This window comes from Candidatus Nanohalococcus occultus (genome assembly GCF_029207735.1).
Taxonomy (GTDB): Archaea; Nanohalarchaeota; Nanosalinia; order Nanosalinales; family Nanosalinaceae; genus Nanohalococcus; species Nanohalococcus occultus.
This window is the reverse complement of sequence record NZ_CP104395.1, coordinates 1-224,187: the sequence shown is the minus strand read 5'-3', so window position 1 is coordinate 224,187 and position 224,187 is coordinate 1. Positions and strand designations below refer to the sequence as shown.

The 224,187-nt window shown below is 47.8% G+C and carries 249 protein-coding genes and 5 tRNA genes (1 of these 254 only partly in view); 148 read left to right on the top strand and 106 right to left on the bottom strand.

Features of this window, described 5'->3' with window-relative positions; translation table 11 throughout:
- Positions 1-300, bottom strand: the beginning of a protein-coding gene (locus tag SVXnc_RS01260; RefSeq protein WP_347722151.1) for a COG1470 family protein. 2,547 nt of this gene lie to the left of the window's left edge; only the first 300 of its 2,847 coding nucleotides appear in the window; it begins with the start codon at positions 298-300; its stop codon lies off the left edge, out of view.
- A 147-nt stretch (positions 301-447) separates the two neighbouring features.
- On the opposite strand from SVXnc_RS01260, the gene SVXnc_RS01255 reads away from it, so the two are divergent.
- Together SVXnc_RS01255 and SVXnc_RS01250 are read left to right on the top strand one after the other, a co-directional pair.
- A complete protein-coding gene (locus tag SVXnc_RS01255; protein WP_347722150.1) occupies positions 448-1,500 on the top strand; it encodes a coiled-coil domain-containing protein in 1,053 nt (350 codons plus the stop codon).
- Positions 1,501-1,597: 97 nt separating this feature from the next.
- The gene (locus tag SVXnc_RS01250; RefSeq protein ID WP_347722149.1) at positions 1,598-2,380 is read left to right on the top strand and encodes a MinD/ParA family ATP-binding protein; all 783 of its coding nucleotides are present in this window, start codon (positions 1,598-1,600) and stop codon (positions 2,378-2,380) included.
- Here SVXnc_RS01250 and SVXnc_RS01245 read toward each other — a convergent pair.
- Genes SVXnc_RS01245 through SVXnc_RS01235 form a run of 3 tightly spaced genes read right to left on the bottom strand, consistent with a single transcriptional unit; the run spans position 2,377 to position 4,754 of the window.
- A complete protein-coding gene (locus SVXnc_RS01245) occupies positions 2,377-3,192 on the bottom strand; it encodes a hypothetical protein (RefSeq protein WP_347722148.1) in 816 nt (271 codons plus the stop codon). The genes SVXnc_RS01250 and SVXnc_RS01245 overlap by 4 nt on opposite strands.
- Entirely contained in the window at positions 3,165-3,659 is a 495-nt protein-coding gene (locus SVXnc_RS01240; RefSeq protein ID WP_347722147.1) for a hypothetical protein, read from the bottom strand. The genes SVXnc_RS01245 and SVXnc_RS01240 overlap by 28 nt, the downstream gene beginning before the upstream one ends.
- On the bottom strand, positions 3,660-4,754 hold the full coding sequence (locus tag SVXnc_RS01235; RefSeq protein ID WP_347722146.1) for a COG1361 family protein: 1,095 nt from the start codon (positions 4,752-4,754) through the stop codon (positions 3,660-3,662).
- A 295-nt stretch (positions 4,755-5,049) separates the two neighbouring features.
- Between SVXnc_RS01235 and SVXnc_RS01230 the strand changes: the two genes are divergently transcribed.
- The 6 genes from SVXnc_RS01230 (at position 5,050) to SVXnc_RS01205 (ending at position 11,322) form a co-directional block, all read left to right on the top strand.
- Complete coding sequence (locus SVXnc_RS01230) at positions 5,050-6,072, top strand: hypothetical protein (protein WP_347722145.1); 1,023 nt, start codon at positions 5,050-5,052, stop codon at positions 6,070-6,072.
- Positions 6,073-6,176: 104 nt separating this feature from the next.
- Complete coding sequence (locus tag SVXnc_RS01225) at positions 6,177-7,187, top strand: AAA family ATPase (protein WP_347722144.1); 1,011 nt, start codon at positions 6,177-6,179, stop codon at positions 7,185-7,187.
- A gap of 1 nt (position 7,188) precedes the next feature.
- Entirely contained in the window at positions 7,189-8,076 is an 888-nt protein-coding gene (locus SVXnc_RS01220; RefSeq protein ID WP_347722143.1) for a DUF58 domain-containing protein, read from the top strand.
- 42 nt (positions 8,077-8,118) lie between these two features.
- On the top strand, positions 8,119-9,066 hold the full coding sequence (locus SVXnc_RS01215; protein WP_347722142.1) for a vWA domain-containing protein: 948 nt from the start codon (positions 8,119-8,121) through the stop codon (positions 9,064-9,066).
- Between the two features lie 33 nt (positions 9,067-9,099).
- Complete coding sequence (locus tag SVXnc_RS01210; protein WP_347722141.1) at positions 9,100-10,785, top strand: hypothetical protein; 1,686 nt, start codon at positions 9,100-9,102, stop codon at positions 10,783-10,785.
- A complete protein-coding gene (locus SVXnc_RS01205; protein WP_347722140.1) occupies positions 10,786-11,322 on the top strand; it encodes a hypothetical protein in 537 nt (178 codons plus the stop codon).
- Here SVXnc_RS01205 and SVXnc_RS01200 read toward each other — a convergent pair.
- The 4 genes from SVXnc_RS01200 to SVXnc_RS01185 are packed head-to-tail and all read right to left on the bottom strand — an operon-like array spanning position 11,298 to position 15,963.
- Entirely contained in the window at positions 11,298-13,493 is a 2,196-nt protein-coding gene (locus SVXnc_RS01200) for a COG1470 family protein (protein ID WP_347722139.1), read from the bottom strand. The two genes, SVXnc_RS01205 and SVXnc_RS01200, sit on opposite strands and share 25 nt — an antisense overlap.
- Entirely contained in the window at positions 13,490-14,125 is a 636-nt protein-coding gene (locus tag SVXnc_RS01195) for a hypothetical protein (RefSeq protein WP_347722138.1), read from the bottom strand. The genes SVXnc_RS01200 and SVXnc_RS01195 overlap by 4 nt, the downstream gene beginning before the upstream one ends.
- An 11-nt stretch (positions 14,126-14,136) precedes the next feature.
- Positions 14,137-15,462 (bottom strand): hypothetical protein, encoded by a 1,326-nt coding sequence (locus SVXnc_RS01190; RefSeq protein ID WP_347722137.1) that lies wholly within the window; start codon positions 15,460-15,462, stop codon positions 14,137-14,139.
- Between the two features lie 33 nt (positions 15,463-15,495).
- Positions 15,496-15,963 carry a hypothetical protein gene (locus SVXnc_RS01185; RefSeq protein WP_347722136.1) on the bottom strand — a complete coding sequence of 156 codons (468 nt, stop codon included), beginning with the start codon at positions 15,961-15,963 and terminating at the stop codon, positions 15,496-15,498.
- 80 nt (positions 15,964-16,043) lie between these two features.
- Here SVXnc_RS01185 and SVXnc_RS01180 point away from each other — a divergent pair, with 80 nt between their 5' ends.
- Together SVXnc_RS01180 and SVXnc_RS01175 are read left to right on the top strand one after the other, a co-directional pair.
- Positions 16,044-16,445 (top strand): hypothetical protein, encoded by a 402-nt coding sequence (locus SVXnc_RS01180; protein ID WP_347722135.1) that lies wholly within the window; start codon positions 16,044-16,046, stop codon positions 16,443-16,445.
- 32 nt (positions 16,446-16,477) lie between these two features.
- Complete coding sequence (locus tag SVXnc_RS01175) at positions 16,478-17,359, top strand: helix-turn-helix transcriptional regulator (protein WP_347722134.1); 882 nt, start codon at positions 16,478-16,480, stop codon at positions 17,357-17,359.
- On the opposite strand, the gene SVXnc_RS01170 is transcribed toward SVXnc_RS01175, so the two are convergent.
- From SVXnc_RS01170 to SVXnc_RS01145, 6 genes are all read right to left on the bottom strand, one after another.
- Positions 17,356-17,997: a hypothetical protein gene (locus tag SVXnc_RS01170; RefSeq protein ID WP_347722133.1), complete on the bottom strand. Its 642-nt coding sequence runs from the start codon at positions 17,995-17,997 to the stop codon at positions 17,356-17,358. The two genes, SVXnc_RS01175 and SVXnc_RS01170, sit on opposite strands and share 4 nt — an antisense overlap.
- On the bottom strand, positions 17,988-19,223 hold the full coding sequence (locus SVXnc_RS01165) for a glycosyltransferase family 2 protein (RefSeq protein ID WP_347722132.1): 1,236 nt from the start codon (positions 19,221-19,223) through the stop codon (positions 17,988-17,990). The genes SVXnc_RS01170 and SVXnc_RS01165 overlap by 10 nt, the downstream gene beginning before the upstream one ends.
- Positions 19,224-19,240: 17 nt before the next feature.
- Positions 19,241-20,395 carry a tRNA pseudouridine(13) synthase TruD gene (gene truD / locus SVXnc_RS01160; protein ID WP_347722131.1) on the bottom strand — a complete coding sequence of 385 codons (1,155 nt, stop codon included), beginning with the start codon at positions 20,393-20,395 and terminating at the stop codon, positions 19,241-19,243.
- Positions 20,396-20,737 carry a peptidyl-tRNA hydrolase Pth2 gene (gene pth2, locus SVXnc_RS01155; protein WP_347722130.1) on the bottom strand — a complete coding sequence of 114 codons (342 nt, stop codon included), beginning with the start codon at positions 20,735-20,737 and terminating at the stop codon, positions 20,396-20,398.
- A 128-nt stretch (positions 20,738-20,865) separates the two neighbouring features.
- A tRNA-Val gene (locus SVXnc_RS01150) sits at positions 20,866-21,010 on the bottom strand.
- Between the two features lie 47 nt (positions 21,011-21,057).
- A complete protein-coding gene (locus SVXnc_RS01145; protein WP_347722129.1) occupies positions 21,058-22,965 on the bottom strand; it encodes an ATP-binding protein in 1,908 nt (635 codons plus the stop codon).
- Positions 22,966-23,007: 42 nt separating this feature from the next.
- Here SVXnc_RS01145 and SVXnc_RS01140 point away from each other — a divergent pair, with 42 nt between their 5' ends.
- From SVXnc_RS01140 to SVXnc_RS01125, 4 genes are all read left to right on the top strand, one after another.
- Positions 23,008-23,442, top strand: coding sequence for a hypothetical protein (locus SVXnc_RS01140; protein WP_347722128.1), 435 nt, complete (start codon positions 23,008-23,010; stop codon positions 23,440-23,442).
- A 61-nt stretch (positions 23,443-23,503) separates the two neighbouring features.
- Complete coding sequence (ndk, locus tag SVXnc_RS01135; RefSeq protein ID WP_347722127.1) at positions 23,504-23,989, top strand: nucleoside-diphosphate kinase; 486 nt, start codon at positions 23,504-23,506, stop codon at positions 23,987-23,989.
- Positions 23,990-24,078: 89 nt separating this feature from the next.
- A complete protein-coding gene (locus SVXnc_RS01130; RefSeq protein WP_347722126.1) occupies positions 24,079-24,384 on the top strand; it encodes a nucleoside triphosphate pyrophosphohydrolase family protein in 306 nt (101 codons plus the stop codon).
- Positions 24,384-24,575 carry a PspC domain-containing protein gene (locus tag SVXnc_RS01125; protein WP_347722125.1) on the top strand — a complete coding sequence of 64 codons (192 nt, stop codon included), beginning with the start codon at positions 24,384-24,386 and terminating at the stop codon, positions 24,573-24,575. The genes SVXnc_RS01130 and SVXnc_RS01125 overlap by 1 nt, the downstream gene beginning before the upstream one ends.
- 112 nt (positions 24,576-24,687) lie before the next feature.
- On the opposite strand, the gene pheT is transcribed toward SVXnc_RS01125, so the two are convergent.
- The 8 genes from pheT to SVXnc_RS01085 all read right to left on the bottom strand — a co-directional run bounded on the left by pheT (position 24,688) and on the right by SVXnc_RS01085 (position 34,067).
- Positions 24,688-26,331 (bottom strand): phenylalanine--tRNA ligase subunit beta, encoded by a 1,644-nt coding sequence (pheT, locus tag SVXnc_RS01120; protein WP_347722124.1) that lies wholly within the window; start codon positions 26,329-26,331, stop codon positions 24,688-24,690.
- 43 nt (positions 26,332-26,374) lie between these two features.
- A complete protein-coding gene (gene pheS, locus SVXnc_RS01115) occupies positions 26,375-27,751 on the bottom strand; it encodes a phenylalanine--tRNA ligase subunit alpha (RefSeq protein WP_347722123.1) in 1,377 nt (458 codons plus the stop codon).
- A gap of 33 nt (positions 27,752-27,784) precedes the next feature.
- A complete protein-coding gene (locus tag SVXnc_RS01110) occupies positions 27,785-28,594 on the bottom strand; it encodes a stage II sporulation protein M (protein WP_347722122.1) in 810 nt (269 codons plus the stop codon).
- A gap of 40 nt (positions 28,595-28,634) precedes the next feature.
- The gene (locus SVXnc_RS01105; RefSeq protein WP_347722121.1) at positions 28,635-29,795 is read right to left on the bottom strand and encodes a tryptophan--tRNA ligase; all 1,161 of its coding nucleotides are present in this window, start codon (positions 29,793-29,795) and stop codon (positions 28,635-28,637) included.
- A gap of 38 nt (positions 29,796-29,833) precedes the next feature.
- Positions 29,834-30,613, bottom strand: coding sequence for a M14 family metallopeptidase (locus SVXnc_RS01100; RefSeq protein WP_347722120.1), 780 nt, complete (start codon positions 30,611-30,613; stop codon positions 29,834-29,836).
- 30 nt (positions 30,614-30,643) lie between these two features.
- A complete protein-coding gene (locus SVXnc_RS01095; protein WP_347722119.1) occupies positions 30,644-31,564 on the bottom strand; it encodes a tetratricopeptide repeat protein in 921 nt (306 codons plus the stop codon).
- Positions 31,561-32,715 (bottom strand): hypothetical protein, encoded by a 1,155-nt coding sequence (locus tag SVXnc_RS01090; protein ID WP_347722118.1) that lies wholly within the window; start codon positions 32,713-32,715, stop codon positions 31,561-31,563. Before SVXnc_RS01090 ends, SVXnc_RS01095 begins: the two co-directional genes overlap by 4 nt.
- 188 nt (positions 32,716-32,903) lie before the next feature.
- The gene (locus SVXnc_RS01085) at positions 32,904-34,067 is read right to left on the bottom strand and encodes a phosphoglycerate kinase (RefSeq protein ID WP_347722117.1); all 1,164 of its coding nucleotides are present in this window, start codon (positions 34,065-34,067) and stop codon (positions 32,904-32,906) included.
- Between the two features lie 75 nt (positions 34,068-34,142).
- Between SVXnc_RS01085 and glyS the strand changes: the two genes are divergently transcribed.
- A complete protein-coding gene (glyS, locus tag SVXnc_RS01080; protein ID WP_347722116.1) occupies positions 34,143-35,843 on the top strand; it encodes a glycine--tRNA ligase in 1,701 nt (566 codons plus the stop codon).
- 33 nt (positions 35,844-35,876) lie between these two features.
- On the opposite strand, the gene SVXnc_RS01075 is transcribed toward glyS, so the two are convergent.
- On the bottom strand, positions 35,877-36,290 hold the full coding sequence (locus tag SVXnc_RS01075; protein ID WP_347722115.1) for a DoxX family protein: 414 nt from the start codon (positions 36,288-36,290) through the stop codon (positions 35,877-35,879).
- Between the two features lie 124 nt (positions 36,291-36,414).
- Here SVXnc_RS01075 and SVXnc_RS01070 point away from each other — a divergent pair, with 124 nt between their 5' ends.
- The 3 genes from SVXnc_RS01070 to SVXnc_RS01060 are packed head-to-tail and all read left to right on the top strand — an operon-like array spanning position 36,415 to position 38,292.
- Positions 36,415-37,362: a rhomboid family intramembrane serine protease gene (locus SVXnc_RS01070; protein WP_347722114.1), complete on the top strand. Its 948-nt coding sequence runs from the start codon at positions 36,415-36,417 to the stop codon at positions 37,360-37,362.
- Between the two features lie 35 nt (positions 37,363-37,397).
- Entirely contained in the window at positions 37,398-37,865 is a 468-nt protein-coding gene (locus tag SVXnc_RS01065) for a hypothetical protein (RefSeq protein ID WP_347722113.1), read from the top strand.
- 31 nt (positions 37,866-37,896) lie between these two features.
- On the top strand, positions 37,897-38,292 hold the full coding sequence (locus SVXnc_RS01060; protein ID WP_347722112.1) for a hypothetical protein: 396 nt from the start codon (positions 37,897-37,899) through the stop codon (positions 38,290-38,292).
- Here SVXnc_RS01060 and endA read toward each other — a convergent pair.
- The gene (gene endA, locus SVXnc_RS01055; RefSeq protein ID WP_347722111.1) at positions 38,289-38,828 is read right to left on the bottom strand and encodes a tRNA-intron lyase; all 540 of its coding nucleotides are present in this window, start codon (positions 38,826-38,828) and stop codon (positions 38,289-38,291) included. The two genes, SVXnc_RS01060 and endA, sit on opposite strands and share 4 nt — an antisense overlap.
- 72 nt (positions 38,829-38,900) lie before the next feature.
- Entirely contained in the window at positions 38,901-39,563 is a 663-nt protein-coding gene (gene rnhB / locus SVXnc_RS01050; RefSeq protein WP_347722110.1) for a ribonuclease HII, read from the bottom strand.
- Positions 39,564-39,628: 65 nt separating this feature from the next.
- Here rnhB and SVXnc_RS01045 point away from each other — a divergent pair.
- A tRNA-Met gene (locus SVXnc_RS01045) sits at positions 39,629-39,703 on the top strand.
- A 1-nt stretch (position 39,704) separates the two neighbouring features.
- Here the strand turns inward: SVXnc_RS01045 and SVXnc_RS01040 are convergent.
- Positions 39,705-40,256 carry a hypothetical protein gene (locus SVXnc_RS01040; RefSeq protein WP_347722109.1) on the bottom strand — a complete coding sequence of 184 codons (552 nt, stop codon included), beginning with the start codon at positions 40,254-40,256 and terminating at the stop codon, positions 39,705-39,707.
- Positions 40,257-40,409: 153 nt separating this feature from the next.
- Here SVXnc_RS01040 and SVXnc_RS05460 point away from each other — a divergent pair, with 153 nt between their 5' ends.
- From SVXnc_RS05460 to SVXnc_RS01020, 5 genes are all read left to right on the top strand, one after another.
- On the top strand, positions 40,410-40,841 hold the full coding sequence (locus SVXnc_RS05460; protein ID WP_430827678.1) for a metal-dependent hydrolase: 432 nt from the start codon (positions 40,410-40,412) through the stop codon (positions 40,839-40,841).
- A 99-nt stretch (positions 40,842-40,940) separates the two neighbouring features.
- Entirely contained in the window at positions 40,941-41,300 is a 360-nt protein-coding gene (locus SVXnc_RS01035; RefSeq protein ID WP_347722108.1) for a hydrogenase/urease maturation nickel metallochaperone HypA, read from the top strand.
- Between the two features lie 48 nt (positions 41,301-41,348).
- A tRNA-Lys gene (locus SVXnc_RS01030) sits at positions 41,349-41,495 on the top strand.
- Positions 41,496-41,499: 4 nt separating this feature from the next.
- The gene (locus SVXnc_RS01025; protein WP_347722107.1) at positions 41,500-41,976 is read left to right on the top strand and encodes a DUF456 domain-containing protein; all 477 of its coding nucleotides are present in this window, start codon (positions 41,500-41,502) and stop codon (positions 41,974-41,976) included.
- A gap of 105 nt (positions 41,977-42,081) precedes the next feature.
- The gene (locus SVXnc_RS01020) at positions 42,082-42,453 is read left to right on the top strand and encodes a hypothetical protein (protein WP_347722106.1); all 372 of its coding nucleotides are present in this window, start codon (positions 42,082-42,084) and stop codon (positions 42,451-42,453) included.
- On the opposite strand, the gene SVXnc_RS01015 is transcribed toward SVXnc_RS01020, so the two are convergent.
- Complete coding sequence (locus SVXnc_RS01015) at positions 42,437-44,446, bottom strand: diphthine--ammonia ligase (protein ID WP_347722105.1); 2,010 nt, start codon at positions 44,444-44,446, stop codon at positions 42,437-42,439. The two genes, SVXnc_RS01020 and SVXnc_RS01015, sit on opposite strands and share 17 nt — an antisense overlap.
- 55 nt (positions 44,447-44,501) lie before the next feature.
- Between SVXnc_RS01015 and SVXnc_RS01010 the strand changes: the two genes are divergently transcribed.
- A complete protein-coding gene (locus SVXnc_RS01010) occupies positions 44,502-44,708 on the top strand; it encodes a hypothetical protein (RefSeq protein ID WP_347722104.1) in 207 nt (68 codons plus the stop codon).
- A 28-nt stretch (positions 44,709-44,736) separates the two neighbouring features.
- Here SVXnc_RS01010 and nucS read toward each other — a convergent pair whose 3' ends face one another.
- Positions 44,737-45,522 (bottom strand): endonuclease NucS, encoded by a 786-nt coding sequence (gene nucS, locus SVXnc_RS01005; RefSeq protein WP_347722103.1) that lies wholly within the window; start codon positions 45,520-45,522, stop codon positions 44,737-44,739.
- 102 nt (positions 45,523-45,624) lie between these two features.
- On the opposite strand from nucS, the gene radC reads away from it, so the two are divergent.
- The 41 genes from radC (at position 45,625) to SVXnc_RS00800 (ending at position 81,829) form a co-directional block, all read left to right on the top strand.
- The gene (gene radC / locus SVXnc_RS01000) at positions 45,625-46,293 is read left to right on the top strand and encodes a RadC family protein (RefSeq protein WP_347722102.1); all 669 of its coding nucleotides are present in this window, start codon (positions 45,625-45,627) and stop codon (positions 46,291-46,293) included.
- A 77-nt stretch (positions 46,294-46,370) separates the two neighbouring features.
- A complete protein-coding gene (locus SVXnc_RS00995) occupies positions 46,371-46,607 on the top strand; it encodes a DNA-directed RNA polymerase subunit H (RefSeq protein WP_347722101.1) in 237 nt (78 codons plus the stop codon).
- A 15-nt stretch (positions 46,608-46,622) separates the two neighbouring features.
- Positions 46,623-48,080: a DNA-directed RNA polymerase subunit B'' gene (locus SVXnc_RS00990; protein WP_347722100.1), complete on the top strand. Its 1,458-nt coding sequence runs from the start codon at positions 46,623-46,625 to the stop codon at positions 48,078-48,080.
- 109 nt (positions 48,081-48,189) lie between these two features.
- Entirely contained in the window at positions 48,190-49,992 is a 1,803-nt protein-coding gene (locus tag SVXnc_RS00985; protein WP_347722099.1) for a DNA-directed RNA polymerase subunit beta, read from the top strand.
- The gene (locus SVXnc_RS00980; protein WP_347722098.1) at positions 49,993-52,464 is read left to right on the top strand and encodes a DNA-directed RNA polymerase subunit A'; all 2,472 of its coding nucleotides are present in this window, start codon (positions 49,993-49,995) and stop codon (positions 52,462-52,464) included.
- A 73-nt stretch (positions 52,465-52,537) separates the two neighbouring features.
- Entirely contained in the window at positions 52,538-53,635 is a 1,098-nt protein-coding gene (locus SVXnc_RS00975; protein ID WP_430827677.1) for a DNA-directed RNA polymerase subunit A'', read from the top strand.
- Between the two features lie 80 nt (positions 53,636-53,715).
- Positions 53,716-54,141 carry a NusA-like transcription termination signal-binding factor gene (locus SVXnc_RS00970; RefSeq protein WP_347722097.1) on the top strand — a complete coding sequence of 142 codons (426 nt, stop codon included), beginning with the start codon at positions 53,716-53,718 and terminating at the stop codon, positions 54,139-54,141.
- Between the two features lie 217 nt (positions 54,142-54,358).
- On the top strand, positions 54,359-55,918 hold the full coding sequence (locus SVXnc_RS00965; RefSeq protein WP_347722096.1) for an ABC1 kinase family protein: 1,560 nt from the start codon (positions 54,359-54,361) through the stop codon (positions 55,916-55,918).
- Between the two features lie 38 nt (positions 55,919-55,956).
- A complete protein-coding gene (locus tag SVXnc_RS00960; protein WP_347722095.1) occupies positions 55,957-57,054 on the top strand; it encodes a hypothetical protein in 1,098 nt (365 codons plus the stop codon).
- A 45-nt stretch (positions 57,055-57,099) separates the two neighbouring features.
- Positions 57,100-57,522: a 30S ribosomal protein S12 gene (locus SVXnc_RS00955; protein ID WP_347722094.1), complete on the top strand. Its 423-nt coding sequence runs from the start codon at positions 57,100-57,102 to the stop codon at positions 57,520-57,522.
- 4 nt (positions 57,523-57,526) lie between these two features.
- Complete coding sequence (locus SVXnc_RS00950) at positions 57,527-58,153, top strand: uS7 family ribosomal protein (RefSeq protein ID WP_347722093.1); 627 nt, start codon at positions 57,527-57,529, stop codon at positions 58,151-58,153.
- A gap of 312 nt (positions 58,154-58,465) precedes the next feature.
- A complete protein-coding gene (locus SVXnc_RS00945; RefSeq protein ID WP_347722092.1) occupies positions 58,466-60,652 on the top strand; it encodes an elongation factor EF-2 in 2,187 nt (728 codons plus the stop codon).
- A 70-nt stretch (positions 60,653-60,722) separates the two neighbouring features.
- On the top strand, positions 60,723-61,652 hold the full coding sequence (locus SVXnc_RS00940; protein ID WP_347722091.1) for a hypothetical protein: 930 nt from the start codon (positions 60,723-60,725) through the stop codon (positions 61,650-61,652).
- 76 nt (positions 61,653-61,728) lie between these two features.
- A complete protein-coding gene (tuf, locus tag SVXnc_RS00935) occupies positions 61,729-62,997 on the top strand; it encodes a translation elongation factor EF-1 subunit alpha (RefSeq protein WP_347722090.1) in 1,269 nt (422 codons plus the stop codon).
- A gap of 118 nt (positions 62,998-63,115) precedes the next feature.
- A complete protein-coding gene (locus SVXnc_RS00930; protein ID WP_347722089.1) occupies positions 63,116-63,301 on the top strand; it encodes a hypothetical protein in 186 nt (61 codons plus the stop codon).
- A 52-nt stretch (positions 63,302-63,353) separates the two neighbouring features.
- Entirely contained in the window at positions 63,354-63,662 is a 309-nt protein-coding gene (gene rpsJ / locus SVXnc_RS00925; RefSeq protein ID WP_347722088.1) for a 30S ribosomal protein S10, read from the top strand.
- Positions 63,662-63,796 (top strand): hypothetical protein, encoded by a 135-nt coding sequence (locus SVXnc_RS00920; RefSeq protein ID WP_347722087.1) that lies wholly within the window; start codon positions 63,662-63,664, stop codon positions 63,794-63,796. The genes rpsJ and SVXnc_RS00920 overlap by 1 nt, the downstream gene beginning before the upstream one ends.
- A gap of 46 nt (positions 63,797-63,842) precedes the next feature.
- Positions 63,843-64,466: a class I SAM-dependent methyltransferase gene (locus SVXnc_RS00915; RefSeq protein ID WP_347722086.1), complete on the top strand. Its 624-nt coding sequence runs from the start codon at positions 63,843-63,845 to the stop codon at positions 64,464-64,466.
- A 45-nt stretch (positions 64,467-64,511) separates the two neighbouring features.
- Positions 64,512-64,599, top strand: a tRNA-Ser gene (locus SVXnc_RS00910).
- A 96-nt stretch (positions 64,600-64,695) separates the two neighbouring features.
- Positions 64,696-65,307 carry a (d)CMP kinase gene (gene cmk / locus SVXnc_RS00905; RefSeq protein ID WP_347722085.1) on the top strand — a complete coding sequence of 204 codons (612 nt, stop codon included), beginning with the start codon at positions 64,696-64,698 and terminating at the stop codon, positions 65,305-65,307.
- Complete coding sequence (locus SVXnc_RS00900) at positions 65,304-65,717, top strand: archease (protein ID WP_347722084.1); 414 nt, start codon at positions 65,304-65,306, stop codon at positions 65,715-65,717. The genes cmk and SVXnc_RS00900 overlap by 4 nt, the downstream gene beginning before the upstream one ends.
- A 58-nt stretch (positions 65,718-65,775) precedes the next feature.
- Positions 65,776-67,200 carry an RtcB family protein gene (locus SVXnc_RS00895; RefSeq protein ID WP_347722083.1) on the top strand — a complete coding sequence of 475 codons (1,425 nt, stop codon included), beginning with the start codon at positions 65,776-65,778 and terminating at the stop codon, positions 67,198-67,200.
- 220 nt (positions 67,201-67,420) lie between these two features.
- Complete coding sequence (locus tag SVXnc_RS00890) at positions 67,421-68,392, top strand: 50S ribosomal protein L3 (RefSeq protein WP_347722082.1); 972 nt, start codon at positions 67,421-67,423, stop codon at positions 68,390-68,392.
- Positions 68,393-68,395: 3 nt separating this feature from the next.
- Complete coding sequence (gene rplD, locus SVXnc_RS00885) at positions 68,396-69,154, top strand: 50S ribosomal protein L4 (protein ID WP_347722081.1); 759 nt, start codon at positions 68,396-68,398, stop codon at positions 69,152-69,154.
- Positions 69,155-69,160: 6 nt separating this feature from the next.
- Positions 69,161-69,430 carry a 50S ribosomal protein L23 gene (locus SVXnc_RS00880; RefSeq protein ID WP_347722080.1) on the top strand — a complete coding sequence of 90 codons (270 nt, stop codon included), beginning with the start codon at positions 69,161-69,163 and terminating at the stop codon, positions 69,428-69,430.
- A gap of 1 nt (position 69,431) precedes the next feature.
- Positions 69,432-70,133, top strand: coding sequence for a 50S ribosomal protein L2 (locus tag SVXnc_RS00875; RefSeq protein ID WP_347722079.1), 702 nt, complete (start codon positions 69,432-69,434; stop codon positions 70,131-70,133).
- A gap of 2 nt (positions 70,134-70,135) precedes the next feature.
- A complete protein-coding gene (locus SVXnc_RS00870) occupies positions 70,136-70,513 on the top strand; it encodes a 30S ribosomal protein S19 (RefSeq protein WP_347722078.1) in 378 nt (125 codons plus the stop codon).
- A gap of 9 nt (positions 70,514-70,522) precedes the next feature.
- On the top strand, positions 70,523-70,939 hold the full coding sequence (gene rplV / locus SVXnc_RS00865) for a 50S ribosomal protein L22 (RefSeq protein ID WP_347722077.1): 417 nt from the start codon (positions 70,523-70,525) through the stop codon (positions 70,937-70,939).
- Between the two features lie 56 nt (positions 70,940-70,995).
- Positions 70,996-72,045, top strand: a complete 1,050-nt coding sequence (locus SVXnc_RS00860) for a 30S ribosomal protein S3 (protein WP_347722076.1) — start codon at positions 70,996-70,998, stop codon at positions 72,043-72,045.
- A gap of 14 nt (positions 72,046-72,059) precedes the next feature.
- Positions 72,060-72,206 carry a 30S ribosomal protein S27ae gene (locus SVXnc_RS00855; RefSeq protein WP_347722075.1) on the top strand — a complete coding sequence of 49 codons (147 nt, stop codon included), beginning with the start codon at positions 72,060-72,062 and terminating at the stop codon, positions 72,204-72,206.
- Positions 72,207-72,265: 59 nt separating this feature from the next.
- Positions 72,266-72,799, top strand: coding sequence for a hypothetical protein (locus SVXnc_RS00850; protein WP_347722074.1), 534 nt, complete (start codon positions 72,266-72,268; stop codon positions 72,797-72,799).
- Positions 72,796-73,344, top strand: a complete 549-nt coding sequence (locus SVXnc_RS00845; protein WP_347722073.1) for a non-canonical purine NTP pyrophosphatase — start codon at positions 72,796-72,798, stop codon at positions 73,342-73,344. The genes SVXnc_RS00850 and SVXnc_RS00845 overlap by 4 nt, the downstream gene beginning before the upstream one ends.
- 23 nt (positions 73,345-73,367) lie before the next feature.
- Entirely contained in the window at positions 73,368-74,342 is a 975-nt protein-coding gene (gene kae1, locus SVXnc_RS00840) for a KEOPS complex N(6)-L-threonylcarbamoyladenine synthase Kae1 (protein ID WP_347722072.1), read from the top strand.
- On the top strand, positions 74,333-74,905 hold the full coding sequence (locus SVXnc_RS00835; RefSeq protein ID WP_347722071.1) for an L-threonylcarbamoyladenylate synthase: 573 nt from the start codon (positions 74,333-74,335) through the stop codon (positions 74,903-74,905). The genes kae1 and SVXnc_RS00835 overlap by 10 nt, the downstream gene beginning before the upstream one ends.
- Positions 74,902-76,584, top strand: coding sequence for a cation:proton antiporter (locus SVXnc_RS00830; RefSeq protein WP_347722070.1), 1,683 nt, complete (start codon positions 74,902-74,904; stop codon positions 76,582-76,584). Before SVXnc_RS00835 ends, SVXnc_RS00830 begins: the two co-directional genes overlap by 4 nt.
- Positions 76,584-78,236: a cation:proton antiporter domain-containing protein gene (locus SVXnc_RS00825; RefSeq protein WP_347722069.1), complete on the top strand. Its 1,653-nt coding sequence runs from the start codon at positions 76,584-76,586 to the stop codon at positions 78,234-78,236. Before SVXnc_RS00830 ends, SVXnc_RS00825 begins: the two co-directional genes overlap by 1 nt.
- A 30-nt stretch (positions 78,237-78,266) precedes the next feature.
- Complete coding sequence (locus tag SVXnc_RS00820; protein ID WP_347722068.1) at positions 78,267-78,833, top strand: KEOPS complex kinase/ATPase Bud32; 567 nt, start codon at positions 78,267-78,269, stop codon at positions 78,831-78,833.
- 147 nt (positions 78,834-78,980) lie between these two features.
- Positions 78,981-79,421, top strand: a complete 441-nt coding sequence (locus tag SVXnc_RS00815; RefSeq protein WP_347722067.1) for a 30S ribosomal protein S15 — start codon at positions 78,981-78,983, stop codon at positions 79,419-79,421.
- Between the two features lie 72 nt (positions 79,422-79,493).
- Positions 79,494-80,852: a RecJ family nuclease gene (gene recJ, locus SVXnc_RS00810; RefSeq protein WP_347722066.1), complete on the top strand. Its 1,359-nt coding sequence runs from the start codon at positions 79,494-79,496 to the stop codon at positions 80,850-80,852.
- A gap of 51 nt (positions 80,853-80,903) precedes the next feature.
- Positions 80,904-81,458 (top strand): eS1 family ribosomal protein, encoded by a 555-nt coding sequence (locus SVXnc_RS00805; protein WP_347722065.1) that lies wholly within the window; start codon positions 80,904-80,906, stop codon positions 81,456-81,458.
- A 35-nt stretch (positions 81,459-81,493) separates the two neighbouring features.
- Positions 81,494-81,829, top strand: a complete 336-nt coding sequence (locus SVXnc_RS00800) for a hypothetical protein (protein WP_347722064.1) — start codon at positions 81,494-81,496, stop codon at positions 81,827-81,829.
- Here the strand turns inward: SVXnc_RS00800 and SVXnc_RS00795 are convergent.
- From SVXnc_RS00795 to tmk, 4 genes are read right to left on the bottom strand one after another with little or no spacing between them, the layout of a single operon-like run.
- Positions 81,826-82,299, bottom strand: coding sequence for a peroxiredoxin (locus tag SVXnc_RS00795; protein WP_347722063.1), 474 nt, complete (start codon positions 82,297-82,299; stop codon positions 81,826-81,828). The genes SVXnc_RS00800 and SVXnc_RS00795 overlap by 4 nt on opposite strands.
- Before the next feature lie 40 nt (positions 82,300-82,339).
- Positions 82,340-83,272, bottom strand: coding sequence for an inorganic phosphate transporter (locus tag SVXnc_RS00790; RefSeq protein ID WP_347722062.1), 933 nt, complete (start codon positions 83,270-83,272; stop codon positions 82,340-82,342).
- Positions 83,262-83,813, bottom strand: a complete 552-nt coding sequence (locus SVXnc_RS00785) for a DUF5828 family protein (protein ID WP_347722061.1) — start codon at positions 83,811-83,813, stop codon at positions 83,262-83,264. The genes SVXnc_RS00790 and SVXnc_RS00785 overlap by 11 nt, the downstream gene beginning before the upstream one ends.
- A gap of 30 nt (positions 83,814-83,843) precedes the next feature.
- Positions 83,844-84,437, bottom strand: coding sequence for a dTMP kinase (tmk, locus tag SVXnc_RS00780; RefSeq protein ID WP_347722060.1), 594 nt, complete (start codon positions 84,435-84,437; stop codon positions 83,844-83,846).
- Positions 84,438-84,507: 70 nt separating this feature from the next.
- Here tmk and SVXnc_RS00775 point away from each other — a divergent pair, with 70 nt between their 5' ends.
- Complete coding sequence (locus tag SVXnc_RS00775; protein ID WP_347722059.1) at positions 84,508-85,155, top strand: Bax inhibitor-1 family protein; 648 nt, start codon at positions 84,508-84,510, stop codon at positions 85,153-85,155.
- A 57-nt stretch (positions 85,156-85,212) separates the two neighbouring features.
- Positions 85,213-86,475 carry a serine hydroxymethyltransferase gene (locus SVXnc_RS00770; protein ID WP_347722058.1) on the top strand — a complete coding sequence of 421 codons (1,263 nt, stop codon included), beginning with the start codon at positions 85,213-85,215 and terminating at the stop codon, positions 86,473-86,475.
- 298 nt (positions 86,476-86,773) lie between these two features.
- Here the strand turns inward: SVXnc_RS00770 and SVXnc_RS00765 are convergent, their stop codons facing one another.
- Positions 86,774-87,526, bottom strand: a complete 753-nt coding sequence (locus tag SVXnc_RS00765) for a hypothetical protein (protein WP_347722057.1) — start codon at positions 87,524-87,526, stop codon at positions 86,774-86,776.
- An 82-nt stretch (positions 87,527-87,608) separates the two neighbouring features.
- Between SVXnc_RS00765 and thyA the strand changes: the two genes are divergently transcribed.
- The 3 genes from thyA (at position 87,609) to SVXnc_RS00750 (ending at position 92,922) form a co-directional block, all read left to right on the top strand.
- Positions 87,609-88,637 (top strand): thymidylate synthase, encoded by a 1,029-nt coding sequence (gene thyA, locus SVXnc_RS00760; protein ID WP_347722056.1) that lies wholly within the window; start codon positions 87,609-87,611, stop codon positions 88,635-88,637.
- A 112-nt stretch (positions 88,638-88,749) separates the two neighbouring features.
- Positions 88,750-89,232 carry a dihydrofolate reductase gene (locus tag SVXnc_RS00755; protein ID WP_347722055.1) on the top strand — a complete coding sequence of 161 codons (483 nt, stop codon included), beginning with the start codon at positions 88,750-88,752 and terminating at the stop codon, positions 89,230-89,232.
- Between the two features lie 24 nt (positions 89,233-89,256).
- Entirely contained in the window at positions 89,257-92,922 is a 3,666-nt protein-coding gene (locus SVXnc_RS00750; RefSeq protein ID WP_347722054.1) for a DEAD/DEAH box helicase, read from the top strand.
- On the opposite strand, the gene SVXnc_RS00745 is transcribed toward SVXnc_RS00750, so the two are convergent.
- Genes SVXnc_RS00745 through SVXnc_RS00735 form a run of 3 tightly spaced genes read right to left on the bottom strand, consistent with a single transcriptional unit; the run spans position 92,913 to position 94,971 of the window.
- A complete protein-coding gene (locus SVXnc_RS00745) occupies positions 92,913-93,272 on the bottom strand; it encodes a hypothetical protein (RefSeq protein WP_347722053.1) in 360 nt (119 codons plus the stop codon). The genes SVXnc_RS00750 and SVXnc_RS00745 overlap by 10 nt on opposite strands.
- A gap of 50 nt (positions 93,273-93,322) precedes the next feature.
- Positions 93,323-94,174, bottom strand: a complete 852-nt coding sequence (locus SVXnc_RS00740) for a class 1 fructose-bisphosphatase (RefSeq protein ID WP_347722052.1) — start codon at positions 94,172-94,174, stop codon at positions 93,323-93,325.
- Positions 94,171-94,971: a class I fructose-bisphosphate aldolase gene (locus SVXnc_RS00735; protein ID WP_347722051.1), complete on the bottom strand. Its 801-nt coding sequence runs from the start codon at positions 94,969-94,971 to the stop codon at positions 94,171-94,173. Before SVXnc_RS00735 ends, SVXnc_RS00740 begins: the two co-directional genes overlap by 4 nt.
- Before the next feature lie 117 nt (positions 94,972-95,088).
- Here SVXnc_RS00735 and SVXnc_RS00730 point away from each other — a divergent pair, with 117 nt between their 5' ends.
- From SVXnc_RS00730 to SVXnc_RS00715, 4 genes are read left to right on the top strand one after another with little or no spacing between them, the layout of a single operon-like run.
- Positions 95,089-95,643 (top strand): thioredoxin family protein, encoded by a 555-nt coding sequence (locus SVXnc_RS00730; RefSeq protein ID WP_347722050.1) that lies wholly within the window; start codon positions 95,089-95,091, stop codon positions 95,641-95,643.
- Positions 95,640-96,287 carry a DUF2268 domain-containing putative Zn-dependent protease gene (locus SVXnc_RS00725; RefSeq protein WP_347722049.1) on the top strand — a complete coding sequence of 216 codons (648 nt, stop codon included), beginning with the start codon at positions 95,640-95,642 and terminating at the stop codon, positions 96,285-96,287. The genes SVXnc_RS00730 and SVXnc_RS00725 overlap by 4 nt, the downstream gene beginning before the upstream one ends.
- Positions 96,284-96,829 (top strand): hypothetical protein, encoded by a 546-nt coding sequence (locus tag SVXnc_RS00720; protein ID WP_347722048.1) that lies wholly within the window; start codon positions 96,284-96,286, stop codon positions 96,827-96,829. The genes SVXnc_RS00725 and SVXnc_RS00720 overlap by 4 nt, the downstream gene beginning before the upstream one ends.
- On the top strand, positions 96,826-97,359 hold the full coding sequence (locus tag SVXnc_RS00715) for an adenylyltransferase/cytidyltransferase family protein (RefSeq protein ID WP_347722047.1): 534 nt from the start codon (positions 96,826-96,828) through the stop codon (positions 97,357-97,359). Before SVXnc_RS00720 ends, SVXnc_RS00715 begins: the two co-directional genes overlap by 4 nt.
- Here SVXnc_RS00715 and SVXnc_RS00710 read toward each other — a convergent pair.
- Positions 97,356-98,126, bottom strand: a complete 771-nt coding sequence (locus SVXnc_RS00710; RefSeq protein WP_347722046.1) for an NAD(P)H-hydrate dehydratase — start codon at positions 98,124-98,126, stop codon at positions 97,356-97,358. The two genes, SVXnc_RS00715 and SVXnc_RS00710, sit on opposite strands and share 4 nt — an antisense overlap.
- Positions 98,127-98,162: 36 nt before the next feature.
- Between SVXnc_RS00710 and SVXnc_RS00705 the strand changes: the two genes are divergently transcribed.
- Genes SVXnc_RS00705 through SVXnc_RS00695 form a run of 3 tightly spaced genes read left to right on the top strand, consistent with a single transcriptional unit; the run spans position 98,163 to position 100,762 of the window.
- Positions 98,163-98,624, top strand: a complete 462-nt coding sequence (locus SVXnc_RS00705) for a hypothetical protein (protein ID WP_347722045.1) — start codon at positions 98,163-98,165, stop codon at positions 98,622-98,624.
- Positions 98,625-98,672: 48 nt separating this feature from the next.
- Positions 98,673-99,704 (top strand): type II glyceraldehyde-3-phosphate dehydrogenase, encoded by a 1,032-nt coding sequence (locus tag SVXnc_RS00700; protein ID WP_347722044.1) that lies wholly within the window; start codon positions 98,673-98,675, stop codon positions 99,702-99,704.
- Complete coding sequence (locus SVXnc_RS00695) at positions 99,701-100,762, top strand: glycosyltransferase family 4 protein (RefSeq protein WP_347722043.1); 1,062 nt, start codon at positions 99,701-99,703, stop codon at positions 100,760-100,762. Before SVXnc_RS00700 ends, SVXnc_RS00695 begins: the two co-directional genes overlap by 4 nt.
- Here the strand turns inward: SVXnc_RS00695 and SVXnc_RS00690 are convergent.
- On the bottom strand, positions 100,711-100,938 hold the full coding sequence (locus SVXnc_RS00690; protein ID WP_347722042.1) for a hypothetical protein: 228 nt from the start codon (positions 100,936-100,938) through the stop codon (positions 100,711-100,713). The genes SVXnc_RS00695 and SVXnc_RS00690 overlap by 52 nt on opposite strands.
- Positions 100,939-101,008: 70 nt before the next feature.
- On the opposite strand from SVXnc_RS00690, the gene SVXnc_RS00685 reads away from it, so the two are divergent.
- Together SVXnc_RS00685 and SVXnc_RS00680 are read left to right on the top strand one after the other, a co-directional pair.
- Positions 101,009-102,226 (top strand): glycoside hydrolase family 57 protein, encoded by a 1,218-nt coding sequence (locus tag SVXnc_RS00685; protein ID WP_347722041.1) that lies wholly within the window; start codon positions 101,009-101,011, stop codon positions 102,224-102,226.
- A gap of 6 nt (positions 102,227-102,232) precedes the next feature.
- The gene (locus SVXnc_RS00680; RefSeq protein WP_347722040.1) at positions 102,233-102,949 is read left to right on the top strand and encodes an alpha/beta hydrolase family protein; all 717 of its coding nucleotides are present in this window, start codon (positions 102,233-102,235) and stop codon (positions 102,947-102,949) included.
- Here SVXnc_RS00680 and SVXnc_RS00675 read toward each other — a convergent pair.
- On the bottom strand, positions 102,946-103,131 hold the full coding sequence (locus tag SVXnc_RS00675) for a hypothetical protein (protein ID WP_347722039.1): 186 nt from the start codon (positions 103,129-103,131) through the stop codon (positions 102,946-102,948). The two genes, SVXnc_RS00680 and SVXnc_RS00675, sit on opposite strands and share 4 nt — an antisense overlap.
- A gap of 70 nt (positions 103,132-103,201) precedes the next feature.
- Here SVXnc_RS00675 and SVXnc_RS00670 point away from each other — a divergent pair, with 70 nt between their 5' ends.
- On the top strand, positions 103,202-103,456 hold the full coding sequence (locus SVXnc_RS00670) for a hypothetical protein (RefSeq protein WP_347722038.1): 255 nt from the start codon (positions 103,202-103,204) through the stop codon (positions 103,454-103,456).
- On the opposite strand, the gene SVXnc_RS00665 is transcribed toward SVXnc_RS00670, so the two are convergent.
- Genes SVXnc_RS00665 through SVXnc_RS00650 form a run of 4 tightly spaced genes read right to left on the bottom strand, consistent with a single transcriptional unit; the run spans position 103,453 to position 108,109 of the window.
- A complete protein-coding gene (locus tag SVXnc_RS00665) occupies positions 103,453-104,595 on the bottom strand; it encodes a glycosyltransferase family 4 protein (protein ID WP_347722037.1) in 1,143 nt (380 codons plus the stop codon). The genes SVXnc_RS00670 and SVXnc_RS00665 overlap by 4 nt on opposite strands.
- Positions 104,592-105,185, bottom strand: coding sequence for a glycosyltransferase family 4 protein (locus SVXnc_RS00660; RefSeq protein WP_347722036.1), 594 nt, complete (start codon positions 105,183-105,185; stop codon positions 104,592-104,594). The genes SVXnc_RS00665 and SVXnc_RS00660 overlap by 4 nt, the downstream gene beginning before the upstream one ends.
- A 6-nt stretch (positions 105,186-105,191) precedes the next feature.
- Positions 105,192-106,364: a hypothetical protein gene (locus SVXnc_RS00655; protein ID WP_347722035.1), complete on the bottom strand. Its 1,173-nt coding sequence runs from the start codon at positions 106,362-106,364 to the stop codon at positions 105,192-105,194.
- Positions 106,361-108,109: a glycogen/starch synthase gene (locus SVXnc_RS00650; protein ID WP_347722034.1), complete on the bottom strand. Its 1,749-nt coding sequence runs from the start codon at positions 108,107-108,109 to the stop codon at positions 106,361-106,363. Before SVXnc_RS00650 ends, SVXnc_RS00655 begins: the two co-directional genes overlap by 4 nt.
- 105 nt (positions 108,110-108,214) lie before the next feature.
- Here SVXnc_RS00650 and SVXnc_RS00645 point away from each other — a divergent pair, with 105 nt between their 5' ends.
- The 3 genes from SVXnc_RS00645 to SVXnc_RS00635 are packed head-to-tail and all read left to right on the top strand — an operon-like array spanning position 108,215 to position 111,739.
- Positions 108,215-109,840, top strand: a complete 1,626-nt coding sequence (locus SVXnc_RS00645; protein WP_347722033.1) for an amylo-alpha-1,6-glucosidase — start codon at positions 108,215-108,217, stop codon at positions 109,838-109,840.
- A 22-nt stretch (positions 109,841-109,862) separates the two neighbouring features.
- Positions 109,863-110,501 carry a triose-phosphate isomerase gene (tpiA, locus tag SVXnc_RS00640; RefSeq protein WP_347722032.1) on the top strand — a complete coding sequence of 213 codons (639 nt, stop codon included), beginning with the start codon at positions 109,863-109,865 and terminating at the stop codon, positions 110,499-110,501.
- The gene (locus tag SVXnc_RS00635; protein ID WP_347722031.1) at positions 110,498-111,739 is read left to right on the top strand and encodes an ADP-dependent glucokinase/phosphofructokinase; all 1,242 of its coding nucleotides are present in this window, start codon (positions 110,498-110,500) and stop codon (positions 111,737-111,739) included. Before tpiA ends, SVXnc_RS00635 begins: the two co-directional genes overlap by 4 nt.
- Here SVXnc_RS00635 and SVXnc_RS00630 read toward each other — a convergent pair.
- The 5 genes from SVXnc_RS00630 to minD (SVXnc_RS00610) are packed head-to-tail and all read right to left on the bottom strand — an operon-like array spanning position 111,732 to position 115,554.
- The gene (locus SVXnc_RS00630; protein WP_347722030.1) at positions 111,732-113,057 is read right to left on the bottom strand and encodes a phosphomannomutase/phosphoglucomutase; all 1,326 of its coding nucleotides are present in this window, start codon (positions 113,055-113,057) and stop codon (positions 111,732-111,734) included. The two genes, SVXnc_RS00635 and SVXnc_RS00630, sit on opposite strands and share 8 nt — an antisense overlap.
- Positions 113,054-113,575, bottom strand: a complete 522-nt coding sequence (locus SVXnc_RS00625; protein WP_347722029.1) for an HIT family protein — start codon at positions 113,573-113,575, stop codon at positions 113,054-113,056. The genes SVXnc_RS00630 and SVXnc_RS00625 overlap by 4 nt, the downstream gene beginning before the upstream one ends.
- A gap of 42 nt (positions 113,576-113,617) precedes the next feature.
- Positions 113,618-114,379 (bottom strand): cell division ATPase MinD, encoded by a 762-nt coding sequence (minD, locus tag SVXnc_RS00620; RefSeq protein WP_347722028.1) that lies wholly within the window; start codon positions 114,377-114,379, stop codon positions 113,618-113,620.
- 39 nt (positions 114,380-114,418) lie between these two features.
- Complete coding sequence (locus tag SVXnc_RS00615) at positions 114,419-114,787, bottom strand: hypothetical protein (protein ID WP_347722027.1); 369 nt, start codon at positions 114,785-114,787, stop codon at positions 114,419-114,421.
- The gene (gene minD / locus SVXnc_RS00610; protein WP_347722026.1) at positions 114,787-115,554 is read right to left on the bottom strand and encodes a cell division ATPase MinD; all 768 of its coding nucleotides are present in this window, start codon (positions 115,552-115,554) and stop codon (positions 114,787-114,789) included. Before minD (SVXnc_RS00610) ends, SVXnc_RS00615 begins: the two co-directional genes overlap by 1 nt.
- A gap of 149 nt (positions 115,555-115,703) precedes the next feature.
- On the opposite strand from minD (SVXnc_RS00610), the gene leuS reads away from it, so the two are divergent.
- Complete coding sequence (gene leuS, locus SVXnc_RS00605) at positions 115,704-118,475, top strand: leucine--tRNA ligase (RefSeq protein WP_347722025.1); 2,772 nt, start codon at positions 115,704-115,706, stop codon at positions 118,473-118,475.
- Between the two features lies 1 nt (position 118,476).
- On the opposite strand, the gene SVXnc_RS00600 is transcribed toward leuS, so the two are convergent.
- Positions 118,477-118,746: a hypothetical protein gene (locus tag SVXnc_RS00600; RefSeq protein ID WP_347722024.1), complete on the bottom strand. Its 270-nt coding sequence runs from the start codon at positions 118,744-118,746 to the stop codon at positions 118,477-118,479.
- Between the two features lie 51 nt (positions 118,747-118,797).
- On the opposite strand from SVXnc_RS00600, the gene SVXnc_RS00595 reads away from it, so the two are divergent.
- The 10 genes from SVXnc_RS00595 to rplJ all read left to right on the top strand — a co-directional run bounded on the left by SVXnc_RS00595 (position 118,798) and on the right by rplJ (position 125,447).
- Positions 118,798-119,181, top strand: a complete 384-nt coding sequence (locus SVXnc_RS00595) for a VanZ family protein (protein ID WP_347722023.1) — start codon at positions 118,798-118,800, stop codon at positions 119,179-119,181.
- Between the two features lie 31 nt (positions 119,182-119,212).
- Positions 119,213-119,854, top strand: coding sequence for an FKBP-type peptidyl-prolyl cis-trans isomerase (locus SVXnc_RS00590; protein WP_347722022.1), 642 nt, complete (start codon positions 119,213-119,215; stop codon positions 119,852-119,854).
- Positions 119,855-119,979: 125 nt separating this feature from the next.
- On the top strand, positions 119,980-121,089 hold the full coding sequence (gene ftsZ, locus SVXnc_RS00585; protein WP_347722021.1) for a cell division protein FtsZ: 1,110 nt from the start codon (positions 119,980-119,982) through the stop codon (positions 121,087-121,089).
- A gap of 55 nt (positions 121,090-121,144) precedes the next feature.
- A complete protein-coding gene (locus tag SVXnc_RS00580) occupies positions 121,145-122,110 on the top strand; it encodes a hypothetical protein (protein ID WP_347722020.1) in 966 nt (321 codons plus the stop codon).
- Positions 122,111-122,141: 31 nt separating this feature from the next.
- On the top strand, positions 122,142-122,387 hold the full coding sequence (locus SVXnc_RS00575; RefSeq protein WP_347722019.1) for a hypothetical protein: 246 nt from the start codon (positions 122,142-122,144) through the stop codon (positions 122,385-122,387).
- Between the two features lie 136 nt (positions 122,388-122,523).
- On the top strand, positions 122,524-122,730 hold the full coding sequence (locus tag SVXnc_RS00570; RefSeq protein WP_347722018.1) for a protein translocase SEC61 complex subunit gamma: 207 nt from the start codon (positions 122,524-122,526) through the stop codon (positions 122,728-122,730).
- A gap of 8 nt (positions 122,731-122,738) precedes the next feature.
- The gene (locus SVXnc_RS00565) at positions 122,739-123,170 is read left to right on the top strand and encodes a transcription elongation factor Spt5 (protein WP_347722017.1); all 432 of its coding nucleotides are present in this window, start codon (positions 122,739-122,741) and stop codon (positions 123,168-123,170) included.
- Positions 123,171-123,185: 15 nt separating this feature from the next.
- The gene (locus tag SVXnc_RS00560) at positions 123,186-123,683 is read left to right on the top strand and encodes a 50S ribosomal protein L11 (RefSeq protein WP_347722016.1); all 498 of its coding nucleotides are present in this window, start codon (positions 123,186-123,188) and stop codon (positions 123,681-123,683) included.
- A gap of 50 nt (positions 123,684-123,733) precedes the next feature.
- Positions 123,734-124,363, top strand: coding sequence for a 50S ribosomal protein L1 (locus SVXnc_RS00555; protein ID WP_347722015.1), 630 nt, complete (start codon positions 123,734-123,736; stop codon positions 124,361-124,363).
- 103 nt (positions 124,364-124,466) lie between these two features.
- Positions 124,467-125,447, top strand: coding sequence for a 50S ribosomal protein L10 (gene rplJ / locus SVXnc_RS00550; protein WP_347722014.1), 981 nt, complete (start codon positions 124,467-124,469; stop codon positions 125,445-125,447).
- A 1-nt stretch (position 125,448) separates the two neighbouring features.
- Here rplJ and SVXnc_RS00545 read toward each other — a convergent pair whose 3' ends face one another.
- The gene (locus tag SVXnc_RS00545) at positions 125,449-126,138 is read right to left on the bottom strand and encodes a hypothetical protein (RefSeq protein WP_347722013.1); all 690 of its coding nucleotides are present in this window, start codon (positions 126,136-126,138) and stop codon (positions 125,449-125,451) included.
- A gap of 74 nt (positions 126,139-126,212) precedes the next feature.
- On the opposite strand from SVXnc_RS00545, the gene rpl12p reads away from it, so the two are divergent.
- The 3 genes from rpl12p to alaS all read left to right on the top strand — a co-directional run bounded on the left by rpl12p (position 126,213) and on the right by alaS (position 130,169).
- Positions 126,213-126,521 carry a 50S ribosomal protein P1 gene (gene rpl12p / locus SVXnc_RS00540; RefSeq protein ID WP_347722012.1) on the top strand — a complete coding sequence of 103 codons (309 nt, stop codon included), beginning with the start codon at positions 126,213-126,215 and terminating at the stop codon, positions 126,519-126,521.
- Positions 126,522-126,590: 69 nt separating this feature from the next.
- Positions 126,591-127,292 carry a DUF7847 domain-containing protein gene (locus SVXnc_RS00535; RefSeq protein ID WP_347722011.1) on the top strand — a complete coding sequence of 234 codons (702 nt, stop codon included), beginning with the start codon at positions 126,591-126,593 and terminating at the stop codon, positions 127,290-127,292.
- A 75-nt stretch (positions 127,293-127,367) separates the two neighbouring features.
- On the top strand, positions 127,368-130,169 hold the full coding sequence (alaS, locus tag SVXnc_RS00530) for an alanine--tRNA ligase (RefSeq protein WP_347722010.1): 2,802 nt from the start codon (positions 127,368-127,370) through the stop codon (positions 130,167-130,169).
- Here alaS and SVXnc_RS00525 read toward each other — a convergent pair.
- From SVXnc_RS00525 to SVXnc_RS00515, 3 genes are read right to left on the bottom strand one after another with little or no spacing between them, the layout of a single operon-like run.
- Complete coding sequence (locus SVXnc_RS00525) at positions 130,166-130,921, bottom strand: hypothetical protein (RefSeq protein ID WP_347722009.1); 756 nt, start codon at positions 130,919-130,921, stop codon at positions 130,166-130,168. The genes alaS and SVXnc_RS00525 overlap by 4 nt on opposite strands.
- A 32-nt stretch (positions 130,922-130,953) precedes the next feature.
- Positions 130,954-131,475: a hypothetical protein gene (locus tag SVXnc_RS00520; protein WP_347722008.1), complete on the bottom strand. Its 522-nt coding sequence runs from the start codon at positions 131,473-131,475 to the stop codon at positions 130,954-130,956.
- Between the two features lie 50 nt (positions 131,476-131,525).
- Positions 131,526-132,716 (bottom strand): Fic family protein, encoded by a 1,191-nt coding sequence (locus tag SVXnc_RS00515; protein ID WP_347722007.1) that lies wholly within the window; start codon positions 132,714-132,716, stop codon positions 131,526-131,528.
- Between the two features lie 188 nt (positions 132,717-132,904).
- On the opposite strand from SVXnc_RS00515, the gene SVXnc_RS00510 reads away from it, so the two are divergent.
- Together SVXnc_RS00510 and SVXnc_RS00505 are read left to right on the top strand one after the other, a co-directional pair.
- Entirely contained in the window at positions 132,905-133,300 is a 396-nt protein-coding gene (locus SVXnc_RS00510; RefSeq protein WP_347722006.1) for a hypothetical protein, read from the top strand.
- Positions 133,301-133,740: 440 nt separating this feature from the next.
- Entirely contained in the window at positions 133,741-136,617 is a 2,877-nt protein-coding gene (locus SVXnc_RS00505) for an S-layer protein (RefSeq protein WP_347722005.1), read from the top strand.
- A 149-nt stretch (positions 136,618-136,766) separates the two neighbouring features.
- Here the strand turns inward: SVXnc_RS00505 and SVXnc_RS00500 are convergent, their stop codons facing one another.
- Positions 136,767-137,078 (bottom strand): type II toxin-antitoxin system RelE family toxin, encoded by a 312-nt coding sequence (locus SVXnc_RS00500; RefSeq protein ID WP_347722004.1) that lies wholly within the window; start codon positions 137,076-137,078, stop codon positions 136,767-136,769.
- A 1-nt stretch (position 137,079) separates the two neighbouring features.
- Entirely contained in the window at positions 137,080-137,325 is a 246-nt protein-coding gene (locus SVXnc_RS00495) for a ribbon-helix-helix domain-containing protein (protein WP_347722003.1), read from the bottom strand.
- A gap of 184 nt (positions 137,326-137,509) precedes the next feature.
- On the opposite strand from SVXnc_RS00495, the gene SVXnc_RS00490 reads away from it, so the two are divergent.
- From SVXnc_RS00490 to SVXnc_RS00475, 4 genes are all read left to right on the top strand, one after another.
- Positions 137,510-137,737, top strand: coding sequence for a ribbon-helix-helix domain-containing protein (locus SVXnc_RS00490; RefSeq protein ID WP_347722002.1), 228 nt, complete (start codon positions 137,510-137,512; stop codon positions 137,735-137,737).
- A 7-nt stretch (positions 137,738-137,744) separates the two neighbouring features.
- Positions 137,745-138,026, top strand: coding sequence for a type II toxin-antitoxin system RelE/ParE family toxin (locus SVXnc_RS00485; protein ID WP_347722001.1), 282 nt, complete (start codon positions 137,745-137,747; stop codon positions 138,024-138,026).
- 123 nt (positions 138,027-138,149) lie between these two features.
- Positions 138,150-142,229: an S-layer protein gene (locus SVXnc_RS00480; RefSeq protein WP_347722000.1), complete on the top strand. Its 4,080-nt coding sequence runs from the start codon at positions 138,150-138,152 to the stop codon at positions 142,227-142,229.
- 132 nt (positions 142,230-142,361) lie between these two features.
- Complete coding sequence (locus tag SVXnc_RS00475) at positions 142,362-142,748, top strand: hypothetical protein (protein WP_347721999.1); 387 nt, start codon at positions 142,362-142,364, stop codon at positions 142,746-142,748.
- Positions 142,749-142,752: 4 nt separating this feature from the next.
- Here SVXnc_RS00475 and SVXnc_RS00470 read toward each other — a convergent pair whose 3' ends face one another.
- Together SVXnc_RS00470 and SVXnc_RS00465 are read right to left on the bottom strand one after the other, a co-directional pair.
- The gene (locus tag SVXnc_RS00470; protein ID WP_347721998.1) at positions 142,753-144,180 is read right to left on the bottom strand and encodes a cryptochrome/photolyase family protein; all 1,428 of its coding nucleotides are present in this window, start codon (positions 144,178-144,180) and stop codon (positions 142,753-142,755) included.
- Positions 144,177-144,386 carry a hypothetical protein gene (locus SVXnc_RS00465; RefSeq protein ID WP_347721997.1) on the bottom strand — a complete coding sequence of 70 codons (210 nt, stop codon included), beginning with the start codon at positions 144,384-144,386 and terminating at the stop codon, positions 144,177-144,179. Before SVXnc_RS00465 ends, SVXnc_RS00470 begins: the two co-directional genes overlap by 4 nt.
- Before the next feature lie 38 nt (positions 144,387-144,424).
- Between SVXnc_RS00465 and SVXnc_RS00460 the strand changes: the two genes are divergently transcribed.
- Both SVXnc_RS00460 and SVXnc_RS00455 read left to right on the top strand, forming a co-directional pair.
- Complete coding sequence (locus tag SVXnc_RS00460) at positions 144,425-144,562, top strand: hypothetical protein (protein ID WP_347721996.1); 138 nt, start codon at positions 144,425-144,427, stop codon at positions 144,560-144,562.
- A gap of 39 nt (positions 144,563-144,601) precedes the next feature.
- Positions 144,602-145,015: an Hsp20/alpha crystallin family protein gene (locus SVXnc_RS00455; RefSeq protein ID WP_347721995.1), complete on the top strand. Its 414-nt coding sequence runs from the start codon at positions 144,602-144,604 to the stop codon at positions 145,013-145,015.
- A gap of 11 nt (positions 145,016-145,026) precedes the next feature.
- On the opposite strand, the gene SVXnc_RS00450 is transcribed toward SVXnc_RS00455, so the two are convergent.
- The 3 genes from SVXnc_RS00450 to rtcA form a co-directional block, all read right to left on the bottom strand.
- Positions 145,027-145,635 carry a hypothetical protein gene (locus SVXnc_RS00450; protein ID WP_347721994.1) on the bottom strand — a complete coding sequence of 203 codons (609 nt, stop codon included), beginning with the start codon at positions 145,633-145,635 and terminating at the stop codon, positions 145,027-145,029.
- A 77-nt stretch (positions 145,636-145,712) separates the two neighbouring features.
- Positions 145,713-146,150 (bottom strand): hypothetical protein, encoded by a 438-nt coding sequence (locus SVXnc_RS00445; protein WP_347721993.1) that lies wholly within the window; start codon positions 146,148-146,150, stop codon positions 145,713-145,715.
- Between the two features lie 23 nt (positions 146,151-146,173).
- Positions 146,174-147,187, bottom strand: a complete 1,014-nt coding sequence (gene rtcA, locus SVXnc_RS00440) for an RNA 3'-terminal phosphate cyclase (RefSeq protein ID WP_347721992.1) — start codon at positions 147,185-147,187, stop codon at positions 146,174-146,176.
- Between the two features lie 51 nt (positions 147,188-147,238).
- Between rtcA and SVXnc_RS00435 the strand changes: the two genes are divergently transcribed.
- The 5 genes from SVXnc_RS00435 to serS are packed head-to-tail and all read left to right on the top strand — an operon-like array spanning position 147,239 to position 150,926.
- Positions 147,239-147,748 carry a YbaK/EbsC family protein gene (locus SVXnc_RS00435; protein ID WP_347721991.1) on the top strand — a complete coding sequence of 170 codons (510 nt, stop codon included), beginning with the start codon at positions 147,239-147,241 and terminating at the stop codon, positions 147,746-147,748.
- 18 nt (positions 147,749-147,766) lie between these two features.
- On the top strand, positions 147,767-148,219 hold the full coding sequence (locus SVXnc_RS00430; protein ID WP_347721990.1) for a hypothetical protein: 453 nt from the start codon (positions 147,767-147,769) through the stop codon (positions 148,217-148,219).
- Positions 148,220-148,237: 18 nt separating this feature from the next.
- Entirely contained in the window at positions 148,238-149,257 is a 1,020-nt protein-coding gene (locus SVXnc_RS00425) for a tyrosine--tRNA ligase (RefSeq protein WP_347721989.1), read from the top strand.
- A complete protein-coding gene (locus SVXnc_RS00420; RefSeq protein WP_347721988.1) occupies positions 149,257-149,634 on the top strand; it encodes a methylated-DNA--[protein]-cysteine S-methyltransferase in 378 nt (125 codons plus the stop codon). Before SVXnc_RS00425 ends, SVXnc_RS00420 begins: the two co-directional genes overlap by 1 nt.
- Before the next feature lie 26 nt (positions 149,635-149,660).
- On the top strand, positions 149,661-150,926 hold the full coding sequence (serS, locus tag SVXnc_RS00415; protein ID WP_347721987.1) for a serine--tRNA ligase: 1,266 nt from the start codon (positions 149,661-149,663) through the stop codon (positions 150,924-150,926).
- Here serS and SVXnc_RS00410 read toward each other — a convergent pair.
- The 3 genes from SVXnc_RS00410 to SVXnc_RS00400 all read right to left on the bottom strand — a co-directional run bounded on the left by SVXnc_RS00410 (position 150,923) and on the right by SVXnc_RS00400 (position 151,626).
- The gene (locus SVXnc_RS00410; RefSeq protein ID WP_347721986.1) at positions 150,923-151,090 is read right to left on the bottom strand and encodes a hypothetical protein; all 168 of its coding nucleotides are present in this window, start codon (positions 151,088-151,090) and stop codon (positions 150,923-150,925) included. The genes serS and SVXnc_RS00410 overlap by 4 nt on opposite strands.
- A gap of 62 nt (positions 151,091-151,152) precedes the next feature.
- Positions 151,153-151,389: a hypothetical protein gene (locus SVXnc_RS00405; protein WP_347721985.1), complete on the bottom strand. Its 237-nt coding sequence runs from the start codon at positions 151,387-151,389 to the stop codon at positions 151,153-151,155.
- Positions 151,390-151,467: 78 nt separating this feature from the next.
- The gene (locus SVXnc_RS00400) at positions 151,468-151,626 is read right to left on the bottom strand and encodes a UBA domain-containing protein (protein WP_347721984.1); all 159 of its coding nucleotides are present in this window, start codon (positions 151,624-151,626) and stop codon (positions 151,468-151,470) included.
- A 318-nt stretch (positions 151,627-151,944) separates the two neighbouring features.
- On the opposite strand from SVXnc_RS00400, the gene topA reads away from it, so the two are divergent.
- Entirely contained in the window at positions 151,945-154,011 is a 2,067-nt protein-coding gene (gene topA / locus SVXnc_RS00395) for a DNA topoisomerase I (protein WP_347721983.1), read from the top strand.
- Position 154,012: 1 nt separating this feature from the next.
- On the opposite strand, the gene SVXnc_RS00390 is transcribed toward topA, so the two are convergent.
- The 4 genes from SVXnc_RS00390 to radB all read right to left on the bottom strand — a co-directional run bounded on the left by SVXnc_RS00390 (position 154,013) and on the right by radB (position 155,969).
- Positions 154,013-154,231 carry a hypothetical protein gene (locus tag SVXnc_RS00390; RefSeq protein ID WP_347721982.1) on the bottom strand — a complete coding sequence of 73 codons (219 nt, stop codon included), beginning with the start codon at positions 154,229-154,231 and terminating at the stop codon, positions 154,013-154,015.
- Positions 154,228-154,524, bottom strand: a complete 297-nt coding sequence (locus SVXnc_RS00385; protein WP_347721981.1) for a DUF7989 family protein — start codon at positions 154,522-154,524, stop codon at positions 154,228-154,230. The genes SVXnc_RS00390 and SVXnc_RS00385 overlap by 4 nt, the downstream gene beginning before the upstream one ends.
- Before the next feature lie 381 nt (positions 154,525-154,905).
- Positions 154,906-155,052, bottom strand: a complete 147-nt coding sequence (locus SVXnc_RS00380) for a hypothetical protein (RefSeq protein WP_347721980.1) — start codon at positions 155,050-155,052, stop codon at positions 154,906-154,908.
- A gap of 230 nt (positions 155,053-155,282) precedes the next feature.
- Complete coding sequence (radB, locus tag SVXnc_RS00375; RefSeq protein ID WP_347721979.1) at positions 155,283-155,969, bottom strand: DNA repair and recombination protein RadB; 687 nt, start codon at positions 155,967-155,969, stop codon at positions 155,283-155,285.
- Between the two features lie 110 nt (positions 155,970-156,079).
- On the opposite strand from radB, the gene SVXnc_RS00370 reads away from it, so the two are divergent.
- From SVXnc_RS00370 to SVXnc_RS00355, 4 genes are all read left to right on the top strand, one after another.
- The gene (locus tag SVXnc_RS00370) at positions 156,080-156,403 is read left to right on the top strand and encodes a hypothetical protein (RefSeq protein ID WP_347721978.1); all 324 of its coding nucleotides are present in this window, start codon (positions 156,080-156,082) and stop codon (positions 156,401-156,403) included.
- A gap of 4 nt (positions 156,404-156,407) precedes the next feature.
- The gene (locus SVXnc_RS00365) at positions 156,408-158,678 is read left to right on the top strand and encodes a CDC48 family AAA ATPase (protein ID WP_347721977.1); all 2,271 of its coding nucleotides are present in this window, start codon (positions 156,408-156,410) and stop codon (positions 158,676-158,678) included.
- Positions 158,679-158,794: 116 nt separating this feature from the next.
- On the top strand, positions 158,795-159,583 hold the full coding sequence (locus SVXnc_RS00360) for a DsbA family protein (RefSeq protein WP_347721976.1): 789 nt from the start codon (positions 158,795-158,797) through the stop codon (positions 159,581-159,583).
- The gene (locus SVXnc_RS00355; RefSeq protein WP_347721975.1) at positions 159,580-160,092 is read left to right on the top strand and encodes a hypothetical protein; all 513 of its coding nucleotides are present in this window, start codon (positions 159,580-159,582) and stop codon (positions 160,090-160,092) included. Before SVXnc_RS00360 ends, SVXnc_RS00355 begins: the two co-directional genes overlap by 4 nt.
- On the opposite strand, the gene map is transcribed toward SVXnc_RS00355, so the two are convergent.
- From map to SVXnc_RS00340, 3 genes are read right to left on the bottom strand one after another with little or no spacing between them, the layout of a single operon-like run.
- Positions 160,079-160,966 (bottom strand): type II methionyl aminopeptidase, encoded by an 888-nt coding sequence (map, locus tag SVXnc_RS00350; RefSeq protein ID WP_347721974.1) that lies wholly within the window; start codon positions 160,964-160,966, stop codon positions 160,079-160,081. The genes SVXnc_RS00355 and map overlap by 14 nt on opposite strands.
- Positions 160,967-160,969: 3 nt before the next feature.
- Complete coding sequence (locus SVXnc_RS00345; RefSeq protein ID WP_347721973.1) at positions 160,970-162,112, bottom strand: NAD(P)-dependent malic enzyme; 1,143 nt, start codon at positions 162,110-162,112, stop codon at positions 160,970-160,972.
- A 42-nt stretch (positions 162,113-162,154) separates the two neighbouring features.
- On the bottom strand, positions 162,155-164,197 hold the full coding sequence (locus SVXnc_RS00340) for an acetate--CoA ligase family protein (protein WP_347721972.1): 2,043 nt from the start codon (positions 164,195-164,197) through the stop codon (positions 162,155-162,157).
- A 105-nt stretch (positions 164,198-164,302) separates the two neighbouring features.
- Between SVXnc_RS00340 and pdhA the strand changes: the two genes are divergently transcribed.
- The 8 genes from pdhA (at position 164,303) to SVXnc_RS00300 (ending at position 173,965) form a co-directional block, all read left to right on the top strand.
- Positions 164,303-165,346: a pyruvate dehydrogenase (acetyl-transferring) E1 component subunit alpha gene (pdhA, locus tag SVXnc_RS00335; protein WP_347721971.1), complete on the top strand. Its 1,044-nt coding sequence runs from the start codon at positions 164,303-164,305 to the stop codon at positions 165,344-165,346.
- Positions 165,346-166,317, top strand: a complete 972-nt coding sequence (locus tag SVXnc_RS00330; protein WP_347721970.1) for an alpha-ketoacid dehydrogenase subunit beta — start codon at positions 165,346-165,348, stop codon at positions 166,315-166,317. The genes pdhA and SVXnc_RS00330 overlap by 1 nt, the downstream gene beginning before the upstream one ends.
- A gap of 4 nt (positions 166,318-166,321) precedes the next feature.
- Positions 166,322-167,674: a dihydrolipoamide acetyltransferase family protein gene (locus tag SVXnc_RS00325; RefSeq protein ID WP_347721969.1), complete on the top strand. Its 1,353-nt coding sequence runs from the start codon at positions 166,322-166,324 to the stop codon at positions 167,672-167,674.
- Positions 167,675-169,087, top strand: a complete 1,413-nt coding sequence (gene lpdA, locus SVXnc_RS00320; protein ID WP_347721968.1) for a dihydrolipoyl dehydrogenase — start codon at positions 167,675-167,677, stop codon at positions 169,085-169,087.
- A gap of 51 nt (positions 169,088-169,138) precedes the next feature.
- Positions 169,139-171,808, top strand: a complete 2,670-nt coding sequence (locus SVXnc_RS00315; RefSeq protein ID WP_347721967.1) for a cation-translocating P-type ATPase — start codon at positions 169,139-169,141, stop codon at positions 171,806-171,808.
- A 138-nt stretch (positions 171,809-171,946) separates the two neighbouring features.
- Entirely contained in the window at positions 171,947-172,849 is a 903-nt protein-coding gene (locus SVXnc_RS00310) for a hypothetical protein (RefSeq protein WP_347721966.1), read from the top strand.
- A gap of 83 nt (positions 172,850-172,932) precedes the next feature.
- Entirely contained in the window at positions 172,933-173,643 is a 711-nt protein-coding gene (locus SVXnc_RS00305; RefSeq protein WP_347721965.1) for a cytochrome c biogenesis CcdA family protein, read from the top strand.
- Positions 173,644-173,692: 49 nt separating this feature from the next.
- On the top strand, positions 173,693-173,965 hold the full coding sequence (locus tag SVXnc_RS00300; protein ID WP_347721964.1) for an ATP cone domain-containing protein: 273 nt from the start codon (positions 173,693-173,695) through the stop codon (positions 173,963-173,965).
- Here SVXnc_RS00300 and SVXnc_RS00295 read toward each other — a convergent pair.
- Both SVXnc_RS00295 and SVXnc_RS00290 read right to left on the bottom strand, forming a co-directional pair.
- A complete protein-coding gene (locus SVXnc_RS00295; RefSeq protein WP_347721963.1) occupies positions 173,947-174,186 on the bottom strand; it encodes a hypothetical protein in 240 nt (79 codons plus the stop codon). The genes SVXnc_RS00300 and SVXnc_RS00295 overlap by 19 nt on opposite strands.
- Positions 174,187-174,221: 35 nt before the next feature.
- Positions 174,222-174,827, bottom strand: coding sequence for a disulfide bond formation protein B (locus SVXnc_RS00290; RefSeq protein ID WP_347721962.1), 606 nt, complete (start codon positions 174,825-174,827; stop codon positions 174,222-174,224).
- A gap of 51 nt (positions 174,828-174,878) precedes the next feature.
- Between SVXnc_RS00290 and SVXnc_RS00285 the strand changes: the two genes are divergently transcribed.
- Positions 174,879-175,709 (top strand): thioredoxin domain-containing protein, encoded by an 831-nt coding sequence (locus SVXnc_RS00285; RefSeq protein WP_347721961.1) that lies wholly within the window; start codon positions 174,879-174,881, stop codon positions 175,707-175,709.
- The gene (locus SVXnc_RS00280; protein WP_347721960.1) at positions 175,706-176,365 is read left to right on the top strand and encodes an 8-oxoguanine DNA glycosylase; all 660 of its coding nucleotides are present in this window, start codon (positions 175,706-175,708) and stop codon (positions 176,363-176,365) included. Before SVXnc_RS00285 ends, SVXnc_RS00280 begins: the two co-directional genes overlap by 4 nt.
- Before the next feature lie 3 nt (positions 176,366-176,368).
- Here the strand turns inward: SVXnc_RS00280 and SVXnc_RS00275 are convergent, their stop codons facing one another.
- The 4 genes from SVXnc_RS00275 to SVXnc_RS00260 are packed head-to-tail and all read right to left on the bottom strand — an operon-like array spanning position 176,369 to position 180,446.
- The gene (locus tag SVXnc_RS00275; RefSeq protein ID WP_347721959.1) at positions 176,369-176,524 is read right to left on the bottom strand and encodes a hypothetical protein; all 156 of its coding nucleotides are present in this window, start codon (positions 176,522-176,524) and stop codon (positions 176,369-176,371) included.
- Between the two features lie 36 nt (positions 176,525-176,560).
- Positions 176,561-176,752, bottom strand: coding sequence for a hypothetical protein (locus SVXnc_RS00270; protein WP_347721958.1), 192 nt, complete (start codon positions 176,750-176,752; stop codon positions 176,561-176,563).
- A 6-nt stretch (positions 176,753-176,758) separates the two neighbouring features.
- Positions 176,759-178,033: a sodium:calcium antiporter gene (locus SVXnc_RS00265; protein ID WP_347721957.1), complete on the bottom strand. Its 1,275-nt coding sequence runs from the start codon at positions 178,031-178,033 to the stop codon at positions 176,759-176,761.
- Between the two features lie 31 nt (positions 178,034-178,064).
- Positions 178,065-180,446 carry a DNA-directed DNA polymerase gene (locus tag SVXnc_RS00260; protein WP_347721956.1) on the bottom strand — a complete coding sequence of 794 codons (2,382 nt, stop codon included), beginning with the start codon at positions 180,444-180,446 and terminating at the stop codon, positions 178,065-178,067.
- A gap of 321 nt (positions 180,447-180,767) precedes the next feature.
- On the opposite strand from SVXnc_RS00260, the gene SVXnc_RS00255 reads away from it, so the two are divergent.
- Complete coding sequence (locus SVXnc_RS00255; protein WP_347721955.1) at positions 180,768-180,965, top strand: histone family protein; 198 nt, start codon at positions 180,768-180,770, stop codon at positions 180,963-180,965.
- 43 nt (positions 180,966-181,008) lie between these two features.
- Positions 181,009-181,761: a ribonuclease H-like domain-containing protein gene (locus tag SVXnc_RS00250; protein ID WP_347721954.1), complete on the top strand. Its 753-nt coding sequence runs from the start codon at positions 181,009-181,011 to the stop codon at positions 181,759-181,761.
- 551 nt (positions 181,762-182,312) lie between these two features.
- Here SVXnc_RS00250 and SVXnc_RS00245 read toward each other — a convergent pair.
- Positions 182,313-182,774, bottom strand: coding sequence for a hypothetical protein (locus SVXnc_RS00245; RefSeq protein ID WP_347721953.1), 462 nt, complete (start codon positions 182,772-182,774; stop codon positions 182,313-182,315).
- Positions 182,775-182,872: 98 nt separating this feature from the next.
- Between SVXnc_RS00245 and SVXnc_RS00240 the strand changes: the two genes are divergently transcribed.
- The 4 genes from SVXnc_RS00240 to SVXnc_RS00225 all read left to right on the top strand — a co-directional run bounded on the left by SVXnc_RS00240 (position 182,873) and on the right by SVXnc_RS00225 (position 186,913).
- Complete coding sequence (locus SVXnc_RS00240) at positions 182,873-183,373, top strand: nucleotide exchange factor GrpE (protein ID WP_347721952.1); 501 nt, start codon at positions 182,873-182,875, stop codon at positions 183,371-183,373.
- Between the two features lie 78 nt (positions 183,374-183,451).
- The gene (gene dnaK, locus SVXnc_RS00235) at positions 183,452-185,365 is read left to right on the top strand and encodes a molecular chaperone DnaK (protein ID WP_347721951.1); all 1,914 of its coding nucleotides are present in this window, start codon (positions 183,452-183,454) and stop codon (positions 185,363-185,365) included.
- 93 nt (positions 185,366-185,458) lie between these two features.
- Complete coding sequence (gene dnaJ, locus SVXnc_RS00230) at positions 185,459-186,526, top strand: molecular chaperone DnaJ (protein WP_347721950.1); 1,068 nt, start codon at positions 185,459-185,461, stop codon at positions 186,524-186,526.
- A gap of 12 nt (positions 186,527-186,538) precedes the next feature.
- The gene (locus SVXnc_RS00225; RefSeq protein ID WP_347721949.1) at positions 186,539-186,913 is read left to right on the top strand and encodes a VOC family protein; all 375 of its coding nucleotides are present in this window, start codon (positions 186,539-186,541) and stop codon (positions 186,911-186,913) included.
- On the opposite strand, the gene SVXnc_RS00220 is transcribed toward SVXnc_RS00225, so the two are convergent.
- From SVXnc_RS00220 to SVXnc_RS00210, 3 genes are all read right to left on the bottom strand, one after another.
- A complete protein-coding gene (locus SVXnc_RS00220) occupies positions 186,914-187,618 on the bottom strand; it encodes a hypothetical protein (RefSeq protein WP_347721948.1) in 705 nt (234 codons plus the stop codon). It abuts the gene before it with no gap.
- 181 nt (positions 187,619-187,799) lie between these two features.
- A complete protein-coding gene (locus SVXnc_RS00215) occupies positions 187,800-188,159 on the bottom strand; it encodes a winged helix-turn-helix domain-containing protein (protein WP_347721947.1) in 360 nt (119 codons plus the stop codon).
- 197 nt (positions 188,160-188,356) lie between these two features.
- Positions 188,357-188,683: a winged helix DNA-binding protein gene (locus SVXnc_RS00210; protein WP_347721946.1), complete on the bottom strand. Its 327-nt coding sequence runs from the start codon at positions 188,681-188,683 to the stop codon at positions 188,357-188,359.
- A gap of 243 nt (positions 188,684-188,926) precedes the next feature.
- On the opposite strand from SVXnc_RS00210, the gene SVXnc_RS00205 reads away from it, so the two are divergent.
- The 6 genes from SVXnc_RS00205 (at position 188,927) to SVXnc_RS00180 (ending at position 194,069) form a co-directional block, all read left to right on the top strand.
- Complete coding sequence (locus tag SVXnc_RS00205; RefSeq protein ID WP_347721945.1) at positions 188,927-190,084, top strand: helix-turn-helix domain-containing protein; 1,158 nt, start codon at positions 188,927-188,929, stop codon at positions 190,082-190,084.
- Between the two features lie 122 nt (positions 190,085-190,206).
- A complete protein-coding gene (locus SVXnc_RS00200) occupies positions 190,207-190,833 on the top strand; it encodes a DUF502 domain-containing protein (RefSeq protein WP_347721944.1) in 627 nt (208 codons plus the stop codon).
- A 161-nt stretch (positions 190,834-190,994) separates the two neighbouring features.
- Complete coding sequence (locus SVXnc_RS00195) at positions 190,995-191,669, top strand: hypothetical protein (protein WP_347721943.1); 675 nt, start codon at positions 190,995-190,997, stop codon at positions 191,667-191,669.
- Between the two features lie 39 nt (positions 191,670-191,708).
- Positions 191,709-192,734, top strand: a complete 1,026-nt coding sequence (locus SVXnc_RS00190; protein WP_347721942.1) for a hypothetical protein — start codon at positions 191,709-191,711, stop codon at positions 192,732-192,734.
- A gap of 83 nt (positions 192,735-192,817) precedes the next feature.
- Entirely contained in the window at positions 192,818-193,588 is a 771-nt protein-coding gene (locus SVXnc_RS00185) for a hypothetical protein (protein WP_347721941.1), read from the top strand.
- Positions 193,589-193,688: 100 nt separating this feature from the next.
- Positions 193,689-194,069 carry a hypothetical protein gene (locus SVXnc_RS00180; RefSeq protein WP_347721940.1) on the top strand — a complete coding sequence of 127 codons (381 nt, stop codon included), beginning with the start codon at positions 193,689-193,691 and terminating at the stop codon, positions 194,067-194,069.
- Between the two features lie 12 nt (positions 194,070-194,081).
- On the opposite strand, the gene SVXnc_RS00175 is transcribed toward SVXnc_RS00180, so the two are convergent.
- From SVXnc_RS00175 to SVXnc_RS00150, 6 genes are all read right to left on the bottom strand, one after another.
- The gene (locus tag SVXnc_RS00175) at positions 194,082-195,836 is read right to left on the bottom strand and encodes a PKD domain-containing protein (protein ID WP_347721939.1); all 1,755 of its coding nucleotides are present in this window, start codon (positions 195,834-195,836) and stop codon (positions 194,082-194,084) included.
- An 11-nt stretch (positions 195,837-195,847) separates the two neighbouring features.
- Positions 195,848-196,930 (bottom strand): hypothetical protein, encoded by a 1,083-nt coding sequence (locus SVXnc_RS00170; RefSeq protein WP_347721938.1) that lies wholly within the window; start codon positions 196,928-196,930, stop codon positions 195,848-195,850.
- A gap of 67 nt (positions 196,931-196,997) precedes the next feature.
- Complete coding sequence (locus tag SVXnc_RS00165) at positions 196,998-198,311, bottom strand: ATP-grasp domain-containing protein (protein ID WP_347721937.1); 1,314 nt, start codon at positions 198,309-198,311, stop codon at positions 196,998-197,000.
- A gap of 54 nt (positions 198,312-198,365) precedes the next feature.
- Entirely contained in the window at positions 198,366-199,019 is a 654-nt protein-coding gene (locus SVXnc_RS00160; RefSeq protein WP_347721936.1) for a M24 family metallopeptidase, read from the bottom strand.
- 734 nt (positions 199,020-199,753) lie between these two features.
- A complete protein-coding gene (locus tag SVXnc_RS00155; protein WP_347721935.1) occupies positions 199,754-199,978 on the bottom strand; it encodes a hypothetical protein in 225 nt (74 codons plus the stop codon).
- Positions 199,979-200,221: 243 nt separating this feature from the next.
- Positions 200,222-200,545 (bottom strand): winged helix DNA-binding protein, encoded by a 324-nt coding sequence (locus tag SVXnc_RS00150; RefSeq protein ID WP_347721934.1) that lies wholly within the window; start codon positions 200,543-200,545, stop codon positions 200,222-200,224.
- A gap of 208 nt (positions 200,546-200,753) precedes the next feature.
- On the opposite strand from SVXnc_RS00150, the gene SVXnc_RS00145 reads away from it, so the two are divergent.
- From SVXnc_RS00145 to radA, 3 genes are all read left to right on the top strand, one after another.
- The gene (locus SVXnc_RS00145; protein ID WP_347721933.1) at positions 200,754-200,951 is read left to right on the top strand and encodes a histone; all 198 of its coding nucleotides are present in this window, start codon (positions 200,754-200,756) and stop codon (positions 200,949-200,951) included.
- Between the two features lie 102 nt (positions 200,952-201,053).
- Positions 201,054-202,052: an OB-fold nucleic acid binding domain-containing protein gene (locus SVXnc_RS00140; RefSeq protein WP_347721932.1), complete on the top strand. Its 999-nt coding sequence runs from the start codon at positions 201,054-201,056 to the stop codon at positions 202,050-202,052.
- Positions 202,053-202,078: 26 nt separating this feature from the next.
- Positions 202,079-203,029, top strand: coding sequence for a DNA repair and recombination protein RadA (gene radA, locus SVXnc_RS00135; protein ID WP_347721931.1), 951 nt, complete (start codon positions 202,079-202,081; stop codon positions 203,027-203,029).
- A 3-nt stretch (positions 203,030-203,032) separates the two neighbouring features.
- On the opposite strand, the gene SVXnc_RS00130 is transcribed toward radA, so the two are convergent.
- Positions 203,033-203,506: a hypothetical protein gene (locus SVXnc_RS00130; protein WP_347721930.1), complete on the bottom strand. Its 474-nt coding sequence runs from the start codon at positions 203,504-203,506 to the stop codon at positions 203,033-203,035.
- A 3-nt stretch (positions 203,507-203,509) separates the two neighbouring features.
- Positions 203,510-203,767, bottom strand: coding sequence for a PRC-barrel domain-containing protein (locus tag SVXnc_RS00125; protein ID WP_347721929.1), 258 nt, complete (start codon positions 203,765-203,767; stop codon positions 203,510-203,512).
- A gap of 123 nt (positions 203,768-203,890) precedes the next feature.
- Between SVXnc_RS00125 and SVXnc_RS00120 the strand changes: the two genes are divergently transcribed.
- Positions 203,891-204,223: an OB-fold nucleic acid binding domain-containing protein gene (locus SVXnc_RS00120; protein ID WP_347721928.1), complete on the top strand. Its 333-nt coding sequence runs from the start codon at positions 203,891-203,893 to the stop codon at positions 204,221-204,223.
- Positions 204,224-204,255: 32 nt separating this feature from the next.
- On the top strand, positions 204,256-205,746 hold the full coding sequence (locus tag SVXnc_RS00115; protein WP_347721927.1) for a carboxypeptidase M32: 1,491 nt from the start codon (positions 204,256-204,258) through the stop codon (positions 205,744-205,746).
- Here the strand turns inward: SVXnc_RS00115 and SVXnc_RS00110 are convergent.
- Entirely contained in the window at positions 205,743-206,774 is a 1,032-nt protein-coding gene (locus SVXnc_RS00110) for a M42 family metallopeptidase (RefSeq protein WP_347721926.1), read from the bottom strand. The two genes, SVXnc_RS00115 and SVXnc_RS00110, sit on opposite strands and share 4 nt — an antisense overlap.
- 75 nt (positions 206,775-206,849) lie before the next feature.
- Between SVXnc_RS00110 and SVXnc_RS00105 the strand changes: the two genes are divergently transcribed.
- On the top strand, positions 206,850-207,230 hold the full coding sequence (locus tag SVXnc_RS00105; RefSeq protein ID WP_347721925.1) for an FxsA family protein: 381 nt from the start codon (positions 206,850-206,852) through the stop codon (positions 207,228-207,230).
- Here SVXnc_RS00105 and SVXnc_RS00100 read toward each other — a convergent pair.
- The 5 genes from SVXnc_RS00100 to SVXnc_RS00080 form a co-directional block, all read right to left on the bottom strand.
- Entirely contained in the window at positions 207,227-207,925 is a 699-nt protein-coding gene (locus SVXnc_RS00100) for a DUF5794 domain-containing protein (protein WP_347721924.1), read from the bottom strand. The genes SVXnc_RS00105 and SVXnc_RS00100 overlap by 4 nt on opposite strands.
- Before the next feature lie 171 nt (positions 207,926-208,096).
- Positions 208,097-208,624 carry a 2,5-dihydroxypyridine 5,6-dioxygenase NicX family protein gene (locus tag SVXnc_RS00095; RefSeq protein WP_347722428.1) on the bottom strand — a complete coding sequence of 176 codons (528 nt, stop codon included), beginning with the start codon at positions 208,622-208,624 and terminating at the stop codon, positions 208,097-208,099.
- 19 nt (positions 208,625-208,643) lie between these two features.
- A complete protein-coding gene (locus SVXnc_RS00090) occupies positions 208,644-209,048 on the bottom strand; it encodes a M29 family metallopeptidase (protein ID WP_347721923.1) in 405 nt (134 codons plus the stop codon).
- A gap of 298 nt (positions 209,049-209,346) precedes the next feature.
- Positions 209,347-210,360, bottom strand: coding sequence for a Cdc6/Cdc18 family protein (locus SVXnc_RS00085; protein WP_347721922.1), 1,014 nt, complete (start codon positions 210,358-210,360; stop codon positions 209,347-209,349).
- Between the two features lie 61 nt (positions 210,361-210,421).
- Positions 210,422-211,225 (bottom strand): hypothetical protein, encoded by an 804-nt coding sequence (locus SVXnc_RS00080; protein WP_347721921.1) that lies wholly within the window; start codon positions 211,223-211,225, stop codon positions 210,422-210,424.
- A 190-nt stretch (positions 211,226-211,415) separates the two neighbouring features.
- On the opposite strand from SVXnc_RS00080, the gene SVXnc_RS00075 reads away from it, so the two are divergent.
- Complete coding sequence (locus tag SVXnc_RS00075) at positions 211,416-212,099, top strand: hypothetical protein (RefSeq protein ID WP_347721920.1); 684 nt, start codon at positions 211,416-211,418, stop codon at positions 212,097-212,099.
- A gap of 74 nt (positions 212,100-212,173) precedes the next feature.
- On the opposite strand, the gene SVXnc_RS05470 is transcribed toward SVXnc_RS00075, so the two are convergent.
- Positions 212,174-212,449, bottom strand: coding sequence for a DUF8011 family protein (locus SVXnc_RS05470; protein WP_488592074.1), 276 nt, complete (start codon positions 212,447-212,449; stop codon positions 212,174-212,176).
- Positions 212,450-212,580: 131 nt separating this feature from the next.
- Here SVXnc_RS05470 and SVXnc_RS00065 point away from each other — a divergent pair, with 131 nt between their 5' ends.
- Together SVXnc_RS00065 and SVXnc_RS00060 are read left to right on the top strand one after the other, a co-directional pair.
- The gene (locus SVXnc_RS00065) at positions 212,581-212,748 is read left to right on the top strand and encodes a DUF7557 family protein (RefSeq protein WP_347721918.1); all 168 of its coding nucleotides are present in this window, start codon (positions 212,581-212,583) and stop codon (positions 212,746-212,748) included.
- A 62-nt stretch (positions 212,749-212,810) separates the two neighbouring features.
- A complete protein-coding gene (locus SVXnc_RS00060) occupies positions 212,811-213,143 on the top strand; it encodes a type II toxin-antitoxin system RelE family toxin (protein WP_347721917.1) in 333 nt (110 codons plus the stop codon).
- On the opposite strand, the gene SVXnc_RS05465 is transcribed toward SVXnc_RS00060, so the two are convergent.
- From SVXnc_RS05465 to SVXnc_RS00050, 3 genes are all read right to left on the bottom strand, one after another.
- Entirely contained in the window at positions 213,092-213,379 is a 288-nt protein-coding gene (locus tag SVXnc_RS05465) for a DUF8011 family protein (protein WP_488592073.1), read from the bottom strand. The genes SVXnc_RS00060 and SVXnc_RS05465 overlap by 52 nt on opposite strands.
- An 81-nt stretch (positions 213,380-213,460) precedes the next feature.
- Positions 213,461-213,611: transfer RNA gene (locus SVXnc_RS00055), tRNA-Thr, on the bottom strand.
- A gap of 34 nt (positions 213,612-213,645) precedes the next feature.
- Positions 213,646-214,434: a mechanosensitive ion channel family protein gene (locus SVXnc_RS00050; protein ID WP_347721916.1), complete on the bottom strand. Its 789-nt coding sequence runs from the start codon at positions 214,432-214,434 to the stop codon at positions 213,646-213,648.
- A gap of 39 nt (positions 214,435-214,473) precedes the next feature.
- Here SVXnc_RS00050 and SVXnc_RS00045 point away from each other — a divergent pair, with 39 nt between their 5' ends.
- Positions 214,474-215,016 carry an LURP-one-related/scramblase family protein gene (locus SVXnc_RS00045; protein ID WP_347721915.1) on the top strand — a complete coding sequence of 181 codons (543 nt, stop codon included), beginning with the start codon at positions 214,474-214,476 and terminating at the stop codon, positions 215,014-215,016.
- Here the strand turns inward: SVXnc_RS00045 and SVXnc_RS00040 are convergent.
- The 8 genes from SVXnc_RS00040 to SVXnc_RS00005 form a co-directional block, all read right to left on the bottom strand.
- Entirely contained in the window at positions 215,000-215,248 is a 249-nt protein-coding gene (locus tag SVXnc_RS00040) for a DUF167 domain-containing protein (protein ID WP_347721914.1), read from the bottom strand. The genes SVXnc_RS00045 and SVXnc_RS00040 overlap by 17 nt on opposite strands.
- Before the next feature lie 112 nt (positions 215,249-215,360).
- The gene (locus tag SVXnc_RS00035) at positions 215,361-216,041 is read right to left on the bottom strand and encodes a hypothetical protein (RefSeq protein WP_347721913.1); all 681 of its coding nucleotides are present in this window, start codon (positions 216,039-216,041) and stop codon (positions 215,361-215,363) included.
- Complete coding sequence (locus SVXnc_RS00030; RefSeq protein ID WP_347721912.1) at positions 216,038-216,652, bottom strand: hypothetical protein; 615 nt, start codon at positions 216,650-216,652, stop codon at positions 216,038-216,040. Before SVXnc_RS00030 ends, SVXnc_RS00035 begins: the two co-directional genes overlap by 4 nt.
- A 7-nt stretch (positions 216,653-216,659) precedes the next feature.
- Positions 216,660-217,106, bottom strand: coding sequence for a hypothetical protein (locus tag SVXnc_RS00025; RefSeq protein ID WP_347721911.1), 447 nt, complete (start codon positions 217,104-217,106; stop codon positions 216,660-216,662).
- 39 nt (positions 217,107-217,145) lie between these two features.
- A complete protein-coding gene (locus tag SVXnc_RS00020; RefSeq protein WP_347721910.1) occupies positions 217,146-217,691 on the bottom strand; it encodes a CBS domain-containing protein in 546 nt (181 codons plus the stop codon).
- 42 nt (positions 217,692-217,733) lie between these two features.
- The gene (locus tag SVXnc_RS00015; protein ID WP_347721909.1) at positions 217,734-221,228 is read right to left on the bottom strand and encodes a DNA polymerase II large subunit; all 3,495 of its coding nucleotides are present in this window, start codon (positions 221,226-221,228) and stop codon (positions 217,734-217,736) included.
- Positions 221,225-222,835: a metallophosphoesterase gene (locus SVXnc_RS00010; RefSeq protein ID WP_347721908.1), complete on the bottom strand. Its 1,611-nt coding sequence runs from the start codon at positions 222,833-222,835 to the stop codon at positions 221,225-221,227. Before SVXnc_RS00010 ends, SVXnc_RS00015 begins: the two co-directional genes overlap by 4 nt.
- 32 nt (positions 222,836-222,867) lie before the next feature.
- On the bottom strand, positions 222,868-224,103 hold the full coding sequence (locus SVXnc_RS00005) for an ORC1-type DNA replication protein (protein ID WP_347721907.1): 1,236 nt from the start codon (positions 224,101-224,103) through the stop codon (positions 222,868-222,870).
- Between the last annotated feature and the right edge of the window lie 84 nt (positions 224,104-224,187).

Below are 224,187 nucleotides of genomic sequence, written 5' to 3'. Positions count from 1 at the left end.
CGCGACCCAACTTTCAGTTTCATCCGGCCCGTAGACAAGATCTGTAGTATTAGTACTCAAATCTGGCTCATCCGTAGGATAAATCCTATTGCTTGAGGAGTCGAGGATTGCGTAATCCTCTATATCCACGTCTTCGCCAGTACATCGGAGCTCAGCGTTTAACTTCTTATCAACAACGTTATCATTCAACCAGACCACTTGATCTTCAGGACTTATATCTACTTCAGCTGCCGCAGAACCGTAGCCAATCAATACCAAAACAGAAATCAGAACCAGGCTGAGTTTTCTTCCTTTCTTCATACTATTATCAGTAAAGGATTGCGGTCCTGTTCAATTTAAAGTCTTTTACCAGTATTTTTCGGGCATCCGGCCGTATGAAACTCAAAAACTCTGTCCGGAGGGTTCGAGATATATTTTATTAACAAGCCGGAGAAGTGTTTACAGTGTATGAGAGGTCAGGAGTTCCGGAAGGAAGAGAAGCTCAGGGATTTGATCGATGTCGATGATGCGTTTGAAAGCTCGAGATCGGATAGGAAAGATACTTTGAAGACACTTGAGGATCGGAGAAGAGGTTTTGAACAGGAAGCGATGGAGAAAACGCAGAGAGCTGTCCTAAAGGAGCTTGTACCTCAGATAATTGAAGCCGTAGAGGCGAGGAACAGAGAGCTTGTCGAAAACCTGCAGGCCTCGATTGAAGATGCGAAATCGGAGATTGAAACCGAGATCAGACATCGTGATGAGCGTATCGATGGAATAGAAAGCGAGGTAGATTCAATGAAAGACGAGCGCAAACGAGAGTTAGAAGACATACACGACCGTATTTCTTCGGTACAGAAGAGAATTGAACGTGATACAGACAAGATAGATGATAAGGTTGAAAGCGAAGTCCAGGAACGTATGGAGAGCTTACACAGCAAGATGGAGAAAAATGCTAACCGTATTGAAGAAGTCTCGAGGAAGTCGGATGTTGAAAGCCTTGAGGAGCTTGAAGAGCAGCTTGATGAGTTTGAAAAACGGTTTGAGGATAAGACAGGAGAGATTGAGCAGGTCAAAGAGCGGCTTGAAAACGATGAACTTGTGGCTTCGGATGCCGACATAATGGATCTTGAGGAGAAGGTTAAGGAACATCAGCGGCAGGTACAGAAGCTTGAAGACCGTATAGATGAGCTTTCGGAAATTGAAGTCGATCAGAAGCTTAAAGAAGAGATTGTAAACGAGATTAAAGACGAATCATCCGTTAAAACTTCGAGAAAACCTTCGAAAGACAGTGGAGATGTACGTAAACCAGGCGATATAACGGAAGAGACTGTCGGAGACGAGGTCAAGGTTAAAGGACGTCTACAGTTCAAGAAGGAAGCGGGCGGAAGGCGTTTCTACAAGATTTCCGGGAAGAAAGGGAGTGTTGTGGTCGCAGCTGAGAGAAAGATACCGGAAGGTCCGAGGACCTTGGAAGGAAAGGTCAAGAACGTGAAAGGAAATGTCTGCCTGGTAGTCGATTGATCTAGTTTTATTAAGAACTGGCTGGAAGTATTCATTGGAAGATGTATCAAAACCAGAGAGTTTTCTCGAGAGCCATTGAAACAGAGATGTCTTTCCAGTGAATGACGCACGGATTATAGGCGTTGTCTCAGGCAAAGGCGGAGTCGGCAAGACGTCCGTAACAGTCAACGTCGGACTCGCGTTAAAGGAGCTGGGAAAGGAAGTCACACTCGTAGACACTGACTTCGATGCCTCGAACCTCGGAGTGCATCTCGGACAGTACGACCATCCTGTAAAGATACACGATGTATTGGGCGCGGAAGCCGAACCGGAGGATGCAATCTTCCGGCACTCAACCGGAGTGAAAGCAGTTGTAGCCTCCAACGAAATCAACCGGGTCGAACCAGACACGGAGCTACTACGTTACCTGCTTGAGACCGCAGGACAGGAAAGTGACTACGTACTGGTTGACTGCCCTCCAGGTATAGATACTACTGTAGAAGAGATAATTGATGCGTGCGACGAATTACTGATCGTTACCACGCCGACGAAGACCGCAGCAACTAACGCAGCCCAGATAATAGAGAAAGCCAAGCGCATGCATGTACCTGTGCTTGGAACAGTTGTAAACATGAGCGAAAACGATCCTGGACGCGAACTAGTGGAAAACGAGGTACAGGTCATGACGGAAAGCGATGTAGTAGCCGAAATACCTCACGATGACAAAATGAAAGAAGCACTTTTCCACGGCACACCTCTAGTCCACCATGAACCTCTTTCAGAAGCATCTTTGAAGATGAAAGAGCTTGCTCACAGCCTTGAAGGATTACAGTACAGCAAACCAAGCTTCGCGAAGTTCAAACGGAAGCTAGGTAATCTGAAAGAAGCCGTCTCACGTTAATTCCTGATACTTCTATTAGTTTCAATTTCCGAGAGTTTCTCCAGAACTTTATCCGGCAAGATCTTTTTCCTAGCCATAAACAAGTTGGCTAATAAAGAGAACGCCAGCAAACCCGCAATTATTTCCAACTGTTTGTCCAACAGTTTTTCTTTAAGTGTAGGCGGCGGAGACTCAAGTAGAACCGTTGTAGTTCCCTCTATGCTGTTGTTTTGTATTACAGCAAACTGTATCTGTTTTTCCTCCTGGAAAAGCGTTGGCGTGTAATCTATCTGTGCTGTACGGTTTACAATACTGGTCGAACCGACTTTCCAGTAAGAAGGTGCCTGAACAGGCACAAGCGTTGCGTTTTCAAGACTGAAACTTGCGGTAGCAGAGTTTTCGGTCACCTCCAAGGTCTCAGAAGCGTAAGTATTGTTGAAAGCCGGATTCGAGACATTGAAAGCATAGTCAGATATATTCCGGGTCGTATCACAGTACATAAGGTCTATATCCGCCCGAACCTGTCCCGTATAGTTTACAGGCACGTAGCTTAGTTCTATATCTGAAGTTTCTCCAGGCCACATGCGGTAAGCATTTGAATAACGTCTTTCCGTCAGATTTCCTCTCGTAAACTCTCCTCTAAGATGGTATTGGCAGCCAACGGAAGAAGGATTCTCCAGTGTTGCGTTAAACCGGTGTAGATCACCGCTCGTGGAACTGTTGGCGTTGAAAACGGCGTCTCCGGACTGACCGGCCACGTTGACCTTGAAGTCAACCGAGGTAGCTGCCGGAACCAAAGCCAGGATTAGAAGTAAGAGCGCAGTTCGATCCATTTTTTGCCTATCCGATTTCTCGGAGTCATGATTTTCATCTTAAGCTCTCCTTCGTAGTAACCTCTTTCAAGCGTGGTGAAACCTATCTCCAGCTGTTCAGCGCCTTCAAAATACACGGTGTCGTTGTAAACCAGAAACTCCGAGACATTTCCTGACGAGGAAATCTTGATCAACGCCTTCTGATCAGAGTTAAGCTCTACAGTCTTCCTTGCTTGCTTAGTTGATCGTATCGGAAGCTCCCCGAAGTTAAGGCCATTCCCTCCTGGCGCTACTCCAAGCGAAACATTTTCCGAGGAGTTTACAGGGTCAGATGTAACGTTAGCACGCGGATTGAACTCGACAGTCTGGGTTTCAACCGATGTCTCCGCTATAACGAACGGCACCAGTCCAACCAGCGCTGTAAGACCTACCAAACCTGCTATTATTTTTTTATTCCTGTCTAAATCAAGTTCTTTTTCTACATCCATTCAAAGCCACCCATAGTAGAACATTCCCGCTGCCGCCAATAAAACTATCGCTATACCGTATACCGGAAGCGAGCTAAAGTAGATAAACATAGAGACTCCGAAGACCCCCATTGCCATAATAATTAGAAGAGGATCGATCTCGAAGGCATACATTATCGCCCCTGTAGTAACCAGGAACATTACTATGAGGAAAACCGGTATCGAACTATCACCCTGACCTTCAGGCAAAACCCCTCCAGTCGATATCTGCTGGTCAGACGGCTGGATCTGTATAAAATCAGTTATAGAAACCGTCTCCTGTAAAAACGCCTGACCCGTAACATAGCTAAGCGACCCCTGAATCCTGTAATTCCCTGCCTCTATGTTATTCTGGAATAGACTCCAGGTAGTCTCAACCTGCTCAGTACTTCCAGGTTCAATGTACATACCTCCCATGTTGAAGCTATCTTCAAGACCGGTGCCTTGTACCTCGACATCACCGCTTTCCAGGTAAGTAGTGACCGAACCAGTATTAGTTACATCTGCTCTGATTAATGCGGCATCTTCACCGGATCTTAACGCCTCAACATCCGTCACTTCCAGCCGCCTGTCGACTTCTCCAGGAACCCTGAAGAACACAGAGTATGAGCTAAGACCTACCGTTCTGACGCTTGTTCCTTCACCGGTTTCAAACTGCGGGTTGAGCTGAATCTGTGCGGCATGATAACCTGACTCTGCGTTCCGAGGTACATCCAGCTCGTAACTAATATTGGCGTTAACCTCTCTACCAGCCACTCTTTGTTCGAAACCTTCTGGCCGTAAAACATACTCCTCCTGAGAGAAATCTATCCAGGACTCTACCGGCTCGGCCGAGTACTCATCCATACTGAAGTAATCAACATTATCCAGACCTTCCAAAATATTACGTGGGAGCCGAGAAGCACCTGGCTGAACAGTTATAGGCTCGGAAGTATCCGAGGTGACATACAGATTCAGCTCGTAGGTTTCTCCTCTTTCAACAGTCCCCAAGTTTTGCTGTGACGGCATTATACCTATATAAGCCGAAGCCTGTGAGACCAGAAAAATAGCGGCAAGAACTCCAAGTAACTTCTTCATCTATCAATCACCTTACTATTGTAGACCATGGTTTATAGGCGTTGACAGGGCGGCTGAACGAAGAACGTCGAACGCCATCTACTTTTATATACAGACTTTGGAAAAATATCGATGGGGAAGCGGAGGAACTCAAAGACGGGAACAACACATGAACAATACAACACATTACTGTCGAAGTATTCGGCATAGAGTTCACTCCGGCCCAGCTATGACTTTCTTGGGAAATTTACCCAAAGAGACGTCTTTTGTTTCAAAATCTTCAAAAACTCACAACTATACGGAGGTGAACTAATTAATGAGAACAAAGATTGTAGCAGCACTAGCTGTTGTAGCAGCCGTAGGACTAGTAAGTTCGGCTACAGCACAGGAAGACACGCTTGAAGAAGCAGGAACAGTGACTGTCGATGTCAACAACGTTACAGCTGTAGATCTGTCTCCTAACAACTTAGCTTACAGTGGAGACCCAGGATCTGTAGCTACTACAGAGACAACCAACGGATATCAGGGTGTCGAGATTGAGAACGTAGGTTCCGAAAACATTACGGAGCTTTACTTCACGACTTCTACCCCTGACAGCAGACCTTTCGGATCTGGTACAGCAGGAGCTTACGACGCAGGTAACTTCATCCAGATCAAGCCGTCTACAGAGATTACAGGAATCAACGGCGAAGATGATTTCCAGTACGTTTCAAGGAAATCCTTCAACGAGTCGAACACCCTTTCCTACGTTAAGCCGATTACAGGCCAGGGAAGTGTTCGATACGGACGGTTCCGAGCAGCCAACGAGTCATTCTTCTGGATGATTACAGAAGCTGAAGCTGGAGGTTCATCAGGCAACTACTGTTCAGGAGGCACAGGTTCAAACCTACTGATAGGTAACACGCCTCACACGCCAACACAGACAGGTTCTGTGGACTTCACAGACGATACGACCTACACCAACTACAGCATCGGTACTTCATCCGACAACTACGGAAGAGTCGACAACGTCGGTCTTAACACGTACGAAGGAACGAAGAACCTTACAATGCTGACATGGTGTGGTGATTCAACACAGCAGTCTGCTGACAACACTACTCACGTTATCGGAACACGTTGGAACCCTGAGAACAGAGAAGACAGTGCGTCGAACCAGTACTCGACACAGACTAACTCTCTTGAGAAACTTATCGATGACCCTCAGGACCCAGACGAGCTTCAGCCAGGAGAACACTTCACGGTATTTACCCGTGCGGCAATTCCAAACGCTGTAGCTAACGGACAAGTCGGTTCAGGAACACTGACTGTCAAGGTAGGAGTCACACACGACTCAGGATAGAGGGCTTAGTCCTCTTTTCCACCACATTTTCTTTCTTTATTTTTTCTCCAGGGTTTTACTGCTAACGTTTTTTATCCGAGCTTGTAGAAGTTGTTTTTGAGAACATGGCAAGTAAGTACGCAGATCTGGATGATGAGGAGATGGCTGCGAAAGCTGATGAGATGCAGGCGATTATCCAGAGGTTTGAAGCAGAGATTCAGAAAGGTTATATCGGTCAGGAAGATGTTATCCATAAAATTATACTTACGATTGTCGCAGGAGGTAACGTTCTGCTGGAAGGTGTTCCGGGGCTTGGAAAGTCTTTCCTTGTTGAGACGTTATCCCGGGTTGTAAAGGACACGCAGATGCATCGTATCCAGTTCACACCGGATCTTCTGCCGTCCGACATTGTAGGAACGGAGGCTTACAACGAGGATAAAGGTTTCTACGTTGAGAAAGGGCCGATCTTCGGTAACTTCATTCTGGCAGATGAGATCAACCGTGCGCCGCCGAAGGTTCAGTCTGCGATGCTTGAGGCGATGCAAGAACATAAGGTTTCGATCGGAGATGAGACCTTCCACCTGCCGGAGCCGTTCTTTACGATGGCTACGCAGAACCCTGTTGAGCAGGGAGGTACGTATCCTTTGCCGGAGGCTCAGATCGACCGTTTCCTTTTCAAGATCTACCTGGATTATCCGAAGAAACACAACGAGCAGAAGATTATTGACATGAACGCAAACGTCATGGATGAAGAGGATTTCTCGGTAGAGGAAGTTGTCTCCAAGGAAGATATTCTTAATTTACAGGAGTTTTCAAAGGCGGTCACGGTAGAACAGGAGATCAAAGAGTACATTGTAGACCTGGTTGATGCCTCGAGAAACCCTGAAGTTTACGACATGGAGTACTCGGATTACATTGACTGGGGATGTACTCCACGGGCATCGATTAACCTGGCATTGGCAGGGCGTGCGAACGCGATGTACAACGGCCGGCATTATGTAACCCCGGAGGATATCCGTGCGGTCGTACACGATGTTTTCATCCACAGAATCATTCTGAACTACGAGGGAGAGGCTAAAGGACTGGAGGTCGCGGACGTTATCGAAAACATTGTAGACAGAGTGCCGGTGAGATAAGTTGGATCAGGACGATGTCATCTCCCAGAGAGAACTCCAGCAGTCAATGGATGCGGAGGTCAAAAGAGTCTCGGATCTGTTCAGATTTCTTCTGAAATACAAGAGACATTACCAGCCGTCCGGAGTCGAGTTCTCAGGTCTCAGACAGTACTTACCGAGCGATGATGCATCAAGGATTGACTGGAAGATTTCAGCCGGTAAACCCGATCTGTTCGTAAAACAGTACGAAGAAGAGATCAACATGGATGCGTTCATCATCGTTGACTGTAGCTCGACTATGACGTTCGGAACCGCCGATAAACTGAAAAGTGAGTACGCAGCGATCGTGGCGGCAGCACTGGCTTACGCATCACTTGATGCGGCGATCGACGTCGGATTCGGAATCTTCGGCGAAGAACAGTTGTTTTTAACCCCTCAAGGCGGAATGGATCGCTACCACTTGTTTTTAAAGGAGCTGACAACTCTTGAGTACTACGGAGACAGTTTCGATCTAGAACACGCGTTAAACGAGACTATCGGACAGATTAAAGAGGATACCGCTCTTTTCATCGTATCGGATTTCATAGACGTTGAGGGCGACTGGCAGACAAAGATGAAACTGGCCTCGATGAAGTTCAGACACGTCATGTCGATTATGGTCCGGGATCGAACGGATTACAAGATGCCGGAAGCCGGAAACATCCGTTTCGAGGCACCAGGTTCCGGCGAAAACATGGTTGTTGATACCGGGAAGATCAAGGAAGAATACGAGAAAGAAGCCGCAAAACAGGAAGAAGAGATAGCTGAACGTGTCGAGGCCGGAGGCTCATCCTTCCTGAAAATCGATACCAGAGACAGTTTCTCCGCGTCTTTCGCGGAGTTCTTCGATGAGAACGAGGGAGGCTGGTAGGATGAAAAACATGAAATCGAGAAAACCGACGGAGATCTTCACATGAGACTTGTGTTCACAGACCAGTTCGCCAACATCATACTGCTTTTGAACGGGCTGGCGATCCTGTTTTACATTGGAGCAAAGAAAAAGAACCGGCAGCGAGCTATGAAGTTCGGGAACTACGAGACATTACAGAAAGTGGCAGGAAAGGATTTCCTGAAATCCAGTCACGTGATGTTGGTCACCCGGCTAGGTGCTTTAACCTTACTGATGATCGGGCTTTCAAACCCCGTACTCGTACAGGAAGTGTCGGATACAGACTCTGATTACGTACTTGCCATTGACTCTTCAAGCTCTATGCTTGAATCAGATATCCGTCCGACCCGTTTCCAGGCCTCGAAGGATATATCGAAGAAGTTTGTAAGGCGGCTGGGAAACCAGTCCAGCATCGGGATCGTATCCTTCGCTGGTACTGCTGATAAGGTTCAATCTCCTACGAGGACTCGTCCGGAGATATTTGACGCCATTGACTCCGTTGAGATAGGTTCAAGTGCGGGAACGGCGATCGGTAGCGCGGTCTCAGTCTCTTCTTCAATGCTTGACGATGAGAGAAACAAGACCGTGGTGCTGATAACTGACGGCCGGAACAACGCAGGAATCTCTATAAACGAATCTATCAAACTGGCAAACGAGCAGAATGTAACCGTTCATACAATCGGATTAGGTGAGCGGAACCGGTCAGTTGACCGCTATGAAATCATAGATGGGGAAAACGCATCGCAGGCCGCATTCCCTAACCTGGATGTCGAGCAGCTAAGCAGTATTTCAAACAGCACAGGCGGAGAGTTTACAACAGCGTCAAACAGCTCGGCGCTGGAAGATGCGTTGATCAATCTTGAAAAATCAGAGGCTAGAACCGATATCTCAACGTTTTTCATCATTGGAGCAGCTATTTTGCTGTTGCTCGAATGGGTTCTAGGAAACACGAAGTACAGCGTACTTCCGTAAAGTAATATTTAATCAGCCGAAAGGTTTTCATGGATGGCAGAGATCAGCGTAACTGAAATCGTTCAAGCGGTCGAATCCGACGACGAAGAGATCAAAGAGTTCGTAGAGGAGAGAGATTTATCGACCGAAGACCTTGAGAAGCTGATGGAAGGAGAGAAAGCCGGGAAAAACCGGGAAAACGTCAAGAAATTCCTGGAATCCAAGATCAACCAGCGAAGTATTGAGAGCCAGCTCGATGAGTTGGAAGCAGATCTCGGCGACGTAGAAGAACTCCTCGAAAAATACAGGATCGACGATGAGAAAACCGAACTCTCACAGGAAGAAGTGCTGAAACTCGTAGGCTGTACGGTAGACGAGCTAATCGACCGCCTAGAAGAGAAGACCTACACCAAGGAAAAACTCAAGGAACTTAAAGAAGCTGAAAAGCTTGTTAAAGACCGGAAGACAGCGAAAAAAGCCATAGAAGAAGAGATTAAAAAATCAAAGCTCGGAGAGGACGCCAAGAAAGTCTCGGATGATGCGGAAAAACTTGAAGATGATCTCGGAGAGCTAGAATCAGATCTGGAAAAAGGAGGTTTCGAGACGGGAACAGATGAAGAGTTCAAACAGAAGCTGAAAGAAGAGCTTGAGAAAATTGACAGCCAGATGGACGAAGAAATGGATGATCTGGCCGATGCCATCGAACAGAAAGAATCAAAACAACCAGAGAAAACAACAGAAGAGGAAGATCCAAAAGAAACCTTTAAAGAAGACGGAACGGAAAACAAAGACCGCGAAAATGATTCTGAGACAACAGAACAAAATATAGAGGAAGGAATTGAAGAGAACAAAGATATAGATCAAGAAGACAACTCTGGAACCGTAGAAGAAAGCTCGAAAAACAGAGAGAAAACTGAGCAGTCGGAAGAAAAGACAGATACAGAGGAAAATGTCTCTGAGGAGTTGGAGAGGAAAAAGGAGATCGCAGAAGAGATGGATCTCGATCTTTCAACCGAAGAGCTTTCAGAGATTAGTCTGGAAGAACTTGAACAGATACAAGCCGAGAAAGGGAAGAGAGACGAGCTAATAGAAGAATTAAGCAAGGAGTTCGATGAAGAGCTGTTAAAGCAGTCAAGTACATCCGATCTTGAAAAACTGGCTTCAGCATTGAGAGACCAGAAAAACGGAGAAGCGGAAATTTCAGAGCCTCAAGACGATGAAGAGGAAGAAGAAGAAGAAGAGGAGATTGATGCTGAGAGGATCGAAGAAGAAGCTCAGGAAGAACTCGAGATGCTTATGGGAGCTAAAGCCGTTGAAGACAGCGGAGATGACAGTGAAAAAAAGTTTGACTTCCGGCGAAACATTGATTCGATGCGCCAGAAGTTTAAAGGCTATATGCCTGGTTCAAAGACTGAGGACGATGGAAACGACTCGAAACTGAACCCGGAAAACCTCAGAGATCTCTTGGAACAGTATAAAGATCTTGGAGACCAGGAGGCATCTATTAAGACCGCTCATGTCATGAAGGCGTACCTGGAGCGTAAACTGGAGATCGACCGGGAGATGACGTACAAGGAACTGGCCGAGGAGATGAACGAGGAAAGTAACTCGGAGGAAATGCTGGAGCTAGCACGGATATTCAAGAAACTACACAAAGACCAGTACATGGGCCGTATTTCGATCGATGACATAGACGGCTTTATTGAAACATCGGAGAAAGTAGCAAAAGAGCTGGGTTAGATGTATCCGGACAAGTACGTAAAAGACCTGGAGAGTTCACAGCGAAGATCGAGGTATGGAACCCGTGTGATCGAGGCCGCTCTCTTTATTTCAGGCATCCTCCTTCTAGGTCCTTTCATCCATGAACTAGGACATATTTCCTGGATGGAGTTCCAGAGCTGTATGTACCGTTTTTCCCCGGGTTTCAGTGCGTTGATAGGTTTTTACGGTAAAGTCGAGCCATTATGTTACCTTTCAAGACAGAACTTAGCGTTTTTCTATGCTTCGGGATACTTATCGACTTTTCTAGCCGGCTTCGGGTTGAGAGAGTTTGGGCTGAGAGTTGGTGAAAACACTAGTTTCCTTGAGTATCTTGCCGGAGGAATGTTGGTCTCGATACTGGTGAGCGTGACGTACAAGGGCGATGTCGCTAACATGTTAGGAGCCTTGAACCTTTCAGCTCTGGAGCTGCCGTTCCTCGGACTCCTGGTTCTAGGGACCCTTGGAACAAGTTACAAGTTCCTGGAGGAAGCTCAGAACGGCAGGAAGGAAAGTTGAGCTAACTGGTAGTAGTCAGCGGTCAGGTAAAGGAAGATCAACGCCTCGCCCGCGACAATCAGTACAAAGGGTGCTTTAAACACGACTGAGTCCGGATGGTACCGGCTTCTCATCACTGCGAATGCTGCTAGAAGTAAGGTCCATGCTGTCGCGATAAATGGAACCCGATACTGTTCTGGAAGCAGTCCCTGTTCCGGGCGAACAGTGAAGTTGACTCTTGAGAAACTGAAGCTTCCCTCCTCCGAGGATAAGATCAGAGTAGTGTTACAGCTCTGTGTGGTCTCTGCGGCATCGAAGCGTACATCGAGTGACGCCGATCCGTTTGTCGGAATCCGGTCTATACTCCCCACTCTCGCGGCACCACACTGATCGAGGTTCTGGAAACTCCCTGTTACATTCGTAAGCGGCGTGTCCCCTGTATTCCTGATAAGAATTGGAAGGCTTGTAGAAGTGTTCTGCCGGACGTTCAAGCTGCTCGGTGCTTCAACAATCTCCATATTCGAGCGGTTCTCAACCTCCTCTGTGATTTCGACTGTAAAGTAATCCAGGTCAAGCTCTCTTTCAGGGTTCGAGCCGATAATCGGTACAACATACAGACCTGGATCTGTTGATACCGGGGGCTGTACAATTATCTCCCGGTAGACCGTCTGGTTGACCTCGAGGCCGGCAACCCCGGCATCACTTGCCTGCCAGTCCTCTCTAAACTTCTGTATCTGAGGTGAGACGGTTAGATCGGACAACGGCTCGTTCCCCTCATTCGTCAGCGATATATTTGCCCGTATAGTTCCTCCACGGGCGGTTCTGTAGCTGGATTTGACCGACTCCATATCAAGGCTGAGCATCGGCGTAGGCTCGGGTTCAGGCTCCGGCTCTGGCTCAGGAGTTACCCCGGGCTGTGCGTTGTCACCTTCCACGTTCTGACCTGTCTCACCGGTCTGATTGGCCTCTCTTTCCAAGGTCTGGTTGGTATCCTCGGTTGATACATCGGAAACGTTGCTCGGGTAAGTTAGATTTGTTGACTTATCAGAAACCGTTGATGCGTTGCTTGCGATCGTCTGGTTGGTTGACTCGTTTCCTGATTTGGAGACCCCTCCAGAAGCATTGACAACGCTGAATACTACCTCTTTTTCCGCCGAAATGTTATGCTTCTCTCCATTGAAGTAGCAGTCAGCACTGTAGCTTGTACGGCCGGTGTACCAGCCCGAGGTAGTCGAGTTGGTGAACTGACGGTTGTAAATTGCCTGCTCGCCTTCCATCACACCCGTGTAGTTTTGGGAGCCAAAGCTCTGTATCTGAGGGCCGATCGGATCTCCTTCCTCCCAGCGATTATCGCCCTCATAAGTTACATTAATCCCGTTTACCGTGACGTTAGCCGATACACTTCCCTTGTTGGCAAGTTCCGCTGTGAAGTATCCTACCTCTCCTATGAACAACGTGCCGTTTTTCGGAGCATAGAAGTTTTCCATAACCACCAGACATGAATCATTCACAGATACATCGACGGACGTCGATTTCTCATCGTTCCGGTACCCGTAGACCGAAAACTGTCTTTGAACATTTCTACCACCTGAATCAGCCGCATTCAAGCTAAAGACGTTTTCATCCACCTCATCGACATCGACTTGAGTCCGATAAGTGTCGAAATCAGAGCCATCTTCAACCTTGCTCATACCGTAAGTTTGATCCGGACCCTGGATTTCAATACTGTCAAGATCGTCTCCAGTATCTGTAATCTTTGCGGTAACCGTTCCCTGCTCTCCTTCTCTCACAAACTCCTGTCTTTCCAACTCATAGATCCCAGGAGTATCGGAAGCAACATGGAAACCTCTCGAGGCCAGTTTCTGTTCTTCACTTATAGTCATATTAACATAGAAGCTCCAGTCACCAGGTTCAGGATCATTCAGAACCTGGTTGAACTCATAAATCTTGTAGTACCCCGAACTTACTTGCTCCATCGGCTGATCAATCGCTAAAGAATCTCCGGAAGGATCCAAGACAGTTATATTGTAATCCTGGTTGTCTGAGACGTTTAATCTGAAAGTTATGTTCTCGGAGTCTTCAAATACATTTGTTTGAACCCCGTCGTTGTACGTATCAAAGCTATAGGTCTGTACCGCTGTACCTGCTGTAGTGAGTGCTATCAGAGCTGTGAGCAGAAGGTATCTTCTCATAGACTCCTCCACAGATAGATAATTGAGACTGCGGCGATGGCTAAAAGCACCGGTGTGGCGACACCGCTACCGTTTTCGCCCTCGTTTTTACTCTCAGTTCTCTGAGTTCCGATGATCACATTCTGTTTATCTCTTTCTGATTTATTTTGTTCATCCTGCTGGCTTTCTAACTGGAAAAGCTCCGGAGCGTTCTGAGAGTCCTGCTCGCCTTTCGAAAATCTTTCTTCCGTATAATCCAGAGTGTATGCGAACTCACGTACCTGTACTATCCTTGGGGCGATCTGAGCCGATGATATACCAGGTTTCCTGGCTTCAGCCAGGACGCTGAACTCATCGTCCGAGGAATCAGTGGTCTCTACATAGAAGTTTATCCACCGCGGTTTGACGTACCGATCCGGTCCGACACTGATCCAGCCAGTTCTTGACTCAGAGGATACCTCAGATGGCTCCAACCTAATCCGGTTGGGAAAATGGATTTCTCCGTTTTCAAGACCCCGGTGACCCATATCGATTTCAAGCGTGTCATTTCCAGCGTTTAACAATCCAATCCGGAAGCTGACGTTCCCATCCGTAGTCTTCGAAGTATCTGTTGCCAAAGCTCCGAACGAGTAAGCAGTGGTCATTGGAACCATAAACACAAGTATCAGGAGGATGCGTTGGCCTTGAAATAGATTGATCCCTGATAACCTCCATTGTATATTCCTCTCGGGACATCAAGCCAGTAGTAAGTTGAGAAAACCGCGCCCGGAGATATACTTGATTTTAAAACCCGGTAACTATTCGAAAGAAACTTTTCTGTCGTTATATCGTTTTTAAGCGAGTAACTAATGTTTTCAGCCGCAATACTGTAGTCTTGTTGCGTGGACTGGAGATCTGTGGCTCTTACCCACATGTTATCTATGCTTATGCTGTCCGTATCGACAGTTATATTGTACGTTCTATCGTTGTTTCCCTGCGCAGAGATGTTTTCCGCTCCTGGAGACACAGATCCGAAACTTACCGTACTCCAGTTAAGATCGAACAGTATAACAGTTTCAATGCTGACCTCAGAGTCTTTCGAGTCGTTTCCTGGAAGTGAAAGATCTGAGGATGCGTTTACATCGAGTTTGTGGTAGCTTGGATCAGGACCGGATGCGTTGACATAGAAGTTTACGTTACACGATTGACCGGATTTAAGCGAGTTACTACATGTTTTCAACCGATTAGTGCTGTTGAAAGGTGTTCCGCTCGTAGGAACGACGGTTTCCGTAGTGGATCCTGACTGATTATAACGAGGCGTGGCTTTTACAGTCCCGCAGTCGCCCTGAGTACAACTTACCGTGGCATTAACAAGGAAGGTCCTGTCTTTTCTGATTATTGTTCCGTTCGCCGGCTCTGTCATGTTGACTTCGAGTTTCCCGAGGTCACTGACCTGTATGCGGTGGTTATCGAAGCTCCCGGCGTTCTCAGAGGTATCGTTAACCCGGAAATACTGTGAGCGGTTGTACCGGTTTTCATCTATAGTTACGAGATACTTCGCATACATTGTCTCGGTAGCTCCTAGCGTTCCCGGAGAACCGTCCTGATCAGTGTCCCAGCTTAGCTGCTGGCTGGAAAACGTTCCGCCATCGTAGTCCTGTGATATGTTGTACCATGCCTTGTCTATGGTCCAGGCGCTGCTCAGGTTATCATGGAACAGTTCATCGGCAGGCTGTAGATCCCAAGCAGAAGAACCGGTGTTCTCGATCTCGAAGCTGAAACGGTACTGTTCTGAGCTGTTTTGATCGATCCTGAAGGTTTTGTTCAGGCCTGAATCAACTAATCGGCCGCCGGTTTCCTTTTCCGCCGAGTTTAAGTCCGTCACACGGTATATACTGAGATCTGTGACGTTTGGCTGGGCGGATGTGCCGTCGCCGAAGCTTTCGGCAGATCCTGCTGTAGCCAGTGTTAAAATGAAAGCTGTTAGAAAAATGGTTTTCACTCGGTTCATACTTACATTCTTCCGGAAGCTCGAATAAATGCTTTAGATATAGATAGTGGCTATACCCGAAATCACTCCGATTATAGATACCAAGCTCAGCCATCTGTAGATTTCTGCGTTTTCCTCAAGTTTCGACTGTGTTGACTCAAGCTGCTGGACGCTCTGGTTCGTTGTCTCAACACCATCTGTAACCCGATCAAGGGTTCTACCCAGATCGCCGCCGATACGAGTCTGGAGGGTTTCCATACTTGATTGAAACCTGTCCGATCCTATGACGCCTTGGACCTCATCTAAGTCCTGGTTAACGGCGTTAATATCATCTTGAGCAGATTGAAGAGTCATAGCAGAAGGAATGGAAGCGACCATTAAAGAGAGCGATGCTATCAGTAGTATCTTACCTAGTTCGGTCTGATCAATCACATAGCTTCTTTCGACGTCCTTTACTGTCTCTTCAAGGCCGTCAGTCCTGAGTTCAGTGATTGTTTTCTCTGCGGTTTCTCTCCAGCTCATAAGTTAACCGCGGAGCGATCCATTTTAAATTCGATCAACTAACAGTCACCGGTTTAAAAACTCGGCTCGAAACTTCTGTTATGACAATCAAGCTCTGGATGGTTTTTGAAGCCGTTGCTCCCAACAAACAGGGAGTTGAGAACTCGCTTCAGGACCACATAGAAATGCTTTCCGGCGACGACGGAGTTCAAATCAAGGAAAAGACATTCGATGAGATCTCGGAGATGGAAAACCCTCATCCCGGACTGGAAAAAGGTTTCTCCCAGGTATGTGAGATCCGGACGGAGATAGATGATTTCTCAAAGGTGATTCAAACCGTTATCAACTATGGTCCTACCTATGTCCAGATTGAAGGACCTGACGAGATCAACATGGATCTTAAGGACGCTCAGGAGTCCCTCCAGCAAGTTGTAGATACTATGCACCAGTATGCGAACTCTGGAGCCGGAGGAATGCTAATCTCCCGGGCATCGGACGAATAAGGTATATAACCCTGAAAGAGGCCAATTTTTGTATGAGAAAGCTGTTCGTAGCAGTAGTTTTAACCCTGCTTGTTAGCTCGGCTACAGCTACGACTATCGGGACGGAAGCAGTTTCAGTCGATCTGGAGAGTTCTGAGGTAAACATCGAGCTACATGTAGAGGAACTGACCTCTTCACGGCTGACTTATTTTACATACAAAGAGATCGAGGATCTTTCGGTGACTGTGGACGGCAAGGAGCTTGACTGCCAGGTATATTCCTCGGAGTCAAACAACCAGATAAGCTGTGAGACCTCGGCTAAAAACAACTTTACCGCCCATATTTCGTACAGCTCCCCGGATCTCGTACGTTACAACGGAAATACCAGAGAGTTCAGTTTGGAAGAGAACTTCATCAGACCGACCAGAAACTATACTTTAACAGTGCTTTTACCTCGTGGAGACATCCTGGCTCCATCAGACGGAAACGCTTCCGTACAGCCCTCGAACGCAGAGATAAGTACGGACGGCCAGAGAATTAGCGTGAAATGGAGTGAAAACCCTGAGCTAGGGACAAGTAGCGATCATAAGATCACCTACCAAGGCACACAGGGCGGTAACCGCATTCTAGAACTTCTTGGTGCGCTAGTAGTTATATCTCTAATTTTACTTGCCGGATACTTCGGTATTAGGAAGCTGAGGGAGGAAGATCTTGATTCAGTATACGAGAAACTTGAGGACGATGAAAGAGAGGTAATCGAACTCTTGAGAGATAATGAAGGCTCTATGCTTCAGAAGGATCTGGTTAGTCAGATGGATTACTCAAAGGCCAAGATATCCGGTACTGTCTCCAGTCTAGTGGAAAAAGAGGTTGTCCGGAAGGAAAAGGAAGGGCGAAGCAACCGGGTTTCAATCAGGAAGAACTACCGTTTCTAATCGATTACCTGTTTAAGACGTTTCAAAGGCACGTACTCTCTGTAGACATCGTTTCCATCAATAACTATCACCGGACCGTCCCGTACTTCATAGTCTGTTTTCAGCATTTCGAGGATCTCTGAATGATCCGCATCTATATTGTAGCTGAACACGTAGGTCTGGTTGTCGACGTTTTCCCGGTACTCGGTCAGTACCGCACCCTGTCTCTTTGAATCCATGCTGCCGTCGAAGAAAAACATTATCGCGTTCGCATCGGCGTCACAACGAGCGTTATAGTTCTGTAACATTACATACAGCCTTAACTCGTTTATGTAGTACTTGTTCGTGAGGTACTGGTATTCATCTTTCTGACCGATGCTTTTACTGCTGAACTCTTCTAGATCACGGCCGATCTGTGCGTTTTTATCCGCAATCTCCGGAATCCTATCGGACATAACCCCACAGTAGTTGTTACTGGAGTTACGGAGATACTGCTGGGTTACAAGAAAAGTCTCTGTCTGTAGCTCGGTATCTCTTATCTCATCTCTCAAAAAATCAGTCCTTGCCTCATCCATAGCTAGTCCAGCTAGGATCCCTACTGCTAAAACAACGACCATCGCAGCCGTCGCTTTCAACAGAGAAGACTCAACTAGGTCCATGTTCTTTTAGTCCGTAGCAGCTCTTTTAAAATAGCCGAAATCCAAAAGACCGGTTTAATCATGAAGTAACCGAAAAAGTAAACAGCCAATGCAACCGGGTGTTTGACATCTTCACCGAATCCTTGGTATGCCTTAGTCATTATATACGCTGTCAGACCTAGACTGGAGGCTAGAGGCACGTAAACTTTCATGTCCAGCGCCAGAAGCCATCTAACCAAACTGAACTCAAGGCTCGGCATTTTGAAACCTACAGACGAGAACGTGATAAATAAGTTGTAGGCCTGTTCGCCGAGACCCCATAAAACCATGACGAATCCGAGGATGGAAAATCCTGCGAACATCGTGGTAGCTGGCATATGGAAAAGTCCGAACCAGCCATACCGACTGTTGAAAAACATATCCTTGTGCTTGAAGAGATTCTGTATGTGGCCTCTGGCCCATCTAACCCTCTGATTATGTAGCCCTTTCAAAGTTCCAGGAAGCTCTGTGTAAGAACGTTTTTTTCTAACCATTTCAATATCTCTGCCGTGTTTACGTAGACTCCATGCCATTTCAAGGTCTTCTGTCAGGTTTCCGACGTCGAAACCTCCTATATCGTTTAGATCACGGGTTCTATACATTGAGAAAGCACCAGGAGTCACATCAAGGATCTGCACATCAGCCATCAGATTCCTGTAGAAATCCCTTAAACGGTACTCTACGACCTGGAGCCGTCGAACCAAGGTATTGCTGTTAAGAGGCATTATCGCAGATATCACTGCGCCAATGTTAGAATCAACCTCGATTGTCTCTACTGCTTCCTTCAGTAATGGGCCATCTACCTTTGAATCAGCATCCACCACCACCATGTATTCCGAATCAGTCGAATCAAGACCTTTGTTGAGCGCAGCTGCTTTACCTTCGTTCTCAGAGCTTTCGATAATCTCTGTTATTGATTCATCGATCATTTCTTTGGCTATCTCAAGTGTGCCATCTGTTGAACCATCGTCAACGAACTTAACCTCGTAGTTAGGATAATCAAGGTTCTGTACAGCGGAAAGACTTGTCCTGACAACTCCTTCCTCGTTGAAAGCCGGCATGACGATAGTCAGCTTGGGATAACTGTCTAGAGAAACTGTTTCCGAGTACTTGGATTCATCATTCAGGAAAACGCTGATGTAGAAGGCGGCGAAAAACACTGAAGAACCTATCAGTGCGAACGCCAGCGTCAAAGTAAGAAGTCCCATTCTCTCCGTAACTCCGTTCAGTTGTTCTTCATTATCTCACGGAGCATTACCGTGGCGTATGATCCTTTCGGAAGATCGAACTTGACGCGTTCCTTGTTCTTCGACATGTTCAGATCGTCTTCATCGGTTTCCAAGACACTGAACTTCCTGAAGTCTCCGAAAGCTCTTCGGTAACTACCTTCGCTTCTAAGCTCCGGCATCTCTTGAAGCCGGAAGTCCTCCTGAGATACTCCTTCCTGTTCGAGAACTTCTTTGATTATGTTTTCCGGCTTGTTGTCCTTCAGATCGGTTTTGTACCCTACCAGCGGGATTTCGTACTTTTCATCGTACCAGTCGTCTTCCAGAAGTTTGGAAAGCGCGCGGTTGAAAACCCATGACTGGTAGGCATGAATGAAAAGCTGCTGAAGTCCTTCAGGCAGTCTCTTGATCGCACCCTTGTAATCCTCCGGGTTCTTCGTCAGGTGGTAAAGAAGTGCTTTCTCGTACCGGTACTGTTTTGGGAACTTTTCGGCGGCGTCTTCTACCTGCCTTGTGTCCCAAAGCTCCTCTCTGACCTTCCGGATTGAAGAGTATTCTTGGTCGTAAGGTTTTGCGATATAAGTCCAGACAGCTTCTTCAAACTCTCCTTTCAGAATTAGCCGGCCGACCTGATGTGTTATAGGACGGGAGCTTCCGAAACGCTGCCGTCCAAAGTAATTCGGGAACTTACCGTCGAGATCCTCTACAATGCTCTCCGTTCTCCGCTTGATATCATCTTGCGGAAGGTTAAGATCTCTTATAGTTATTTCGAACCTGTTTGCCTCCAGGTTCCCTAGTCCTATGTATCCGTTTTTACCGACAACCTCGAGTTCGAACTCGTCGGTGAAGATCTGCCGAACGTCTTCCTCCGATACACCCTGAATTGAGATGTACTGTTCGGTTATAGCTCTCTTGTCCTTGTTGCCTGCGTAACCGATCCTGTCCTTCGAGATATGTAGCATGTTAGAAAGGGTATTGACCGCATCCATCGTAGTCATGTTCTGTTTGCGGAGCTGGACTATCAGGTGATCGCCGTCTTCGTCCAGCTCGTGGTTCGAAAGCTCTTGGACGACGAAGTCATCGACCTGTTCTTTAAGCTCTCCGCCAATACCCGGTTTTCCAGTGTAATACTCCCAGTCCATTTGTTCCATCATTCAGTTAATCAACTCCAGTTCTCCTGTAACAGTATCTATTTTTGCCTCCTCGGCAGGCCCAATTCCTACGGCCGTCAAAGTGTTCGGAGGCACTTCGGTCATTCCAGCGTCTCTCACGGCCGCGGCCGAAATATTGTTCTGTTTGGCCTTCCTTTCAAGGCTTTCAAGATCATCAGACTTCAAAGCAATCTTTTTCGCGCCTGCTGACTCCCATGCTTCGCTGATCGAGCTGTCAGTTCTCTTATAAGCCTTTAATGACGCATGACATGCCTGTGCTATCATTTTCCCAGTCGACATTTCAATATCCTCTCTCAGTACGATGGCTTGTTTGTAAGCAGTCATATATTGGAAGGTTTTGTAACTACGGCGTTTAAGTCTTGTATATAGACAACCCTGATCAAGTCTTAAGTACCTGTTGGTGACAACAAGATTCGCGGATTGATTGACTCCGGCAATCGCTGTCAAATACATGGGTTCACCCAGATTCGAACTGGGGATCTTCGCCTAGCCTGCCAACGATCAGGCTGCGATCCTCCGGATAGGTCGAAAACCTATCTCTCACATACCTGAAAATGGCTGTAAGGGCGACGTCATAACCAACTAGACCATGAACCCTACGATCATCAAAAATATTCCACGCAACACTTTAAAACCGACCCGGTTCAGAGCTGTTTGTTCAGTATAGGGTCATAAACTGAATCACCGCTCGAATAGTAAGGATAACGAAGCTTTCTAACCTTAGCGCCTTCAAGATGGTTTCTCGCTGTTTTCTCATCGATCTTGTAGTCTATAAGCTCCGGTTCTGTCGCATCACGTTCGACCAGATCGACGTCTAGAACCGATTCCTTCGGCTCAAATCGGTCTTCATGAACCAAGCCCTTCTCAACCAGACTTTCCTGGATGGAAGACATCTTGGTTAAGGTCATATCGATCTCGTTTACGATCTCGGATTTTTCCAAGCCGTTCCGTAGCTTTTCCAACACCTGTTTTTCCAGACCCGAAGGCTTCTTTCTCTCAGCTTTAACATCGCCTTCAACCCCGTCAACCAGGATTTCAACATCATCCGTTTCAAGATGGTAGAGAGGATAGTAGGCAATCGTGTAATCTCCGTCACGTTTCTGTCTGACCGTATCGATATCTTCCTGAGGCAGGTAACAGTCCACAGTGATTTTCTGCTCGTAGTCTTCAGCTGTCTGAGTTGTACCGCCGTGCTTCGAGTACCTCTGACGTACCTGTGTCATGACCGGATACTCGTTTCCTAGAACGAAACAGACTCCGGGCGGCAGAGATGTAATCATTGACTCGACCTCCGAAGTCACTCCTTCGAAAGACTTCGAGATTGCTTTAATGTCGTTAGGGTTCGATACACGTAGTATGAACTGCGTGTTACACTGTGATAAGACGTTTTTATCGATCCGGGCCGGTCGCTGAGACACAACTCCGATTCCAAGCCCGAACTTACGTCCCTCCGAGGCAATCTTACGTAAAATCTCGCTTGAAAGCGCCTTACCGAATCCCTGTTCAGGAGCGAAGTTATGAGCCTCCTCCATCAGCATGACAAACGGCGGAACCCTATCCCGCTTACGGAGATCGAAAAGTCTTTTCGCAAGCAAGTAAGCCGTCATCTCAGTTGCCTCAGGCTCAACAGCTTTCAAGTTGATTATAGTGGCTCTTCCCGGTTCAAGCAAGTCTTTGAGGTTCGTAGGAGTCTCGGAGAAAAGCCCGCTTTCCTCAATCTGTTCCATGGAGTTCAAGAGATTCCATTTAGCGGTCGAATCCTCCTGTGAGACCGCATCCATGATATCGTTTAATGTGTAGTCATCTCCTTTCTCTCTCAGCCGTTTCAAGGCGTTGTAGAGTACGCCCATCTGTGAGTTGGTTAGAGAATCCGGTATGACTTCGAGCAGCTCTTTTTTCTCCATGTTAACCGATGAGAAACGTAGAGGCATTGCCTCGCTGTTTACATCCGTGTTTGGGGAAAACTCTCTGACGTCGTATCCTTTTGCTCCTTCGCTTCGTTCAGGGTTCGGGATTTCAAGCGAAGAGTACTCGCCGTGAGGATCAAGTATAAGTATCGGAAACTCCTGTTCAAGCAGTTCCTCGGTTAGTACACCTGTTAAGTATGATTTACCTGCTCCTGTCTGTGCTAGGACCGCAAAGTGCTTGTAGAAATCGCTTTCATCCACGAAGATATCGATGTCAGGGTTGGTCTCTAGGTTTCCGATTCCCAGTCCTGCGTCCTCTAAACCAAGTGTTTCTGCGATCAGTTCCTGGTCGGCCTCGTATACTATAGAGTCTGGTTCGATGACCTGGCGCGGTGCTTTGGTCAGTCCTTTGTCTCTGTAGCCGATGATGTTGGCTTCTGCGAGGGTTTCCCCATCAGGTTTTTTGGTTACTTCTTCTACCTGTGCAAGTATCCAGCGTTCGTTGGATTTGACGGATACGAAGTCGAACTTTCCAACGTCTTCAACCGCTCTAAACTTGAATGCCGAGGTATCTACTTCTCCTTCTATGGTGCCTAACTGCATTCTATCTAGTAATTCATCAGGAAGCGTTCTTCTTAAGTCCACTGACACCGGGTTTAAAGAAACTCCACTACAACTCTGTTTTGTATGGAAGCATCGGAAAGTCTAAAGACCAGTTTAATTCTAGTGGCTCTATCAGTTCTAACCGCCGGATCATTCGCAGCAGCGCACAACGTGGTTACACCAGATGAACCTGTAAACGTTGGAATGGTAGAAGTCGAGACACGATGTGCCGGAGTCGACATTGGAGCCTGTATTGGGATCCAGCGCCAGACACATACTACATACAACTACGATAACTACACGGAGATCGAGGAAGGAACTCCTAACTACTACCGGAAGGTTGAATCCGAGTTAATGCTGAGAGCCACAAACACCTGTACGGAAGAGATGGACGGCATGGAATGGACTTCAGAGGTAAGCTACGAGAACAGAACCGCGGACGAATGGCTTGAAAACGAAAACATCCAGCTGCTTCCATGTGAGAAGACCTACTACCGAACTCTGAACGCAACCAGGTAAAGGCGGCTCGGGGTTAAAAATCTTCGTTGAGTAAACCGTTCATATAAGGTGTATTAATACTATGTCAGAACACGTTGAACGGACATTTGTCGCTCTGAAACCAGACGCAGTGAAAAGAGGGCTTGTAGGAAAGATCACAGCCCGTTTCGAGGAAGCAGGATTCAAGATCTGCGGAATGAAGATGGTTCAGGCAACAGACCAGCTACTTGAAAAACACTACAAAGAACACGTTGACAAGCCTTTCTACGATGGACTTGCCGAGTACATGAAGCAGGGACCGATTGTCGCAATCGTACTTGAAGGAGTTCACGCAGCAAAGAACCTTCGTAAGATCGTAGGAGAGACAGACGCAACAGAAGCACATCCTGCCACAGTCCGAGGACAGTTCGGACACATGAGCATGGAGCATGCGGATTCAGCCGGACGCCACTACAAGAACCTTGTACACGCATCCGAGCCGGAAGAAGCAGAACGCGAGATCGAGATCTGGTTCGACGAAGACGAGCTATACGATTACCAGACAGCTCAGGAAAACGAAGTACGTTAAAACTCACAGGGGCTTTAACCCCCCCCTTACCTCGTTTTCATTTATCTCCAACCATTTTCTAGTTAAAGTCTGAGATCAAAACGGTTTACATGGATTTCAACGATTACCAGAGTAAGACGGAAGAAACCGCAGTATACCCTGAAGACGAAGCCATCCATTATCTTGCGCTTGGATTAAACGGTGAGGCCGGGGAGGTAGCGGAAAGAGTCAAAAAATCGATAAGAGACGGCAACGACCTTGATCTGGAAAAGGAGCTTGGAGACGTTCTATGGTACCTGGCAAGACTGGCCGACGAGCTAGGTTTCGACCTAGACGATGTGGCAGAGACCAACCTCGATAAGTTATTCGATCGGAAGGAAAGAGGTAAAATACACGGAGACGGAGATAATAGATAATGAAACGGCTTTATCGATCGGAACACGATAAGATTCTCGGCGGAGTATGCGGAGGTATCGCAGAGTACTACGATCTCGATCCATCGCTTGTCAGAATCGTAACGGTTCTGATAGTTCTGGGAACCGGTGTGGGAATACTGCCTTACCTTATCGCCTGGCTGATAATTCCGAAGGAAAGCGAGGTCAGATAAAGAGCGAAGAATATCTGGGCGACGTCAGCACTCAAAGTAGAAAAACTCCCAGGGCATCATTCCCAAGGCGTTTTTTTGTCCCGCAGGGTTCATCACCCATCGCCCAGATGCTTCAAATATTTTCCATCATTCTTTCCAGATCCAGTTCGAAGCCTGCGACTTCATTTTCCAGACCCCAGTTTTCCACGACCTGATCATGTAACTCGCCGATGATACCTATCCTCTCACCTTTGACCAGTATGTCTCCTGCCCTACCCTGTCTGAAACAGCCCTTCTCAGCTGACTTTACCTCAAGCTCTAGACCTAGCTCTCTTTCCAGGACCTGTAAGACTGCTTTAACGTCTGTATAATCCGCCACCTCTCCAGCGTGGACGTACGCTAGTTTACGTCTGTTCGATACACCTGTATCTGAGTCATCGAGGACCGCTGTATCCGATGCTTCGAATATTTTCTGAGGATAGCTACGATGCCTGTTGCTCTCAAGAACCTGCATCATCGATGGCAGCATCCAGTTGCGGACAACAGAATAATCTTTCGTCAATGCGTTGTTCATCCGAGCGACTTTTTCCTTCTCGATGTTCATGTTCTCGAAGAGTTTCTCATCGCTTGAAAGCGCGAAACTGTGGGCTTCAAGAGCGCCAGTACCCTGAATGATCTCTCTTACAGTGTCAGTCAGTTTTTCGATGGCTTCTTGGCCTCCTATCTGATCGATTTCCGGCATCTCCGGTTCGATCTCCCTGTAACCGTGCGCGATTACAACGTCTTCTATCAGGTCATACTGATGCATCACATCGTTCCTGTAACATGGAACCTCTACTTCGATCACACCTTCACTCAGTTCGGCACCGTACTTCATCATCTCAAGTCGGTGTACGATCTCCTCGCCCGTAAGATCCAGACCCGAGATCTTCTTGAAGTACTCGACATCCAGCTCCCGGGACTCAGAACCCAGGTCTGGCATAATCTCGCCGTCGACTTCAACAGATTCAATGTCTCCGCCTCTCTCACTTAAAGCAGTAACTAGGATATTAAGCACTTTCCTGACAGCTTTCCTGTCTTTCCCGGTTACATCAACGAAGACGTCGGTTGTACTTGGCTGAACCTCTGTAAGCTGGTTGTTGATTATAGGCGGGAAGGAAAGAACTTTCTCATTCGCATCCACGATTATCGGATACTTTTCAGCGTCTTCAAGGATCCAAGAGTACTCTTTGCCTTTCTCGTGTACTTCAAGGATATCTTCCAGATGTAGCGGCTTATCGTGTTCCAGTGGAGTGAAATCGACGGATTCAGGCTCTACTGTTTTGTAAGTGAAAGGCGCTTGAAGCTCCGATAGATCGTGGAGACCGATCGCGATCTTATCACGTCTTCTGCCCATTGTTTCGTGTAGTTTTTCCTGTAGCTGGATCAGTCCGTTGATCTTTTTCTCTGTTAACTCGAGATCTCTGATGACCGCTCCACCAATGTACGGTCGGACATCTTCAACCGAGCTATCGACTTCTAGACTGATCTCGTGTTCTTTCGCTTCGTACTCCTCTTTCCCTGTGTATACTTCGAAAAAGCCTCTGTAAGCTCTTGCGAGACCTTCCACGCTCAAGAGATCGGGCCGGTTTGGATATACTTCCACGTCCCATTTAGGGCCTTCTAAATGGTTCCAGTGTGCGCCCAGGTTCGATGCTTTTTCCTTTAATTCGTTCTCGGACACTGATCGTCCGATTAACTGTTCAAACTCTCTTTTATCTATCTCTATGTGACTCATCTTCCTCTTGCCTCCAAGTGGTTGTCAAGAAAACCTGTTTTCATCATTTATTTTCCGGCCTCCATTTCGGTGTTTGCTCCAGTAGCTTGATGTCGTTCCTGTAAAGCTCTCTGATATCTTCCAGCTCCGCTGAACGCATCGCGATTCTTCCGATTCCAAGCCCCCAGGCCAGAACCGTTGCCTCGAAGCCTAACATTGGCTTGACTACCTCCGGTCGGAACATTCCTGCGCCCCCAAGACCTATCCATTCTTCCTCGGCCTCGTCGAATACCTGTACCTCTACCCCCATTTCAGTGTACGGATAGTAGGAAGGAATCAACCGGAACTCCTCGAAGCCCATACGTTCAAAGAACTCGGAGATGTAGGCTTTCAGATTCCGGAAGTTCAGATCCTCGCCTACCACGATACCATCGGTCTGGTAGAACTCGGCTAAATGGTGCCTGTCAACTGTTTCGTTCCTGAAGACTCTTGAAAGATCGAAGTACTTTGCCGGTAGGTCCTCTTTTTCCAGCTCGTTCAGTTTTCTCGCCGAAACCGCGGTTGTATGCGTTCTTAGTACGTTTTTTTCTGCTTCTTCCATCGACCAGTCGTATCCCCAGCCGGTGCTTCCTGTTGTCCAGCCGTTTTCGTGCGTATTTTTCACGTTCTCGACGCTGGCTCCGTAACCGGATAGATCCGAACTCTCCGGTGTTTCCATGAAGAAAGTATCCTGCATCTCACGGGCCGGGTGATCCTGCGGAGTGTAGAGAGCATCGAAACACAGGAAGCTAGGTACTACGAACTCTCCTGTCATCTCCTTGAAACCCATCTCGAGCCAGGTCTGACGTGCCTGGTCCATTATGTGTTTGTAAAAATGTCTTTTACCTGTCCGCGGAGTTTTTACATCTGCCTCGACGTCGAATTCCTGTTCTATATCATCAAGATCGAGTTCCTCGAGTTTTTCGGTTGGAATCAGCTTTTTCTCAACCAGAATATTGGTTTCGATCAATCCTCTGTCCTCCAGTTCTTCATCGAAGTTCTCGGAGTTAAGCTTTCTGCTCGCACCGTCCTCTGCGTTTTCTCCGTCTTCAGTCAGGTATACTTCGCCTTCCCGTATGTCGATCCAGTTTTTCTGTTTTCCTTTGCCTATTGCGAGGTCCGGGTTCTCGATATCGGCTATAGCTACCGGCTGGTTTTCCCTGAGTTTTTCAACCAGTCTGTACTCAGGTGAGCCGTTTTCCGCTACGTTTTTCCCTGACTCGGTTATTTTCTGTACTATCTCCTCTTCTTCCTCGAGTTCGATCAATTCTTTTTCTTCAAGTTCGAGGATGGCTCTGTTAACCATTGACTGATCGAAGCCCAGCTCCTCCAGCTCTGATACTGTTATTGGACCCGACTTCAGCTCTTCAATTACCTGTTTTGCTTGAGCGGATAGTTTCACATCCATTGGTTCATCAGCACAGATTTATTACTTTCAACGCATCCAGAACGATAGACCTATAACCGAGACAAAGCCTGCGAAGAAAACCGTTACGTCCCCCATTTCGAGTGCTGCCCCGGTTACAACCATGGCAATCCCTGTGAAAAACAGTTTTGTCAGATCCTCCCATGTATCACGGTCAAAATGTCTTCTGTAGACTGCTGCGGACATCATAGTCCCAAGTATACCTGCTACGATGAAACCGCCCATCTCGAAGGCAGCATGCGGAACGTAAGCCAGCGGAGTCGGCACCATTCCATCACCGGTTAAAACCTCTAAATCCGAAAGCTCGCTGGTTAAAACACCCAGGAAAACCCCGAGTACTGACGCATTCCAGGAAAGTATGAATGCTCCTGCCGATCCTATAAGCGCTGAAACCGCAAATATGAAGCTGAAAACAGTCATATTATTTACAAGTATAGATACAAAGCTCGGGCCGCCCGTAGCATACCCTGTGACTCCAAACTCAACCAGTCTAAGCTCGAAGACCGATACCTGCATCCCGAACAGCGATGGATCGATCAAGGACGCAGCATAGAAACCTATTACCTGTCCTGCGAACAAAGCGCTGTAAATCATTATCTCCGGGCTGTGAGCCTCTTTTTCCCGTTCGTCTTTGAGGAAGACATCTACAAGAGGGAAGACCATCGGGATTGCGGCAAACATTACCGCTGCGAACGCCGATTTACCGGGGAAAAGAACCTGGGCTAGTTTTATACCTACCAGAGCTGACACTAATCCAAGAGAAAACAGTAGAGGATAATTCTTTTGTTTTTCCTCTCTCAGGATCAACTCCGGTAGCATAAAGATATTTCAGCCGTCGGTGGTTTAAACCGTTTTTGAGCTATTTTCCAGGCTCTAGATCGATCTTTTTATCCCACATTTCTTGGGCTAGATCCCCATCGTACATCATCTGCTGAACCAGCTCATCGGCATTTTCCTTCCGTTCCTGGTGTGCGCCGATGAACTCCTGTAGCTCTTCGATCAGAATCTCCTTTATCTCGCCTGTCAGCATCTCCCCGGAAGAGTACTCTCTTGCGATCTTCTCCAACTGTTCATCATCTTCTAACAGCAGGTTGTGAAGCCACTGATAGGATACATCTACCGATAAGTCCGCACCCTTTTCTCTGTGTTCTTCAAGCGTGGTTCCGCCGCCTGAGAAAGCATTCTGCTTTACCTTTTTCTCGATCTCTTCCGGCGAGTCATCGAGCATGATAGCTGTTTTAGGCTTCGATGAACTCATCTTCCCGTCAGGACCTGTAAGGGCCGGTATGAACTTTGAGTGGATCGCAGCGGTCTTGTAGTAACCTAGTTTCTCTGCGATATCTCTCTGTATTCTCCAGTACGGATCCTGATCGATAGCTGCCGGTATCAAACATCTCTTGTTCTCGAAAAAGGTCGGCATACACTGGATGGCCGGCCAGAAGTTCATTCCTATGTTTGTAGATCCTTCAAAGCCGAATACGGCGCTTGCCGTCGAGTTGTTGATCTTGCCTGCGACCTTGACAACTCCATCGTACATGTTACCCATGTATTCGCGGTTCCGGAAGATGAAGGTCTTGTCCGGATCGAAGCCGACCGCTGCGATCTCTCTGATGTTTTGTTTTGCGTTTTTATCGATCTCTTCGAAGCTCATGTCCCTGTCCCAGTGTTTCTCATCGTCGGTTACCTGGATGTAGACGTTGACATCGAAGGCTTTCTGCAGCCACTTGGTGAAGTAAAAGGATATTACGTGGCCGATATGCATCTTTCCGCTGGGTCCGATACCGGTGTATAGGAAAAAGTCCTCTCCTTCCTCATAATCTTCCAGTATCTTATCCATGTCTCTGTGGGAGTATATGAAGTCTCTGCGGAGGTAGAGGTGATCTTCTCCCGCTGCCTCAATTATTTTTTCTCTGATCTCATCGTCGATTCTTTCCGTTCCGAATTTCTCGATCAGCTCGTTGTAGTTAACGTTTCCCTCTACATCCCACGGAGTTACTTCATACTCTTCTTTGTCAGTCATGGAAACCAGTTCCTCACTTATTCTTGAATAAGCTCCGGTCAATCCTGTAGCTCCGAGGCTTTACCGAGTTTCCGGGCCTTGTGACCAAGTATCAGCTCGTAGCCGTTGGTTGACATCAAGACAGGGTAGAAACCTTCCGTCGAGGTCAGCTGGGTCGTACCGTGTTCTGCGAAAACCTCTCCAGGCTCAACTTTCTCGAAGTTCGTTGCCTTAAACTCCCAGTCGCCGCCGCTTACGGTCTCGTACTTTTCAACGATCAGAGGATCCGTCTTCTCGTAGTCAGCATCGATTATGCCTTCAGCCGCCAGAAAGTTGATCAAGACTTCGTAAGCCTGTTTTTCAGCAGTTTCCGTTCCCTGCGGTCCGACTTCCACGACCGATCCAGATATAACACTGTTGAGAGATCCTGATCCTTCCGGAAAATAACATGCTTTCTTCATTCCTGCCGAGGAGACTACATCAAGCGTCCGGTCATCCATCCCTCCGAAAGCCGCATACGGAGTTGGCTGGGAGCGAGTGGAGTGAATATCTAAGATCTTCAAGCCTTCCAGCTCATCTACTATCTTTGCTGCAAGTCTTTCCTCATGTTTTTCACTTTCCGGATCCCCTGGGAAGCTGCGGTTTAGGTCCGCTTCAAGAAATCTCTTGTTCTGTTCAAGCGCTTTTTCGTTTGCGATGAGGAACTTGATCGGTTTCTGGACCTCGTACTCGCTGTCCAGGAATTTTTCTATCGCTTTCTTTCCACAGGGTTCATCCCCGTGTATGGAGCCTACTACAGCCAGCTCCGGGTCTCCTACTCCTACTTTTCTTGTCTTCATTAATACCAATGAATTTGAGGTAAGGAGTTTTTAATCCTTCAAGAGTTGTTCTCTGAGAAGTTCAAGAGCTTCCTCGTAATGGGTTAAAGCCTCTTTCTTATCGAGTTTTGAGTGATAGATATCCAGTACATCACCGTAGCTGCTGGCCAGAAGATCGGTTTTCTCAATAAACCTGTTCTGTGAGAATACAATGGCTTTCTCTACGATCTCTGGATCTTCTATAACCTGCTGTGAGCCTCTGCCGAGCGAATCAACGACCTTGATCGATTCTGCGGACTCGAGCAGGTCTGAGTACTCTGCCTCGAACCTGCGGTAGCCATAGCAGTGGTAAGGCGATTCCTGGCTGACCTCCTCCGAACCTGCGAAAACAACCAGCGTCGATTCCAGATCAATCTCCTCGAGCAGGTGAACTAACAGGCTTACCGAGAACCCGTTGTCGATGAAACCGCCCCAGAGACTGTCGTAATGAGTCATAACGACCTGACTTGGATCATCGGTGTTTCCAACCAGGATATTCCGGCTCTTTCCCGAGCGCCACTGAACTTCCAGCTCTCCGGAGACCTCTTCGGCCTCAAGTACCTCGCTGACATCACTTGGTGCGATGGCAACAACCGGCGCCTCATAGAAGGTTGTGACAGATATGCCGTCTGCGTGAGGGTTGAAGCTGATCGCCGGCGAGCTTACCTCTCCTTGTCCGTTGTGAACCGAGTTAACCAGGTTTTTCGAGTTGATCTCTCCGGATTTGAACCCTCCGGGAAGACACTCGATTTTCTCACCGTCCACATGTAGCTCCGAGTTTTTGAACTCCGGATAGACCACATCGTACTCTTGGACCACCAGTTCCTCGGAGATATTCTCTTTGATCAATTCTGCGGCTTTTCTCTCGGTTCCTCCTCTCCTGGGCGCCAGATCCGCCAGCTTGGAAGCTGTCTCAACCACTTTATCTTTCATTTTCCGTATACCTCATGGACCACGTTTCTCATCGTTCCCTCAAATGAGTTTTCGCCAAGTTCATAAGGATCGAGTTTGTGTTTTACAACCACAGAGGGCTGGGCGTTCAAAACCATCGCTTCCGTGCCTATGCTTGAAGACGAGCCGTAACGAGTTTGATTGAGTTCCTCGATCGCCGTTGCCGGAACCTCTTCACTGTACTTGCCGTCTGCTGAGGCATCGATGAACGGGAACTTCAGTCCCTGATCTTCGAACCTAGCGACAAACTCATCGGTAGCCGAGGTCTTGAACTTCTCGTTTTCCAGACCTTTCAGCATGTATCCGACGTCCGGATGAGCCGCGATAGGGAAGACAAGTTTCTCATAGCTCTCCTGTGGCGGCAAGATTGCCTGATCAGATAATTCTTCCGGATCAAGCTCTAGAGGACGACTGTCATCGAAGGAGCTGTAAGTATCGGTTTCCGGTTCGTGTCCCAGACCGATTAGCTTACCGTCATCGTACTCAAAGCCCACGAACTCCGGTCTTTGACCCTCATCTATCATCTCGGAAAGCATTCTCTGCTGTAAAGTTGTGAAGTCTCCTCTAGAGTTTACGATGCCGTTTGATCTCGAGTCATGTAAGTCTCTAAGGTTCTCAATTTCCGGATCCATCCCGAACAGTTCCTCGACGGTTTGAGATTCCTTAACGCGGGTTTGATGAGAGCCGATGCCGTATCCATCGTTTATATCCGCAAGCGTTGTTCCATGTGTTCCTGTCGGCGTGATAGCTGCTGGGAGAGCGTAGCCTCTTTTCTCCGCGTTCCGGCCGTACATCTTATCTGTCAGAGGCACGCCTAAAACTTCGAATGAGTCGATTTCCCCGGCTTCAGTTAACGCAGATCCAACGCTGTTGCCTACAGCCGTTAGTCCGATCTGCTCTACCGTGTCCGTCGGCAGCTGTCTCGGTATTAGGAACGTCATGTCCTCGTCCTGTGTTATACCGGATTCTTCCATGCCGCAACTAAGCCAGTCGGCATCGACGTCGCTCAGACCCAGACTGTCGAAGTATTCGTCTATCATCTGCTCCTTTTGCTGTCTCGAGGATTCTTTTCGCTGCTCGAGTAGCTCGTCGACTCCCTCCATCATCTTCTGTTCACCGGTTTTCCATGGCATAGCGTTGTCGTGGTAGTTATGTTAGTCTTGATAGCAATCACCTGTTCGAAGAAGTTCGCGTAAAATTACGAACCCTTAGAACCAGTAAAAGTAGCTCCAGCTAAGGCTAAAGTCAAATGCGGCCTTTGAAACAAGGTTCTGGAGCATAGAATAATAATGCGGCGAGGGCGTTAAAAACTTATCGCCGCCTACCTCAGGGCTTCTACAGCCGCTAGCTTCTCCCCGCTCATGAAACGGACGAATGCTCCGCCGGCAATCGAGACGTGGGAAAATTCTTCAAGGTCGTGATCGAACCTCTGGACGAGAGAAGATGTGTGTCCGCCGCCAAGAACCGTAAACCCTTTGTTTTCCGCTATCGCTTCGACCACGGTTTTTGTACCGGAAGGATGGTCTTCGAATGCGCCCATTGGCCCTTTCATCAGCACAGAGTTCGATTCACGTATTTTTTCCGCAAATTTTTCCTCTGTTTTCTCACCGATATCCCAGATCATCGCGTCCTCAGGTACCTCTCCTACTTCCTGATTTCCGTCAGCCGTCCTAACATCTTCCGGGAGAACGAATTTCTCTCCGTGTTCGTCTAGAAGCGTCTCTAGCTCGTCTTTTGAGCCATCTAAGCCCTGTTGTTCAAGCCACTGTTTTTTCTCACCCAACGAGTTTCCTTCTATCACCAGGGCTAGTTCGCCGGGAACGCCCCCCAGGAGAACTTTTTGAACGTCTTCTATCATTTTCTCAAGCATGCCGATAATATCAGAGGGTTTTTCTCCTCCAAGTACGAGCGTCGGAGAATCTAGCTCGTCACGTATTTTCCGGCAGCTTTCCAGTTCGCGTTCCATAACCAGGCCGGCATAGTCATCGAGATGAGAGTTGAACCCGACAAGCGAGGCGTGGGAACGGTGTGCGGCGGAAAACGCATCGTTTACGTAGATATCGAAGTATTTTTCCGCGTTTTTCACGAAGTAATCGTTGGCGTGTCGTTCGGCCGGAAGGTTCTGTAGCTCTTCGGAAAGCAACCGGATGTTTTCAAGCAGTTTGACGTCCCCTTCCTGCATTGATGCGACTGCTTCGCCCAGTTCGGAGCCGAAAAAGCTTTTTACAAGCTCCACGTCTCTACCGAGTTCGTCTGAAAGTATTTTTGCGTGATCTTCGAGCGAAAGAAAGTCCGAACGCGATGGCCGGCCTTGGTGTGCGATGATAAGTGTTTTCCCTCCTTTCTGGCTTATTTCTTCGATGGTTTCGAGGTATCTTTCGAACCTGACTGTTTTCTGAGGTTCTCCATCTTCTATGGGAAGGTTTAGATCTGTTCTGAGAAGTATGTTTTTCGATTCCAGTTCGGTGTCGGAAAGACCGCGCATAATGTTACGATGTATTACGGTAGAATTTGAAGGCACGGGTTGAGCTTTTAAGATTCGAGCCGAGGCACTTATTGTATGAATTCAGAACTGAGGCAGCTTATCAAGAGAAGAGGTTTTTACTTCCTTTCACAGGAAAGTTACGGAGGATCGGCCGGTTTCTACACTTACGGGCCGGAAGGAGCCTCGCTCAAGGCGAACATCGAAGACGCCTGGAGAAGACAGTTCAAACAGAAGGAAAGCAACATGGAGATCGATTCCCCGACGATCATGAAGGAAGCAGTCTTCGATGCCTCAGGACACACAGAAACCTTCGACGACATGATAATAGAGTGTGGAAAGTGCGGCGAACAGCACCGAGCCGATCACCTAGTCGAGGACAACACAGAGATCGATGAGGCAGAAGCATTTGCTGCCGAAAAGATCGAAGAGATAATTGAAGACGAAAACATCCAGTGTCCGAGCTGTGGAGCCTCGCTTTCAGGTATTAAGGTCAATGACTTTAACCTGATGTTCGAGACCAGTATCGGCCCTGGAGACGCGGAAAGAGGTTTTCTGCGCCCGGAGACCGCTCAGGGAATCTTCGTGGAGTTCCCAAGATTGAAGGAGTACGCGCGCAACGACTTCCCGTTCGGCGTGGTTCAGATCGGCCGTTCATACAGAAACGAGATCTCACCACGTGGCGGTTTAAGCAGGGTAAGAGAGTTTACACAGGCAGAGTTAGAGAACTTCATTCTACCAGGACAGGATCCCGACATATCGGACGTTGAAGACGTAGAGCTAAGGCTTTACTCACGGAAGCTACAGGACGAAGGAGCAGAACCCGCCGAGATGACGGTAAAAGAGTCGCTGGAAAAAGACGTGGTCGCCAGCGAGTGGGTTGCCTATTATCTAGGTGTCGCACAGAGATGGTACGAGCGTATCGGCGTTGATCCCGAGCGTTTAAGGTTCAGACAACATCAGGAAGATGAGCTATCCCATTATGCGAGCGATTGTTGGGACGCCGAGACCGATGTAGGTCATGAGGAAAAAGACTGGCTCGAAATAACAGGCTTCGCTTTCAGAGGCTGTCATGACGTAAAACAACACCATAACCACAGTAATGAAGACTACAGAGTTTTCAGAGAGTACGATGAGCCTAAAGAGATCGAAGTCAAAGACATCAGCCCTGATATGAGCTACTTCGGTCCGGAGTTCGGAGATCAGGCCGGAAAAGTGATAGAGAAACTCGAAGAGCTGGTTGAAGACAGTCCAGAAGTCTTCGAGCAAGAAACTATAGAGATCGAGGTCAGCGGGGAAGAAATCGAGGTTCCAAGCGAGAAGGCGGGTTTCAGCCAGAGAACTGAGGAAAAGGACGGCGAGAAAGTCTTCCCTCAGGTGGTAGAACCTTCCTTCGGTGTCGATAGAATCTTTTACTCGATCCTCGTCCATAGTTTCGAGCAGGACGAAGTTGATGGAGAGGAAAGAAACGTCTTGAGGCTCGAAAGAGAGGTTGCTCCCGTAGAGGTCGCAGTGATGCCTTTGATGGATAAAGACGGACTAGGTGAGAAAGCTGAGGAGATAAGAGATGAGCTACAGGAGGCCGGTTTCAGAGTTGATTACGATGATTCAGGTTCGATCGGCCGACGTTACCGTCGTCAAGACGAGGTTGGAACTCCTTACTGTGTCACAGTTGATTATGAGACCCTTGAGGACGAGGATGTAACCTTACGGGATCGGGATTCAACGGAACAACAGCGTGTGGAGATCGGTTCGCTGGCAGAAAAACTTGGAGAATAAAAAATATAAAGAAAAAAAAGGGAGAAGAGGTTTTTAGAGCAAGCTAAGCTCTAGTAGAACCGTTCCGAACTCTCCTGAAGCTACCAGTCCGCCGAACAGTAGTAGTCCGCCGAGAAGACCGATGTTTTTCAGGAAGTGAACCATCTGGTTCTGTTTTTCCTCGCCTTCCATACTCCAGAAGTCATGGAATAGAACCGTGGTCGCTGCTACGAATACGGTTAGCGCACCCCAGCTAACTGCCGGAGCTGCTCCTGTGACCATTCCAAGTCCTGCGAAGAGCAATAGTCCCCCCGCAAGATAGTTGAGTGCTTCTGGTGCCGGCAGGCCTTTGGATTCAATCCATCCTGCCATCTGCTGTGAACTCATGAAGTGGTTGATGCCTGTGAATGCGAAATATCCTCCCATCAAGGCTCTTCCTGCCATGAGCAGTAGTTGTTCGTAAGCCATGTTATCTAGTATATACTTCTTATTCGGCTGTTTTGAATCTACCGCGAGCTAGAAAACCGTTTCTTTGAGAAGAGTACAGTCGAGAACACTCAGTTTGATAAAGAACGTGAGCCAGTGGCTGTTTATGGCCAACTGTTCGAAATGCGGCAAACAGGAGATGACGTTTAAGTGCCGCTACTGCGAACAGAAGTTCTGTACAGAACACAGGCTACCGGAGAACCATGACTGCGAGGGTCTTAACGAAGCTAAGACTAAGAGCGGGTCGGAGGACAAATGGTTCGTGGAAAAAGACACAACCACGCGTTCATCGAGACCTAGAAAGCCTTCAATAGCTAAAGACCTCAAGAGAACTATCACAAACAACGCCACGATGGCTATAATCGCATTTACAGTAGTATCATTTTTCCTACAGCTGATACCTGGCTACACACAGTTTTTGAATCTTTCACCGGCTTTAACCCAGTCCGCTGTGGAAGCGACAAACCAGGCGGCGATACAGGCAGGTTACAGCCCGGTTCTGGACAGCACAGTTCTTGGAAAACCTTGGAGCATGTTCACCGTCATGATAACACACAACGGGATGTTCCATATTTTCGCGAACATGGTAACATTTTACTTTTTCGGCACCGTCCTAGAGAGAAAGATCGGAAGTACGGACCTAACAAAGTTTTACATCGTTTCCGGATTCATAGCGAGCATAGGATACATTGTTTTCAGAAACCTAATGTTTTACGCTCACGGCCCTCTCATGAATAGTTTTCCAACTCTGAGTCCGGCCGTTGGAGCTTCAGGCGCAGTTGTAGCGGTTTTCGCAGCGGTCGCGGTTCTCTATCCTGATGCCGAAGTTTTACTGTACTTTTTCATACCGATGAAGATCAAGAACGCGCTGTATATCTTTACCGGATTCGAGGCATTGAATCTTACAACCAATCTGATGGGTATGCCGCTGCCTGTAATCGGGAATTTTGCTTCCTCGGCGCACCTGACAGGGCTACTCTGTGGAGTATACTTCGGCAGAAAGCTCCGAGACAAGTATAGGTCGAAACCCGGCGTTTTAGAACTGTTTGGCTGATAGATATATCAACGCTGAAACACCTATAACAGTTTATGGGGTTCGAGGGAGAGACTGTCGTAATTTCAAATGGACAAGAAGTCTACATCTGGCGTCCTGAGAGATCACAGTCCAACTACAGGGCGACTGAGAGAGCCAAATCATTCATAGAACCGGTTTCCCAGGAAAACTCTTTCAGACTAACAGTAGATGAGTACGCCTCCCGCCAGGAAAACAGGATATGGGTGGATCCCAGAGGTCTTAGCCAGAAAGTTGAGGAAGGATGCGTTGCCAGACTCAGAAACAAGATACCTGCAATCCTACATTCAAGCTGCGGAAGCATAGAGACCGTTCTAGAGTTCAAGTACCGCTTAACCCGGCCCGGAACCGTCAACGCAATTGTATGTAGTAAAAACTACTGTGAGAATCGGAAATCACTGGTAGACGAGACCGTGAAGGTAGATTACATCGGAGAACTGATCGAAAAACAAGTAGATGCGAAGAAAAACCCTCTAAAGCCGTAAAGCTTTTTAAAACCGGCTGATAAGAACACCTATGTCGATTGACGACCCTACAATGTTTAACTTCGCAGGAGGGCAGAATGTAATCTCTGCATACGTAGATAACTCACAGCCACAGGAAGATTACACCGCGCCTACGTTGAGATTAAATGAAGCTACTTGCCAATATGACGCAGACATGTATGGTGTAGGGACCGTTATGGAGGATCGGGATCCTGGTTTCAATATCAACGTCGAGACTCATGAAAAGATCTCAAGTGCTGGAATCGGAAAGTTCAGAGCCATAATGGAAAGCGATCTGGATTCACACCGCAGTTACGAGGGAGATACCGTTCACGTCAGAGTTTTACCAGATAACTTCCATGACACCGATTTTAGCGGTATGAAAAACATTGAGGAAAACGATGATTTCGACATAGACTTACGTTAGAGACTAGTGTGTTCGACCTCGTAGTAAGTAACGCCTTCCTCGGAGTCGACTACTCCCCAAAGCATTGATGCGCGGATGTTCTGGGCGAGACGGACTGCTCGGGACATTTCCTGGAAGCTCATCGTATGGTTCTCAGGTACGGCATGTACCACGTACTTGGTGTGCTGGCTCTGCTGTTTTTTCCCGCCAGTGTAGGGATTGACTCCGCGTTCGTAGACCCGGAAATGCGAGCCGAACTTGAAACCGCTTTTCACGATCAGTCCCCGCTCCCGTAGATCACTGTAGACCGGATACTTGTAACCGAACTCTTCGTCAATCGCCTCGAACTCATCGTAAAGCTCATCTCTAGACAGTTCATCGCCGTTTTTCTCTATTACAATTTCCTCGCGGTCAACCAAGTGCATTGCCTCACTTGGAGAAAGATGTAGATCCCCGTTCTCCAGAAACTTACCGTAGTAATAGTCTTCATGGATTTGTTCGGCCTGATCCTCGTCGAATACCTTGACTCCTGAGCTGTAGAGTTTTCCTTCGAACATATTCTTCAGTTCAACACCAGAACCTTATTTAGCTGCGGATCCGGCAACCGCACCGGTCCAAAACAGAAAGCCTCAGAAATCTCCGAGACCGCTCTGATCTACCTCTTTGATTATCTTATCGGCCGTACTCCAGGACCGACGGGTTTCAGGCGGCAGCTCTCCGTTCTCCTCCAAAAAGTCTTTCAAAAACTCTCTGGTAGGCTTATCATGCGGATAACCGGATTTAAAGTCGTATCCATACTTTTTGTGTAGCTCCTCGATGTGAGTTTCCCTAGCAGACTTAGCGATAATCGATGCCGCGGAAACAATCGGGTACTCATCGTCCGCACCGTGTTCAGCCACGAACTCCCGGCTTCCATACTTTTCCGGCAGCTCTGCTTTCAGCTTGTTGACAAAACGCTCAGCGTTCGGCTCCGGCAGATCCAAAACCACTTTATCAGCATCAGACTGTTTGATAACCTCTATAAATCCCTTGATCTCGATTTCGTTGAGAGTCATGACTTCTCGAAGCTCATCGATCTGATCGGCTGTGATCTCCTTCAGGAACGGCTCGCCGAACTCACGTAGCTCATCCGCCAGTCTCTCACGTTTTTTATCGCTAAGCTTCTTCGAGTCCTTTACTCCGAGATTTTCCAACTCTTCTAGCTTCGACTGGTCGATTTTAAACCCTCCTATGAACATCGAGCCGATTACCGGTCCTCGTCCTGCTTCATCAATTCCTAGAATAGTCGGCATCAGTAAGCAAAAAATCCGAGTCCAGTGTTTAAAAGATTCCACTACTGGTACTGTTCATAGACGGAAGCGGGGTGGAGCAGCCAGGAGTGCTCGTCGGGCTCATAACCCGGAGGTCCGTGGTTCAAATCCATGCCCCGCTATTCACTTAACCTTCCGCTTGTTCTCGACCACATCAAGGAGCCTGCTAAATGAAGAGAGTTCGGAAACTGTAAGATAAAAGGAATCATCGCAGTTAGGTCCGGTAATATGGGCGCAAATACCAAGATCAGCCAAGAGAGCTTTTATTTCCCCAAGCGCAGATCGATTCATCAATTTAATTCGCAGTCTGTCGTTAGACTCATCGTGATAGCCTTCATCTCTTATGAAAGCCCTAATCCACTGAAACTTCACCTCTTTCGAAGCTTTAAACAGCTCCTCAGGCAACTCAAAAGATTTAGAGCCAAAAGTACCGAATCGATCCTCAAGTTCCTTAACAACCCTGAGAGACCTCACCATAATTCTATCTTGATATACCGAACCCTTTACACCAAATTTCGAGTTTAAATCCTCTCTAAACTCTCTAATATTGCGATCATCATAATTTGTGTATACAACCTCTGCTCTTCTGTTCCTGTCCGGCTCAGACGACTCATATTTTGAGATATTACCATCTCCGCAAATTCTAGCATGTATTCTAGCTAAACTTGAGTCCATACCTTAATTAACCCAATTTTTTAACTTAAAATCTTATTTGATTGAGAAAACACGTTTTTCCAATAGGCTCTCTTGTCGTATGAACTCTCCTTTTTGAGAAGTAAGGAACACAGCACAGATTTCTGTTTGAAGCCGAAGAAGTTAACATGTCTTGTGATAGCGCTGTCTCATCTGATTTTCGGCTTGGCTGTCGGAAAAATCCTGGATCTCCGGATCGGAACCGTGATGATCTTCTCAGTTTTGCCGGATATAGATCGCATTTTCACTTTTGCCTACCCGATAGTCCGGAACGGCTTCACTCACTCGGTTCTGGTTGGACTTGGGCTTGGAGTTATCGCCTATGTTATTTCGGAGCGGAGTTCAACGGCCAAAAGTGCTTTGACAGGTCATTTATCTCATCTTAGTCTGGACTTACTGTGTTTCAGAGGCATAGCTGTACTTTATCCAGCAACAGGGTTTTATTCAGTCGGCGTTTTCTCTGAAACATCCTTCTTAGGTAATTTAAGTGTTCTTTCAGTTTCTTTGATACTGATTGTCTTTGAAAGCTACACAGAGGTTTTAGATTGGATTAAAAAGTTCTCGTGAACAGTCCTGACCGGTTCGGAAAAGTTCAGTAACTTAAATAAAGGCGGAGTTTCCACCGATTAATGTAGTGGGAGAGGGAGAGATAATGAGGTATAGACAGTGCAAAAAGAAAAAGTCGGCAACGTATTAATCAATGTAATGCAGGATCTCTCCAGGATCTCTACGAACGATTATGCTAGGATTAGACTTAACTCTAATCTCTGTGAACCTCAAACCTTCCAGACGCTTTTCGAGTACTTTTCACGCGGAACAATTCTAGAACACGTACACCTGGATGTCGAATCGATGGAATCCCAGTTAAACTGTAGCTGCGGAAACCAGCAGGTTGTCAAGGAAGATCACCCCGGATACATGAACTGTCCTGAATGCGGTCGTTTCGCAGAGGTCAAAGACGATTCCTACCAGATGGTGAAGCCTGATCCGGAGATAGTCGGTCAAAGAAACAGCATCCGTTTCTAGCCAATGTTCGTACTTAAAATCCTTTCGTATCATTAACTGTAATACAGCGGGCCGGTAGCTCAGTCTGGCAGAGCGCTTGGCTCTTAACTGGTTATGCTCGGTTAACACGCAATAACCCATTCTTCGAATGGCTTTCAGTTAACCAAGCACAGTAGAGTTACCAAGTGGTCGCGGGTTCAAATCCCGTCTGGCCCATTCAATGGAACCTGTCACCATCGCGGTTATCGTGCTTCTTATAGCAGGAGTAGTTGGAAGCATAGTGCCGATGGCTCCAGGCGCCCTGTTCTCGATAATCGGAGTTTTACTCTACATGTATGAATCAAAGGAAGTAAGTTTGCTTTTCAGTGTTTTCGGTCTTTTAACAGGCTTGTTTGCTCTTTTAACCGACTGGTTTGCCGGTTCGATCGCTGCGAAAGCAGGAGGTGCTTCGAACACAACCAGTTTAATGGCAGGGATCGCAGGCGTTTTCGGCTTTATCTTCCTTGGAGGCCCTATAGGCCTAGCTATAGCGGTAGCAGCCACAGTTTTTCTCAGAGAGTATCTTATCCACGGCGATTCCAATAGAAGTTTGAAGGCCAGTGCTTACTCGACTTTAGGAGTTCTAGGATCGGCTTTAATCCAAGCAATGCTTACAGCTTCGATTCTGGTTGCTTTTTTACTTACAATACTGATTTAGATGGAGAAAAACGGACAGCTTTCAATGTATTTTTTATCCAATTTTTCGGTAATACGATAGAGTTTACTAACAAAACTAGTATATCTAGGAAACAAAGACGAGTATATGAGCATAATCGGATCTATTCTAAACCCGTATGAACTCGAACTCGATGGCGTTTACACTGCCGATGAGGAGTTTTTAAACAAGTTCCATGACGGACTAACCGAGTTCGCCGAGGAAAACTCTTACCAGCTGGAAAATGAGGTCTACGGCGACACCATAAGATGGAACCTGGAGAAAACAAAGTTACATTACGGCCTGTCCCCTGAAATAGCAGGAAACCGGCTTTCAGCCAGTCTCGACATCGATGAAATGTATGACAGCATTAAATTTGAGAACGAAAGCTTTAGAGCAAGTTTCAATCATATGAGTTCGAAAAGATTTCCTTCTTCCGACATGAAAGAGCTGAAAAGAAGTATTAGAGACCAGTTATAGACTTCGGGAAGTTTTTGACCCTTGTTTCATACTCTCCTCCTTCACCGGCCGCGTTAAACCCATATTCCCGTGATAGATCTATCAGCTCCTCTACGTTTTCTTCATCGATTACAGTTCCAATCCAGTTTTCCTCAAGTCCGCGGGCCGCGACATGGGTTATCTGTACTCCGAAGCCCTCTCTTACAAGCCAACGCATGTAGTTTTCCTGATTTTCCTGCCAGAGCGGAGCAAATACCTTTAATCCGAGACGTTCAGCGACTTTCTCAACCCGATCACGCTGGTAAGTTGAAGCTATCGCACCTGCGATCACGCCTTCCACGTCGTACTGTTCTATAGCTTTTCCAAGAGCTTTTTCGAGATCCTGTAGTTCTTTTTCCTTTTCCCCATCGGTTTGCTGAACAAGGAGCGGCGAACCAGTTATCTCCGACTGTCTTTCCATTTCTTCGGAGGTTTTACGGGCGTCAAACATGTAGCTTTCCTTGTTACCGCTTGAAAGATTTACAAGACAGCTAATCTCATTATTTCGTCTGGCTGCCCTGTAAAGCGCTGCGTTCGAATCCTTTCCACCGGAGGTCAGCGCGGCAAGCCGATTGTTTTCCTTCGAACGAAAGCTGTTGAGATATCCCTGTTTGTGATCGAATCCTTTGTTTTTAGCGAGCCGGGAGATTGCCTTGTCAAAATTGCTGCCGTACTGGGCCGCAGTCTTGCCTCGCCATGCGACCTCTTCCGGCACACCGAGTTTTTCAGCTGCCAGCCTAACAACGTATTTCCTGTACTCGTCTTTTACCTTAAACCCCTCTGGAAGCGTTAATGCGTGTTCTATAAGCTCGTGGTCAAGGAAAGGTGCGCGAAGCTCGTATCCGTTCCTGAAAGACACGACGTTGTCCCTGTAAAGATCGTTTTCGAACAAGGAACGAAGTCCGGAGAGACACTCTTTGTTGAGATATCCCTGGTGTCGGTGGTAGCCAGCATAGAGCTGTTCGGAGCCAAGACCAGTCATAACCACTTTTTCATCTCCGCACGTTGAAGATCCTGGATCTTCTGCGGCTCCAGAAACTCCGTAAGAGTTTCGTCGTAAGGCCAGGTGGAAAGGAAGTGCGACGCCGCTTTTCACCACCGAAGTGCTTGAAATCCAGTCTGTTATCTTCGGCAGCTCAGTTTCTACCTCCTCCAGTGAAGCCTCATAGCTTTCTAACTCAAGATCCATCTCTTCGGCGACTTTCTTAGCCCATTCCATGTCTCTAGGGGCGTTTACGTTACCGTGCTGTATTCCTGAAGTGTAGCAGGTAAATTCAACGTCCAGTTCCTGTAGAGCGGCCGCGACCATAGTCGAATCCACTCCGCCTGAGAAAAGCAGCGCCAGATCTGTATCCGGAACCCGCTTTTCCACTGCTTCAACGAAAAGTTCTTTGACCTCCTCTGCGGCCTCCTCGAGTTCCTTGGATTCGTCTACATCGATCTCGAAGAACTCTCGGTTCTCAAAACAGACTTCCCCGGTTTCCAAGTTATATTTCAGTATTCTGCGCGGATGAAGCTCTCTGGGCTTGAAATCCTCCTTTTCCAAGGCTTGCTTTTCCGAGGCGAAAACAAAGTCTTCGCCAGTTTCAGCGTACCAGATAGGGTTCATACCGAGCTTGTCTCTGGCCAGAATCAGTTCGCCGTCTTTGAAGTATGCGAATGCGTATATGCCATCAAGTTCTTCTAAAGCAGATACTCCTTTTTTCTCTAGTAGTTTCAACAATGTTTGAGCATCATTTTCTGTTTCCCAGCCGTATTTTTCGTTTAAATCCTTCCAGTTGTATATTTCGCAGTTAGCTGATATTATGCCGTCTTCTCTCAGCGGTTGTTCGACTTCTCCGACTATAGAGTGAAGTACGTGTGCGAGTGAGAACTCTCCGTACTCTTTTACCTTACAGGAGCTACCTCTGTGCTTTAAGTGTTCAACAGTGTTTTCTACAGCCTGTTTGTTTTTCGCTCCTGCTATGCCACACATGTAATCGGAGTCCGGTTGAAAGCTTATCAGGGTTGAACCGTAGTAAGTCTATGTGATGGATATGTTAGAGCAGTTGAAGAACGCGGTTGAAAGCTACGGCGAAGTAATGGTTAGAACAGATTCCGGAGAGGAACGAGAGCTACACAAGCACAACTCCGATTTCCACGAAGATAAAGGCGTAATCGAAGTTGACGCCGATGATAAGATTCACTGGCTTGTAGCTGAGAAAGTAGAACGTTACTACATCCACAAGGACTTCTAAAACCGTTTTTCCTTTTTTCTTTAATTTTTTAGGTCTCGTAACTTGGATCGAAATCGCTCAGACCTTTCTGACTCTGATTGAGCGACTCATAAGACGCAATAACATCCTCCATCTCGACCTCGACGAACTCAAGTCCACGATCCTCTAGATAGTCAAGTATCTTGTCCGTCATCTTCGGAGCCAGGAGAATTCCACGTATCTTCCCGCTGAACTCCTCTTCGATCTCATCAACGTACCGCTGGAGCTGCAAGACCGTGTTGTAATCAGGGTTTCTCTTGACCTCTATCACAACATATTTGTCCTCAGTGTCTCTGGCAAAGACATCTATGAAACCTGCCGGCGTTTCCTTTTCCCTCTCAACCACTTTCAAGCCGTCTTCGACAATCTCAGGTTCTTCCTCGACAGCCTCATGTATATCTACTTCGTGTCCACGGATCTTCAGCTCGGATTTATCGACTAACTGGTCGACAGTCACTAAGTCGATGCGTTCGAACCTTATCTCCACTAGCTCCTCCGGAGAAGTTCTTTTACTCTCCATTACCAGTTCTTCGTTTTCCTCATCGATTTGGACATTCCAGCGATCGACTTCCGGCTGCCAGTTTTTCGGCTGATAGTTTTCCGGTCCGTGAACCAGTAGCGCCGAATCCTGCTTTTTGATGACAATTCTTTCACCGCGATCAAGCTTTGATTTAGCTCTTCCTCGGTAGTTAACCGAGCATAGGCCGTTTATCTGTAAGGTGTACTTTCTCGAGGCGTACTCTTCGATTATTTGTTTGGTTTCCTCGAACTCCGGGTTTTGAACAATTCTTTCCATGGAGTTGTGATCAGCCGTGACTTATTTCTAGCTACTCCCTGGAGCCGACCTGTTGTCAAAACCACAGAACTAGTTTTAATGAAAAACAGGTCTAGATTCGACGTGGACTACACAATCAAAGACGTTCCAAGGTCAGAACAGCCCCGGGAGAAGCTTAACGATCACGGCGCCGAGTCTTTAACTGACACCGAGTTGCTCTCTATTATAATTAGGACAGGAACCCAGGGCAAGAACGTAAAACAGCTTTCCGGACAGATTCTCTCCGAATACTCGTTTCAAGGGCTTCTCAACGTTTCCCGCTCGGAGCTTGAGGATTTCGATGGAGTCTCAACGGTAAAATCCGGACAGATCAAGGCGATGGCAGAGATCGCAAACAGGATGCGCCGGGAGAAAAGAGAAACGCTGGAAAGCCTTTCAGACGTTGAATCAGAGCTGGAAGACTTGAAGCTGCTTGACAGCGAGAAACTCAGAGTGTTTTTCCTGAACTCCGGTAACGAGGTTTTAGGCAGAGAGACCTTCGATGGAGGCGTTAGCTCGGTTGAGATAAGCTCAGAAGACTTGTTGAGGTCAGCGGTCTCTAAAAACGCTGCTGCGATCGTAATCGCCCACAACCATCCTTCCGGGAAATCGGAGCCGACCGAAGCGGACAGAGACTTCACCGAGAATTTGAAGGTATCTGGAGAAGTTCTGGGAGTCGAGCTACTGGATCACCTTGTAGTGGGCCGTAAAGTTTACAGTTTCAGACGTGATTCAGATATGCTAAACCCTTAGTACGGGTTCGCTACCTATAAAAGGTTTACTGGAGTTCTTCTAAAATGTAGCTTCTCCTTTGGAGGAAGATCAAACTCATGGCGATGGATGTAACCGACCACGAAGCAGTTCCCGAACATCGAAAACTCGAAGAAGACGAGCTTGAGGAAGTTCTAGCAAGATTTGACGCAGGTAAAAGCGATCTGCCGAAGATTGAGAGAACTGATGCGGCTTTGAAGCAGATGGATGTCGAAGCCGGTGACGTGATCGAAATAGTCCGTGATTCGCCTACCGCTGGAAAAGCAACATACTACAGACGCGTAATTGAGCCTTAAACAGGTGTTTATTTGATGCAAGAAGAATTTCTATCTCAGCTGATCGAGGAAAACATGGTAAAACACCAGATCGAATCCTACAACCGCTTTGTCGAAGACAGAGTACAGGCAATACTAAACGAGGTAGGAGAGATCGAACCAGAGCTTCCGGACGGAGAAGAGCTGGTTATCAAGATTGTCGACGTTGAAATCGAACGTCCTAAACTGAACGAGGCTGACGGCAGCATCCGACAGATCACACCGAAGGAAGCACGGATGAGAGACCTGACATACTCATCGGAGATCAAGGTAGAGATGACACCGATCTTCGAGGGAGTCCGACAGGAAAGCGAGGAGGTCACAATCGGCCGAATCCCTGTTATGGTTGGATCAGAGCTTTGCTGGACAAGCGAAATGGATGAAGAAGAGCTAAGACATGCTGGAGAAGATCCTAAGGATACCGGAGGATACTTCATCATCAACGGATCCGAGAAGACAATTATTGCGATGGAGGAGTTCGCGAACAACAAACCTGTCTACCAGGACGATGACGGCGAACAGGTATGTAGAATCAACTCCGAGAACCAGGGATACGTTCAGAGACACATTCTAAGGAGAGACGATGAAATCGTAAACATCAGCTTTGCTAACGTAAAGAAAACTCCGGCGGTCGCTCTTTTGAGAGGTCTCGGACTTGAGACCGACAAGGAGATTGTTGAAGCAATCGGAGACGATTACGCTTCAGATGTTTATCTGAACATGTACGAGACAGGAGCTTCGAACCAGGAAGAGGCTTACGAGTACATCGCAGGTAAGGCAGGAGTTACAAACGATATTGAAGAAAGAGTCGAGAAGATTCTCGATGAGTACCTTCTACCGCATCTCGGTCAGGAACCGGATGTAAGAGATGAGAAGGCAGAGTTCCTGGCAACTTTGATCAGGAACACGATCGCTCTAGGCAAGGGCGATATTGAAGAAGACGACATGGACCACTACGCGAACAAGCGTATGAACCTGGCAGGCGAGCTACTGGAAATGCAGTTCAGAAGTGTTTTCCTCGGGAAATGGGGTCTTCTAGCACGAATGAAGTACAACTTCAAGAAATCAGCTAAAAGAGGACGACTTCCTTCACTCCAGTCAACAGTTGTCGCAGACACTCTCACAAAACAGATCATGGGAGCTATGGCAACAGGTAACTGGGTAGGAGGACGTTCGGGAATCTGTCAGAGACTTGAAAGAGGAAACAGGATCAAGACACTGGCACACCTCAGAAACATTGTCTCCCCGCTTTCAAGCGAGAGACAGCACTTCGAGGCAAGAGACCTTCACCCAACACAGTGGGGACGTGTCTGCCCTATCAAGACACCGGAGGGTATGAACATCGGTCTTAGAACACATCTAGCGATGTCAGCTGATGTTTCAACAGGTCTTTCCGAGATGGAGAAGAACTCGTTGAGAGCCAAGCTTGAGGAGACAGGGATCGACGCAAGGTGAATCAAAGAATGGAACACAATACTATGAATCAAAGCAGTTTTGAGAACCAAAACCTTGAGAAAGCCGCCAAGGCGCGGCTTAAGACGATGGAACTCTCTAGGTGAGTTCCGTGACGAAAGTATTTTTAGACGGCGAACTGGTCGACGAGATCGAGGATCCAAGTGAAGTCAAGGAAGCTTTAATTGAGAAAAGACGGAGCGGAGGTCTTCGAAGCGAGATTGGGGTCTACTACGCAGAGGACAAAGACGAGCTGAGAATCTCTTCGGACGCAGGACGAGTTCAGAGACCTGTAATCATCGTCAGAGACGGAGAGCCTCAGATGACCGAAGAGCAAGAACAGAAGCTTGCCGAAGGAGAGGTCACAATCGAGGACCTAGTTGAAGAAGGAGTCCTAGAGTTCATCGACGCTGAAGAAGAGGAAAACGCTTACGTCGCAATGGATGAAGACGAAGTAACAGAGGAACACACCCACATGGAGATCGATCCGGCGATCACCCACGGACTTTCAGCCTCACTGGTTGTATTCCCTCAGAACAACCGAGGAGACCGTGTTAACTTCGGAGCCAAGATGTCCGGCCAGGGTATCGGAATGTACACCCGTGAGTTCCACCAGAGATTCGATACTAACGCAAACGTAATGCATTACGCACAGCAGCCGATCACAGAAACCCAGACCTACGATACGATGCTTGGAGAGCATCCGATCGGACAGAACATGGTTGTAGCCCTCGGAACTTTCGAAGGATACAACATCGAGGACTCGGTTATCATGAACCAGGGTTCAATCGATCGTGGACTGGAAAGGTCTACCTACCTTCGTACCTACAAGACGGAAGCCCAGCGTTTCTGGGGAGGACAGAAGGATAAGATCGAGCAGCCTGACAAAGACGTCAGAGGATACAGAAACGAGGAAGCTTACAAGCACCTCGATCACGATGGACTTGTCAACCCGGAGACAGAGGTCAACTCGGATGACGTACTTGTCGGGAAGACAAGCCCTCCAAAGTTCCTTGGATCCGGCGGCGGAGAGGAAGTCAAGATGGGACTCGCAGATCGTAGAGAAACATCTTTGACAGTACGCCACGGAGAGCAGGGTAAAATCGATAAACTAATGGTTTCCGAGACAGGAGACGGTGACAAGCTGATCAAGATCAAGCTACGTGAAAACCGTATTCCAGAACTCGGAGACAAGTTCGCAACTCGACACGGACAGAAAGGTGTTATCGGAATGATTGTTCCGGAAGAGAACATGCCTTTCACAAAGCAGGGAGTCACACCTGATATGATTCTATCGACCCACGCTATCCCAAGCCGTATGACAGTCTCACAGCTGATTGAGATAATCGCTGGTAAGACGGGCGCTATGAGAGGAGAGAAGGTCGATGGTACAGCGTTCCACTCCGAGGACAAAGACGAGATCCGAGAGGAGCTAGAAGAGCTTGGATTCGAGTACTCCGGAAAGGAGACAATGTATAACGGCATCACCGGAGAGGAGATGGAAGCAGAGATCATGATCGGACCAGGATACTACCTCAAGCTCGACCACCAGGTCGGGGACAAGATCCACGCAAGAGGACGTGGACCGGTCACACTGCTTACAAAGCAGCCAACCGAGGGGCGTTCACAGGAAGGTGGACTAAGGCTCGGAGAGATGGAAAAGGACGTTTTCGTAGGCCACGGAGCATCACTTCTCTTGAAGGAGAGGTTCGGTGCTGACGCCACACAGATCCACATTGACGAGGACTCTGGAGACATCGGTTACTACGATCACCAGCAGAACAAGGTCGTCAAGCCTAGCGGTGAAGACGGTGAGTTCGAGGAAGCAGAAGTGCCTCACGCATTCTTGCTGCTGATGAACGAGTTAAAGTCCATGATGATGGATACAGACCTCAACTTGGAGGAAGAAAACTAAATGAGCAGACAAATTGAAAGTCTAGACTTCGGAATTTTGAGCAACAGGAAACTTCAGGAAATCGCAGTAAAGGAGATCGACGTCGCAGAAGTATACGACGCCGACGGTTACCCGGTAGAAGACGGGGTAATGGATCCTGCGCTGGGAGTTATCGATCCAGGTATGACCTGCCAGACATGCGGAGGACGTATCCGTGAATGCCAGGGACACTTTGGAATCATCGAGCTATCCCGTCCTGTAGTCCACGTACTTTACACCAAAAAGGTACGTAACCTGCTAAGGTTCACCAACATCAACGAGAACGGACAGGTAACCTGTCTGATCAAGGACGAGGAAAAATCGTTGAGAAAGTCCAACAGGATGACCGAAGACCCTGAGACAGGAGAGGAAGTCCCAGACGTCAAGATCGATAAGCCTTACAGCTTCAGACAGGACGGAAACGAGATCAAACCGGACGAGATCCGTGAAAGACTAGAGAGAATCCCTGAAGAGATCGCTGAAAAGATCGGCGTCGAAGCAAACCCGGAAGACCTAATACTAACACACGTACCGGTACCGCCGGTAACAATGCGTCCATCGATCACACTTGAGACAGGAGAAAGATCCGAGGACGATATCACTCACAAGCTCGTAGACATTATCAGAATCAACAAGCGACTGCAGAACAACATTGAGATCGAGGCCCCTGACTTCATTATCGATGATCTATGGGAGCTACTGCAGTACCACGTTTCCACACTGTTCTACAACGACCTTTCCGGAGTACCACCGGCACGACACCGAAGTGGACGTTCCCTGAAGTCTCTTATCGAAAGAGTACAGGGCAAGGAAGGACGTTTCCGACAGAACCTGATCGGGAAACGTGTGAACTTCTCGGCTCGTACAGTAATCAGCCCTGATCCGAACATCGGAATCAACGAGGTAGGAGTACCTTACCAGGTAGCTGAGAAGCTGACGATCCCGGAGAAGATCACGGAAAGAAACTACGAGCAAGCAATCGAAGCGATCGAAAGCAGTTCCGACGACCATCCTGGTGCTAACTACGTTTACCAGCCGGATGGAAAGAGAAGAAAGATTACAGAGGACAACACCGAGGACCTGCTTGAGGCAATCGAGCCAGGTAACGGATGGAAGGTTGAAAGACACATCAAGGACGGAGATGTCGTACTGTTCAACCGTCAGCCATCCCTACACCGTATGTCGATCATGGCACACAGAGTCCGTGTCTTACCGTACAGAACGTTCAGAATCAACCCTAACGTCTGTGCGCCGTACAACGCTGACTTCGACGGTGACGAGATGAACCTGCACGTTCCTCAGACAGAAGAGGCACGTGCCGAAGCAGAAGAACTCCTGAAGGTACAGGAACACGTCAAGATGCCGAAGACCGGAGGACCGATCGTCGGTATGCTTCAGGACTTCGTATCAGGACTGTACCTACTGACAAGAGGAGACGTAGAGCTTTCACGAGAGGAAGCTTTCAACCTTCTAGCGGAAGCAGGAGAACACGACAAGAGCCTTCCTGAAGGAGAGACAATTACAGGCGAACAGCTTGTCTCAATGTTCATCCCGGAAGACGTTTCCCTTACAATCAACGAGGGAGAGTCCAACGAAGTAGTAATTGAGGACGGACAGCTGGTTAAAGGACGGCTTGACGATGATGCTCTATCCGACTACGGTGGAGAGATCATCCAGCAGCTGAAAATCGAGTACGGAAGTGAGACAGTCACAGAGTTCCTCAACAGAGTATCCCGGATAGGAGCAGTTTACCTGTCCCGAAGAGGATTCTCAATCGGACTCGAAGACCTCGAGGTACCTGATGAGGCAACCGAGGAGATCAACGACTTGATCGAAGACGCAGTTGCTAACGCTGAAGCCGAGATCGAGGACTTCAACAACGGAGAGATGGAACAGATCACCGGTAAAACCATGGAGGAAACCAGAGAGATCAAGATCACGAAAGCACTGAACGAGGTCTTCGGAGAGATCGGAGAGATCATCAGCGACAACGTAGATGAAGACTCTTCGGCCTACATCATGGCCGACTCAGGAGCAAGAGGTTCAATGCAAAACGTTACAACCATGGCAGGCCTACTCGGACAGAACTCCGTGCGTGACCAACGGATCGAGAGAGGTTACAAAGGAAGAACTACCAGCCACTTCAAGAGAGGAGAGTTAAGTCCTAAAGCGCACGGATTCGTATCCTCATCAATCCTTGAAGGACTGGACGCACAGGAACTGTTCTTCCACCAGATGTCCCAGCGTAAGGCGCTGATGGACAAGTCGCTGCGTACCAAGACTTCGGGATACATGTATAGACGTGTCTCGAACTCGCTACAGGACCTGAAGGTCGAGTACGATCAGACGGTTCGTAACGCAGAAGGAGAGATCATCCAGTTCAGAGCTGGAGAAGACGGAATCGATCCGCAAAAATCCGACAGAGGAAAGATCTCGACAAACGTCAATCTTTAGAGGCGATCAAAATGACGAAATTCAACAACACAGAATTTCTGGCATTCGAGAAAACACAAGGTGTTTTCGAATAATGACAGAACAAATAAAATGGAAAGAACGCGCAGAAGATGAAATCCCTGAAAAGTACCAAGGCAAGCTGGACGGCGATCTAAAGGATCGTTACCAGCAGATGCAGTACGAACCCGGAGAGTCAATCGGACTTGTAGCAGCACAGTCCATCTCGGAGCCGGCAACCCAGCTGACCATGGAAACATACCACGCAGCAGGAGCCGCACAGGTTTCACTTACCGCAGGACTTCCACGTCTGATCGAGATCGTCGACGCACGCCGCAACCCGAAGACGCCGGCGATGAACGTCTACCTCAACGACGAATACAACAACGAGGAAGGCGCAACCGAGATCGCACGAAGACTTCGTGAGGTCAAGTTCGAAGACCTGGTGCGGAAGGATACAATCGACATCATGCAGCTAGAGATCGTCTACGAGCTAAATGAAGACTTGATGGACGATTACGATGTTGATGCGACCGATGTAATCACCCGTGTCCAGGAATCGACCAAGAAGGCGAAGGTCGAAAACGATGGGAACACATTCACCTTGACAAGTACTGAAGATGACTACGATCTCAGAGACCTCAAGGATCTGAAAAACGATGTTGAAGAGGCCCGGATCAAGGGAATCAAAGGCATCGAGCAGGTAGTTATCCAGGAAGACGACGGAGAATGGAAGCTACAGACAGCAGGAACCTCGCTACGTAAAACCCTTAAGATGAAGGAAGTTGATTCCGACAGAACGATTTCCAACGACCTGTATGAAATCAAAAGCGTTCTAGGCGTTGAAGCTCTCAGAAGACAGATCATCCGAGAGACAAACCAGACTCTGGAAAAGCAGGGAATTGGAATCGACGACAGACACATCATGCTCCTAGCAGACATGATGACAAAGGAAGGAGAGCTAAACGGTACGACACGTTACGGTATCGTTGGAAACAAGAAGTCAATGCTCGCCCGTTCCGCATTCGAGGAAACGAAGAAGCACCTGATTCAGGGAACTCTTCGTGAGGAAAAGGATGACCTCGAGGGAATTGTCGAGAACATTATTGTCGGACAGGCCGTACCTGTAGGTACAGGCCTAATCGACCTGGAAGCCGGTTTCGGCGACCAGTAACACTTTCCTTTATAAAAACTATGACCGATTTGATCTTTACAGGAGACAAAGTATCAGATCACAATTTTTAGGATGTTAATATGGCAGTAACTTACGACACCGACATGATCCGCACGATCAACATGTTCGAATCCGTTACAGGAGTCGAAGCCATTCACGCCATCGTAGAGGACGAAGAAGCCTACTTCATCGTTCCAGAAGGCAAGGCAGGCATGGCGATCGGAAAAGGCGGGGAGACAGTCAAAAAACTTCAGAGAAACATGGACAAAAACGTCAAGATCTACGAGTACAGCGACAACATCGGAAAGTTCCTCAACAACCTTGTTCCAACGAATATCAGAGGAGTGAACATCGAAGGAGAGGACGGAGACGGACCGATTACAGTCGAGATCAACGTACCTAGTGAGAACAAGGGACGTGTAGTAGGACGCGACGGAAAGAAGATTGAATCCATCAGACATATCCTGAAGAGAACACACAACGTAGACGAAGTAACTGTAAATTAGTTTCCCTACAGCGTTTACATCGCAAGGATCAGGTTCTGTCCAACTCGAAGACCGGAGATCTTCTGCTTTCAGAACCCTAAGAGAGTTTTCGAGACCACAAGCGTTGAGCCAGTACCTCGATCCACGCAGAGATAGCTACAACCGACGGCGGCCCGAACAAGTGATACAGGCCTACCTTACCTACAGGTTACTTATTCAGTAAGAACACAGTTTCTTTGTGAACCGGATCTCAAAAGACATAGAGGACATTGAAAGACTGGAAGAGATAGTAGAGGAGGTCGCACACCACGGCTTCAACATTTTAATCAAGAAACTTGATCTTGAAAGCCATCTACACTTCCATTACCGCGTGATGTCCAGTGACGTAAACGGACCTGAAGAGTTCCGGGAGCTACTGGAAGAGCTGGGAACGGTTTTCATCAAGCTCGGGCAAATTCTTGCGGAACGACCTGATCTTGTACCGGAAAACTACCGGAGGGAGCTGGAAAAACTTGAATACGACGTCGAGAAAATAGATTACTCGCGTATCGAGGAGATAATTGAGGAAGAAATCGGGCTGGAGAAGTTCGATAGCATAGATGAAGAGCCGTTGGCTTCTGCCTCTATAGCTCAGGTACACCGGGCAAAGTACAATGGCGAAGACGTCGTCTTGAAGGTTCGGAAACCCGGCATCAAGGAAGTCGTTGAGAGAGACCTGGATATACTTGAAAAATGTGCTGACTACGGTGGAAAGCACATAGGCAAGATGAAATCGATGTCGGTTCTGAAGTTCGTAAAGGAGTTTTCGGGCTGGACCAGACAGGAACTTGACTTCGAGCGGGAGGCGGAAAACGCGAAGCTTTTCAAGGAAAACACCGCTGACGACGAGAAAATCAAGGTACCGGAAGTCTACGGCGAGGTCAGCACGAAAAAGGTTTTGACCCTGGAATACGTGGAAGGGGTAAAATGTACGGATCTTGAAAAACTGGAGGAGCTGGATATAGACACGGAGGAAATAGCTGCTACCGCGGTACGGGCCGGTATGAAACAGTCGATAAGAGACGGATTCTACCACGCCGATCCACATCCATCGAACTTCCTGATAACGGAGGAAGGAGAGCTTGTCTACCTGGATTTCGGGATGATGGGTTCGATCAGTCAGGATCAAAGCCGGAAACTCGGTCTGATGTTACTCTACCTGATACGGGAAAACTCCTCGGACATCGTAGATGTAATGGAGGATCTTGGTACTGTATCAAGCGAGTACAACCGGGCGGGTGTAGAACAGGTTGTAGAACAGAAGACCCGGGTCTTGAGCAACTCAAGTCTAAAACAGGTAAGTGTAACCAAGGAGATGTTCGACCTGTTCGTAAAAGCCTCGGAGAACGGACTTCAGATGCCTTCAAGCCTTACCTTGATGGGTAAATCGCTTGTGACAACCGAAGGTATCGGCCTGACGATCTGCCCCGATTTCCGGATCACCGAGGAATACGAGGAGACTGCCGAAGACCTACTGAAACAGCAGAACTCGCCGGAAGATATCGCAAAAGACTTTTCGATCGACCTGATCAAGAACAAAGATCTGATAGCCAAGCTACCTTCAAAGATCAACAGGGTGTTGAAAACAGAGCAAAAACAACCCGTGAAAGTCATCCAAGAAGATAACTCAAATGACCACATCATGCCCGCGGCCTTGCTGATCGGAGCAACAGTTCTCTTCTACCAGGTTCTACCGGCCGAACAGATGGCGATTATCGGAGGAGTTGAACTACTTGCCGCAGCCTACCTGCTCCGGTAACAGCACAGTTTTTATCCAAGGCTCTCTAAGAAGACCGTATGAGTAACGAAAACGAAGAGGAAAAACTCGAGGAAGATGTCTGGGACATGTTCCAAGACGTTGAAAACATCATGTCCGATGTGGACCAGAAAATAGGCAGAATAGAAAACGAGGAGAAAAAAGAAGCCAATCAAGAGAGTCAAGGAGCCGATGCCAAACAGGTAGCAGATGAGATAGAACAGACCGAACAAGAAGAAGCTGAGGTAGAAAAGGAAGAACAACAAGCAGTAGAGGAGACCGGACAGGCTGTAAAAGAACTCAGACAGGATCTCCACGACCTAAACCAAGATATTTCAGAGGCCGGGAACCGTGCTAACCAGTCAGTACAGCTGTTTAACACATTCTACGATAACTTAACACGTTCCGGAGGTCAACCGGAGACCAACAGTCTACTTGAAGGAGTCAAAATGTTCCAAGACAGTATCGAAGAGCTACACAGCGATGTAAAACATTATTCGAATCTCAGCCAGGAACAGGAAGAGATGTTAAAGATCACAGGACACCTCTCCGAAGAAATAAGCGCATCCGAAAAGATCAACCAAGGACTAAGAAAGCTTATCGGGAACGAAGAAAAACTCGCCCAGAAAGAACATGAAGCAGACGCACTCAAAGAAGGCAAAATAGAAGAACAACAGGAACAGAAACTGGAGGCGGAAGAAAACACCATAGAATCAGAGACCGAACAGCTCGAGGAACTAGAACAACAGGAACTCGAAGAGTTCGAAGAACTACAGGAAACACATGAACAAGCCTTGAAAGAAGTTCAACACGGCGCACAGCTCCTAGAAGTAATTCTTGAAAAAGACGACACACTTCCTCGACAGGCCAGAAGACAAGTCGAAACAGCTCTAAACGAAGCCAAAGAAATCGTTGAGACCGATAGCCGCACCGTCGAGAAAATGCTGGACAGCAGCAAGTCCGCAGCATCCACACTTAGCTCTATATACAACAAAACACCTAAGCCAAGCATGCCAAGTAAAAGCACAGTTTTTGGACTCGGGAAAGGAGCCTTAGCACTGATAGCGATTGTAACAGTTCTAATAATCGCAGTCCTGGCGTTAACAAGTATGCCTTCGCTGACAGGCACCGGTCTCTAAACTCACCTCCGACCGTATAAAAAGGTTAAGTACGAGTATGGCGATATGGGTTTATACAGCGCACGTAAGATGCGAAAAAAGCGCCAGGAGCAACGCTGGAGCGATATTGATTACAAGCGAAGAATGCTCAACTTAAAGGAGAAATCAGATCCCCTAGAGGGAAGTCCTCAGGGAAGAGGAATTGTACTAGAAAAGCGAGTTATTGAGGCTAAGCAGCCTAACTCCGCGCTACGTAAATGTGTGCGCGTTCAGCTAATTAAAAACGGAAAACAGTTGACAGCTTTCGCACCAGGAGACGGAGCGATCGACTACATCGACGAACACGATGAAGTACTAATTGAAGGAATCGGTGGAGCAAAAGCCGGTCCTAAGGGAGATATTCCAACGGTACGTTACCAGGTCGTTAAGGTCAACGGAGTTTCACTAAAGGGTCTCGTAGAAGGAGACGCGGAGAAGCCAACGAGGTAATACCATGAGCGATGTAGCAAAGATCGAAGTAGAAGACGAAATGTTGACTTTCGGAAAATACGACGCCACAGACATCGAGGTAGGAGATGACGGACTTGTCCGTTACATCGGCCTCGAGAACATTCTGGCTCCAAGAAGCAGAGGAAGACACTCTGAAAGACAGTTCTACAAGGCAGATGTTCCAATCGTCGAAAGACTGTTGAACCGAATGTATGTCGCAGGACACAGAGGAAACAAACACTACATTTCCTCGGGACACAACACAGGTTCAAGCGAGAAGATCTGGAAGATAATTGAAAACGCATTCGATCAGATCAACGAAGAAACCGGAGAGAACCCTTTCCAGGTTCTGGCCGATGCGATCGAAAACTCTGCTCCAACCGAAGAAGTAGTTACATACCAGCGCGGAGGAGTGCGCGCACGTAAAGCCGTTCTTGTCGCACCTCAGAGACGTGTCGACCTAGCTCTAAGGCTTCTAGTCCAGGGAGCTTACGAAGACCGTCTTACAGAGAGTAACGACGCGGCTTCAGTCCTTGCCGACGAGCTTATCTCAGCAGCAAACGGAGACGACAACATCCGAGCTGTAAGAGAGAAAGAGCGTAAGGAAAAGGAAGCAGAAGGAGCGCGTTAAGCTCCACACCTTTTTCCTACTTATCTATATTTCCTACTTGTTCAACGAACTCTTCCGGCTAACCGCCAACAGTTAAATCATATTCAGGTAAGTTTCGGAAGATTATAGATAAACTCAGCAGGCTGAGTCCTTTAGGGAGCAACTCATTAGGTTTTCGACCGCTGTTATATCCCTCTAAGATTTGTTGATCTATTCAAACCATATAGCAAGAAAGTTTTCCGCAGGTTTTTCCTGTAAGAAGAGCCGCAAATCGGAAACTGTTTTTAAAACTTGGATCAGGTTCTGTACTTATAGTATAGGTGTAAAAATAAAATGTCAGATAAAGCTCTTGAAGCAATCAAAGGCGTGATCAACGACCCGGAACACATCCGGAACATCGCGATCGCGGCGCACATCGACCACGGTAAAACAACACTAACAGACAACCTTCTTGCCCGAGCAGGTATGATATCGGATAAGTTGGCAGGAGACCAGCGTTTCATGGACTTCGACGACCAGGAAGCGGAAAGAGGAATCACAATCTACTCCGCAAACATCTCAATGGTCCACGAACACGACGGAGAAGACCACCTGATCAACCTGATCGACACTCCAGGCCACGTTGACTTCGGAGGAGACGTTACCCGAGCAATGCGTGCAGTAGACGGCGTAGTAGTACTTGTCGACGCAGTTGACGGAGTTATGCCTCAGACGGAAACCGTCATGAAGCAGGCACTTAACGAGGGAGTTAAGCCAGTACTATTCATCAACAAGGTAGATCGACTGATCGAAGAGATGCAGTTGACACCCGAAGAAATGCAGAAAAGATTCACCAAGATCATCCGTGAAGTAAACACAGCTCTACGTAAGTACGCAGACGAAGAAACAGCTGAAGAATGGTCAATGGCTGTAAACGACGGAACAGTCGCATTCGGTTCCGCACTGAAAAACTGGGCTATCAGCGTTCCTTACATGGAGGACACCGGCATCACGTTCGGAGACATCATCGAGAAAGTAAACGAAGGAGACCACGAAGGACTTCGTGAGGAAGCACCGATCGAGGAAGTCGTACTTGACATGGTTGTAGAACACCTCGAAGACCCGAGAAAATCCGCACGTTACAGAATCCCAGCTGTATGGCCAGGAGACCCTGATACAGATGTCGGCCGGTCAATGGCAGAGCAGAACGCAGATGGACCGCTTGTCGGAGTTGTAACAAACGTTGAAGACGATGAACACGCAGGAACCATCGCAACAGCACGACTTTTCTCCGGAACAGTAAGCGAGGGAGACCAGCTTTACGGACTAGGATCTCAGAAGACAGAACGCGCACAGCAGGTCGGAATTTATTCAGGACCACGTAAGCTGAACATCGACTCGGTTCCAGCAGGAAACATCGCGGCAATCACAGGACCTGACTTCTCAACAGGAGAGACCTTCATCATGGAAGGCGACGAAGAAATCACAGCATTCGAGCAGATCGAACACGTATTCGAACCTGTTGTCACAAAATCGATCGAGCCGAAGAGAACATCAGATCTTCCAAAGCTGATCGAAACACTCCGTAAACGCTCCAAGGAAGACAACACAATCAAGGTAGACATCGACGAAGAGACCGGAGAGACAAAGGTTTCCGGACTCGGAGAGCTACACATCGAGGCAAAAGTTGAGAGACACCTCGAAGAGAAAGGAATCGACATCAACGTTTCCGAGCCTATCGTTGTATTCCGTGAAGGAATCAGTGAAGCAAGCGATGTCAGAGTCGGAAAGTCCCCTAACCGGCACAACAAACTCGAGATCTCAGTCGAACCTATCGACGACGAGCTACGTAACTTCCTCAAAGAAGAGTACGCAGATCTTCAAAGAGAATCCGACGACCAGACAGAAGTCCGTGACGCACTAGTAGAACACGGAATGGACCAGGACGAAGCAGACAACATCATGGAAGTTTACGAGGAAAACGTCTTCGTCAACTCATCCAGAGGTATCAAGAACCTCCGTGAAATCCAGGAATACCTGGTAACAGCTTTCCACGAGTTCTGTGATGAAGGACCTATGGCAAACGAGCCAGTAATCGGTCTGAAAGTCAAGCTTCACGACGCAAAGCTACACGAGGATGCTATCCACAGAGGACCAGCACAGATGATCCCGGCAACAAAAGGAGCGATCAAAAACGGGTTCCTGAACGCAGGACCTCAGCTGATCGAGCCAAAGCAGATCCTCAGAATCGATACACCATCCGATACAATGGGAGATGCGATGACAGAGGTCAACAACCGCCGTGGAGACATCATCGACATGGACGAGGAAGGAGACTCAGCTATCATCCAGTGTAAGCTACCTGTCGAGGAACTGTTCGGATTCGAAGCAGCACTGAAGTCAGCTACGAACGGTAAAGGATTCTACAGTCTTGTCGACCTGATCTACGAGCCAATGCAGCGCGCTCTACAGGAAGAGAAGATGATGGAGATCCGAGAACGCAAAGGCATGAAACAAGAAATGCCACAAGTAGAGGAGTAAATTCCCTCCTCTCTTCTTTTTCTCATCTAATTTTTCTAAATCGCATAAAGCTTGGACTCTCAAGTTGATTATGGGAGAAAACTTCGATTATTACTGCTTTGAACCACCCGCAGTTTTATCCAATCTCAATATAATTGACCGCTACACCTCTCACGGAAGAGAAATCCGGAGAATTCGAGAAGAACTCGAGAACCTTGAAGAAAAACAGAAAGCATACAAAAACGGAGAAATCTCATATGAACCGTTCTATAGAGAGTGCGATAGCTCAGTATTTCAAATAATGGAGAGTTCAGAAAAGCTAGATTATTTCATAGAAGCCTTACAAGAAGAAGACTGGTTCTACGAGTTCCAGCAGGATGTAGCCAGCCTGTTCTGGAGACTAGAGGAAAATCGATTTAATGAGGAACAAAACGCGAATGGGCTACAACACCGACTTTCAAACATTCTTAGACATCGGAAACAAAGAAATTCGGTAACACAGAAGATTCACCAAAGATTAGGCGAAATGTTTCTTCATGTATCCTCCGCAGATGTGATTCGAGAACTTGAAGATGAAATGTTTGAAGCTCGAGATTTAGCATGCGCAGAATACTACTCAACCGCACTTTTTGTTATAGGAAGAGCTGCCGAAAAATGTCTTTATATCATAGGAGAAGAAAGGCGGATCGAGAAGATTGAGGAAAGATACAGCTCAGAAAGAGAAGCTCGAACGATAAAGTGGGAAAAATCAGGTTTCAAACGAATGAGCGAAGCCCTCAAAGAAGCAGAGGCAGATCCAATTTCAGGAAAATTGATTGATCAAAAGCAATATTCAGAAGTACAGAAATTGATCAGCTACAGAAACGACATGGCTCACAGAGAACACGGACAGTTAGAGAGGAAAAGAGCCAAAGTCGAGATTAATTCCGCAGTTCAACTCTTAGAGGACTTAAGCAAGACTGTCGAAAAGCTGAGAGAACATGACTCATTTGAAGAAATAACTCAAGCATACAGAGTCTAGAATAGAATAAGATGAACTCACGGTTCGTTTATAAAGTTTGACGGGTTGATAATCTAATATACAGGGTATCCAAACAATGGCAAAGAAACCACACATTAACCTCGTATTTATCGGGCACGTTGACCACGGAAAGTCTACAACCATCGGTCGACTGCTCTGGGAAACTGAAAACCTACCGGACGAAGAAATGCGTAAGCTAGAGGAAGCTGCGGAAGAGAAAGGAAAGGAGACATTCGGATTCGCATTCGCAATGGACTCTCTGGACGAAGAGCGTGAAAGAGGAGTTACAATCAACCTGGCACACCAGGAATTCGATTCTGACAACTATTATTTCACAATCATTGACGCACCAGGCCACCGTGACTTCATTAAGAACATGATTACAGGAGCTTCTCAGGCTGACGCTGCAGTTCTCGTTGTCGCAGCAGACGACGGAATTCAGCCTCAGACAAAGGAGCACGCATACCTAGCAAAGACACTGGGAATCGACCAGCTAAGAGTAGCTGTCAACAAAATGGATCTTGCTGACTACGAAGAAGAAGGCTTCGAAGAAGTCAAAGGCAAGGTCGGCGAAATGCTTCAGAAGGTCGGATACGACGTATCTGAGATTCCGTTCATCCCTATTTCCTCATTCGAAGGAAAGAACGTCGCAGAGCGCGCAGACGAAATGGACTGGTACGAAGGTCCTACACTGCTTGAAGCTCTAGACGATCTACAGGAACCTGAAAAGGCTGTAGACCTACCGATGAGAATCCCAGTTCAGGACGTTTACAACATCTCCGGAATCGGAGCAGTATCCGTTGGACGTGTTGAAACAGGAGGCATCAACCAGGGAGACGACGTAACCTTCAAGCCAGCAGGCGTAGGAGGAGAAGTCAAGACCATCGAAATGCACCACGAAGAAGTTGACTCCGCAGAACCTGGAGACAACATCGGATGGAACACTCGTGGAGTTGGAAAGGACGACATCAAGAAGGGAGACGTAGCAGGACCAGCTGACAACCCTCCAACAGTCGCAGAGAAGTTCGAAGCACAGGTCATCATCCTGAACCACCCTAACGTCATCAGCGAAGGATACACACCTGTATTCCACGTTAACACAGCACAGGTCTCATGTACCTTCACAGATCTCAAGAAGACGATGAACCCAAGAACGGGTGAAACAATCGAGGAAGAACCTGACTACATCGAGCAGGGACAGTCCGCGATCGTCGAGATCACACCACAGCAGCCTCTAGTCATCGAGGAGAACGATGACATCCCTCAGATGGCAAGATTCGCCATCAGAGACATGGGTAAGACCATCGGAGCCGGAATGGCTCTATCGGTCACACCTAAGGAGTAAAGCCGCAAGGCTTTCTCCACACATTTTCCTTCATTTCCTCCTACAGTCGGTTAAAAGTAAAGAACTGACACTGTAATAGTATTCAAATACTTTTCTGTTCACTAGAGTCTATAGGAAGATGTCATATTTAGATACGAAGTACCAGCTACCTGAAGAGAATGAAATCGAGGACTCGGAGCTGGTTCCTTACCTCGACGAGAACGGGAATGAGTGGTACCTAGATCCAGAAGGGAAGACCGCTAAGAGACCGGATATGAGCAGGAACAAGACGACCTGGGATAAGATACGAAACAAGTTCCTATGATGACTTCCAGGATCTAAAATCACTTATAAGAGTTGGCTCAAATCAGTTTAGTATGCAGAAGGCAAGAGTAAGACTCCGATCGACTGACAAGTCGAAGATTCAGGAGTTGGCACAAGAAATAGTTGAAATTGGCGAGGAATACAACGCCAAGGTATCAGGACCTGTACCGCTTCCAACAGATAAACTTGAGATCCCGACAAGAAAAGCTCCGGACGGAGAGGGATCCGAAACAATCGAACGTTACGAAATGCATGTACACAACCGACTGATCGACATCATGGAGTCGGAGAGAGCATTGCGACAGGTCATGCGTGTTCACGTACCTGAAGGCGTCGACATCGAAGTCGAACTGACCGAGTAATGGTCGAACTAGTCGAGAAATTCCTGGAAGGCATAGAAGGACTCGACGAGTCGCTGCTGGTTACCTCCGGAACTGTAACAGTTGCCGAGGGCTACAGCGAAGAACTTTCCTATTCCTCCGATTATTCTACCTAAAAACAAGGGAAAAACATTTTTTCAGCAGCGAACTTAATTTTCTAACATGTCCGACCGTAACTCAAATGCGCGTATGGAATCGGCGTTCAACAATGCTAGAACCAAGTTCGAGCAAGATTACAGTCTCGAGGTTATGAAACAGAAGTTCCCGGAGTACATAGGGATGATGGATCGGTTCGGGAAGCTGATAGGAGAAAACGGGAAAGTACTGGATGCGGGCTGCGGACATGGTAGAGACATCAGACACTTCAACGATATAGGGCTGAACGCGGTTGGTATCGACATCGCGGAAGATCTCTTGGAGGATGCCAGCCGGAAAGGCTTGGAGGTCGCAAAGATGGATGTCCGAGACCTGTCTTTTGACGACGAGACCTTTGACGGCATCTGGTGTAACTCCGTTCTACACTTCCTGAACCCTGCTGCCGGAGACATGCAGCAAGCACTGAAAGAGCTTACGCGGATTCTGAAGACCGGCGGAGTACTTTACATCAACTTCAAACTTGGTAAAGGAGAAACCATGAGAGAAGACTACGAGCCTAGTTTAAGGCAGTTTCACCTGCCGGAAAGCGCAATCAAAGAAGTTCTGAACAACTTTCCTCTGAAGAAGATTCATTCGGAGAAAGCTCCCGAGATGAACACAGTCAGCTTGTTCCTCAAGAAAACCGGTTGAAGCCGAGTGTAACTTAATACTTCCGACAGATAGTTTTCTTACATAGCCGGGATGACAGAGTCTGGCCTATCGTGCTACCCTGGAAAGGTAGTGGGCTTAACTGCCCTCCTGGGTTCAAATCCCAGTCCCGGCGTATATCCCAAGATTTCTACAAGTTATGAGAGTTCGAAGGTTTCGAACAACCCTGGGCTTAGTTAAACCATAAAATTCCTGCCCGGAAATTTTCTACATGGAGAGCTTCATCGAGGAATTTCAGGGAGATCATGAGAAAACCTCCGAACTAGTTGTAACGGTTGACGGGCCGAGCGGAGCAGGAACAGGCACTTTAGCGAGCTTTATCGCGGAAGAACTGGGAATTAACTGTTATTCTGCCGGTGATTTCTTCAGAGGGATCGCTGCCGACAGAGATATGACGGTAGAGGAGCTGGGAAAAGTCGCTGACAAGCAGACGGATCTGAAAGTCGATAGACGCACCTTAGAGAAAGGTTTGAGTGAAAACTGTGTTATAGAGGCTAGGATTCCTTCAAGAGTTCTCGGGACGTATTCGGATCTAAGAATTTATCTGACCGCTGACCTAGAGGAGCGAGCGAAAAGAGTCTCGAAGGATCAGGAAGAAGGTAAAAGAGAAAATGAGGAAAAATCCGAGAGTCTTGAAGAAGTCAAAGAACGGATCAGGAAAAGAGATGAGGAAAACTGGAGGCGTTACAAAGACTACTATGGGATCGAAAACACCAAGGATATCTACGATGTGCTGATCGATAACACCGAAATGACAATCGACGAACAGCAAGAGCAGGTAAGAAAAATTCTGGAAAGAAAGTTCCCGGAGCAACTTGAATGAGTTACGAGATACTTGATCACACCGCAGACGTAAAGTTCAAAGCGAAGGGAGATTCTTTAAACGAGGTTTTCAGCGAGTCTGTCAAAGCATTCGCCGATATAGTTGGGGGTGGAGGCGGATCCACCAGACACAAGATAAAGGTCGAATCAGAGAACCTAGATGCCTTACTCTTCGATTTCCTAGATGAGCTGATCTTCCTACAGGAAACTGAGAACGTCGCCGTCGGAGGCCCGAAAGAAGTGGAAATCGAGGAACTGGAAAACGGCTACGGTATAGAGGCAACGGTTTGGACCGACCCTATAACCTCTCAGCAAGGACTGCTGGACATCAAGGCTCCGACCTACAGCGAAATGAAAGTCGATTACATCAAAGGCGAGGGCTGGGAGATAGTAGCAGTCCTAGACATCTAGCCGACAAAGTCACGGATCCACAACTTGTTGTTTAAGAATTGAGAGATAGTTTCAATCCATGAGCATTGAAGTCGAAAAAGTAGAGGAAAATATTTACGAGATCCCTAAAGAGGGAGAAATGAACGTTCCAGCGCGGATTTATGCCTCCGAAAAACTTTTAGAGAAAATCAAGGACGATAAAACCCTCGAGCAGGTTAAAAACGTCGCGACCCTGCCAGGAATCCAGAAACACTCTATAGTGATGCCTGATGGCCACCAGGGCTACGGTTTTCCAATCGGAGGAGTCGCAGCCGTATCCATGGAAAACGGAGTTGTCAGCCCCGGAGGAATCGGCTACGATATAAACTGCGGCGTACGTGTCCTGAAAACTGATTTAACAGCTGAAGAAATTGAAGGACATGAACAGCAGCTCGCAAACATCATGTACTCGAAGATACCTGCCGGGCTTGGCGGCGGAGGCTACATCGATATAGATGAAGACGAGCTAGAGGAAGTACTTGAGAAAGGTATGGACTGGATGCTGGAAAACGGTCACGCCAAAGAATCAGATCTGGAACGCTGTGAGGAAAACGGCCGATTGCCTGGCGATCCGTCAAAGGTGCCTGAAAAAGCTAAGAAACGAGGTATCAAACAGCTCGGATCTCTTGGAAGCGGAAACCACTTTCTGGAAGTTCAGCGGGTCGATGAGATTTTCAACGAAGAGGTAGCAGAAAAGTTCGGTCTGGAAAAAGACCAGATACTGGTTATGATCCACTCGGGTTCACGTGGATTAGGTCACCAGACCTGTACGGAGTACCTCAGAAAGTTCGAAAAACAGTACCCGGAGGAAGTAGAAAGCCTTCCGGACAAAGAACTAATCTATGCGCCGATTGAAGACCAGCCAGCCCAGGACTATATTGATGCGATGTATGCTGTTGCGAACTTCGCTTGGTGTAACCGTCAGGCGATGACCGAGGCAATCAGAGACTGTTTCGATAGGATATTCGGCGAGACAGAGATTGACTTGGTATACGATGTATGTCACAACATCGCGAAGGAAGAAACTCATGAAGTCGACGGCAAAGACGTAGACGTACTGGTTCACCGGAAAGGTGCGACCCGTGCGATGCCGAAAGGCCGTAAAGAAGTGCCGGAGGTATACGAAGACGTAGGTCAGCCGGTTCTTATTCCCGGAACTATGGGAACCTCGAGTTACATACTTGTCGGCGGCCAGAACTCGTTGAACGTTTCATTCGGCTCGACAGCTCACGGTGCCGGCCGATTGAAGTCACGGACCCAAGCCAAACAGGATTACTGGGGAGAAGACGTACAGAGAGACCTGAAACACGAAGGAGTTTACGTCAAAGCAGTTTCAGGCTCAACGGTCGCAGAAGAAGCACCTGGAGCCTACAAAGACGTCGATGAAGTGATCAAGGTATCCGACGAGCTGGATATAGGCCGGAAAGTGGCGAAGATGAAGCCGATCGTCAACATCAAGGGTTGATAGTTACTGAGTTACAACGTTTGTGGAAAAGCCCCGACCAGCCAATAAGCAAGTTTGCCTCTTGAACCTGCTGAAGCCTAAGTTAATGAACGTATTTTCTCAGTGATGAGCGGGCAGCACAGGTTCACGTGGTTTAAAAAGGTTGGCTTCACTTCTCTACTTACTCTATAGTTTCTATGGAGTTCACGCCTCGGATGAGGCCTCTGAAGGTGAACAATCAATGGCAGACAAAAATGTACCAACAAGTGGGTCTCTCGGTTTCAAGCCGAAAGTCCGCGCAGAACGAATGTATCCTGAGATTTCCACATGGGAAGACTCAGATGAACAGAAGCCACTCGGCTTTGCGGGCTACAAGGCAGGTATGACCAGAGTACTCATGATTGACGATACTGAAGGCGCAACAAAAGGACAAGAAGTAGCAGAAGCTGTAACGGTTCTGGAAGTTCCTCCGCTACGAGTTTACGGAGCAAGATTCTACACAGAGGACCCTAACAGCGGAAAGCAGGTTTTCACGGAGGCATGGACAGAGTCTCCTTCCAAGGCACTACAGAAAGCTGTAGACGTTCCAAAGGAAGGCAACATGGACAACTTCGAGAAAGCCCGTGAAAACAGTGAAAGAATAACAGACGTACGACTCCTAGTACACACACAGCCAGGTAACGCAGGGATTTCCAAATCCAAGCCTGAGAACTTTGAGTTAGGGATCGGCGGCACAGTAGAAGAAAAACTTGATTACGCAGAAGAGATGATCGGAAAGGAGATCAACTTCTCAGACGTATTCGAAGAAGGAGAGTTCTCCGATGCTGTCAGCGTAACGAAAGGACGGGGAACAGAAGGACCTGTTCAGCGTTACGGAATCAAGAAGCTAGGTCACAAGACCCAGAAAAAACGGAGAAAGGCCGGTAACGTTGGCCCATGGCATCCGGACAAGCTATCATGGAAGATCCCTCTACCAGGACAGCAGGGATTCAACAACCGAACCGAGCAGAACAAGCGCATCCTATCCCATGGAGAAGACGGACAGGAAGTACAGAAAGAAGGAGGATTCACCAACTACGGTGAGCTAAAGTCCGAGTACATCCTAATCAAGGGAAGCGTTCCAGGAGCTACAAAACGACTTATTCGTTTGAGAACAGCTCTACGGAAAGACGAAAACCCAGGACAGCCAGAAATAACACACATCGAGCGATAAAAAATGACAGATCTACCTAAGCAGTTCAACGAACGTGTCAGACCTGACATCGTAAAGAGAGCGGTTCTATCAATTCAGTCGAAGAACCGTCAGTCCTACGGATCGGACAGAGACGCAGGTTTGAAGCAGGTTACAAGAATTAAACAGAGAAGCAACGCATTCCGTACCCAGAAAGGACGCGGAATGTCAAGAACACCGAAGAAGGCCATGCTCGCAAGAGGAAGCCAGTTCTACTGGGTTGGAGCAAAGGCTCCGCACACCCGTGGCGGACGACGCGCACACGCACCGAAGGCCGAGAAAGACTGGGAAGAAGAAGTCAACGACAAGGAAAGAAGAAAGGCGATCCGAAGCGGAATCGCAGCTTCAACAGACAAAGACCTTGTATCAGCCCAGCACCGTTACGACGGAGAAGTTCCGATCATCGAGGAAGGCCTCGAGTCAATCGAGAAGACACAGGAACTAAAACAGCTCCTCGAGGATCACGGAATGACCGAAGAGCTTGAACGCGTCAAGAAGAAAAAGGTTCGCGCCGGACGAGGATCGAACCGTGGACGTAAGTACAAGCGACGTGTCGGACCTCTAGTCGTAGTAGCAGAGGACAACGGAGTCTTCAAGGCAGCATCCAACCTTCCGGGAGTAGACGTAACCCGGGTCGAAAACCTAAACGCTGAGAAACTCGCACCAGGAGCAGAGCCAGGACGGCTTTGTGTATGGAGTGAATCAGCAATCGAAAAGCTGGAAGAAGACCAGCTCTTCGAGTAAGATACTATGAACACAGAAAAAGCTTGGAAAGTTATCGAGAACCCTCACTTGACTGAGAAAGCAATGGATAAGGTCGATGAGGACAACACACTCGTTTTGATGGTTGACATCGATGCGAACAAGCCGCAGATCGAGGACGCGGTCGAGCATCTATTCGATGTCACGGTTAAAAAAGTCAACACCACGATCACACCACAGGCCAAGAAGAAAGCGTTTGTCAGACTTTCAGAGACTGACGATGCTATGAACGTGGCCACAAAAATGGGTATGATGTAAGATGGGAGAGCCAATCAGACAACAACGCCGAGGTAAGGGGTCCAGCACATGGCGTGCTAACTCCAGAAACGGCAAAGGCGATGTAGAAATTAAGAACGCAGAGACAGCAGGAACAGTTGTAGATATTCAGCACGATCCTGCGCGCACAGCTCCTGTCGCAATAGTGGAGTACGAAGACGGTGAGGAAAGAGCGATTCTCGCACCTGAAACAGTTCAGGAAGGAGACGAAGTACACATCGGACCTTCCGCACCAATCGAACCTGGCAACACCCTTCCAATCGGAGAGATCCCGGAAGGTGTTCCGATCCACTCGATCGAAACACAGCCAGGAGACGGAGGAAAGCTCGTTAGAGCATCCGGAACCTACGCTTTCGTTGTAACACACGAGAAAGGAGGTACAAGAATCCGGCTTCCATCAAAGAGTTTCAAGAAACTTAACACACAGTGTAGAGCAACAATCGGTAAAGTCGCAGCAGGTGGACGTAAGGACAAGCCTTTCGTAAAGGCAGGAAACAAGCACCACGCGATGAAAGCACGCGGAAAGAAGTATCCGCATGTATCCGCTGTTGCTATGAACGCAGTAGACCACCCATTCGGTGGATCAGCAAAACCAGGTATGCCAAAGACGGTCTCAAGACACGCAAGCCCAGGATCCAAGGTCGGATCTGTATCGGCGCGTAAGACCGGCAACAAGACTGAGTAAAAATGAGCGACGAATTCACGTACAGAGGACACACGCTTGAAGAACTCCGAGAAATGAGTCACGAAGAGTTCGCAGAACTCCTCAACGCAAGAGGAAGAAGAAAAATCAACAGAGGACTTACGGAAGACGAGAAAAAGCTTCTCGACGACCTAGAAGACAGTGACTCGGTCAAGACACACGAACGCTCCATGATCGTTCTACCGGAGATGGTGGGCAAGGAGATCGGTGTCTACAACGGAGAGGACTTCGTTCCAGTAGAGATCGACGAAGAGATGCTCGGCCACTACCTAGGAGAGCTAGCAAAAACCCGTAAGGAAGTATCACACAGTGCGCCAGGACTTGGAGCAACAAGATCCTCACAGCACGTACCACTCAAGTAGTGATTCCAAGTGCCTATTAACACAGAACCACATCAGTCCAAAGCAGTTGGAAAGAACCTGCGAGTTTCCTGGAAGCACTGTACCGAGATCGGTCGCTGGATAAAAGGCGACTCCCTCGAGAAAGCAGTCAACAAGCTAGAACAGGTCCAGGAGAAAAACCTGGCTGTTCCAGCCACAAAGTTCGACTCCGATGCCGGACACGTATCCGGACAGGGTAAAGGACGTTATCCTCAGAACGCAGCTGAAGAAGTCTTGAAGCTTCTCAACCTGGCGGAAGCCAACGCAGAGAACGAAGGACTGAACACAGCCGCTCTAGAGGTACAGAAAGTTGTCACAAACAAAGGTCCGAAGATTCGGACACCTAAGCGTCACAGAGGACAGTCGATAAAATCAGCTCACGTAAAAATCGTCGTGGGTGAAAGATAATGACCGAATTTCACAGAGATTCCGGACAAGCAAAAGATCACCGAGGTGATCTTTGAATGAAAGAAAAACAGTTCATTGACAAAGGAGCAAGGAAAGTACGACTAGATGAGTTCCTAGAAAGAGAGCTAGAAGGAGCAGGATACTCTCACTCAGATCTAGTACGTACACCGACATCAACAAAGATCGTTATCTACGCACAGCGTCCAGGACTAGTTATTGGACGTGGCGGATCAAGAATCCGCGAGCTAACAGCAGACATGGAAGAAGAATTCGAGTTCGATAACCCTCAGATCGAGGTAAACGAAATCGAAGACGCAGACAGCGACGCAGAGATCGTCGCAAAGTCCATGGCCTCCTGGCTAGAAAAAGGAGGAAGCGCAAAGAGAGTAGGATACACCTACCTCAGACGCGTCAAGGAATCCGGGGTAATCGGTGTCGAAATCGAGATCTCCGGAAAGCTTTCCGGTAACCGAGGACGGACAGAGAAGTTCTCCTACGGATACGTCAAAAGATGTGGTAACACATCGAAGGAAAGCGTTGACTCGGCTTACACGCTAGCGCGTACAAAGCCGGGCGCAATCGGACTGAAAGTCCGGATCATGAAGGAGCTACCAGACTTCAAACACCGCAACGTCGATGTAACGGAAGAGATCCTACACGAGACCGTTGACGGCGAGACCAAGACAGAACAGATCGCAAAGATCATCGCAGAAGCTGAGAACATGACAGCAGCAGCGATCGAAGAAGCAGCAGAAGTTCAGGAAATCGACATGGAGAAAGTAACAGTCGATGAAGTAAGAGACGTCTTCGAGGAAATGGATGCCGATGAGGCCTCCGAAGTAGAATCCGAAGAAGACGAAGCCGACCAGGAGACGGAAGAAGAGACAGAATCCGAGGAAGCAGAAGATGAAGTCGAGGAGACCGAATCAGAAGACGAATCGGATGAATCAGACGTTGATTACGCAGAGATTGTATCAGGAACAATCGGCGATGCGAAAGACGCTCTCAACGACCTAGAAAACGTTGACTGGGAGAAAGCTCTTCAGGCAGAGAAGGACGATAAAAACCGTACGACATTCATCGACTGGCTAGAGTCGAAGGTTTAGAGGTGTTTTGAACAATGGCTAAACACCAGAAAGTCCAGATCTGGGAGAAATACGACGGAGGCGAATCAGCAGGAGAAAAATGCCCTCGTTGTGGAAGCTTCCTCGCCGAACACGAAGACCGCAAAAGCTGCGGTAAGTGCGGCTACACGAAGCACTCGTAAAAACTCCCTTTCTACATATTCTCTTTTTCATTTTCATTTACAAATTTAATTTTGGTTGTGTGAAAAGTAAAAATATGAATTCTAGGAAAAACCTCTTAGTGGAAGAATTACGGGCGACTAACGAAAGCGCGATCAAGAATTTTAGGATATGTATAATCTTGCTTGGTTTACTTTTTTCGAGTCTAGGATACGTAATTCAAACTAATGGAAATGGAATTACGACATTTACGTCTGAATGGAGCTTCTACTTTGGCTTTGGACTACTTTTCTCATCTATATTTCTTTCTATTGTAATATCAATAGACAGATGGAGCTCAAACACGTTAATAGATTCAAATCCTGCGCCAGATTCTATAGAAGAATCCAAGGACAATCCTATTTCAGAGCTGAGAAAGGCTTTAGAAAGAAATAAAGTAAATCTAATGATAGCACAGATGCTTCTTCTATTTTCAATTACTTCATTCGGCTACTCTATCCAGGAATCTCTAGATCTAGAAACGGGGAAATTCTTGCTGATAGCCCTGCCCATAATACTAACAGGCTCCTACCTACATATGAATGAAAAAATCTTGGAAAAACTTAGAGCTCAATGAAGATCTACTTCGCCACCGGCAACAGCGGAAAAGTCAACCACGCGGACAACGTTCTTGACTGTGAAGTCGAACAGCTAGATATTGAAACAGTCGAGCCAAGTATTGACTCGATAGAGGATATAGCGCTCTCAAAGCTAGAACAGGCCGCGAAGAAAACAGATATCGAAGATGCTTTCCTAATCGCCGATGACTCCGGACTGTTTATAGATGAGTTAAACGGTTTTCCCGGCCCGCAGACCGCATTCTTCGATCGGAAAGTAGGGAAAAACAGGATTCTTGATCTAGTTGAGCCAGGAGCTAGAGCAGAGTTCAGAGCCGCTATCGGTCTTTTCATTCCAGACGGAGACAACAAAGTGTTTTCCGGCAAAATTTCAGGCCAAGTAGTTGAACCACGCGGTGACGGAGGCTTCGGGTACGATCCGATCTTCCAACCAGAGGGACAGGGTAAGACATGGGGAGAAGATCCTAGTCTGAAGGATGAAACTTCTCATAGGCAGAAGGCTTTGATGGAGCTGAAAAACTACATCGACGAACACTTAATTTAACGTTTCAACCGAGTTATTCAAGCATGAAGGTCCTTGGAATAGAAAGTACCGCTCACACGCTGGGAATCGGGGTTGTTGACGAAGACGAGATACACTGTAATGTAAAGTCGATGTTCGAGCCAGATGAAGGAGGTATTCATCCAAGGGAAGCTTCCGAACACCATTACCAGAAAGCACTTCAGATAATTAACGAGGTAGATCAAAAGACAGAGTTCGAACTCTCTGAGATCGATGCCGTTGCCTTCTCACAGGGACCTGGCATCCAACAATGCCTTGAGATCGGTGTGGTCATTGCCCGTACGCTCGCCCTCAAGTACAGCGCAGAGTTGATCGGAGTTAACCACTGTCTTGCCCACATATCTATCGGGACCCGTACCACTGAGGCGGAAAATCCGACGACACTCTACGTTTCCGGAGGCAATACACAGATAGTAGAGTTCCGCAGCGGGCGTTACAGGGTGATCGGAGAAACACTTGATACCGCGCTTGGAAACGCCTTGGACAAACTCGCCCGAAAACTAAGTTACCCGCATCCCGGCGGACCGGAAATCGAGAAACTAGCCGAGAAAACAGACGAGATAATTGAGACAACCTATCCGATCAAAGGCATGGATCTATCCTACTCCGGTCTCGTAACAGATATGGAACGGAAAGTGGGAGATGAAAAAGACGAGGTAGTCGCAAACACCTTCCAGGAGTATGCCTATTCGGCAGCGGTTGAAGCACTGGAGCGAGCGATGGCTCAATCTCAAAGCAGCGAAGCGCTTTTAACGGGAGGAGTGGCAATGAACACACGGTTGCGTGAGATGGTGACGAAGATGTGTGAAGAACGTGGAGCGAAAGCCTACTTCCCGCCGCCAGAGTACTGTATGGACAACGGAACGATGATCGCCCACCAAGGACTCATCCAGGCGAAGGCCGGGGATAGGACAGAAATTGAAGACAGCCAGGTTGATCCGAACTGGAGACCGGATGAGGTAAAAGTATCATGGATTTAGAACAGGCAAGGAAAACAATTGAAGACGGAGGAATAATCATTTTCCCAACAGAGACCGCTTACGGCATAGCAGCCGATGCCCGGAACCCAGAAGCTGTCGAAAAGGTTTACAAGGCTAAAGAACGTCCGCGATCCAAAGGGTTAACCACGATTGTATCCTCTCTTGAGCAGGCTGAAAAATACGGAAAACTGACAGAAGACGAACGGGCGGTTATAGCGGAGTTCATGCCCGGACCTCTGACGCTTGTAACGCGGAAAAAGAAAGGTCTGGCCGAGAATATCAACGAGGATTTTGTTTTCCGGATTTCCTCAGGAGAGACAGCACGAGAGCTGGCAGAAGAGTTTCCGATCACAGCTACTTCTGCGAATATTTCCGGGGAAGACACGAGTTACGCAGTCGAAGATATTTCTGAAGAGCTTCTGGAAAAGGTTGATGGCGTAATCGATGTGGGAGAGCTTGAAGACGGACCTACCTCGAGTATCATAGAGATTGTTGACGGCGAGGTAAAAACGTATAGACAAGGACCTATTAAGAGCGATGAAATCGAAAAAGTAATTAGATGATCTCCGAGCTAGTGTTGCCCTTCGATTTCGCACTGATAATCATAACAGCAACCTTGCTAGGATTTCTTACGAAAAAGACCGGGCAGCCAACGATCGTTGCCTACATTTTCACAGGGCTTTTGCTCGGACCCGTATTTTTGAACGCGGTCTCGGAGAGCGCCTTAACCCGTCTAATATCCGAGCTAGGGCTTGGATTCTTGCTTTTCCTCGTAGGTATAGAGTTAGACTTCGAGGAGATCAGAGACATCTTAGGATCAGTGACGAAGATAGCGCTCGGACAGACAGTTTTACAGACAGCCCTGGCTTTCGCAGTTTCATACATGCTCGGTTTTACACTTATCGAGACATCCGTACTGGCTGTAGCAACGGTTTTCGGAGCCACACCGGTCGTTATCAAGATACTTTCGGACAAAGACGAACTCTCTACCCTGCCAAGCAAGATAGATGTAGGAGTACTGATTATACAGGATATTATACTGATTGTCACCCTGACAGTTCTGAGCGTAGACTCGTTTGGAAACGTAAGCCAGGTCGCGACCAGCATACTGAAGATACTGGGAATGTCAGGAGCGATCGCCGGACTTTCCTTCGTTTCATCCAGATGGATTCTGCCGGATATATTCGAACGTATAGCGGACAACAAACAGGCTTTGCTGATCTACGGCATCACCTGGGCCTTTACCTTCATCTCGTTGGCCAGCTACCTCGGAATATCCATAGAGGTCGGAGCATTTCTGGCAGGATTAAGCCTAGGACAGTTACCTTACAGCCAGGAGCTACAGGAAAGAGTCAGACCGATAACCAACTTCTTCATAATGATATTTTTCTCAAGCATAGGACTATCGATAGATGCTGCTAGCCTGACAGCTTACTGGAAGGAAGCATTTATAGGCGCAGGAGTATTAATGGCAGGAAACTTCTTGATAATGTTTTACCTGATCGACAGAGAGAACTTCACACCAGAGACCTCCTTTTTGGGAAGCATAAACATGACCCAGGTCAGCGAGTTCTCACTCGTAGTTGGCGCAGCAGCCGCAGCAAAAGGATTCATAGGAGACGAGATAATCGGATACCTAAGCATGATGGCCTTGATCACGATGAGTCTGTCAGCATACCTCATAAACTATAACAGAGATATTTACAGCAAGATCGAGCATTTACTATCCCGTTTCGACTCGGAGGACAAACAAGATATAGAGATAAAGAAGCTCGAAAATCATGCGGTGATAATAGGTTACGATACCGTCACTAAAAACCTTATAGACATTCTCGAAGACCGTTTCGAGGACATAGTTGTTATAGACAACGGTACGAAAAATATCGATGAGCTGGCTCGTTCAGAGGTCGAGTTCATCCACGCAGATGTAAAGCACTCGGAGATACGTAACGCAGCCGGCATAAAGAAAGCTAAACTTATTGTGAACATGTCCTCTGACTTCCAGGCCAGCAAGGAAATCATCGAGTACGCGGGACGGAAGCCAACCATATTTGTAAAAGCCAACAGCTTAGAGGAGGCCGGAGAACTCTATGAAATGGGAGCGCATTACGTAATGATTAAACACATGCTTACAGGCGAGAAGCTAAGCGAGTACGTACAGCTTTACATAGAAGACCGAGAGCTGTTCAAACAGGAGGTATCTTCAGAGCTGGATCGGATACGTTACGGAGGTAGGAACTGATGTCCGAGCTGATCAACCTTCTTACACTGGTTTTCGCATCCTCCGCGTTCCTGATACTAATAATGGACCGGCTGAACCACCCTATCCTACCGGCCTACATACTCGGAGGAATACTTATAGGCGGCTACCTGCCCGAAGAACAGTTCCTTAACCTTTCACAGCTCGGAATAGCATTTCTAGTCTTTATCTTCGGGCTTAAAGCAGATCTCAGCCGGATAAAAGTCACAGCATTCGAAACTACGACAACCACGCTAGTTCAAGTAGCTTTAGCCGGCGCATCCATGTTTGTAATAGCACAGGGATTCGGATTCAACGCCTTGAACTCGCTGTATCTTGCGGCAGCAGCAGGATTCAGCTCCTCAATGGTAGGATTAGAGCTGATAGACGGAGAAATACGAGCAGACCTGCTTCACGGACGGCTCGCAGAATCAATCCAGCTGATGCAGGATCTACTTGCCGTGGCGCTGATAGCCGTGATCGGATCCTCACTGACTCTGAACGCTCTAGCCATGAACTTCCTAGAGCTGACAGGAATGATTGCTTTAGCAGTTATTTTCCGACAAATAGTTTTCGATAATGTCGCAGCTCTCGCAGAAGGCTCCGAGGAACTTCTAATGCTAAGCTCGCTGACGCTTCTAACCGTATTCATCTCAGTAAGCCAGCTACTTGAGCTTTCGATCGTTACAGGAGCCTTCGCTGCCGGACTCGCAGTAGCAAAGTTCCCTCACAACCTCGAAATACTTGACTCAGTTGGCTCGCTGAAAGACTTTTTCTCAGCCATATTCTTCGTATCACTCGGCGCGCTGATCGCATACCCAGAACCAACAGCTATTGCGCTAACCTTGATACTTTTAATCGGAACCCTGATCATCAAACCCGTTATAACCAGCCTTTTGCTGATGACAAACGGCTACGATAAGAGAACCTCTTATCTAGCAGGATTCAGCCTCGATCAAGTAAGCGAATTCTCCCTGATAATAGCTATTCAGGCCTACATCGCAGGAACAATCGCACTCGAAATATTCCATGCTATAACACTTGCCGCAACAGTCACAATGATCATATCATCCTATACAAGCCGCTACGAAGAAGAGATTTACGAAGCAGTCTCAAAAAACGACTGGATAGAAGTAAATAGCCGGAAGATTAAGGAAAAATCCGATGTGCCGTCAGATATGAAAGAACACGTGATACTCGTAGGTTACGACATACAGGGCAAGGAAATCGCTGAGAAACTCGAGATCGAAGGACAAGACTACGTTATAATAGAAAATGACCCGGAGAAAATCAGTCAGATATCGAAAGAGGATAAAAACTACACTTTCGGAGATGTAATGGATGATGAGACATGGAAAACTGCGAAAATAGATGAAGCAAGTCTCATAATTTCTACAGTGCCTTCGACAAAAATCTCAAAGCATATAAGCCAGCTTGAAACCGATGCGGATATAATCGTGAATTCTTCGGAAATAGATGAAGCTAAAGAGCTGCTTGAAGCAGGCGCAATGTATGTCAGCCTCGCAGAAGTGCTTTCTTCCGAAGAGTTAAACGAACATATCAACGGCGTTTTACACGATCAAAACTACAGAGAAGAACTCAGGCGGAAAAACATTCTGGAAATCAGACAGCAGCTTCAAAACTCGGATAGTTGAAATATAATTTTTACCTTCTAACCTTGAGCCGTGAAGTTACAGGGCGCAGAAGCAGTGGTAAATATAGGAGAGGAAGTATCCAAGGAAAGAGTCTCGAAAAAGTACAGACACCCCGATTTAGACGACAGGATAAGAGAACAACGAAACAGTAGAGAAGCACAGTCACTACGCCAAGCCGCCCGAGCCGGAGCAAACGTACCGCAGGTGCTTGAAGAGAAAGAATACTGCCTCCGTATGGAGAAAATCGATGGCAACGCATTGAAAGAACAGCTATCAGCTTCGAACGTCGAAAAAGTCGGTAAAAACCTCGCGAAAATCCACGAAGCAGATATTATTCACGGAGACCTCACCACCAGCAACGTCATAGTATCGGATGAAGTTTATTTAATCGATTTCGGGCTTTCCTTCCGTTCGGAGCGGATCGAGGACCGGGCAATGGATCTTCACATGTTCAAACAGATTTTAGAGTCCTCGCACCCTGAAAAAGCTGAAAGCTGCTGGGAGGCATTCATAGACGGATACTCGGGCTACGAGGAGAGCGAGGAAGTGTTCGAAAGGCTTGAAGACGTTGAGATGCGTGGCCGTTACAAGACCTGATTTAAAAGTCTTCCATCGAGTTAAATTTTAGACCGGGAGAGTGCTGCTCGACCGGATCGGCATGTGATAATCAATGAACAACTACACAGACAAGCTTTCGGAAGTTAAAGATAAAATCGCAGGACTCGTTTCCAGAGGAGATAACTAATGGCACGTATGCACTCCAGTGGAGGCGGAAAGTCCGGCAGCAAGAACCCTGTAAACAAGAAGGTTCCGCGCTGGACAGACTACAACGAAGACGAAGTAGTCGATCTAATTGTAAGGCTTCGTGAAGACGGCCTGAAGCCAGCTCAGATCGGATCCAAGCTCAGAGACCAGTACGGAATCCCTGATGTAAAGACAGTTACAGGAAGCAAGCTTACAGAGATACTTGAAGAAGAGGACATGGCTCTTGAGATGCCTGAAGACCTTCAGAACTTACTTGAGAAGGCTGAAAGCATCAAGGACCACTACCATGACAACCAGAACGATCAGAAGGCTGAAAGACAGCTAAGACTGGTTGAAGCCAAGATTCGACGTATCGCCAAGTACCACAGAGAGAACGGCAACATTCCAGAGAACTGGAAGTACGTAAGAGACGAGAAGTAAATTCTCCCATCTAAGGGGCCAGGAGTAAGAACCGTTTTAAGCTCCGGCCCTCTTACATATTCTAGTGGTTACATGGTTCAAGATGTTCTAGACGCAGCTAAGCCCGCAGCAGAAAAACTCAAGGAGTTCGACGGAAAGATCCGACTGGTAGGACAGTACGATGCTGACGGAATATCAGCCACCACGATCGCACACGAGATGCTTGAAAGACTTGGAAAAGACTTCGAGTACGAAATTGTAAAACAACTATACGAAGAGGGCGTTGAAAGACTCGCAGAATGCGAAGAAGAACTTATACTGTTCGTCGACATCGGCTCAGGACAGTCCGAGCTAATAGAAGAACATATCGCCGGAGACAAACAGGTAATTGTAAGCGACCACCACGAACCACAGATAGAAGGAAGTTTTATCCACATGAACCCTCACTTCCTGGGTTACGATGGAGGAGAGGCAATTTCTGCCGCAGGAATGACCTACCTGTTAGCCAAAGCAGTTAATGCCGAAGGAAACAAGGATTTGATCCGTTTCGCGCTCGTAGGTGCGACAGGAGACGTCCAGAAACAGGACGGAGAGTTCATCGGGTTAAACTCGGAGATCGCAGAGGAAGCCGTAGAAAACGGGTTTGTAAGCAGACGGCAAGGCCTTGATCTTTACGGCCGAACCACCAAACCGCTTCAGAAGTCGTTGATGTATACCACCGATCCTTATCTGGAAGGAGTTTCTAACAACGAGGGCGGAGCCATCCAGCTGGTTAAATCCGCCGGTATAGACCTTAGAGAGGACGGAGACTTCCGTTCACTAGCCGATCTGGACGAAGACGAGGAGAGAAAGCTGATCCACCGGATGATCGAATCCGGCTACGACGTACAGTCTCTATTAAACGATATCTACATGCTGGAAAACGGCTATGAGATCGATGAGTTTTCCACAGTAATCAACGCATGCGGAAGGCTTGGAGAACCCAAGAAAGGTGTTGAAATCCTTCTCACCAACGATGAAACCTTGATCAACAAGATGTCACGCAAGTACGGCCGGAAAATATCGGAATCACTGCGTTACGTAGAAAACAACAAGGACGATGAGGATCGTATCTACGAGAAGACGATTGGAATCATTGACGGCAAAGACGACATCAGCGAGGAGTTTATAGGAACCGTAGCAACGATCTCAATGAGCAACGGGTTTTTCGATGAGATTCCTGCGATCATGGGAGTTGCCGAGACCGAAGACGAGAAACTAAAGATCTCATCCCGTGCGGACAAGAAGATGGTTGAAGACGGCTTGAACCTTGGAGAGATCATCGGCGAGATATGTGAAGACGTCGATGGAGAGGGCGGAGGCCACAACGTAGCAGCAGGAGCGAAGATCCCGCAGGATCAAAAACAGGAGTTTATCGATCAGCTGGATGCTGCTATCGCGGAAAGAGTTTGAGCCTACAGGTTCAACAGTCCGTTTATAAAGATTTGATTCGAGGTTTCCCACATGGCTAAGGCAGTTATCCAGAAGAACTGGTACGAAATCCAAGCACCGGAAATATTCGATGCTGATGAAGTTACAGAGACTCCTGCTGAAAAGGATTCTCAGGTAGTCGGCAGAAAGGTGCGTGAAGGACTTGAAGACCTAATGGAAGGCACAGACAAATACTACGCTGATGTCACCCTGAAGGTTACAGACGTAGAAGGAAACAAAGCATTTACAGAGATCGCAGGAATGGAAGTATCCAAGGAGTACGTCTCCCGGATGATCCGCAAGCGAAGCGACAGATTCGATCTCGTACACGATACTAAAACAGATGACGGAAAAACCGTCAGAATCAAGGTTGTTGGCGCAACAGTCAGAAACACATCCTCCAAGACGCTTAAAGACGTCAGAAACGCGATGAAGGACCTCATCGACGAGGAAGCAAACAGCGCAACATACCACGAAGTAATGGAGATGATCTTCGAGGACAGACTTCAGGACGAACTGAGAGACATCGCAGAAGACATCTACCCATTCAGACAGCTCGAGATCCGGAAGACCGAGCTACGGGATTAAAACTCCATATCACATTTTTCTTTTCATATCTTCTAATGTCTGTATCCCAGTCTTACGACGCCGAGTCAGTTCAGGAGCTAGAAGTTTACAGCGAAAACTCATTTGATTACAAGGACCTCCGTGACCTGAGCAAACGTTACGCACAGAAAGCAGACAACCCTCTAGAAGTAGAGCGACACCGCAGAGAGCTGAATAAATGGACTAACACCCGAATTGCCTACGCAGAACGCAATATAAGCGGATACCGACAGACAGAAGAGGATATAGGAGAGTTACTGGAGTTCGTTGACCGGAAACTCGAAGACGGATTGAGAAAAAAGAAAAAGGCGTTCCTGAAGATCTCAAAGCGCCTGGAAGAAGCTGAAAACTAATCCAAGTATTCAAGAACCTGTTTTACGTGGTTTTCCGGATCAACTTTCCGGAATACTTCCACTATTTCGCCGTTTTTGACAAGAAAGCTTGTTCGCTCGGCGAAACCTGCTTTTGTTAGAACTCCGAATCTTTCAGCAGCCAGTCCTTCCGGATCAGCAAGTACATCGAAATCCAAGTTGTTTTCTTCGTGGAACTCTTTCTGTTTTTCAACGGAATCAGTGCTGATACCGTAAACATCGACGCCCAGATCGCTGAACTCTTCTATACTGTCTCTAAGATCGCATGCCTGTTTTGTACAGCCAGAAGTACCGGATTTCGGATAAAAGTAGAGCAAGGCGTTTTCAATGTCTTTAGAGTTTACAATCTCTCCGTCCTGATTTTCAAGCTCGAAACCAGGTAGTTTCTCGATTTCTTCGACGCGAGGACTTGATGAAAATGCCTTTTTGATTCTGGAGATAAACTGTTTCATGAAAAGATACTCGTGGTCACAATTGAAAAGCAGATGCCTTCTACACCAGCAAAGTTATCCCGTAAGTCAAAGCCGCTGAGAGCAAGAACGCTGCCATCCAAGCCCCCGCAGTACGGAGAATCTTCGAGTGATCAGTGTTTTCCGTTCCTTTAACCAGCCCGCTGCCTATCATGGACGCGATAATCGCTTCATTGAAGGATATAGGTATACCGTAGAAGATCCCTATCTGTGCTAGAATTGAAGCAGTTACGAGCGCGGCAAAACTCCTCCGAGGACCGACATTCGAATAATCAAAGCTGATTGCCCGGATTATACGAGGAGAATAAACCCAGGTGCCTAAAAGCATGGCAAGACCGCCGGTAGCAAGCAGCAAAGAAAGAGAAAAGTTTCCTGTAAGCGGACCCACCGCCAAACCTACTGCTGAAGCCCCTGCCGAGTACGAAAGATAACAACCGGCAACTAGAAGACCTATGCGAATCTCACTCTTGTAATTTTGACGAGAAACCTTGCTTCTAAGAACCTTAGCCAACCCATAGGCCATTCCTGCGGCAAGCGGAGGAATCAAAAGCCAGTAACCAATAACACCCGTCAAAACACCCCAGTTAACTGTGTTGCCCAACCCCAGTCCGCTTCCTATAACAGCACCTATGACCGTAAACGCAGTAGGCATCGGATAATCACCCAGAACACTGATTATAACCAACGAGGCCGCAACTGAGAGAATTATAGCCGCCTGAATTACCTGTATCTCACCTGCTAAAAGATTTGAACCAATTGTCCTAGTAGTATTTCCTCCTTGAACTATTGCCCCTGCAAGCGCGAATATACCTGCGAGCATCGCGCTTCTTAGCACGTTTGCGCCTCCAGAACTGTTTACAGGTCCGAATGCCGATGCGACTGTCGAAGCACCGATGGAAACACCCATGAAAATAGAGGCAGCGAACGCTAAACCGAGTGCGAACTCACTTAGCATTCTTGAATTTCTCCTTTAACTTCTGACGGGACTTATCCGAGTTAACATTCACGTCTAACTCGTATTCTCCGGATCTGCTTGATTTCATATCCGCAGACAGTTCTTCGGTATCCAAGTAGTATCTTTTACCTCTGAGAATTATTTTCGAGTAAACTAAGGATTCAAATCTGCGGAAGACGCCTAGAACTGTGGCTGCGAAAGGTCTTATAGCAGTTTCCGAGGCCTGGTTTATCTCTTTGGAGGGATTCTGGCCAGTAGTTACCTTCTTAGTGGCTTCGAGAGCTTTCTCAGAGGCATCTTTGAAGTCTTCTTTTCCTTTAGTAGATATCTTCTTTTTTACGAGGGCCTTTTCCACCGTTTTCCGCTTCATATTGTTTTCGGCTTCTTCCTCCTTCGGCCGCCATTCTTCGAACTCCTTGACCGACTGTTCGTCAGCGGCGTCTTTTACCGCCTCCTCTACTTCCTCGCTGAACTCAGCGATCTCCTTCCACTCTCCTTTTTTCTTTACTCCTGAGTTCGTTTCCTCGACGTTATCGGCCATTCCTTAACACGAATAAGCATAATTCCGCATTTAAAGTAAATGATCCTCTAGAGCTACCTTTACAGAGTTGAATACTTTTTCCTTGGAGTTTGAAGCGTCTACAAACTCTATTGGCTCTTCCAACTGCTTAAGCTCTCTGTATTTTACAACTACTTTCTGTTGGAAGTCTAACTGCTCGAAAACGTTTCCATCCTTACCTCTTTGCTCAACTCTCTCCATTCCCTCCTCTGCCGAAACATCTAACACCACCGTTAGATCCGGTTTGATAGCTGAACGGTTCAGAGACTTCACCCACTCGAAGTCTTCGCCCATCAACGGCTGATATACAAGCGAGGAGTGATAGTAACGATCACAGACAACAGTCTCACCTTTCTCCAGCTTTGGGATAACTTCCTCTTCTAAATGCACCATACGGTCGGCTGCGAAAGCTAGAGCGACTGTATCAGCGGAGCTATCATCAGTGGATATAAGCTCATCGACCTTGACACCTATCTTGCTCTTGGAGGGTTCGTAGGTATAGTGCGCATCTAAGTGGTCAGCCAGCTTTTTTGCCTGCGTGGTGGTGCCTGCGCCGTCTGCGCCTTCAATTACGATAAAAGTTCCCGGGTAAGACTCTGATTTCACATCCGGGTTTTAGAGCCGAACGATTTTAACTACATCTCCTCTTTTAACGGTTTGAAACCCATAAGTTGGTATGTTCCAAAAAGGAGAGTTGGAAAGCCTGGCGGTCGCAACCGGTTTAATACTGTTAAATATCGGAGTTATCTGGGCATTTGCCTTTACACCGCTTGCGGCAGCTAATAATGTGCTTTTCAACCACTTCATAATAGGAGTCGCGGTTTACGGAGTCTTGCTTTCCGCAGGTCTTTTCATAGCTAAAAGAGGAGTCCGTGACGGCAACACAGGAATGGCGGTCGGCGGAACATCGCTGGTCCAGTTCGCTTACGGAATGTTCGGAGCAGGCGTAATCTCGATGCTTAGTCCGTCTATACAGGCACTGGCGCTTGGAACCACAGCCGTTGCAACAACTGCTATAGCAGTGATCTGCGGCCTAGCAGTGTTTGGCACCGACCACGATTTTTCCTCGTGGGGCAAGTACGCTAACTACATCTTCCTAGGGGTTTTCGGACTGTCGCTTGTAGGAACGTTCAGCGCAGGAATGATTATTTTCGCATTCTTCCTTGCTTTAATCGGCTTCATAGTGTACCTTGTCGATCAGATCTACAGAGTCAAGGTCAAACCTGGCCAGCCGTTCATGAACGGAATCGGACTTTACACGGCATACATGGGCGTATTCGTTGAAATACTCCAGATGATAGTCTATATGCTGCTCGACGAGTAACAAGAGTTCGATTCCCGGAACCGAAACAAAAATAGTAGTTCCTTAGAACCTTGAGGTATGGAACACCGCGATCTGGAAGATGCCGACCCGGAAGTTTACCAAGCACTGAACGATGAGATAGAGAGACAAGAATCCGAATCCCTGGAGATGATTGCCTCGGAGAACTTTGTGCCGAGACAGGTACTTCAGGCACAGGGATCGGTTATGACAAACAAGTACGCGGAAGGATATCCCGGAAACCGGTACTATGCGGGCTGTAAACACCACGATAAAGTTGAGAACTTAGCGAAAGAACGCGCCCTGGATCTTTTTGGCGGCGACCACGCGAACGTTCAGCCACACTCCGGAAGCCAGGCGAACTTCGCAGCGTATGCGGCAGTTTTAGATCCAGGCGATAAGATACTGGGGCCTGTACTAGCCCACGGCGGCCATTTAACTCATGGACACGGCGTTAACTTCTCAGGCGAGCTATATGATTTCGGAACCTATGCTATCAACAAAGAGACCGAGCGGTTCGAAAAAGAAGACATCTTAGAGGCCGCTAGAGAACACGATCCGGATCTCATAGTCATGGGGTACTCGGCTTACCCACGCGAGTTCGAATTCGAGATGTTCCGCGAAGTAGCTGATGAGGTCGATGCCTTGCTGATGGCAGATATTGCTCATATTTCCGGATTAGTCGCGGGCGGCAAACATCCCGAGCCTTTCCCACACTGTGATATCGTTACAACCACGACCCACAAATCGATCCGGGGCGCACGTGGCGGAATGATTCTGTGTAAGGAAAAGTACGCCGAAGACGTCGATAAGGCAGTCTTTCCGTACACTCAGGGCGGACCTTTGATGCATCAGATCGCAGCGAAAGCAGTCAGCTTCAAGGAAGCACAGCGCGATAGCTTCGAGGAATACGCCGAACAGATAATTAAGAACACAGAGGCCCTAGCTGAAGGATTAAGAAATGAAGGTTTGAAGCTGGTTTCAGGCGGAACCGACAACCACCTGGTTTTAGTGGATCTTCGCAACGAGGAAGTCACTGGCAAGCAAGCCGAATCCCTGCTTGAAGAGATCGGCGTTGTCTGTAACAAGAACATGGTGCCTTACGACCCGGAGAGTCCTTTCGTAACCTCAGGGATAAGACTTGGAACGCCTGCGCTGACGACCAGAGGAATGAAAGAAAAAGAGTTAGAGCAGATCGGCGAGATGATAGCACGGAGAGTCAAGAATCCTGAAGACGGAAAAATGGAAGAAAAAATGAAGGAGAAAGTATCGGAGATACTTGAAGAGTTCCCGCTTTACGAGAACTCAAAGGTCAAGTACTAGCTGGAGCCTTAAACAGGCTTTTTCCGATGCTTTTCCTTACATTAGCAAGTACCAGCAGGTTTCGGTGCATCCGGGTACTGTGCGAAACCCTGATCGGAGTTCTCAACACAAACCACGATTTCACCAGTCAGAGTCTCCATCCGCCCGGAACTGCTGTGAGAAAATCCAGCGAGCTTAATGTATATAATTCTATGTCTAAGTATAGACAACAGTACATACATAGTGTTGTAAACAGGTTTTGTGCTGTTTGGAAATCTAAAACACTGCTAGAAGTTTTTTCCGGCTGAAAAATCTGGTTTCAATAGTTTTCGAGAAAAGCTGCGGCCGAGGGCTTAGGAACTTCTAGAGCGTATCCGAAATCCGCCGAGTCCTCTAGACCATAGTCAGCTTTAATACCGTAGAGTTCTGCGACAGCATCTATTATTCTCAAACCCTCTCCTTTTGCTCCGCTGCCTTCCTCATAGACTCCGTTATCATTTATACCGATCTCGTAATGCGTGAGATTCTCTTTTACCTCGATTTCAAGTTCGGGTTTGCGTCCTAACTCAGCGGCCGAAGGTCTTCCATGCTCCACATAATTTTTGCCTATAGTGTTTACAGCAGGCCTGGCTCCGGCATCGAGAGCAACCAATTTATCCATAGCCGCCTCAGAATTCAAGACGAGTTCATCGCCGCCAAACTCAGTCAACGGCTCAAGGAACTCCTCTAACTCCAGGTAAGAAGAACTTAAGCCGCTATGTGTACTCTTGTTGAGAGATTCAACCTCCTTTATCCTTTCTCTACAGTACTCGAGTTTTTCTCCAAGATCTCCATCGAAGTTAAACTCTACAGCCGGGAACTCCTCTTCTGTGAGGCCAAGAATATCTACATTTGACACATAGCAATCTATGACATTGAGAGCAGTCTGAAGCTCTTTTTCATGGCCTTCAATATCAAGACTTGGATCTCCGCCGTTTTCCTGAAGCCTAAGAGATGCCTCTAGTGACGCATACTGATTTCTCAGCTCATGGCGCAGCATCTTCTCCAGGAAGCTCTGTTTTTGGTTAGCCATGAGTAACAAAATAGAATTATTTTTAAACCGATTGAGTTCTCTAACCACATGATTTGAATAGTTACTCTCCGAAACCCGGATCATGGAACAGTACCAGCAGCTCGTTGAAACAGTACTTGAAAACGCAAACTACAGACCGAACAGAACTGACTCAGATACCTTATCGACCTTCTCCCAGTTCCACAAGATCGACTTATCGAAGGGTTTTCCGCTGCTCACAACCAAAGACATGAGCGGCTACCGGTGGAACTCTTTGATACATGAGCTGCTCTGGTACTTTTCCGGCGAACACCACATCCAGAACCTCAAAGAACATACAAAGATCTGGAACGCATGGGCCGACGAAGACGACAACTTAGAGACTGCTTACGGGCGTTTCTGGCGTCGTTACCCGGTACCAGATGAGTCAAAGCATCTTGACGGAGAAGCATGGGCGGATGAAGAGACCAACTGGGTCAACGAAGAAGACGGCGAGTTAACCATCGATCAGATCCAGTACGTAATAGATACTTTAAACGATGATAACCCGGATAGAAGCCCTAATTCGCGTCGACTTGTTATAACACCTTGGCATCCTGCCAATGCCGAAGTCTCTGGTCTTCCTCCGTGCCATGCGATGCTTGTGTTAAACGTTCAGGACGGGAAGCTTAACGCACATCTAACCCAGCGGTCTGGAGACATAGCATTGGGAATACCGTTTAACATCGCCTGCTATGCTTTGATAACTCAGATAATCGCGGAACAAACCGGTTTCAAGCTAGGAGAGTTCGCCCATACGATTGTCGATGCCCATATATACTGTGGTAAAGGCGAGCGCGGCGAGTGGTACAGCGAGAACATAGAGGAGTTAAAACAGAAGGTCAGAGACTGTGAGAAACCAGAAGAGTTCCTTGAGGTCAAGGAATGGATTGAGGAAAATGCTCCAAGCGAAGACGAAGACGAGGAAGGTCACGATCACGTTCCAGGTCTTTTAGAGCAGCTTTCTCGGGAGCCAAGGCAGCGTCCGGCGATGGAAATTGCCGACAAGGATCTCGATGAGTTAAAGTATGAAGACTTCAAACTGAAAGGCTACAATCCACATGAAGGCCTGAGTTTCTCGGTAGCAGAGTGATGGAGTACAAACAGACTGCTGAGAAAGCACGTTCCCAGAATCAAGGAGACCCCGTGATTGTAACCGGCTCGCTCTATCTGCTTGGAGAGTTAAAACAGAGGATGAATCAGTAATGAAGAAGGTTATAATCGCAGCAGTTTCGGAAAACAGAGCTATAGGTAAAGACGGAGAGATACCTTGGCAAATCCCGGAGGATCTAAAGCATTTTAAGGAAAAGACCACCGGCCATCCGGTTATAATGGGGCGTAAAACCTTCGAGTCGCTTCCGGAAAGCCACCGGCCTCTACCCGGCCGGACCAACATTGTTTTGAGCCGGTCAGGCTTCGATCACACCAAAGAGAGTGTAAGATCAGCGAACAGTCTGGATGAGGCCTACCAGATCGCAGACGAGCTGGCTGAAAAAGCCTTCGTGATAGGTGGTGCTTCAGTCTACAGACAGGCCTTGAAAGATGCGGACCGCATGATATTGACCGAGATCCATGAGCGCTATGAGGGAGATACGTTTTTCCCGGAGTTCGAAGACGGGAACTGGAGGGAAGTTCGGAGAGATGAACGCGAAGGTTTTGATTTCGTCAAGTACCGCAAGCACTGTTAAGATTTCGAATAGAGGTTGTTAGATATGAAAGTAGAAAATCTAGATATTCCCGAAGGGATTCGTGAAGGCTTTCTCGACTCTGGAATCACGGACCTGAATCCACCTCAGCAGGATGCCGTCAAATCTGGTCTTCTGGACGCCGAGGACATGATAATTGCCTCTCCGACGGCTTCCGGAAAGACTTTGATCGCGGAGATCGGGATCTCCAAACAGGTAGTGGAGAACAACAAGACTGCTATCTACATCGTGCCTTTGAAGGCGCTGGCGAGTGAAAAATACCAGGATTTCAGCGAGCGTTTCGAAGATCAAGATGTCCGGATAGCGGTCGGAGATCACGATGACTCCGGAGAATCGCTTTCAACGGCAGATATAGTTGTGGCCACCTCCGAGAAGCTTGATTCCCTGCTTCGGCACAACCCGTCTTGGATCCATGAGATCGGACTGGTTGTAATCGATGAGATACATCTAATCACCTCCCCGGACCGCGGTCCAACCCTGGAAGTCACTATCGCAAGGCTCCGGGACATACTTGATTTCCAGCTGCTGGGACTGTCAGCTACGATCTCGAACAGCGATGAGCTGGCTGACTGGCTGGATGCCGAGCTGGTCGAATCGAAGTACAGGCCCGTCGAGTTAAAACACGGAGTCTACTGGGACAACGAAATAGAGTTTTACAGCGAGGAAACCATAGAGGAAAACTCGATACCGAACAAGAATCCCGAACCGGGCGGAAAACTCGAAGGCACGAAGGTCGGAGGTTTCTCAACCGGCAACGAAGTAAAAGAACAAGAGAAAGAAGAGATTGAGTCGGAAAAAGTCTTTATCGAGGACAAACACGGTAGAGGCTCGATAAACCTAATACAGAATACTTTAAACATCGACAAACAAGCAATTGTCTTCTGTTCTTCGCGAAAAGGCTCTGAAAAATCCAGTGATCGGGCCGGAAAGATAACGACGGAGGATTTAAGCCGAGATGAGCGCAAAAAACTCAAAGATTATGCGGACCGGATCGAAAACGTCCTAGGTTCTCCGACATCTCAGTGTAAGCGGCTGGCAGAAAACGTTCGGAAAGGAGCTGCCTTCCATCACGCCGGGCTTGTCAACAAGCAAAGAGAGCTGGTGGAAGATGCGTTCCGAGAAGGACTGGTCCGTACGGTTTCTGCGACCCCGACACTGGCCGCAGGAGTCAACTTGCCGGCTTACAGAGTCATCATGAGGGACTTGAAACGGTACACCGGCGACGGCATGGATTTTATCCCGACCCTAGAGTACGAGCAGATGTGTCTTCCATATGGACAGGAAATATGTCTGCCTGATGGACGGATGAAGAAGATAGGTAAGATAGTGGAAAATAAGGAAAAGTTGGAGGTTCTTTCCTACAATACAGAGGATGACCGGTTAGAAAGCTGTGAGGTGACAGAGCATTATCAGCGTGAAGAGGATACGGTTCTTGAAATTGTGACTGAGACCGGGAGCTTTCAGCTAACAGAAAATCACCCTGTGCTTACATACAATAACGAATGGAAAAACGCCAAAAATCTTGAAGAAGGAGACCTACTGAAAACTGCCGATAGCCGAATCTGTAACCGAAATCCTTTTTTCCACCAGCTCTTCCCAGAAGACTGCTACGTCGTAGGATGCGGAGATCTACTGAAACGTTACAAAAGCAATTCAGGTCTAACTGACGAAGAAATTGCAGAAGAGCTTGGAATAAGCAGTTCTACAATATATCACTACAAGAATGACAGAAAAGCAATACCTTTACAAGGCGTTCTTAAGGCATGTGAGAAGCTCGGTACGGAGCCCCAAGAGATCTCCAGTAAGATCGACTACATGAAGAGCAGCTACGGTAATAAAATCGCAGTTCCGGAAAGGATTTCCGAGGACTTCATGTGGCTTATAGGTCTAATCATAACAGATGGAAACCTGAACAAGACGACAGACCAGAGAGCAGGTAGCACTTACACATCTATCAGAGTCTTCAACACCGACGAAAATATCATAGATAAGGCGAAATCCGTTTTCAGTTCTCTCGGACTTGAGTGCTACGAGGAAGAAAGAGACGGAACCCACAGGATAGAAGTAGGTAACACGCTCCTAGCACAGGTTCTGAACGAGTCATTTAAGATACCTTACGGAAACAAATCTCAGAAAACCGAGATAAGTGACTTGATCTATCAGCTACCTGAAAAACTACAAGCAGCATTCATAGAGGGCGTATTCGATGGAGACGGATCTTACTACAAGAACGATGAGAAAAATAAGCTTAGAATACATTTTTCCACTTCCAGTAAAAAATTCTCTGGAGATCTACAGGAGTTGCTCAGTTCTTTTGATATAAAATCCCGAATAGATTCTCAGTTTATCGAAAATATAGAGATTAAAGGAAAAGAATACGAAGTAAATAAGAATAGCTATTCGCTCAAAATACGATCCAAGCACAGTGTTAACAGACTTTCATCTCTAATAAACCCTGTTAAGGCAGAAATAGAAAGCGAAAGCTATAGCAATTACCATGACTCGAATGAACACCGTAAAGAGCAGTCACAACATAGCAGAATAATATCGATAACCGAGAAATCAGCAAATAAAGTGTACAATATCGAAGTAGAAGATAACCACAATTACATTACCGGATCAAGAACGGTGCTTCACAATTGCGGAAGAGCCGGCCGACCGAAGTACGATGACCAGGGAGAAGCTATATCTATAGCCAAGCAGCCTGGAATGCCTGATGAGATACGAGAGCGCTATATTTTCGGCCAGTCAGAGCATATCCAGTCGAAGCTGGCGGCCGAACCGGTTTTGAGAATGCATACGCTTTCACTCGTCGCTTCCGGTTTCTGTACATCCATGGAAGGCTTACTGGAGTTTTACTCGGAGACCTTGTATGCTTTCCAGTACGGAGAGTTAAGCGAGGTCGAACAGCAGGTCAAAAGAGTTGTCGACCAACTCCGAGACTTCGACTTTCTAGAAGAGACTGGTATGGAGGCAACCAAGACCGGGCGGAGAGTATCCGAACTCTACATCGATCCGGAAAGCGCTTACAACATGATTCAGTGTATGAAGAGAGCTGAGAAAAGAGAAAACACCGAGGCCCTTTCTTACCTGTTTATGGCGTGCCGAACAACCGAGATACGGAATCTGCGGGTCAAAAACAAGGAGTACCAAGACATCGCACAGACTCTTTTGGATGCGAAAAAGTATCTTCTGGAGTCCGCGCCGAACGAGTGGGATCCCGAGTATGATTCGTTCCTGGAGTCGCTGAAAACCTCTTTAATGTTGAAGGCATGGATCAATGAGAAAGATGAGGAAAGCATAATGGACAAATACGATACCGCTCCAGGCGGCGTTCGGGCCAAGACCCGTAATGCGGACTGGCTGCTTTACAGCGCACAGGAACTGGCGCGGATGAAAGAGATCGATGTACAGAACGATCTGAAGAAGCTGCGTGTGCGGTTGAAACACGGCATAGGAGAGGATTTACTGAGTTTAGTTAAGTACGATCAGATTGGAAGGGTTCGCGCACGGAAGCTTTACGATCACGGGATCAGAGACCGTGAGGACATCCGTGAAGTCTCCTTCGAGAAGTTAAAGAAGCTTATAGGGAAGAGAACCGCCAAGAAGCTGAAAAAACAGGTTGGCGAGGAAAACATCTTCGACCGTGAAAACATTATGGATTACTTTTGAAGAACCAGGTATGATTCGCCAGCGCGGTAAGCCCTGAGATATCCTTCCATGCCTTTTACAACCTCTCCTCTGACCGCAGCGTAGCTAGTATCGGCGCTGAACTCTTGAGAAGCATACTCTGGAACTATAAGATATTCTCTGTCCTCAAAATCCGCTCCAGAAATATCTGCCCCGCTCCGTGTTCTTTCCACATCATTATAACCCACAAAATCGATTTTTTCCTCTCCAAGCGCATTATACACATCTTCAACCGTGGATATAGCCTTAGCTTCCAGAACAGCTTTCAACTCATGTTCTTCATTTTTCAAAGCCGTATGTTCTACAGGTTTTCGATCTAGTTTCTCTGCCACATACTCTATTTGCGCCGGTTTTTTAAATTCTTTGGGACATTACTACATATTCAGAGTTGTTCCTCGATTCTATCGAGCATCCCAGCGTTACCTATGAAAACCGGCGTTCTCTGATGAATCTCAACAGGTTCTATAGACGTTAAGCTTTTCTCTCCATCTGTAGAGGCGCCTGAAGACATAGTCTCGAATATGAATCCTATAGGTATGGCTTCGAACTGTAAACGCAGTTTTCCATCAGGAGCAGATTCTTTGGCCGGATATCCGAACACGCCTCCATGATGTAAGACCTGGTTGACATCGCCTACCAGTGCGCCACCGTAACGCAGCTTTAGATCGTCGTTAAGACTGTCTTCGAGGCTGTCGAAAGGGTCTTTCCAGCCTTTGTTCCCGCCGAACCCGTAAACAGTAGGTTCAGGCATTGAAAGGCCTTCTGCGACTAAAACAGCTTCAGCATCATCTTTATCGGTTTCAATTACGTATTCATCAACTCTTTTTCCGTCAGATCTGATTATAGAAGTTATAGGACCGTAAACAACATAGAATGCCTCTATCAAATTTTTTCCACTTGCCGGAAGCTTGCTGTCGTAAACTCCGACTATCGTCCCTACTATATTATTCGTAGGGATATTTGAAGAGCCATCGAGCGGATCTACGGCGACAGAGACGCCTTCTCCGCAGTCAGTTATGTGTTTTTCCTCTTCTGATGCGAACTCTCCGACTTCTTCGATCTCGGTTATCTTCTCTTTGATCATCTCGTTTGCCCATATATCGGCCTCGAACTGTTTTTCATCGCTGGGATTTTCCTCTCCCACATACTCTCTGCGATGTAACATTCCCGATGAAATATGTGGGGCGGTCTCTACAACCGCCTGGAAGATTTTCCCAGCAGTTTCGTGACTCATAGAGATTCTTCTACAGTTTTTTCCTCGTAGATTACTTTTTCCAGGCTGTCGAGAATTGATTCAGGATCTTCTCGCTGGAAAACATTTCGACCTACCGCAAGCCCGTTTCCTCCGGCCTCTATCATGCCGGCGACATCTGAGAGGAATTTTTCATCGCTTGCCTTCGAACCCCCGGACATTACGGTTTTCATACGTGATGTGACTTCTTCAACGTCTTTCCAGCCTTCGAGACCAGGGTACTTGCATTTTACCATGTCCGCTCCCATTTCAAGCCCGAGTCTTGCCGCATAGGCAATGACTTCAGGATCAGTATCGCCTTCGTACTTTTCACTGCTTTCGATTCCATGTCCTCGAGGGTAAGCCCACATTACGACAGATACATCGTACTTTCTGGCTTCTTCCTGTATACGTCTGAAATCCTGTGCCATCCGCTCTTCGTTGTCGCTGCCCGCATAGAAGGTAAATCCGACCGCATCAGCATTTAGCTCTTCGACAGCGTACTTTACCGAGCAGTTGAGATATGACATGTGATCCTCCGGACTCCAGAGATTTGAGTTACCGTTTAGCTTGACTAGTAGCGGCGTGTCGCCGCCGAACTCTCTGTAATGTTCTGCGAGACCTTTCTGAAGTGCTAGGGCTGTTACCGCTTCGTGTTGTGCGACTTCGAATACATGTTCCGGGTCCGCGCTTTCCGGGTTCGGCTCAAAGTCCTCCGGGCCGTGTTCTAGGCCGTGATCGTGGGCTACGATTAATGATTTTCCATCACGAGTGATCGCGGAGTCATCGATATTCTTCATAATACAATGTATTACGGATTCGTTGCTTTTATTGGATACGGCCTGAGAGAAAACACTCCGCCGCCTCCGATCTCTTAGCTGATCATTCTTTTAACATATCTAACACATTTCCAAGATATGAGCCTGACACAGTCAGATTCCAAACTTGAGGTAGGCGATACAGCCCCCGACTTCGAACTCGAAAACTATGAAGGTCAAAACGTTGGCTTAACCGATCTGGACAACTACGATGGCGTTCTAGTCGTTTTCATGTGTAACCACTGTCCGTTTGTCAAGGCTCAGACCGAAGAGCTACGTAAGTTAAACAATGAGTTCTCTTCGATCGCGATAGTCGGCATCAACGCGAATGCGGAAACCCATCCGATGGACAGCGTTGACAAGATGGGAGATTTCATCGAGGAAAACGATTTGGACTCAGAACACTTTTACTACCTTATTGACGGCGATCAAGAAGTCGCAAAGGCATACGGCGCCGAGTGTACACCGGATCCGTTCCTACTGGACTGGAGACACAAGCTATACTACAAAGGCCGACTGAACGATAAGTCAGGTCCTAGCGAGGAAGTTCAAAGCCGTGATATGAAGGAAGCAATCGAATCAATGCTTAAACGCCAGGATCCGCCTCAGGAACAACCTCCTTCCCAGGGCTGTAACATCAAGTGGAAAGAATGACAGAGTACAGTGTAAAACCGGGGAAAGAAGAACTGGAAACAGCCCGGAAAATTACCGAGAAAGGTCTGGATAAAGCATCGAAACTGCTTCCAAAGGACGAGTGTGTAAGTATAGGGCTTGGGTGGACAGGAGACCCGTTTGTTGAGGAAAACATGGACGGCGTTGCCGGAAAGTCATATGGTTCCGGACATTTCCATATCAGTTTCAATACAACCCCGGAAAAGTGGAAGAAGGCGCTTCTGGCGACCGCGGTACACGAATACGGTCATACCTGGTTCTATGAGAACATAGAAGACGAGTATACCAAAGTTCTATGGCAGTACATACTTGATGAAGCCTTGACACAGAACCTTGCCTCGAAGCTCGCAGAATACCGTTCGCCTTGGCGGACCGAACACTCTGAATCCGAGATCTCAGAACACTGGGAGGACATCAGAGAGAACATAAGCCGAGAAGTCACTCACCCCGACCCTCTCTACATAAACCAAGACGAGGACGGAGACCACCCTAACTGGCTGGGCTACAGCCTCTCCTACTACATCGGCAAGAAACTCCTGGAAACCCGAAGCCTTGAAGAGTTCCCTGAACTCACGAAGAAAGACGTTTTACAGGCCGGAGACGAACTTTTCGGTGAAGACAGATGAGCGTATCAATAAGACCCACGGAACGTGAACTACAGGAAGCAAGAAGAATAGTTGAAAACACCTGGAAAAGTTTCGAGTACGGAATAGAGCTGGAAGATCCGGAGATATTTCTTACATGGCAGAGTTCTGATAGAGCTAGCAGCCTGATTTCCGCCCATGAAGAGATAATGATCGCTCTAGATCCAGACAAGGCGTTCGAAGACGAGCTACGGGAAAGTGTTTTGCTCGGAGTCCTGGAAAAAGAGTTTAGAGACAAAGCGCCTTACAGCGAAATAGATTTTGACTGGCAGGAGATCGCGAAGATGAGCTACGTCCGGAAAAGACAGTTAGAGCTTACAGGAGAGGAGCTGCCAGAACACAAGCTAACAGCAGACTGGAAGCTTATCCGCAGAGCCATAGACACGGAAGATGAGATAAGCGAAGAGCTTTACAACAACGCAGGCACAGTAGCCGCAGAAATAGCGAAGCTGACAGACTCTGAAGAAATCTTAGAGTTCACGAAATCCGATGTCCTGAGTTTAGGTGACGAAATCTTCGAATGAGAGTTGGATTCATTGGACGGTTTCAGCCGTTCCACAAAGGACACTTCAAGGCCGTCAAATCACTGGAAAAGGATCACGAAGTAGTTATAGTGGTTGGAGTTGCGGAAGAACCTTCGAGAGACAATCCCTTAAGCTTCAAGCAACGAAAACAGATTATCGAGGAATGTTTTCCGAGCAAGGAGATAGTTGGCATCGAAGACCGTGAGAGCGACGAAGAATGGGCCAGAGAGCTGGAAGAACGGATAGACTTAGACGGAATCGCGAGCAGAAACCCTGAGACAATCAAGGCTGTAGAGGAAAATCCTGCGCTGGAGATCATAGAACACGAACTACACCAGAAAGGCATCTATAGCGGGACGGAGGTTCGCAGACGACTGCGTTCAGGAGAAGAATGGCGTTATCTAGTGCCAAAATGCTGCGAGGAAAAAGTAGCGGATCTAACTGAAGTTTTCAAAGGCTCAGGTATAAACTACGAGTTCAAACCAGGCTGGAAACGGGAAAACTCTTACTACGATACCCTAGATGACTAGATATTTTTCATAGCTCCCGGTATGTTCTCAATCAGATCTGTCGCAAGCATCCCGCTCCCATAAGTTTCAGTCGCCCGCTCTCCAGCTTTCCCGTTGATAACGGCTCCAGTATATCCCGCATTCTGAAGTTCCAGCCCCTGTGATATTAAAGACGCAATTATGCCGGCGAGTACATCACCTGTGCCGCCGACCGTCATCGCCGAAGTTCCCGTATTATTTTCCTTAACGCCGTTTTTCGAATAAATCTTGTCCGTACTGCCTTTTTCAACGACGACGTTGCCAGTTTGTTCGACAAAACTCTCTATCGAACCGTAAGCATCTGTTATATACTTGACTTCGCCGTTATGCGGCGTGAAGATGGCATTTGAAACTTCGACTTCTATTGCCGGCTTTATACCATCGGCATCGATGACCCATTTTGTCTGAGAGTTCTGGAATATCTGTTTTAGAGCCTCAGTATCTGGTTTGGAGAGTCCTGGACCCATTAAAGTTACATCCGCCCATCTGACTAACTCAAGTGCTGGCTTTACTCCGTTCGGACTCAGATAACATCCCGGATAAGATCTTACGATAAAGTTCGGAGAGTAAGAAGCCACTGTGTCCTGTATATCCTTCGAAGTCAGTGTCTTGACCAGATCAGACCCTGTCCTCAGAGCCGCCTTCGAGGCCAAAGCCGGGGCGCCAGTGTAGTCCCTTGATCCTGCGATAACTGCGACCTTGCCGTTTTCTCCCTTGTGAGACCTAGAGTTTCTTGATGGAAGATTCATAACTTATTTTTAGTTTCAGTAATCAAAACAGTTACTATGAGAGTTAAAACCCACGTTTACGGTTTCGAGAACGAAGAGCTTCAGACAGAGGATTTTAACAGCTTCAAGATTTACAGTGTCTGGAGCGAGCCGGATATACGAGTGGAAAACGATTCAATACCGATGGAAGTCACAGATCTTGAGGAAAAAGATGACGGCGAAGGAGCGAAGAGACTTGTTACTGCTATCGAGTTCGGCCACATGACCGGCGGCTACTTTTTCGTGGAACGACCGAAGCCAAGCCCTTCATGGATCACGAAAGTTTTCGGCCTACTGCGTGAGGAAGGCTGGCAAGGCCATTACCTCAACGAGATGCGGGTTGACTGCCGAGGCGACATCGAGATAAGAAACACTGAAGAATACACCGCGGTAATTGACAGAGCAGCGGAAAGGGTTTTCCATAACCGCGGCACCGGTGACGGAGCAGGGAAGATCGAGAACCTATCGGAATTCGAGTAACCCCTACATCAACTTTTATTCTGCGAGAGCCAAAACCTAGTTGTAACAATGGTAAACGTAGTTGTAAACGGAATCGGAACGATCGGGAAGAGAACAGCGGAAGCTGTCAAAAAACAGGACGATATGACTTTGAGAGCGATCTCCGATGTATCCCAGAACGGAGGTTTGAGAACCGTACTGAAGGAGAAAGGCGCGCTTCATGGAACTGATCTTTACGCTTCAAACGAGGACGGAAAGGAGAATCTGGAAAGCCAGGGTTTCCACGTCGAAGGCGTACTGGAAGAGCTAATCGAGGCAGGAGAAGTCGATGTAGTCATCGATGCCACACCGCCCGGAATCGATAAGGCAAACAAGGAAAATCTTTACGAGCCAAACGGCGTCAAAGCAATCTTCCAGGGAGGAGCCGACCCAGAGATCGCACCTGTCGCGTTCAACGCCGATGCCAACTACGAAAAAGCAGAAGGAAAAGATTTTGTGAAAGTCGTATCCTGTAACACCACCTCTCTTTCAAGAACAATGAGCGCAGTCGATGAAGCCTTCGGAGTCGAAGATGCTGTAGCAAACCTGGTTAGACGTGGAGGAGACATCCCGCAGGACGGGCGCGGACCTATCAACTCAACAATCCCTGTTACAGAGGTTCCAAGCCACCACGGACCGGACGTGCAGGCAGTGATGCCCGATCTGGACATCAAAACGCTTGCAGTCAAAGTACCTGTGACCTACGGACACGTCCACATGGTTACCGCGAATCTGGAAGAAGATGTCAGCGAACAGGAAGTCTTGGACGCATTCGACGGCCAGCCACGCGTACGTCTGATCGAGGCAGAAGACGGATACGATTCAACGGGGAAAGTACATGAGATGATGAGAGATCTTGAAAGACCTCGAAGCGATATGCCGGAAGCAGGAGTCTGGAAGGAAACCGTCACCGTTGAGGACGGAACAGCTTACTGGATTCACATGGTTCACCAGGAAGCAATTGTTGTACCGGAAAACATTGATGCTATCCGTGCGATGTTCGAGATGGAGGACAAACAGACCAGCATCCAGAAGACGAACGAAGCATTAGAGATCGAATGAATGTCTTGATGCTCGGCTGGGGTTTCCCCCCGGACATCGATGGCGGGCTGGACATCCACGTGGCAGAAGTATTCAAACACCTGAGGGAAAATGAAGAAGTTCGGATCGATCTAGCCTTACCGGAGGCTCGTGCGCCCTCTCTTGAGAACGTGATACCAATCGAGACCGGGAACGGAGACATGATAGACCGGTCCCGGATAATGAGCCAGAAAGTCGCAGAGATCGCCGAAGACTACGATATAATCCACACTCACGACTGGTTTGGAGCCGAAGCCGGATTCAAATCCAAAAAATACAGCGATGTAAAATGGGTCTCGACATTCCACTCACTTAGCTCCGGACGATCCCGAACACCCTCGAAACGGCTTGAGCGAATGGAAAAGGCCGCAGCCGAAGAATCTGATGTCCTGATATCAGTCAGTGAAAGCCTGGCCGAGGAAGTAAATGAAAAATACAGCAGACAACCAGAAGTTATCTACAACGGCTACGAGAAGCCGGAGACCCATGGAAAAGACGTCAAATCCGATTTAGGGATTGAGGGTGAGATGATCTTCTATGTAGGTCGGCATGCCGAGCAGAAAAGAATCGAGCTTCTGATCCGGGCTTTCGAGAAGCTGGATAGAGGCACGCTTGTACTCGGCGGGACCGGACACATGAAAAACGCGCTTGAACAGTTCGTAGAGCTTCTGGGAATAGAAGATTCCGTCAGGTTCGTAGGCTTTATCCCCGACAGCGAATTAGGCGATTACTACAGCTCAGCTGATGTTTTCGTCTCCCCATCCAGAAACGAGCCGTTTGGACTGACTATTACAGAAGCAGCTTGCTGTGGTACGCCCGTGGTTGCTACTGAGAGCGGTGCGCTTGAAATCCTACCTGAGCAAACCTATTTTAAGGCGGAAGGTAACTCGGATTCTCTAAAGGAAAACATAGAGAAAGCTCTGGAAACCGATGTAGAAATAGCAACTGAAAGGTCTTGGAAAAGTAGTTCTGAGAAAATTTACAGAATTTACGAGGATATTACTTCTATTTCATCGACTTCGCCGCGATGTAAGACCTGAAATCCGTTTTCCCATTCTCTGGATTCTTTTTCAACATAGTAAGTTGAGTTATCGCCCGACATCTCCGGTAAGTATATTTCCTCTAAATCTCCGTCCCAGACCGAGAGAGCGACTTTTTCATCGGATCTGACGGTGATCTCGACGCCCTCTTTTAGCTTCTGGGTTTCAATCTCCATATTAGTATATTCGCGATCAGTCCCTTTAAACCACTGACCGATTTTTAACCCGTCAAAAGAAAATTCTAATATGCCGCCGGTAACCCTTTCGTTCGAAGTACATCAACCACACCGTCTGAGAGTAGACGGAGTAAAAAAGGACGCAGACGCTCTTTACGACCGTTATTTTGACGATGAGATGAACGAGCATTTCTTCAAGGACGTGGCGGAAAACTGTTATTTCCCTGCGACCGAACGGCTACTGCGGGCGGCAAAGGAACTTGAGGGAACGGAAAACGAATTGAAAGTCAACTTCTCGATCTCAACGTCTTGGATCGAACAGGCCAAAGAGTACCACCCCGAGCTAATCGATATGCTAAACAGCTTCCCGGATTCCTCGATTGATTTCATCGGCCAGGCATACTTCCACTCACTGGCAGGTCTTTTCGAGGACAAAGAGGAGTTCCGCTGGCAGCTAAACCATCACAGAGAGATTATAGAAGACACCTTCGGAGTCACCCCTCAGGTAATGACGAATACAGAATTGATCTACCACAACGAGATCGGGAAGATCGCGGGCGAGGAAGGATACAAAGGAATATTTACGGAAGGTGCTGACCGAATACTTGGCTGGCGTTCAGCTAACCATACTTACAAGGTCCCGGAGTTTGTAGCAGAAGACTCACCGGCGATCATGCTGCGCAACAGGAAGCTGACCGACGATGTTGGATACAGGTTTTCCGCAGAATGGTGGAGCGAGTTCCCTCTGACAGCTGAAAAGTATGCCGCATGGATAGATGAGACCGAAGGCGATATGATCAACCTGTTTATGGACTATGAGACCTTCGGAGAACACCACTGGGAAGGCACCGGAATCCTCTGGTTCCTAGAAGCACTGCCACATGAGTTCGCCGAACGCGATATCAAGTTCGCGAAGGTCCGGGACGTCGTAGAGGAAAACGAGCCGGTCGGAGAGTTCGATGCCTTCGAGTACAACACCGTTTCATGGGCTGACCAGGAGATGGATGCGAGCGCATGGCTTGGCAACCCGATGCAGAAAATGCTTTTCGAGAAGATGCAGGATCTGGAAAGCAAGGTGAAGAAGCTGGACGATCCGGAGATCAAAGACGTCTGGAGAAAATTCCTGACCTCAGATCACCTACACCACATCGCTACGAAGACCTACGAGGACGGGAACGTACACAACTACTTTTCGTACTTCGATCACCCTCACGAAGGATTCGCAGTTATAACCGAACACTTAATGGATTTCCAACAGCAGGTTGAGAAAAAACTTGCCTCAAAGTGAATAACTATGGGACTTCCGGAGAAACCAAGCTCGAAGCATTTTATCGAAGTAGAAAACAACGAAGAGGTCGCAGCCGTTCACCACGAGGACGACTCAGATAAGTGGATCTTTTTCTGCCACGGATTCGGCTCGAACAAGGAAGGCAGTTACGAAAAACGCTGTGAGTACTTTCAAGAACGAGGATACAACACTGTTCGGTTTGATTTCCGGGGAAATGGAGAGAGCGATGGAGACTTCATAGAGCAGACTCTTTCTTCTCGTATAAACGATCTAAAGGCAGTTATAGACCATTTTGAACCCGGAACTTTCGTGCTGTTCGGCTCCAGTTTTGGAGAGAAAGTTGTATTTCACGCCGCAGAGGATCTAGAACCCGAGGTTGTTATCGGAAGGGCGCCAGTAACCTACAACAAGATTATGGAAAAGTACAGAGCAGTAGTTGAAGAGAAAGGAGAATTCACACACCACGGCGAAAAAACTATTGACAGACGGTTCTACGAAGATTTTGACAGCTACCAGTTCGATAGCGTAGTAGAAAATCTCGAAGCAGAGACAGTTATATTCCACGGCGGCGCTGATACGACAGTTCATCCGGAAAACTCGTTTGAAGCCGCTCAAGCGCTTAATTCTGACGTCAGCTTACATAAGTTCGAAGGTGAGCGACATTCCTTCAGCGATAAAGCAGAGGCCAGAATGCTGGAGCTTATGGCCGTTCATCTGGACTAGAGAGTGTACCTTTCCAGATTGACGACTATCTCTTCGATTTCGTCCTCGGTTACAGAACCTTGCTCTTCAAGCCTTTGAGAAGCCACCTCGAATATGCTGGAAGCCGTATTAGGACCTAGCTCGTCGATGAACTCGTCTACGACATAGTTCTGTAACTTTTCCTCATCCTCGTACGAAGCCATTGTCACCGTTAAATAACAAAATGTTTATATAGTCTGTGGAGCTAATGGTTCACTGTAAGGTAACAAAATTATGTCTGAGAAAATTGTGAAGCTGACAGCAGATAGTTTGGAGGAAAGATTTGATCAAAAAGTCGATGCTTTCCAGCCATCGGATGAGAACGAAAGATTCATCCTCAAGATGGGTCGAACAACCGTTCTGATCAATGTAGGGCTAAAGACGTTTACTCCGTTGAAACGTGGAGACTCGGAAAACTACATGAAGCTCAAAGAATTTTTCAGCGACGTCGGACTTCGGTACCAGAGTTCATCTATCAGAAATACTTAGCTTGAAGCACTCTGGTAGATACCGGTAGTCCAGGCGCTTATCTGTTCCCATCGGAAGTTATCCTCAACCCTTTCACGGGCTTTATCGCCCATCCAGTCGCTCCAGCCAGGATCGTTCAACGCTCTCGATACCTGGTGGGCGATCGAGTTAGAATCCTCCGGGTAGGTATGGAGACCGGTGTACTCATGGACGATAGTGTCTTTCATCCCGCCGACGTAGCTTCCGACAGTTGCTGTCCGACACGCTGCGGCCTCAAGCGGGACGATACCGAACGGTTCGTACACGCTCGGTGCGACAGTCATCTTAGCATTTTTCATAAGCGAGAGCAGCTCTTCCTCTGCGACATATCCCGGAAAATGAACTTTCTGACCGACCTGCTGTTTGGCAAGTCCTTTGTAGTGTTCGGTGGCTCCGCTTCCACACATAACGAACTTTGCCTCCGGATTCCTGTCCAGTATCTCCGGCATAGCCTCGATTAAATGCCCTGGACCTTTCTGTGGATACATCCGTCCGACAAAAAGCACGATATTCTCCCAGTCTAAGGCATAGTCGTTGTAATTCAGATCATGCGAGTGAGAATCGAATTTTTCAAGGTCAACTCCGTTTGGAATGTAGTTTACCTTCTCTTCGGGAACGTCGAATACGTGTTTTACCTCCTCGCAGAAATCCTTTCCGACCGTAATGACCTCTTCGGCCTCATAGGTTCCGTACCATTCTAGGTTATGGATTGTTGACTGGTACTTGCTGTCGATCCCGTCTCTTCCCTTCTGAGTTGAGTGGATCGTGAACACCATCGGAATCTGTAAAGTCTTTTTGATGCCGGTGGCTCCTGGCACAGCCATCCAGTCATGAGCATGTACCAGGTCAAACTGCTTTCCCTTAGATAGCTCGATGGCTTTCTGCTCGATTTCATGTCCTAGTCTCATCGCCCATGAGAGAGTGTCGTTAGCTCTGTCAGTGGAGTTGACCCGGTGTATCTCCACGCCATCGCGGTGTTCGACCCCTTCCTGTGGGCCGTAGCTGATTACAACCGGTTCATGGCCTTGATCGGCAAGGGTTGTCGCAAGATCTTCACAGTGTGCTGCGATCCCTCCGGCCTTGATCGGCGGATACTCCCAGGTTATGAAAAGCGGTTTCATGCTTTTTCCTCCACGAGCTGGCTGTACTGCCCAACAAGCTCGTGTTGCCAGCCCTCGTCGAACGGATCTATAACCTCTATTTTCTCTTCCGGAACATCCAAATCAAAGAGAAGAGAGTTTCTAGTATCATTATTGGTCGCCAGAACCTTGTCTGCTTCGAACCCTGCCTTCCATTCCATCTCCGATATCATCTCGGAGTTTTCTCCACCAAAACCGCGCTGATTTTCGGTCGAATGAACAGTCACCACAAGAGGAATCTCAAGATAGTTTGAAAGCGTTATACCTCCAGGAACAGTCGCCCAGTCGTTGGCATGAATAATATCTACGTCTTTCCCATCCAGCAAGTTGTTAACACCTGCTTTTATCTCGTTGTTAAGCATCATCGCCCAGTTGTAAAGATTATCAGCTTCGAAATGTAATGGGACGCGCTCAACATCGATTTCCTCCGGTAAAGAATACTCCGATCCGTCCTCAAATGCGACTATCGAAACCTCATGACCTTTTCCGTTAAGAAACATCGCGATAGACTTCGTGTACTCGGAGATGTCCTCTCCATCACTTAGTTTTTGGGAAAGTATTGCGACATTCATCTTTGACTAGAAACGTGCCTCAAAACCTTTTTTCTTGCTTTTTTCCACATCAGGCTGGTCGAAAGGATTTACATCCCGTAACCAGGCCGAGTAAACAGCAACATACTGTAGAAACGCAACTGTTTCTCCTGCCGCCCGGTGAGAGAGCTTTGTGAGATTGAAAGTGATGTTGGGCGCATCTTGATCGTCCAAAGCGTCTTTAACGCCCTGGTACTCAGATTTAACACTTTCTTTCAGCTCCATACCGTCCAGTTCGGATAGTTCTCTACCTCCAAGATCGATGCCTTCGAATTCGTGACTTATTTCGATGTGTTCTCTTTCGTTAGTATCTGTTCTGAAAAAGACAGGTAGAACATCTTGCTCGCCTCCGAATATTCTCTGGTTGGTGTGGTGCTGGAACTCCGGGCCTAGATCGCCGAAGACAGTCTGTCCCTCTCCCTCCTTACAGACGGTTTCATGCATTAGCTGTACGAAAAGCGGTTTGAAACCGAAGAGCCGTGTAGAGTAAAAACCCGTAAAGATCTGTTCGAAACCCTGTTTTTCCGCATCGTAGAAGGCTGATGCTACGTTCAGCGCAGGATTGTAGTTATTCTGAGGCGAGAGCTTCTCATACATTTCTTCCGCTCCCTCTCTTATCTCTCGTATATCGATCCCTGCGAACGCTGCCGGCACTAAAGCAGTCTCTGTGGCTCCGGAAAAACGGCCGCCGACATCTAGGTGTTCAATCCAGTCAGAACCGGTTTTCTCAAGTATCTGTTTTAACGCGCCATCGTTGTCGGAAGTGATGCCGAATACATCGTATTCTCTCTTCAAAAAGTAAAGAAGTGATTCTATAACCGTTACAGTTTCTCCGGACTTGGATATAGGCATGACAATCGTATTTTCCGGACGCATTTCACTTGAAACACGGTTTAAGAAATCAGGTTCAGGAGTTGTAACTATACGGACGTTGAGATCAGTCTCAGGCATGAAAGCATACAGATATGCTCTGAAGGACGTCACAGAGCCGCCGTTTCCTATGACCACCAGGTTTTCGTACTCGCTGTTTTCCTCTGCCTTTCTCCGGATCTTGTCCAGATCAGGATCTGCCCTTACAAAGCCAGGCACCTTGTTTTTCGGCAGGTCCTGTACCGAACGGTTTTTCTCGTTTACGTGATCTATCTCTATCTGGAAACTCATTTTATCGCTTTCTCATGTGCTTTTCTGTAGTTCTCTCCTAGCTTATCCCAGGAAGTTAGCTGCGCCATACGGCGAGCATTGTGCTTTCTTTCCGTGATCTCAGTTTTCGAGTAAGTAACTATATCCTGTAACATCTCCGCGAGGTTCGAAGCCGCCTCGCTGTCACTAACGCCTTTCCTCTCAAGCACTCTGATTCCTTTGCGCTCGGACTCGTCAGTGTTCTCCAGTAGGAACTGGCCGAATCCTGCCATGTCAGTAGTTACTGAGAGCGCTCCGTTCGCTGCTGTTTCTACAGGAGTGTATCCCCATGGCTCGTAGTAGCTTGGGAAGATTCCGGCGCTTGAGGCTTTGATCGCATCCTGATAGTCCATTGAAAGCAGTCTATCTCCTCTTGAAAGATAGGTCGGGTAGAAAACAACCTTTACACGGTCGTCCTCGCTGTTTGTAAGCCCAGAACTCTGGAGCCTATCAATTATCTCATCTTCAAAGTAATTCAGATCATACGCACACAATGGTGCGTTTTCCGTATCTCTTGCGTGGAAATTGTGCTGTAAGGACTCGACATCTCTTGAAGTCTCTTCTATAAGCTCATTTAGCTTCTCACCAGGGTCTTCGTAAGATGTAAGAGAGTTCAGAAGCTGTGTTCGCATCTCAGGCATAACCGAATCGATATAATCCTCAAGTTCCTGATAGAGCGCGATATTTTCCAGTACCTCGTCTTTCGGGCCGCTAACATCGCTTGGAACAAATATAAATGCGAATACGTCATCGCCATCCATCTCATTCATCTCGGCTAAAGCGTCTATGAATACATCCAGTCCTTTATTGTGGAACTCGTAACGCCCTGAGATATACATTACACGCGGATCTTTCTCCAGATCCACATCGTAGTATGGTTCGAAGTATGCTCTGAGGAACTCTTTCATCCTCTCTTTTTTGTTGGTGTGCTGGAAGGAAAGTTCCTCAAGTGAAGGGAACTCCTCGACGTTGAAACCGTTTGATAGCACCACGTCAGGCTCTCTGTTCAGTACGGCCTGTGCTTCTTCTGCTGTTACCTTACTTACTGTTGTAAAGACATCAGAACCCCGGGCAGCTTCCTTTTCTATCTGGTGTTTGGCCTTGACTCCGTACTCTTCGGCCAGCGAATCATCTACCTCTCCGCGTTTTACCGCTTCCTGTAGATGGAAATCCGAGTTCGACAGCGCGCGGCCTAGAACCGTTGCGTGGGTCGTAAAGACCGACGGAGAGTCAAACTCGAACATTGCTGGCGCCGAAAGCCATTCATGCATCTGTACAACAGTTTCGCCTTCGAGAACATCTTCAAGCTCGTTTACCAGCTTTCCAACGGCATTCGACCAGACAAGCGGCTCATCGAAGTCGTTGCCGACATTCATAGAGTCGATTCCGTGTTCCTCCCAGAGTTCTGATTTCAGGTCGTCGGCTCTATCCATTACATCGGATATATCGAGTAGCAAGCAGTTTGGATTGCCAGGGACTCTCCAGCTCCCGTATTTTACATCTATACCGTTCGATTCAAACTTTTCAATTATTCTTTTGACTTCTTCCGGCGGCTTACCTGGAGTAAAGTCGTCTCTAGCGTTTTCTTCGTTGTATATACCTATAGTCCAGTAGTTATCGCCGTAGAACTTCTGCATTGTACTGGATTTTGATTTCAACACCTGGTAGATCCCTCCTACCTTGTTTGCCACTTCGAACGATACTTCGATACAGTTTTTTGGAGCCACTACATCTTACTTCGCCGTCCTCAGTATAAAAACCATCGACGGAACGAGTAGTCACTGCGCAGTCAAAATACTGTCTTTAAACCCGAGCGCACCCATTGACATACCATGAAGTTCTTTGATCCAGGATCGGGTCTCGAGAATCTCTCAGGAACGATCTCGGATCTCGACTGTTTTATCCACAGAAGCCTTGATACAGGCTTCAAGACTAAATGGAGCGGTTTCTGGGTTCCACCGTACAAGTACCTAGATTACTACGCGTTGAAAGTTAACGGCAGCTGGCTGAACTCAGAAAACCTGATCGAGACCGGTTACGGCCAGAACCTGATTTACCGTTACAGAACCAGCAGCCTGAAGATAACTGAGAGAATAGAATTCTTAGACGATGCCGTAGGCTTTCGATGCCAGATTAAAGTTGAAAACATGACAGACGACCCCAAAGCAGTTCGAACCAGCTTAGAGGCAGGCATAGACATCCGAGAGAAATCAAAAGACATCGGATCAGACGAATACAGTTTAAAAAATGAAGAAAACGTCGAAGTTTCAAAAAACGGACGTAAACTCGTTCTAACAGGCGGAAAACTCGAAGGCAAAGCCTATATCAAAGACCACTATCCCGGGGAAAGTCAGCGATGTTTTGTTCCCGGAGAGTTCGTAAAAAACACAGAAGTAGAGCCAAGAGAAACGGAAAGCTTCAGCTTCGAGATAAAAACAGGCGGCGAAAGCCATGGAAGCTTAGAAAAGACTGGTATTAACTATAACGGGCCTATGAAAGACTTGTACCAGGAAAGCGTACGCAGTATAGAAAATCTGATATACGAAAGAAATGGAAAAGGTATAATCGCAGGACACCCCTGGTTCCAGAGTTACTGGGCTAGAGATACGTTTTGGACAGTTCTGGGCTTGATTGATGCCGGCAGATACGATCTTTCAAGACAGATACTCGAGAACTTTGCTGAAAAAAACCTCCCTGGGAAAATATCTCTGGATAGCGGCAGCGAAGAGTTTCCAAGAGAGGATACTTACCCCCTATTTGTTATAGCTGCCGAGAAACTCCGGGAAGCCGATGAAGCATCGGAGCTAATTGAAAACCGTTGTAATGCTGCGATGGAGATGCTTAAACTGGAAAACGGAATTGTAGTACATGATGAGGAAGGTACCTGGATGGATACGCTTAAAAGATCTCCTGCCGTCGACATACAGTCTTTATGGCTTGAAGCCGCTCGTTTGAGAGACGATAGCAGAGCCAAGGATCTGGAAAAAGGTCTAGAAAAGTTCTTAGATGAAAAAATGGTAAAGGACAGTCTTGAAGACGGCTCTCCGCAGGCTGTTAACTTCGCAGTTCCGTTGATGTTCGGTCATATAGACGCTGAACGAGCAGGAAAATATCTTTCAAGACTTAACGGCGAATTCACATCGAAGTACGGCGCCCGGACTAGAAGCATGGCCGATCCTGGTTACGAGTCCGGAGGATACCATACCGGCTCGGTCTGGGGTCTGACAACTTGCTGGGCTGCTGCGGCAAACGCAAGGTACGGGAACGAACGCCAGGCCTTAAACTACCTGGAAAGATTCTCACAGTTCTTAGATAGAGATCAGCCCGGCGCATTACCCGAAGTTGTGGACGCAGAGTCAGGAGATCTGCTTGGCTGCCCGGAACAGGCTTGGAGCGCCGGCATGACAGTACATGTTCTAAAATCATTCATAGACTCCGATATTGGAGATACTTCTTAACCACGAAACGGTAAATCAACCTATGATAGTAGTCAACTTCAAGACATACAGCGAAAGCACCGGAGAGAAAGCCGACAGTCTAGCGGAAAAATGTAGTAAAGCCCGCAAAGAATCCGGAGAAAACGTTATAATCGCACCACAAAGCCCTGATCTACTGAGAGCGAAAGATAAAGAAATAGAGGTATTTGGACAGCACCTAGATCCTGTAAACCCCGGTAGCCATACAGGACACAGTCTGGCAAAGGCTTTGAAAGCTGCCGGAGCAAGCGGGACGCTTATAAACCACTCAGAGCGAAGACTTAAACCAGAAAAGATTAGAAAAACTATTGAGAAAGCAAATGAAGCTGGTTTAACCAGTATAGTGTGTGCGCAGTCCCCTGAAGAATGCGAGAAGTTCAGCGAGTTCGATCCTGACTACGTTGCTTTCGAGCCACCAGAGCTGATCGGCGGAGACGTCTCCGTCTCTGAAGCAAAACCAGAATTAATAGAGGAAGCCGTGGAACGATCAAAAGTTGATTTACTGACCGGGGCCGGTGTGAAAACCAGTCAGGACGTTGAAAAGAGCATGGAGCTAGGATGTAAAGGAGTTTTAGTCGCTTCAGGTGTTGTAAAATCCGAGGACAGTTATTCGGCAGTAATGGAGCTGTGTGAAGGACTGTGAAACAGCTTTGGCTTGAAAAATACCGGGAGGCGCAGGAAAGACGCCGGGAGCCGAGAGATGTTTTGGTCGGTTTTAACGCGAACCTTGATCGTATAGTTGAGGGAGAAAGCTTTGACGTTGAGTCCGTAGAAGCAAGGCATCACGACCGCGTTGAGACCATCGAGGAGTTCCGCGAGCAGATACGTTACAGTGCTGAAAAACGAGTTAACGAAGAAGTCGATCTGGATTTCAATCCCGGCCTTGAGAAAGGAGATGTTCGTATAGGCGGCCAGGCAGGCATAGTATCGAACTTTCTCTCGGAACACGGCCACGGAGTGATTTTCTACACACCTCTGCTCTCAGAGACTCTTGCCCAGAGGCTTAACGAGAAGGTCCTTTACCCGGTTATGGACGGAGATTTCGTGCTGAAAAATATTAGAGATGCCTCGACGACAGATAGGACGAAGGAGAATGTAATTGTAGAGTTTGGCGGGGAAAAGACTTCTCGCACGATTTTCTCACAGAAGCTGAGAGGTTTCGGACCTTACTTCAGGAAAGGGGTCGAAGACAACATGGAACAGCTGGAAAACGGTTTCGAGAGAGCTATCGTCTCAGGTTTCCACGATGCCGACGGCAATATCGAAGCCAAACTGAAAAAGTCAGCTCAGCAGCTCTCGAAGATCAGCGAACCAATCCACCTAGAGTTCGTTCACCGGGAGAAAACCGACAAGCTGGTGATCGAACACATTTTAGAACATGTAGACAGCATCGGCGTCGATGAAAACGAGTTAAAGGAAATCTCCAAACATTTAGGATTAGAAATCAATGAGCTATCCTTTGAAGACAGTTTCGAGGCAGGTAAAAAGCTGATTCAGCGTTTCGATCTCTCACGTGTAGCCATACACACCTACAGCTACCACTTGACTGTAACCGACTCTGATTACGAGGTTGAACCGGAGAAAGTTCTGGACGGAATGCTTTTCGGAGAGCTGTGTGCTATCTCAATGGCTGACTCCGGAGGGCTTTCATACAGCGGATTCGAGGACCTCGGGTTCGATGACCTACATCTCCATAAACTGGACAGTATAGAGAGCTTCGCTGACAGCCTGGATTTAGACGGTTTCGTATCCACAGGAATAGCAGAGCTTGAAGAGTTCAACGTTTTCGCCATACCGACCCTGATCCATGAAGACCCGGAAAGACTTGTGGGAATGGGCGATGTTATCTCGGCCGGCTCTTTCATCGGAGAGATCAGCTGAACTCTTCGATACTTTCCTCCACGTTCTCTCTTACTTCGGAAAGTATGTTCTCTAAGTCTTGTTCGGTATCGGCTTCACAGCGAACCGACATCTTTGGCTCGGTGTTGGACGGCCGGACAAGCGCCCAGCCGGACTCGAAGTATATCTTAACACCGTCGACCGTTGAAGTCTCATAACCAGTATAACTCTCTGTGATCGAGGATACAACTTTCTGCTTGGATCTCTCCGGACAGTCAATACGTAACTCTGGAGACACCGGGTAATCCGGGTACGCACCGAGTTTCTCAAGTTCATCTTCCGATACCATACGACACATCAGGGCTGCGGCTAAAAGACCGTCGTCCCATGGCGCATCGAGCGCCGGGAAGTAGTAATGACCCGATAACTCGCCTGCGAAAACAATTTCCGGGTCTTCATGGATTTCCTCGGAGATAAAGGTATGGCCAACACGTGTCTCAAGAGGCTCTCCTCCTGACTCCGTTATACGTTCTTTAACGAGCTTGGAGGCTCTGAGATCATGTACCACCTTGCCTTTTCCTTTTTCAAGTATGTTTTCCGAGAAAAGTGCCAAGACCTCATCTTCTGTTATGTAATCACCTTCGTAGATGAAACCTGCTCGGTCTCCGTCTCCATCAAATATTATACCGAGTTCCTCGTCGCTCATCGCTTCTTTGAGCTGTTTTTGAGCCTCCTTTTCCCCTGGTGCCGGCAGATGGTTCGGAAAGTCCCCGTCTATCTCGGAGTTGACCTCAGTTACTTTACAGCCAATTGCCTCAAGCATCTTACCTCCAATACCGGCTGTTATGCCGTTACCGTAGTTTACAGCGACTTCTAGATCAGTTTCCAGTTTGGTTTTCTCGGCAACGAACTCAATATAATCTTTTTCAAGATCGACGGTTTTCTCCGAGCCATCTCCTTTATCGAAGCTTTCTGACTCGTATATCTCCTGAATCTGTTTCATTCCGCCTTCTCTGCTCATCGCTAAAGCGTTTTCCTTCGTGAACTTGAAACCAGTGTACTCTGAAGGGTTGTGAGAGGCCGTTACAACCGCAGACGAGGCTACATCAAGTTCAACGGACCCATAGTATATTACAGGAGAGGGAACTGCTCCAGCATTCACTACATCAGTTCCAGTCGATTTTACTCCCTCGATAAATGCTTCTGTGATCTTTTCTCCATGCGTGCGACCGTCCCTGCCGACTAAGACTTTTCCATCTACGTAGGTTCCGTAGGCTTTCCCGACTTTTTCAGCGACTTCTTCGTCTATCTGATCAGGATAGGTTCCTCTGAGATCGTAGGCATGGAAGAAAGAGGTCATTCCCAGTATCCTTCCAGGATCTCTACGTTGTCTTTGTACTCTTCTTGCATGTCCGGCAAGGACTTTTTCATGACCTTTGTATCTAGCGAAGTCTCCATGAATCCTCTGTCGTGTCCGTAGATCGGAACTAGCTGGACGTGAAGGTGCTGGATGGACTCTCCTGCTGCCTCTCCAATGTTTAATCCTACATCGATGCCTGCTGGATCGACAACCTCTCTCTGTAGCTCTTCGACCTTCGCCACCATCGAGAAAAGTCGGTCGCGTTCCTCGTCTTCAAGCTCCGTAAGAGAGTTGAGATGTCTTTTCGGCACAACCATGAGGTGGCCGGTGTTGTAAGGGAAGATGTTTAACTCGACCATCAGAAAGTCGTCTTCGTATATCTCCAGTTTGCTTATGCGTTCATCGTCTTCTGCCTGGCTACAGAAAATACAGTTAATATCGTCAGGTATTTCGTTTGCTTCGTACTCTTCTCGTTTAGGACTCCAGAGGTAGTATTCGTACGGCTTCAGGTCTGTCATAAACAGTTAGTGGTGAAGCCGGGATTTAACTCTGTTGGACCTCTAGAAGGGGGAGACTCCTTCGATCTTCGAGGCCAGCTTGTCTTTCAACGTTCTTTTCGGAGGTTCGTTGCCCTGAATCCTGTGGGAAACGTCTTTGATAGCGTTTGAAACCTCTGATTTAGGCTTGTAAGACACAACGGGTTCGCGCAGAGCGATTCCCTCTCTTACGTGCCTGTGGTCCGGAACTCTGCCGATGATATCGGTTTCTATCAGGTTCTTGATGTCGGCTTTATCTACCTCGGATTTTTCCTTCCGCACCGAGTTAAGTACAAGACCTAGTACGTCTCTTTCGAGCTGCTCGGCCAGTTTCTTTGCGCCAAGACAGTTTGTAAGCGAAGGTAGCTCAGGTTCGGATACGAGCAACACCTCATCGCTTGCCTCGATTGCGTGTTCGACCTCATCGTTTGTACCGGCTCCGGCATCGATAAGCACAAAGTCCTTATCGCCTAAGAATTCGACTAAAGTATGTTTTAACGACTCTCCGTTCGCGGAGAATTCAAGTATTGATGCCGGCAGAATCGATACTCCTGCCGGGTGTTTGGCCACAGCCTGTGTTATGTATGCTTCGCCGCTGAGAACGTCGTTTAACGAGACGTCTTGGAATCCAAGTCCGAAGTGCTGGGCCATGTTCGCGCCAGTGAAGTTTCCATCGATTAGTAAGACGTCGTGGCCCTGTTTAGCCAGAGATACACCTAGGTTCGATGTTAACGTTGTCTTGCCTACTCCTCCTTTTCCGGATACAACCGATATGACGCGTGTCATTTCAGTAACAGATTCCACTGGCCTGAATAAAAAACCCGACTACGGTTGCCGGCAGCTCGGCGCATAGATCTCGGCTTCAGCCTCCGGCAATGCCACAGAGACCTCGTTCAGCGACTGCTGGGATACATCGGTGACGTTGACTTCCCGGGTGCCGTTACCGTAAAACCGCACTCTGAGAGCATCTACGTCAGTGTTGGTGCTGAAGAAAACGGTTGTATGTGTCTCGTTATGTAAGGTATCGACCTGGTTTATCTCCAGGCTGCTACAGGTTATCGCAGTCTGTTTGTTTTCAGTTGAGACCTGTTTTTGCTCTCCGACAGTTTCAGATGCCCAGGTCCAGACAGAAAGCAGTAAAGCTGATCCTATAACTACTAACGCAACGGTTTGAAGCTGATTTAGAGACGCCATTATCTGAGATTGCCGAGTAGCTTTGAGAGGAAACCTTTCTTACTTAGATCAGGCTCGTAATCGATTCCAGCGACCTCCGCGGCCACTCCTTTGAAACGCTCAGATACATGGTGATCAGGAGCGTGGTGTACAACCGGCTTCTTAACAGCTAACGCTTCCTGAACTTTCTCATGCTCCGGAACATCCATTATAACCGGATGGCCGATCATTGACTCGACCTCGCTGGATTCTAGCTCCGAATCATGGTTCGTTTTACGGTTCAGTACGACTCCAAGTACGTCTGTACCTGCTTCTTCGGCAATGTTGACTGTTTTCAGTGCGTCAGTTACAGCCGGAAGATTAGGATTTGTGACAATTAGAACTTCGTCGCTTGCCTCGATTGCGCTGATGGATTCGTTTCCTAGTCCTGCCGCCGAGTCAACCAGCACGAAATCCGGTTCGCCGACCGCATCCAAGAGTACATCGCTTAAGTTGTCCGGAGAAGTGTCGATAAGATCATCGATCGATAGTCCGGCCGGTACAACTCTCAGACCCGAGTTGTGGATGTACATTGCTTCGGTGATATGTGCGTCTCCTTTCAAGACGTCGTGAAGCGTTTTCGGGTAGAGAGGAATGCCTAAGTGGAAGCCTAAGTTCGGGTTAGTAAGATTAGCGTCTAATACTATAGTATCTGTTCCAAACTGTGTTAGTGCGGCTCCTAGATTTGATGTGACTGTGGTTTTCCCTGTTCCTCCCTTCCCACTCGCTACGCATACCAGCCTGGTCATTGTATCAAAGAATTTTGGCGAGCCGAATTTAAATTACTACGTTAACCCTCTGGAAAATCTCAGAGACTGTTACTGCTCCAAGCCGGATTTAGACAACACCGCTGGGAACGCAGTCAGTTTGAAATAACTTTGATGAAAAACTCGGTTCCATGAGCCAGGACTTTTCCTCAAGACTAAACGATATCGAGCTAAAATGGCAGGAAAGATGGGAGAAAGAAGAACTCCATCACGCAGAGAAAGACGAAGATAAGGAAAAATACTACGTCCTGGACATGTTTCCGTATCCTTCCGGGAAAATGCACATGGGTCACGGCCGTGCGTTCTCGCTGGGCGATGCTTTCGCCCGATTCAAGTCGATGCAAGGCTTTAACGTGATGCATCCTATGGGCTGGGACGCATTCGGTATGCCGGCGGAGAACGCTGCGATCGATCGGGATACTAGCCCGGAAAAATGGACTATGGAATGTATCGATGAGATGCGAGACGAGTTCAAACGGCTAGGTTATACATTGGACTGGGATCGGGAAGTCACGACCTGTAAACCGGATTACTACAAATGGGATCAATGGATCTTCCTGAAGATGCTGGAAGAGGATTTGGCCTACCAGGACGATGCTGAGGTAAACTGGTGTCCTTCATGTGAAACCGTTCTGGCCGACGAGCAGGTGGAAAACGGGCTTTGCTGGAGATGCGACAACGAAGTCGAGAACAAGGATATGAACCAGTGGAAGCTCGGGATGACCGAGTACGCCGATGAGCTACTCAAAGATCTCGATAAACTAGATGAATGGCCGCAGAAGGTCCGTAAAATGCAAAACGACTGGATAGGTAAGTCGAAAGGCGCGCAGATAGAGTTCGATATCGTCGATGGCGGCGAGCTGGAAGTGTTTACCACAAGACCTGATACTGTATTTGGAGCGACCTTCATGGCGATCGCACCGGAACACAGTTTCGCGGAAAAAGTCGCAAGAGAAAACGAAGAAGTAGCTGAATACATTGAAGAGGCAAAGATGCGGGATGCCGAAGAACGAGAGGAAAAATCGAAGTCCGGAGTTTTCACCGGAAGATACGCGGAAAATCCTTTCACGGGAGAAGAGATCCCGATCTATGTCGCAGAGTTCATTCTATCCGATTACGGAACCGGAGCGATCATGGCGGTTCCGGCACACGATCAACGTGACTTCGAATTTGCTCAGGAACACGGAATTGAGGTCCGGAAGGTTGTCGAGCCGGAAGGAGATCACAGCTTCCAGGAACAAGCGTATGAAGGCGATGGCGATCACGTTAACTCCGAGTTCCTCGATGGAATGGAAAAAGACGAGGCGATCGAAGAGATAATTGAAAGACTTGAACTACAGAACAAAGGAGAAGCCGATGTCAACTACAAGCTACGTGACTGGCTGATCTCCCGACAGCGTTACTGGGGGACGCCGATCCCGATTGTCCACTGTGAGGACTGTGGAACAGTTCCTGTTCCGGAAGAAGAGCTGCCTGTCGAGCTACCGGAAGATGTCGAGTTTACAGGTCAGGGTAACCCTATTGAGACATCAGATACTTTCGTTGAGACAGAATGTCCGGAGTGTGGAGGCCCTGCGGAACGTGAGACCGATACAATGGATACTTTCATCAACTCCTCGTGGTACTTCCTCCGTTTCTGCTCTCCGAACCTAGAGGAGGCTCCTTTCGACCAGGACGAGGCCAACTACTGGATGAACGTCGACCAGTACGTCGGAGGGATCGAACACGCAGTAATGCATCTCTTGTACGCTCGTTTCTTCAACAAGTTCCTGAGAGATCAGGGAATGATTGAAAACGACGAGCCTTTCGAGAGACTCTTAACTCAAGGCATGGTGAACCATCCGGCCTACAACTGTCCAAACCACGGCTGGATCTACCCTGAAAACGTCGAAGAAGGAGATGTCTGTGCGGAATGCGGATCAAGTCTCGAAGTCGAGACAATCAAGATGTCGAAATCGAAAAACAACGTTGTGCGGCCAAGCGAGCTAATAGAAGAACACAGCGCCGATGTCGCCCGGACCTTCATTCTCCGTGCCGCTCATCCGAACAAGGAGCTGGACTGGAGCAAAGATGGAGTTAAAGCATCAGCCGAAATGCTAGAAAGAATCTTCCGACTTGTGGAGGAAAACGAAGAACTGATAGTATCGGAAGAGCCTTCGCTGGATGATGCGGATCTCGAGGACCGGATAGTTTCCAGCCGGATCCAGAGAACGATCGAAAAAGTCACGGAACACACCGAGAACCACGAGTTCAACCTCTCGATCGGAGAGACCGACCGTTTGATGACTGAACTCTACCGTTACCGCCAGTCCGATCCGGATAAAGCGATTTTCAGCCACGGCGTTCGCACGCTTGTGAAACTTATCGCGCCGTTCGCACCTCACACCGCCGATGAGCTATGGGAGCAACTTGACGGAGAGTACTTCATGCTTGAAGAATCATGGCCGGAGGTCGAAGAAGAGCTGCTTGATAGAAAAGCCGAGGCAACCCAAGAATACTTCGAGCGGATTTCCTCAGATGTTAGAGACATCCAGGAGATGATTGACGATGAGCCGGCAACGATCCGTGTTATTCAGGCAGCTGACTGGAAGTATGATGTGTTCGAGAAGGTAAGTGAAGTCGAGACCCAAAACATTGGCGAGGCGATGGGAGAAGTCCTGACTGATGAGCTGAAACCAAAGGCTGAGACGGTTAAAAAATACGTGATGAAAGCCATTGAGAACCCTGGAAAGTTCAACAATCAGAAGACCGAGCTAGAGGATGAAACCGAGTTCCTCAGCTTGAACAAGAAACGTTGGAAGGCAGAATTCGATCTGGAAGTTGTAGTTGAGACCGAAAAAGAGTCTGAAAACGAGAAAGCAAGTAGAGCCGAGCCAGGACGACCGGCTATCGTCCTGGAGTAGTTCAGTAGTTTCTTAAGCTGTTTTCCAGGTTCTCGCTGAGATGTTTGTCGACATCGACTTCGACGTTCATCTCGTTTAACGCTTTTCTCTGTGCTTTGACGAGAGATTCCAGTTTCTCCATTCTCTGGTTCAAAAGAGTCATCGCGACCCATATCTGGCCGACCGAGGCGTTTTCAGCCTGCATGTATACGTTATCGTGTTTGTTTACCGAGTCTAGCAGTGATTCAAGTGAGTTTCTCTCTCTTTCCGGTAGCTGATCGATCCAGTCCATACCGCTGTATAAGGTTCTAACAGTTTTCAATCTGACCTCGAAAACCTAGATGTGAGAACCAAGATAAACGCCGCGTTTCTACTGGCGGTCGCAGCCACAATCACGTACTTCAGCACCGTTTCGTTGAACAGTTCCGGGGCGCCTTCAGGCACGTTTTCGCTATTACACCTTACTGCTTACTTTGGGCTGAGCGCAGCATTTTTACTCTACTTCCATGACACTCGTAGAGGTCATTTAGAGGCAGTTCTGGCCGCAGGTGCTTTCGGTCTTGGAATCGAATTAATCCAAAGCACCATACCTTACCGCTCATTTTCCTTCGAGGATATAGCAGTGAATTTTCTGGGAGCCTCAATAGTTTTACTCGATCACAGGATCGGCGCAGTCTCAAAAGCTATCGAAGTTGAGGACAAAATTCTGGAAGAGTTCTTCGAGTAGAGGTTTTAATCTTACCTTCGAATGATCGAGTATGAAAGAAGGAGAACTAGTTCTAATAGGATACACAGGAAGAGCTGAAGGAGAAATCTTTGATACCACAGACGAAGATGTGGCGAAAGAAAACAGTATCGACCGGGAAGACGCCGAGTTAAAGCCAGTACCTGTTCTGATCGGAAGAGAATACATTATCGAAGGCCTTGAGGAAAAACTGTACGACATGGAGGTCGGAGACAAACAAGAAGTAACAGTTCCCGCGGAAAAAGGTTATGGAAAGCGTTCAAGCGACAATATAGCGACATACCCTGAAAAAGAGTTCCAGAAGCAGGGAGTCGAGGTTAGACCGGGCGAAGAGTTGATGATCGGTCAGAGACGTGGAAAGGTTGTCTCAAAGGGCAGCGGACGTGTCAGAATCGATTTCAACCATCCGTTAGCTGGCAAAGAGCTTGAGTACGATCTTGAGGTCCTGGAAAAGGTTGAGGACGACAAAGAGATAGCCGAACACATCTACGGTTACAGAATCGGTCACGGCGACATCGATATCGAGGACGGAACCGTAAAGATTCCTTCGACGCATTCTCACGGCGATCACGACCACGAGCTACCGGAAGAGGTCAGGGACATGCTTCGTGAGGAGATTGAGGAAGCAACCAGTCTGGACGTAGAGTTCGTCTAGAAAACATCTCCATATTTCCTTTTTCCTTTCTATTTGAAGCTGTTGAACCGGATGCCGGCGCAGACAGGTTTTTATGAGTTAAGAGGTAAGACAGTAGTAAAGTCCGCAAAAGGCGTGAACTAAACATGGAAGATCAACTTAAACAGGCAAGGGACCGAGGTTCTTCGAACGTACCAGAAGCACAGAAAAACCATGATATCGACGATGAGCTAGAAGAGCTGATCCGGGAACGTAAAGCCGAAATAAAGGTTATTGGAAGCGGCGGAGCAGGAAACAATACTATATCCAGACTTGTAGAGGTCGGAATCGAAGGATGCGAGACAATCGCGATGAACACCGACGCACAGGATCTTCTATACGCCAACGCCGATAAGAAAGTCTTGATCGGGAAAGAGCTTACCGGAGGACTGGGCGCAGGAGCCGACCCGAAGGTCGGAGAGGAATCAGCGAAAGAATCCCAGCAAAAAGTTAAACAAAGTGTTTCAGGCGCAGACATGGTTTTCATCACCTGCGGACTTGGAGGAGGAACCGGAACAGGTTCCGCACCTGTAATCGCACAGACAGCCAAGAAAGAAGGCGCATTGACAGTCGGAATCGTAACACTGCCTTTCGAGATGGAAGGACAGTCCCGACAGGAAAACGCCGAATACGGACTTGAAAGACTAGAAGACGTCGTCGACACACTAATTGTAATTCCGAACGACAAGCTCCTCGAGATCGTTCCAGACGTCTCGCTGAACACAGCGTTCAAGATCGCGGACGAGATCCTTGTAAACGCAGTTAAAGGAGTAACCGAACTCGTTACGAAGCCTGGACTGGTCAACCTCGACTTTGCGGACATCCGCGCAGTCATGGGCGAAGGAGGAATCGCGATGATCGGAATGGGTCAAAGCGATACCGATTCCCGTGCGCAGGAAGCAGTTTCCAAGGCACTGTCCAACCCGCTGCTTGACGTAGAAATCTCCGGCGGTAAAGGCGCTCTTGTAAACGTTACAGGAGGAACAAGCCTTTCCCTGAAGGAAGCACAGCAGGTTGTAAACACTGTCTCGGACAGACTGAGCGATAACGCAAAGGTTATCTGGGGCGCACAGATCAGAGACGACATGGACGAGACACTTCAGTCAATGATCATCGTCACAGGAGTCAACTCACCTCAGATCTACGGTCAGGAAAAGACTCACAAAGACGAGTACGAAGAAGAGATCGAACAGGAACTAGGCGTCGAGTTCATCTAGGAACTCACCTCTTTTTTCTCTATACTTTTTATCCAAGCATCTCAACAACTACTGTATGAAAGGCCAAAACCAGGCGATCGCAGTAATACTTTTGATGGGCTTGACAGTCGCAGCTGTCGGCGTTGTCTCCGATCAGATCTTCGGCATAATCAACAGCCAGAGTCCGGAAGACACCGTACCGGATTTCAACCCCGGCGAACTCACCATGATGAGCTGCTGGGCGAATACAACCCATACAATGTTTTCAATGAGGAACGGACAGGACGAGGACCGCCTAAACACCTCTCAGATATCAGTAGTGGTGAACGGCTCAACCGAAAGCTTTACCGCAAGCGAGACAGTAGTAGCACCTCAGAACTCTTTCCGTATAACCGTGGATGAAAGATTCAGCAGCCAAGAGCTAATGAGAATAGTATCTGGTGACGGGAGTGACGCCACATTCCAATGCCGCAGTCTTTCTCCTGCTCCAACCCCTGTAACAGGTCTTTTCACAGCAGACTCGATTTCTTCCGATTCTGGCGTAACCATAACCGAACCGAGGATTGAGTCACTTTTCTCAACAGGCAGCGGTTCGGACGAACAGGCAGTTTTCGAGTATAACGACGGCTACAGCCAAGATCTTACGCTCAGTTACGAGCAAACAAGCCTAAGTCCTTCAGATGGCGTGGATGATCGATACCACGGTATTTTAGAAGCGGAAAACAGTAACGGCAACACTATGTTTGCTGTCCACCTGCCTGATAACAATATACATGTTTTCGATGCTCAAAGCACAAGTCCAGGATACCTAGGAAAACGAGATAACAGTTATAATACAGGGATTGATAGCAGCGGTACGCACGAAATAGAACTGTCTTACGACGGCACGGATTGGAGCATAAACATAGATAACGGCGCATACACCAGAACACTCAGCGGAATAACAGGAGAAATCAACAGAATCAGATTCGCAACACAAGGATCCAGTGACGCATACGTCGACGGATCACACGAATTCAACATAGAAGATCAAACAAACTAAAAACTATAAGCTACGGCGAGAAAGTTGATTCATGCTTGATGTCGCAGTCACAAGTATTTTCGGAACAGTTATACTTACAGCAGTACTGGTAAGTCTTGCCGAACTGCTTGGAAAGCTGTATACAACATTTGACAGTCTTGTAAGAGAGGATCTGTCCTCCGAACAGAAGATTATCTACCTTGTTTTGATCTGGCTGATACCTCTGGGCTGGGCGATCTACCTGATACTTGGGAAGGAAAAGACAGCTGACCTATTCAGCGAGATGAAGTTTGTCTAGAACCGGAATGCTGGGGACGGTATAAAAAATTTCCTACCGGTTTTTAATTTGAACCCCGTCAGCACCACGCACGTGGGAGGGAAAGCATAGTCGTTAATGCTGTAATTCTCTCTTAGCTGACATTAGGTGATACTTCATGGAGCTAAAACCAAAGAAGATTAAGAGCAGAGTAGAATCGAAGCTTAACGAGTACAAGAGAGTTCTAAAGATTGCCGAAAGACCGGACAGAGATGAGTTCGAGATGTCGGCGAAGATTACTGGCGCAGGGATTATTTTAATCGGCGCTATCGGATTCGTATTCTATCTGCTACAGAACCTGATTCCACAGTACCTACTGGGATAAACCAAACAATGATTCTAACAGCACGAACCACACGAGGCCGTGAAAAGACGGCGATCAACGAAATGAAATCAGAGGTCAAGGCTCAGAACCTTGATATCAAAGCCGTCTTCCATCCGGAAGAGCTGAAAGGATACATCTTCATAGAAGGCAAGGAATCGGTTATCCGCGATCTAGCAAGCGATCTAAGACACCTGCGTGGAATAATCGATAACGAAGTAGGAGTCGATCAGATCGAAAAGTACCTCAGCGAAGAGCAGGAGGACATCAAGATCGAGGAAGGAGATGAAGTAGAAGTCATCGGCGGAGCGTTCAAAGGAGAGAACGCAAAGGTCAAACGCGTCGATGATACAAACCGCGAAATCACAATCGAGCTACTCGATGCCGCAGTTCCTATTCCAACAACTGTAGACGTCGATATGGTTCGCAAGAAATCAAGTTAAACGAGTTATACTACTATGGGAGACAAAAAAACAATTTCGACACTCATAGAAGGAGGAAGTGCTAGCGCAGGACCTCCGCTAGGACCAGAACTAGGTCCACTACCAACCAACGTCGGAGACGTTGTAAATAAAATCAATGAACAGACAGCAAGTTTCGAAGGAATGGAAGTACCTGTCGACGTTATTGTCGATGAGGAAACCGGAGAATTCGAAATCGAAGTAGGAAAGCCTCCAGCAGCACAGCTACTTATCGACGAGCTAGGGATTCCGAAAGGCTCAGGAGAACCTAACCTGAACAAGGTCGCAGACATGAGTTTCGAGCAGCTATGTAAGGTAGCTCGGATGAAAGCAAGTGATCTACAGGCAATGGATCTCCGCGGAGCATGTAAGGAAATCCTTGGAACAGCTCAGTCAATGGGAGTCACGCTTGAAGGCGTAGAAGCATACGAAGCCCAACAAGAGATCGCTGACGGTAAGTACGACCAGCAGCTAGAAGACGAGGAGGGAATATAAGATGGAAATGAAACAAATTTTCTCAATCACACGCTCTCAGGTGAGACCGAGTGAACTTTGAGACAGCAGTTGAAGACGCAGTAGCAGAAGCAAAAGCACGTAACTTCAACCAGTCGATCGATATGATCATCAACCTTGGGAAGATCGATCTTTCCAACCCGAACAACCGTGTTAACGAAGGACTCAAGCTGCCATACCAGGCAGACGAGGACGTAAAGATCGCAGTAATCGGAGACACGCTTGTAAACAACGGTGGAGACGCAGCAGATCTGACAATTACAGAAAACGAACTTGAAGATCTGTTCGAGAACCCGGATGAAGCAAAGGACATCGCAGAGGAATACGACTTCCTGATCGCAGAAGCACCTCTGATGCCTGACATCGGACAGCACCTAGGACAGGTACTTGGACCACGGGACATGATGCCGGATCCAATGCCTCCAGGAAGCAACCCGACCGAGAAGATCGAAGGTCTTCGATCCACAATCAGTGTAAGACTGAAGGAAGAACCTCTAATCCAGTTAAAGATCGGAAACGAGGAACAGGACGCTTCAAACGTAGCAAGGAACGCACAGACAGTTTACAACTTCCTTGTAGAGCAGCTACCTGAAGGAGAGAACAACCTGAAGAACATTCTACTCAAAACCACAATGGGTCCAACAGTGGAGGTCCAGAACTAATGCGAAGTCTAAAATCCAACGGATTTTCTACAAGAAAATCTGCGAAGATTTTCGAATCAAAGATCTTCTCTGTTAGCCAAGAAACACGAGGTGTTTCGTACTAATGGTACAACCAACCCCAAAGCAGATGAGCCGTGAAGAGAAAGAAGCAAAGGTCGAAGAGTTCCAGGAAAACATCGAGAACTTCGATGTCGTAGGAGTTCTAGACATGCACTCTCTTCCAGCACGTCAGCTACAGGATATCAAAAAGGAGATGAAGGAGTTTGCGACAGTTCGTATGTCGAGAAAGACTCTGATGGATCTCGCACTGGAGAACTCCGATAGAGATGGAGTCGACCAGCTTGATCTGAACGAAGCAGTTCAGCCGGCATTCATCTTCTCTGAAAAGGATCCTTTCCAGCTGTTCAGCCTTATCAAGAAGAACAAGACAAGCGCAGCAGCACAGGGAGGAGAGATCGCACCTACCGACATCGAAGTCGACGAAGGCGATACCGGGATCGGCCCAGGACCTATGCTTGGAAAGCTACAGCAGGCAGGTCTCCAGGTACAGGTAGACGATGGTTCAATCCACGTCACCAAATCAGGAGTCATCATCGAACAGGGCGAGGAAATCACCCGGGAAGATGCCGACCTACTGAACCAGCTTGGAATCGAACCTCTTGAGATCGGACTTGATCTCAAGCTAGCTTTCGCACAGGATCAGGTTTTCACACGCGAAGACTTGGACATCGATACGGAAGCTTACAGAAAGGACGTCGAAGCCGCAGCAATCCGCTCGTTCAACCTTGCGGTCAACGCAGGAGTTATCAACGACAGGACAGCATCGACAATCGTCTCAAAGGCAGTCCAGAACGCAAAGAACCTTGCGATCAGCGAAGGACTACCTGTCAAGGAAACAATCAAGGAAGCACTGGCACTCGCAGCCTCAAGTTCAAGAGGACTGGAAAGCCAGCTTGACCTTGAAGACGTCGATCTTGACGAAGCTGAAGATGACGAGTCTGAAGCAGAAGAATCCGAAGAGGAATCTGACGACTCAGAAGATGAGTCAGAGGACGAATCCGAGGAAGAAGCCGACGAAGAATAGTTCACTCGAAGGCTTCTCTTATCCTGGCGGCTTCGGCCGCCATCAACTCTTCTATTTCCTTACTATCCTTTCTCTCAATCGCTAACTGTAACCGTTTTTCACGAGAGTAAAGCCTGCCGTCGAACTCACTGACACCCATGGTCTTGCCCTCGGCTTCTAGCCGGCCGTTTTGAACGGATCCGGACTCATCAACCTTTACCCAGAAAACCGGTTCGAAAACTTTTTTCTCGAAAATTTCGTGAAGATACTTCGGGTAACGTACCTCATAGACATCTCTATCATACACCGAGTACGGAACCGCTCCAAGTTCGTCCAAAAGCTGAATGAAACGTTTAGCACACCCTCTATCGGTGTTCTGATATATCGGGACACCCTCCTTGTTTACGGAGACTGATTCAGATATCCTTGTCAGAAGCTCATCGGTTATGTTTTCCGGCTGAAAATCTTTGGTCGGCCGGCTTCGGCCTTCTCCTTTAATCTCTGCGATTTCAGGATTCTCTAAGATCAGTTGAACAACTTTTTTAGGTAAAAATGTTTTTTCAGCTCGCCAGCTGTAGAGATTGTACGGTTTGAAACCGTTTTCCTCTGCTAATGTTTTCAGACCCTTCTTTTCTGCTCGTTCCCAAAGCTGTCGCTCGTCTTCGGCTTCTAGTTTCAAACGTATAGAATCGGGCAGCCTTTCTAGATCCATCTAAGTTCAGCTATGTGTTCGTCTTTTTTAAGGGTAAGCCGTTGTTGGTTTCCCATAGACGAGGTGAGAAAATAATGGAACTTGTATACGCAGCACTTACTCTTCACGAAGCCGGAAAGGAAGTCAACGAAGACAACCTTCAGGCAATCGTAGACGCAGCAGACCTAGAAGTAGATGAGACAGAAATCAAGGCTCTTGTAGCAGCACTTGAAGACGTTGACATCGAAGAAGCTATGGAAACTGCAGTAGCAGCTGGCGGCGCCGCAGCAGGCGGAGCAGCTGACGCTTCCGAATCAGCAGATGAGGACGACGCTGAGGAAGAAGAGGAAGAAGAGGAAGAGGAAGACGACGGAGCAGAAGAAGGACTAGGAGACCTCTTCTAAACCAGTCTGGCCTCAGACCAGCACTCTTTCACCTACATTCTTTTTATTTTACTTAACGCAAATTCTAACATGGAACTAGACATTTTCGAAGCCCTAAGCGATGGTTTCGAACGCACATTCCAGAAAAACGGTTTGATGCTCGCAGGTCTGTACTTCATCCTCGGTCTTGTTACGACCGCAGCAAGTCAGACACTCGCACAGTCAAACCTATACGACCCTATCGGAGTCGGAACTGCCTTAGCGCTTCCAGTACCTATAGAGGCAGCAGCAGTTATAGCAGGCGTAGCTTATCTCGCATCACTGGTTCTAACAATCGTATCGATTAGAACATTTGTAAGCGAGGAAACAGAAACCATCAGAGAGGAGTTTTACTCCCGTAACATGCTGATGGCAGCTCTAAACCTGATCGCAGGCGGATTAGCCTTCGCATTGATCGTAGCGGCAGGATTTATCGCACTGATCATCCCAGGTTTCTTCCTGCTGACAGCTCTCTACTACTGGAACGTTTACGTTACAGTGGAAGACGAGAACTTTATCGAAGCCCTGGAAAGCAGCTGGAACCTCACAGAAGGACACCGGTTCAAGCTTTTCGTACTCGGAGCCACCGTACTTGTCGGCACCGGAGTATTCACAAGCTTCTTCGGACTGCCTTCGTTCTTCGGCTTTGAGCTAGCAGGCGCGCTTCTAGGTCAGATCGCATCCGCGATCACAGGCGTCTTCACCATCGCTACCATGGCACAGGCTTACAACCAGTTAAGACAGCTGGAGTAAGCTCCGCCAACCCTTTTTTTTCTTCTTTTTTCCTAACGCCAGTAATCAAAAAGATTCACTGTCTATACAAACAGTATGAGCCTCTCTGAACTCAAAAAAGAGATAAAACAGGAAGCAAGTGAAAACCCTGAGAAGTTCTTCGCAACAGATATACTAAAGGAAAAAGGCTTCTCACGTGGAAAATGTACTAACTGCGGAATGCGGTTCTGGAGCTTCAACGAGGACAGAGAGGTATGTGGCGAACCAGAATGCTCCGGCGGATACACATTCATCAACGACTCTCCGACCGAAAAAAGTTTTGGCTACATCGAGGCATGGGAACGTTTCAGAGACTTCATGGCTGATAGAGGCTACACACCGATCGATCGGTACCCTGTAGTTGCTCGCTGGAGAGACGACGTCGAGTTCGTAGGCGGATCAATCTATAACTTCCAGCCATACGTAGTAAGCGGTGAAGCCGAGCCACCGGCACCGGAACTGGTGGTACCACAGCCATCTCTAAGGTTTAACGATGTTGACAACGTAGGTATCACAGGCCGCCATTATGTTTTACACAACCATATCGGACAGACCTGTTTCCGGGAAGCAGATGAATACGACCAGGACCGGTATTTCAAGGACATGTTCGAGTTCGCAGTCCAGGGTCTCGGGATTCCAAAGGAGAAACTAATACTACACGAAGACTCCTGGGGCGGAGGCGGAAACCTCGGAGCATGTATGGAGTTTTTCGTTGACGGCCTCGAACTATGGAACCAGGTATACATGTTCTACGAGCAGACACCGGATGGCTACGAGGAACTCGACCTGAAAGTACTGGACATGGGTATGGGACAGGAAAGAATCACCTGGATCAGCCATGGAACGGAAACCAGCTACGAGTGTGTGATGCCTGAAACCGTCGAGAAACTGAAAGAAAGGACTGGTTTGGAGACCGATGATGAGGTCTGGGAAAAGTTCCTACCTTACTCATCCGAGTTAAACGTAGATGAGGTAGAAGACATCGAGGAAAAATGGGTTGAGATCGCAGAAGAAATAGATGAAGACGTAGACGAGTTAAAGAAAGCTATTAAGCCTGCTGCTGCTCTTTACTCGATCGCAGAGCATACACGCGCACTGATTTTCGCTTTAGCGGACGGAAAGATCCCTTCGAACACCGGAGGAGGCCACAACCTGCGTATGATCTACCGACGAGCCAAAGATTTTATCGAAAAGTACGACTGGGACATCGATCTGGTTGAAGTCGCACGGTGGAACGCAGAAGAACTAGAGCCTATGTTCCCAGAGCTTCTGGACTCAATGGATGAGATAGAGGAAATCTTGGACGTAGAGGAAAGAAAGTACGAGAAAGCCCGTGAAAAAGCACAAGAAGAGCTAGGTAAGCTTGATGGCCAGCCAACAGTCGAGGAGATGATCGAGCTATACGAGTCCCACGGAGTCAGCCCGGAGATGATGGAGTCAGCCGGCTACAAGGTTCCTGAAGACTTTTACGCCATGCTTGGAGGTAGCGAAGAAGTCGTGAAGGAAATAGAGGAAGGCTTCGATCTCGAAGGAGTTGAAGACACGGAGAAACTTTACTACGAAAACAACGAGCCTTACCGGCAGAACGGAACCGAACACTTCGATTTCAAAGCAGAGGTTCTGAAGGTTATAGACGAATGGATCGTACTGGATAGAACCATGTTTTACCCAGAGGGTGGAGGGCAGCTCCACGACGTTGGAAAGATCAACAACTTCCAGGTAAAAGACGTCCAGAAACAGAACGGAGTGATTTTACACAAAGCTCCGGATCATGAGCTTTCCGAAGGCAAAACGGTCAAAGGAGTGGTAAACGGGTTCAAGAGAAAGCAGCTGACCCAACACCACACCGCAACCCACGTGGTAAATGCGGCAGCAAGAGAACAGCTCGGAGAACATATCTACCAGAGCGGGGCATCAAAGACACTGGAAAAAGGCCGTCTGGACATCACACATTATGAGAAACTGACTCAAGAGACCCTTGATAGCATCGAATCAAAGGTTCAGACCGCTGTTAGCGAGGATCATAAGGTAAATGTCTTGGAGATGTCGAAAGCCGAGGCCGAGAAAAAATACGGTTTCAGGATATACCAGGGAGGAGCGCCTCCAGGCAACAACATCCGGCTGATCGAGATAGAGGATCTGGATATAGAAGCATGTGGAGGAACCCATCTAACAACAACTTCTCATATCGAGGAGTTTTACATAACGAACTCGAGGCGGATCCAGGATGGAGTTATCCGGTTAGAATACAAGGCAGGAGAGGCCGCAAGAGACTACATGAAAGAGGTTGAGAGCCGGATCGATGATGTCGCCGGACTTGTAGGTGTCGAGACCGTCAGCGATCAGATGCTGGGCGGAACCTACCGGGAGACCGAAAGAAAGCTGTGTGAGCTTCTAAGCGTTGAACCAGACCAGTTGATGAACTCGATTGAGAGGTTCAAAAACGATAACTCGAACCTGAAAGAACGTATCGAGAAGCTATCGGATTTCATAGGTGAAGACCGGAAACCTGCCGAGACAGAAACCGGCACGGTTTTCAAACGGGTTGAAAGTCTATTCAGTGCCTGGAGGGAAAATGAGAAAACAGTCGAGGAACTGGAAACCGGTATCGAAGGCGAGGTACGCAGCCGAATGGAAGACAGAGTTGTTGAAACCGAAGTGCCTACGGAAAACGTCGGACTGTTGATACAGGTCGCCCAGAAGCTCTCAAGTGGCTTCGAGGCATCGGTGACCCTGATCGGTGAGAAAGGCGCAGTAAGTGCTTCTTACCATGAAGACTATGATGCCGATGAGAACCTGGAAAAGTACTCGGAGAACATTCAGGGCGATGAAAGCTTTGCGAAAGCCTTCGACGTTTAAAGCAGAGATATAACATCTCTAACACTGTAACAGCCCACCGGACGAAGCACAACCGAGTCACCGGTTTCCCCGGTGAATGTAAATGTCTTCACGCCGTTAAAACGATCCTGCTGGATAGCAACAAGATTATCGTTGTTGTAAAGCTCTGCTATAACCGTTCCAGGACCTCGGGAAACCCTCGCATCAATTTTAACTTCGAAAGCGGAAGCTGAAGCCGATACAATCCGTACGCCGATATCCGGACAGCCATCGAACTCCCGTTGTTGTTCTACCGATTCCGGAGTCTGTACCTGAGAGTCCGGCGAGTTAAACGCTTTAGTTACACCGTAAAAAGCCACTCCGATTATGAAAACAACAATTAACGCTCTCCAAGGAACCTTGAAATCAAAATCGAGTTCAGGCTTACTTAGAGATATCTCCGGCAACTTTGGCTTCGGCATCGAGAAATTTGGACGTGGCAACGACGGCTTGAGATTTTTTAAGCCGCTTTCATCGTCTTCATCGTCCCGTTCACGTTTCTTTTCGTGTCCGGAGAGATCAATCTTGCCGTCTTGGTCTTCAGAGTTCTGACCGTCGTCTGGCTCAAAACTGTTTTCGGCTTTACCGTTTGAAGATGCGTCAAACGGGCTGTCAGCCTCGTCTACAATCGAGGGATCGTGACCGGAGTTTTCCAAGACCTTCCTAAGTCTCTGCTTGGAGACACCTTCATCCAGCTTTTTCCGAACCCACTTACTGAGTTTTTCGTCGGCCACGAATTAGGTATTTGATATCGCACAATAAAGGGTTACTGATACTGGGTACAGTAAGATGCTGTCGAACCCCAGTTAATCAACGAGCTACAGGCTGCTGAAGCAATATTCGAGCTTGTTGGTTCGGATACAACCGCCGCACTTTGCCGAGCGCTGATTAAAACCGCTCTAGGCGTACCCTCTCCGAGCGTGATAAATCTCGTGGTCTCCGAAGAGTTTACAACCTCGATGAAAACCCGTCCATTGAAATTAGCCTCCAATCCTTCAAGAGACTGAAGCTGTTCACGTTGCTCAGAAGTGTTGTAAAGCAGTGATACGAACACAACATCATTCATCCGCGCCAAGTTCCTCCTATCCTCCATACTTACGTTAAAACCAGTCTCCTGATAGTTAGTCGACGGAAGTGTGGCCGGCTGCTGGTTCGAACCACCCGAGTTCTGAGAGTTCGGCGTAGAAATCATATTACCGTAGTTTGCGATACCTCCGAAGGCAAATGAACCTGCGAAAAACAGCCCGAATAACAAGACCACCATCTGAAGTATTTTCTGATTGTCCATACACAGAAATTCCATTGGAAGATATTAAAGAACCAGTGGTGAAGTAAAGTTCAGATAACGTTCGTTTCCACCCGGGACGATTCTTCCTCCATCATTCTGAGAAGCTCGCCTGCGACATACTGTTTTTCCCTTCCCTTCTTGTCTCTCTGTTCAAGCACTCCGTGTTCAACAAGCACATTGACGTAGTTTCGAGCAGCATGGTACTTTACACCTAGTTCTTCAGCAACCTGGGTGATAGTACGCGGCCTGAGATCAAATACGTTCTCCATAAGCACAACACAGTTTTCAGGTACCTCCCCCTGGCGCAGACTTTGTTTGTACTTTTCTCTCTTTTCTAGGATCTTTACCGCGGTGCTAGTAGAATTGGAAGACTGAGTCTTTACAGCGCGTAGGAAGAAATCTATCCACTCCTCGTATTCACCATCCCTGCTGACTCTAAGAAGCTTATCGTAGTACCGACCTCTATTGTTGTTGAAGTACTCACTCAGATAAAGTAGAGGCTGAGAAAGCTTCCCAGACCGTATCATATCAATTATTATCAGAAGCCTGCCCATTCTGCCGTTCCCATCTTCAAACGGATGGATGGCCTCGAACTGATAATGTATCAACGCAGATTTGACAAGATAAGGCATCCCTCTATCCTCATTCATGAAATCAACAAGATCTTCCATAGCGGAAGAGATCTTCTCAGGAGCCATCGGAACGTATTCCGCGTCCTCTCTGGAGACCCCTACCTCACCTATATGTACCTGTTTTTCCCGAAACTGCCCAGGCGATCTATCTTTTCCTCTCACCCCAGACATCAGCTTCTCATGTATCCTCTTTATCAAGTCAACCGTCAGAGGTTCAACGTTTAACCGCTCTAAACCATAATTCAGAGCCTCAACGTAGTTCCGGACTTCCTCAAGATCTCTAGCTTCTCTGCTAGGTTCCAGGTCACCGGACTCGCTGCGTACTACCGCTTCCTCGAAGGAAGTTTGAGTACCCTCTATCTGGGAGCTGAGTACAGCCTCCTTCAAAATATAGGGCCTTATGAAAATATTCGGATCCGGAAGATTTCTGCCCGTACCCTTCAGATCATTTAGGTTGCTTGCCGCATCCTCAATGAGCTTTACAGTCTCCTGATCATACCTTATCTCTGGTGGAAGAGGCTCCGGGACAAACGTAGAGACCCTCTCACCGTCCTTTTCATATTCAAAGATATCTCCAGCTCTACTATTGTTGAATTTTCTCGAGTCCATAATTTGATTAAACACCGCTGTAATTTTAAATCAAGTGGTTTATATTTGACAAAACTACGTTTTTTATCAAATAAGACAGGTTTTGTTTATATAGAGATCAAAGACCAGATCCGAAATTTGACTCGATCTCCGATTTGAGCAAAAGAAACGGTTCGAACTTTATACAGTTTCAAGACACAGAGTTGGTTATGATAGTAGGATTCAACATCGAGTCGATTGATGGCTCGAGAGAGAACGCAGGTCAGGGAAAACTTCAGGTACAGTACAACCCAAAGATCACATCAGTTGAGAAGGCTTCGGTCAGCGCGATCGATGGAGACGTCGCAAAGATCGATTTCAGCTTCGAGGTCAACTATGTAACCGGCAGCGCGAAGGCAGCCAGTATTAACCTTGAAGGACATCTTCTATGGAACGGAGACACAGAAGAACTTCTTGAAACATGGGAAAACGAACAGTCTCTTCCGGAGAACGTGAATGCGCCGCTGATGAACGATCTTTACAGAAAATGCCTGTCTCAGGCAGTCGGCATCGCAGACACTCTGAACCTGATTCCGCCGATTCCGACTCCAACAGTCGAGAATTAAGCGGACTCAACCCTGTTCGACCCCCATCGAACAGAACCTTTTCCTTTATCTCTTATATCCAAGTCCTAGAAAGTTCACGAAAGTTTTTCAGAAAAACACAGGCTGAAAAAAAGACAGAAAATCATTCATAGGACTCAAAGAGCATTCTCAAGCTTTTTCAGGTTTCAAGCTCTAATTGGCCTTAGAAACCTCAGTTAAAGCCGTTTAAGCGTTCCGATCCTTGAATAAGCCATTTTAAACTATTCTATACGCTGAAAGAACGGTTGTGAACGGTCTGGAGCTTACGATGAACGGTTAAATCGGGTAGTTCTTCCGAGGGTTTTAAAAGGTATTGTTCCTTGAGTAGGACATAAGGGCAGACGCTATAATCTGCTCGGTGGCGATCCCATGTCACTTCCCGACAGGATCGGAACGAAAGTTCCCATCTGATTTTTTTGGGAATGGGATCCCGGGGACGTGAGGCCGGCCCTCCCGAACAGGTCTCAGCCGTGGCACAGGGTAAACCAACACGGCTTGACAAAAACAAGGTTTACAACACACGTGAATCAATCATGAAATCAATCAAGAAGATTACAAAGACAGTCGCAGGATCCGCACTACTTGTCGGAGCCACCCTAGCAGGAGCATCTGCAATGGGCGCAGCTCAGTCAAGTGGGTCCAGTGGAAATACCCTTGGCGACTATCCAGCACCATTCGTAGACGAAGATGGTACAGTTGACGGCACTACAGTAGTAGTAGGAGAGTCAGCAAAGACAGCAGACGTTCTAGGAGCAACAAACATCGCTGCAGGACTAGGAAACGCAGCATTCACAACAGAATCCGTATCCGCAGAAGGCGGAAGCTTCGGTTGGTCAGCATCAAACGGCGTCACACTAGACACACGAAACGACCAGCTTTACTTCGGAGACGCACTAGACACAGTTAGAGAAACACTAACACAGGATGAACTAGACATCCTAGCAGAAACAACTTTCCGTGACGATGGCGGAGACGAAACCGACATCACAAACTACCTGAACGTAGGATCACAGAACATCACGTTCGGAAACGACGCAGATGAACTAGACAACGAAGATCCAGTTCTACACGTTTCCGTACCTTCAGAGAGCTCAGTAAACGACGAGAGTTACCTGTACAATCTACAGGCTAACTTCGAAGACTCCATTGACTTCACAGACGACGAAGTCGCAGGAGAAGAGATCGAGCTATTCGGCACAACTTACACAATTGCCGAAGACAACACAGGCAACGACGACGAACTTCTTCTGTACGGAGCATCAGAAACAGTTTCTGTATCCACAGACGAAGAACCTCAGACAGTCACAATTGACGGCGAAGAAGTCACACTTTCCGTAACAGCTGTAACAGGATCAGACACAGCAGCAATCGAAGTCAACGGAGAGCTAGATGAGTACGACGAAGATGAATCGTTCACAGTAAACGATCAGGAAGTCAGAGTCGACAACATCATCCAGACATCCAACGACCAGTCAGCAGGAACAGTAACATTCTCAATCGGATCAGCTGAGATGACACTGATCAACGGTCAGGCTGTAGAAGACGCTGACGGTGACGAGATCGACGGAACATACGTCGAACTTAACGGCGGAACAGGATTCTCAGACATCAACTCAATCTCAAGCATTGACGTTTACGTTGGAGCACAGGACGACGATGAAGACGCTCTAACAGCTGACGAAACATTCAGCCACCCAATGTTCGAGAACGTTGAAGTACAGTTCGGCGGACTCAACCCTGACACAATGGAAGCAGGGGAGAACGTCGAAGAGATCGAAGTATCCACATCAGGCGACGACGAAGCACAGATCAGCTTCACAGGCGCAAACGGAGACTCAGTCTCTCAGACATTCGGATACGTCGATAGTTACGACGGAGATGACGACGACTCTGTAGCACTAGCTGACGGAGACGGAGACGACTTCGTCACAGCTGAAGGTCTAGAAGCTGAAGAAGATCAGTACCTATTCACAGACGCAGGAGACTTCAGCCACATGTGGGAAGTCACAGGAATCGACGTCGACGGAGCTGACACAACAGCAGACATAAGAGACGTAGTCACAGGCGAGACAGTAGAAGTCGAGCTAGACGACAGCAACAGAACAGAATCTGACAGCGACGACGATGTCCGACAGGGAGAAGAAATCATCGATGGACAGACCTACCACTTCGAAGTCGACACCGGAGACGAATCTGACGAAGAACCAACTCTAAGTGTAACTTGGGGAGACGCAGAATTCAACAACGTAGGAACTGAAACATCAGTCTTCACACCTCTAGACACAGAGTCTGATTCAGCAGTTTCCTTCATGCAGAGCACAGAGCTTGCAACAGGAGTTTCAAGTAGCTCAGACACAGCAGACTTCACACTGGAAATCCCATCAACGGAGAGCACAGACATGAAGACTGTAACTGTTGACATCCAAGACGGAGGAGACAGCTCAACAGACGGAGATCTGAACCTAGATGTAGGAAACGGAAACGCAACCGACATAGTCGAAGTTTCCGATCAGGGAATCACCTACAGAGCAACTCTTGATGCAGACGACGACCTACACTTCGGTGTAGACTCCGGCGCGTCAGTCGACACAAGCAACAACGAGTACGGACTAGCAGAACCTTCTGTAGCAGTCTTCCAGCCTGAGAACGAAGACGATGACGAGAACGCATACGTCTTCACTCCAGGAGAGGATGACGGAGAAGAAGAAGTCACAATCGACCAGCCTGATTACACAGGCGGACAGGGCGACGGCTACGTAGATCTTGAGTCTGATGACGATGTATCTGCCGCTTACGATGTCTACGGAGCTTACTCCGAGTTCGATTCCGACGAACAGGGAAGCTTCACACTACATCAGCCTGAAGGTCAGGCAGTCGCAGGAGCAGCAGTTACAGGTGCTGACGGAAGCCTTTCAGCAGGCGGAAGCGCAGGATCTGCAACAAGCATGACTCCTACTTACAACGGAGCAGGATTCCCAGCTAGCGACTTTGTCGCACTGGACAGTGAGAATCCAAGCCAGCTCAAGCAGAATGACCTGATCCTTGTCGGAGGACCAGCAGTCAACAACCTTGTTTCTGAACTTGCTTCAGCAAACAAGACAGCAGCTGGATCTGACTACAGCGAAGGAGATCAGAGAATCGAACTGGTCAACAACGCTTTCACAGAAGGTCAGGACGCACTTGTCGTAGCAGGTTACTCTGCAAGCGACACACGTGCAGCAGCACGTTCAGTCACCAACTGGGGAGACTGGAGTGACGAAGTCTCAGGACAGACTTCTGTCAACCTAGCAACTCAGTAAGTCCACTGAAGGTCGAGAGACCTTCAACATTTCCTTTTTCTTTCTTTATTTCCCGATTTCAAGTTATTCGGCCCTGAGTTAAAGCCGGGGGTAAGAGAAAAAGTTTTTACAAAAAATGTTTGCCTGGTTCGTTTTACAGGCAGCTGTGATTATTCTACGCGTTTGGCTGTATTTTGTTTGATGTTCTGGTAGCCGGACTGTCTTGAGAAGACTCCGTAAACACGGACATGGTCGTTTTCTACAATATCGTAAGTTACTCTATGGTTTAACTTGCTGTTTCTGTCCTCTTCCTGTAGTTTCAGGACCTGTATTTCCGTGTTGTCGGGCAGATAGATTACGTAGCTGTTCTCTGGCAGCGGATCTTCAGCCAGATTTTCTATAGCCTTCCCTATAGTCTGTCTAACAGGACCCTCTATTTCCTTCAGGTCTTGCTTCGCTCCAGGTTCGACTACGATCTCCATCTTATTCTATCCCTAGCTCTTCCTTGACTTGTTCAAATGGAATCCATTTTTGCTCTCCTTTTCGTTCTCTTTCACGGACGTTCATTATCCGCTGTATCTCCTTAGGGTGGAGCTGGGTCTCTCTTTTCAGCTTCTCTCTTATAGCCTCCCTGATGAACTCGGAGGTGTTCTGGTAGTCGCCTCTTTCAAGCCGTTCCTCTAACTGTTTTTTGAGTCCTTCAGGCAGATTGATACTGGTAGATGGCATAAAATAGCTTTCCGATATTAAAATTTAATACTCTTATGGTAATTCAAGGTAACTTTTCAAGACCGTATATTGTTTATAGCGCTCGGGCAGGACATGGCAGAAAGGTTAATCCAAAACAGCTTGAGAAGTAAAGAAATATTTTTAACATCTTCATCACATATTTATCACATCGAGGTGTTATAGAATGGCAAGAATAAGTGTGGACGTCCCCGACGGTTTGAAAGACGAGATTAAGGAAACTGCGGAAAGAAAGAACTTCAAGAGTCCTTCCGAGTACATCCGTCAGGCACTCAGGGAGAAGCTGGAAGAGGACAGCGAGCTTGATCAGGAACTGCTTTTGCGAGCTTTGAAGCTGAAACAGGGCGATGTGGAAACAACAAGTATAGACGACATCATTGAGAAATACGAATGATCAGCGAGTGAAGATTACAGAAGAAGCTGAGAAGGACATAGATGCTCAAGAGGATTACAACCGGAGAGAGCTAGCTCTGGAGATAAAAGAACGTTTAACCGGAGAGTTAGATCGAGACCACATCAGTTACATCAGCAAGCCTCAGTTTGGAATCGAGTTTCACAGGTTAAAGCTGAAGGAAAACGGTTTGGATCACCGAGTTTACTTTGATTACAATGATTCAGAGACTGTGGTTTTCGCAGTCAGGCACAGAGACTATTTACAGTCAGGAAGATCTCGAAGAGGTTGAAAAACGCCTCGAAAACATGACCGGGGATTGAATGCCAGAAAGTCTCTGACTTTTTTCTCTTTGAGTTTTTGCTCAAGCTTAAATCCCGGTGGAACTCATTGTAAATGTAATAGGTACTAAATTATGCGAAATATCAAGAAGATTACAAAGACACTCGCAGGTTCCGCACTACTGGTTGGAGCGACCTTGGCAGGAGCAGCTTCTATGGGCGCTGCCCAGTCCAGTGGGTCAAGTGGATCTCTAGGCGAGTATCCTTCACAGTTTATCGATGAAGACGGGATGGTAGATACCACGGTTGTGGTAGGAGAGTCCGCGAAGAGCGCGGATGTTCTAGGAGCAACCAGTATCGCTGCCGGTTTAGGGAACGCAGCTTTCACGACCGAGTCTGTTTCCGTAGGCGGTTTCGGCTGGTCGGCGACTGAAGGCGTTACACTTAACACCCGGAACGATGATCTGTACTTCGGAGATGAGATCAACGCAGTCAGGAAAACACTGACGCAGGATGAGTTAAACGTTTTATCGGAGACAACATTCAGAGACGACGGCGGAGACGAAACCGACGTAACAAACTACCTGAACGTCGGCAAACTCGAGGTAACATTCAGTAACGACGCAGAGGAACTTGACAACGAAGATCCGGAAGTCTATGTTTCCACACCTACCAGCGTAGGTGCCTCACCTTCCGATCATCTTTACAATCTTCAGGCGAACTTCGAGGACACTCTTGATTTCACGGACTCGGAGGTCGCAGGAGAGGAAATCACGTTGTTCGGTACAACATACACAATCGCCGAAGACAACAAGGACAACACAGACGAGCTGCTTCTTTACGGATCATCGGAGACTGTTTCTGTCTCCACAGACGAAGAGCCTTCAACCATCTCGATCGATGGCGAAGAAGTCACGATCGGAGTTGAAGCAGTTACAGGCTCCGATACCGCGGCCATAACCGTCAACGGAGAGTTAGACGAATACGAGGAAGATGAATCGTTCACGGTAAACGGTCAGGAAGTCCGGGTTGATAACATCATCCAGACAAGCAACGACCAGTCAGCTGGAACCGTCAGTTTCTCGATTGGTTCCGCAGAGATGACTCTTTCCGATGGAGAGCCTATTCAGAACGATGAAGACGACGATGTTGATGGTACCTACGTCGAGTTCAACGGAGACAGCGGATCCGACAGCATTGACTCAGTTTCAAGCATCGATGTATACGTTGGTGCGCCGGAAGACGACGAAGACGCTGTCGTTGCCGATGAAACGTTCGTCCACGATGCTTTCCCAGGCATAGAGTTCCAGTTCGGAGGCTTGAACCCTGACAGTTCAGAAGCTGATTCCACCGAAGAGATCGAGTTCTCAGCCCGGAACGATGAGACCATCCAGGTCTCAGCATCCTTAAACCAGGATTCAAACCTTGATTTCCTACACTACGATGGATCCAGCATCGAACTAGCCGACGATGACGGAGAGACAATCCACGGGGTCGAAGGCGCCCAGGTAAGAGAAGATGAGTACTTCATCACAGATGCCGGAGGATTCAGCCATTACTGGGAAACCACAGGAATCGATAGAGACTCAACAGAGACTCTTTCAAGCGGAGATCAGGCCACAATCGATCTGACGGACAGAGCTTCAGGCTCAGACGTCGAAGTCACCTTGGATGCCGATACCTCCAACGACGTCTACAGAGACACGGAGATCATTGACGGCCAGACATACCACTTTTTCCTTGAAGGAACAGGTTCTGATCCTTACTTCGAAGTTGCCTGGGGAACGGACGCAGGAACAGACGGCAGCGGAGTTCAAACCGGAGGAAGCTCTTCAGGAACCACAACCGCTTTCCCAACGCTTGAAACTGAAAACGGCGGAAGATTAACGTTCTACGAGCCATCACAGGACCCATCCGGACTTGGACTAGGAACAAACCTTATCGGGTTTAACTCGCTCGGAGACTCTGAGGGAAACACAGGAGAGTTCTTCATTGACGATGGCACATCGACCGGAAGTTATGAGACTGAAGACGATATATTGAGGGCGACCCTCAAGACCAACGGCGCCACATCCACAACTTACGACGGGAACGCTGTTGAGAGCTTCGGAAGCAACATTTACTGGGGTGACAGCGATCATGACGGCGCTTACAGCTCGGGCGAAGCGATTATTGACCAGTCAGGTGGAGGATCTGACAGCCAACTTGAGTCTGGCGACACAGTCATAACCTCCGGAAGCCTTGATTTAACGAACTTCGGATCAGCTGTTAACTACTACGATGATGCCTCAGACACCGGCAGTTATACGGATGGCGAGGTCATCTACGATGAGTCAGGAGGAACTGACGACAATACCGTAGCAGCAAGTGAGACAAGAATCACGTCAGTAACCGTTAAGTCAGGTTCAGATACGGACGTAAGCACAATTGATTACGGACTGAACCAGCTGACCTCTGTTAAAGACACCGATGAGGACGCAGGCAAGTCCTTAAGCTCAGTTAGCTCGGCAAGCGTAGACGTTGTTGACACAGGCGGAACTTCCGGAACTCTTGAGGCCGGAGACTCTGTTTTCATCGATCTAGGAAACGATGGCACATATAACGCAGAAGACCCTGTGCTTGTAGACAACGGACTGACAGCAGGATCTTCCACAACGGATCAAACCTTAACGGGTAGCTGGACAGAAGGAGAAGATGGAACGAACGAAGCCGTGATCTTCGATGTAGGAAGTAACGACGGAGGAGGTGATGCCGACACCGATGTCTACTTCTCAGGAGGAACAGGGACGATCGGCGACGCATCCACAATCACTGTAGGATCTGCGACAGGAGTCAGTAACCCTGTCAAGTACTTTGATGTACCAGGAACGTCTTCAGGACAGGATGCTTCAGACTCCGTCTACATTGACATGAGCGGGAGTGGCACAGTTACAGATGAGACCGCAAGCGCAGACAACCCTGATTTCCGTATCAGAGGATTCCAGACAACCTATTCAGCTGGATCAACAGTTTCTGCTGGCGACATGGATGTTGGAGCCTCTTTAGCTAGCTTTGCGAGCAGCGAGAAGTTCACCGACGACAGCGGAGACAGCGACGTATTCGAGAACGGTGAAGCAATTGTAAGCTCAGCTGACTCGAACCTAGACAGTGGAGATACCGTAGTGACTTCTGGATCTGCGGATCTCTCCGATCTGAGCGCAACATCGAACCTGTATGTCGAGCAGTCCGGGAACTCTCAGTACACGGACGGAGAAGACATCATCGCCTACTCCGTACTTGATACCGGCTCCTCAAGTGCCACAGTGGCAGGTTCAAACCTGAACGCCTTCTCATCGAACATCAAACACATGGATGGAGGTAACAGCCAGTTTGATTCCGGTGAGACTGTTGTTGACGACGCTGACGGTTCAGACGATTACACAACGGGCGATACGGTTTTCGGAGGTTCTTCCGGGAGCGTAGAGTATTTCTCGACGGATTCTGAGGAAACCAATGGCGTTACAAGCGGTTTGTTCAGCGCTCTACCTAGCAGCGAGCCAGGAGCAGTGTTTATCGAGGAGGAAACTGACAGCGAGAACCAGCATGGTTACGTTGTGACAGCTGATTACAGTTCAAGTGAGGAAAGACTTGAGCTTTCAGCTCCGACGTTCTCTGATCCTTCGATGAGGGAAACTGATTCTCTTGAGAGCAACGACGATGTAACTGAAGGCTTTGACGTGTTCGGAGCCTTCACCAGCTATGACTCGAACGAGGAAGGTAGTTTGACGATTAGCTATCCTGACGCCCAAGCAGTTGTCGGCGCAGCATTCACAGCTGCCGGCGGAAGCCTTTCAGCGGGCGGAGACAGTAGCTCGGTCAGCATGAACCCTAGCTACAGCGGGACCGGTTTCCCAGCTGAGAGCTTCGTGGCTCTTGACAGCGAAGTATCGAGTCCGGAGGCAGTTGGCAACATGATCCTTGTTGGAGGACCAGCGGTCAACCAGCTTGTAGCGGATCTCGCTGAGAACAACCAGACCTGGACCGGCAACGAGTACAGCGAAGGCGATCAGGTAGTTGATATGGTCAACGACGCCTTCAGCCAGGGACAGGACGCCCTAGTTGTAGCAGGTTACAGCTCGAGCGATACACGTTCAGCCGCAGCAGCCATGGCTAACTGGAACTCTATCAGCGAGAAGCTCTCAGGCAAGGACACCGTCAACTTGGCAACTCAGTAAAGAAGGTCGCAAGACCTCTGACCCACATATCCTTTTTTCTTTTTATTCACAGACAAATATACAGTCTTGTCACTTAGAAGAAACAAAAATCCGTTTAGTTGTTTCTTAAATCTTCCCGACAGTTACTAACGTATGAACAACAGCACATACAAATCGGAGGACGATGACGAAGGAGAGTCACTGGAAAGCCTTCTGGAAAGACAGTACGTTATTAATGATGCGGAAAGGCTGGAAGCAGAGGTTCTAGCGATTCTAAGCGCAGGACCGAAGACAGTTCATGATGTAAGCGATGTTTTAAACGATTTAAGAGGTAACGAAAACTACCTGGACCGTGTATCCGATATGGACATCACAATGACCATGAGGAAAAGCGATAGTATAGACTACCATCCTCTAGGAAAGCCTGATTACGGCGAGTTAAACACAGACGCAGATGAAACACGTGCGGCTGTAGAGGAAGCCTACGGCATAAAACTCGAAGATCTCAAGACCGTAAAGTATCTTAACGGCGATTTCTAGCCATTTACTGCCCGAATATGTTTTCACGGAGCTTCTCGGCGTTTTCTCTGTGTTCTTCCAGAGTCGCTTCATCCATTCTGTCAAGCGTAGAGACCATGAAACTCATTCTCTGTATATCCGATAATTTCTCCCGGTGTTTATCGATGAAACTCCAGTAAAGACCTGTCCAGTCACTGTCCCAGTCGCCTTCCGGGTAATGGCTCATTTTATGGATGTAGTTCGACGATGAGATGTAAGGCTTTGTCATTATCCGGTCGTCAGCGTACTGACTCATCCCATAGACGTTGGGAACCATCACCCAGTCATAGGAATCGATGAACAGCTCCACAAACCACCTGTAAACCTCATCAGGATCTATCTCGAGTAAAAGCATCACGTTTCCAAGAACCATCAAACGTTCGATGTGATGACCGTAGCTGTTTTCCAGCACATTGTTTATAGAGTCATCAACCGGCGGAAGCCCGGTTTCAGCCGTGTAAAACGCTTCCGGCATCTTGTTTTCCGCATTGAAGAAGTTTCTCTGCCTCATCTCCTCGGCCTCGAGTTCATAGACTGCTCTTATGTACTCCCTCCAGCCGATTATCTGGCGTAAGAAACCTTCCAGAGAGTTCATAGAGTAGTTTTTCTCTTCATGGTAGCGCAGTGTTTTCTCAACTACCTCTTGAGGCGTTATAAGCCCTGTATTAATCGAAGGCGATAGAAGCGAGTGGTATCCGAACTTCAAGTCCCTGTCTATCGCATCCTGGCAGTCTCCGAACTTCTCCAAGCGGTTTTCCAGAAAATCCTCGAGATTCTCCGTTGCCTGTCGATGAGTCACAGGCCAGGAAAAACCGTCCATAGAACCAGGATTCTCGGAAAAATGCTGTTCAACGTATTCTTTGGCTTCTTCGACGTATTCCGAGTTGAACTCCGGTATCTCCGGAAGTTCTTCCTCCTCCGGCATCTTCCTCCTGTTTTCCGGGTCAAAACTCCATTTCCCGCCGACAGGCTCCCCGTCGTTCATCAATATATCGAGTCGTCTTCTCTGCTGTTTGTAATACAACAGCTGGAAATAACTGTTTTCATCAAAGTATTTTTTGTTCCAGCTCATCGAGGTGAGAAACATAGGCGTTTCCTCAAAGGAGATTTCAACGTTTTCCTGAGAAGCCAGACTCTTAATCCGGCCTCTTAACTGGCGATCGACCGGATCGTAGAACTCCAGTCCTTCTTCAGCTTCAAAGGCAGTTCCAAGTTCTTCATCAAATCTAATGTATTCTGTTTGAACGCCGTTTTGCTTGAGCCTGTCTTCAAAGGCTTTCATTGAGGCGCGGTGTAAAACCAGCTTCTGTTTATGGAAGTTGAACTCAGTGAAATATCTCTTATCCTCTACAAGGATGACTTTCTGTTCTTCAAGTGCTTGCTCGAAAAGCTGGTTTGGAAAAAGAACTTTCACCGGTTAACGCCTATCATACGGTGCCTGGCTCCAAGAACTTCTTTGGTATAGGTATTTACTTTTTTCTGTTTTTCAAGAACGTTCAAACAGCGGTGTACGTCGGATTCAGTCATTTCCAGTTCCTGTGCTACCCGTACTGCGGACGGTTTCTGGCTCTCGTTTATTATCTCAACGGCTTTTTCCCGGACTTTTTCAGCACGTTCCATACCTGAACTTTATCTTTAGAACCGGTTAAAGATTATGTATGGACGACGTTGAAGAGATTCTTGACCGGCTTGATAGGGAGACGGTTGAGGAAAAACACAGGCAGATCGATGAGAAACTGGATGAAGTCCATGAACAGATCGCGCTTTTAGACCGGCATATCAACAACAAAGGATAAAACTTTTTGTTCACGTCAATAAAACAGAGTGTTCAAAAAATGAGACGAATGAGACGTGATTCTATAGACGACATGTTCGACCGGATGCAAAACCTTTTCGACGAGTTCCAGGGCAAGGCCGACCTCAAAGGATTCCGTGGAATGCCTGTTGACATACACGAGGAAGACGGCAAAATCGTAGTTAAAGCCGATCTACCCGGAATTTCCAAGGAAGATATCAACCTGAAGGCCGATAAGAACAAGATCGATGTAAGCGCAGAGTCAAGCACGGCTATTCAGGAGGAAAATGAAAAGTACTTTACCCGTGAGCGAACCTCCCGGAAGTTCCACCGCACAGTTTCCTGGCCGGCAGAGATCAATCCGGAGACAGTTACCGCCGAATACGACGACGGAGTTCTAACAGTTACAGCTGAGAAGACAGAATCCGAGGGTAAAGACGTGGAAATCGAGTAAAAACACCTCTCCTATTTTTCTCTTATCTTAGTGCTGTGGAAGAACCTTCCGTCAAACATATGTTTGTTCAATGCTTCGAAGCCCTCAGAGTTTCTGGCCATCTCCTCTACAGCTTCATCCATATGATATCCTTCTGTGTACTCGGAAGGATGAGCGGCCTCTATCATACCAGTGTTAATTGGCCTCTCGTCTAGGAATACCACCTCTCTTTCGTAAGACCATTCTGAACCCATGTTCTCCAAATATTCGAAAGTCTCTCTCATTCGTTCTCCTTGTTCTTCCAAAGAATTAGTCGGCTCGAAGTCCTCTCTATCCTCTGTTTCCTTGAACTCGAAGTGCTCAACAGCCTGCTGATCGAGAAAGATAACTGCGAAATCGAGATCTCCTTTAGACTTACCGTAAATATTTCTAGGCCGCCCCAACTCTCTTATTCTGTCCAGCGAAGTGTTTGTGGGCGTGAAAAAATAATCCTTTTCCGCGAGAAGTATAGCATCATCAAAGTGAGAATCCTCATATTTTTCAAGGAATGACTCTGTGAAAAGATCTACAGCATAGTCATGTGGCGTGCGTCGGTGGTCGTTTTTGGCTCGATCCGCTACAGTTAGAGATCGGCCACTCATTCTATCTGCTTACCTCCTCAGACAGATATATACGCTTCACAAGTGTGATATATCAAACATATTTTTGTATGTTTCGTTTACAGCTCCGAATAATACTCTTCAAACGGAGAAGGAGCTAAAATACCTCTGAACGTAGCTTCGATCTCACGTCTCTTATCCCGACTAACTTCTGAAGAGAACCTGTATCCAGAACCGTATGACTTAGGCTCTCCGAAATCCTTGTTTGTAAAATCCGGGGACTTGAGCGACCGCATAGGATTAGAAAACCCTGCTTCAAGCATAACATCCATCCAGTTCCTTGTCTGACGCCTTTTAGATCCAATATCTTCAGCTATACCTGTCATATAAACATTGTAATTATCATGAGTGTAACGAAGAATATCGATCTGCCCTCCTCCACAAAGACCCATTCTCGCAGCCACAAAATCCGGTCCGGCAGAATCCTCCAGCTCTAAAAGCGCTTCTTCAATCTCCGAATCCAAATAGATATTCTTTGAAGACCTTTCCCCGGACATAGCACTGAACTAATTCACAAAACTTAACTCTTTGAAGATATCAGCACCGAGTTTTTGTCCATACTACAACCGAGTTCAACGCCGAATTTCTTCAAGACCTCCAGGTTGGTCTGTATATGCGGCGTTATTTGCGGAACTCTTATTTTCCCACCTGCCAAGCCCATAAATACCATCAGCTGGTCGGCAAGATGCCGGTCGATCGCGCCTTCGGTGTTTTCAAATGTTTCAAACTGTTCGAAGACTTCAGAAGCAACTTGTTCACTTCTCTTCCCTCTTTCGCCCAACGCGTCGAATACTGCCAGCGAATCTCCATAATCTGCCTTTAAAACCAGCGAGGATCCTGTAGATAACGTATCTACGTAGACACTATCTTTCTCTACCAGTACTGAGGACAATCTATCCTCGAGTAGTTCGAGGAGTTCTTCTAGCTGCCTGTCCGCTACCTGTTTTTCTTCCAGTTCTACCGAGGCTTTTGACTGTATTTCCAGCGATTTAAGCTTGCCACGGTTCGTCAAAACCACAGGCTTCATGCTGGACGGTTCGGCAGTTAACGTGATTTTCCCTCCGCCTTTCGGATAGTAACCGGTTTTCTCGAGCCGAATTTCGGTCTGGAGGCCGAACCGTTCAAGCAAATCGAGTTTAGCCTCTAGTGATTCGAAGGCCGGCGAGTAACGGACGTGTGTTCCGCCTTTGACAGTTAACCGGAAATCTTCGTTGAACTGAGTTATCAAAGGTAAGACAGAGTCTATCAGCAGGCTGATGCTTCCTGCTGTCCCGATATCGACCGTGAGATTCTCCGGCTCTAACTTGTTCGGCTTGAAGACTAGTTTCTCCGAGCTAAGCTCAGCGCCCTTTACGTCCGCATCACAAAGACGCTGGATGGTTCTTACACACTCCAGATGCTGGCTTTTGAGACCTGGATCAGAGCGCGAACCTCTGATGTTCTCGATCCGGAAATCTTCTCCTTTTATCGCGGACATTGAAAGCGCTGTCCTGAGTATCTGTCCGCCTCCTGCTTTTCCATCTATCTTAATCATACTCTAGGTTGGTATCGAAGCGCTGATTAAACTAGCGAAACAACCGTAGATGTGAACTCATTCAAACAGAGTCTGGAAGAGATGGAAGAGCTAGCCGGCTTTCTAGCTGAAGACCTTGAAAACGTTCAGCGAGTTATCAGCTTCGCCGAGGAAAACAGCCTGGAGATGGATTTCGAAGTCCATGCGAAAGCCGAGACATGTGAAGAATCAGCTGAACACTCCCCGGTTTCACTCGATCAGATCGTAAAGACACTGGTATTCATTGGAGAAAAACCGGTAGCCGTTCTCTGTCCTGGAAGCCAGCGGGTTGATACCGAGAAACTCGAAGACATTCTGGACACTGATGTACGTATGGCCGATCCTGATGAAGTCAAGGAAGCAACAGGATATCCGATCGGTGCGGTCTCCCCCTTCGATCTGGAGATACCGGTCTTCATGGAAGAATCCTTGCTTGAAGAGGACTTGCTGAGGCCGGCGGCAGGTTCCCGTGCGGTAGGTGCGGAGATAACACCGGAAGAACTCACCAAAGTCACCGACAGACAGATAGATGTAAAAGATTAGAGACTCTAAAGCTGATTGATGAAGATTGAAAACGTCTGTAAATCTCTGGAAGATCTTAAATTCAGCTCTTCCGTAATGTTTCTGGCCGATGAAAGAGATAATGAAGAGACGGCAGTATACTACGGAGCGCAGGCAGAAGTCAGTTACGGAGAGCTAGTCGAGCTTCTGGACACAGACTACGAGGATCTGCCGGCTGTGAGCGAGTATCCGGATGAGACAACCAACTTTGCGCTGGAGTGCGAAAACGAGCATTTCTCAGCGGTTTCTAACAGTTCGAACGCCAGCAAGGAGGAGATACTGGAAGAAGCACGTAGAACTGTCCTGGAGTACGAGCGGCTGAAATGGATTAGCAATGTTCCGCCAGTTTCTAACTCGTTTAAGTGGGAGGACGATATTTACCGGCCGGGAAGCTACAGTCTGACGGAAAGCGAAGTCGACCACGAGGTTGCGGACGAACGTTTTAACTCTTGAAGCCCCGTTTAGTGATGTATGGACACCGAGGAACGTAAACAGCTGGTCCTAAGGAACACAACCGAAATCGTAACTGAACAAGAGCTAGATGAAGTTCTGGAAAAAGAATCTCCGAATACTTATGTAGGCTATGAGACTTCAGGGCCTGTACACCTCGGTCACTGGGCATCTATCCGGAAACTCTCAGATCTACAGAAGGCTGGTTTCAACGTCAAAGTGCTGTTCGCCGATCTACACACCTACCTGAACAAGAAAGGTGAGGAAGACTGGATCCAGGCAATGACCGAGTACTGGGAAGCTACTTTTGAAGCATGCGGGCTTGAAGCGGAGTTCATCCGCGGCCGAGAGTTCCAGGAGAAAACAGAGTACTTCCACGACGTCCTGGACTTAGCGACCAGCACCACTATCAATAGAGGTCAACGCTCGATGTCAGAAGTTGCCTCAGGCGACGAAGATTCCCGGGCGGTCTCACAGATTATCTATCCGCTTATGCAGGCACTTGACATAGAGTACCTTGACGTTGATCTGGCAATGGGTGCTACAGATCAGAGAAAGATCCACATGCTGGCAAGAGAAGCCTTACCGAAGATCGGATACAGAAAACCTACCTGCCTACATCACCCACTGGTTGTCTCACTTCAAGGCACCGAGAAGATGAGTTCCTCGAAGCCGAAGACGATGTTCCCTCTCCACGCCGCAGAAGAAACCGTCAAAGAACGCATCAAGGACGCATACTGCCCGGCAGAGGAACTGGAGGAAAACCCAGTTCTACAGATCTCACGCTTCCACATCTTCGGAGACGACGAGGAGCTGAAGATTGAAAGACCGGAAAAGTACGGAGGAAACCTAGAGTACTCGGAGTTCGAGAACCTTCAGGCAGACTTCGAGTCCGGAGAGCTACACCCACAGGACTTGAAGAACGCAGTAGCAGAGCATATTGCCGCCAAACTCAAGCCTGTTAGAAAGAAGTTCAAGGAGAACCCTGAGCTTCTCAAGCCGCTCGAAGATCTAGAGGTTGAGATGCCGGAATACTACTGATGATCGTCAACGTCTTCGATGGAGCGCTTATAATAGACGAATCGCTTATCGAAGAGTCGAAAGACATCATAGAAAGGCAGGTTCGTGAGTACGTTGAAGGAAAACGAACCTGCTTCGATCTTTCTTTTTCTTTTCCCAGCGGAGCTTTAGGCCAAGTTTTACGTGAGATGAATGAGATTCCTTACGGAGAAACCAAGACGTACGGAGAGATAGCTGAGAAGCTTGATACCGCGCCTGTGGCTATCGGAAGCTACTGTAGCCAGAACTCTTTGCCTCTGATCATTCCGTGCCACCGAGTCGTGGGCAGAAACGACATCGGAGGATACCAGGCAGGAAGGGAAGTCAAACAGAAGCTTCTGGAGCTTGAACAGGATTAAATTAGTTGATTCAACAACTAGTTAGTATGCTCAGCATCGAACTCTTCCGCGAGAACCCGGAGAAGATCAAAGAATCAGAGAAACGCAGAGGAAAAGACCCTGAAACAGTCGAAAAAGTAATTGAACTGGATGAAAAATGGCGTTCTACAACCCAGGAGCTACAGAAGCTTCAGCAGAGACGTAACGAAGTCGGAGACGAAATCGCTGAGAAAAAACGTAACGGAGAGGACGCCGAAGAGCTTATCGAGGAGATGGGCGAAGTTAAAGATGAAGTAAGCGAGTTAGAGGAAAAGGAATCCGAGCTGAAAGAACGGAGAGATGAAGCCCGTTACAGGGTCGGAAATATACTACACGAATCGGTTCCAAACGGAGAGGACGAGGACGATAACGTCGAAGTTGAGAGCTGGGAGGCAAACGAAAAGGACAAAGACGGAAAGCTCGCAGCAGACATATTAGAAAACACAAGGCTTGTTGAGACGGAAAAAGCAGCCGATCTTGCCGGAGAACGAGCTTACTACCTGAAAAACGAGCTTTTCGAGCTAAACCAGGCGCTGATCAACTTTACGATGGATCTGCTTCAGGAAAAAGATTTCATCCCGATGCAGACACCTTACATGCTCAAATACAAGCCTATGGCGGCCGCAGCCGAGCTAGAAGACTTCGAAGAACAGCTGTATAAAATCGAAGACGAGGACAAGTACCTGATCGCCACATCAGAACAGACACTGGCGACCTACCACATGGACGAACTGCTTTTACCAGACGAGTTCCCGAAAAAGTACGCTGGTTTCTCGACGAACTTCCGGCAGGAAGCAGGCAAGCACGGTCAGCAGACCAGAGGAATCTGGAGAGTCCACCAGTTCGAGAAAGTCGAACAGTACATCTTCTGTAAACCAGAAAACAGCTGGGATTTACATGAAGAGCTTCTTGAAAACTCGAAGGAAGTCTTCGAAAAACTGGAGATCCCTTACCGCGTCGTAAACGTTTGTACAGGCGACATGAACGATAACGCCGCTAAAAAATACGATATTGAAGCGTGGAGACCTCCGTTAGGCGAGTACGGCGAGGTAGTTTCGTGTTCGAACTGTACGGATTTCCAGGCCCGGAAGGTAAATGTCCGTATCCGTGGAAGCGATGAAAACACAGTCGCACACACCCTTAACGCAACGGCCTGTGCTACACAGCGCACAATGACTGCTTTAATCGAGAACCATTACGAGGACGGCGTGATCCACATACCTGAGCCTCTTCAGGAGTATATGAAAGGAAAAGAAAAAATAGAGGTTAGCTAGTAGTCGCTTTCAGACCCCTTGTAGTCTAGAGCAAGCTCTTCAGCGGCCAGCTTACCTATTTCGTCGTTAGTAGGTCCGTTGCTGAGACCGTATTCTTCCTGTGCCTCGTCAAGTGCAGTCTGCGGGCCTTCTGTAAGAGCTCTATCCACATCGTCCAGATCCATTTATTCTCACCTCACTAACATGTATACTATATCGCAACATTAAGAGGTTTTCCATAGACCTGTTATTTCGTATAGTTGGCTGTTGTTGGAACAAGCGAGGTCTCTTCGGAAATATCGTCTTCATATCCGGGCCGATCCACCGGATAATCCGGATTGTGATTTTCTTCGAGAGCGGGATCAGCAGAACAGCGGTCTGGGAACTCGTCTCCGTGTAACAGGAGGTCGAATGACGATGTATATAGCTCTCCTTCTACCTCCACTGATTCTCCGTGTTTCAAGTCTCTAAGCGAGTTTTTCATTTTCCAACACCTCTTGATTGAGTGACTGTTCTCATAGGGAAAGAGAGAATGCCAGCCGTTTAGACCGGCGTTCTCTATCTAGTAATCTTTGTCTTCTTGCTCGTAACCTTTCGAGCCATCTCCTAGTGCGTAATCCATAGCAGCTTCAACATCTCCCTGTGTGTCTCTTAAAGCGTTTTCCACCTGTGCTTTCTGACCAGGAGTTAGTGCTTCAGCAACTGTTTCCGGCAGTCCCATCTATTTCTCACCTCCTTTAGGCTCTAAAGGCGATTTTATCCGGATCGAATGCAAAGCTTTAGTTGTGTTGTTTGTCATGTTGCAGGATCACCGTGTTGAGTTAGTAAAGTAGCAATCCTGCGTTTAATGCAGAATCTTCGGCATAAAATTCCAGATGCCGACTGAGAAGGTATATGAAATATTCATAGCGCTGAATCTAGGAGCAGAGTTCTCTAGGTTTGCTCTCGTGACTTCGCGCATAACTGTATAGTAAAGTATAATCGTTTTTAAATCTTTCTCACCGTTTCGTATAAGACACTAAAAGCCTCTCGCACAAAGTTGCGTTTAGAGATAATGGAAACCACAGTGATGATCGGTGAGAAGCCGAAGGTAGCCTCGAAGCTTGCGAACGCTCTCGGAAACTACTCGACGAAGACTAACCGAGGCGTGAAAAACTACGTTATCGAGACAGATGAGAGACGTATAATCATCGCTCCGGCAGTAGGACACATTTTCAACCTTGAACAGATCAGCGAGGGCTGGGATTATCCAGTTTTCGACGTTGAATGGCGGCCGATCTTCGAGACCTCCGATAGCTCGGATTACGTGAAAAAATACTACAACAACCTACGTGATCAGATCGAGAAAGCTGATACATACATCAACGCATGCGACTTCGATCTGGAAGGATCAGTGATCGGTGCGAACATAATCAAGCACATGGCGGATCCGGATGAGGAACGGATCGAACGGATGAAGTTCTCTACGCTAACGCAAAGCGATTTACAGGAAGCATTTGACAACCTGGAGGGTTTCGATAAAGGAATGACGGATGCCGGGATTACCCGCCACACACTGGATTTTTACTACGGTGTAAACGTTTCCCGGGCATTGATGCAGGCTGTACGGGAAAACAATCGGTACAAGACCCTTTCTACCGGACGGGTACAGGGACCTACATTGAAGATTCTGGCTGATAAGGAACGGGAGATCAGAGCCTTCGAACCCGATGACTACTGGGAGATCTTCCTCAAACACTCGGAGTTCGATGCGAAGCTAAGCTACGGCAGCGACGACCGTATCTGGGACGAAGATGAAGCCAACGGAATCTTCCTGACGGTAAAGGACGAAGGCCGGACAGAGGTCACGGACATCGACATCAACAACTACTCGCATAACCCGCCTATCCCGTTTAACTTGACAGGGCTTCAGAGCGAGGCCTCCAGCCAGTTCAACATCTCACCTAAAAAGACCCAGTCGATCGCACAGACACTTTACGAGAACTCCTTGATCTCCTATCCTCGTACAGAATCCCAGAAGCTTCCGCCTAAGATTGGATACAAGGACATCCTTGGAAAGCTCAAGTCTCAGGACAGCTACGAGGACTTAGCGAAGAAAGTGATGAAAAAGGACAGTCTCTCAACCACTCAAGGTAAGAAAAAGGACGATGCGCACCCTGCGATCTATCCAACCGGCGAACACCCGTCAGGACTGTCAAAACAGGAACGTAAGGTCTACGATCTGATTGTCAAAAGGTTTTTCGCAGTTTTCGGAAAGGCAGCAAAGAGACGGAGCCTTACAATGACGTTAACCGTCGAAGACTATGATTTCCAGGCTAAATCGAAGATAACAGTTGAGCGCAACTGGTTCGATCTCTACGACCCTTACGTGAAGGTTTCAGAGGCCGCACTGCCGGAACTGGAGGTAGGAGATATCCTAGATGTCGAAGGCTTCGATTTAGAGGACAAAGAGACCCAGCCACCGCAGCGCTACAGCCAGTCCCGTATCGTCAACAAACTGGAAAAAGAAAACCTAGGAACGAAAGCAACCCGTGCCTCGACCATCGACCGGCTTTACAACCGAAATTACATCGAAGGCGATCCGATAAACGTCACAGACCTAGGCTTAGCGATCGTCGATACCCTGGAAGACCACATACCCGATCTACTCTCCCCTGATCTAACCAGAGAGTTCGAGGAAAAGATGGAATCGATTAGACAGGGCGAGGAAACCTCCGAAGGCGTAATAGAGAAAGCCAGAGAAGACCTGGATAAGATGCTTGGAAAGTTCAAAGACCAGGAAAAAGAGATCGGCGCCGAACTAGTCAACACAATCGACGACGAACGTAAGAGAAGACGTAAACTCGGACCATGCCACGAATGCGAAGAACAGGGCCGCGAGGACGGTATGCTGCGGATTATAAAAAGCAAGGGAAGCAGTTTCGTAGGCTGTAGCAACTATCCGGACTGTGAGAACACTTATCCGCTGCCTAACACCGGTAAAGTGAACTCGACCGACCAGGAATGTAGCACCTGCGGCAAACCTGTTATCTACGTGGAAAGAAAAAAGAAGAAAAGTTACAGTATGTGCGTGGACCCAGACTGTCCTTCAAAAGACGACTGGTAGCTTAAGGCTCTAACTCCGAGCCATCCAGCTTTCCAACAGCTTCTTGGAGAGCGCTGGCGTTCTCATAGCCCGACTGGAAGTCTGATTCACTGTATGCTTTGGCTTCCCGATTTTTGCTGGGAATTTCCATTCCCGGCCTGCCGTACGAGGGTCGGTCTTTTCGGTACGCCAGCTCACATACTCTGTGTTCGTGCGGAGTATCGTCGCCTCCAGTATTCATTTCTCTGTGCCTCGCTGATAGACGTGTTGTACGCCCTCTCCGTTTCTCGGAGTGTGATCTACATCCGCCATAGTTGGTTCTCCACCATCCGACCTCAAAGGGTTTTCATCATCGACCCCAAACTCGCTTTCGGCGTCTCTGCTGGCTTCACGGGCTTCAGAAGTTTTTTCATAGCCGGGAGACTGCCCGCCATACTCTTTATTCCAGTCGTTGGCAGCAGTAGTTCTCGGATCTCTATCTAGACCGAAGTGACGGCCTTCTCTGCCAGCATAAGTTCCTGAACGCTCAGTCACCGAGATCTCCTCGTTGAACCTTCTTGATTCGCTTTTACGTTGCGTGTTGTTCGCGTTGTTGTGTGTTGTGTCATTTGATTGTGAACCTCGAAAAGAGAAATGCCCTGAAAAACGGTTTTAGCGCCTTTCAAGGTCTGTATTTTACAGAATAAGTACAAACAGACTCAGCAGAATAGAAGTAACTCTAGCTGAAAAACTCTGTATAAACTTGTAGGAAAAACTATCTGCGCCGCAGAACATATCCACCCGAGATAAAGCATCCCCCCGTAGAAGATCGGGCTACCGTGTTGCAGGTATCAATGTTCATTGTAATCTATACTTGAAACAACATAGCTTAAATAAGTAAAGAGTTTGGACGAGGAAAAGTTGGCGGCGGAGCCACTATTCTTCCAGCAGCTCCCCGAACTCTAGTCCGTCAGCATCTTTGCCTGGCTCTGTGGCTAATCCTGGATCTTTGATATGATCCGGATTCGCAGGATCGTATCCCGCAAAATTTTCTATTTGTCCGTATTTCGGTCCTTCAACCATGTTAATTCACCTCCGTGTTTTCTATAGGCTATAGAACAAGCTTATCTTTTGACTGCGCCCGCCCGCTCTACAACCTGGATTTTGGGAACGGGCTGCGTCTAAACAAATACGACTTCCACGATAACGTTAGAACTGGCTGCGAATAATCTGATAACCTCATCTACCAGCTCTGACATAACGAAAACTTTGGCACATATTACTTTTAAATCTGCCGTTCAGCGAGCTAAAACTTAGAAAAGACCTTTTTTCTCCGGTTCGACCAGTCCGTCATCGACTATCTGGAATCTCCGGGTCTTTCCTTCCGGCAGCGAGCGGTGTTTTTCAATCGCGACAGTTCGTAGCGATTTCTCGTCGTTTTCGAGCTGTAAAAGACATTTTGACCAGTAACGTGGCACGTCCTTGCCTACAAGCTCCAGTCCGTCACCATCGAAGTTCGAGTAAACCTGGTTGGTGACCATGACCGGTATTTCGTGTTTTCTGGCGATCTTCGATAGCTCTGATAGCTGTCCGGAGAGCTTCTGGTTGATATCGGATGCGTTGTTGTCGTTGACCTCTAATCTGTAAAGCGAGACCAGTGAGTCGATAACAACGAGACCTGTTTCCTGATCTACGGCTTCTTCGAGCGAGTCCAAGACATTTTCCTGCTGTTCGAAGTCCAGTGGCTCGAACATCGTTACTTCTTCTAGGGCGTCTTCAGATGCGACCTGTACAAATCTTTCAGGCGAAAAACCGCCTTCTGTATCTATGTAAATCACTTTCTTACCGTTTGCTGCGACTTCCGCAGCTACCTGGACACATAAGTTTGTCTTACCGGTTCCGGACTCTCCAAAGACGTTTGTAATTACTTTTTTCTCCAGTCCGCCGTTTAACAGCTCGTCTAAGGGCTTGCTGCCGGTGCTGATTCTTTGAACTTCCACAGTCGAGGGTTTGCTTACAATTCTTTTATCAGTGGGTTGTAACGAATAAAACAAGTTTTTTAGTGACGTACACAAAAACCGTTTTAAACTTTCATTACCTGAACCAGAGTATGAAACCCGAAGAGGCTGCGTTACTGACCTACGATACGAACTCCTCGGAGTTCGACTCAGTGTATGAGCGCAACAAGTTCTACCGCGGGCTTTTCGGCTACAAGCAGACCGTTACGAAAAACGGGAAAGAGTACAACTACGAGAAAGACGGTTTGATGGACGAGATATCTTGTATAAGGATCGATGACTCAGTATTCATATTCGGAAAGAAAAATCAGGAAAAGGTAGAGGAGTACTTCTCAAGCTGGGGCGAAAAAGTCACCCACCGAATCTTCACTGTGATAGTTGAAGACCCCGAGCTCATCGAGAAGCTCAAAAATTAATGTTATGACAGAAAACGAAGACGTTAAGCTGAGAGTGGGAGAGGTCCCGCCAAACGCACAGCAAGACATAGGCCGAGGAATCATCCGCATAGACTCAACGGTGATGGAAGAGCTAGAGATAGCCGAAGGCGATGCCGTAACAATTGAAGGCGGCCGCAAAACCGTTGGAAGAGTAGCAAGAAGCTATCCGGCCGACAAAGGACTTGGAATCGCACGCATGGATGGCTACATGCGGAAAAACGCAGGCACCAGCCTAGGAGAGAAAGTAACAGTACAAAAGGCAGAGTTAAAAGAAGCAGATAGAGTAACACTCGCTCCAGCCGAAGAAGGAGTAGTCATCCAGGTATCAAACCCCAACATCTTCAAACGCGCACTTTCCGGACGCGCAGTCACCAAAGGCGATATAGTAGTACCCGGAGACGGCGACGGACGGAAAAGCGTATTTGACGAGATGTTCGACCTGGACGTCGATCAGTTCCGGTTCTCATTCGGAGAGACCAAGCTAGCGGTTGTAAACACCAAGCCGAACGGTCCTGTAAAGATAACTGAGAACACGGAGATCGAGGTCAAACAGCAGGCTGTAAAGGGCGGAAGCCAGGAACAGCAGGTCCAAGTACCAGAGGTCACCTACGAGGACATCGGAGGACTTGACAGCGAGATCCAGCAAGTAAGAGAGATGATCGAGCTACCTCTAAAGCATCCAGAGGTTTTCCAACAGCTGGGAATCGATGCCCCAAGCGGAGTACTGCTACACGGACCGCCGGGAACCGGGAAGACCCTGCTAGCGAAAGCAGTGGCAAACGAAGCCGATGCGACTTTCATGTCCATTAACGGCCCGGAGATCATGTCCAAGTACTACGGAGAGTCCGAAAAACAGCTGCGTGAAAAGTTCGAAGAAGCACAGGATAACTCTCCGGCAATCATCTTCATCGACGAGATAGATGCCATCGCCTCTAAACGTGGAGAAGCCGGCGGAGAAGTAGAGCGAAGAGTTGTCGCACAGCTACTTTCACTGATGGACGGTCTTGAGGAACGTGAAAACGTTATCGTTATCGCAGCGACAAACCGCGTGGATGCAATCGATTCCGCACTTAGACGTGGAGGACGTTTCGACCGTGAGATCGAGATCGGTGTTCCAAACCGCCAGGGACGTAAGGAAATCCTGCAGATCCACACCCGGAACATGCCGCTGACAGATGAAGTCGAGTTAGATTCGGTCGCGGACATGACACACGGCTACGTCGGAGCAGACCTAGAAGCAGTCTGTAAGGAGGCTGCGATGAGCGTCTTACGGAACGTATTACCTGAGATCGATCTGGACGATGAGATACCAAGCGAGATAATGGAGAAACTGGTCGTAAACCAGGGCGCACTCAAGGAAGGCATCCGGAAAGTCCAGCCATCCGCTATGAGAGAGGTCATGGTGGAAGTTCCGAAGGTCTCATGGGAAGACGTCGGAGGCCTACACGACACCCAGGAAAAGCTTCAGGAAATGGTCGAGTGGCCACAGAAATACCCTGAAAGGTTCAAACGCATGGGCATCGAAGTTCCGAAAGGAATCTTACTTTACGGGCTACCGGGAACCGGGAAGACACTGCTAGCGAAAGCAGTAGCAAACGAGGCAAATGCGAACTTCATTTCAATCAAGGGACCTGAGATCTTCTCCAAATACGTCGGAGAGTCCGAAGAATCAATCCGAGAAGTCTTCAAGAAAGCCCGGCAGGTCGCACCTTGTATCCTGTTCATAGATGAGATCGATTCAATCGCAACCCGGAGAGGCTCGAGAAGCGACTCCGGTGTCGGGGACCGAGTAGTTAACCAGCTACTGACAGAACTCGATGGAATCGAAAGCCTTGAAGGCGTCACAGTCATCGCGGCAACCAACCGACCGGATCTGATCGATCCAGCGCTATTGAGACCTGGAAGAATCGATAGGTCGATTGAAGTCGAGGTGCCGGACGTAGAAGGACGCAAGAAGATTCTCGATGTCCACACAGGCAAGATGCCTCTAGCCGAGGACATTGACCTAGAGAAACTATCGGAAGATCTCGAAGGATACGTTGGCAGCGATATCGAAGCATTATGCCGCGAAGCAGGTATGAAAGCTCTGCGAGGCGATCCGGACAGCGAAGAAGTAACATTAGAGGACTTCGAGGAAGCAATGAAGGAAGTTAAGCCAACCGCGACAGAGGAAAACATCGATCACTACAAGCAGATGATGCAGAGAATGGAAGAGATCGATACCTCCGATAAAACACCAGATTACTTCGGCTAGGAAACCTCTCTTTCCCCTCATCCCTCTCTTTTTTCTTTTCCACCTACTAACGTGATAGAAACCCTGCTGGTTAAAAGCAAGGACGGCGAATAACTTGACATAAAGGAAGATATAGCATGGATTTACCAGAGGTATTTGAAACAAAGTTTGAGCTACAGGCAACCCATCTAATAGGACTGTTTTTCGCATTAGGGCTTACAGTAGGGTTTGCTAGCGGAACAACTTTCAAGGATCTCACAGCTCCGAGAATAGCTACCTCAGATACCCCTCAACCAGATACAGGTTCGGGGACAGACACAAACTCCGGTAAACTCGATTTATCAAATATTAACAACAGCAGAGACCCTGTTCTAGGACAGGAAGATGCGGAAGTAACAATGGTCATTTATGAAGACTTTGAATGTCCTTTCTGTAAACGCTTCGAATCAGGAGCAGTCCCGCAGATAGAAAACAACTATGTAAGGTCCGGAGAGGTAAAGATAGTCTGGAAAGACTTCCCTCTACAGAGAATACATCCCTGGGCGACAAGAGCAGCAGAAACCGCCGAATGCGTCTACAGACAGGACGAAGAAGCGTTCTGGAACGTTAAAGACACAGTATTCGACAACCAGGAAAGTTTAAGCGAGTCCAACGTCGTTGAAAAAATCAAAGGCTGGGCGAGCGAGGAAGATGTTTCCCCAAGTGCCGTCCAGAGCTGTCTGGATAACGGAAATCCTCGGGACGCTGTCCGTGACGACATGGAAGAGGCTACAAGCTTCGATACCATGGTCGGTGGCAACTCGTTCGTCTCCGGAACACCCTCGGTTGTAATCTACAGCGAGGGCGATCAACGGGGAGAACCGCTTGTAGGCGCACAGCCGTACTCGGCGGTAAAACAGGTAATCGAATCAAAGCTAGGACAGTGAAATACAGGAAAGCCCTGAGAGACGGCATCAAGGCAGCTTTCAAAGGCAAGACCGCTTTGAAAACCCTGGCCGTCAGCTCAGTTTTCTATATACTGGTTACTCTCGCATCCTTCCCACAGTACAGCCTACAGTTGCTGGGAAGAAATATCCTATACCTAGATGAAGCCGTTGTCAGCCTGACTTTCAATACCTTTTCCTCGGCAGGCGCGCTCGGCCTAGGTCTTACAGTAGCTTACTCGGTTCTTACAGGCGTTGCTTTAGTAAACATAGTCGAGAAGCTTAGAATATCAGGCCTGGCTTCAAGTAAAGATCTGGCGACAATTATTCCTGGTTTAACGGCAGCAGGTTGCGCCTCATGCGGAGTAGGCATACTTGCGTTCATAGGTCTCGGAGGAACGCTAGCCCTGATGCCTTTCAACGGCAACCTGATTAGAGTGCTTGCTGTAGGACTTCTACTCGGCGTAATTACTAAAAACGGAGACCCGACGACTTGCCTTATCGACGAGTAGTGACTACGTTCTCGCCGTCATCAGCTCCAACAAGCACAGTGTGTTCTGCCTGTGCGACCACAGAGCCATCCTTGTCCTGTAAGACTGGATAGTTCCGTACAATGTTTTGCTGAAGAAGCTTCCGGAACGCCATCTTTTCTTTGCCGCTTAGATCCATCCAGCGAGTTGTAAACGGAAGACCACGGTAGTTCTTGATCTTTTTCATTAACTGGCGGGCGGTACGGCTCCTGACAGACCGTTCGGACTCAAGCTTGTAGATGTTCCCATCCCGGCCGTTTTTGACAGTACCTGTGCCTGTTGTCAGAAACGGCTCAATCGCGACGGCATCTCCTTCCTGGAACTCGTAGCTGTTGGTATTTGCCTTGTTAGGGATCGAGAGACCTGCGTGCTGATTGTAGTTTCCAAGAGAGTGGCCTGTAAGGTTCTGGACGATGTTGTATTCATCCGGAACCTGTTTTTCGATAAAGGTTCCAAGCTCTCCGACAGTTACACCTGGCTCAAGGAAATCTAATGCTTCCTCAAGTACTTTTTCCACTTCATCAATGATTTCCTGGTCTTTACCCGAAGGATTAACAGTTAACGCTGTATCCGCGATGTAGCCTTCGGACTGTGCGCCTATATCGATCTTTAAGACATCGTCTTCCTGTAGCTTTCTCTCAGTGTCTTCCGCAGGCGTAAAGTGAGCGGCTTCCTCATTAACCGATAAGTTTACAGGAAATGCGGGCTGAAGACCTTCATCACGGATTAGCTGCTCTACCGTCTCCGCGATCTCTACAAACGAAGTTCCTGGCTCCGCTACCTCTCTGGCCTTCTTACGTGCTTTCTGGATCACCTTTCCGGCTTCAATGTAATTTTCCTTTACTTCTTTCTCCATTTTTTACCGACTCTCTGCTGTCTGTTCGACTTTTTCGGCAATAGCCATAGCAAGCTCTTTGTCAAGAGTTTCCGGCACGATCTTGTCTTTCTCTGGTTCGATGAAGTTTTTGATGACATCCGAGGCCGCTTTCTTCATTTTTTCATTGATTTCATCGGCCCGTGCGTCAAGTGCGCCTCTGAAAATACCGGGGAACGCCAAACTGTTGTTGACCTGATTAGGGAAATCGCTTCTACCAGTTGCTACGATTTCAGCGCCAGCCTCCTTTGCTTCTTCCGGCATTATCTCTGGATCAGGGTTTGCTAAGGCGAAAACGATCGAATCATCCGCCATGGATTCAACCATCTGTTTTGATACGATGCCTCCTGTTGAAAGCCCGATTAGAACGTCAGCATCCTTCATAGCATCGGAGAGATCGCCGGACTGTTCGGAGGCCGCAGTTCTCTGTGCGAGATCGGCTTTGTACTTGTTTTCATCGTCAGTTGTTAGTATGCCCGATGAATCGACTGGCAGAAGTTCTCCAGCCCCTAGGTTAAGCAAGAAGTTTGATACGGCTATACCGGAAGCTCCTGCGCCTAAGACGACTATTTTCGAATCCTCGATGTTCCGCTCAGTTAAATCAAGTGCGTTTCTGATAGCTGCGCCTACAACGATAGCTGTGCCGTGTTGATCGTCGTGGAACACAGGTATGTCGAGTTTTTCTTTCAGCTGTTTTTCTACTTCGAAGCATCGCGGAGACTTGATGTCTTCAAGATTTATTGCTCCGAAAGTCGGAGCTATGCCTTCTGTGTGTTCAATTATATCTTTGGCGTTCTCAGCATTGACTACGATCGGGAATCCATCGACTTCACCGAATTTTTTCATTAGGTTGGCTTTTCCTTCCATAACCGGCATTGATGCTTCTGGTCCGATATCTCCGAGTCCAAGGACTGCGGAACCGTCGGATACAACTGCGACCATGTTTCCTTTAGTCGTATAATCGTATGCTTTTCTTGAGTCCTTTGCTATTTCTCTACATGGCTCTGCGACGCCTGGAGTATAAACAAGGTTTAAATCCTCCTTGGTCTCGACTTTTACCGCGGGTTCGACCGAGATCTTTCCAGGTTTTTTCGAGTGAAGATTCAGTGCGTCCTCTCTGTTAGTCATAATCAGAAAATAGGTGCGGAAACTTACTAATCCTTACCAAAGTTACTGGTCAGACTCAACTTCGATATCTGCTACGAGCGCCGAGTCCTCTGTAAGTATCAATGGATTGATGTCTATAGCCTGGATTTCAGAATGGTTGAGGCCGATCTCGCCCATCCGTATAATCGCGGCCTTGAGCTTTTCCGTGGCGAACTCCTTGCCTCGGGCGCCTTCAAATAACTCATGGGATTGAAGCTCCTCAATCATTTTCCCAGCTTCCTGTTCGCTGATGGGCGCAATTCCGAACGATACATCTCGTAAGGCCTCTATATAGATACCTCCAAGCCCAACCATTACCATAGGGCCGAACTGCGGATCCCTCTTCAGACCTATGGCGACCTCTAGTCCTTCTACCTGTTCCTGTACTACAACTCCGTTTATATCGATCCCTCCGCCGCTAGTTTGATGGTACGCATTGTCTATAACCGTCTGAAACGCATCGGTAACTTCTTTTTTATCTTCCAGGCCTGTTTTGACACCTTCAAGCTCTGTTTTATGAGAAATGTCGGGAGAATCAAGCTTTGCGACAACCGGATAACCTGTCTTCGATGCTGCTTTTTTTGCGTCCCTCGGAGCCTGACAGAGGTAAGACATCGGGAACTCGAAGCCATATGCTTCCAGAAGCTTTTGAGCGTCTTCAAAGCTCTTCATCGACTCTAGAGCTTCTTTAGCTTCTTTTTTATCATATTCGACCTTTCTCAGGGTTCGGTCGGTCTCGAGAAACTCTCTATACTCGCTCATTGATTTCAGCGACTTTACCGCATCTTTAGGGTCCTGGAAATCAGGTATTTTATTCTCTTCAAGGATCTCCATGCCTTTCTGTACCTGATCCTCGCCAATGAACGCAGCCATGAGCGGTTTATCGAAATCCGAGGCCACATTGACAACGGTCTTCGCAGTTTTCTCTATCTCTGTATTTGCCTGAGGTGTAAGTATCACCAATACCGCATCAGTGTTTTCATCAGCCAGTACAGCCTTTAACGCGTTTTTGTACCTTTCATGGCCGGCATCGCCGATTACATCCACAGGGTTGTGATTCGCTGACTCGTCAGGAAGATCTCGATCCAGCTTCCTGCGTGTTGAGTCCCGAAAAGCCGCCAGTTCAAGTCCCTGTTCTTCTATCTCGTCGGTGGCAATAACACCTGGCCCACCTGCGTTTGTTACAACCGCAACATTTTCTCCATCAGGGAGCGGCTGATAATCAAATGCTCTGGCAAGATCAAGTAGTTCTCGGTTTGATTCGGCCTCTATAACCCCAGAGGTTCGGAAAGCTGCCTTGTATGCCTCGTAGCTCCCTGCAATAGATCCCGTATGAGATGATGCGGCCGCTCCTCCACTCGAAGTCCTCCCGGATTTTACAAATACAACAGGTTTTTCCTCCGAAGTCTTCCGCGCCTCATCTATAAACTCTCTTCCATTATCTATACCCTCAGTGTATCCAATTATGGTTTCTGTCGAGTCTTTGCGCCATTTTTCAAGCATATCAACCTCGTTCAACAGTGTTTTGTTTCCGAGCGATACGAAATGCCGGAATCCGATGTGTTCTGCCTTCGCATAGTCCAGTATAGCTGTACAGAACGCTCCGCTCTGACTCATGAAAGAAATACTTCCTTTCTCCGGCATTCTTGAGGCAAAAGATGCGTTCATCGCATTTTCCGTGTTTATAACGCCTAAGACGTTCGGTCCAAGCAGATCTATATCATGGCGTTTGGCAATTTTTCTTACCTTGTCCTCGAGTTCCTGATTACCTGTCTCGGAAAAACCTGCGCTGATTACAATTGCGGCTCCTACTCCTTTTTCCCCGCACTGTTTGAGTACGTCTGGCACAATTTTTCCAGGTACTACGATAACAGCTAGATCAACGTCGCCTGGTATTTCCTCGTAGCAACGATGTCCGTGTATTTCCTCGGCATTCGGGTTTACAGGAACCACTTCTCCCTCGAAGTCGTGTATTAGGTTATCGAAGACCTCGTGACCGGTTTTTCCCTCCGTTCGGGAGGCTCCGAGGACCGCTATCTTCTCGGGAGAGAACAGTTCGTCTAACATGTAACTGGTTTCTCGAAGCTCGGTTAAAGAGATTCGGGCGCAAGCGGCTTTAACTGCTCAGTGGTCGCAAATACATCTTTTTATTCAAGGTAGAAGCTGATTGTTATGATGGCTGCGAATCAGGTATACGAAGGCGCGATAAAAAGGATAGAAGTAATGGCTCAAGACGAAGAATCAAGTCTTGAGAAAGATCAACTACACGAAATCTACCGGCAAATGATACTAGCAAGGAAGTTCGACGAGAAAGCGTTCAAGCTACAGCGCCGGGGAGAGGTCAGCACTTACGCACCGCATAAAGGGCAGGAGGCCTCCCAGATCGGGGCAGTCTTCGCTATGAACGACGATGACTGGATGGTTCCTTCGTTTAGAGAGACCGCAGCCTACATAGCCCGCGGCGCCCCGCTGGATAAGCTTTTCCAGCGCTGGATGGGCGATGCCCGTGGACAGAAAGACCTGGAAAATGACCTGCCTGTTGCGATCCCTGTAGGCACACAGAACCTCCACGCCGTCGGAATCGGAATGGCGATGTCATTCGATGAGGAGGAAAAAGCAGTTGTAGGTTTCACAGGAGACGGTTCAACCAGTGAAGGAGATTTTCACGAAGCACTGAACTTTTCAGGAGTCTTCGATGCTCACTCAGTTATCGTAGTTCAGAACAACCAGTATGCGATCTCGATGCCTGTTGAAAAACAGACAAACGCCGAGACAATAGCTCAGAAAGCCCTGGCTTATGGTATAGAAGGAATACAGGTCGACGGGAACGATGTGCTGGCAGTAATCGAGGCGATGAACGAGGCGCTGGAAAAAGCCCGTAACGGAGAGCCAGTTTTACTTGAAGCAGTGACTTACCGTTTAGAGGACCATACCACAAGCGATGATTCAACCCGTTACAGAGACGAACAAGAGGTCGAAGAGTGGAAAGAACACGACCCAATTCTCAGGTTAAAGGATTACTTGAAGGAAAACGATCAGTGGGATGAATCCCTGGAAGAATACGAGGAAAAAGCAGAGGAAAAGATAAATGAGGCGGCGAACAAGGCGATGGAAGTCGAGGACCCGGAGATGGAGGAGATGTTCGAGTACGTCTACAAGGAGATGCCGGATCTGCTGAAAAAGGACAAGAAAGAGCTAGAGGAGGTCGAAAAGTAATGCCGGAAAAGATGAACATAGTTGAAGCGATTAACGCAGCGCTCCACGATGAGCTTGAAAATGACGAAGACGTCTTGATGTATGGAGAAGACGTTGGAGAGGACGGAGGCGTTTTCCGAGCCACCAAAGACCTACAGGAAGAGTTCGGCGAGAAAAGATGTTTTTCCTCACCTCTCGCAGAGTCAGGGATTGTCGGAACCGCTATCGGAATGAGTCTTTACGGCAAACGCCCGGTACCGGAGATCCAGTTTTCAGGTTTCTCATACCTGGCGTTCCATCAGATCAAAGAACACGCAGCAAGGTTCCGGACCAGAACACGTGGAACCAAGGAAGTGCCGTTAACCGTTAGAGCGCCTTACGGCGGAGGAATCAACGCATTAGAACACCACTGTGAGTCCCCGGAGTCTTACTTTGCTCACGCACAGGGACTTCACGTAGTGATTCCCTCGAACCCTCAGGACGCATACTCTCTTCTGAGAAAATCCATCCAGCTCGATGATCCTGTTGTGTTTTTAGAGCCTAAACAGACCTACAGAGCATTCAAAGAGGAAGTCGAGCGGGATCCGGATGCCGCCGAGCTTGAAAGCTCAAAAGTAATAGAGGAAGGAAAGGACGTAACACTGGTCGCCTGGGGTGCGATGGTGCCGGTCGCAGAGGAAGCCGCAGAAACAATCGATGCGGACGTAGAAATTATCGATCTGCGCACAATCTATCCCACAGACTTCGATACAGTGATTGAATCGGTTAAAAAGACAGGTCGGTGCGCTATAGTTCACGAGGCACCGAAGACCGGTGGCTTCGGAGCAGAGATAGCGGCGAGAATCAACGAACAAGCAATTCTACATCTTGAGGCTCCGGTAGAGCGGATTGCCGCACCGGACGTACCTTACCCGCTTTACAGTTTGGAAGATTACTACATGCCGGATGAAAACCAGGTCAAAAAAGGACTGGAAAACGTCTTAGAGTTCTAGTAAAGTGAAATTCGAGTTTCCGGATACGGGCGAGGGAGTGACGGAAGGAGAGTTCCTCCAGTGGCTTGTAGAAGAAGGAGAAGATGTCGAAGAAGATCAAGCGGTAGCGGAAGCTGAGACCGATAAAGCAGTAATCGACATACCTGCTCCGGCAGACGGCACCATCCAAAGCCTGAAAGCCTCTCCAGGAGATACCGTAAAGGTTGGAGACGTTATAATGGAGCTAGATACCGTAGAACCGAGTAAAGAAGTCGAGAGCGAAGAAGACACGGAGTCAGAAGAAAAACAGGTTCAAGAAACCAGCGAGGACGAATTGTACTCCCGAGACCGAGTTCTTGCGCTTCCAAAGGCACGTAAGCTCGCCGAAGAGAAAGGAGTTGATCTCGAATCTCTGGAAATAGACGGCCGGATCAGGGAAAAAGACGTTTTGAACGCAGCAGAATCCGATACCGGCGGAAAAGATTCGGAAAGCACCGAAAGCACCGAACCCGATCAAAAAATAATGGCTACGCCCTCAGTCCGGAAACTGGCTAGGGAGAAAGAAATCGACATCCAAGAAGTCGAAGGCTCCGGTCGCGGAGGAAAAATCACCAGAGACGACGTTCTGAGTTTCATAGAAGAAGGAGCATCTCATAAGAGTACGGATAGAACTTTTGAAGACGATGGAGGCGCTGAAAGAGTGGAGATGTCGAAGCTGCGTAAAACCGTGGCCTCTCGCATGGAAAAATCGCGTTTTACCGCACCTCACGTAACCCATGTTGAAAAGGCTGACTTAGAAGAGCTAAGTGCCATGAGAGATAGGGTAAATGAGAGCAGCGAACAGCATTTAACCTATCTTCCGTTCGTTATCAAGGCCTTGGTCGAGGCACTGGAGAAACACCCTGATCTTAACGCAGAGCTGGATGAATCAAACGAGGAGATCGTAAGATACTCGAGTTTTGATTTCAATGTAGCAGTCGATACAGAAAAAGGGCTTATGGTGCCTCTTATCAGAGAAGTCGGCGAAAAGAGCATAGTTGACATCGCCAGCGAAATAGAGGAAAAAGCAGAAAAAGCTCAGGACGGCGATCTTTCATCATCCGAGATGGAAAACGGTACATTCTCCGTCACAAATCTCGGAGTGATCGGCGGAGAAGAGTTCACACCAATTATTAACTATCCTCAGACAGCTATTCTAGGCCTAGGTAAAATATCGGAGACCGCGGAAGTAATCGATGGCGAGATACAGCCTCGTAAAACCGTGAAGCTCTCGCTTTCATACGATCACCGCGTGGTCGACGGCGCGGATGCCGCTAGATTTGTAAACGACGTCGTTGAAAACCTTGAAAACCCTGAAAAACTACTGGTGAATCTTTAGATGGTTGTAGGAGACGTAGAGGAAGGAGCAGAACTAGTAGTGATCGGAGCCGGCCCAGGCGGATACACTGCCGCTATTCGTGCCGCTCAGAAAGGCATGGACGTAGTAGTGATTGATAAAGAAGAGGTTGGCGGAATATGCTTGAACCATGGCTGTATTCCTGCCAAAGCTTTGATCCATGCCTCGAAGTACCGTGCGGATCTCAAACACTGGGACGAGATAGGTATACACACCAAGGAGCTGGATGTAGATTTTGAGAGCATCCAAGAATGGAAAGAGGAAGTAGTAGACAAGCTCGATACCGGTATTGAACAGCTGTTTGAAGCACATAACATAGAGTACAAACAGGGATACGCCCGGTTCATCGACGAGGAAACTGTAAGAGTTGAGGAAGAACACGATGCGGAGAACGTAAAGTTCGAGAAAGCTATAATTGCGACCGGCTCCCGTCCTATAGAAATACCAGGTTTCGAGTTCGATAAGGAGCGAGTTATTTCATCCCGGGATCTGCTTCAGCTCGAGGAAGTTCCTGACGAGATCGTCGTGATCGGCGGAGGATACATAGGCATGGAGGCAGTCACAAAGTTCTGTAAGTTCGGATCGACAGTCAAAGTACTGGAAGCTCAGGACCGGGTTCTCTCCGGTTTCGACGAAGAGATTGTAGACCACATCAGAGAAACCTCAGCATGTTACGGCGACGAAATATACACAGGCGTGACCGCTAAAGAGGCGGTACCAGAAGGCGAGAAAGTCACTGTGAAAGCAGAGACCGACGGTGAAAACATAGAAGTCGAAGGCGATTACGTCCTGGTCGCAGTCGGACGAACCCCTGAGCCAGCTCTTGACGGACTGAATATTGAGAAAGCAGGAGTCGAGACGACGGAAAACGGTTTTGTAGACGTTGACGAGCAACTTAGAAGCTCTAACGAAAACATTTTCGCGATAGGAGACTGTGCCGGACAGCCAATGCTAGCACACAAAGCCTACAGAGAAGGGAAAGTCGCTGCGGAAGCAGCCGCAGGTAAAAACACGGCTTTTGACAGCCAATACATACCTAAAGTTGCCTACACCGACCCCGAGATCGCAGCCGTCGGCATGACTCCGATGGAAGCCGAAAAACAGTTTGAATCAACCAAGGTCGGAAAGTTCAAGTTCTCAGCATCCGGCAGAGCGCTTACCGCCAACAAACCCGACGGATTCGTCCGTGTAGTTGCCAGAGAATCCGGAAAACTGGAAGGCGTCCAGATAGTCGGACCTCACGCATCCGATATTATCGCAGAAGCTACTTTAGCCCTTGAAATGCAAGGATATCTGGACGACGTGGCTAACACCATCCATGCTCACCCAACTTTCCCGGAGGTTTTCTCCGAAGCGTGCGAAGACGCAATGGATAAATCAATCCACAAAGCCTGAAACGTACAAAAATCCACAACTGTTTAAATCCAGGAGTGACAAGCCTAAGCTGTGAACTGGCACAGCAGCTCCATCCAGGAAGTATACACGCAACTGGATACCGATAAAGACGGTCTGACAGACGAACAGGCAGACAAACGACTTGAAGAAAACGGAGAAAACGTAATTGAAGACAGCGAATCCGTTTCCGTACTCAGTATCCTTATCGACCAGTTCACAGACTTTTTGATCTACTTGCTGATAGCTGCGATGTTTGTATCGCTGGGAATCGGACTTCTGCCCGGACACGAACCAGAATACGTTGATGCCGGATTAATAATGCTTATACTTATTGCGAACGGTGTTTTCGGATTTATACAGGACTACAAGGCCGAAAAATCGATTGAAGCCTTGAAAGACATGTCGAATCCGAATGCAACCGTGATACGTGGCGGCGAGCAGATGGAGATCGATTCGAGAAAAGTTGTTCCCGGAGATATCGTCGTTATAGAGCAGGGAGATGCCATACCGGCAGACTGCCGTCTGATCGAACAGAGTAACTTGGAGACCGACGAATCATCCCTTACAGGAGAGTCGACAACCGTATCAAAGTCTGTAGAACCGGTTGGAGAAGATGCCGCACTCGCAGACAGGAAAAACATGGCTTTTATGAATACCACGGCGGTGAAAGGCCGGGCTAAAGCCGTTGTAGTCGAAACAGGGATGGCTACCGAAGTTGGGGACATCGCAGAACAGATAAACGAAGCAGAGGATACGGAAACGCCGTTCCAGAAAGAAGTCAACGAGCTAGGTCAGCAGATTGGATACGGCATTTCAGCCATAATCATGGTCGTAGCTCTTACCCAGTTAATATTTACCTCCACAAGCCCGGTATCGATACTTTTAGTTGCCGTAACGCTCGCAGTAGCAGCAGTGCCGGAAGGTTTGCCTGCTGTAGTTACACTTACTCTCGCTCTAGGCTCCAAGAAGATGTTGAAAAAAGATGCGTTAGTGCGCTCACTCCCCGTAGTCGAGTCGCTTGGAAGCGTCGATGTAATTGTCACAGACAAGACAGGCACTCTAACCGAAGACTCTATGACCGTCAAGAAAGCCTTTTTTGACGGCAAAAACTTCGAAGTCACGGGTCAAGGACTGGAAACCGTCGGAGAGTTCAAGACCGATGGAAAAACAGTGGGACGCGAAGAAATCACGCCACTGGTTGAATGCGGCTACATATGTAATAACGCGAAGAAGAACAACGAAGAAGGATACTTCGGAGACCCTACCGAGGTAGCGTTGCTTGTAAGCGCGGAAAAGGCTGGAGCAACACCGGAAGTCGAACGAGTTGATTCTGTGCCTTTCTCATCGGACAGGAAAAGAATGACGGTCGTCACAGACCAGGGAACGGCCTACATGAAGGGCGCACCGGAAACCGTTCTTGAAAGATGCGATAGGATTCTGGAAGACGGCAAAGAAGTCGAGCTGACCGATGAAAAACGCGAAAAAATACTTGAGAAAAACCAGGAGTTCGCCTCGGAGGCTCTCAGAGTCCTTGGCTTCGCAAGAAAGGACGCCGGCGACTACGAGAACCCCGATGATTTGGAATCGGAAATGGTGTTCCTCGGGCTTCAGGGAATGATCGATCCTCCACGAGCAGAGGTAAAGGAAGCTATCGAGGACTCGAGAAGCGCAGGCATCCGCGTAGTTATGGCGACAGGCGATAACGTTGAGACAGCGAAAGCAATCGGAGAGCAGATCGGGTTCAATCCGGAAGGTGCGATCACCGGACCGGAAGTCGAGGAGATGAGCGACGAGCAGCTACAGAAAGCAGTTGAAGATGTTGAAGTGTTTGCGAGAGTCAGCCCAGAGCATAAGGTACGTATCGCAAAGGCGTTGAAAGCCAATGGACATAACGTGGCGATGACCGGGGACGGTGTCAACGACGCCCCTGCGCTAAAAGCCTCAGATGTCGGTGTTGCGATGGGGCAAAGAGGCACTGACGTGGCAAAACAGAGTGCGGACATGGTTTTACAGGACGATAACTTCGTAACCATCCGGGATGCGATCGCAGAAGGCCGCGGAATATTCGATAACATCCGGAAGTTCGTCAACTATCTACTGAGCGCGAACGCAGGAGAGGTACTGGTAGTCTTCCTCGGGGTTATGCTAGGAGCCTTCCTCTACCCGGAACAGTTCACCGGAAACGCCGAGGCACTGATCCTTACACCTGTAATGTTGCTCTGGATCAACTTCGTTACCGACGGCATGCCGGCGCTTGCTCTAGGCGCCGATCCAAAGTCAGACGGCATCATGGACAGAGCGCCACGTGGAAGCGAAGAATCAGTGATCAACAAACGCATGATGGCCTCAATTGTAGGCATGGGAGGACTAATGGCAGCAACCGGTCTGCCAGCATTCTTCTACACTCTACAGAACTACGGACTGATAGCAGCTCAGACAGTTCTGTTCACATTCCTTGTACTGGCAGAGATGGCGAGAATACAAGTTATCAGAAGACGTTACAACCAGCCTCTTAGCTCAAATAAGTGGCTTGTCGGCGCACTTTCAGGCTCAATCCTGCTACAGTTAGCTGTGCTTTACACTCCGATCTCAAGCCTCTTTGAGGTGGCTTCTCTCGGCATAGGGACGTGGGGCGCGGTCTTGGCCGGAACAGTCGGATTCATGGTGCTTTCGTTCGGAATGAGTGCGTGGTTCGACCGGCTGTTCAGCACTAGGTTTTAATACGAACTTCGAAAACTAGTTGTTGATGAATCCAATCCACAGCTTGGTCCACAAGCTCAAAGGAATTGAAGACGAACCAGAGACATCGGATTCAGACGACGATGAAGAGGAAAACGATGTCTGTAGGTTCTGCTAAAGATGAACACGCTTAGAAGGATAATCTATATACTCGTAGCTGGAGCAGCATTCACAGCTTTAGCCGTGGAGCTATTTCCAGGCGCTGACTTCGTTTCGAAGGTCCCGACAGTTATAGGACTGGGCATTGGAACACTCGCGACCCTGACAGGGATCTCTGTATACTTAGAAGGATCGCTCACCAGCGCGGAAAAAGCTGTTTTGATGAACGGGTTTCTCTTAGCAGTCATGGTTCCAACAGTTTATGCCTCAGGGAGCTTCATGCACGAAACAATGACTTCTTGGACAAACGGAGAGGTACATTACCACGCAGACTACGAGGTACTGGTCGAGGAAAACGGAGAGCTTGTCAGAACAAATCTTGTTAACCCTGAAGAGTTTTGTAAGGATACAAGCCATGAATCAAGCTACATGTGTAAAATAAATGATAGAACAGGCTCTACAAAGTACCACGAGCATAACGATCAGCGAATCCACCTCGAAGGTACTTTCAAGACCCGTGAAAGCGCGTCGCTGGCTGCTTTCTTCGAGACGTTCGGAGGCAAGATCACTAACGAAGAGCTAGTTTATCCGACAACCGAAGGACTTGTTAACGTGACAGAAGACGGCGGAAAGGAGATCAAGATACTTGTAAAGAAAGGAGTCGGAGGCTCAAGAGAATGGTGTGTTGTAGGAAACAACGCAGCCAAGGAATGGACCTGTAAATCCTACGGCGAACTGGCTACTTCACCTGAAAACTACGTTGTTTCGCCTTACACCCAGAATCCTTCGAACAGCGAGATCCTGGACAAGATATTCATAGTGTACGATTCGAAGACAGCACAACAGGCCTGGGAAGATATTAGAGAGGACGACAAATACGAAGGTTTCGGCCTGAAAAAGTCAGGAGAGGGATACGATGGTTAACGCATCTTTCTCAGCAGAGAAAGCATGCTCGAGCAGCATTCACAGACGAATGCTACGTGAAGCAACTCTGAAGGTGAAAACAAATGGTTGAGGCAACCCTTCCAACGTTTGGCGCAGTACTGGTTACCGCAGCTGTTGACTCGATCAATCCATGTGCTATCGGAGTGATCTTACTTCTTGTAGCAACTCTGATCAAACAGGACCGGAAACGAGACATACTGAAGGTCGGTGGAATCTACGTCGCAACGGTTTACCTGACCTACTTTTTCGCAGGACTTGGAATACTACACTTTTTGGTCGGATTGCCTGTACAGCTAGCGAACTACATCACGACAGGCGTGGCGATGTTGGTGATAGCAGGAGGTCTGCTGGAGATCAAGGACTTCTTCTGGTACGGTAAGGGAACGTCCTTGATGATACCGGAAGAGTACGCCGAGAAGATCGCAGACAAGATGGATTCACTGACACTGCTGTCAGCGATTGGACTGGGAATATTCGTAGCAGCCGTGGAGCTGCCTTGTACAGGAGGACCTTACCTGGCAATACTGACCGTGCTTTCCCAGCAAGGAATCAATCTGACCGCATACGGTTTGATGGCGCTTTACAACTTGATCTTTGTAATGCCGCTGATACTGATCGTAGCAGCCTCCTACCTTGGATCTTACAAGGTCTCGGAGATGAAAGAGTGGAAACACATGAACAAAGCCAAGATGCGGCTAGGAGCAGGATTGCTGATGATCTTCCTCGGATGGATCCTACTGTTGCTGGCGACAGGAATCGTGAGGTTCGGATAATGAAGGAAAATCGAGTTTCAGCGCCCGGAAGACCGGAGAACTCCCAACTATGAAAGTAATCAACCGCGATCACGAAAAAGAGGAGTTCGAGGACGAGAAACTCTACTGTTCGGTTTACTATCCTGCCCGCGAAGTAGAGATCCCTGAGGAGCGAGCGGACGCACTGGCGGAGAAAGTGATCTACGAGGTAAAGGCATGGATACACGATCATGAAGACGATGTAGTTACGACCTCGGAGATAGAATCAAAGATCGAAAGTATTCTAGGACGGCTGAACGACGATGTCTGTATAATGTATAGGACTCATTTAGATCTTAACTGATATCTGTGGCGGACAGCTGCTATAGTTATCGCAGATACAACAACTATTTCTATTAAAACAATTGAGAGCGTCTGGGAAGGATACGCATCCATCAGACTGTTCCATGCTCCGTCATCGGCAGGTTGCTGAGTCTGGTTTTCATGTGCCGAGTGATTGTCTGTATGTGCTGAGATCACTCCAATAAGTAAAAGGGCAGTCAGAAAGATGAAACTCTTTCTCATAAAGGATAAGTTATAGAGGCTCAGTTATGAACCCTTTAGTTCTCACTGAACCTCCACATAAGCACGAGTACCGTGGCAAGTGCGGTAGCGGCCATGACCGGGATCGTGATGTATCCGAACCAGAACGTATACGAGGTTGAACAGGAAACTTCAACGATCGAACATCCTGCCGAGTGGAACTGGCTGTATCTCTGAACCAGCGAGTGATAAACCGAGATAGGCAGACCTATCATCGCCAGCGGCATTACGTATTCACGGACATCGTCTTTCTCAAATAAGACCGCTACAGCAGTTAAGACGACTATTGGATAAACCAGTATTCTCTGGTACCAGCACAGTAGACATGGCTCCCATCCAAGAACGTTCGACATGTAAAGCGAGCCAGAGGTCGCTCCCGCTGCCACAATCAAAGACAGCGTTTTGTAGTTAGAACTCAGGAAGTCTTTAGTGTCTTTTATCGGTGTACTGGCTTCGCCCATGAACCCGTGCCATTTGTCGGCAAGACTGTCGGATAAACCTGTTTTCTGTAGTATGTAGTATACAAGAGTTGAGATTAGTGCGGCGTTCAAAACCAAGGTTAGGACCGCAAGTCCGGCTACAACCGGGTTCTCTGCGCCTATAGGATTGTAGGTTACTGCCATGTAAGCAGTTGTCAGGTTTCAAATTTAAATCTGGAGACGCCGTTCATAGGTATGAAAGAATGTGATTTTTGTGGAGATGAGTTCGATTCAGAGGAAGAGCTTCATAGACACTGGAGAGAACATGAAGACGAGCTTAACTCCCATCAGAAAGAGAAGGTCAAAAAAGCAGAAAGAAAGTACGAGGAAAGCAAAGAGAACAAGATGCGTAAACGGAAGCGTTATGCGGGTTACGGGTTCGCAGCTGTTCTCGGACTGGCGTTTATCGGTGTGGTCGGCGCCCAGTTAATGCCGTTGTTGAACTCGAGCGGTAGCGGAGATCAGGTATACGAGTTCGATCTTGAAGGAGAGCCTTACCAGGGAAGTGAGGACGCGAACGTCACCGTTGTCGAGTTCGGAGACTACCGCTGCCCTGTATGTGAGCAGTTCCATAGCCGGGTCTATCCAAGACTTGAGGAAGAATACATCAACACCGGCGATGTGAAGTTCTACTTCATCAACTTCGCGTTCCTGGATCAGAACTTCCCGGGCGATACCAGCGAGACCGCGGCAGTGGCATCAGAGTGTGTATACAACCAGGATGAAGAACAGTTCTGGGACTTCTACGATGCACTTTACAACAACCAGGGATCGGAAAACGAAGACTGGGCGACCGAAGATTTCATGTCAGAACTATTCAACCAGTCAACCAGCGGACTCGATCACAACCAGTTCCAAACATGTGTGGCGAACAAGCAAACCCTCCAGGAGGTCAGACAGGACACTCGGATGGGCCGTAGCTCAGGCGTTACCGGAACACCATCGATCTATGTCAACGGAGACAAGCTCTCAAGCTGGGGATACAACACAGTAGCCCGAGCGATCGAAGAAGAACTCAGACAATGATCGATCTGAGTGACGTAGAAAGCCAGTACGAGGAAGTTAAAGACACAGTAGCACAGCGGATGGATCAGTTCCATTCGCTGCGCGATTCCTCGAACGAACGTCTTTTCCAGGAACTAGTATTCGTAATCCTTAGCTCCCAGACCGATGCCGAACAGGCATGGAACGCAGCAGCCAAACTCGAGGAGCTAAACCTGTTGCGCGGAACAGAAGCCGAGATAGTCGAGATACTCGAACAGTACGACATCCAGTACGAGCGAAAGAAAGCCGGACAGATACTGAAGGCTCGAAACGAGCTGTCCCAGCCAACCCTGACCAACCCTACAAACGAACTGACGATCAAAGGACGTTTACCGCTGGAAAACCCGGAGAAAGCACGCAAATGGCTCGTGGAAAACATCCCAGGGATAGGCTTGAAAGGCGCATCACACTTCCTGAGAAACATCGGCTACGGAGAAGACCTCGGCATAGCATCCAGACACACACTGGCTGTTTTAGACGAACTTGGTTTCTTAGAAGATGCTTCTCCGCCTTCGAACATCGAAGAGTACGGGAAGATGGAAGAGGCCATGAGAGAACTGGGAGAAGAACTTGGTATACCGGTCGGAGCCATCGACCTGGTTCTATGGTCGATGAAAACCGGAAAAGTATTCCGGTAAAAACTATCTTTCGTTATTATTCTTATTTCCTAGGACAAGACCCATAATTCCAGAGGACTCTTCAACAAACTCATTTAGTGCTGTTTCAGCCGTCCGCTGTCTTTCCTGTTCTCGGTCGTAAGCAGTTTCCAGATAATCTGTGTTTCCTTCGTAACTCATCAGATACAGGAGTGTTGATGAGTTTTATAACACATACTATGTAATATCGTTCATCTTGTATATACCATAAGAAGTTATGAGCGTTGCCATTGCTGCGCCGAGGAATTCAAACACATACAGCGCTGAAGCCGTCTCCGAACTCAAATAAGCCGCGGTTCCAAGCAAACCCGCTAAAAACCCTATTTCGATGGCTATAATGTTCTGGAAGAGTGTTTTGTCTAGTTTCATTTTTTATCAGTGTGCGAAGTCGTACTGGAAGTACGTAAACCGGACGTAGATGTAGACAAAGTAGAGCAAGACCAGTAAGAACGCTCCTGCGATCGAGAGCTTTCTGTTTTCCGTATTCTCAAGTCTACGTGCTACTGAATCTAGCCCTATTATTTTGAAAGGTTTTGCGAGCTTCGTACCTGCTTTCTCCTTCGAGAACATGTATGCGAGCAACAATCCTGCTGTAACAGTCTCCATAGGCAAATCCCAGAGAACAAGCGGCCGTGGGACCGCATAGGTCGATATTATGGCGCCTGAGCCGATAGCGAGCAAAGGATTGGTTATATTGCTGCCTATTAAAGTTCCGAGAGATACTCCTTCACTGCCATGTCTAAGCCCGGAAATAGCTGTTATCATCTCCGGGAACGCAGAAACAATCCCTACAGTTGCCACACCGATCATCGATTCAGATAGACCGGTCTGAGCTACCGCAACCTCTACAACACGTAAAAATACTTCAGCAGATCCAATTACAAGACCCATCGCCGCTATGCCAATTAAAAAGTCAGCTAGCGGTCGCTGAGATGCTTCTACATCTCCCTGGCTCGCTAACTCTTCTGTTCTAGTAGTATAAAGATACAGCATGTATGCGATAAAGCTGCCGACAAGAACCAATCCATCTAAACGCGTCAAGGTCCCTGAAACTGTTAGCGGGCCGCCCGTCAGAAAGCTGATCACGCCTCTCCAGTTAAGAGCAAGTATTAAGGTCATCAATGTAGTTCCCATCATCGGAGCGTAGTCTCTGATCAGGAATTTTTCCGAAAATTTGAAGCTATGTTTGTCAGCTAAAAGCGCTGAAGACATTATTACAAGGCCTAAAACCAGTGTTTGCTGGACAACATCGCTACCGATGTTTGCTCCCAGAACTGCTCCTGATGTCCCCATGAAAACCTCTGAGCTATTTGCGGCAGCCGCTCCAGTGATTTTTCCTTGCTGAACAAGTAGGTTCGCCGCCTCAGTATGATTCCCAAACATCAACACTCCGGGATCAACTAAAAAGAGCTGTAAAGGACTCTGAGAGCTTAAAAGTATGTTCGCCGATCCTATAAGATGTAAGGCAAGTTCTGGAAGCGATGTTCCGATAGCGACAATCGTCATGGCGATCACTACCTCGGAGACTCCGTAGTATTTTGCGACACCTTCCATCTTGGAGACAACTATCTCCGCACCGTATACCAGCAGTATTATTGATAGCAGACCTATCAGTGCGACCGGTAGTGTGCCTGTGAACCCGAGAACCATAACACGTATTTTCAGACTGTCGATTAAAAGTTCATCCGCCGAACCGGCCTAGACCGCTTTGCTTGCCCTTTCCCTTGAGCTGGTCTTCCGTGTATCCAAAGACCTTCAAAGCCCTGAGAGATACCGGTATTATCTGGTTGTCAATATAGTATTCGGCATCGTAGCTATCGGCGTATTTTACAAGCTCAGCTCTCGAGGATATTGTTCCGCCGCCCCGCGTTATTACGTAGGCAACTGTTGTCTCCGGTTTTATCTCCTCTCCTCTCTTCCGTGCTTTTTTAACGGCTTCAACGTGCGGCGCTGTAGAGCCGTACTCTTCCGGCTCCTTGGTCAAGGTAGTATATATCTTCAGTTTCTCCACATCGACCTTGCCGTCATTTAACTCCTCTATCGTCTCTTTGACGATCTCAGCTGCGGCCTCTGGCTCGTTTTCCAGAACCTTTCTCAAAACCTTCTCTTGGGTCTCTTTGGCTATAGGACTCCAGTCACGTCTTACCTGCTCGAAGCCTGTTATCTTCATCGAGCCATCCTCTCCGAGCAATGCGTACTTCTTTTTCGCTCCTTCTCCGGAGTCAGTTGAGGTGAAAAACCCTCTCTTGAAGTATCCTTCAAGCTCTAATTCCATGAACGATGGTAACTCGGCGTTTACATTCTCCAGGAATCCTTCGATCTCGTTTTTCAGATCCTGCTTGCGCAAAAACACCGAGTCAGTGTCTCCATAAACAACCTCGAATCCTTCCTCCTCAGAGTGTTTTACCGCATCCTGTATGTACTCACGGCCAAGATAAGTTGTTGCTTCAGCGGCCTCTCTGGAGTACCAGCGTGCGCCTTCATAGCCGAGATAACCGTAAAACGAGTTTGCCAAAATTTTCAGTGCGCGCTGACGGCTATCAAGCGATTTATGTTTTTTACCGCCGTTTTCAATATTCTCAAGCTTGTTCTTGATTTCGGTCCTTTCCTCTATCAAGCTCTCTATCAGCTCCGGGAAAAAGCCCTGTTCATCCTGACAGAACTCGTAATCGAACTCCTCAAGCTCGAAGCTTTCCTCACAGCCTTCAACATCCAAAGTATCCGGGGAAATGTTGTGCGAGACCATAACCGTAGGATACAGGGATTTGAAGTCCAAAAGAGCTATCTCATCGTAAAGCCCAGGTTCCGGCGAGTAAACAAATCCTCCGGAGTACGCACCCTGTCGCCGCCGTTTCTGACGCTCATCTCGGAAAGGACGGTTAGGCGAGATCATGTCCCGGTTGAAGGCCTCACGCAGAAGATAGTTCTCAGTCAGCTGACCATATGTTAGCCGAGAGGCATCGAACGGTATCAAACCCGTTATACGCGAAAGCTCCATTATCTGCGGCACTATTTCCTCAGCAAGCTCGTAGGCCAGATCCGCATCCTTCAAAGCGTATTTAGCAAACTCCTCAAGATTTTGCTGGTTGCGCCACCAGTCTTTCATCTGCTCGAAGGACACATCATCTTTTTTCCGTCCAAGAAGCTCTTCAGCGACCGAATCAAGGTCTAATGTCTCGGATTCAAGTCCGGGCGCCATCACATGAGATATAAACGGGTAAAGATCTAGATGCATTCTGCCTTTGACCCTAGCGCTGGAAAAACGACCTCTGCGATCGAACTTCATTCTCTCGTCCAGTCGGCCGATATCAAGAGTCAAATTATATTTTTCAAACCGTTCTCTAAGCCTCTTGAAGTCGTACTCGTCGGTGTTATAACCAGTTATTATCTCGAAGTCTTCGTCTTTGATGTATTCCTTGAATCGCTTTAGTAGCTGCTCTTCGGATTCCAAGGTTTCAACAAACCCCAGTTCGATATCTGCGGTAGTAAACAGTTTTTCCTCTGTGTCCGTCCGGAAAGCCGCCATTATTATCTCATCATCAATTACTTCAAGATCGAAAGCCGCTGTCGAATGTTCTAGCTCCTCTTCAACCAGTCCACGTACTTTTTCCAGCGCGTAATCGTACTCTTCATCGTCTGAAAGCTCTAGTTCCAAAGTTCTCGCGGGCGTGATCTCGTTGTCTATCAGGTATCTCTTGTAGAACGGTATATCGAACTCTCGGGTATCCGAGACCTCTTTGAGCTGTGCGACCTGTCTGCGCAGCTTCGGTATTTTCGGCGGAACCGTTGTGTATACTTTCAGCGCCTCAATCTCCTGGTTGAGATCCGTTCGCTCTACTATCTCTGTATCAATTACCGGAAGCTCTTCGTCTTCCTCTTCGAATCCACCTGAGATTTCTTTCTTTATCTCTTCTAAGTCATCTCCTAGCGCGTAAAAGTAGGGCCTGATATCTCTATCAACCGCTACGAAACTGCCTTCCGAGGACTCACAGAAAAGCCTTACAACCGGTTTATCGCCATCTATCCTGTAATCGGCATCGACTACACGCGCAGTTTTCCGCATACCCAAACTTTGCCTGCTGACTGTTAAGTAGATGACATGAAGATCCAGTGAAGTTCGAAGCGCTGTTTGAATCCTTGAAACCTTCCGGTCCGGGAACTCAACCAGTTTCTAACTCAACCAGCAAATATACGTTCGACTGAAATGATCCTGTGTGTCTTCATCAGACTTCTGAGTGTTCAGGGCTTTCGAAAGACTTTGATCGAAAATCCACGGGCTGAGAAACCTTCATAAGCTGAAAAAGACCCGAAAACAGCAAAGATTTTTATAGGGAGTAAGACTAATGTTAGATAGTTGGATACAACACTACGAGGTGAGATTACAATGGCAGAACTACCACTCGCACCAGTAAAGCGAATTATCAAGCAGGCAGGCGCACACAGAGTTTCAGAAGACGCAGTTAGAGAGCTTAGAGATGAGCTAGAAAGTCACGCTGAAGACAGAGCGCGAGAAGCTAAGGAATTCGCTGGACACGCTGGTCGAAAGACAGTCCAGGCAGAAGACGTAAGAGCTTCCCAGTAAGGGAGGCCATAGTCTTAACTTTTCCTCTTTCTATTTTTCTTTAGTGAAGTTAGAAAACAGCTTTATCGTGATACCTGGTTTCGGAGAGAAAACCGAAAGAAAACTCTGGAAAAACGGAGTAAACCACTGGGATCAGATAGAGGAGACCGACCATGTTACAGCAGGTCAGCGCACGAAAGCCACCGAGTTCATACAAAAGGCCAAAAAGAATCTCGAAGTAAACAACACTCCATTTTTCAACAACCAGATCGACTCGAAGTACTTCTGGCGCCTATACAATAATTTCAGTGAAAACGCCTGTTTCTACGACATTGAGACCACAGGACTGGATAAAAACAGGAACAAGGTCACCACAGTAAGTTTCTACCGGAACGGCGAGTCAAAGACCCTAGTGCGCGGAGACGATCTGACCGCAGAAAACCTGCGTCAGGAAATATTCGAATCCGACATATTCGTATCGTTCAACGGCAAACGTTTCGACCAGCCATTCCTAGAGCATAACTTCGATGTCTCATTTGACAAACCGCATATCGATTTGATGTATGCCTGTAAAAGGATCGGGCTTTCCGGAGGACTGAAGCCGATTGAAAAACAGGTCGGTATAGCAAGAGAAGACGTCGAAGACGTTAACGGCCGGGAAGCCGTCCGGCTGTGGAAAAAATACGAGAAAAACGGGAACGAAGCTGCTCTTGAGAAACTTGTAAAGTACAACCAGTACGATGCGGAGAACCTCAAACGGCTTTTAGAGCATGTTCACACAGCTTTACGTAAGGAGATCTACGAGCCACATCTTTAATCAACACGAACATTTTTAAACCGGCCGCGTTAATATTGACCTGAAAACATGGCCTTGGTTACTCAAACCGCATTCCCTAGAAACGTTTGGATGTCCGTGGATCTGGGGAGATTTACCTATAACCACAAGGCCAAGGCTTTCTACAATATTATCCTAGAGTAGAGTGGGATGAAGCCTTGGTCCTGACTTGGACCAACGCGCCGACCGCGAAACTCAACAAAACTGGACTCGGAGCTTAACCTGTCGTCCTTGCATCGATACAGGCTCCGAATTAACGCCGGTTCATGCTTGCAAGGTATGGGCCGGCGCTGGAAAATTTCAAGACGCTCAACACCACGTACAAACACAAAAAGAGGATGATCAAACAATGGATGCGAACACACGACAGTTCGAAGCAGAACTTGCCGCCCAAGATCAGGAACGGTCAGAACAGGTAACGCTTCACTCAGAAGCAATAGTCACAGCAGCAACGACACTTTAAACTAGAAGAAGAGACGAAAATAATAGTTTTATCCGCGGAGGCAGGGCCTCCGCTCCCGTTTACTTTACCTTCAGTTGTTCCTTGAAGCTGATTCGTAGGCCGCCCAGCCATTGGCCATCGAGTCCAGAACCGAGGTGAAAGACGAACAGGGTTTTATGATCTTCTCTCTTCCCTGTTTTCCCTCCCTCTGGCTTCTGTACTCGACGTAATCGTACTTTATGATCCCGACTCTGCGGAGCTTTGGAAGAATGTTGTTTTTCAGGTTACTCTTTCCTTTCTCATGACCCCACTGATCGAAGGCATTTAGCTTCTCCGAGTCTATCTCGCCTTCTTCTTTGAGTTCACGGAGAAATATTTTCGCATACTTGTTCCTTTTCGGTGACTGTTCCTGAGGGAAGAAAAGATCGACTATCTTCTCCCAGTTCCAGGCTCGATCGCTTTTACGGTACTTTGATTCATCGAGCGGGATTGCTATAGAATGTTTTGTGACCACTGTTGAAGACTTCCGGACCTCATCGTCTACTTCGACCATATAACCATCTGAGCGCCGCCGGAATAAAACTCCTTTGTTACAGAATTTTTGAGCTTACACAGGCACGGTAAAAAACTTCGAGGCCTCTTGGTTGGATTATGAGCTACGAAGAACTAAGCCGAGAACAACTAGAAGAAGCCCTCGAACAGCTGGAAAAACAGGCCAAAGAGCTGGAGGAAAGCCGCGATGAGTGGGAAACCAAAGCCAAGAAGTTCAAGGCCGATTTCGAAAACTACAAGTCCAAACAGGACGAACGGAAAGACCGCTGGCAGGAAAAAGCCGAAGAAGATCTGGCTGAAGACCTCTTGGAAGTTATCGACAACCTGGAGATGGCGATACAGTCAGCTGATGAAGACTCAGCGGTCGTTAAAGGCGTAGAAATGGTAGCGGACCAGATACACGATAAACTGAACAAGAGAGGCTTGGAGAAGATAGAAGCCAAAGGTGAAGAGTTCGATCCAAACCACCACAAGGCCGTTGAGACCAGGGAACACGAGGAACACAACCTGGTTCTTGAGGAAAAGCGGAACGGATACTACTTCGGCGAGAAGGTTCTGAGACCGTCAGAAGTGGTTGTAGGAAAGAAAGAAGAGGAATGACCAGTTACGTATTCAAGGGCTTCCGGTCGGCTTAAAAAGTTTTGATTACTTCCACAAAAACAGTAGGTGTCAAACTAAATGGGAAGAATTATCGGAATCGATCTAGGTACAACCAGAAGCGCTGTAGCAGCTGTAAAAGACGGAGAACCGCAGATACTTGAGAACGCAGAGGGTGAACGAGTCACGCCTTCGATTGTTGCGTTCGACGACGGAGAACGTCTTGTAGGGAAGCCAGCGAAAAACCAGATGTTAACAAACGAGAAAAACACAGTTAAATCCATCAAGCGCCACATGGGCGAAGACTACAACGTGGAGCTTGAAGGAGAAGATTACACGCCGCAGGAGATTTCCTCGATGATTCTTCAGAAGCTAAAGACCGATGCGGAAGACAAGCTCGGCGAGGAAGTGGAAAAGGCAGTTATCACAGTGCCTGCTCACTTCGATGACACCCAGAGACAGGCGACAAAGGACGCAGGAGAGATCGCAGGTCTTGAAGTAGAAAGAATACTTAACGAACCGACCGCAGCATCCCTAGCCTACGGACTGGACGAACAGAAGGATCAGACAGTTCTCGTATACGACTTCGGAGGAGGAACCTTCGATGTAACCGTTCTCGAGATCGGAGACGACATCTACGAGGTCCAATCAACCGAGGGAGACAACGAGCTTGGAGGAGACGACTTCGATCAAAAGATTATCGAATACGTACTCGAGAAATTCGAAGAGGAGAACGGGATCGATCTATCCAAGAGCGATGAAGCAATGCAGCGCATCCGGGAAAGCGCCGAGGAAGCCAAAAAAGAGCTTTCAAGCCGGAAATCAACCAAGATCCAGATACCTTTCATCCACCAGGAAGATGGAGAAACCTACAACCTAGAACAGGAGCTGACCAGAAGCAAGTTCGAGGAACTCGTAGAAGAGCTGATTCAGCGAACCACAAAGCCGACGAAAAAAGCCATGGACGATGCCGGAGTATCGACGAACGATATCGACGAAGTAATTCTCGTAGGAGGTACAACCCGGATTCCGGCCGTCAAGGAACACGTACAGGCGATCACCGGTCAGAAGCCGGATCAAAGCGTTTCTCCGGACGAAGCGGTCGCACAGGGAGCAGCTGTCCAGGCAGGTTCTCTGAGCGGAGAGATGGACGACATTCTTCTCTTAGACGTAGCACCGCTAAGCCTCGGAGTGGAGGTTCAGGGCGGTCTAACCGAGACACTGATCGAGGAAAACACCACGGTTCCAGCAGAAGAATCGAAGACGTTTACAACCGCACAGGACAACCAGAGCGTTGTAACCGTCCACGTTGTTCAGGGAGAGCGCGAGATGGCTTCGGACAACAAGTCTCTCGGACAGTTCAACCTTGAAGGAATCCCTTCCGCACCGGCAGGTCAGCCAAGGATCGAGGTAACCTTCGAGATCAACGCCGATGGAATTCTACAGGTAAGCGCTGAAGAACAGCAAAGCGGCGAGGAAGCTTCAATTACGATTGAAGATCAGGCACGGCTTGATGACGATGAGATCGAGGAGATGAAAGAAGAAGCCGAAAAACACGCCGAAGAAGACAAGAAGAGACGTGAGTTTATCGAAGCCAAGAACAAGGCCGATCAGATGATCAGCCAGGCCGAAGAACAGATCGAGGAACACGGTGAGAAGATAGATGATTCCGTAGTTTCAGAGATCGAGGAGGCAATCGAAGACCTAGAAGAAACCAAGGAAGACGTCGAGGAAATCGAAGACCTCGAACAAGCAACGGAAACCCTTGAGGAAGCGATCGAGGACGTGGAATCCCAGCTTCAGGAGATCGGCAAAGAAATCTACGGCGATCAAGCCGGAGGACCTGGAGGAATCGATCCTAGCAACATGAGCCAAGAGGAGATCCAGCAGGCAGCCCAGAACATGAACATGGGCGGTGGCGCACCCGGAAATCAGGGCGGCGATGATGTAGTCGATGCCGACTACGAAGAAGTAGACGAGGAAAAAGAGGAGTGAGACCTCTCCTCCCCGTTCTTCAAAATCTCGAGATCACTGAGGTGCGTTCAACTCGCTTGAACGCTCTCTGGTGATGAAACTTCCAGAAGTTTCATGGCGAAAGAATACTACGAACTTCTAGGAGTAAGTGAAGACGCTTCTCAGGAAGAGATTAAGAAAGCTTACCGTAAGAAAGCGAAGAAGTACCATCCTGACTCAAATAAGGATACTGCCGACGAGGAGAAGTTCAAGAAGATTAACAAGGCCTACGATGTTCTAAGCGATGAGGAGAAGAAAAGAAAGTACGATAGGTTCGGAAAACAAGGTGTTGAAGGTAACGCCCGTAGAGGTCAGAGACAGGCTGCTTCAAGCTTCCAGGATCTTTTCGAGCAGATGTTCGGCGGTGGCGGAGGACGTCAGCGCCGTAGTCGCGGACAGGACATGAAGATCAGTGCGACCATCACGCTTAAAGATGCCTACAACGGCGTGGAAAAGACCTACAACGTTACCAGGAAGAGAAAATGCTCGGATTGCGATGGTTCGGGCGCTGAGGACGGAAACACCTCAACCTGTAGAAAGTGCGATGGACAAGGTCAGGTCAGAAAACAGCAGAGAACTCCTTTCGGCATAAGTCAGACGGTTGGCGAATGCCCAAACTGTGATGGCCGGGGAGAAATCCCTGAGACCGACTGTAAAAATTGTAACGGCAAAGGAACTGTAGAGGAAGACGAGAAGATTACTTTCGATATACCTGCCGGCGTCAGCAGCGGCCAGCGTCTAAGACTTCAAGGTAAAGGCCATGAGGATCGGAAAGGCAGAGCTGGCGATCTGTACGTAATGGTTCAACTAGAAGAACACGACTCGATTGAGAGACGGAACTCTGATCTGTTCACCGTGTTGAAGATCGGTGTCGGCGATGCCGCCCTTGGCTCCAAATCAACGGTGCCTCACCCTGACGGGGACCTACAGGTCGAGATCCCGGAAGGCACACAGCCCGGAGACGTATTGAGGCTTCGTGGGAAAGGTATGAAGGCTCGGAGAGGGAGCGGAGACTTCTACATCAAGATCGATGTCGGGATACCTCAAGAACTATCGGACAAGCAGAGAGATGTTCTGGAAGAACTACGGAGAGATGAAAAAACGGAAAAATCGTTCTTCGAAAAGGTCAAAGAGTTTATCTGAGAAAAGCATGTTATGGAACTAGCACACACGATGCTGAGAGTTTCCGATCCTGAAAAAGTAATCGAGTTCTACCGAGAAGCATTCGGCTTCGAGCTACGGAGAGAAAAGGAGATGGAGACGTTCACACTCTACTTTTTGAGAATTCCAGGTCAGGAAGCAGAGATAGAGTTAACTTACAATCACGGAGAAGATGAAAACTACGAGAAAGGCGATGGTTTCGGCCACATAGCGATCAGAATTGATGAAGATCAAGAGCTTCAAGAGGTTTACGAGAAAGCTGTAGAGGCTGGCGGAGAGGATTACCGTCCGCCGGCCGAGTGTCCTGGCGACTACGGTTTTGTCAAGGATCCGGAAGGATACGAAGTCGAGATCCTTGACTCTGCGTGATTAGTAATCGCAGGTTGAGCTGGATGATGGATCCCATATCTCATCCCACTCCAGTTCGTCGGCCATATCGTCGTATGCCTCCGTTGAGAACCCGAAGACTTCCTGTCTAGTGGTTCTTACACCCGTGCCTACATCAGCCGGTAGATTGGTCTGTGGACGCGAGTCCTCCAGTTCATCGTAGAGCGCCGAGAGACCGCTGTTAGCAGGGAAATCTTCCGGTTCAAACACTCTGTACTGTCTGTCCTCTATATCCACTCCTACAACCGTTCCATCCTCCTGTAAGTACATTCTATCACAAGAATCAGGCAGATCGGAGCTGTAGGCCGGTTCCGAAGTTGTCCGCGGCTCGGATGTCGGGGTTGGCTCCGGGGTTGGTTCGGGCGTAGAAGTAGTCTGAGAACTGTCCTCCGGTGTTTCTGTAGGCTCAACAACCCCTCCCGTAGGATCCGAGGCCTCGCCGTCGGACTGGTTGTTACTGTTTGATGCGCTCCCTCCTATGAAGTCATCTCCGCCGCTGCTGGAGTAAGTAGCGCCCTGCCCTCTCACCGGGCTTAAATCTAGCTTACCGTTATCTGTAAAATCAAGCAGACCGTAAACACCTAAGGCTCCTGCTCCCATCTGTAGGAATGCTCTACGTGTTGCCGATCCTTTGTTCGAGCCTCTAGAAGAGTTTGATCTACTATCGTTTTCATATTCAGTTGACATTTTTTTGATTCCTCTAAGAACCAAATACCGTCTCTAATATAAACCCATAGTTACGATAAAAGATATTCGACACAGTATAACAAATACGAGCGTACTAAAAATAGACACAGTTCATATAAATGTAGCTGTAGCTCTTAGGACTCTTAGAAACTTCTAATTATGTGTTCTTTATGTTTTTTGGCTATCCCGCAAAGTTCTCTGATCCAGAATCTTTCTTGCTGAAAAACCCGTACGATCTCCCTAGCTGTGTTCTGTAAGGAAAACCGTCTTCTAAGTCCACTAGTTTCAGAAGTATCTCTGCGTACGAGTTGCCCAGCTCTGTGAGCTTCAAAAGTCGTTTTCTGCCTTGTTTTTCAGTCTCAACTATTCCTTGCTCTTCCATCTTTGAAATTATCTTCACAGTGTGAGAGTAAGTTGAGTCTATAGCTTTGGAGACTTTACTCGGGTATATCTCGGATTCTGCTTCATAAATCACTAAAAGCGCCATAACAGGCTTTTCTTTGACGAAAATTTCTGTAGGCGTCTTGTGCGTTGGCTCCATGGTCACTGACCTCAGGTACACTAATGGAAATACCTCCATGTATACTCATTGCCCCGCATATAAGGCAGTAGAACAAAGATAACAATACAAATAGAGATTATAGAACGTATACATTAATACAGGACTGTGAGAACAATTCTAGAAGCGAAATAATATAAGATAGCGTGGCGGAACGTTGCCACGACTTGAGAAAGAAGTTAAGCGTTTTGTGCGAGTTCTCTATCGACGTTGATGTCGAAGCGCATTCCTCGCTCGATATCCTGCATGCTTACGAGGCAGTCGGCATAACGCTCTCCGTCTTCAGTCAGCTCTAAGATCTTTTTTCTGCCCTGTTTTCGCACTTTTACAAGTCCATGCTCTTTCATCATAGCTATTATCTTTACAGTGTGAGCGTAGGTACAGTCGATTTTCTTCGAGACCAGTCTGAGATACATTTCCTCACGGGACTGTCTGAGAGCTACTAAAGCTCGCGCAGGTTTTTCTTTCAGGAAAAGTTTCTGTATTTCCGAACTATTGTCTATCATTCTACTATCGCCTTCAACCCTATATTACCCGTTATAACTATTATACAAACTACCTCGATATCCAGGGAACATAAAGCTCATCTTATAAACGCTCTTAGGTATGAAAGCACTCCTAAACCCGGTTAGCAGCGCCTTAACTCCAAATTAAGAGTTATCGAAACAAAGATAAAGCTGCGTGTTCAGAGTTATAGTTGGAACTGCCTTTAATATCGTACAGAGAGTTACAGGCAACGATAGGAAATCATGAAAAGGACAAAAAGAGACTTTGACGCCGTAAAACGGACAGAAAAAGTGTGTAAAGCGATATCCCATCTAAGTTCAAATGCCGGGAGAGACACGAGACAGCTTGAAGTCGAGCTGTGTGAACTTCTAGACAACGATACATACGAGAATGTCTGTATATGTAGGAAAACATCTGAAAACAGCCTTAGACATCTGGCAGGAGAGATGGAAGCCAGACAGAAAGAGATTTTCGAGTCGCCGAGACCCGAGGAGCTTGGGATAGAAAAAGCCTGGCGCGAATCAGAGATCGTAGATAGCCGAGAAAATCCACTGGGAGAGCGTTTCATAGCTATCCCTATAAACTACAATAACCTGGTTTACAGAGTTCTGATGATCTTTCCTGGAGAGGGCAAAGAAATCTCCGAAAAGGAGTTAAACTCCTTGGAGATCCTAGCAGAAGTTCTAGGAGTTTTGATCAAGGATGAAAGACAGGAAGCTTTGGTTTATGCGGAGAAAATCCTGGAGCTTACCGTAAATGTTCCGACACAGAGAGTGTTGCTTTCTTCACTTGGAGGCCTTGACGGCGGGATAAAGGTCGAGAAGTTCGTGCCTCTAGAAGAAAACAGTAACAAATATATGTTAAAGTATGAGGACTCTGAGAAGCTTTCTAGCGCTCTAGATAAACTTGAAATCGTGGAAAACTACTCTATAACCGAGACAGGTTACTTCGAAATCACGACAACGAACGACCGGCTACGAGGCATACTGGATGCGGGCGGAATGATATGCGGAATAGATATAGACGATAGAAAGCTTCGAATGACCATCCAGATAGCAAGTGATGCCGAAAAACAAGCACTTTACGACGTTTTAAACGGCATTTCAGAGGACTGGAAAGTTTTGAAAAAAGAGTTCCTTAGCTCGAAAAAGATTATATCCACCACAGAAAGCAGAGACTGGGGGCTAACGGAAAAACAGTTTTCAGCCTTAAAATCCGCCTACACATCTGGCTACTATGACAACCCGCGAAAAGTAACCGCCAAGGAGCTTTCCTCAAAAATAGGGATAAGTGACTCAACGCTCTTCCAGCACTTACAGGCCGCACATTTGAAGCTGATCGGTGAGATCTTAGGACCTGACGCGAAGAGAAAACGTCTTTCAGAGAACAAACTGGACTAGCAGAAACCCCTGTCTGCTGTCAAATATATGGCATCATATATCCTGTTACCTGTACTATTCGCTATAGCTAACTGTTTTAATTAGCTGAATTATTTTTGTAAAGGACGAGGTCGTATATAAACATGAAAAACAGCTTTAACTCTTTAAAAACCAGTATAGATACTTCAAGCCATACAGTAAGCTCTGTTGGAAATTTCAAACGTCTAGCAGTGGTAGGAATAATTGTTCTTACTCCTTTAGCTGCGAACTTTCTTTTAGCATCCTGGCTTCTACAGATTGTGGGCTCGATCCCTGGAAACGAGTTCTTCCAGATCACACCCTACCCCGTACTGAACCACCTGATCAAAGGCAGCCTTATAGTAGTATTAGGAAGCGTACTGATCATAGGCACCGGCAAGCTTTTCTCCACCCGTAAGGGTTCGATGCTGGAGAGCAGAATGGATCTGATCTTTCTACAGATACCTTTGATATCCTCGGTCTATACAATTACGAAGACCGCGGCAGATACCGTCTTCCGGAAGAAAGATGACTTCAAACACCCTGTGAAAATCGATTTCAACGGCGTTCAGTTCACCGGTTTCCAGACAGGTAACTGTAGCAAGGACGGACGGAAAGTCGTCTTCGTACCTACAGCTCCAAACATCACCTCCGGATTCGTAGTTGAAGTAACCGAAGACCAGCTTGTAAAGACAGATGAAACGCTTGAAGACGCCCTGAAAAGGATTTTAAGCGCAGGCTTTAGCAACTGAAAACGCTAAAGACACTGTGCTAAAACCCTTGTTTTCTATACAACCCCAAAGTATCTACTAGATCACATCTATTCGAATAACGCTTTCTGAAAGCCTATTTCTGTTCGTAATTCTTATATTAAGGCGCCAGCGGCATCTACCAACTTGGTGACTAAAATACAATGTCAACAGAAGACCGCAGCGGAATGGACGACGTCGAACGAAGTCTAGAAGCTGTAAGCGAAGAAGAAAGACTCTCAATAAGAGAAAGATTATCAAACATCAAAGATTCCTACGTCAATTTCCACAAGGTAACTGACGAGGACAAAGAAACAGATTTCGAAGAAGCAGATTTCCTTAACAAACCTGCAGCAGGAGATCTAAGCCGAAGAGGATTCCTATCTCTTGTCGGACAAACAGCAGTAGTAGGTTACGCAGCAGCTGAAGCCCTAGACGGCGACGGATACGCAATCGACTGGGCAGCAGGCGGAGCAGCGGTAACAGACCCTACAGCAGGAGAAACCGCAGACACACCTGAAGGAATTGGAGTTGTCGGAGACGTATCTGACGAGCTATACCTACAGGAAGACGGGACTGTTTACGCTCTTGACCACGGAGACCGTGAATGGAGAAGCTTCGAAGTAGATGAGTTCCCTATGAACGCTGACTACGCAGAACTCCACACAGATCTTTCAGGTTCGAGAGAAACCATGGAACCTGCTCCAGGAGTATCTGGTATCGAAGTAACACAGCAGGAGCTTTTCGGACACAGCTCATCAGCATACGACGATATGGCTGACGAAGCAGAATGGGATCTGATCTTCGATAGCAACCCAACGTACAGTGGAGGGAACTAAACCCCTCTCACGCGTTGAGAGACTAAAGGTGAATAAATGATGAAGAAAAATCTCATCAGCTCACTTTTCGTCATACTGGTATCGCTACTCGTTGTCACAGGGACAGGGATGGCGCAGGACTGGGACGGAGCATCCGCTACAAACAACGATGACGGCGGATCCGATTCCAACACTGACACCAGCACCTCATCCACCAATGGATGGGATGGCGGAAGTGCTACGAACGACAATGACGGATCAGCCACCAAGTGGGACGGTGGATCAGCCACGAACAACGATGACGGCGGATCTACAGCCAGCACGTGGGACGGAGAGTCCGCAACCAACGATGACGACCGAGATACCTCTGACAGCTCATCAGAAACAGATAGCAGCTCGTCAAGAGGCGGTAGCGGCGGCGGAGAAATCCACAGAGCCGACGTACAGGTACTAGAACCTGTGATCAGCGTTGACATACCTGAAACAGTAGCAGTAGGGCAGACAGTCGATGTAACAGGTCATGTAGAATACCCACGAGTACGAGACATTGACATCTACGTCGATGGAGAACTTGTACAGACCACACGACTGAACGACGCATACGATTTCAGCACACAGTTCACCGCGGAAACAGCAGGAGAACACACAGTTGAGATCAGAACGCGCGAAGCATCTGTTGAAAGACAGCTGTACGTAACAACCTCAGTAGAGGTAAGCAACCTGGACCTACCAGCGACCGTTGACTCGGGAAGAAACGTCGATATCTGCGCTGATGTATCATCAGCAGCAAACCCAGACGTAATCCTGACAGTTGATGGCGTAGAAGTAGCTAGCCAGACCGGCACAGGCCGTGTATGTTTCGAGGTAGACCTATCTCAGGGAACACACACAGTCAACGTCGTAGCTAACGTGGAGGGCGACAGAGATGTTCAGACAGGCATCATCACCGTAACAGGCGATGGAACTGACTCAACAGCTGGCGACCTATCGGACAACCCACGAACATCCGCTGGAATCTTCCAGTCGATGATCAACATGCTAACAGCAATGGTAGCATTCATCGTCCAATTAGTGCCTATCGTGTAGATAGGCGCTTCACATATTCTTTTTTTACTTATTAGAAAACCGAACCCGAAAAACCAGAAACAAATAATTGGAACCGAAGAAAAATGGAAAGACTCGAAGACATATCTGACTACCTTGAAGGTAAAGAAACCACGCGAAGAAAACTACTTGCTGGCGCAGGCGCTTTAGGGCTGACAGCGCTGGCAGGATGTAGCGCACCGGACCCAGATTACACTGACTGGGGACGATTTCGGATAAAAGCACCTGGCGGGCTTCCTTTCCAGCTCGAAGAGGATCTGCCGTTCGTGACGTATTCGGCGCCTCTGCTTGAAGAAACCGCACAGGCAATCCACGATCAGGCCGAACAGGAGCTTTCAGGCCCGACCGTCCGGGAAACCCAGAACAAGGTTTTGATGGATACTTTTTACTTCAGAGACGATGAGATACTGTCGGCGATGGAAAGAAACCCTAGGCTAGTCGGAGATGAAGACGAGATATCTCGACTGATCGGAAACAACCATTATGCGACGATGCGCATGGGAATAAAAGCCTCAGGAGAAACCCGGGATATCAGACAATACCTTGCCAAGGATCTGCGCGCAGAGTACATCAACAACATCAGCCAGCCGTTCAAAAACAGCTTCGAGATAGCCTACGATCTCGGAGAACCAGTCTTCGATATAGGCGGAGCAGATGAACGTGACGACCAGTTTATCGGCATGGAGCTGTACGTCCTGGGTAACAGCGGAAGTAAGGCCGGCCGATACTTCAACACATCCGAGATCAAAAAATACGCGGAAGGGAAACTTTCCGCCCTTGAAAGCGATCTGGAAGAAGAAGCTGTCCGGGACGGAGGATTCGAATTTTACCTCTAGACAAACCGACAGCACCCCAAATATATTCTTCAACATGTAATATTCCGTATACCGGGTTTAAATTGAGAAACGTATTGAAAAAATAATACAACGACCTGTAATGAGTTCTGATATACTATCCTACCTCGATGAAGACGAAGAACCTGAAAACAACGAACTCTCAGTGACTCTCGAAGGCAACGAAGAATCGATAAACAGCCTTCTAAGTGATGAAAACGAAACCAGCAAACACAGCCAAAGCACAGAAAGCAATTACCAGAAGAACCTAGGCTACAAAGCCGCCACACTTGCTTTTTCCACAGGTTTCGCCGCCACAGTTACCGACGCATCTAAAGCAGCTCCTTACCTACAGCAAGACGCTCAAAAACTAATTGAGTACGCGCCGAAAGTTATTGATGCGGCCAGCGGATTCGGAGAACTCGGAGGGGCGCTCGCAACCGGTTTAGGCACCTTCTACTGTTATTCTCGTATAGAAAGATAGAGAAAAGTTGTTTCAGGCTCTGATGCCTGAAACGTAAGTTTTGAGTTGCTCTCTTTTCCTGTAGCCGACTGCTGCTAAGATAGCTAGCAGTATGGCGGCTATTGAGAGCGCGATATTGGACGTCTCCGAGAAGAAACCTCCAGTTGGCGTGTTGCTCGGCTGAGTCCCTGTTTCCTCAGGTATGACCGAGATAGTTTTTTCCTCCACATCCCTTGCCGAGCCTGAAGTTGCTACAGCTCGGTATGTAACTGAGTTACTGTCTTCGGGTGCGATCCGTGTGAAACATGCGACATCGCCGGTGTTTCTGGTTCCTACTAGTTCATCGTTCTCGTAAAGCTGTACTTCGGTGCTTGATGGAGCTGTTATCTCCACACACACCTCATGTCTTTCCGAAGGTCGGAGAAATGTCTGAGCGTTGATTCCGTCAATTCTTACGGCTGGATTGACATTTAGAACCATTGTCTTTTCTAGTTCGCCGGATACAACCCGGACCTCGTTTTCTCCAACAATGTTGGCCTCGAAGCTGGTTGAAAAAGTATCCGCCGAGCTAAGTGTCGAGACCTGCTGCCCGCCGAAGTAGACTGTTACCTGTCTAGGCGAATCAACGTTCTCGAAGCTACCTGAGACAGTTACAGGCTGGTTGTACTCAACCGTATCACTTGAGAGAGCCACATTCATGGACGGCTCGGGGCTGCCGATTATAATCTCGCCGCCGCCAACTGAGCCGCCACCGGATCCTCCGCTGGAATCACCGTCATCTTCATCGTCGTCATCGCTATCTGAACCGCTGTCAGCTCTAACCATGACTGTATCAGAGATTGTATTTTCCGCACCGTCATCGTCGGTAGCACGGACAGTGACCTTGTAGTCACCTTCAGAGCTAAAGCTTCTCTTAGCGGTCTCACCTGTCGCATCGTCGAAGGCACCATCATCGTCAAGATCCCATTCAATCGACTGAATAGAACCATCCGAGTCCGAAGCATCAGCCGTGAACGTAACCTCCTGGCCTGGCTCCGGATTCGAAGGGCTGAAAGTAAAGCTTACAGCCGGATCATCGTTGGAATCACCTGAATCGCCTCCTCCAGTCGATCCATCTCCAGAACCAGAGTCGCCGGAACCAGAATCTCCATCGCCGTCACCGGTGCCTCCACCAGTTGATCCGCCGCCAGTGGAACCTCCTCCAGAGCTGCCGCCGGCTTCATCGTCAGTATCGGACTCTCCGGAAGTGTCAGTGCTATCTTCCTCAGAAGTATCGTCTGTAGAGTCCGAACCGCCGTCATCTGTTCCTATGTCTTCATCTGTATCCGTTGAATCGGAATCAGAGGTATCCGTTCCATCATTAGTCTCCGAATCATCACCAGACCACGAACCATCATCCTCCGAACCAGAATCAGGGCTAGAAGTATCTGTCCCATCATTAGTCTCCGAATCATCACCAGACCAGTCTTGTTCCGTCTCCGTTGAACTGTCAGTGTCGTCGTCGGAACTGTCAGTCCCATCATTAGTCTCCGAATCATCACCAGACCACGAACCATCATCCGAACCATCAGATGTGTCAGCTCCACCACTATCCGTCCCATCATTGGTCTCGGTATCGCCACCAGACCACGAACCATCATCCGAACCGTCATCGCCTGTAGGGTAAGCGCTATCGCAGTCCCCGCAGTCGTATGGATCTCCGCCCGGACCTGCCACAATCGATGCCGCTGGCGCTATAAGCGCAAGTGAGAGCAGTGCTGTCAGAGCCAACATTTTTGTATTTCCCATCGTCCCAAGACCTACTCAAGAAGATGTTCGATTTCGTCTTCGTAGACTGGTTGATCATCTAGTCTTGATTCACTGAAGTCATATAAGACGTTGGCAGCTGTTCTTTTCTGGCCATTTTTTACGAGAGTATCTTTGACCTCCGAGTAACTGGCTTCAACATACTGGTCGTTTTCCTCCCAGTTTTCTCCAGAGCTGATCTGTTTTGCTGCGCCTTCAGGGAGCGTCTTAGACTCGCCCTGATACAGCGCCTTAAGGACGTCAAGTCCTTCAACGTCTTCTGCCTCATACTCCCAGATTTGACGGTCGGATTCATCCATTACAATCAGGTCTCCATCTTCCTGGATCCCCCATGTAAGCTCATTGTAGTCCTGTCTCGGAGAAATATCCAGATCGATCGTGGATTCCCCATCTTGGAGCCTGTAAATATCGTCAGCTGTGCTGCCCGCGGCTTCAGATGCTCCTCCCCCAGAATCGCGTGCCTCAGGACCATTCTGAGAACCTCCTGTCTGCTGAGATGCTACGCCTGCGGAAGCTCCCGCTAAAGCCGCCAGACCTCCGTGAACGAAGGCTCTGCGTGTTAGTTTTCCTTGTCTATCAGTTTCCCCAATGCCTCTATCTGTGGACGAGTTAGAGGCGGATCCGACGCCCGGGAAGTGTGCTACAGCAGATTTAATTTTGTCCCCTATTCCTATATCGTAGGAGGCATCAGAACCTAATCCTTCATCGAACCAGCTGTTCGCCTGTTCGTAAGTTACAGTAAGGAAGTTAGGAAGTCGTGAGTCAGACTTGTCTCCGACAACTTTGTACCCTAGACTGAACTCGTCCGAGTTCTCAGGAGAAACGAACTCTCTTTCAGGTTCGTCGCCACTGGGAGCAGGCACCGGTAAATCGTCGCTGTTCGGTCCAAGACCTCCACGTCCTGTCGATCCTCCAGAACCCTCTGGGAAACCAGGAGTGAACACTGAGTCGTCGGATGACATCGAGCTATCATCAGCTGCGATAGTTCCGTCTTCCGTTTTTGCGCTTCCATCCCCACCTAACATTGCCGAGACGTCCTCTATTGAACCGTCGCGGTTTATTGAATCTTCTGTCATTTGATTATCTCACAGTGACAATACCATGACACACTATTATATATGTTACCTTTTAGTGACCACAACCCTACATGTCTCTGAAATGATCGTTCACAATATGTCTGTAAACTGGAGCTAGTTGTTCAGCCTCGTAAGGGTCGTGAACCTGACCTCTGCTGAGATCATCGGCAAACTTCATCAAAGCTAGAGCTGAGTTTTGTTCAGGGTGAGCCGAGTTAACACCGTCAATCTTTGATCCCGGCGAATCATTGGCCTCTCCAGGAACCAGATAAACTGTTTGGCCTTCATGCTCGACGGCGTAATCTTCATGAGCTACATTTTCCCGCAAAAAACGTTTGTAATCCGGGAAGCCATCGAGCTTCTCGCTTTCAAGGTCGAATCCCAGAGCATCCCATCCTATGAACGACCCTGCGTTTTCATGAACACCGAGTCCCTGTAAGAGAGCTTTCGAGTAATCCTGCACCATATTTACAGCCCCCTCCTGTAGTTCATCTCTCTTGACAGGTATTGCTCTACCTCCTCCCTGTAAGTTGTGGAGATCTCCTTCGCCAATACGCGTTTCGGCAGTCTCAATTACGCCGTCGGTCGCAATTATCCGCTGATCATATACCGCAGGAACTGACATCTGTAGAACTCTTCCATTCGGATTATAGCCTTCAGATGCGAAAAGTTTCCGTATCGAGCCTTTCCTTTCAGCACCGCTGATAAACGAATCCATCGTTGTGAAAAGTATTTCATCTCCGCCACTGCCATTAGCCGGCTTGGCCACAACCGGTACATCTCCGTTCTCTCCGTCCTCGAAGTTATATTTGTCTTTGAAACGTTTGAAGTCATTTTTTAGCCCTGCGATCCCTGGACCGGAAAGATAGTGATCAAGGTTGTACCATGGAAGACTGTTTTCCTTCTGTTCCTCAAACAAACTGTATGTTATACGCTTGTCTCCACAAGCTTTCGCGATCTTAGGCGTGTTTACGACCTTCATGCCTTGATCCATCATTAACTCGAAGTAGTTAAGATGTGATTCTCTGTCTCCGCCGGCCTTGTCTTCTATTTCGCTGTTAAACGGCCCAGTGTTGATCAAAGTTAGATCGCCGTTACCTTCGCCGTTTAGAAAGTCGTTTATCTCCTCGATACTCCGGTTGTTTATGTGTAAAGACCCTTCCTCTATCTCGAAGTCTTCTTTGCCCGCCCTGAGCAGGTTTGTTAGACCTTTATTGAGCATAAACGAGCTTCTGTAGTTAAGCGGGCTTCCGCCCCCTATGGTGTTGGTCTCCCCATACCAGTCTTTTTTCGGAAAGCCGGTAAACCGAGTCCCCATGAAGACAGAAGTCCCCTTAGCCTGACCGTCTCTCTTTTTATACAACGATTTACGGAAGTTCACAAAGTTGTCATTATATAGTAACACTTAAATTAGGTCTATGTTTGTGGCCATAGATTACCGCCCCAGTATCTCATAATCTTCCTCCCTCACAACCATCAGATCTTCTATCCTCACACCGAACTCTCCTTCGATGTAGACTCCCGGTTCGATTGTGACCACATTTCCTTCCTCGAGTTTATCCTCACTTCCTGGCGAGAGGCTTGGCTTTTCGTGAACTTTTTTCCCAACTCCGTGTCCTGTCGAGTGAACGAAGTTTTTGCCCCATCCTTTCTCCTCGAGATAGTCTCTGGCAGCGGCATCGACATCCCGGGCGTTTACCCCTGCCCTAACAGCCGAGATAGCCTTACGCTGGGATTCCTTTACCGCTTCGAAAACTTCCCGGTACTTCTCACCTGGCGAGCCTCCGAAGACAACAGTTCTCGTCATGTCACTACAGTACTCGTTGTACACACAACCCAGGTCGATAACCACAGGCTCGCCCTCACATATCACTCGATCGTCAGGCACATGGTGTATCTCGGCTCCGTTCTCTCCCGCCCCGACGATGGTATCGAAGGCGTTCCGGCTAGCCCCTAACTCTCTCATCCTCTCATCTATCATTTCCGCCAGCTCTTTTTCCGTCATCCCAACCGCCTCTTGCTCTCTCGCAAAACCCATTGTCTGGCTAGCTATATCAGCAGCCTTCCTGATTGCTTTGATTCTCTCCATACACACAGCTTGGCTCCGAGGATTTAACTTACATGCCCAGCCAGGCCGTAGGATCGATCTCGAGAAGTATCTCTCTAAGATTCTGGAGCCAAATACCTCATTTAGACCTGCTGTTGCTCACATACGAACTGAGACTGTTCGACCCTACCGAACATTATAGTGTTCACAACTATTGAACACTCTACTGTTTTTAGTACCTTATGATTTCACCAAGCGATGATAAAGAAAACTAACGAGTGTTAAAGCTTACCGAACACTCTACGAACAGCGCCTCTAGAGACACATAATCTTGCTTTCAGATATTGGCGCCGTCTTGCTCTCTGTGACAGTTAAATTGGACGGAAAGCCAGCCCCAGCTTGGCGAATAGAACCAATCTGGCCTCTTCCTGAGAGAGTCCTTCGCTAGGAGACCGACCCCACCACACCAAGAGTGTTCAAAACAGTCGAACACTCATAGAGATTGAGGCCAAATACCGAAAAACAGCCATAACAAAGAAGGTTTATCCCAACTAGGGAAAATCGATCAGGTAGTTTCACAGACCGAAGTTAAACCTCCTTTATTATAGAGTAGATCTCTGCCGCGACCCCAAGCCAATTCCCCAAGAAGTATCCAGAAACCACAACTTCAGTATTTTCCGATAAAGAAGGTTTGTTATGAGAGTTTTTCGAGCAGGCTTCCTCACACCTTGTTCAGAGGCCCCTGAGTCAGAAGAGTGTGTAAATTGGTCGAACACTCACGACTTGTTTCTCATAACGCCTTCAGTATGATCTCTAAGCAGGCTGAGGACGATATCCCGGTTGTTCTCCGTATAGATTATGTTTGCGACACCTGTATCGGACTCAGTGACAGAAATACCTAGACCTATCTGGTCAAATACCTCCTCTAGACGACCGTAGAGAGCCTCTTCGCCATGTAGAATGAACTTCTTGCCGTCGTCTTGAATCCTGGTTACTCTCACATCAAAGGCTCTAGGTACGTATATTAACAAACATAAGGGCGTTGTTCACCAGGAAAGAACACTCTTTTGTAGTTCTATTAACCCGTCAATGAAAACAAAAGGATGTTAAAAGGAAAGAATGTTCACAAGATAAGAACAACATGTGTTGTGAGAATGTGAGAACGCATGGCGCACAAACAGCCTGGAACTAGAAAATGAGAGGTATGTGGAAAGAAAAAGAAGGTTTTGAAGCAGGCAGAGAGTTTACAGCGAGGAATCTTCTATAACAGAGTCTTCGTCCTCGGTTTCTTCGTCTCCTGTCATAGCTTTCATGAGGTCGAAGAGATTCTCTGCGATCTGGTCGCCTTGATCTGTGAGCTTGATCTCCTTTTTCCTGCCCTTGCGTTCGAACTCAACCAGGCCATACCGCTCCATTCTCTGGAGACATTTGACTGTGTGAGAGTAAGTTACATCAGCGTCGGTCGAGAGAGCCGAGGCATAGTTTCTATTATCGTGTTTTTCCAGCTGTATGAGCAGATCTACCGGCTTCTTGTTCAGAAATAGCTTTTCGAGATCGTGATCCTTCATCTATGTGAGTTTTGAAGGCATTTCAGTTTATTAGTATTGTTGAGCCGAAGTTAACAGTTGAGGTATCTGAAAGGTATTTTTACGAGTATAACAGCCGAAATACACCAACTAGGTCTCTGAAGATTTTTTGAGGACGGAGGAGTCTTAACACAGTTTCACATATACGTTCGGTTTATAATAGTTCTGAGAGGGTTCTACTAATAGGATAATGGAGTTCTCAACATCCAAGATGAAGGATTTAATCAAGTCGGAGACAAGCAAGAGAGTTTCCAAAGGCGCGGCAGAAGAACTGCGTGAAGTACTAGAAACTTACGCCGGAGACATCTCTGAGCAGGCAATCTCGGTCGCAAAAGACGACGACCGGAAGACAGTCAGGGGCGAAGACGTAAGAAACGCTCTCAGGTAAGTCGTTCTCCGACTTACTCATTTTTATTTTGAACCCGGTTTTTCTACACCTAAGTACCGGACTTCAACCACTGATTTAAGGATTTCATACCCTTTCGAGAACATGGACGTTGACGGTTTAATCGAGAAAACAGCGGAGGAATCCGACCTTTCAGAAGACGATATTAAAGAAAAAGTAGAGGAGAAGATGGAAGAGTTCTCCGGAATGGTAAGTGAAGAAGGAGCAGTACACTTAGTAGCTAAAGAACACGGAGTACAGCTAAGCGAAGCCAGCAACGACCTGAAGATCGAAAACATAGTACCTGAGATGCGGAAGGTAAGCATCAAAGGCCGAGTCACCGCAGTACTGGACCCTAACACATTCGACAGAGACGACGGTGAGGAAGGAAAAGTACAGAACATTGTAATCGCAGATGAAACCGGATCAATCCGGGTAACCCTCTGGGATGAACAGACACAGATCGCAGAAAAAGTAAACGAGGGCGATGCCGTAAAGATCAGCGGATGCTACACCGTAGAGGACAACCGCGGGAACGCAGAGCTAAGACTTGGAGACGAAGCTCAAGTAGCCATGGCCGACGACGATGAAGTACCGGAAGTCGAAACCGGTGGAAGCGGCGGAGACGCAGAGAAAGCAGAGATCAAAGACATCAAAGACGAGAACGCAAACTACATAACAAACGGGATCGTAGTCGCAGTATACACTTCAAATCCTTTCTACCGCGTAGATCCTGATACAGGCGATACCGTCAGGGCAAACGACGATGGAGACTACGAAACAGATGAGGGCGAAGTCGTAGACGAACCGGAGACCCGGCTAGCAGTATCAGCGGTAATCGACGACGGCACAGGAAACACCCGATGCGTGTTCTTCAGAGAGCAGGCACGGAAACTTCTGGACGTCGATGAGGAAACCGAAAAGTCCGGCAAACAGAAGAAGATCGAGGCCTCAGCGGAAAACGCTTTAGGCAAGGAAATCACAATCACAGGACGTACACGTTACAACGATTACTTCGGACAGCTCGAGATCATCGTCAACGAATTAGACGAGTTCGATGCCAGCGAAGAGATCAACGAACTGCTGGACGTTCTAGAAGCGTAAAAACAGTATTAAGGAGATGTTAAACAGTGGCTGAAGAAGACAAAGACTTAACTGACTTGAAAGGCGTAGGAGGCAAAACCGCGGAGAAACTACAGGAAGCAGGTCTAGACGACCTGATGTCGATTGCGACACTTAGCTCGGGAGAGCTAGCGGAGAAAGCGGATGTAGGTGAAAGCAGCGCGCAGAAGATAATTTCATCGGCGCGGCGACAGGCCGACATCGGCGGATTCCAGACCGGTAAGGAAAAGTACGATCAGCGCAAGGAGATGAAAAGAATTCTCACAAACTGCGATGATCTAGACGAGATCCTTGGCGGCGGAGTAGAAACCCAGGCAATCACCGAGTTCTACGGAGAGTACGGAAGCGCAAAGACACAGCTTTCCCACCAGCTCGCAACCAACGTCCAGCTACCGGAAGGAGAAGGCGGACTTGGAAAAGGAGCTATCTACATCGATACCGAAGACACATTCATCCCGGACCGTATCGAACAGATGGCAGAAGCCAACGGACAGGACCCTGAAGAAGTACTGAACAACATCCACGTCGCACGGGCATTCAACTCCGACCACCAAGTACTACTGGCGGATGAAGCACAGGACATCGCACAGAAGGAAGACATCGGACTGATCATCGTCGACTCGTTGACAGCACAGTTCAGATCTGATTACGTTGGACGTGGAGAGCTAGCACCAAGACAGCAGAAGCTCAACAAGCACATGAACACACTTTTGCGTATCGCTAACTCCCACAACATCGCAGTGGTCGTAACCAACCAGGTTATGTCCAACCCTGATCAGATGTTTGGAGACCCAACAAAAGCAATCGGAGGGCACATCGTGGCACACAACTCAGCAGTAAGAATATACCTGAGAAAAGGGAAAAAAGACAAAAGAGTCGCACGACTCGTCGACAGCCCTTACATGCCTGAAGCAGAAGCAGTCTTCAGAATCGAGGACGCAGGGATCGTCAACGACTAGATCCTACTCGTTCCATTTCTTTACTCTTTCTATTTCTTCAAAGAGCTTCTCCAGCCCCATACCGAAGTACAAGAACGACAGAACCGCAGAAATCACAAAAACTATGCCTACAAAAATAATGCCGAGTTCTGAGATAAAACTTGGTACAGAGCGTCCGAAGGCACGACTAAGAGGATCAGATTTCACCATACGTGTAGCAGGAGCCAGAATAATAAAGTAGACGCCGCTTTTCAGAAAATCAAGCGAGGCATCTAACGTCCTACTTGAATTCTCAAGATTTCTCCTGATCTCACTCCATACTAGAAAAAGCACAGAGCCTACTGTAAACGATATCCCTGCTAACCTCAGTAAAATATCGAAAGGATCTGAAAAATTCTCCAGAAATATGATGAGATAACCTGAGGCTCCAACTAAGAATATTGAGAGAAGAAACTTGTCCTGAAGAAAGTCTTTGACTTCCCCAAGACTTGGTTTCATTACTTACAGTATATCGTCTTCGCTTACGATCACGAAGTCTCCAATGCTTCTTACTGCGCTGAAAGGCACTATGTTCCTTCCTTGCTTGTCTTCCTGTAGCTTGACTTCATCGATGTGTTCTGTAGTATTTCTAACAAGCAGGTTCATCAGCTCTCCGGTATCGGCGACGTATGAAAGATCGTCGACCTCTCCGAACTTCTTGCCGTGTTCTTCAGAAACTATTGTTTTCCCAATCAACTGTTTTCCTCTAGGCTTCTCCATTGTTTTCAGCACCTTACACAGGATTTTTACCAGTCGAACGTTAAAAACCAACTGTATGCTCCGGGCGTTTGCCATGGCGAAAATTGAAACCGAACTCGAGTACCTCTCTGACGAAGTGGCAGTTTGAAAGACCACTACAGACACGCCCTGGTCTTATCAGTAATCGGTCTTGGGCTAATACATCTTTCCTCTACCTATATCACCCCGGAAAAAGCAGAGACAGATGAAATAAAACCGGGCTGGATCGGGAAGAAAGTAACCGTGGATGGAACGGTTCGAAACAGCTACAGAGTTAACGACACGCTGTTCTTCGATCTAGAAGACTCCGAAGGCGCGGTTAAAGTCGCGGAGTTCGAATCCTCGTCCCGTGTAAATGACAGTCAGACCGTAGAGGTCACCGGGACCGTAAAGCTCTATGAAGGCAGTATGGAGATAATCGCCGACAGAGTTGAATAGACGTTTAACCGCTCAGCCACCATTTTCTGAACATGAGTTACGAGAATTTCGAAGACAAAGTAAAGGAAATACACATACTAGGCGACGCTCAAGGAGTCTTAAGCTGGGATCAAGAGGTAATGATGCCGGAAAAAGGCATCCAGGCTCGTTCACTACAGAACTCTGTCCTATCCAAGGTCAGACATCAGAAAATTACCTCCGAAGAGTTAGAGAGCTATATCGAAGAGCTTTCCGAAGAAAAACTGGATGAAGATCAGTCTGCTGTGTTGAGAGAGGTTAGAAGAAGCCATGAACGTGCGAAAAAAGTTCCTGAAAGTCTGACGGAGAAGATCTCGAAGAAAAGCAGTGAAAACGTAGAATCATGGAAGAAAGCGCGTGAAGAAGATGACTTCGAGATTTTCGCACAAAGCTTACAGGAAATGGTTGAGTTAAAACGAGAGTACGCTGAACACATCGATCCGGACAAAGAAGCCTACAAAGTGCTTTTCGAGGATTACGAACCATACATCAGCTTCGAAAGAGTTGAGCAGGTGATCGACCAGTTGAAATCGGAGTTACCGGAGATGCTGGAAAAACTAGAGAACGCAGATAAAGAGCTTGATACCTCACCTCTGGAGGTCGAACTCTCCGATGAGAAAAACATGGAGCTGGCTCGTAAAGCCGCCGAGCTGATAGGCTTTGACTTCGAACACGGACGTGTCGATACCTCGACCCATCCGTTTACCTCCGGAAACCAGTTCGATACACGGATCACAACCCGTTTCCAGGACGATTCAGTCGCGGAAAACATCGCGATCACAATGCATGAGACCGGTCACGCACTTTACAACCTTGGCGTGCCACAGGAAGAGTACGGTACGCCTTTAGGAGAGCCAAGAGAGCTTTCCGTCCACGAATCCCAGTCAAGACTCTGGGAGAACCACGTAGGACGGTCAAAGAGCTTCTGGAACTACTTCGTAAAAGAGATGGAAGAGGTATCCGGGAAGTTCGAGGACGTTGAACCTGAAGAGTGCTATGAAGCGGTCAACTCGATAGATTTCGACAATAAGATAAGGACGGAGGCTGATGAGCTATCCTATCACTTACATATTGCTCTACGTTTTGAACTGGGGCGAAAACTTATCAACGGAGACATAGAGGTCGAAGAGCTGCCCGGTCTCTGGAATCAGCGCATGGAGGAGCTTCTCAACGTCGAAGTAGAATCTGCTTCTGAAGGTGTTTTACAGGATATTCACTGGGGCTGGGGTAACTTCGGATACTTCCCAACCTATACAATGGGAACTGTACTAGCAGCCCAGCTATACAACACTGCGGAAAACGAGTTAGACAGTCTGGAAGAAGGATTTGAAAACGGAGAGTTCAAGCCACTACTCGGCTGGCTGAGAGAAAACATCCACTCCGAGGGTCAAAGACTTGAGACAGATGAACTGATCGAAAACGTCACGGGAGAAGCTCTGACAGCTGATTACTTCATAGAATATGTAAAGGAAAAATATGGGACGCTCTACAACGTAGAGCTTTAGAAGTGGTTTTCGAACTCTGCGAACGAGTCCTCGAGGAATGCTACAGTGTCTTCTATATCACTGAGCTTGACTATCTCCGTCGAAGAGTGCATATTCCTCAATGGAACTCCTATAGAGCCGGTCGGTACGCCTGAGCGCTCAAGTTCGATGGATGCAGCGTCCGTGGCACCGCCCTCCCATACTCCTGGCTGGTGTTCATGTTCGTAGTCTTCAGCCGTATCAAGAAGCCAGGTCTTTACACTCTCCGGGGTGATCAGCCCGCGGCCGTTGCTCTGGACGAGCGTTATCTCGACCCCGCCACCCATTTTGAGTGTGGACTCATCGTCCTGGACGCCGGGGACGTCTCCTGCGATCGAGACATCGACAGCAAGTGCGGCATCAGGGTTAACTGAGAAAGTCGAAGTTTTCGCTCCTTTCAGACCTACTTCTTCCTGCGTGGAGAAGACAACCGCTAGCTCGAAGTCCTCATCAAATCTTTCCAGCGCTTTAATCCCAACTAGGCACCCAACACGGTTATCCATCGCCAGCGAAGTGTAGTAATCGTTCTGAAGGTTCTCAAGCTCTCTTTCGAAAGTAATGAAGTCTCCAACGCTTACAAGTTCTTGAGCCTCCTCTTTGTCCTCTGCGCCGATATCTATGAACAATGTTTTCTTCTCAGGCAGCTTATCGCGCTCTTCCTTATCCATCAGATGCGGCGGCTTCATACCTATTACGCCTTTAATGTCTTCCTCGCCGTGAACATCAACCCTCTGGTTCATCAATGACTGTGTTGTAACCCCTCCTACCTTGGAGAACTTGATAAATCCGTCTTCTGTAATATTTTTGACCGTTAAACCTATCTGGTCCATGTGCGCCATCAGCATCAGCGTTTTATCGCCCTTGCCTTTTCTGGCAACTAGGTTGCCGAAGTTATCTGTTTCAATCGAGTCAGCCTCGTCTTCAATCTCGTTTTTAATCAGTTCTCTTATCTCGGACTCATCGCCAGATACGGACGGAGTCTCTACCAGCTTCTTCAAGAGCTTGTTCATGTAAAAGATTGCTAGCTGAAATCTTTAATGAGTTCGTCAGTAGCCCATTTGAAGCTAGATACAACATTGTAGAATATGTTCGCCTATCTGCTGATAATCGCGTTGACTCTTCCATTCCTTGATTTCTTTCTGCTGTTACAGGCAACTGAGTTCCTCGGAATACTTTACACACTCGCCTTAATACTACTTACAGGACTAATAGGAGCAGAGCTTGTTCGTAGAGAAGGCAGAACTGTTTTCAGGAGACTGACAACCGCAGTAACCGCAAAGGAAGCATCTCGGAATCTGATAGAAGCAGCTTTACTTGTTTTCGGAGGACTGGCGCTTTTAACACCCGGTTTTATCACAGACCTAGTGGGCTTTCTCATGGTTCTCAGCCCGACACGGCAGCGAATAATGCTTAGAATAGAGAAAAAGCTCGAATCAAACGCAAACTTCACCGTCCAGACCTTTTAAGCCAGCGAAGCCATAAGAGATACGCCGAAAACAACCAAGCCTAGCTCTGAAGGTATGCTAAGACCTGCGACGGAAAGTCCGATCAGTATGACAACTAGAGCGCTTCCCTTCCTTATGTATCCAAGCTCCATATCCATGTTCGTCAGATAAGTAGCCACATAAAGGAAAAAGGTGGCTGTAAGCGCTGTCAGAGCCGCAGGCGCCAAGTATCCAAGTGAAAGTGTCAAAGCACCAGGACTTTGGAGAGATAAGACAAGACCTGTTACCAGGACCGTTGTCGTAGATACTTTCTCGGCAGGATCGATTTCAGCGAGTTTTCCAGCTATAACCATCAGAACCAAAGCCGCAGTATAACTCAAAGTCTGTGAGCTAAATAGCTGATCGTATACCGGGGCAACAAGACCGATTAATGAGGCTCCGACAACTAGGACCGGTGCTGCTTTTAACACCATTGATTTGGCCTCTTCTATAGACTCAGCGTACGAGTAAAGTACCGCTAGAGAGCCTGCGCCTGAGAAAACTGTCAGGGCAATCAGCAGATAATCTGTGAGGTTCTGTACCGCTCCTGTTACAAGCAAGGTGGCGAAAACTCCGTCGATAAGCGGAAGGCAGAGTAAAAGTGTTAGCTGACGTGTTCCTTCGTCGAAGACCTGTAACTGCCGTTGGGCGCCGTCTTTGAGTTGTTCCAGAACCATGAGAAAACCTTGGGAAACGTTTGTTGGTTCTGGAGCCTTATCTGATAATATTCAGTAGCTTGGCTCCAGTAAAAAAGCGCTTAGGCATAGTGAAAGCTGTCCACGAAAATTCAGATACGTTGTTGACAGCCTCTAAACTAGACATTCTAATATCGATATTCTACCGCATTCTTATAAATCCTTGAGGAAGACTGGCTCTCCCTGGTCCAGGATCAGCTGATCGTCGAACCTGACGGTCGGCTTCTCACAGATAACATCCCAGTGAAGCGGGCAGTTAACCCGGTTATCATCGCCTTTCGGGACGTAAGAAGAGTTATCTCCAAATGCGATATGAACCGTACCTAGCACTTTTTCATCCTGTAAAATATTCCCTATCAAGGTTGCCTCCTCATTGGTTCCGAATCCGAACTCAGCGACGTTCCTTCCGCCATCTGTTGAAAACAAGGCTTCTCTGAACTCTTCACCGCCTTCGATTTCAACGACCTCGTTGTCTTCAATCCTTATCTTCGCACCCTCACTTCCATCAACTATAGGAAAATGATCGATCACCAGCGTGCCTCTGGCATTCAAGGATGCTCCATCTGCTTCTCCGGCCGGCAGGTTTCCGAACTCCCCGCTTTCATGAATCATACCAGTATCAACCTCGAAGTAATCTATATCAACATCTATCTTCAGATCGGTACCTGTTGAAGTCTCTATATGTACCGTGTCGGTATCTTCAAGCAGCGAGTAAACCTTCTCGGACAGTCTCTCGACCCTTCCGTAGTCGGCCTGAAGAGACGTATTCCAGATCTCTTGGGTTATGCCTGGAAGAGTTGGCCCCTCGGGCGCCGTTTTCATTCGCGTTCCGTCTGGCATCTGTATGTGAGATCGATTTCTTTGTTGGTGCGAGAAAAACATCTGCCTGTTTTAGCTTCTCAGCTATCTTCCCCGGCGGCTCCTCTCCGTGTTCTGAAGGTTCCTCGTACTCGATAAGTTCGTAGCTGTCGGTTACTTCCGATATCTTCTGGACCAATGTATCGATTAACTCCTGGTCGTTCCCGTCATTTACAACGACAACGTCTTCGCCCTCCTTTATTTTCAGACACTGTTCGACTATAGTTTCCGCTCCTTTCTCCAGCATAGATTAGTTTGCTGAAGACAGAAGTTAACAGTTGTGGAAAATATAGAAGCGGTAGGGCCTGAAAGACCCTTCTCAGAGATCAAAGCAGTTTCTCATCCGCCTTAAGCCTTATGCCAGGCAGAATATCTTCAATCTCTTTTCTCTCCGTTTCCGTGAATATATTCATCTTTCCCTTCCCCTCCGATTGTGTAGCATGCGGCGAGTCATGTGATCCGAGCCATCTCGGACTCGTATTCGATTATTCCCTCCGCTTGGTTTTTAAACAATCTCTCGGCTGTCCGATATGTCCGAAAAAATCCTAATCAGCTAACGCATAACGTTTAGCCTTTTTAGCTCCTTCAGAATCTATAACCTCGTAAGCCTCCATCTTGTTCATATAACGCCTTATAGTTCTCTTCGACTTGTTATCATCTATCTGCTCGCAGTAGCTCTGATATATGTTACCCATTTTCATTCTGCCGTTTTCTTCAAGTATTTCATACACTGTTTTCTGATGCTTGTTCAGCCTTTCTAGCGAGCTAATCCTTGTACGGCTTTTCGAAACTTCAACAGACTGTTCGATTATTTTATCAGTTATATTTTCGTTTCCTTGCTTTTCAGATTCCTGGGCCGCAGTACGAAGAGAGTTAAGACCTACCCTGGCATCTCCATCAGCGGCTTTTGCTATAGCCTTCAGCTGTTTATCTGAGACCGAGTCTGTCCTTAGACCGTGTTCTCTGCGTCTTTTCAGGATCTCCACTATCTGATCGACGCTGTAGCTTCTGAAATGGATCTTCCGGACACCGGAAAGCCGGCTTCTAACCCTGCTATCGAAATGGCCGAATACATTCGAGTCATTAGCAATCATGATCAAACCTGTGTTGTTGAGCTTACTTAGCTCGAACATGACCTCATCATCTACAACCTGATCGGCCTCATCGACGATTATAACGGTCGGAGAGTCTCTGACCTTTTCCCGGAACAGCTGTATCACCTTCTCCGTTGAGGTCCCGTCTCTGGGAACTGTCAGCTTCTTATCCAGCATCTCGTAGAAAATCTCGAACTTGGATTTATGGGAAAAACAGTTGACATAAGCCGAGTTCGCAAACATCTTCGATTTCAGCTCTTCGACCACGTAACGCGCCATAGAGGTCTTTCCTGTTCCCGGCGGACCGTAGATCAGCATGTCAATAGGCGGCTGATCTTCTGTCATCGGACGTAAGTTCCGGGCGATCTCCTGACGCTCAGAGTCCCGGGCAACCATCTCATTCGGCAAATAATCCGCAGTCAAGACCCGGGCATCTTCAATAACCGAATTACGGAAACTGTTCACATCAGTAAATGGGTTGGAAAAAGGTTTGTATCTACCGCGCTCGACCACAGAATTCGTGCTTTTACTTCTTTACTAACTTGTAGTTAGAAGACCGAAGTTTATTGAGGTCGCTCAGCTGCTCTTGAAGTCTCCTGTCCGTAAACAAGCCTTCTATCGCCTCTATAAACTGTTCCGAAGAACCTATAACCCCTCTAGCGCGTTCTTCATCACCCTGTTTCGCCAATTCCTTGGACTCGTCTAGAAGAGAACTTGTGACAGATACAAAATGAATAGGTATTTGCATATTATAGTTATCTCTACGGGAGCTGTTTACGAACTTATCTCTGAAGTCATTTAACTCTCTCACACATGCCTTATGTTCCGCAACAACCTCCTCAGCTTCCGAGACATTTTGGTCTTTCAAACCATAGACCACGTTTTCGAGAAGAACAACCCTCTTCTCAGCCATGAAGTGTTCAGCGTAACTCGTTTCAGACTCAATCTGCTCTTCCTGTCTTTCAAGTTGTGAGACTATTACCTGCGCTACCGGCTTCTCAAGCTGTTCGCACACAGATATTAACTCAGATATCTTTTCTTCAAGCTCGCTCTTAGAGGTATGTATAGCGCCGCGCACATTCGCATGCTGGTTTAAGGCTTTCAGAGTTGATTCCAGAGCATTCGATAGCTCCGAAATAGAACTGGAATCGTTCAGAAGATCCCGGCAAAGTTCAGAGCCTTCCTTGTTACCTGGATTTGGAGGCTCGGAGTTTTTAGCAGTTTCAACAGCTCTTGAAACCATATTTTTATTTTTTAGAGCTCGTTCAGCGACTCTGCGAGCTTCCTCATCCGACATGTTTTCCGGCTTGCGGACCTCAATAGACGCCATAAATAGAAAAAACCATTGTTAGTTGATAAGTTTTAGGAATCGTAGAGGTCAAATCAGATGAGCTATCAGGAAAAAAGAGCCTTGTTCAACTTCGGGATCCAAGCACTTTTTCTCTAGTCAATTCATCGGACTGCAAAGTGTTGCCTGAAGCGAATGAGTCAATTAAAACGAGGCATTCTATCCTGTACCGGTGGGATGCAGCCTGACCATTCTGGAGATAGAGGAGCTTGAAAACAGTCTCCGGGATACAGATAGAGTTCGTTTAAACCGTCAAAGCGACCTCTCCGCATTCAAGAAACTAGAAAAGACCCGTATAGGAAATCCTAGAACATTCATGAGTTTTCTTGGAGAGAAAAGAGACAACAAGGTTTTCAACGTAAAGCTCACCACTGAGACGAAAAAAGACTCTATCTACGTCAACGACGGCCGACCTAGAGTGATTGATAGCGGCTACCAGAAGATCAAAGAGTTTAGATGCTGGATTTCCAATAACCAGACCGAGTTGTATGTTTTCGCTCCGAAACAGCTGGCAAAGACCTTCGTAAAACGGCTGGAGAAGGAAAACTGGACTTCAACCAGCGAAGTACACTTCGAGTTCGAGAAGATAACGGAGCTAGAGAATCTGATTTCTGCCAGAGGAATGTGGGAGGACTCGGAAGGCGCAGTCAGAAAAGTGGCCAAGTTCGGAGAGGATATAGACCAAGAGATATCGAAAGAAAAGTTCACCGCAACCACTACGCTGTATATAGACTACCGTTACCGGTCGTTAACCACGCAAATAGTTTTGAGCGAGGACGGACGGATATCAACAAACGAGGACCTCAGCAACCAAGAGCTGTATGAGATCTATGAAGAAGTCTCATCTACACTGTAAACATGGAGTGGAGTTTGAACACAGGATTTTTTGGAAATACATGCTAGAAGTATAGCTCGATCTCCCCTGTAAATTCACATTATAAACTCTGGACGAATAAAGGTCAGGACCAATAGAGCCAAGAAAACCAGTATTGCGACAACTCTCAACGCTGCCTTCATACTGCCTCTTTCCTCGGAGAACAGTTCCGCTATCCCCATTGCGAGAAAGCCTGAAGACATGAAAATAGGGAACAGATTATAGATGACAAAATAAAGACCCGCAAACCAAACAGAAATTAACAAATAGAAAAGGGCTAGATCCCTCCGAGAACGTCTGAAAAGGTTTCGGGCGATTTCCTTTAGGTCCATATCGGAGTTAAACACCTCTAGATATTAAAAACACAAGCCCCGATCGGTCACTGACCTAAGAATCCAAGATGTAGTGCTGGTTTCAGAACCCGCCCATAAGACTTATAATTTTTATAGAACTTATAGTTGTTATGGCAACTACTATATCTGTAGATGAGGACACCCGCGACCAGTTGAAAAAACTGGGTGAAAAAGGCGAAAGCTACGATGACATTGTGAAGCAACTTATAGACCAGTATATCGAGAGCCGTTACCAGAAACTGGAAGAAGACAAGGAAGAATTTGAAGCACTTGAGTGAATACCGTGTTCGAAAATCAAAGAATTTTCTGGAGATACAGAAAATTCAGAGGCAATTTTTGAATGGAAGTAAGACTACATCCAGATGTTAGAACCTACCTTGATGATCTCGAAGACTCTGGCACTGGAAGATGTGAAGATTCGCTCAAAAGACTTGCTGATGAGCCTTATCGAAGCAGACCGAAATGCGATATTAAGAAACTGAAAGGAAAAGACAAAGAGATGTACAGATTAAGAGTCGGCGACCATCGATTCGAATACTTCGTAGAAGACGACAAAGTCTGGATAGTAGAAGCATTCAGAAGAGGCAGAGGATACAGACAAGAGGGAAATAAGTTTAGAAGTCAGATTATCGCTTCAGGCCGTAAGAAAGTCAGAGCCAGAACTACAATATAGACGGTTATCGCCATTATTCTTAGAACACCAGCTAAAACATTTCGTTCTTCGGGAAGAAATTCCGCAGCACCAGTCAAAAGAAAACCAGAAAACATAGATAGGACGAATAAACTATCGTCCATAAAGAGGTACATGCTCAGAAATACGGCGGCACCCCCAAAATAAACAAGACCGACTTTACTTCTTCTAGGCGGCCTGAAAATATTTTCTACAGTTTTCGCTCTTACCGATACCATAAAACAAATTTTCACTAGCTATTCATATAAAAGAAATTTCTGCCGCTATCTAAATCCCTAAACTGTTAACTTAGATTATAGAGCCCCGATCGGGATTTGAACCCGAGATCTGTCCCTGTCTCGCGACCAACTGTTTGCCGGACGCCATTCTGCGAATGGCTTAATGCGCGCCGCACTGCGCATCGGCAGGCGCTACGAGGGGACCGCTCTAGCCAGACTGAGCCACCGAGGCGGTGTCCTGTAAGAAAACGGTTGGACGGAAGCCTTTATTTTTCTTCCTCGTCTTTTCCGTAGATCTCAGCTTCCACAGCTTTCCTGTTGAACTCGGATATTATCCGTGAGCGAGTATCGACCGGAGAGCCTTTAACTGTGTAGTTAAGCTTTATCTTTACCTTTTCCTCTATCTCCAGGTACTTGACCTCTGGTTCCGGTCTCTCCAGTATTTTCTCCATGCTGGAAGCTGATTCAAGTAAGATCTCTTCTGCCTGCTGTACATCTTCATTGTCAACAGACACGATTATTGACGCATAGTTTTTCGTGCCTCTAGTGTAATTTCTAACCGGATTCGAATCAATCTTCGAGTTAGGAACGATCACATCACTTCTCGTCGATTCGTTAAGCACCGTAGCTCGCATCCCGATCTCCTTGACTCTACCCTGTTCTTCTCCGATCTTAATGTAATCGCCTTTGACATAAGGGTTTTGCATGTGGATGAAGATTCCTGCCACATAGTTTGCGACCTCTTCTCGCATCCCGAAACCTATAGCTACTGTAAGTGCGGCCGCCAGAGTACCTACAACTGTCAGAAGATTTCCGAACTGTCCTGCTTCCAGTGCTACAACCAATGAGACCGAGAAACCGATTAGCTGTATTATATTGCTGATTCTATGTGTTGAGTACTTTTTCAGATCCAGTACTCGCTTGGATAGCGTGGTAGCGGTTAGACGCGTCAGTATTATCCCTATAGCGAAGGCTGTGGCAAATCTTACCAGCCGGAATATCATCTCGGAGCTGGTGAAAAACGGGTTAAGGAACTCCATGTTTTCTATGGCCATGGGGAGCGATTAATAGCTTCGGTTCTCCAACGAGTTACTATGTTCGAATCCAACCAGTACAAAGTCAAACAGAAAGCCTTGAGTATAGGAAACAAGTACCTGGTCTATGAGAACGGAGAGCAGATCCTTGACTCCGCGCAGAAAAAGCTGAGGCTGAAAGAGGACTTCCGTTTCAAGGATATGGATGGAGAGCCAGTTCTAAAGGTTACAACAGACAAAATGCTTGATATAGCCGCATCCTACACAGTAGAAGACGAAAGAACCGGCGAGCCGATAGGAGGTATTAAAGAAGAGCTATCGTTTTTCCAGCACAAATGGAAGGTCTTAGATACCGAAGGAAAGGTCATAGCAGATATTATAGAAGACAATATTGCGCTTGCGCTCGTCCGCAGATTTGTAACCACGCTCGTTCCTTTCAGCTACCGCATAGGAACGGAGAACGGACAGCTAGGTTCGATCAACGGCAAGCTATCTCTGAGAGATACTTACGAGATAACCCTCTCCGAAGATATCGACGACGTACTTGATCCACGGATGATTATTGCGGCAACGGTTTTGATCGACGCTATTGAATCGAACTAAGCCGTTTTTCAAGCTCTTTTTCCGTTAAATCAGTCACAAGTTTCTTTCTCCGGGATTTCGCCCCGGAGACAATACCTACACGCGAATCCAGGACCTGACTTAGTTTTTCAGTGAGTTCGCTGTTGGCTCGGCCGTTTTCAGGCTCTGAGATGAGATATATTTCCGGCATAAGACCGTTTTCTATCTTGAACTCTTCGGAGCCAGGATTTACTTTGACGTAGAACTCTGTCATGATGTGCTGGTAGAACGGCTGTCCGTAACACAGGCACTCATCCGAGTCCCTTAAACGTCATGCCTGCTGACCGCGGACAGCACATCCAGTAGTTACCAGCCATTCTTATATGTCACTGGAAGAAAACCCCTTCTTCCGGAAGAGGCGTGAACTCGGTCTGACGGGACTTGGTCTGAGATGGTTCCTCGCCATGGTACTTACGGAGGTACTGGAAGTACTCTCTGGTGCGCTCTACGGCGTACTCGCCGTCCCGATCAACCATATCCTCGGCAATGTAAAGCATAAACGCCCACTTGAAAAACCGGTTTAACGGATTCGCAAGAAATCTCGGCAGAAACTTGACCCCCTGAGTTACATCATACTTTATCTGAGTGTCTACAACATACGAAACCATACAGAAATTGTTCTCTCCGGAAGGCGGATACTTTGTACCCATCTCCACGGAAATCTTCATCTCTCCTCCGCCTATACCACTTGGAAGATCTTCCGTGACCTCCATGTTAGATGCGAAGCCTCCGTTGTCGACGTTTTCCTCGTAATACGTCTCTTCAGGCCGACCCATCCCCATATTCTGCTTGAAAATATACTTGTGATCAGTGTAGATCGTAGGGACGTTAGGAGACTCATACCACTCCATACGGTTCTGTACGTCGATCCATTCATTGTTGAAAACGTGGAAATGCTCCCAGATATTGTCCTCTCCTCCGGGATCCGGCAGACTAACCCAGTACTTTACACTGTCTGGCAGACTATCCATTAAATTTTCGAAAAACCCCTTACCGTCATCGCTCATTTCCAAGGCGCCTCGTACTGGCTCGCACCTGTTCTAGCAATAGTTTCCTCAACTCCGAACTTCTCACGAAGCAGGTTCTGCATTCGAACCGCAGACTCTTCAGCTTCCTCCTCATACTCTTCTATCTCCTTTGCGTGAAGCTTCTTGTGCCAGAGACCCGCACAGATCTTATACAGTTTTGACTTATGCCACGCAGTTCTTTCCTCTGCGGCAAGACCTGGCTGGCTTATACGCGTATTAGGATCGGTTTCAATAGCTTTCGGCAGCCATTTCATAGGCTCCGAACCAGGGTAAACACTTTTGATAGTCGGCTTTATCTTGACATGCGCTCTAAGTATACCTTCCTCACGTTCCTGCTTGTAAATGCTTTTAGGACTGGCCGCCTTAAAGCTTAGGTTGTAAACAATCACAGTATGTATGGATTTTTCCTTGAAGGCATACATACGGATTCTATCCTTTGGCTTGCTGACGTTAAACTCCATGTGGCCTTCTTCAATCCGGTCAATGTCGAACTCGTTGACCAGCATGTCTTTAAGCCCTCTGTAGATACGTGCCGCATCCTGATGGACGAAAAAGTTGTCTTCAATGACATGACCAGTGTGTTCGAACACAACCACGCTATGTCGCCTCCACGTTCTCTCTTACTCTGTGAAGTAGTTCATCGGCTTTTTCCTCCATCGCACCTTCCCAGTGATGACGATTCTTACCGTAAAGGAACTTATCGTAAAGCGCTAGGTATGCGTACCACCAGAGAGTTCCCCAGGGGCCGTTAGTATTGTATTCTGTCACCATCTTGGCCCTGATCTGTATCTCCAGCTCGCGTTGTTGCTTGGAGATGTAAAGCGTGATGTCGAGCTGCTCTACTGTTCTTTTATCATATCCTTCGACAGTCGTTATCTTCGAGCGAATAGTTCCTTCATCGACGTCGTTGAAGTACTGTTCTTCTCTGACCTCATCGAAGCTCATCCGCCGCTCTAAAAGATCTCTGATCTCCGCATATGCTCGGCCTGGATCATCCAGGACCAGTGTTTGGCGGCGCCGACCTACTTCCTCGACTATCTTCATAAAAACTAATTGTCGGCGGCCGGTATAAACAGTTTGGCCCTACTGGTCAGGAGAGTCCCGGCACTCCGGACAGAGCTGCATCCCGTTTACCTCTCTGACATCCTCAGAGTAGTTCTCACAGTCCTCACATACCCCTGAAGTCATTGTCTCTCTAGGCGTAGCTGCCTGTTCAAGCTCGCCTTTTTCCTCCATGATCTCTGCGAATCCTGGCCATGCGCGCAGAATATCGCTCTGAGTTACAATCCCGACAAGCATGTCCTGACGTACAACCGGCACTCTTGAAATATCGTTTTTAATCATCGCCATAGCTACATCGTTTAGAAGCTCCTGTTCTTCCGCCACTATCAGATCCTTACTCATTACTTCCTCTACAGAAGTCTGCTTCGGATTCTTGCCCTTAGAGACAACTTCATAGACCAAGTCTCTACATACAATTACGCCTACAGCTTCTCCCTGATCTACTACTACAAGACCTCTGATCCCTTCCTCTCTGAGTATCTTGGCCGCATCTACTACGGATTTGTCCTTTTCGACCGCGATAACTCCATCGGTCATGACTTCTTTGATAGTGGCTTCGGATTCCATAGGTCTTTACGGCCTTGGAAAGCTAATTAAGTTAACGATTGTCTAGGTGAACTGTTTCAAACCGCTTTGACGCTGCTCTTTGCCGAAAAGCGACTGTAACGTCTTTTTCAGGATCAAGATCTGCTGTCGGACGTACGGCGAGATCTCGTACTCATCGATGATCTCCTCACTCGGCTGCATGTACTTTTTGATCGTACCCTCCGAAATCGTCAGCAAAACCTTCCCGCCACACTCCGGACACTCTGCGGTAGTTTTACCAGTCGGAGCGATCGTCTGGCTTCTCAAAGGAACCCTCCGGAACTTCTCGTTACAGTCAACACACCGCATCTTCTGAGACGAAAACGACCTGAGATTTCCTTTGATATCCGGTATGAAGTGTTTTTTCAAAAGAAGCTCTGCTGTTGCGTTCTCATCAACAGCCTTGAGCTTTCTACCGAGGTTTAGCTGGCTGCCCGTCTTTTCACTCATCTCTCCAAGCGTTACGTACTCACTCTGGTTCGGACCGTCTTCAACATCGGTCGTCTCGTGAGTATAGCCATGGTTGAAAGGCTCTTTACCGTATACAATGTCTTCTCCGATCTCGATGTCGGTATCTAGCTCCCATGGCGGCTTGTAATCTTTGGTTTCCTCGTAGAACTCTAGTGGGTACTCATCGACTGTTTCAATAGCCCAGGCCTCATCGTCGATCTCATCAGGGTTCAAAACCGTAGACAAAATCAGCGGAGCATCCATGGTACGCGCACCCGTCATATCAGGTAGGAACTGACGTGAAAAGTTCAGCAGGCCATCCATCAAAAGCAAGATCGCATCCTCATCCCCGTCAGCGTTACGTCTTTTCGCCGCATGCCAGTAAGGATGAGCATAGATTCCTTTAGCTTTTGTGAAACCGATGATCCGGCCAACCGTTCCTCCGGATGTGTGAGGCGCCAGCCCGATAATTAGAGAACCTACCAGATCTTCTTTTTCCTCTACGTTGTAGTAAGGATCAAGCCCGTAAAACTCTTCAAGCAGGTCATCGATGAAGTTAGCGACGCGGACGAAGTAATCGGATGCGGCCAACGTGTTTTCCCCATCAGGAATCACTATGTCCTGAGGCTTCATCGCTAAGACTTGATCATCGTCTTCAAGCTCGTTTCCATCAACATCGTGAGTATAACCCATTTCCTTGAGCTTCTCAACGCTTACGTTGATCTCTCTCGGCTTGAAATGCGACATAGGTAGATCCGATGCGTCGTAACGAACCGTACCGTCCTTGTTAACATACAGGTCGTGTTTTTCTCTCAGCAATCCTTTTTCTATAGGCTCTACGTGCTTGTGCTTGGCGCTCATCCCTCTGACCGATTTCAGAAGCTTTGGAGGATTTCTCATTCCCAGATCCTCCATCGCATCGTCCATCATCTCACGGACGTTGATATTCGCTCTCTTGTAGCGAGAGAAACGTTCCTCCCCGCATTTTTCACATCTTTCCGGCTCCTCGTCGTGTTCGTGTTTACAGTCGGTACAGAACCAGATCTTTTCCGTTCCAACCCCACAGTCCCTACAGTAGGAGAAAAACGAGTACTCTCCGCATTCAGGACAGCGGTTGTGGATAATCGACTGTCTTACAATCCCTTTCTTGCTGTGAACCTTGTTGCTGTACGAAGCCGTCAGGTTACGCATGCGTCCGCCTTCCTTTTTCCCGCAAGGGAAGAGCAGCTGCGGTTTACCTTTGATAGTACGTCTCTCTGCTTTTTCCGGTCGGCCCATACGTCCGCCGATGTAATGTGGTGCCTGAGGCCTGACCTCGATACCTGAGATTTCCTCAATTACCTCAGGGATTTCACTTGACGATTCGAGAGATTCTACCTTCTCGGAGTTGTCCTCATCCGGTTCGAGAAGCTTGTTTATTGCTTTAAGCTCGTTTTCCTCGACTTTGACCTCTCCGTCCTCTACTCTGTGCTGAGCCAGTATATCCTCGAGACACTCTTTGGCTTTTGTGTTATCATCTATTTTTCTTGCTCTAACGGCTTTGTAAAGCGCTTTGAACTTTTCCGGGGTTGTCTCACGCCAGTGATGTGTCCATTTAGGGTAAAGCGGTACGCCCGCTGCTTCCGATATACGGAAAGCCTCTTCCGGTGTCGGAGTGCGGTTCGAAAAGTCTCTTCCAAGCTTCATCTCCTTTTCCTCCAAGGTTCTTTCCAGCTCTTTTTCCCACCATTCGGCTACATACGGCGACGGCAGAAGGTTTTTCCCGTTTTCCACGAACTCTCCGTAAGGAACCAGGATATCTCCGAGGAATAGAATCTGATCAATATCATCTTCAAGTTCCTTGGCGTCCTCTCTAGTCTCGACTTTTCTGACTTCTCCGGAGTCCAATCTGACTATAGGAGGATGAATCGTATCACAAGGAGTACCTATAGTTGCCTTTCCCGGGTACTCTGTTTTCATCTGAGTTCCTATAGCCAGGAAACGCTCAGTTATCTCCATTGTGGCCGGATGGAAAGATGTGGCAGCCAAACCGTTTGTACGGGAGTGTCCGTAACGCAGTCGGAACCCTCCTTTGCGACCGGGATGCGAGAAGATCGGTCTTCCTGCTGTAAGCGATCCAAGGTACTTATCGCTCGGCGTGTACTTTTTAGTTTCCTCTCCGTCTCCTTCATCGTCTCCGGAGCTGTGTAGCTCTTCCTGTAGCTCTAAGTATTCTTTTACCCATTCCCAGTGTTCCAAGCCGAACTCTGCTCCCCATTTTTCAATTCTCTTTTTGATCTTCGGAGCCTTCAATGGCAGTCCATCGAGGTATACTAGACACATTCCTCCACGGATCTGATTGGTCTCAACCCTCTCAAGATCCTTGTAGTTAGTTACCTCAAGAGACTCGGTTGGACTTCCTGTTACTTCAACCGGTACATGTGATGCGATGAACTCCGTTTCCTCCCGTTCCGGTTCGTACTGTTTTGCGGTAACCCTGTTGTAGTAATCGTCTACCTCGGCGGCATAACGTTTTACAACCTTATCGCTTGGTTTGAACTCTTCTAGACCAACGTTTTTCCGGACGTAATCAGCTAGAAGCACAGACATTGCTGAAGCGGTTCCTCCGGCCGATCTGATAGGTCCTGAGTAGTAGACAGCTAGGTATTTTGTCCCATCGTTGTTTTCCCGGACCTTGATGTCGCCGATACCTTCGAGAGGTGCTGTCGTGATTCCTCCTGTCATGTAGCTGACTCCGACACGGATTCCTGCGTTACAAGCCTTTTCCTTGGTATCAAAGTCGTAGAACTTTCCTTCCGCGATTTCCTTTCCTATCTCGAAGGATACACGTTCATCGTTTTTCCCGTACTCGTCTTCAAGCTCTTTGATCCTTGGAGCAACGCCTTGATCTTCTAGCTCCGGGAACATCGCTGCTATAACGAGAGAAGAAGCCTTTTCCGGCAGGTTCGTTGCTACAGGGATATCGACCTTTGATTCAGGGTCCTTGTTCTGATCACGGGCCTTTTCTGCGATTTCAAATGCTTTATCCGTCTCTTTCTGTATGTTATTGAAGTATTCTTCGACTTTCAAAACTGGATCACCCGTGTATCGCGTGTCTTGTAGTTTACAACCGTTACCTTACCCGGATCCGGTACGTGACCAACTCTTCTCTGGAAATCAGTCTGCGCCTGGAAGCTCGAGGAGGCAATCACGTTAGTTCCCTTGTAGGATTCAGCCGAATGGCTGTGGAAATGCCCGCTGACCATGATATCCGGCTTCTCATCGATCACCAAGGTGTCTTTTCCTTCAGGACTCATCAGATTCGATCCATAGGTTGGTGCGAGATGTCTGCGTTTCAAAAGATCGATCATGACGTGGTAAGGCTCATCGTATGCCTTCTCACGCAAGTCCTGGATCTGATCGACGTGATCGTCGAACGAGTAACCATGGTACATCAGGTTAAGTATCCCCTTGGACTCGATCCCGTGAAGCCGTACTTTCTGCGGGTTCTGAACCAAGTGTACGTTATCGTAAGTATGTATTCTATCGAAGGCATCGCCGTCAAAAGCCGGCTGCGGTTCCGCTAACCTGACAATATCGTGGTTTCCAGGGCCTACGATCACCTGGATGTCATCAGGGAGCTTATCGACCCAGTCCTCGAAGAGGTTATACTGCTTGTAGATATCTGTTACCTCGAGTTCATCTTCCTGACCCGGATACGTTCCTACTCCTTCAACAACATCCCCTGCGATCACAAGATATCCGATCTTCGAGGCATCCTCGGAGTTTAACCATTCAGCGAAACGATCAAAACGCTCGTAAAGCGTATCTTCCGATCCAAGGTGTAGATCGGAGATATAAGCTGCTTTTACCTCCTGTTCAGTCGTGTTTACACCGTCAGGGATCGGTAGGTCCGGCCGGATAACCGAGTTCGCAAAGACGATTCCATCGCCCATCGAGCCACGGATGCCTATAATCTCGTCCGGGACGATACGTTCTCCGTCTCTCTCGTCAACTAAGGCACGGTACTCTCCGGTCTTATCCTCAAGCGAGACCATGTACTTCCCGCTTTTCGTCGAATACTTGCGGTTTACCATTCCTATGAACGCGACTTGATCGCCTTCATCTCTGCGCTCTAAGTTCTTTATGCTTACAGCGCTTTGAAGCTCTCTGCGTCTCATCAAAAGCTTTTTGAGCTTCTTGTAGCGGTCATTATAGTTTGCCAGAAACTCTGGTACGTCCTTTTCCTCCTTGGACACATCTGCGCGATCAAGGACCTCTACCTTGGTTTTCAACCGGTCTCTGCGACCGGAGTCCTTGATGGTGACCGTTTTGGAAGCTGAGAACTTCGATCCGGAGCCAGATTCATCTGATTCATCCGTGCCATTCTCCTCATCGTCCTCCAAGCTTTCAGGTGCTCCCTGGTCTTTTTCGGTCTCCTCGGAGCCTTCCCCAGTATAATTTAGTTCTTCAGGCTCCTCTTCGGTTTCTTCCATCTGTTGAGTGTCTTCTACTTCAGTCTTATTAGACGACCCATTTGTAGTTCTTAGAGAATCAAGCATTTTCTCGGATAGAACCATTGGAGGCGTATCAAGTCTTTCAATAGCCTCTAAGTCATTTTCCGTCAGCGATTCTGCCGCATCTTTCTCTACGATACATCCTTTCTGTGTAAGTTTCTTTACTGCCTTTTCGTTCATCAATCGATCTCCCTCCCCCTAAGAGGAACCTTCTAAATGTAAAACTTGTTTTCTATCATGTTCTCGATCTGCGCTCTAATCGATTCGGATAAGTCCACAGATATCTGGCGCGTCCTCCCGTAACGCCCCTTCGAGATAACATTAGCGTTGATAACTCCAAGCATATCCAGCTCGGAGATCAAACCACTTACCCTTCTCTGAGTGAGCGGTGAAACATCTATCTCCCCACACCACTGTTTGTACTCGGAGTAGACATCGCCTGTAGCGACCTCCTCATCGTCCTCTGCCATATCCAAGATGGTGTAAAGTACGATCTTGGAGTGTTTAGGCTGGGACTCTACGGTCTCGACCACTCTATCGCGCTCGATTTTCTCCTGGGCCTTATCGACGTGTTTTTTCCTTACCTCCTCTTCCGAGCTTCTCTCAGCCAGCTCACCTGCCACACGGATAAGATCCAGTGCGCGGCGGGCATCTCCGTGTTCCTGAGCTGCTAGAGCCGAACACTTGGAAATAACTCCATCAACTAGAGCGTCTTCTACGAAGCCTCTCTCCGTCCGTTCCTGTAGTATCTCTCTTAACTCGATCGCGTTATAAGGCGAGAAAATAATCTCTTCCTCACTCAGCGATGATTTTACACGCGAGTCCATGTATTCTGTGAAGTTAAGATCGTTTGAAATCCCTAAAATAGAGACCTTTGTCTCTCTAAGATCATCGTTGATTCTTGTTAAGTTATAAAGGAACTCATCGCCGACCTTCTTTACCAGAGCATCGATCTCATCCAGTGCGATAATGACAACTCCTTTCTGGTTCTGAAGTGCTTCGAAGAACCTGTTGTAGACCTCATCGGTTGGCAGGCCTGTTGAAGGAACCTCCTTACCTAACTGCTCACATAGCTTTGCGAGTAGTCTGTACTCGGTGTCTGCGACCTTCTTCATCTTACAGTTAATGTATACAATGTTAAGATCGACTTCCTGTTCCTCTGCTACATCCTGAAGCTCCGAGGTGACGTGTTTTGTAATTAACGTCTTCCCTGTGCCAACGCTGCCATAGATAAAGACGTTTGAAGGATCCTCTCCTTTCAGCGAAGGCGCTAATATAGATGCTAAGTTGTTGATTTTTTCATCCCTGTGAAGAATGCGTTCAGGTCTCCAGTTAGTAGTTAAAGCATCTTTGTTTTCGAACACGGAGTCTTTTTCCATGTAGTTAGAGAAACGCGACTTGAGATCGCCTTTCAAACTTACTTCTTTACTCGAGTTGTCTGGAGCCACTGTAAAGTTTCTACTTGAAACCAAGGCTTATAATACCTCCGCAGATGAAACAAGGGTCCGACCCACCCACCCCCTGATTTCTAT

Excerpts from the sequence above, each read along its gene's own strand:
- SVXnc_RS01255 (WP_347722150.1), top strand. The coding sequence starts at position 448 with ATGAGAGGTCAGGAGTTCCGGAAGGAAGAGAAGCTCAGGGATTTGATC.
- SVXnc_RS01245 (WP_347722148.1), bottom strand. The coding sequence starts at position 3,192 with ATGGATCGAACTGCGCTCTTACTTCTAATCCTGGCTTTGGTTCCGGCA.
- SVXnc_RS01240 (WP_347722147.1), bottom strand. The coding sequence starts at position 3,659 with ATGGATGTAGAAAAAGAACTTGATTTAGACAGGAATAAAAAAATAATA.
- SVXnc_RS01235 (WP_347722146.1), bottom strand. The coding sequence starts at position 4,754 with ATGAAGAAGTTACTTGGAGTTCTTGCCGCTATTTTTCTGGTCTCACAG.
- SVXnc_RS01230 (WP_347722145.1), top strand. The coding sequence starts at position 5,050 with ATGAGAACAAAGATTGTAGCAGCACTAGCTGTTGTAGCAGCCGTAGGA.
- SVXnc_RS01225 (WP_347722144.1), top strand. The coding sequence starts at position 6,177 with ATGGCAAGTAAGTACGCAGATCTGGATGATGAGGAGATGGCTGCGAAA.
- SVXnc_RS01215 (WP_347722142.1), top strand. The coding sequence starts at position 8,119 with ATGAGACTTGTGTTCACAGACCAGTTCGCCAACATCATACTGCTTTTG.
- SVXnc_RS01210 (WP_347722141.1), top strand. The coding sequence starts at position 9,100 with ATGGCAGAGATCAGCGTAACTGAAATCGTTCAAGCGGTCGAATCCGAC.
- SVXnc_RS01205 (WP_347722140.1), top strand. The coding sequence starts at position 10,786 with ATGTATCCGGACAAGTACGTAAAAGACCTGGAGAGTTCACAGCGAAGA.
- SVXnc_RS01200 (WP_347722139.1), bottom strand. The coding sequence starts at position 13,493 with ATGAGAAGATACCTTCTGCTCACAGCTCTGATAGCACTCACTACAGCA.
- SVXnc_RS01195 (WP_347722138.1), bottom strand. The coding sequence starts at position 14,125 with ATGGTTCCAATGACCACTGCTTACTCGTTCGGAGCTTTGGCAACAGAT.
- SVXnc_RS01190 (WP_347722137.1), bottom strand. The coding sequence starts at position 15,462 with ATGAACCGAGTGAAAACCATTTTTCTAACAGCTTTCATTTTAACACTG.
- SVXnc_RS01185 (WP_347722136.1), bottom strand. The coding sequence starts at position 15,963 with ATGAGCTGGAGAGAAACCGCAGAGAAAACAATCACTGAACTCAGGACT.
- SVXnc_RS01180 (WP_347722135.1), top strand. The coding sequence starts at position 16,044 with ATGACAATCAAGCTCTGGATGGTTTTTGAAGCCGTTGCTCCCAACAAA.
- SVXnc_RS01175 (WP_347722134.1), top strand. The coding sequence starts at position 16,478 with ATGAGAAAGCTGTTCGTAGCAGTAGTTTTAACCCTGCTTGTTAGCTCG.
- SVXnc_RS01170 (WP_347722133.1), bottom strand. The coding sequence starts at position 17,997 with ATGGACCTAGTTGAGTCTTCTCTGTTGAAAGCGACGGCTGCGATGGTC.
- SVXnc_RS01165 (WP_347722132.1), bottom strand. The coding sequence starts at position 19,223 with ATGGGACTTCTTACTTTGACGCTGGCGTTCGCACTGATAGGTTCTTCA.
- truD (WP_347722131.1), bottom strand. The coding sequence starts at position 20,395 with ATGATGGAACAAATGGACTGGGAGTATTACACTGGAAAACCGGGTATT.
- pth2 (WP_347722130.1), bottom strand. The coding sequence starts at position 20,737 with ATGACTGCTTACAAACAAGCCATCGTACTGAGAGAGGATATTGAAATG.
- SVXnc_RS01140 (WP_347722128.1), top strand. The coding sequence starts at position 23,008 with ATGGAAGCATCGGAAAGTCTAAAGACCAGTTTAATTCTAGTGGCTCTA.
- ndk (WP_347722127.1), top strand. The coding sequence starts at position 23,504 with ATGTCAGAACACGTTGAACGGACATTTGTCGCTCTGAAACCAGACGCA.
- SVXnc_RS01130 (WP_347722126.1), top strand. The coding sequence starts at position 24,079 with ATGGATTTCAACGATTACCAGAGTAAGACGGAAGAAACCGCAGTATAC.
- SVXnc_RS01125 (WP_347722125.1), top strand. The coding sequence starts at position 24,384 with ATGAAACGGCTTTATCGATCGGAACACGATAAGATTCTCGGCGGAGTA.
- pheT (WP_347722124.1), bottom strand. The coding sequence starts at position 26,331 with ATGAGTCACATAGAGATAGATAAAAGAGAGTTTGAACAGTTAATCGGA.
- SVXnc_RS01110 (WP_347722122.1), bottom strand. The coding sequence starts at position 28,594 with ATGCTACCGGAGTTGATCCTGAGAGAGGAAAAACAAAAGAATTATCCT.
- SVXnc_RS01105 (WP_347722121.1), bottom strand. The coding sequence starts at position 29,795 with ATGACTGACAAAGAAGAGTATGAAGTAACTCCGTGGGATGTAGAGGGA.
- SVXnc_RS01100 (WP_347722120.1), bottom strand. The coding sequence starts at position 30,613 with ATGAAGACAAGAAAAGTAGGAGTAGGAGACCCGGAGCTGGCTGTAGTA.
- SVXnc_RS01095 (WP_347722119.1), bottom strand. The coding sequence starts at position 31,564 with ATGAAAGATAAAGTGGTTGAGACAGCTTCCAAGCTGGCGGATCTGGCG.
- SVXnc_RS01090 (WP_347722118.1), bottom strand. The coding sequence starts at position 32,715 with ATGCCATGGAAAACCGGTGAACAGAAGATGATGGAGGGAGTCGACGAG.
- SVXnc_RS01085 (WP_347722117.1), bottom strand. The coding sequence starts at position 34,067 with ATGCGCGGTCTTTCCGACACCGAACTGGAATCGAAAAACATACTTCTC.
- glyS (WP_347722116.1), top strand. The coding sequence starts at position 34,143 with ATGAATTCAGAACTGAGGCAGCTTATCAAGAGAAGAGGTTTTTACTTC.
- SVXnc_RS01075 (WP_347722115.1), bottom strand. The coding sequence starts at position 36,290 with ATGGCTTACGAACAACTACTGCTCATGGCAGGAAGAGCCTTGATGGGA.
- SVXnc_RS01070 (WP_347722114.1), top strand. The coding sequence starts at position 36,415 with ATGGCCAACTGTTCGAAATGCGGCAAACAGGAGATGACGTTTAAGTGC.
- SVXnc_RS01065 (WP_347722113.1), top strand. The coding sequence starts at position 37,398 with ATGGGGTTCGAGGGAGAGACTGTCGTAATTTCAAATGGACAAGAAGTC.
- SVXnc_RS01060 (WP_347722112.1), top strand. The coding sequence starts at position 37,897 with ATGTCGATTGACGACCCTACAATGTTTAACTTCGCAGGAGGGCAGAAT.
- endA (WP_347722111.1), bottom strand. The coding sequence starts at position 38,828 with ATGTTCGAAGGAAAACTCTACAGCTCAGGAGTCAAGGTATTCGACGAG.
- rnhB (WP_347722110.1), bottom strand. The coding sequence starts at position 39,563 with ATGCCGACTATTCTAGGAATTGATGAAGCAGGACGAGGACCGGTAATC.
- SVXnc_RS01040 (WP_347722109.1), bottom strand. The coding sequence starts at position 40,256 with ATGGACTCAAGTTTAGCTAGAATACATGCTAGAATTTGCGGAGATGGT.
- SVXnc_RS01025 (WP_347722107.1), top strand. The coding sequence starts at position 41,500 with ATGGAACCTGTCACCATCGCGGTTATCGTGCTTCTTATAGCAGGAGTA.
- SVXnc_RS01020 (WP_347722106.1), top strand. The coding sequence starts at position 42,082 with ATGAGCATAATCGGATCTATTCTAAACCCGTATGAACTCGAACTCGAT.
- SVXnc_RS01015 (WP_347722105.1), bottom strand. The coding sequence starts at position 44,446 with ATGTGTGGCATAGCAGGAGCGAAAAACAAACAGGCTGTAGAAAACACT.
- SVXnc_RS01010 (WP_347722104.1), top strand. The coding sequence starts at position 44,502 with ATGGATATGTTAGAGCAGTTGAAGAACGCGGTTGAAAGCTACGGCGAA.
- nucS (WP_347722103.1), bottom strand. The coding sequence starts at position 45,522 with ATGGAAAGAATTGTTCAAAACCCGGAGTTCGAGGAAACCAAACAAATA.
- SVXnc_RS00995 (WP_347722101.1), top strand. The coding sequence starts at position 46,371 with ATGGCGATGGATGTAACCGACCACGAAGCAGTTCCCGAACATCGAAAA.
- SVXnc_RS00990 (WP_347722100.1), top strand. The coding sequence starts at position 46,623 with ATGCAAGAAGAATTTCTATCTCAGCTGATCGAGGAAAACATGGTAAAA.
- SVXnc_RS00980 (WP_347722098.1), top strand. The coding sequence starts at position 49,993 with ATGAGCAGACAAATTGAAAGTCTAGACTTCGGAATTTTGAGCAACAGG.
- SVXnc_RS00975 (WP_430827677.1), top strand. The coding sequence starts at position 52,538 with ATGACAGAACAAATAAAATGGAAAGAACGCGCAGAAGATGAAATCCCT.
- SVXnc_RS00970 (WP_347722097.1), top strand. The coding sequence starts at position 53,716 with ATGGCAGTAACTTACGACACCGACATGATCCGCACGATCAACATGTTC.
- SVXnc_RS00960 (WP_347722095.1), top strand. The coding sequence starts at position 55,957 with ATGAGTAACGAAAACGAAGAGGAAAAACTCGAGGAAGATGTCTGGGAC.
- SVXnc_RS00955 (WP_347722094.1), top strand. The coding sequence starts at position 57,100 with ATGGGTTTATACAGCGCACGTAAGATGCGAAAAAAGCGCCAGGAGCAA.
- SVXnc_RS00950 (WP_347722093.1), top strand. The coding sequence starts at position 57,527 with ATGAGCGATGTAGCAAAGATCGAAGTAGAAGACGAAATGTTGACTTTC.
- SVXnc_RS00945 (WP_347722092.1), top strand. The coding sequence starts at position 58,466 with ATGTCAGATAAAGCTCTTGAAGCAATCAAAGGCGTGATCAACGACCCG.
- SVXnc_RS00940 (WP_347722091.1), top strand. The coding sequence starts at position 60,723 with ATGGGAGAAAACTTCGATTATTACTGCTTTGAACCACCCGCAGTTTTA.
- tuf (WP_347722090.1), top strand. The coding sequence starts at position 61,729 with ATGGCAAAGAAACCACACATTAACCTCGTATTTATCGGGCACGTTGAC.
- SVXnc_RS00930 (WP_347722089.1), top strand. The coding sequence starts at position 63,116 with ATGTCATATTTAGATACGAAGTACCAGCTACCTGAAGAGAATGAAATC.
- rpsJ (WP_347722088.1), top strand. The coding sequence starts at position 63,354 with ATGCAGAAGGCAAGAGTAAGACTCCGATCGACTGACAAGTCGAAGATT.
- SVXnc_RS00920 (WP_347722087.1), top strand. The coding sequence starts at position 63,662 with ATGGTCGAACTAGTCGAGAAATTCCTGGAAGGCATAGAAGGACTCGAC.
- SVXnc_RS00915 (WP_347722086.1), top strand. The coding sequence starts at position 63,843 with ATGTCCGACCGTAACTCAAATGCGCGTATGGAATCGGCGTTCAACAAT.
- cmk (WP_347722085.1), top strand. The coding sequence starts at position 64,696 with ATGGAGAGCTTCATCGAGGAATTTCAGGGAGATCATGAGAAAACCTCC.
- SVXnc_RS00900 (WP_347722084.1), top strand. The coding sequence starts at position 65,304 with ATGAGTTACGAGATACTTGATCACACCGCAGACGTAAAGTTCAAAGCG.
- SVXnc_RS00895 (WP_347722083.1), top strand. The coding sequence starts at position 65,776 with ATGAGCATTGAAGTCGAAAAAGTAGAGGAAAATATTTACGAGATCCCT.
- SVXnc_RS00890 (WP_347722082.1), top strand. The coding sequence starts at position 67,421 with ATGGCAGACAAAAATGTACCAACAAGTGGGTCTCTCGGTTTCAAGCCG.
- rplD (WP_347722081.1), top strand. The coding sequence starts at position 68,396 with ATGACAGATCTACCTAAGCAGTTCAACGAACGTGTCAGACCTGACATC.
- SVXnc_RS00880 (WP_347722080.1), top strand. The coding sequence starts at position 69,161 with ATGAACACAGAAAAAGCTTGGAAAGTTATCGAGAACCCTCACTTGACT.
- SVXnc_RS00875 (WP_347722079.1), top strand. The coding sequence starts at position 69,432 with ATGGGAGAGCCAATCAGACAACAACGCCGAGGTAAGGGGTCCAGCACA.
- SVXnc_RS00870 (WP_347722078.1), top strand. The coding sequence starts at position 70,136 with ATGAGCGACGAATTCACGTACAGAGGACACACGCTTGAAGAACTCCGA.
- SVXnc_RS00860 (WP_347722076.1), top strand. The coding sequence starts at position 70,996 with ATGAAAGAAAAACAGTTCATTGACAAAGGAGCAAGGAAAGTACGACTA.
- SVXnc_RS00855 (WP_347722075.1), top strand. The coding sequence starts at position 72,060 with ATGGCTAAACACCAGAAAGTCCAGATCTGGGAGAAATACGACGGAGGC.
- SVXnc_RS00845 (WP_347722073.1), top strand. The coding sequence starts at position 72,796 with ATGAAGATCTACTTCGCCACCGGCAACAGCGGAAAAGTCAACCACGCG.
- kae1 (WP_347722072.1), top strand. The coding sequence starts at position 73,368 with ATGAAGGTCCTTGGAATAGAAAGTACCGCTCACACGCTGGGAATCGGG.
- SVXnc_RS00835 (WP_347722071.1), top strand. The coding sequence starts at position 74,333 with ATGGATTTAGAACAGGCAAGGAAAACAATTGAAGACGGAGGAATAATC.
- SVXnc_RS00830 (WP_347722070.1), top strand. The coding sequence starts at position 74,902 with ATGATCTCCGAGCTAGTGTTGCCCTTCGATTTCGCACTGATAATCATA.
- SVXnc_RS00825 (WP_347722069.1), top strand. The coding sequence starts at position 76,584 with ATGTCCGAGCTGATCAACCTTCTTACACTGGTTTTCGCATCCTCCGCG.
- SVXnc_RS00815 (WP_347722067.1), top strand. The coding sequence starts at position 78,981 with ATGGCACGTATGCACTCCAGTGGAGGCGGAAAGTCCGGCAGCAAGAAC.
- recJ (WP_347722066.1), top strand. The coding sequence starts at position 79,494 with ATGGTTCAAGATGTTCTAGACGCAGCTAAGCCCGCAGCAGAAAAACTC.
- SVXnc_RS00805 (WP_347722065.1), top strand. The coding sequence starts at position 80,904 with ATGGCTAAGGCAGTTATCCAGAAGAACTGGTACGAAATCCAAGCACCG.
- SVXnc_RS00800 (WP_347722064.1), top strand. The coding sequence starts at position 81,494 with ATGTCTGTATCCCAGTCTTACGACGCCGAGTCAGTTCAGGAGCTAGAA.
- SVXnc_RS00795 (WP_347722063.1), bottom strand. The coding sequence starts at position 82,299 with ATGAAACAGTTTATCTCCAGAATCAAAAAGGCATTTTCATCAAGTCCT.
- SVXnc_RS00790 (WP_347722062.1), bottom strand. The coding sequence starts at position 83,272 with ATGCTAAGTGAGTTCGCACTCGGTTTAGCGTTCGCTGCCTCTATTTTC.
- SVXnc_RS00785 (WP_347722061.1), bottom strand. The coding sequence starts at position 83,813 with ATGGCCGATAACGTCGAGGAAACGAACTCAGGAGTAAAGAAAAAAGGA.
- SVXnc_RS00775 (WP_347722059.1), top strand. The coding sequence starts at position 84,508 with ATGTTCCAAAAAGGAGAGTTGGAAAGCCTGGCGGTCGCAACCGGTTTA.
- SVXnc_RS00770 (WP_347722058.1), top strand. The coding sequence starts at position 85,213 with ATGGAACACCGCGATCTGGAAGATGCCGACCCGGAAGTTTACCAAGCA.
- SVXnc_RS00765 (WP_347722057.1), bottom strand. The coding sequence starts at position 87,526 with ATGGCTAACCAAAAACAGAGCTTCCTGGAGAAGATGCTGCGCCATGAG.
- thyA (WP_347722056.1), top strand. The coding sequence starts at position 87,609 with ATGGAACAGTACCAGCAGCTCGTTGAAACAGTACTTGAAAACGCAAAC.
- SVXnc_RS00755 (WP_347722055.1), top strand. The coding sequence starts at position 88,750 with ATGAAGAAGGTTATAATCGCAGCAGTTTCGGAAAACAGAGCTATAGGT.
- SVXnc_RS00750 (WP_347722054.1), top strand. The coding sequence starts at position 89,257 with ATGAAAGTAGAAAATCTAGATATTCCCGAAGGGATTCGTGAAGGCTTT.
- SVXnc_RS00740 (WP_347722052.1), bottom strand. The coding sequence starts at position 94,174 with ATGAGTCACGAAACTGCTGGGAAAATCTTCCAGGCGGTTGTAGAGACC.
- SVXnc_RS00735 (WP_347722051.1), bottom strand. The coding sequence starts at position 94,971 with ATGAAGAATATCGATGACTCCGCGATCACTCGTGATGGAAAATCATTA.
- SVXnc_RS00730 (WP_347722050.1), top strand. The coding sequence starts at position 95,089 with ATGAGCCTGACACAGTCAGATTCCAAACTTGAGGTAGGCGATACAGCC.
- SVXnc_RS00725 (WP_347722049.1), top strand. The coding sequence starts at position 95,640 with ATGACAGAGTACAGTGTAAAACCGGGGAAAGAAGAACTGGAAACAGCC.
- SVXnc_RS00720 (WP_347722048.1), top strand. The coding sequence starts at position 96,284 with ATGAGCGTATCAATAAGACCCACGGAACGTGAACTACAGGAAGCAAGA.
- SVXnc_RS00715 (WP_347722047.1), top strand. The coding sequence starts at position 96,826 with ATGAGAGTTGGATTCATTGGACGGTTTCAGCCGTTCCACAAAGGACAC.
- SVXnc_RS00710 (WP_347722046.1), bottom strand. The coding sequence starts at position 98,126 with ATGAATCTTCCATCAAGAAACTCTAGGTCTCACAAGGGAGAAAACGGC.
- SVXnc_RS00705 (WP_347722045.1), top strand. The coding sequence starts at position 98,163 with ATGAGAGTTAAAACCCACGTTTACGGTTTCGAGAACGAAGAGCTTCAG.
- SVXnc_RS00700 (WP_347722044.1), top strand. The coding sequence starts at position 98,673 with ATGGTAAACGTAGTTGTAAACGGAATCGGAACGATCGGGAAGAGAACA.
- SVXnc_RS00695 (WP_347722043.1), top strand. The coding sequence starts at position 99,701 with ATGAATGTCTTGATGCTCGGCTGGGGTTTCCCCCCGGACATCGATGGC.
- SVXnc_RS00690 (WP_347722042.1), bottom strand. The coding sequence starts at position 100,938 with ATGGAGATTGAAACCCAGAAGCTAAAAGAGGGCGTCGAGATCACCGTC.
- SVXnc_RS00685 (WP_347722041.1), top strand. The coding sequence starts at position 101,009 with ATGCCGCCGGTAACCCTTTCGTTCGAAGTACATCAACCACACCGTCTG.
- SVXnc_RS00680 (WP_347722040.1), top strand. The coding sequence starts at position 102,233 with ATGGGACTTCCGGAGAAACCAAGCTCGAAGCATTTTATCGAAGTAGAA.
- SVXnc_RS00675 (WP_347722039.1), bottom strand. The coding sequence starts at position 103,131 with ATGGCTTCGTACGAGGATGAGGAAAAGTTACAGAACTATGTCGTAGAC.
- SVXnc_RS00670 (WP_347722038.1), top strand. The coding sequence starts at position 103,202 with ATGTCTGAGAAAATTGTGAAGCTGACAGCAGATAGTTTGGAGGAAAGA.
- SVXnc_RS00665 (WP_347722037.1), bottom strand. The coding sequence starts at position 104,595 with ATGAAACCGCTTTTCATAACCTGGGAGTATCCGCCGATCAAGGCCGGA.
- SVXnc_RS00660 (WP_347722036.1), bottom strand. The coding sequence starts at position 105,185 with ATGAATGTCGCAATACTTTCCCAAAAACTAAGTGATGGAGAGGACATC.
- SVXnc_RS00655 (WP_347722035.1), bottom strand. The coding sequence starts at position 106,364 with ATGAGTTTCCAGATAGAGATAGATCACGTAAACGAGAAAAACCGTTCG.
- SVXnc_RS00645 (WP_347722033.1), top strand. The coding sequence starts at position 108,215 with ATGAAGTTCTTTGATCCAGGATCGGGTCTCGAGAATCTCTCAGGAACG.
- tpiA (WP_347722032.1), top strand. The coding sequence starts at position 109,863 with ATGATAGTAGTCAACTTCAAGACATACAGCGAAAGCACCGGAGAGAAA.
- SVXnc_RS00630 (WP_347722030.1), bottom strand. The coding sequence starts at position 113,057 with ATGACCTCTTTCTTCCATGCCTACGATCTCAGAGGAACCTATCCTGAT.
- SVXnc_RS00625 (WP_347722029.1), bottom strand. The coding sequence starts at position 113,575 with ATGACAGACCTGAAGCCGTACGAATACTACCTCTGGAGTCCTAAACGA.
- minD (WP_347722028.1), bottom strand. The coding sequence starts at position 114,379 with ATGACACGCGTCATATCGGTTGTATCCGGAAAAGGAGGAGTAGGCAAG.
- SVXnc_RS00615 (WP_347722027.1), bottom strand. The coding sequence starts at position 114,787 with ATGGCGTCTCTAAATCAGCTTCAAACCGTTGCGTTAGTAGTTATAGGA.
- minD (WP_347722026.1), bottom strand. The coding sequence starts at position 115,554 with ATGACCAGGCTGGTATGCGTAGCGAGTGGGAAGGGAGGAACAGGGAAA.
- leuS (WP_347722025.1), top strand. The coding sequence starts at position 115,704 with ATGAGCCAGGACTTTTCCTCAAGACTAAACGATATCGAGCTAAAATGG.
- SVXnc_RS00600 (WP_347722024.1), bottom strand. The coding sequence starts at position 118,746 with ATGGACTGGATCGATCAGCTACCGGAAAGAGAGAGAAACTCACTTGAA.
- SVXnc_RS00590 (WP_347722022.1), top strand. The coding sequence starts at position 119,213 with ATGAAAGAAGGAGAACTAGTTCTAATAGGATACACAGGAAGAGCTGAA.
- ftsZ (WP_347722021.1), top strand. The coding sequence starts at position 119,980 with ATGGAAGATCAACTTAAACAGGCAAGGGACCGAGGTTCTTCGAACGTA.
- SVXnc_RS00580 (WP_347722020.1), top strand. The coding sequence starts at position 121,145 with ATGAAAGGCCAAAACCAGGCGATCGCAGTAATACTTTTGATGGGCTTG.
- SVXnc_RS00575 (WP_347722019.1), top strand. The coding sequence starts at position 122,142 with ATGCTTGATGTCGCAGTCACAAGTATTTTCGGAACAGTTATACTTACA.
- SVXnc_RS00570 (WP_347722018.1), top strand. The coding sequence starts at position 122,524 with ATGGAGCTAAAACCAAAGAAGATTAAGAGCAGAGTAGAATCGAAGCTT.
- SVXnc_RS00565 (WP_347722017.1), top strand. The coding sequence starts at position 122,739 with ATGATTCTAACAGCACGAACCACACGAGGCCGTGAAAAGACGGCGATC.
- SVXnc_RS00560 (WP_347722016.1), top strand. The coding sequence starts at position 123,186 with ATGGGAGACAAAAAAACAATTTCGACACTCATAGAAGGAGGAAGTGCT.
- rplJ (WP_347722014.1), top strand. The coding sequence starts at position 124,467 with ATGGTACAACCAACCCCAAAGCAGATGAGCCGTGAAGAGAAAGAAGCA.
- SVXnc_RS00545 (WP_347722013.1), bottom strand. The coding sequence starts at position 126,138 with ATGGATCTAGAAAGGCTGCCCGATTCTATACGTTTGAAACTAGAAGCC.
- rpl12p (WP_347722012.1), top strand. The coding sequence starts at position 126,213 with ATGGAACTTGTATACGCAGCACTTACTCTTCACGAAGCCGGAAAGGAA.
- SVXnc_RS00535 (WP_347722011.1), top strand. The coding sequence starts at position 126,591 with ATGGAACTAGACATTTTCGAAGCCCTAAGCGATGGTTTCGAACGCACA.
- alaS (WP_347722010.1), top strand. The coding sequence starts at position 127,368 with ATGAGCCTCTCTGAACTCAAAAAAGAGATAAAACAGGAAGCAAGTGAA.
- SVXnc_RS00520 (WP_347722008.1), bottom strand. The coding sequence starts at position 131,475 with ATGGACAATCAGAAAATACTTCAGATGGTGGTCTTGTTATTCGGGCTG.
- SVXnc_RS00515 (WP_347722007.1), bottom strand. The coding sequence starts at position 132,716 with ATGGACTCGAGAAAATTCAACAATAGTAGAGCTGGAGATATCTTTGAA.
- SVXnc_RS00510 (WP_347722006.1), top strand. The coding sequence starts at position 132,905 with ATGATAGTAGGATTCAACATCGAGTCGATTGATGGCTCGAGAGAGAAC.
- SVXnc_RS00505 (WP_347722005.1), top strand. The coding sequence starts at position 133,741 with ATGGGATCCCGGGGACGTGAGGCCGGCCCTCCCGAACAGGTCTCAGCC.
- SVXnc_RS00500 (WP_347722004.1), bottom strand. The coding sequence starts at position 137,078 with ATGGAGATCGTAGTCGAACCTGGAGCGAAGCAAGACCTGAAGGAAATA.
- SVXnc_RS00495 (WP_347722003.1), bottom strand. The coding sequence starts at position 137,325 with ATGCCATCTACCAGTATCAATCTGCCTGAAGGACTCAAAAAACAGTTA.
- SVXnc_RS00490 (WP_347722002.1), top strand. The coding sequence starts at position 137,510 with ATGGCAAGAATAAGTGTGGACGTCCCCGACGGTTTGAAAGACGAGATT.
- SVXnc_RS00480 (WP_347722000.1), top strand. The coding sequence starts at position 138,150 with ATGCGAAATATCAAGAAGATTACAAAGACACTCGCAGGTTCCGCACTA.
- SVXnc_RS00475 (WP_347721999.1), top strand. The coding sequence starts at position 142,362 with ATGAACAACAGCACATACAAATCGGAGGACGATGACGAAGGAGAGTCA.
- SVXnc_RS00465 (WP_347721997.1), bottom strand. The coding sequence starts at position 144,386 with ATGGAACGTGCTGAAAAAGTCCGGGAAAAAGCCGTTGAGATAATAAAC.
- SVXnc_RS00460 (WP_347721996.1), top strand. The coding sequence starts at position 144,425 with ATGGACGACGTTGAAGAGATTCTTGACCGGCTTGATAGGGAGACGGTT.
- SVXnc_RS00455 (WP_347721995.1), top strand. The coding sequence starts at position 144,602 with ATGAGACGAATGAGACGTGATTCTATAGACGACATGTTCGACCGGATG.
- SVXnc_RS00450 (WP_347721994.1), bottom strand. The coding sequence starts at position 145,635 with ATGAGTGGCCGATCTCTAACTGTAGCGGATCGAGCCAAAAACGACCAC.
- SVXnc_RS00445 (WP_347721993.1), bottom strand. The coding sequence starts at position 146,150 with ATGTCCGGGGAAAGGTCTTCAAAGAATATCTATTTGGATTCGGAGATT.
- rtcA (WP_347721992.1), bottom strand. The coding sequence starts at position 147,187 with ATGATTAAGATAGATGGAAAAGCAGGAGGCGGACAGATACTCAGGACA.
- SVXnc_RS00430 (WP_347721990.1), top strand. The coding sequence starts at position 147,767 with ATGAAGATTGAAAACGTCTGTAAATCTCTGGAAGATCTTAAATTCAGC.
- SVXnc_RS00425 (WP_347721989.1), top strand. The coding sequence starts at position 148,238 with ATGGACACCGAGGAACGTAAACAGCTGGTCCTAAGGAACACAACCGAA.
- SVXnc_RS00420 (WP_347721988.1), top strand. The coding sequence starts at position 149,257 with ATGATCGTCAACGTCTTCGATGGAGCGCTTATAATAGACGAATCGCTT.
- serS (WP_347721987.1), top strand. The coding sequence starts at position 149,661 with ATGCTCAGCATCGAACTCTTCCGCGAGAACCCGGAGAAGATCAAAGAA.
- SVXnc_RS00410 (WP_347721986.1), bottom strand. The coding sequence starts at position 151,090 with ATGGATCTGGACGATGTGGATAGAGCTCTTACAGAAGGCCCGCAGACT.
- SVXnc_RS00405 (WP_347721985.1), bottom strand. The coding sequence starts at position 151,389 with ATGAAAAACTCGCTTAGAGACTTGAAACACGGAGAATCAGTGGAGGTA.
- SVXnc_RS00400 (WP_347721984.1), bottom strand. The coding sequence starts at position 151,626 with ATGGGACTGCCGGAAACAGTTGCTGAAGCACTAACTCCTGGTCAGAAA.
- SVXnc_RS00390 (WP_347721982.1), bottom strand. The coding sequence starts at position 154,231 with ATGAATACTGGAGGCGACGATACTCCGCACGAACACAGAGTATGTGAG.
- SVXnc_RS00380 (WP_347721980.1), bottom strand. The coding sequence starts at position 155,052 with ATGGTTGAAGGACCGAAATACGGACAAATAGAAAATTTTGCGGGATAC.
- SVXnc_RS00370 (WP_347721978.1), top strand. The coding sequence starts at position 156,080 with ATGAAACCCGAAGAGGCTGCGTTACTGACCTACGATACGAACTCCTCG.
- SVXnc_RS00365 (WP_347721977.1), top strand. The coding sequence starts at position 156,408 with ATGACAGAAAACGAAGACGTTAAGCTGAGAGTGGGAGAGGTCCCGCCA.
- SVXnc_RS00360 (WP_347721976.1), top strand. The coding sequence starts at position 158,795 with ATGGATTTACCAGAGGTATTTGAAACAAAGTTTGAGCTACAGGCAACC.
- map (WP_347721974.1), bottom strand. The coding sequence starts at position 160,966 with ATGGAGAAAGAAGTAAAGGAAAATTACATTGAAGCCGGAAAGGTGATC.
- SVXnc_RS00345 (WP_347721973.1), bottom strand. The coding sequence starts at position 162,112 with ATGACTAACAGAGAGGACGCACTGAATCTTCACTCGAAAAAACCTGGA.
- SVXnc_RS00340 (WP_347721972.1), bottom strand. The coding sequence starts at position 164,197 with ATGTTAGACGAACTGTTCTCTCCCGAGAAGATAGCGGTCCTCGGAGCC.
- pdhA (WP_347721971.1), top strand. The coding sequence starts at position 164,303 with ATGATGGCTGCGAATCAGGTATACGAAGGCGCGATAAAAAGGATAGAA.
- SVXnc_RS00330 (WP_347721970.1), top strand. The coding sequence starts at position 165,346 with ATGCCGGAAAAGATGAACATAGTTGAAGCGATTAACGCAGCGCTCCAC.
- lpdA (WP_347721968.1), top strand. The coding sequence starts at position 167,675 with ATGGTTGTAGGAGACGTAGAGGAAGGAGCAGAACTAGTAGTGATCGGA.
- SVXnc_RS00310 (WP_347721966.1), top strand. The coding sequence starts at position 171,947 with ATGAACACGCTTAGAAGGATAATCTATATACTCGTAGCTGGAGCAGCA.
- SVXnc_RS00305 (WP_347721965.1), top strand. The coding sequence starts at position 172,933 with ATGGTTGAGGCAACCCTTCCAACGTTTGGCGCAGTACTGGTTACCGCA.
- SVXnc_RS00300 (WP_347721964.1), top strand. The coding sequence starts at position 173,693 with ATGAAAGTAATCAACCGCGATCACGAAAAAGAGGAGTTCGAGGACGAG.
- SVXnc_RS00295 (WP_347721963.1), bottom strand. The coding sequence starts at position 174,186 with ATGAGAAAGAGTTTCATCTTTCTGACTGCCCTTTTACTTATTGGAGTG.
- SVXnc_RS00290 (WP_347721962.1), bottom strand. The coding sequence starts at position 174,827 with ATGGCAGTAACCTACAATCCTATAGGCGCAGAGAACCCGGTTGTAGCC.
- SVXnc_RS00285 (WP_347721961.1), top strand. The coding sequence starts at position 174,879 with ATGAAAGAATGTGATTTTTGTGGAGATGAGTTCGATTCAGAGGAAGAG.
- SVXnc_RS00280 (WP_347721960.1), top strand. The coding sequence starts at position 175,706 with ATGATCGATCTGAGTGACGTAGAAAGCCAGTACGAGGAAGTTAAAGAC.
- SVXnc_RS00275 (WP_347721959.1), bottom strand. The coding sequence starts at position 176,524 with ATGAGTTACGAAGGAAACACAGATTATCTGGAAACTGCTTACGACCGA.
- SVXnc_RS00270 (WP_347721958.1), bottom strand. The coding sequence starts at position 176,752 with ATGAAACTAGACAAAACACTCTTCCAGAACATTATAGCCATCGAAATA.
- SVXnc_RS00265 (WP_347721957.1), bottom strand. The coding sequence starts at position 178,033 with ATGGTTCTCGGGTTCACAGGCACACTACCGGTCGCACTGATAGGTCTG.
- SVXnc_RS00260 (WP_347721956.1), bottom strand. The coding sequence starts at position 180,446 with ATGCGGAAAACTGCGCGTGTAGTCGATGCCGATTACAGGATAGATGGC.
- SVXnc_RS00255 (WP_347721955.1), top strand. The coding sequence starts at position 180,768 with ATGGCAGAACTACCACTCGCACCAGTAAAGCGAATTATCAAGCAGGCA.
- SVXnc_RS00245 (WP_347721953.1), bottom strand. The coding sequence starts at position 182,774 with ATGGTCGAAGTAGACGATGAGGTCCGGAAGTCTTCAACAGTGGTCACA.
- SVXnc_RS00240 (WP_347721952.1), top strand. The coding sequence starts at position 182,873 with ATGAGCTACGAAGAACTAAGCCGAGAACAACTAGAAGAAGCCCTCGAA.
- dnaK (WP_347721951.1), top strand. The coding sequence starts at position 183,452 with ATGGGAAGAATTATCGGAATCGATCTAGGTACAACCAGAAGCGCTGTA.
- dnaJ (WP_347721950.1), top strand. The coding sequence starts at position 185,459 with ATGGCGAAAGAATACTACGAACTTCTAGGAGTAAGTGAAGACGCTTCT.
- SVXnc_RS00225 (WP_347721949.1), top strand. The coding sequence starts at position 186,539 with ATGGAACTAGCACACACGATGCTGAGAGTTTCCGATCCTGAAAAAGTA.
- SVXnc_RS00220 (WP_347721948.1), bottom strand. The coding sequence starts at position 187,618 with ATGTCAACTGAATATGAAAACGATAGTAGATCAAACTCTTCTAGAGGC.
- SVXnc_RS00215 (WP_347721947.1), bottom strand. The coding sequence starts at position 188,159 with ATGGAGCCAACGCACAAGACGCCTACAGAAATTTTCGTCAAAGAAAAG.
- SVXnc_RS00210 (WP_347721946.1), bottom strand. The coding sequence starts at position 188,683 with ATGATAGACAATAGTTCGGAAATACAGAAACTTTTCCTGAAAGAAAAA.
- SVXnc_RS00205 (WP_347721945.1), top strand. The coding sequence starts at position 188,927 with ATGAAAAGGACAAAAAGAGACTTTGACGCCGTAAAACGGACAGAAAAA.
- SVXnc_RS00200 (WP_347721944.1), top strand. The coding sequence starts at position 190,207 with ATGAAAAACAGCTTTAACTCTTTAAAAACCAGTATAGATACTTCAAGC.
- SVXnc_RS00195 (WP_347721943.1), top strand. The coding sequence starts at position 190,995 with ATGTCAACAGAAGACCGCAGCGGAATGGACGACGTCGAACGAAGTCTA.
- SVXnc_RS00190 (WP_347721942.1), top strand. The coding sequence starts at position 191,709 with ATGAAGAAAAATCTCATCAGCTCACTTTTCGTCATACTGGTATCGCTA.
- SVXnc_RS00185 (WP_347721941.1), top strand. The coding sequence starts at position 192,818 with ATGGAAAGACTCGAAGACATATCTGACTACCTTGAAGGTAAAGAAACC.
- SVXnc_RS00180 (WP_347721940.1), top strand. The coding sequence starts at position 193,689 with ATGAGTTCTGATATACTATCCTACCTCGATGAAGACGAAGAACCTGAA.
- SVXnc_RS00175 (WP_347721939.1), bottom strand. The coding sequence starts at position 195,836 with ATGGGAAATACAAAAATGTTGGCTCTGACAGCACTGCTCTCACTTGCG.
- SVXnc_RS00170 (WP_347721938.1), bottom strand. The coding sequence starts at position 196,930 with ATGACAGAAGATTCAATAAACCGCGACGGTTCAATAGAGGACGTCTCG.
- SVXnc_RS00160 (WP_347721936.1), bottom strand. The coding sequence starts at position 199,019 with ATGGAGAGAATCAAAGCAATCAGGAAGGCTGCTGATATAGCTAGCCAG.
- SVXnc_RS00150 (WP_347721934.1), bottom strand. The coding sequence starts at position 200,545 with ATGAAGGATCACGATCTCGAAAAGCTATTTCTGAACAAGAAGCCGGTA.
- SVXnc_RS00145 (WP_347721933.1), top strand. The coding sequence starts at position 200,754 with ATGGAGTTCTCAACATCCAAGATGAAGGATTTAATCAAGTCGGAGACA.
- SVXnc_RS00140 (WP_347721932.1), top strand. The coding sequence starts at position 201,054 with ATGGACGTTGACGGTTTAATCGAGAAAACAGCGGAGGAATCCGACCTT.
- SVXnc_RS00130 (WP_347721930.1), bottom strand. The coding sequence starts at position 203,506 with ATGAAACCAAGTCTTGGGGAAGTCAAAGACTTTCTTCAGGACAAGTTT.
- SVXnc_RS00125 (WP_347721929.1), bottom strand. The coding sequence starts at position 203,767 with ATGGAGAAGCCTAGAGGAAAACAGTTGATTGGGAAAACAATAGTTTCT.
- SVXnc_RS00115 (WP_347721927.1), top strand. The coding sequence starts at position 204,256 with ATGAGTTACGAGAATTTCGAAGACAAAGTAAAGGAAATACACATACTA.
- SVXnc_RS00110 (WP_347721926.1), bottom strand. The coding sequence starts at position 206,774 with ATGAACAAGCTCTTGAAGAAGCTGGTAGAGACTCCGTCCGTATCTGGC.
- SVXnc_RS00105 (WP_347721925.1), top strand. The coding sequence starts at position 206,850 with ATGTTCGCCTATCTGCTGATAATCGCGTTGACTCTTCCATTCCTTGAT.
- SVXnc_RS00100 (WP_347721924.1), bottom strand. The coding sequence starts at position 207,925 with ATGGTTCTGGAACAACTCAAAGACGGCGCCCAACGGCAGTTACAGGTC.
- SVXnc_RS00090 (WP_347721923.1), bottom strand. The coding sequence starts at position 209,048 with ATGCTGGAGAAAGGAGCGGAAACTATAGTCGAACAGTGTCTGAAAATA.
- SVXnc_RS00080 (WP_347721921.1), bottom strand. The coding sequence starts at position 211,225 with ATGGCGTCTATTGAGGTCCGCAAGCCGGAAAACATGTCGGATGAGGAA.
- SVXnc_RS05470 (WP_488592074.1), bottom strand. The coding sequence starts at position 212,449 with ATGGACCTAAAGGAAATCGCCCGAAACCTTTTCAGACGTTCTCGGAGG.
- SVXnc_RS00065 (WP_347721918.1), top strand. The coding sequence starts at position 212,581 with ATGGCAACTACTATATCTGTAGATGAGGACACCCGCGACCAGTTGAAA.
- SVXnc_RS00060 (WP_347721917.1), top strand. The coding sequence starts at position 212,811 with ATGGAAGTAAGACTACATCCAGATGTTAGAACCTACCTTGATGATCTC.
- SVXnc_RS05465 (WP_488592073.1), bottom strand. The coding sequence starts at position 213,379 with ATGGTATCGGTAAGAGCGAAAACTGTAGAAAATATTTTCAGGCCGCCT.
- SVXnc_RS00050 (WP_347721916.1), bottom strand. The coding sequence starts at position 214,434 with ATGGCCATAGAAAACATGGAGTTCCTTAACCCGTTTTTCACCAGCTCC.
- SVXnc_RS00045 (WP_347721915.1), top strand. The coding sequence starts at position 214,474 with ATGTTCGAATCCAACCAGTACAAAGTCAAACAGAAAGCCTTGAGTATA.
- SVXnc_RS00040 (WP_347721914.1), bottom strand. The coding sequence starts at position 215,248 with ATGACAGAGTTCTACGTCAAAGTAAATCCTGGCTCCGAAGAGTTCAAG.
- SVXnc_RS00035 (WP_347721913.1), bottom strand. The coding sequence starts at position 216,041 with ATGAGCGATGACGGTAAGGGGTTTTTCGAAAATTTAATGGATAGTCTG.
- SVXnc_RS00025 (WP_347721911.1), bottom strand. The coding sequence starts at position 217,106 with ATGAAGATAGTCGAGGAAGTAGGTCGGCGCCGCCAAACACTGGTCCTG.
- SVXnc_RS00020 (WP_347721910.1), bottom strand. The coding sequence starts at position 217,691 with ATGGAATCCGAAGCCACTATCAAAGAAGTCATGACCGATGGAGTTATC.
- SVXnc_RS00010 (WP_347721908.1), bottom strand. The coding sequence starts at position 222,835 with ATGAACGAAAAGGCAGTAAAGAAACTTACACAGAAAGGATGTATCGTA.